Below are 225,724 nucleotides of genomic sequence, written 5' to 3' on the forward strand. Positions count from 1 at the left end.
CGCGCACCTGATGGCCATTTCCGGAATGCATATTGCGCTGGCGGCCACTGGTGGCTGGCTGCTGGCGCGGGCGATACAGTTTGCGTTACCTGCCCGCTATATCAGCTGGCGGTTCCCGCTGATCGTCAGCTGGCTGACCGCTGCTCTCTACTGCTGGATCGCCGGCAGCCATGCGCCCGCGCAGCGGGCTATGCTTGCGCTGACGCTCTGGAGCGCTATACGCGCAGCGGGCTGGCAGCTCAGCGCCTGGCAAATCTGGCTGCTGTGCGTGGGCGCACTGCTGCTGTTTGATCCGCTGGCGGTCCTGTCGGAGAGTTTCTGGCTCTCGGCCCTGGCGGTAGCGATGCTGATTATCTGGTTCAGCTGGTTCGCCCTGCCATATCCTTACCGCACACGGCGTCGCTGGCTGCCGCTGCAGCTACTGCATCTGCAGCTTGGCATGATGATTCTGATGGCGCCACTGCAGATCTTTCTGTTTCAGGGCATCAGCCTGACCGCGCTGCTGGCCAACCTGCTGGCGGTGCCGGTTATCTCCTTTATTACGGTGCCGCTGCTGCTGCTGGCGCTGCTTGTGCCATTGCAAAAGGCGGCACAGCCGCTGTGGTGGTTAGCCGATCGTTCAGTGGACTATCTGGTGCAGGCGCTCCAGTGGCTGCCCGCTGGCTGGCTGAGCCTGCATCAGACGTTGCCCGCTCTCATAGTGATCTGGGGTGGATTGCTGTTGTGGCGCAGCGGGCTGATTGCCCGTACATCGGCCCGCTTCGCCAGCCTGCTGCTGGCACTGCTGCTGGGACGCACTGACGCGCAGCAGAGCGACTGGCAAATCGATTTTCTCGATATTGGTCATGGTCTGGCGGTTGCGATCACGCAGGGAAGGGAGGTGGTACTGTATGACACCGGGCCGGCGTGGCAGCAGGGCGATGCCGGCGAGCGCACTATTTTGCCCTGGCTGAACTACACCGGGCGCACGCTACAGGGTGTCATACTGAGCCACCGGCATCTCGATCACCGTGGCGGGCTGAACGCGCTGCTACGTGCCCGCCCGGCGCTGACGATCCGTAGCGCGCTGGGGGAACCCGGACATCTGCCTTGCGTGCGTGGCCAGCAGTGGCAGTGGGGGCAGCTGCGCTTTACCGCTCTGTGGCCGCCAGCACTGCCGGTCGCGGGGCACAATAATGATTCGTGCGTGGTGCGGGTGGATGATGGCCAGGTCAGTTTACTGCTGACAGGCGATCTGGAACAGGCGGGGGAACGCAAGCTGGCCGCGCTGGAAAAGGGTCAGTTGCAGGCTACACTGCTTCAGGTGCCGCACCACGGCAGCCGGACCTCCTCTACACCCCTGTTTCTCCGGCATATAGCAGGCGAAGCGGCGGTGGCTTCTGTGGCGCGCTATAACGCCTGGCGTATGCCCGCCCGCGCAGTGGTAAAGCGTTACCGCGAGCAGGGCTATCGCTGGGCAGATACCGCACGCTCGGGGCAGGTTCGCATTCGCATCAGCCAGGGCCGCTGGCAGATGCAGGGACTGCGCGAGCAAATAAAGCCGCGCTGGTATCATCAGTGGTTTGGCGTAAAAGATGATTCCAGGTAGAATGAGCGGCTATTTCAAACAGCGTGAATAAATAATGCATCAAGACAAAGATCTCTCAACCTGGCAGACATTCCGCCGGCTCTGGCCAATGATTGCGCCGCACAAGGCTGGCCTTATCGTCTCCGCCGTGGCACTGGTGCTCAATGCGGCAGGCGACACCCTAATGCTCTCCCTGTTGAAACCTTTACTGGATGATGGTTTCGGTAAAGCGGATAAATCTGTTCTGCTGTGGATGCCGCTGGCTGTCATGGGCCTGATGCTGATACGTGGCGTCACCAGCTATATCTCCAGCTACTGCATCTCCTGGGTGTCAGGTAATGTGGTGATGAACATGCGTCGCCGTCTGTTCGGACACATGATGGGAATGCCGGTGGCGTTCTTTGATCAGCAGTCTACCGGCACGCTACTGTCACGTATTACCTATGACTCAGAACAGGTGGCCTCCTCCTCATCCAGTGCCCTGGTAACCGTAGTGCGCGAGGGCGCCTCGATTATCGGCCTGTTTATTATGATGTTCTACTACAGCTGGCAGCTCTCACTGATTTTGATCCTGCTGGCACCGCTGGTCTCGTTTGCAATCCGTACCGTTTCAAAGCGCTTTCGCAACATCAGCCGAAACATGCAGAACACCATGGGACAGGTCACCACCAGCGCAGAACAGATGCTGAAAGGGCACAAAGAAGTGCTGATTTTTGGCGGTCAGGAAGTGGAAGCGGAACGTTTCTCTCAGGTCAGCAATAAAATGCGTCAGCAGGGGATGAAACTGGTTTCTGCCTCATCCATCTCCGATCCGGTGATCCAGCTTATCGCCTCACTGGCGCTGGCGTTTGTACTCTATGCCGCCAGCTTCCCCAGCGTGATGGAAACGCTGACCGCCGGTACCATTACCGTGGTCTTCTCTTCCATGATTGCCCTGATGCGCCCGCTGAAATCGCTGACCAACGTTAACGCCCAGTTCCAGCGCGGTATGGCAGCCTGCCAGACGCTGTTCTCTATCCTCGATAGCGAGCAGGAAGTGGATAACGGCACGCGCACGATTGAGCGGGCTAAAGGCGACGTTGAGTTTCGCAACGTGACCTTTACCTATCCGGGGCGTGAGATCCCGGCGCTGCGCGATATTAACCTGACGCTGCCGGCGGGTAAAACGGTTGCGCTTGTCGGCCGCTCCGGCTCGGGTAAATCGACCATGGCCAGCCTGCTGACGCGCTTTTATGATATCGATTCCGGCGAAATTCGGCTGGATGGACACGATCTGCGTGAATACACCCTGCGCTCATTACGTAATCAGGTAGCGCTGGTATCACAGAATGTGCATCTGTTTAACGACACCATCGCCAATAACATTGCTTATGCGCGTAACGGTGACTATAGCCGGGCACAGATTGAACAGGCCGCTACCATGGCGCACGCTATGGATTTCATTAACAAAATGGATAAAGGCCTGGATACGATCATCGGTGAAAACGGCGTACTGCTCTCCGGTGGCCAGCGCCAGCGTATTGCGATTGCGCGCGCGCTGCTGCGCGACTGCCCGATTCTGATTCTGGATGAGGCGACATCTGCGCTGGATACGGAGTCAGAGCGCGCCATTCAGTCGGCGCTGGATGAGCTGCAGAAAAACCGGACCTCGCTGGTGATCGCACACCGCCTCTCTACCATTGAAAAAGCAGATGAGATCGTGGTGGTCGAGGATGGTCGTATTGTTGAACGCGGTACGCATGAACTGCTGCTGGCGGAGAAAGGGGCTTATGCACAGCTGCATAAGTTACAGTTCGGTCAATGATTGAGCGCATCTGGAGCGGGCGCTCACCGCTGTGGCTGCTGCTATGGCCGCTCAGCCTGCTTTATGGTGCCATTACCTGGCTGATTCGCCTGAGCTATCAGCGTGGCTGGCAGCAGAGCTGGCGGGCACCCTGTCCGGTGGTGGTGGTCGGTAACCTGACGGCAGGCGGTAACGGTAAGACGCCGGTGGTGATCTGGCTGACAGAAGCGCTGCAGGCGCGCGGGCTGCGTCCGGGCGTAGTGTCACGCGGCTACGGGGGGAAAGCGGCACACTATCCGCTGCTGGTGACCGGGGAAACCTCAACGGCCGAGGCAGGGGATGAACCCGTGCTGATTGCACAACGCACCGGCGTACCGGTTGCCGTGGCGCCCCGGCGCCGTCAGGCTATCGAAGCGCTGCTGGCGGCGCATTCGCTGGACATCATCATCACGGATGATGGCCTGCAGCACTATGCGCTGCAGCGCGATCGCGAAATTGTGGTGGTGGATGGCGTGCGCCGCTTTGGCAACGGCTGGTGGTTACCCGCCGGGCCTATGCGGGAGCGTGCGCACCGGCTGCAGCAGGTGGATGCGGTGATCGTTAATGGTGGCAATGCCATCAGTCCGGAAATTGCCATGACGCTGCAGCCGGGTCGGGCGGTTAACCTGCTATCGGGCGAAACCGCTGCGCTCAGTGCGCTGCCAGATATTGTGGCGATGGCCGGCATTGGCCATCCGCCGCGCTTTTTCACCACGCTGCAGCAGCAGGGCATTAAAACGGTAGCAGAAATCGCGTTTGCCGATCATCACGCTTACAGCGAACCGGAGCTTGCCGGCCTGACGCTGAGCGGACAATGTCTGCTGATGACGGAGAAAGATGCGGTGAAGTGCCGCAAGTTTGCGCGCGACAACTGGTGGTATCTGCCGGTAGAGGCGCAGCTTTCCGGTGCGGCAGTGGCACCGCTGCTCGACGATATCACCCGGCTGGCCCGCGGCGCGTAATAGAGTCTGGCAACCGCTATGGTATGCTGACTAACTGACCCCGATCCTGAAAGGAGAAAAGTATGGATCACCGTTTACTTGAGATTGTGGCCTGTCCGGTTTGTAACGGAAAACTCTACTTCAACAAGGCGCAGCAGGAGCTTATCTGCAAGCCTGACGGACTGGCATTCCCGGTCCGGGATGGCATTCCGGTGCTGCTGGAAACCGAGGCGCGAACGCTGACGGCTGAAGAGATCCATCCATGAGTTTTGTTGCTATCATTCCGGCGCGCTACGCTTCGACGCGTCTGCCGGGTAAACCGCTGGTCGATATCCACGGTAAGCCCATGGTCGTGCACGTCATGGAGCGTGCGCGGGAGTCGGGAGCCGATCGCGTAATCGTTGCAACCGATCACCCCGAAGTCGCTGCGGCAGTGACTGCGGCCGGCGGTGAAGTCTGTATGACGCGCGCCGATCATCAGTCCGGCACCGAGCGGCTGGCTGAAGTCATTGAAGCCTGCAACTTTGACGATGACACTATCATTGTCAATGTGCAGGGCGATGAGCCGATGATCCCGGCCGGCATTGTGCGTCAGGTGGCGGAGAATCTCGCCGCGGCAGAAGCTGGCATGGCCACGCTGGCGGTGCCAATCACTGATGCCGATGAGGCGTTTAATCCGAATGCGGTTAAAGTGGTAACCGACCGGCAGGGCTACGCGCTCTATTTCTCACGGGCCACCATTCCCTGGGATCGCGAGCGCTATGCGCAGTCGCGTGAGCAGGCGGGAGATACGCTGCTGAGGCATATCGGTATTTATGCCTACCGCGCCGGCTTTATTCGCCGCTACGTCGCCTGGCAGCCCTGTGCGCTGGAGCAGATTGAGCTACTGGAGCAGCTACGCGTGCTCTGGTATGGCGAAAAAATTCATGTGGCCGTTGCCACAACTATCCCGAGCGTGGGCGTGGATACACCAGAAGATCTGGCGCGCGTACGCGCGGCGATGCAGCGTTAACTCTCTCTGTCAGGCCAGCAGGCGCAACGCCGCTGGCTCTGTCTGACACTTTCGCTTTCTGGCATCAGGGCGCAGCGTCGTCACGGCTGCCCGACTGACCGCGCAAATGCTGCCAGATCTGTCCCAGCGTCTCATAAATAGCCCGTTCACTGTGGCTCAGCCAGAGTGGCGAGGGCAGCGCACGCTCCCAGCCGTTAAGCGGCGAGACGATCGCCATCTGATTGGCGGGCGCGGGGATCGGTGCCAGTCCGGCGTGGTGAAAAAAAGCCATCGCACGCGGCAGATGATTGGCGGAGGTGACCAGCAGAAATGCGCTGCTGCCCGTCATCTGTTTTACCGCCTGCGCCTCTTCAGCGGTATCTTTCGGCGAATCAAGCGTAATGATGGCGCTATGCGGTACGCCAAGGCTCATCGCGACGTCGGCGGCAACCGCGGCGTTGCTGCGCGGATTCTGGCCTGCCGCCGCACCGGTAAAGATCATTTTGGCCTGCGGGTTGCGTCGCCACTGCCTTACGCCCTCCGTCACGCGCGGCAGGCTGTTACCAATCAGGTTAGAGCCGGGCGCCCAGTCCGGGTTCCAGGTATAACCGCCGCCCAGCACCACAATCCAGGCCACCGGCGTCGTACCGTTCCACGTCGGGTAGCGGTTTTCCAGCGGCAGCAGCAGGCGATCGGCCACCGGCTGCAGACTCAGCAACAGCAGCAGCAGCCAGCTGACGGAGAGTAAAACTTTGGCGCTTTTTTGCCAGCGCGTCAGCCAGAGCAGCAAAAGTCCGGCTGCCATCAGCAGTAACAGCAGCGGCAAAGGCAGAAGCAAACCGCCAATGACTTTTTTTAAGGCAAATAACATCCTTTTTTACTCCTTTTGTCTGAAAAAACAGCAGCCAGACAGTTACTGCAGCGTGAAAGGTTCATTCCTGGTGAGCCTGTGACAAAATAGCACAAGTTAACTGCCGCAAACCGGAGCGCACACCATGCAGGATCGTAATTTCGACGATCTGGCGGATAAATTCTCGCAAAACATTTACGGCACCCGCAAAGGGCTGGTGCGTCAGGCCATTCTGTGGGATGAGCTGGAGGCGCTGCTGCCGTCACTGCCTGCCGGACCGCTCGCTGTGCTGGATGCTGGCGGCGGCGTGGGTCAAATCTCCAGCGGACTCGCTGCCCGCGGGCATCAGGTCACGCTCTGCGATCTCTCCGCTGAAATGCTGAAACTGGCGGCGGACCACGCACGGGAAACCGGCGTCAGCCACAATATGCGGTTCCGGCAAGTCAGCGCTCAGCAGGTAGGCGAGCATTTGGATACGCCAGTCGATCTGGTATTGTTTCACGCGGTGCTGGAGTGGGTGGCCGATCCGCTGGCCGTGCTGCAGGCGCTGTGGCAGACGCTGAAACCAGGCGGTGTGCTGTCGCTGATGTTTTACAACGCGCACGGGCTGACGTTTCGCACGCTTACGCTGGGTAATTTCGGCTACCTGCGTGCCAATATGACCAAACGCAAAAAGCGTACCCTGTCGCCCGATTTTCCGCGCGAGCCGCAGGACGTCTATCAATGGCTCACGCAGTGCGGTTTTGTGATTGAGCAGCGCACCGGTGTTCGCGTGTTCAGTGATTACATGAAACCGCAGCCCGGTGCAGGTAAGAGCGTGGAAGAGATTATTGAAATGGAGCGGCGCTACTGTCGTCAGGAGCCCTTTTTGAGCTTAGGGCGTTATATCCATGTGACGGCGCGCAAACCCAGGTAAAAGGATCAACTATGAGCGATTTTTCCCAGACGGTGCCAGAACTGGTGGCCTGGGCACGCAAAAACGATTTCTCGCTTGCGCTGCCGGTAGAACGTCTGGCCTTTTTGCTGGCCATCGCCACCCTTAACGGTGAGCGCATGGACGGTGAAATGAGTGAAGGTGAGCTGACTGACGCCTTTCGTCACGTCAGCAAAGCGTTTGAACAGACGCATGAAACCGTCCAGGTGCGTGCGAACAATGCGATTAACGACCTGGTACGGCAGCGACTGCTTAACCGGTTTACCAGCGAGGTGTCTGAAGGGCACGCTATCTATCGCCTGACGCCGCTGGGAATTGGCATCACCGACTACTATATCCGCCAGCGCGAATTCTCTACGCTGCGTCTCTCAATGCAGCTCTCAATTGTGGGTCAGGAGCTGAAGCGTGCCGCTGACGCCGCTGAAGAAGATGGCGATGAGTTTCACTGGCACCGCAACGTATTTGCTCCGCTGAAATATTCGGTTGCCGAGATTTTTGACAGCATCGATATGACGCAGCGCCTGATGGATGAGCAGCAGCAGACGGTAAAAAATGATATCGCCGCGCTGCTCAATAAAGACTGGCGCGCCGCGATCTCCAGCTGTGAACTGCTGCTCTCTGAGACCTCCGGCACGCTGCGTGAACTGCAGGATACGCTGGAAGCGGCGGGCGATAAGCTGCAGGCTAACCTGCTGCGCATCCAGGATGCCACGCTGAGCAGTCCCGATCTCGGTTTTGTCGACAAACTGGTTTATGACCTGCAGAACAAACTCGATCGCATTATCAGCTGGGGTCAGCAGGCGATTGACCTGTGGATCGGCTATGACCGTCACGTACATAAGTTTATCCGTACCGCGATTGATATGGATAAAAATCGGGTCTTTGCACAGCGACTGCGTCAGTCGGTACAGAACTATTTTGATCAGCCGTGGATGCTGACTTACGCCAGCGCTGACCGCCTGCTCGATATGCGCGATGAAGAGATGACGCTGCGTAACGATGAGGTCATGGGCGAGCTTCCGCCGGAAATGGAGTATGAAGAGTTTAACGAGATCCGCGAGCAGCTGGCCGCCATGATTGAAGAGGCGCTGGCTGTATATCGTCGCGAGCAAAAACCGCTGCATCTTGCCACCGTCATGCGCGAATATCTTGCGCAATATCCGCGCGCGCGCCATTTCGATCTGGCGCGTATCGTGATCGATCAGGCGGTGCGGCTGGGCGTTGCTGAAGCAGATTTAGCCGGTTTGCCAGCAGAATGGCAGACCATTAATGATTACGGAGCCAAGGTGCAGGCGCATGTCATCGACAAATATTGAACAAGTGATGCCGGTTAAACTGGCACTGGCGCTGGCCAATCCCCTTTTTCCGGCGCTCGACAGTCAGCTGCGCGCAGGCCGGCATATCGGTATCGAAGAGCTGGATAATCACGCTTTTCTGATGGACTACCAAACCTATCTTGAAGAGTTTTATGCTCGCTATAACGTGGAGCTGATCCGCGCGCCAGAAGGCTTCTTCTACCTGCGGCCGCGCTCAACCACGCTGATCCCACGCTCGGTGCTCTCTGAGCTGGATATGATGGTAGGCAAAATTCTCTGTTACCTCTATCTGAGCCCGGAGCGTCTGGCAAACGAGGGTATTTTTACCCAGCAGGAGCTCTATGATGAGCTGCTGTCGCTGGCGGATGAACACAAGCTGCTTAAGCTGGTCAATCAGCGCTCAACCGGTTCCGATCTCGATCGTACCCGCCTGCAGGAGAAGATGCGCGCCTCACTGAGCCGTCTGCGCCGCCTGGGAATGGTGTGGTTTATGGGTAACGACAGCAGCAAATTTCGCATTATGGAATCAGTCTTTCGCTTTGGTGCTGACGTACGCAGCGGTGACGATGCGCGTGAGGCGCAGCTGCGCCTGATCCGCGTGGGTGAAGCGATGACACCCGAAGAGGCTGCCGTTTCTGCAACAGCCGATGAGGCGGAGCAGGAGAGTGAACATTCAGAGAGCGGTGATGCGACTGATAACGCGGAGGAGAAGCAGGTATGATTGAACGCGGTAAGTTTCGTTCGCTGACACTGATCAACTGGAATGGCTTTTTTGCCCGCACCTTTGATCTCGATGAACTGGTGACCACGCTTTCAGGCGGTAACGGTGCCGGTAAATCCACCACCATGGCCGCGTTTGTTACGGCGATGATCCCCGATTTAACCCTGCTGCACTTCCGTAACACCACGGAAGCAGGCGCCACGTCAGGCTCCCGCGACAAAGGTCTGCACGGTAAACTGCGCGCTGGCGTCTGCTATTCAGTGCTGGATGTCGTCAACTCACGCCATCAGCGCGTTGTGGTCGGGGTGCGTCTGCAGCAGGTGGCCGGGCGCGATAAAAAAGTGGATATCAAACCCTTCAGTATTCATGGCCTGCCCGTGGATGCGCTGCCCACGGACATGCTGACCGAGATCCTTAACAGCCGTCAGGCGCGTGTGCTGCCGCTGACAGAGGTTAAAGATCGCGTTGAAGCGCAGGAGGGCGTGCAGTTCCGCCAGTACAGCTCCATTACTGATTATCACGCCATGCTGTTTGAACTCGGCGTGGTGCCGCGTCGCCTGCGTTCAGCCAGCGATCGCAGTAAATTCTACCGGCTGATTGAGGCGTCGCTCTACGGCGGTATCTCCAGCGCCATCACCCGTTCGCTGCGCGACTATCTGCTGCCGGAAAACGGCGGCGTGCGTAAAGCGTTTCAGGATATGGAAGCAGCACTGCGTGAGAACCGCATGACGCTGGAAGCGATTCGCGTGACGCAGTCCGATCGCGATCTGTTCAAACATCTGATCTCTGAGGCGACCAGCTACGTCTCAGCTGACTATATGCGTCATGCAAACGAACGGCGCGTACATCTGGATGGGGCGCTGCAGCTGCGCAATGAGCTGTTCAGCAGCCGCAACCAGCTGGTGTCGGAGCAGTATCGTCACGTGGAAATGGCGCGTGAGCTGGCTGAGCACAGCGCCGCTGAAAGCGATCTGGAAATCGATTATCAGGCGGCCAGCGATCATCTTAATCTGGTGCAGACCGCAATGCGCCAGCAGGAGAAAATCGCGCGTTATGACGCCGATCTCGAAGAGCTGAGCTACCGGCTGGAAGAGCAGAATGAGGTCGTAGCTGAAGCGCGTGAGATCCAGGAAGAGAATGAGGCGCGCGCCGAAGCCGCTGAAATTGAAGTGGATGAGCTGAAAAGTCAGCTGGCCGATTTCCAGCAGGCGCTGGATGTGCAGCAGACGCGCTCTATTCAGTATCAGCAGGCGCTGCAGGCGCTGGAGAAAGCCCGTACGCGCTGCCAGCTGCCGGACCTGACGATTGATAACGCCGCTGACTGGCTGGAGACGTTCCAGGCACGCGACGAAGAGGCGACCGGCCAGCTGCTGCGGCTGGAGCAGAAACTGAGTATGGCGGAAGCCGCACACAGCCAGTTTGAGCAGGCGCTGGCGCTGGTGACCAGCATTGCCGGTGAGGTCAGCCGTCAGGACGCCTGGCAGGTGGGCCGCCAGCTGCTGCGCGACGCCGCAAATCAGCGTCACTATGCCGATCAGCTGGCGTCACTGCGGCTGCGTCTTAACGAATCAGAAGGTCGCCTGCGCGAGCAGCATGAGGCTGAACGCCTGCTGGCAGAGTTCTGCAAACGTCAGGGCGAGCATTATGAAGCAGACGCGCTGGAAGGGCTGCAGCGCGAGCTGGAAGCGCAGATTGAGCAGCTCAGCGCCACCGTTGCCGATGCCGGTGAACAGCGCATGCAGATGCGTCAGGAGCTGGAGCAGCTGCGCGAACGTATCGCAACGCTGACGGCACGCGCACCGCACTGGCTGGCCGCTCAGGAGATCCTGACGCAGCTTAGCGAACAGACCGGTGAGCAGCTGAGCAGCAGTCAGCAGGTGACCGCCTTTATGCAGCAGCTGCTGGAGCGCGAGCGTGAAACCACCGTAGAGCGCGATGAAATTGCAGCGCGTAAACGCGACGTTGAGCAGCAGATTGAACGCCTCAGCCAGCCAGGCGGCGCGGAAGATGCACGCCTCACGCAGCTGGCAGAACGCTTTGGCGGCGTGCTGCTCTCCGAAATTTATGACGATGTTACGCTGGACGATGCCCCCTATTTTTCCGCGCTCTACGGGCCTTCCCGCCACGCCATCGTGGTGCCGGATCTGTCGCTGATACGCGAACAGCTCGAAGGGCTGGAAGAGTGCCCGGAAGATCTCTATCTGATCGAGGGCGATCCGCAATCCTTTGATGACAGCGTCTTCAGCGTAGATGAGCTGGATAAAGCTGTCGTGGTCAAAGTCGCCGAGCGTCAGTGGCGCTATTCGCGTTTTCCTAAGGTGCCGCTGTTTGGCCGCGCCGCACGTGAAAACCAGCTTGAGCTGCTGGGCATTGAACGCGACAGGCTGGCAGAACGCTACGCGACGCTCTCATTTGACGTACAGAAAACGCAGCGTCTGCATCAGTCTTTCAGCCGCTTTATCGGCAGCCATCTGGCGGTGGCGTTTGATGAGGATCCGGAAGCGCAAATCCGTCAGCTTAACGGCCGGCGCAGTGAGCTGGAGCGCGGACTGGCGCAGCATGAGAGTAATAACCAGCAGCAGCGTGCGCAGTTTGAACAGGCGCGCGACGGCGTCGCCCAGCTTAACCGCCTGCTGCCGCGCGTCAACCTGCTGCTGGATGACACCCTGCCGGATCGCTGCGAAGAGATCCGTGAGCGGGTGGAAGAGGCGCAGGAGGCGGCGCGCTTCCTGCACCAGCACGGCAGCAAACTCAGCAAGCTGGAGTCGCTGGTGGCGGTGCTGCAGAACGATCCGCAGCAGCACGATCAGCTGCAGCGTGACTACCAGCAGGCGCAGGCGCAGCAGCTCAGCGCGCGCCAGCAGGCGTTTGCGCTGACGGAAGTGGTGCAGCGCCGCGCCCACTTCAGCTATGCCGATTCAGCCGGGATGCTGACCGGCAACAGCGATCTCTCTGATAAGCTGCGGCAGCGCCTGGAACAGGCTGAAGGCGAGCGCAGCCGCGCCCGCGAACGCCTGCGTGAACATCAGGCGCAGCTGACGCAGTACTCGCAGGTGCTGGCCTCGCTGCGCAGTTCGCACGATGCCAAACGCGACATGCTGAAAGAGCTGCAGCAGGAGATGCAGGATATCGGCGTTCACGCCGATGCCAGCGCGGAAGAGCGGGCGCGTATCCGGCGCGATGAACTCTATACCGCGCTCAGCCATAACCGGGCGCGGCGTAACCAGCTGGAGAAACAACTGACGTTCTGTGAAGCAGAAATGGACAGCCTGCAGAAAAAGCTGCGTAAGCTGGAGCGCGATTATCGCGTCCTGCGTGAGCAGGTGGTCAGTGCCAAAGCGGGCTGGTGCTCGGTACTGCGTCTGGTTAAAGACAACGGCGTGGAGCGACGTCTGCACCGGCGCGAGCTGGCCTATATGAGCGGTGACGAGCTGCGCTCAATGTCCGATAAAGCCCTTGGCGCGCTGCGTCTTGCGGTCGCGGATAATGAACATCTGCGTGACGTTCTGCGCATGTCGGAAGATCCCAGACGTCCGGAGCGTAAAATTCAGTTCTTTATCGCCGTTTATCAGCATCTGCGCGAACGTATCCGTCAGGATATTATCCGTACTGACGATCCGGTCGAGGCGATTGAGCAGATGGAGATTGAGCTGAACCGTCTGACCGAAGAGCTGACGGCGCGTGAGCAGACGCTGGCAATCAGCTCACGCAGTGCGGCCAATATTATTCGCAAGACAATTCAGCGCGAACAGAACCGCATCCGGCAGCTGAACCAGGGGCTGCAGACGGTGAGTTTTGGTCAGGTGAAGAGCGTGCGGCTTAACGTCAACGTGCGTGAGACGCACGCTACGCTGCTGGATACGCTCTCCGAAGAGCACGAGCAGCATCAGGATCTCTTTACCAGTAACCGGCTGACATTCTCGGAAGCGCTGGCCAAACTCTATCAGCGTCTCAATCCGCAGATTGATATGGGCCAGCGTACGCCGCAGACCATCGGTGAGGAGCTGCTGGATTACCGCAACTATCTGGAGATGGAAGTTGAAGTAAACCGCGGTTCCGACGGCTGGCTGCGCGCGGAAAGCGGGGCGCTCTCAACCGGCGAGGCGATCGGTACCGGGATGTCAATTCTGGTGATGGTTGTGCAGAGCTGGGAAGAGGAGTCGCGTCGTCTGCGCGGCAAAGATATCTCGCCGTGCCGTCTGCTGTTCCTCGATGAAGCGGCGCGTCTGGATGCCCGCTCAATCGCGACGCTGTTTGAACTCTGTGAGCGTCTGGAGATGCAGCTGGTGATCGCCGCGCCGGAAAATATCAGTCCGGAAAAAGGCACCACCTATAAACTGGTTCGTAAAGTATTTAACAATACGGAGCATGTGCACGTAGTGGGCCTGCGCGGTTTTTCCGCCGATCCGGCACCGGTAAAAACGGCGCAAAGCGAGCTGGGGCTGGAAACGCAAAATAGCTAAGCGCCTGTCTGGTTAAACCGCGCAACCAGCGTTAATCTGTAAACGGCATTGGCCCTGAGAGGCGAATGCCGTTTTTTCTTTATATACTCATCATGAAAGTCAGGTTGTACGCAGCGCACAGGGCAGGCTGCGTCTCAGGTAACAAGGGGGCAGGGATGTTGCTGAGTAAAACGTTCAGATTTAATCGCATGGCGCTGGTGTTTAGCGTTGTGCTGGCAGGCTTGCCGCTGGCCGCAGGGCAGGCTGCACAAACCGCCAGCATGACAGCCGGCGGGCACGGCACCACGTCAGTGGCGGCTAGCCAGCAGCAGATCCTGCAGGCGTTCAGCGCCAGCGATCGCCCTTTTTACCTGCCGGGCCTGGCGGGTCTCTATGCAGCGCGCGGAATGGCGCCACTCTGGCAGGACCGCGATGCGGTACAGGCGTTTCAGCAGCAGCTGGCTGAGGTCGCGCTTTCAGGCGTGCAGCCGCAGTTCAGCCGCTGGGTTGAGCGGCTGACCGATCCGGACATTAAAGGCTTTGCGCGTGACGTGGTGCTGAGCGATGCCATGCTGGGTTATCTGCAGTTTGTGGCGGGCGTACCGGCGCAGGGTGAAACCTGGCTTTACAGTAACGTGCCCTACCGGCTTACCATGCCGTCGCTGTCAGCGATCAATCAGTGGCAGAATGCGGTCAACGCTGGCGGCAGCCGCGCGTTTGTGATCTCTCTGCAGCCGCAGCATCCGCAGTATCAGCCGATGCATGCGGCGCTGAAAACGCTGCTGACAGATAATCGTCCCTGGCCGCAGCTGCGTGACAAAGCGACGCTGCGTCCGGGGCAGGTCAGCGATGATGTGCCGGCGCTGCGGGAAATCCTTCAACGCACCGGTATGCTGACCGCATCTGACCACACTACTACGCCAGCACCGGATGAAGATGCGGTGCCGGCAGGTGCCGTGCCGATCGCTGAAAGCCAGCCGGTAGCAGTGAGCCCCTCCGCCACCAGCGTCACCGATCTCCCGGCTCCGACGCCGCAGCCGGCAGGAAATATCCTGGCAGGGTCACCTTCTGCAGCCAGCAATATCTATGACACTGCGCTGGTTGAGGGCGTGAAGCGCTTTCAGCACTGGCAGGGACTGGCAGATGACGGCGCAATTGGCCCGCGCACCCGCGAGTGGCTCAATGTCTCACCGCAGATGCGCGCCTCGCTGCTGGCGCTGAACATTCAGCGTCTGCGGCTGCTGCCGGATGATATGCATAACGGAATAATGGTGAATATTCCCAACTATTCGCTGACCTACTATAACAACGGCAGCACGGTGCTCTCATCGCGGGTTATTGTCGGACGGCCCGATCGCAAAACGCCGCTGATGCGCAGCGCGCTCAACAACGTGGTGCTCAATCCGCCGTGGAACGTGCCGACCACGCTGGTGCGTCAGGATATTGTGCCAAAGGTGAAGCAGGATCCCGGTTATCTCTACCGGCACGGATATACGCTGCTGTCGGGCTGGAGCGCTGACGCTGAAGTGATCGACCCGACGATGATCAACTGGCAGATGGTTTCTGCTGCCAGCTTCCCCTATCGCATCCGTCAGGCACCGGGCGCTACCAATTCACTGGGACGCTATAAGTTTAATATGCCCAGTTCAGACGCCATCTATCTGCACGATACGCCAAACCACGGCCTGTTTCAGCGCGATATTCGTGCGCTCAGCTCCGGCTGCGTACGCGTAAATAAAGCCTCCGATCTGGCTAACCTGCTGCTGCAGGACGCTGGCTGGAATGATAGCCGTATTTCCAGCACGCTGAAGCAGGGTGACACGCGCTATGTGCCGATTCGGCATCGTATTCCGGTCAACCTGTACTATCTGACCGCCTGGGTCAGCGATGACGGGCAGGCGCAATATCGTACAGATATTTACAATTATGATAATACGGCGCGTTCCGGCAGCCAGGTGCTGGCGCGGGCAGGGCAGCTCCTGCTGTAGCGTGCTGATTTTCGCCAGGTTGTTGACAGACGAAACGCCCCTGAAACCCGGCCAGAAATTTGCTTCTGGTCGGGTTTTGCACATTCTGAGACAGATTCCGGGTTGACTGATATCCATGCTGCCGTTACTGTGCGGCCTTGTGTACTTTTTACACATTCAATGTGTTTTATTCAGGTAACCTCGTTTCATGGCTAATATCGATTCTCAGCGCCGCCGCTTACTGCTGCTTGGCGGCGCAGCAGCAGGCCTCTCCCTGCTCCCCGGCTCAGCGCTGGCCTCTGTGTCGACCTCTCGTCCGCGTATTCTGACGCTCAGCAACATGCATACCGGTGAAACCCTCAAAACCGAGTTTTTCAACGGTAAAAGCTACGACCGCGACGAGCTGGCGCGTCTTAACCACTTTTTCCGCGACTATCGCGCGAATAAAGTGAAAAGTATCGATCCCCACCTGTTCGATCAGCTCTACCGCCTGCAGGCGCTGCTGGATACCCGCAAACCGGTACAGCTCATCTCAGGCTATCGCACGCTGTCGACCAACAATATGCTGCGCGAATCGGGCCCTGGCGTGGCGAAGCATAGCTACCATACCAAAGGCCAGGCGATGGATTTCCATATTGAGGGCATTGCCCTGAGCAATGTGCGTAAAGCGGCGTTATCTATGCGCGCGGGTGGTGTAGGATATTATCCACGCAGCAACTTCGTACACATAGATACCGGGCCTGCAAGGCACTGGTCCTGACGCCGGCAGCGCTGCGTGTGCCGGTCATGGAGCGTTATGAATTATCACATTATTCCGGTTACCGCCTTTTCGCAAAACTGCTCAGCTATCTGGGATGAAGAGACGGGGATTGCCGCCCTGGTCGATCCCGGCGGCGATGCGGAGACCATCAAAGCGGCGCTGGCGGAGCGCGGCCTGAAGCCGTCGCAGATTTTGCTGACGCACGGCCACCTCGACCATGCCGGCGCGGCGGCTGAGCTGGCGGCCCATTTTCAGATACCGGTAACCGGCCCGCATCAGCTGGATAAGGTCTGGCTCGATAATCTGCCCACGCAGAGCCGGATGTTTGGCCTGCCGGAGTGTGCACCGCTGACGCCGGATCGCTGGCTGGAAGAGGGTGATGTGGTGGAGCTGGGCAACGTGGCGCTGGAGGTGCTGCACTGTCCGGGTCATACCCCGGGGCACATTGTCTTTTTTGACCGCGCCGGAAAGCTGCTTATCTCAGGAGACGTGATCTTCAGCGGCGACGTCGGACGCACCGACTTCCCGCAGGGCAGCCACAGCGATCTGATCAGTGCCATCAAAACCAAATTGCTGCCGCTGGGCGACGACATTGCATTTGTACCCGGGCACGGGCCGGTATCCACGCTGGGACGTGAACGGCTGACCAATCCTTTCCTGCAGTAGCCATAAAAAAAGCGGCGGGTGAGAGCTTCACCCGCCGCCTGTTCACGCATTTCGCTTAGAGTACGGCGACTATCGCTTCACACAGCGCCGACATATTATCCGGCGTCATGCCTGCCACGTTAACGCGACCTGAGTTCACCGCATATACGCCAAATTCGTCACGCAGACGCACAACCTGATCTTTGGTCAGGCCGCTGAATGAGAACATGCCGTTCTGTTTAATGATGAAGCTGAAATCCTGACGCGCGCCTTTTTCTGCCAGCGTATTCACAAACAGCTGACGCATGCGCTGAATACGCTGACGCATATCGGTCAGCTCCTGTACCCAGATAGTCCGCAGCGCCTCATTGCTGAGGATAGTGGCGACAACGGCAGCGCCGTGCGACGGCGGATTAGAGTAGTTGGCACGGATGCTGTATTTCACCTGGCTGAATGCGGTTTTAGCCGCGTCGCTGCTGGCCGCTACCAGCGTCAGGGCGCCGACGCGCTCGTTATAGAGGCCAAAGTTCTTGGAGTAGGAGCTGGCAACCAGCAGCTCCTGATGGGCTGCGGCAAAAATGCGCAGGCCTTCAGCATCTTCATCCAGACCGCGTGCAAAACCCTGATAGGCGAAGTCAAACAGCGGCAGCCAGCCCTTTTCCTGCGACAGCGCTGCGAGCTGTTGCCACTGCTCGCGCGTCGGATCGATGCCGGTCGGATTATGGCAGCAGCCGTGGAACAGCACCACGTCGCCCGCCTGCGCCTGCTGCAGCGCCGCCAGCATGCCGTCGAAATCGAGCGTGTGGTTTGCGGCGTCGTAGTACTGATATTCACACACCTCAAGGCCGGCAGCGTTAAACACGTTTTTATGGTTTGGCCAGCTTGGATTGCTCACCCAGACGCGTTTAACGCTGGTCTGCGTGGCGAGAAAATCCGCCGCCACGCGCAGGGCGCCGGTGCCACCTGGCGTCTGCGCCGTGCAGGCGCGGCCTGCGGCAATAAGCGGGCTGTCGTTGCCAAACAGCAGCGCCTGAGTGCAGCGGGCAAAATCGGGCAGGCCGTCAATGCTCAGGTAGTTTTTAGTCGTCTCATTTTCCAGCAGATACTGCTCAGCTTTTTTCACGCTGGTCAGCACCGGCGTTTTTCCGGTTTCATCTTTGTATACGCCAATGCCCAGATTAATTTTATGCGGACGGTCATCAGCGCGAAACAGATCGGCCAGCCCCAGAATAGGGTCGGCAGGTGCGGCAGAGATAGATTCAAACATGAGTCAGTTCCGTTTGGGTGAACTTTAGCGAAATGAGCTATCAGGTTAACGTCAGACGCGGGGCTTGCCAACCGCCCATCTCAAAAAGAATTGTGCCGCTGGCGGATATAAGCGCTGCTAATTGCGAGGTGGATCACTGAAAAGAAAAACGGAGCCATCAGGCTCCGTTTTATGTGGTTAAACCGTGCTGATTCGCAGAATCAGAACTGGTAAACCAGGCCTACGCCAACGGTATCATCGGTAGTGATGCCAGCAGCGCGGGTAAAGTCATTTTCATCCATCAGGTTGATCTGGTAGTCAACATAGGTAGACATGTTTTTGTTGAAGTAGTAGTAAGTACCCACTGAAACGTACTTATACAGGTCCTGATCGCCCCAGGTCTCGATGTCCTTGCCTTTAGACTGGACGTAAGCCAGGGATGGGCGCAGACCGAAGTCGAACTGGTACTGAGCTACAACTTCAAACTTCTGCTCTTTGTTTACTGCACCGTTGAGTTCTGCAGGAGTATCAGCGTTAGTTGTAATCCAGGTTGAGTTACGGCTCTCACCGTACATCGCAGCCAGGTATACGTTGTTCGCATCATATTTCAGCGCGGTTGACCAGGCGTCAGCTTTCTCGCTGCCGTTGCCATAGAAAGCGCCCTGCTGGCCGTTGGTACGGTCAGAAGAGGAGTATGCCGCAGAAACACCTACGCCGATCTCAGAGGTATAGGTTAAAGAAGTACCCCAGCCGTCGCCGTTTGCGCGATCTGCTCCACGACCGTTTGTGGACTCTTCGTTTTTGCCCTGATACTGAGCCGCGAACGCCAGGCCATCAACCAGACCAAAGAAGTTGCTGTTGCGGTAGGTCGCCAGACCGTTAGAACGACCCAGCATAAAGTTGTCAGAACGACCAGAGTCGCCGCCGAATACTGGCAGAACGTCGGTCCACGCCAGTGGATCGTAGCCTACGCCGTAGTTACGACCGTAGTCGAATGAGCCGTAGTCGCCAAATTTCAGACCGGCAAAGCCCAGACGGGTTTTGGAACCTTCAGTACCCTGAGATTCAGCAACGTTTGCCTGGATGTTGTATTCCCACTGGCCGTAACCGGTCAGCTGGTCGGTAATCTGCGTTTCACCCTTGAAACCAAAGCGCACATAAGAGGCGTCGCCGTCGTTGCCAGCGTCGTCAGAGAATGTGTGGCGTGCGTCAACTTTTCCGTAGAGGTCCAGTTTGTTGCCATCTTTGTTATAGATTTCTGCTGCATTTGCTGCACCGGCAGCTAACAGAGCAGGGATAACCACTGCAAGAATGTTGCGCTTCATCATTATTTATTACCCTCATTGGAGTTATCTGGACACCTGCCACTGCCGTCAGGAAAACTTTACAGGAACCCTGAAAGAAGTTTGGTGTCTCATATGTCTGCACGCATCTTTTCACTCCGCAGTTGCTATTTCTAGCCCGAAAATGATTCAAATCTCCTAATTGAGTATCAAAAAGAAAAATTGTGTGACAATTTGTAATAATTACGGAACTTTGTGAGATATCTCAAGATTTACAAAAATAAAAAAAGGCCGGCAGTGCCGACCTCGGTATATATATGAATTTCTTATATTTAATTGCGCAAATCAGAAATTCGCGTTGCGCGGAGTACGCGGGAAGGGGATAACGTCCCTTACATTTTGTACGCCAGTGACATAGGCGATCAAACGTTCAAACCCTAAACCAAAGCCAGCGTGCGGTACGGTGCCGTAACGACGCAGGTCGCGATACCACCAGTAATCCTCTTTGTTCAGCCCCATCTCTGCCAGACGGGCATCCAGCACATCCAGCCGCTCTTCACGCTGCGATCCACCAATAATTTCGCCAATACCCGGCGCCAGCACGTCCATTGCCGCTACGGTTTTACCGTCATCATTCATACGCATGTAGAACGCTTTAATATCTTTCGGGTAGTTCTTCACCACCACCGGCGCCTTGAAGTGTTTCTCAGCCAGATAGCGCTCATGTTCAGAAGAGAGATCCACACCCCATGCAACCGGGTTTTCAAAGCTCTGGCCGCTCTTCAGCAATATGTCAACTGCGTCGGTATAGTCTACCTGCGCAAAATCGGTGGTAACAAAACGCTCAAGACGCGCAACGGCATCTTTATCCACGCGCTCGGCAAAGAACGCCATGTCATCGGCACGTTCATTTAGTACAGCTTTGAAGACATATTTCAGCATCGCTTCAGCCAGCGCTGCGGCGTCATCCAGCGTGGCAAAGGCCACTTCCGGCTCCAGCATCCAGAATTCCGCCAGGTGGCGGCTGGTGTTGGAGTTTTCCGCGCGGAACGTCGGGCCAAAGGTGTAGACTTTTGACAGCGCACAGGCATACGTTTCAGCATTCAGCTGACCCGATACGGTCAGGAACGCCTCTTTACCGAAGAAATCTTTGTCATAATCCACTTTACCCTGCGGATCGCGCGGCAGGTTTTCCATATCCAGCGTCGATACGCGGAACATTTCGCCTGCACCTTCCGTATCAGATGCGGTGATCAGCGGTGTGGAAACCCAGAAATAGCCGTTTTCATGGAAAAAGCGATGCAGCGCCTGCGCCAGGGTATGACGCACGCGCGCGACGGCGCCAACCAGGTTAGTACGCGGGCGCAGGTGAGCCACTTCGCGCAGATACTCGATGCTGTGACGTTTGGCAGCCATCGGGTAAGTGTCAGGATCGTCAACCCAGCCGGTCACTTCAACACGGGTGGCCTGCAGCTCAAATGCCTGACCCTGGCCCGGTGATTCCACCACGGTGCCGGTAACAATGACCGAGCAGCCGGTGGTCAGACGCAGCACTTCATCCTGATAATTATTCAGAGAATTATTGACGACAGCCTGAACGGGATTAAAGCAGGAGCCGTCATAAACGGCGATAAAGGAAAGACCGGCTTTGGAATCTCTTCGGGTACGCACCCAGCCGCGTACGGTGACTTCACTGTCAACCGCGACCCGACCGTGCAGTACATCCGCTACAGGCACTACGCTCATAAAAATCTCTCTATATATAGATGAAATAACAGGTGTCCCGCCGCACCCGGCTATCGTCACAGGTGACGTATGGTGCTGGCAGAAACAGCCAATTCTCCCACGTTCAGGGGTGTTGCTATGTTACTTGTGAGCCATCAGGAAACAAGCAAAATTGCGGGAAGTGAGTGATTTTAATGGCGACGGGCAGGGGAGTGAACCCTGCCCGGGGCAGGTCAGCTGGCGCGTTTGACCAGCGGCAGGTCAAATGCTTTGCGCAGCGCGCGCACGAAGGCTTTATCCTGACAAATGGTTTTACCCGGGCTGTCAGAGAGTTTAGCGACCGGTTTGCCATTGCAGCTGACCAGTTTGATCACGATGTTAAGCGGCGTTACGCCCGGAATGTCGCAGGTCAGGCGCGTGCCGATACCAAACACCACGTTGGCACGCTGACCAAAGTGACGATAGAGCGCCAGCGCTTTATCCAGGTTGAGATTGTCTGAGAACACCAGCGTTTTGCTGCGCGGATCGATACCGAGCCGCTCATAGTGCGCAACGGCTTTCTCGCCCCACTCAACCGGGTCGCCGGAGTCGTGGCGCAGTCCCTGATAGCGATGGGCAAAGCCGGGACCAAAATCGCGCAAAAAGGCGTCCATGGTGATGCAGTCCGTGAGCGCAATGCCCAGCTGATTATCATACTCATCCAGCCACGACTGCAGCGCCGCACGCTGGCTGTTGGCCAGCACCGGGCTGATCTGCTGATGCGCCTGAAACCACTCATGGGCCTGGGTACCGACCGGCGTCAGCTGCAGACGACGCGCCAGATCGTAATTACTGGTGCCCACCAGCCACGGAAACTCTGCTTTCAGCGTACTGACAATCGCTTCCTGCACCTCCTGTGAGTAGCGGCGGCGCGTGCCGAAATCCATCAGCTGAAAGCGCGACATATCAAGATCGGCAACCTGCGTCTGGAAGGCTGAAAGCTTTTGCTGCAGATGCGCGACCGCCTGCTCTGCGGCGATCTGCGGCGTGCGGTGGCGATGTACCACTTCACTGATCAGCGCCAGCAGCGGTACTTCCCACAGAATGACCTCACGCCACGGGCCGCGGATCTGGATGCGCAGCTGGCCCCGCTCGTCCCGTACCTCAACCTGCGCCGGATTGAAGCGAAAGGCGCGTAGCCAGGTCAGATAGTCGTGCTGGAAAAAAGGCAGGTTACTGAGCCAGGCAAACTCATCATCGCTCAGGGTCAGATTTTGCAGAGTATCAATTTGCGCGCGAATCTCGCTGGCATATCGGCCAAGCTGTTCATCGCTGCGACAGCGAAATTCTGCGGTAACCGGGACATCGTAGTAACGATGATATACGGCCTGCTGCATATGAAGCTTGTACGCATCGGTATCAAGCAGCGTGGTCAAAATCGGGGAAGCGTGTCCAGTCATGGTGCGTTTCAGCATCCTCTTCCGCGGAGCAGAGCCCGGTGTTTAACAAAATCCTAAAGACGCAGGAGTATAAAACAGTAATCTCTGCGATCACACCACATTTGCAGGTGGCGGGTCGAGGGTCAATTGTGCCATTGTTACTGAATTGTAGCCTTTTCTGCGCCCGCGCGCATTGCGCATGGCAACTCGCCGTCAGGCCGCTTAGACTTTGAGATATTTGCGCCACCGCAACAGGATGGCCTCAACATAACAACGATGCGAGAAGGATATATGACGCAACAGCCGCACATTAAATATCGCCACGACTACCGGGCGCCTGATTACACCATTACGGATATCGACCTGACGTTTGATCTGGATGCAACAGAAACACGCGTAACGGCCATCAGCCAGGTGAAACGTCTCGGCGCAGCAGACGCCGATCTGCATCTTGATGGTGAAGCGTTAACGCTGGTTGAGCTGACGGTAGATGGCGCGCCCTGGCCGCACTATCGCGAAGAGGCGGGGGCGCTGATCCTCAGCCAGCTGCCTGACAACTTCACGCTGCGCATTGTAAATCTGATCCATCCGGCTAAAAACAGCGCGCTGGAAGGGCTGTATCAGTCGGGAGAGGCGCTCTGCACCCAGTGTGAGGCGGAGGGTTTCCGGCACATTACCTGGTATCTGGATCGTCCCGACGTTCTGGCGCGCTTTACCACCACGCTCCGGGCCGACCCGGTGCGCTATCCGTATCTGCTCTCCAACGGTAACAAGCTAAAGAGCGGCGAGCTGGATGACGGGCGTCACTGGGTGACGTGGCAGGATCCGTTCCCGAAACCCTGCTATCTGTTTGCGCTGGTGGCGGGTGATTTTGATGTGCTGCACGACAGTTTTACTACCCGTTCAGGACGCGACGTCGCGCTGGAGATCTTTGTTGACCGCGGCAATCTCGATCGTGCCGACTGGGCAATGACCTCGCTGAAAGCCAGTATGAAATGGGATGAAGAGCGTTTTGGTCTCGAATATGACCTCGATATCTTTATGATTGTCGCCGTGGATTTCTTCAATATGGGCGCGATGGAGAACAAAGGCCTTAACGTCTTTAACTCCAAATATGTGCTGGCAAAAGCGGAAACCGCGACGGATAAAGATTATCTCGGCATTGAGGCGGTGATCGGCCATGAGTATTTTCATAACTGGACCGGTAACCGCGTCACCTGTCGCGACTGGTTCCAGCTCAGCCTGAAAGAGGGGCTGACGGTGTTCCGCGATCAGGAGTTCAGCTCCGATCTCGGCTCCCGTGCGGTGAACCGTATTGATAACGTGCGGGTGATGCGCGGTGCGCAGTTTGCCGAAGATGCCAGCCCGATGGCGCACCCGATCCGGCCGGATCAGGTTATAGAGATGAATAACTTCTATACCCTGACGGTGTATGAGAAGGGATCGGAAGTGATCCGCATGATGCACACGCTGCTGGGTGAAGAGAAGTTCCAGCTGGGCATGCAGTGCTACTTCGAACGTCACGACGGCAGTGCGGCAACCTGCGACGATTTTGTCCAGGCGATGGAAGACGCCTCTGGCGTTGATTTAACCCAGTTCCGTCGCTGGTACAGCCAGTCAGGTACGCCGGTCGTGAGCGTGCGCGATGACTACAATCCGGATCTGGAGCAGTATACCCTGCACGTGACTCAGCATACGCCGCCAACCGCAGATGGTCAGGAGAAGCTGCCGCTGCACATTCCGCTGGATATCGAACTCTACGATAACGAAGGCAAAGTGATCCCGCTGCAGCATAACGGCCAGCCGGTACATCACGTGCTGAACGTGACACAGGCGTTCCAGACGTTTGTCTTTGATAACGTCTATTTTCAGCCGGTGCCGTCATTGCTGCGTGAATTCTCTGCACCGGTAAAACTCGATTATAAGTGGAGCGACGCACAGCTCACCTTCCTGATGCGTCACGCGAGCAATGCGTTTTCCCGCTGGGATGCGGCGCAGAGTCTGCTCGCAACCTATATTCGCCTTAACGTCGCGCGCTACCAGCAGGGCCAGCCGCTGTCGCTGCCTCTGCACGTCGCTGACGCTTTCCGGGCGGTGCTGCTGGATGAGCAGGGCGATCCGGCGCTGATGGCGCTGATCCTGACTCTGCCATCAGAAAATGAGATAGCAGAGCTGTTCGACATCATCGATCCACAGGCGATTGCCGCCGTACGCCATGCGCTGATGCGCACGCTGGCAAACGAGCTGAACGACGAGTGCTATGCGCTCTATCTGGCCAGCCAGAGCAGTGAATATCGCGTTGATCATGCGGAAATTGGCCGGCGCGCGCTGAAGAATGTCTGCCTGAGCTATCTGGCTCTGGGGGATACGATGCAGGCCGATCGTCTGGTTCAGGCGCAGTATGCGCACGCCACGAATATGACTGATGCGCTGGCGGCGCTCTCGGCAGCGGTGATGGCGCAGCTGCCGTGCCGCGACGCGCTGCTGGCCGCCTGGGATGAGCGCTGGCATCAGGACGGTCTGGTCATGGATAAATGGTTTATGCTGCAGGCGACCAGCCCGGCGCCAGAAGTGTTACGCAACGTGCGCGCGCTGCTGAACCATCGCTCCTTCACCATGGGTAACCCCAACCGCATCCGGGCGCTGATTGGCGCATTCGCGGCGGGGAACCCGGCGGCGTTTCACGCGCAGGATGGCAGCGGTTATCAGTTCCTGGTTGAGATGCTGACCGATCTCAACACGCGTAACCCGCAGGTGGCCGCGCGCATGATTGAACCCCTGATCCGCCTGAAGCGCTATGATGCAGGACGTCAGGCGTTAATGCGTCAGGCACTGCAGCAGCTAAAGGGGCTGGACAATCTTTCCGGCGATCTCTATGAGAAAATCACCAAAGCGCTGAACGCGTAAACCTCCGCAGCCGCAACCGTCACCGGTTGCGGCTGTTCTTTTACAGCCATGCGGGCACTACAGTATGGCGCGACAAACCTTCTCTTAAATCACCGCTTTGGTCATAATTCAGGAGGGTGCGTCACGCTGATTTATATGTTACGTTATAACATCAATAAAACAAGACGTGAGTATTTCAAGATGAAAGTAGCGTACTGGACACTATTTCTGGGGCTGGCCTGCAGTTCAGCAGCGTTTGCACACGGCGGTCATTCGCACGGTGCTCCACTGAGTGAAAAAGAGGTGCGTGCCGCCAGCGGCATCTTTGCCGATGGCGATGTCAAAGATCGGCCGCTTTCCGACTGGGATGGGGTATGGCAGTCCATTTATCCCTATGCCAAAGATGGCTCACTGGATCCGGTGTTTCACAAAAAAGCGGCAGCGGATAAAACGCGCTCGTTCAGCGACATTAAACAGTACTATCTCACCGGCTATGCCAGTGATATCACTGACATCGGCATTGAAAATGACGTGATGGAATTTACCGAAAAAGGCGCGGTCAGCAGCTGTAAATATGCCTATAAAGGTTACAAGGTGCTCAACTACGTTTCCGGTAAAAGAGGGGTGCGCTATCTGTTTGAATGTACCGATAAAGCCAGTAAAGCGCCGCACTTTGTGCAGTTCAGCGATCACATTATCAGCCCGCGTAAGTCATCCCACTTTCACATTTTTACGGGTAATGTCTCGCAGGCTGCGCTGTTTGATGAACTGGAAAACTGGCCCACGTTCTTTCCTTACCAGCTGAGTAAAGCGCAGGTGGTGGATGACCTGCTGCATCACTGATGCACAGCCCGCTGGCGGACAGACCCGCCAGCGGGCAGGGCAGTTAACGCTGCCGGGCAAAGCGCAGCGGCTGCTCAGCGGCGCTGCGCGTCATCACCCGATCCAGTACGCTCGCTTCCAGCTCTGCCAGTCGCGCCGAGCCTTTGCGGCGCGGACGCGGCAAATCGACCAGCAGATCGAGCCCGATTTTACCCTCTTCAATCAGTAACACCCGATCGGCCAGCGCCACCGCCTCGCTGACATCATGCGTCACCAGCAGCACCGTAAAATTGTGCTGCTGCCAGAGTGATTCAATCAGCCCCTGCATCTCAATGCGGGTTAAGGCATCCAGCGCACCCAGCGGCTCATCCAGCAGCAGTAAGCCAGGACGGTGGATCAGCGCCCGCGCCAGCGCCACGCGCTGCTTCTGTCCACCCGAGAGGGCAGCAGGCCACTCATTTGCGCGATCGGCAAGGCCTACGGCCTCCAGTGCCTCCAGCGCGGCGCTGCGCCATTCGCGGCCGCGTAAGCCGAGTCCGACGTTATCGATCACTTTTTTCCACGGCAGCAGACGCGCATCCTGGAACATCAGTCGCGTATCGTCGCGCGCTGCGGCCAGCGGCGCGTTACCCGCCAGCAGCTCACCCTGGCTGGCGACTTCCAGTCCGGCCAGCAGCCGCAGCAGAGTGCTTTTACCGCAGCCGCTGCGCCCGACCACGGCAACAAACTGCCCGGCCGGAATATGCAGGCTGACCTGGTCAAGAATAGTACGATTGCCATAGTGCTTAGAGAGGTTACTGATGGCGACCGGCGTGCCGCTGATCAGGCGCGCCGGATTTTGTACGGCATTGCTCATGCGTTGCTCTCCTTCAGTTGCCAGGCCGGATGCCAGCGCAGCCAGATACGCTCCAGCAGCTGCGCCGCCACGTCTGCCAGTTTGCCCAGCAGGGCATAAAGAATAATGGCCACCACGACCACGTCAGTTTGCAAAAATTCGCGCGCGTTCATCGCCAGATAGCCGATACCGGAGTTGGCCGAGATGGTTTCAGCCACAATCAGCGTCAGCCACATCAGACCCAGTGCAAAGCGCACCCCGACCATGATGCCGGGCAGGGCGCCAGGCAGGATAACCTGCGCAAACAGCGACCAGCCGGAGAGGCCATAGCTGCGCGCCATCTCTATCAGCCCGCGATCGATATTACGGATCCCGTGATAGGTATTGAGGTAGATCGGAAACAGCGTACCGAGTGCGACCAGGAAAATTTTGGCCGATTCATCAATGCCAAACCAGAGGATCACCAGCGGGATCAGCGCCAGATGCGGCACGTTGCGCAGCATTTGTAGCGAGGTATCCAGCAGACGCTCACCGGTGCGCGATGTACCGGTGATGAGTCCGAGCGCCAGCCCGATCGTGCCGCCGATGGCAAAACCGATTAGCGCGCGCCAGCTGCTGATGGCCAGGTGCTGCCACAGTTCACCGCTGGCGGTCAGCTGCCAGAAGGCGGTCACAATTTTCTCCGGCGCCGGTAAAATACGCGTGGAGAGCCAGCCCTGCGACGAAGAGAGCTGCCATATCGCCACTATTCCCACCGGCAGCAGCCAGGGCAGCAGCGCATTGCGCAGCGTTTTTATCTGCTCAGACATGGTGACTCCTTAGCTTTGCGCAACTTTCTGCGGCGTAAAATCATTGGCCACGGCTTCGCCATGCGCCTGCACGACGCGCGGTTTTGGCACTTCCGGCACGGCCAGGTCAAGATGGGGAAACAGCAGCTCGCCGACGCGGTACGCTTCTTCCAGATGCGGATAGCCAGAAAGGATAAAGGTTTCAATGCCCAGCGCCTGATATTCGCGCATGCGTTCTGCCACAGTTGGCCCATCGCCGACCAGCGCAGTGCCGGCTCCGCCGCGTACCAGGCCAACCCCAGCCCAGAGGTTCGGACTGATCTCCAGCTTATCGCGCTGGCCGCCGTGCAGGGCAGCCATCCGCTGCTGTCCGACCGAATCCGTGCGCGCGAACGCCGCCTGTGCTTTGGCAATCGTGGCGTCATCCAGATGTGAAATAAGCCGATCCGCTGCCTGCCACGCCTCTTCGTTCGTCTCGCGCACAATCACGTGCAGACGAATACCGAAGCGCACCGTGCGCCCCTGCGCTGCGGCTTTGGCGCGCACCTGCTCAATCTTCTCTTTGACCAGTGCGGGCGGCTCTCCCCAGGTGAGATAGACGTCAACCTGTTCAGCAGCCAGATCCTGCGCGGCATCAGAAGAGCCGCCGAACCAGAGTGGCGGACGCGGCTGCTGTACCGAACGGAACATCAGGCGCGCACCGCGCACTTTGACGTGTTTGCCCTCATAGTCCACCGTTTCGCCTTCAGAAACACGTCGCCAGATGCGGGTAAATTCCGCCGACTCTGCATAGCGCTCGCGATGGTCGAGAAAGACGCCATCGCCCGCCAGCTCTTCCGGATCGCCACCGGTCACCAGGTTAAACAGCGCACGACCGTTAGAGAGGCGATCCAGCGTTGCCGCCTGACGCGCTGCCTGGGTCGGCGAGATCACGCCGGGACGCAGTGCCACCAGAAAGCGCAGGCGCTGCGTAACCGGGATCAGCGAGGCAGCGACCAGCCAGGCATCTTCGCAGGAGCGTCCGGTCGGGATCAGCACGCCGCCAAAGCCCAGCCGGTCAGCGGCCTGTGCTATCTGCTGCAGATAACCGTGATCCACCGGACGGGCGCCTTCGGCGGTTCCCAGATAGTGACCATCGCCGTGCGTGGGAAGAAACCAGAAAACAGATATGCTCATTGCGTTATTCCTTATTAATGGGCCGCCCGGGGTTGCCATATGCGGTCAGCGATGGTGAGTTTTACCGGCAACAGATGGCTGGCGTAAAACAGATCGGCAGTGTGCTGCTGCGCGGCGGCGGTGCGTGCACTGACGGGGGTAATCGTGGTGGGCGGACGATGATCGAGATAGCTCGCCAGAACCGGTTTTGGCAGGCCCATCGCCTGCGCCAGCAGGTCGATACTCTGTGCCCGCTGGCTCTGCGTCAGCGCATCCGCCTCACTGAAGGTGGCCAGCACCTGGCTGAGGGTGTCGGGACTGGCTTCAGCAAACTGTCGGGTCGCCAGATAGAAAGAGCCGGTCAGGTTCAGCGTGCTGCCGTCAGTGAGGACGCGCACATTGCCCTGCTGCAGAGCGGCTGAGTAATAAGGATCCCAGATCGCCCAGGCGTCAACGTTACCCTGCTGAAACGCCGCGCGGGCATCGGCTGGCGTCAGATAGACCGGCTGAATATCAGTGAAGCTCAGACCCGCCTGCTGCAGCGCGCGCAGCAGCAGGTTGTGCGAGCTGGAGCCTTTCTGAAAAGCAACTTTACGGCCTTTCAGATCGGCCACGCTGTGGATGGGGCTGTTCTGCGGCACCAGGATCACTTCTGCTTTAGGCTTCGCGGGTTCCGATCCGACATAAAGCAGGTCGGCGCCGGCGGCCTGCGCAAAGAGCGGAGGAATATCTCCGGTGCTGCCTAAATCGATACTGCCGATGTTAAGCGCCTCCAGCATCTGCGGGCCGGCAGGAAACTCAATCCACTTAATTGCCATCGCCGGAAAACGCTGCTCCAGCAGCCGGTGCGATTTTGCCAGCACCATGCTGACCGAGCCTTTCTGATAGCCGATACGGATCTGAGAAGGTGCGTCCGCTGCGCTGGCCGTCAGGGTAAACAGGGCAACCAGCGCCGGAAGCAGCAGAGCTGTTATAAGCCGTTTCACGATAGTCTCTCCTCAGACAGCCCGGGCAAATGGCAGATGACGGCGCTGCAGCGCGAGCCAGAAGTTCTCCAGCGCATCATCAATACGGGAAGTGAGATCGCTGGCAAATTCCGGCTGGCGATCGTAATGCGTAATCTGCAGATCCTGCGCAAATACTCCCTGTAACACCTCCTGCGCTTTCAGCGCGCTCAGTACCGGTTTAAGCCCGTAATCGAGCGCCAGCATATGTGCCACGCTGCCGCCACTTGCCAGCGGCAGTACGACTTTCTCTTCCAGCGCCCGTTCCGGCAGCAGATCCAGGACAGTTTTTAGCGCACCTGCAAACGACGCTTTATAGACAGGAGTAGAAATGATGACGCCGGTTACGCTGGCGATGTCAGCTTTAAACGCATTCAGGGCAGGCGATTCGAAACGGGCATGGATCAAATCTTCCGGTGGAAAATTATGGATATTCCACGCAATAACCTCGGCGCCCCGGGCTTCCAGCTGGCGCTGGCAGAGCGTCAGCAGCGCCGTCGAACGTGAAGGAAAACGGGGACTGCCCGCCAGCGTTAGGATCCGCATACCTGCTCCTTATAACAAAAAGTTATCGATAGTGTTTAATTGAGAACTGATTGTCTTAATCCTGCCAGAGCGCCCGAAAAGGGGTAAATGATTTATCCGGCAATCAAAAGCTTTAAAACGGCAAACGGATCCCGCTGTTGATCTGTTGCCTGCGAAACGCTACTGCCTGCGCTGCCAGTCGGGCTCAAAGAGCGGCAGCGGATAAAATGGCCCGATAGCTGTTTTTTATTGATGAAATTAAGAAAAAGCTGCGGCGTGAATGCCAGGTGGTTTTTAAGAATTACTCCTGTGGGCGCTGTCACATTTTTGTGTCACGCTTGAAGACATTGAGAAAAATACCCAGACCCCCTTACTTTTATGTCTATCAAACGTAATGCGATTGCCAACTATGTCGGGCAGATCTACCTGACGCTGTCAGGTATTTTAGTGGTGCCGCTCTATATTCAGAATCTGGGGATGGAGGCGTATGGCCTGGTTGGCTTCTTTTCTATATTACTGACCTGGCTGCAGCTGCTGGATGCGGGCGTCTCCACCACGCTGATGCGTGAAGCGGCGCGCTATCGCGCTAATCAGGCGGAATTTGTCTGGTTTCCGGCGCTGTTTACCACCCTGACGCGCTTTTTCCTGTTTTCAACGCTGGTGCTGGTGGTGCTGGGCTGGCTGGCAACGCCCTGGATAGCGACACACTGGCTGGATGCGCGTCATCTGCCGGCCGGCGATGTGGTTATCGCCGTGGCAATTATGGTGATCACCGCGGCCATTCGCTGGCGTACCAGTCCCTATCGCAGCGTGATTATCGGCTTTGAACATCAGGTCTGGCTGAATGGCGTTAACCTGACTATTACCACGCTGCGCACCTTTGGTGCGGTACTGGTGATCCAGCTCTTCGCCAACGCCGTGCTGACATTCTTTATCTGGCAGCTGCTGGTCTCCATCGCTGAGGCGGGCTGCTGCATCTGGAAGGCGTATCAGCTTATCCCGCGCGCCGCGCGCAAAGAGAAGCGCAGCGACCTGAAAGAGGTGCTGAGGCCTTTTATTCGCTTTGCGCTGAGCGCCGCGTTCTCCAGCGCAATCTGGACGTTTATCTCGCAGATTGACCGTCTGGTGCTGTCTAAAACTCTGCCGCTGAGCGAGTACGGATCCTTTACCGTCGTGGCAACGGCGGCGACCGGTATCCTGCTGCTTAGCAGCCCGATTATGCAGGCGATTGTGCCACGCATGACCGGTATGAAAACCCGGCAACAGGGCGATGCGGAATCTCTGCGTCTCTACCGTTACACCACGCAGGCGGTCGCCATTTTTATGGCACCGCTCAGTATCACCATCGCCTGCTATTCGGGTCCGCTGCTCTGGGCATGGACGCAAAAAACGCAGATCGTCGATGAGATGGCTTTTGTCCTGACGCTTTACGCCTTAGGCAGCGGAATTCAGGCGATCTGTGGCTTGCTCTATCACCTGCAGTACGTGAATGGCAACCTTAAACTCCATATGCAGGGCTTTACCCTGTTTGCCATTCTGCTGGTGCCGCTTAACATCTGGTGTGCGATTCACTACGGCGCGCTGGGAACCGGCTGGCTGTGGCTGGCGCAGAACATTTTCTATCTGGTTGGCTGGGCATGGCTTGTACACCGTCGTTTTGCGCCGGGTATTCACTTCAGCTGGCTGACGCGCGACGTGGCGCTAATCTGGGCAGTATCGGGCCTGATTGCCGGCCTGAGCACGCTGCTGCCTATTGAATGGAATCAGAATCGCTGGATTAATCTGCTCTGGCTGGCATTGATTGGTGCCGTAAATCTCGGTGTCTGCTGTCTGCTGCATAGCCTGGTGCTGAAGCGCCTGCGCCGTACCCCCGTTGTTAATGCTGAAGAAAGAGGATAAGTATGACGTCGCGCCCCGTCCCGACTATCTCGGTCATTATTCCGAACTGGAACTGCGCCCCGTGGCTGCCGGAGACGATGCAGTCGCTGCTGCAGCAGACGTCGCCGGCAGATGAGATCATTATTATTGACGACGGCTCAACGGATGAGAGCGTAAGCTGGCTTACGGCGTTCGCTGCGGCGCATCCGCAGGTCACTTTGCTGAGCGGCAACCGCGGCGGCGTCAGCGCAGCGCGGATGAAAGGGCTGGCGGTCGCCACCGGCGATTTCCTCTATTTTATGGATGCCGATGACTTTATCTCCGCCACTCTCTTTGCCGATTTCCGGCGCGCGCAGGCGCAGCATACCGGACTTGAGCTGTTCTGCTTCGGCGCAAAAATGTTTTTCGACGTCCCGGAACCGCAGCGCCACTATCAGACGATTCATCAGCGTCACGTCAGCGGCCTTTTCTCCGGCGGCAGCGACAGCCTGCGCACGCTGATCCAGCATCAGTCGGCGCACCGGGTGATCTGGAGCAGCATCATTTCCCGGCAGCTGATTGAGCGGCTGGGGCTGAGTTTCCTGCCGATTCAGAATCATGAAGATGCGCCTTTTATGTTCGCACTCTATATGCAGGCGCACAGCTTCTACTGCACCGGCGAGAGCTACTACTACAAGCGCTTTATGCAGAGTTCGCTGTCGCAAAGCACCCGCGACTTCTCCTGGATAAAAAATTACTTTATCGCCCGCGACAGCAGCGAAGCGTTTTTGCGAGAGCAGCAGCTGCCGCAGGATGAGGCATTACTGGACGACTACTATCAGACCATTATGCATGGCTGCCTGGCACAGATCCGTAAACACCGCATTAAAGTACCTGCCGAGTGGCAGCCGCGGGTAAACACTCTGGTGCGGCGCGTATTACGGCATAATACCCGGCTGAAACTGCTCTGGTATTGCCCGCCGCTCTATCACGGTCTGCAGGCGTGCCGTAATCGCCTGAGTCGTTATTCATCCCGCCGTTGATCGCGATTCTGTTCTGAGGTTCGTCACTAATTTACTTTTGCGCCAGAGCACCTTACCATTCTGGCGCACGTTTTCCCGTGCACCCGCTGTTTCTTCCTTTACTGCCATTCAGGAGAGTGCATGTTATATCCCATCGTCCGGCCCGCCCTGTTTAAACTCGATCCCGAGCGCGCGCATGAACTCACTTTCCAGCAGCTGCGTTTTATCAGCGGTACGCCGCTGGAGGGGCTGATTCGGCAGTCGCTGCCGGCGCGTCCGGTAAGCTGTATGGGCCTGACATTTCCCAACGCGCTGGGTCTGGCGGCCGGGCTGGATAAAAACGCGGAGTGCATTGATGCGTTTGGCGCGATGGGGTTTGGTTTTATTGAAGTCGGGACGGTAACGCCGCGCGCGCAGCCGGGAAATGATAAACCGCGTATGTTCCGTCTGGTTGAGGCGGGCGGCATCATTAACCGCATGGGATTTAATAACCACGGAGTTGATCATCTGGTAGAGAACGTCAAAAAAGCGCGATTTAAAGGCGTGCTGGGGATCAATATTGGTAAGAATAAAGATACCCCGGTTGAGCAGGGGAAAGAGGATTACCTGATCTGCATGGAGAAGGTCTACGCCCATGCGGGTTATATTGCGATAAATATCTCTTCACCTAACACGCCTGGCCTGCGTACGCTGCAATATGGCGATGCGCTGGACGATTTGCTGGCGGCGATTAAATTAAAACAGCAGGAACTACAGCAGCGACACCTTAAATATGTCCCGGTGGCCGTAAAGATTGCGCCGGATCTGTCTGAGGAGGAATTAATCCAGGTCGCTGACAGCCTGGTGCGCCACCAGATTGATGGTGTGATTGCAACCAATACCACGCTGGATCGTACGCTGGTTAGCGGACTTAAATATGCAGATGAAGCGGGCGGCCTGAGCGGACGCCCGGTTCAGGCGCGCAGCACAGAGGTGATCCGCCGGCTGGCGCAGGAGCTGCAGGGGCGCTTACCTGTTATTGGCGCTGGTGGAATAGATTCCCTCATCGCCGCACGGGAAAAAATTGCCGCGGGCGCCACGCTGGTGCAGATATACTCCGGATTTATTTATCAGGGACCAGCTTTAATTAAAGATATCGTGACCCACCTCTAAGACATATCTCACTTTCCCCGGCCAGGGGGTTTATTTCTCCCTCTGGCTCGTTTATATTTTCCCCTGTTGTTCTATTTTTCAGCTTTTTGCTTAAAGCGATATTTTATTTTTTAGGCGCCATTTAGCGCAGCAGAATCCCACAAGGCACATCATGAAAATCAAACCCGATGACAACTGGCGCTGGTATTATGACGCCGAGCATGACCGTATGATGCTTGATTTGGCTGATGGCACACTCTTCCGCTCCCGCTTCTCCCGCAAAATGCTGACGCCCGACGCTTTTAACAGCAGCGGATTTTGCGTCGATGACGCCGCACTCTATTTTAGTTTCGACGACCGCTGTCGTGAGAGTGAATTATCCGCTCATCAGCGTGCCGAGCTGATCCTGAATGCGCTGGTGGCAAGCCGCTTCCTCAAGCCGCTGATGCCAAAAAGCTGGCACTTCATCAGCCATAAACATAGCTGGCAGCCGGTCGCAGGCGATATGGTCACGGCTACGCTGGCTGAGAGCGGTGAGCAGGCACAGCTGCTGGTGGTAGAAAGCAGTGAAAACGCGGCGCTCTGTCTGGTGGCGCAGCCGGCGCTGAGCATGGCGGGAAAAAGCATGCAGCTTGGCGACGCGATCAAAATCATGAACGATCGCCTGCAGCCGCTGCAGCTGGCGACCTGGTACGCGCGCGCGGTTTAGCATTATGCTCCGTAAACCCCCGCCCAATCGGGCGGGGATATAAGCGCGGTAACATATAAAAGCGGCCGGGCTGACCGCGTTAGCCCACGGAGCGACTGTAAACCCTAAAGCCGCGTAATGCGGCTTAGGTAGGTTGCGTTGAAGTGGGAATCCTCGCCCTTTAGGGCGGGGAGCAGTCAACCCAGCTCAATGTCACTGGCCGGAATACAGCTGCAGCTCAGAATAGTGCCGTCAGCGCGTACGGCGCTCTGCTTTAACGGCCTGACGGTGCCGCCAACCAGCGTAACTTTACAGCTGCCGCACAGCCCGGCCCGGCAGGAGTAGGGAATACGAAACCCGGCCATCTCCAGCTGCTCCAGTAATACCTGCTGATTATCTCCCTCAAAACGCCGGCCCTGACAGGTAATGGTGACGCTGGCAGGCGCGCCTGTCTCTGCTGTCAGTGGAGTTTCAGTCTTGCCGGCACCATAGACGCGTGGGGTATGGCGTTCCAGAATCGTCACGCTGTCGCCGCTGCGGATCAGCCCGCTGTTCAGGGCTATCAGATTGAGGCCAAAATCGATATCACCGCTGCCATCCTGCGCGTTGCGAAAGCCCTGCAACGTAGTCAGCGGCTCCCCCGCCGGATGTTTCTCTCCGTTTTCCGTTCCGATAGTGGTAAATATGCAGCGGCTGCACGGTTTCGGCACGACAAACTCAACGTCACCGATTTGCAGCCGCTTCCAGCTATCTTCATCCCAGGCGGGGGCACCGCTGACCACCAGGTTAGGGCGAAACTGCTCCACGCGTACGCCAGCCGGGCAGCGCTGCTGCAGATCCTGCATTGACGCCATATTGATCAGCAGAAACGGATAGCCGTCGGCAAAGCCGAGCGGTACGGCGTCAAAACGCTTTACGCGTCGCGTCGGCGTCTCACCTGTCCAGCGCAGCTGTACCGGGCGCGGAAAATAGTCGCTCAGCCAGCGGTTAATCGCTTCCGGCGCGATGCGGGCAGTAAAGGTGTTGCCCCAGACAACGGTTTCGCTCTCTTCTGCCGCAAAGTCGGCGTAGCGGATCAGCGCCTGCTGACCGTCCGGCGCGTTAATCAGCAGGCCATCCGGCAGCACAACCGGCGTAAAACGCACCAGCTGCGGAAACTGCCGGGCGGTGATGAATGTCCCGTCTGGCTCGGTGATCATAAAGATGCGATCAAACGCCAGACCGCTCTGCAGTACCTGTGCATGCGACTGCTGCAGGCCGCGCATCGATTTGACCGGGTGAATATAAAGACGGGATAAGGTAATCATCATCGCTCCTTGCAGACAAAAAGAAGCTAACTTTATGACATAGGACGCTGATTCGCTATAATGCGCAGCAATTTTAGCAAGAGTATAAGTGACGATATGAATTCTCTGTTTGCCAGTACGGCGCGTGGGCTCGAAGAGCTGTTGAAAACTGAGCTGGACGCGCTGGGCGCGCAGGATTTGCAGGTGGTGCAGGGCGGCGTCCACTTCCGTGCCGACGATCGCGTAATGTACCAAAGCCTGCTGTGGAGCCGTCTGGCTTCACGTATTTTGCTGCCGCTGGGAGAATTCGGTGTCTGGAGTGACCTCGATCTCTATGTCGGCGCGCAGAGTATCCCCTGGGCTGAGCTGTTTGACAGCGAAACCACCTTTGCCATCCATTTCAGCGGCACCAACGACGTCATCCGCAACAGCCAGTTTGGCGCGCTGCGTATCAAAGATGCGATCGTTGACTGCTTTACGCGTCAGGATCTGCCGCGCCCCAGCGTGGATCGCGAGCAGCCTGGTATTCGCATTAACGCCTGGCTGAATAAAGATCGCGTCAGCATCGCACTGGATCTCAGCGGCACCGCGCTGCATCAGCGCGGCTATCGTCAGCAGACCGGTCAGGCGCCGCTGAAAGAGAATCTGGCGGCTGCCATTGTTATGCGTTCTGGCTGGCAGCCGGAAACGCCGCTGCTGGATCCGATGTGCGGTTCCGGTACGCTGCTGATTGAGGCGGCCTTAATTGCCTGCGATCGCGCGCCGGGTCTGCTGCGCAGCCACTGGGGCTTTAGCCGCTGGAAGCAGCATAACGCAGCGCTGTGGCAGGAGCTGCGCAGCGAAGCGCTGCAGCGCGCGCGCGCCGGCACCGCGGCCACCCAGGCACGCTTCTTTGGTTATGATAATGATGGCCGCGTGCTGGAGTGGGCGCGCGCTAACGCGCGTCGCGCCGGCGTTTTCGAGCTCTTCACCTTCGCGCAGCAGGATGTGCTGAAGCTGAGCAATCCGCTTGACGATAAAAGCGTGACCGGAACGGTGCTGAGCAACCCGCCTTATGGTGAGCGCCTGGAGAGCGAGCCGGCGCTGATTGCGCTGCACAGCCAGCTGGGCCGCATTATGAAGCAGCAGTTTGGCGGCTGGAATCTGTCGCTGTTCAGCGCCTCACCCGATCTGCTGAGCTGCCTGCAGCTGCGCGCGGAGCGCCAGTTTAAAGCGAAAAATGGCCCGCTGGAGTGCGTGCAGAAAAATTATCAGCTGGCGGCGTCCGGTGCGGCTGGCAGCGCGCAGATTGCAGAAGATTTTGCAAACCGCCTGCGCAAGAATTTGAAGAAACTAGAAAAGTGGGCGCGTCAGTCGGGCATTGAGTGCTATCGCCTCTATGATGCCGATCTGCCGGAGTATAATGTCGCCGTGGATCGCTACGCCGACTGGGTGGTGGTGCAGGAGTACGCGCCACCCAAAACCATCGACGCGGCCAAAGCGCGCCAGCGGCTGTTTGATGTCATCAGCGCCACGCTCAGCGTGCTGGAGATCCCGGCTAACAGGCTGGTGCTGAAAACCCGCGAGCGGCAAAAGGGCAAAAATCAGTATCAAAAACTGGGAGAAAAGGGCGAATTCTTTGAAGTACAGGAGTTCAACGCCCGGCTGCTGGTTAATCTTACTGACTACCTTGATACCGGCCTGTTCCTCGATCACCGTATCGCGCGGCAGATGCTCGGCCAGATGAGTAAAGGTAAAGACTTCCTGAACCTGTTCTCTTACACCGGCAGCGCCAGCGTGCACGCCGGGCTAGGCGGGGCAAAATCCACCACTACTGTTGATATGTCGCGCACCTACCTTGAGTGGGCGGAGCGCAACCTGCGCATTAATGGTCTGACCGGCCGTCAGCATCGCCTGCTGCACGCCGACTGCCTGAGCTGGCTGCGTGAAAGCGACGAGCAGTTTGACCTGATTTTTATCGATCCGCCGACCTTCTCCAACTCTAAACGTATGGAGGCGGATTTTGATGTGCAGCGCGATCATCTGATGCTGCTGCAAAACCTGAAGCGCATGCTGCGTCGCGGCGGCACCATTATGTTCTCCAACAACAAGCGCGGCTTCAAAATGGATCTGGAGGGCCTGCAACGGCTCGGCCTGCAGGCGCAGGAGATCACGCAAAAAACCCTGTCACAGGACTTTGCCCGTAATCGTCAAATTCACAACTGCTGGCTGGTCAGCCACGCCGGTAAGGAATAATTTATATGTCGTTGATCAGTATCCATGGTGCCTACCTCTCATTCAGCGACGCACCGCTGCTGGATAATACCGAACTGCACATCGAAGAGGGCGAACGCGTCTGTCTGGTGGGCCGTAACGGTGCCGGTAAATCCACATTAATGAAAATCATCAACGGTGAACAGCCGCTGGATGATGGGCGTATCATCTATGAGCAGGACCTGATCGTTTCGCGTCTGCAGCAGGATCCGCCGCGTAACATTACCGGTTCGGTGTATGACTTTGTCGCTGAGGGCGTGGCGGAACAGGCGGAGCATCTTAAAGCCTATCACGCCATTTCGCACAAAGTGATGGAGGATCCGAGCGAGAAAAACCTCAATGAAATGGGGCGGCTGCAGACGATTCTCGATCACCAGAATCTCTGGCAGCTCGACAGCCGTATCAACGATGTTCTGCAGCAGATTGGCCTGCAGGCTGATACAGAACTCTCTTCGCTCTCCGGCGGCTGGCTGCGTAAAGCGGCCCTGGGCCGGGCGCTGGTCAGTAACCCACGCGTGCTGATGCTGGATGAGCCTACTAACCACCTCGATATTGAAACCATCGACTGGCTGGAAACGTTCCTGAAAACCTTTACCGGCAGCATCGTGTTTATTTCGCATGACCGCTCGTTTATCCGCAATATGGCAACGCGCATTGTCGATCTCGATCGCGGCAAGCTGGTCTCCTGGCCGGGAGATTACGATCAGTTCCTGGTGGGTAAAGAGGAGGCGCTGCGGGTTGAAGAGATGCAGAATGCTGAATTTGACCGCAAGCTGGCGCAGGAAGAGGTGTGGATCCGTCAGGGGATCAAGGCGCGTCGTACCCGCAATGAAGGCCGCGTGCGGGCACTGAAAGCGCTGCGTCGCGAACGTTCCGAGCGTCGTGACGTAATGGGCAAAGCCAACATGCAGGTCGGCGAAGCGGCCCGCTCCGGAAAAATTGTCTTTGAGCTGGAGCACGTAAACTACGGCGTGGAAAGCAAAACGCTGGTTAAAGACTTTTCAGCCCAGGTCCAGCGCGGCGATAAAATTGCGCTGATTGGTCCTAACGGCTGCGGAAAAACCACGCTGCTGCGCCTGATGCTGGGGCAGCTGAAAGCGGACAGCGGACGGGTGCACTGCGGCACTAAGCTTGAAATTGCCTATTTCGATCAGCATCGCGCTGAACTCGATCCGGATCGGACCGTAATGGATAACCTCGCAGAAGGCAAACAGGAGGTGATGGTCAACGGTAAACCCCGTCACGTACTGGGTTATCTGCAGGACTTTCTGTTCCATCCGAAACGCGCCATGACGCCGGTACGCGCGCTGTCGGGCGGAGAGCGCAATCGCCTGCTGCTGGCGCGGCTGTTCCTGAAGCCGAGCAACCTGCTGATCCTCGATGAACCGACCAACGATCTGGACGTTGAAACGCTGGAGCTGCTGGAAGAGCTGGTCGACGGATATCAGGGCACCGTACTGCTGGTCAGCCACGATCGTCAGTTTGTGGATAACACCGTTACCGAATGCTGGATTTTTGAAGGCAACGGCGAAGTGGGTGCATTTGTGGGTGGCTATCATGATGCGCAGCAGCAGCGCGCGGCGTACAAACAGACACGCGTTGCCCCGCCGGTTTCCGCACCGGTGAAAACGGCTGAAAAAAATGAAACCGTCAAACGCAGCGCAGGCAAGCTAAGCTATAACCTGACGCGTGAACTGGAACAGCTGCCGCAAAAGCTGGAGCAGCTGGAAGCGCGGATTGGTGAGCTGCAGGCGCAGATGAGCCATCCCGATTTCTTCAGTCAGCCGCATGAAAAAACGCAGCCGGTGCTGGATACGCTGGCGCAGACGGAGCAGGAGCTGGAAACCGCCTTTGCCCGCTGGGAAGAGCTGGAAGCGCTGAAAAACGGCGCATAACACAGAGGAAAAGGGCATGTGCGCAACGTCGCCACAGGCGCAGCAGTGGATGCTCTGTCCACAGTGTGATTTAACCGTCAGGCTGCCCGCTGTGCCGGCGGGCAGCCGTGCCCGCTGCCCGCGCTGCCACACGCAGCTGCTGGCGAACTGGCATGAACCGCGCAGACGTCCTACCGGCTATGCGCTGGCGGCGCTGTTTATGCTGGTGCTGGCCAACCTGTTTCCGTTTATCGATATGCACGTTGCCGGCCTCTCCAGCCGCATTACGCTGCCGGAGATCCCGCGCGTCATGGTGCGGGAGGATTACCGCAGCCTGGCTTCCCTGTTTCTGCTATTTGTGCAGGGTATCCCGGCTTTCTGCATGGTGACGATTTTGCTGCTGGTAAACCAGATTGCTCTGCCGCACCCGCTGCGGCGGGGACTGGCGCGTATTCTTTTTCAGCTGCGCAGCTGGGGCATGGCAGAGATCTTTATGGCCGGCGTGCTGGTGAGCTTCGTCAAGCTGATGGCGTATGGCGAGATCGGTTTAGGCAGCAGCTTCTGGCCCTGGTGCCTGTTCTGCCTGCTGCAGCTGCGCGCGTTCCAGTGTGTGGATCGGCGCTGGGTCTGGCAACAAATCGACGCGCTGCCCGCGCTGCCGTTTACGCCGCAGGCGGGAAAAAGTGGTCTGCAGCAGGGACTGCGCAGCTGCCCCTGCTGTACGGCTATTCTGCCGGCGACGCAGCCGCGCTGCGATCGCTGCGGGGTAGCCGCAGCACCGCGCCGCAGGCATAGCCTGCAGTGGACGCTGGCGCTGCTGCTGACCTCCGTTATGCTCTATATCCCGTCCAATATTATGCCGATCATGGTCACTGAGACGCTGGGTTCACAGTATCCCTCAACGATCATGGGCGGCGTTATCCTGCTGATGAGCGATGGTTCCTGGCCCGTTGCACTGGTGATTTTTATCGCCAGTATTATGGTGCCTTCGCTGAAAATGGTCGCTATTGGCTGGCTCTGCTGGCACGCCAGCGGGCGCGGTCAGCGGGATGGCGAAAAAATGCATCTGGTCTACGAAGTAGTGGAGTTTGTTGGCCGCTGGTCGATGATCGATGTGTTTGTTATTGCCGTGCTCTCTGCGCTGGTGCGTATGGGACAGCTGATGAACGTTTATCCCGCACCGGGAGCGCTGCTCTTTGCCCTGGTAGTGATATTAACCATGTTTGCCGCTATTACATTCGATCCGCGTCTGATTTGGGATCGCCAACAGGAAACTGAACGTAAGGAGTCGCGTCTTGACGGACAACAATCACGGGACTGCTAAGGTCGATCAGATCAAACGCTGGTCGCCAGTCTGGATCGTACCCATCGTTACGCTATTAATCGGCGGGTGGATCCTTTTTTATCACTTCAGCCATCAGGGGCCGCTGGTGACGCTGATCACCGAAAACGCCGAAGGCATCGTGGCGGGTAAAACCACCATCAAAAGCCGCAGCGTGGACGTGGGCACCGTAGAGAGTGCGGTGCTGACCGACGATTTGCATCATGTCGAGATCACAGCCCGTCTGAACGCCGGCATGGAGAAGCTGCTTTATAAAGACAGCGTGTTCTGGGTGGTTAAACCGCAGGTCGGACGCGAAGGGATCACCGGTCTTGGCACACTGCTTTCAGGCGCCTATATCGAGCTGCAGCCCGGTGCGAAAGGCGAACAGCCGGAACATTATCAGCTGCTCGACTCACCGCCGCTGGCACCACCGGATGCGAAAGGGATCCGCATAGTGCTCGACAGTAACAAAGCGGGTCAGCTCAATCCGGGCGATCCGGTGCTGTTCCGCGGTTACCGCGTCGGCACGGTGGAAACCAGCACCTTTGATACTGACAAACGTATGATGACCTACCAGCTGTTTATCACTGCGCCTTATGACCGGCTGGTGACCACGAATGTGCGTTTCTGGAAAGACAGCGGCATTGCCGTTGATATGTCTGCTTCGGGGATGCGCGTGGAGATGGGCTCTCTGACTACGCTGTTTAGCGGCGGTGTCAGTTTTGACGTACCGGATGGCTGGGATCTGGGTGAGGTCGCACAGAACAAAGCGGATTATCATCTTTATGACGATCAGCGCAGCATTCAGGATTCACTCTATACCCGACACACTGATTTCCTGATGTTCTTCAGTGATTCGATTCGCGGCCTGCAGGTGGGTGCACCGGTTGAGTTCCGCGGTATTCGCCTTGGAACCGTCGCCCAGGTGCCTTATATGATCCCGGGTATGGACCAGGCGCTGAACACAGATTATCGCGTGCCGGTGCTGATCCGCATCGAACCCGATCGCTTTACCGCACGACTGGGCAGTGATTTTAATCTGGAGCAGCATCTGCAGGATGGGAAGAAACGTGGCCTGCGCGGCACGCTGAAAACCGGTAACCTGCTCTCCGGCGCGCTGTTTGTCGATCTCGATTTCTACGATAAAGCGCCGGCCTATAAAGGACCGAACAGCGTGGCAGGCCTGGAGGTGATCCCGACCGTCAGCGGTGGTCTCAGCCAGATCCAGCAGAAGCTGATGTCGGCGCTGGATAAGATTAACGCGTTGCCGCTTAATCCGATGATTAATGAAGCGACCGGCACGCTAAAAGAGAGTCAGCGCACGCTGCGTCAGCTGCAGAGTACGCTGAACAATCTCAACCAGCTCACCGGCAGTCCGGCAATGAAAACATTGCCTGCTGATATGCAGCAGACACTGCGCGAACTCAACCGCAGCATGAAAGGGCTGCAGCCGGGATCGCCAGCGTACAACAAACTGGTGGGAGATATGCAGCGGCTTGATCAGGTGTTGCGTGAGCTGCAGCCGGTGCTGAAAACGCTGAACGCGAAAAGCAATGCCCTGGTATTTGAAGCGAAGCCAGGCCAGGATCCGCAGCCAAAGAGGGCGAAACAGTGAAAAAAGCCATCATCGCAGGAGCTATGTTGCTGCTGGCAGGGTGCAGCACAACCATCGACACCACCTACTATCAGCTGCCGGCAGGCAGCAGTACGGTACGCGTCGCCAGCAGCGCGGGCAGCAGCCAGCCGATGCTGTGGGTAGAACATGTGAACGTGCCTGACTATCTGGCAGGCAACGGACTGGTTTATCAGACCAGCGATGTCAAATATGTTATTGCCACCAATAATCTCTGGGCCAGCCCGCTCGATCAGCAGCTGCAGCAGACGCTGATTGCTAATCTGAGTCAGGCGCTGCCGGACCGCGTGGTCGCCGCGTCACCGCATGGAGAGGGCTACGATACGCTTAACGTCAGCGTAAGTGGTTTTCAGGGACGTTACGACGGTCGGGTTGTGGTGAGCGGCGAATGGCTGCTGCAGCATCAGGATCGGTTAATCAAGCGCAGCTTTAGTCTGACGTTGCCGCAAAATGAGGATGGTTATGATGCGCTGGTCCGCACCCTGGCCGCAGGCTGGCAGCAGACCGCACAGCAGATCGCGAACAGTGTGGTTTCGCTAAATTAGGAATTGGTTTAGATCATTGCTAAGTCCCTGATTCTTCGTAGCAACACTGCGCCGGAGATCGGGGGCTTTTTTTTTGCCTAATCAGAAACATAGACACTGCTTTGACATTTCTTTATGTCATTTTAACGGCACAACCGTGACGCTGGCGTGAATTTTGCGCATTGCTTTTTCTGCGCATTGGGGTTAGAACTTTACTGTGGCTGAACATTAATTCGCCACTCTTTCTTTCCACCAGATTCCACCAGACCTGAAATGAGGGAAACGCGGTATGAAGAGACAGAAGAGAGACCGTTTAGAACGTGCACATTCACGCGGTTATCAGGCCGGCATTACTGGCCGCTCTAAGGAGCTGTGCCCCTATCAACTGATCGATGCGCGGTCTCACTGGCTGGGAGGCTGGCGTCAGGCCATGGAGGACAGGTCGGCGGTGGCGTAGCCCTGCCGGATGTCAGCAAAGGGAAAACCTCCGCCGCGGCGGAGGTTTTGTTAAGCAGGATCAGAATGCAGAGGTATCTTTAAACAGACCGACTTTCAGATCGGTAGCGGTGTAGATCAGATTACCGTCAACAAAGACTTCACCATCTGCAACACCCATCACCAGCTTGCGGTTGATTACGCGCTTGAAGTGAATTTTATAGGTCACTTTTTTCGCTGTTGGCAGCACCTGACCGGTAAACTTCACTTCGCCCACGCCCAGCGCACGGCCTTTGCCTTCCGCGCCTAACCAGCCGAGATAGAAACCAACCAGCTGCCACATGGCATCCAGGCCCAGACAGCCAGGCATAACCGGATCGCCTTTGAAATGGCAATCGAAGAACCAGAGATCGGGACGAATATCCAGTTCAGCTTCAACAAAACCTTTGTCGAAGTTACCGCCATCTTCGGTCATTTTGACCACACGGTCCATCATCAACATGTTGTCAGAGGGCAGCGGTGGCCCATTTTCGCCGAACAGTTCGCCGCGACCTGAGGCAACCAGGTCTTCTTTGCTATAGGATTCGCGTTTATCTACCATGTTCTCAATATGCCTTCTTTTAGTGAAGCCCGAATATTAGCGAACAGTTGTACGCCGGGCAATGCCCCTATTTGTGGTTAAACCAGTTGAGCCAGCGTAATGGCCATGGACGGGGTGCAGATTCCTGCTGGTTAAACTGCGTAATGCGGGTCTGAATCATAGTCAGCAGCGATTCACCGCTCTCACTCTGCCACGCCACGCCGGTCAGCAGCGGCAGGGCTTCATCAATACGGTCAATCGCCCAGAGATGGAACTCTCCTGCTTTCACCGCGTCAACGATCTCCTGACTAAGACTGAGATGACGCACGTTAGAGGCAGGCAGAATAACGCCCTGTTTACCGGTCAGCTCACGCGCCTGGCAGACATGAAAAAATCCTTCGATTTTTTCATTGAGGCCACCGACCGGCTGCACATTACCAAACTGATCAACAGAGCCGGTCACCGCAATCTGCTGGCTCAGCGGCTGACTGGCCAGCGCGCTGATCAACGCGCACAGCTCTGCCAGCGAGGCGCTGTCACCATCTACCTCAGAGTAAGATTGTTCAAACACCATCGAAGCAGAGAAGGGCAGTGGCTGATCGAGCTCCAGCTCAGCAATCAGGTAGGCCTGCATAATCATCATGCCTTTGGCATGGATGTTACCGCCCAGCTCAGCTTTACGCTCCACGTCGTTGAGTTCGCCATCGCCCGGATGCACCACGCAGGTAATACGCGACGGCTCACCCCAGGCGCGCGGGTGTCCCGGAAACTCAATAACCGACAGGCCATTGATCTGTCCGATAACCTCGCCGTCTGTTTCAATCATGATCTGATTTAGCAGGATCTCATCGCGCATGCGTTCAGTCAGGTAGTTTTCCCGCCACTGGCGCGCTTCAAGCGCCTCCGTCAGCGCTTCACCATTAATGATGTCGCCGTGCAGGGCGGCCTCATGCAGCTGTCGCCTCAGCCAGCGCGGACAGAGCGGCAGCGTATCCTGATCGCCGGAAAAACGTACCGCTTCCGTCAGCAGCGGTGGCCAGAAATCAGCCTCCGGAGCATTAAGATCTGCCCGTGCTGCCTGCGTCAGAACCCACTGACACCAGTTGAGCATATCGCTCTCATCAGCAATCTGCAGGTTCTCTTCAAACTCACTGTAGAGCGCCATTTCGTGCACTTCGGCATCCAGCTCCTGAAAACTGGCCAGCGCATCGCGATCGCCGCACAGAACCAGCCGGACGCTGAGCGGCAGAGCCGGAATTGTCACCGGCAGGGGCTGTCGCTCATCCTGCGAATACCACTCAAACCGCTGCAGTTCAATACACCGGCGCAGACGCAGCCAGAGCAGGGGCTGTGCCAGCAGCGTATTAATAGACAGGATCAGCGTACCGCCGTTGGCGCGATGCAGCAGCCCGGGCTCAGGCATCACGCGATCTTTATACTGACGCACGCAGCCAAACAGCTGCTCTGCTTCGATCCAGTCAGCATAAAATACGCCGCCGCTGCTGGTAAAAGGACGGTTGATGTCTGAAGGCGGCAGCAGCGTAACGGTGTCGCCCATCACATGATAGTCACCGCCATAAAGCTGCCCGGCATCAGGCTGAAAACGCCGTGCGGCTTCGGCAATCCAGGCGAGATAGTCGCTATTTTCCTGGCTGCGTAACAGCAGCAGCGGAAAACCCGCAGACTGATGGTGTAAATGCGCCAGCGCATTCAGCAAACGCGGCTGAACCGCGGCAAGGCTATCGCTATCTTTCAGTGAAACCGTTGAAAAAAGGGTCTGCCAGGGGGTGCTATCTGGCTGCAGGGCTTGCCACGTAAGTTGGTTGCTGGTCAAAATATTCGCATTAGTCTGATTTAGGAAAAGCGTGATTATACAGGATACAACCGGGTTTATCACGGCGAGTTCCGGTAGTGGGTGTGACAGAAACGACATGTTTTTCGTTGCTGCATCGAACAAAAAAGCTGTTATTCTTAAGTTGTTACATGGTCACGGTGGGATTCCGATGAAATACCAGCAGCTTGAAAATCTGGAAAGTGGATGGAAATGGAAATACCTGGTGAAAAAACATCGGGAGGGGGAGCTGATCACCCGCTATCTGGAACTCAGCGCGGCACAGGCTGCGGTTGACGCGCTGCTTGCGCTGGAAAATACGCCGGTTGAGGTGAACCAGTGGATTGCGCAGCATATCCATCCCGGTCTGGAAAATCGCCTGAAGCAAACCATACGTGCCCGCCGCAAGCGTCACTTTAATGCTGAACACCAGCATACGCGTAAAAAATCGATCGATTTAGAGTATCTGGTGTGGCAACGGCTGGCGGGTCTGGCGCAGCGCCGTCACTGCACGCTCTCTGAGACAATTGTACAGCTGATTGAAGACGCCGAACGGAAAGAGAAATATGCCAGCCAGATGTCTACGTTAAAGCAGGATCTGCAGGCCATTTTAGGCAGTGAAGAGAACAAAAAGTAAGCAGATAGCAGAAGCAAAAAACCCCGCCGGAGCGGGGTTTTTTTTACGCGATAACTTAAGCCTGTGGCTGAGTTACAACGTCTTTGATGCCTTTCACGTCGATCTCAACGCGACGGTCTGGACCCAGGCAGTCGATCAGGGCATTACGGCCTTTCACGCTGTCACAGGTGTTGCCAGTAACCGGGTTGGATTCGCCCATGCCACGTGCAGAGATTTTGTTAGCCGGAATACCTTTAGATACCAGGTAGTCGACAACAGACTGAGCACGTTTCTCAGACAGTTTCTGGTTGTACTGGTCTGAACCGATGCGGTCGGTAAAGCCCAGAACCACAACGGAACCATCTTTAGGATCCATTGAGCTCAGCTGGCTGTACAGCTGATCCAGAGCCTGCTGGCCTTCTGGCTTCAGGGTAGATTTGTTGAAGGTGAACAGCACGTCAGATTTCAGAGTGAAACGCTTGGTTTCAACAACCGGAGCTGGTGCCGGAGCTGGTGCAGCGATTGGTGCAGCAGCTTCATCCTGACCGAAGCGGTATGCAACGCCTACGCTCAGCATGCCGTTGTCTGGACGCGCGCCAACGGTACCTGCATCACCAATGTTGTTAACCCACTGGTAATCCAGACGGGTTGCCCAGTTTTTGGTCACTGCGTATTCAACACCCACTGCAGCCAGCGGAGAAACGCCGGTGTCGTGGTCGCTGCGGCGTTCGCCGGTCAGAGTATTGTTCTGGGTAGAATCTGCACGCCATACCATGCCACCCAGACGGGTGTACACGTCAAGGTCATCAGCAATTGGGTAGCTCAGTTTAGCTGCCAGCTGAACGCCCTGCGCTTTGAATGCGCCGTTGATGTTGTCGCCTTTGTTAGGCATACGGCCCAGCCAGTCATAGCCCAGCTCGAAGCCCAGGTATGGGTTCGCCTGATAGCCCAGGAAAGCACCTGCGCCCAGCTGAGATTCGTGAGTTGGACCGTCGTTGTTCGCGTAACCGTTACCGTAGTAACCAGTATCGTGATACTGAGACCAGCCCAGTTTAGCACCGGTGTACCAGGTGTCATCTTTAGGAGCGGCCTGCGCTACGGTAGCGAAGCCAGCCAGTGCCACTGCAATTGCGATAGCTGTCTTTTTCATTTTGCGCCTCGTTATCATCCAAATAGGCAATGAGCAAAAAGGTTGCTCTTGGTTGTAATCCTTCGCCGGGTCTGAACGCTCGCTTATGACTCTACCGAAAAAACGGAGGTTATTGAGCACCCTGGCGAGCTAAAGTCTACAACGAGATTGAAAACTTACAAGTATGATGTGAGGTGAGCAGGTAAAAAAACAGGTGTAAATACACACATTTTAACAATTGACGGGGCAAAATTTTCGTTCTGTAAATAGAGAATTGCAGCTAAGCCCTTGTCCTGACTGGCGGGAACATTATCAGTAGCTTAGCGGCAACAGGCCGGAAAAAAAAGCTGAGATAAATCTCACTTTTTACTTAATGAAACAAATCCGAGGGAATTTTTGTGCTTCCGGGTTGTCTGGCAGAAATGATATCAGCTTCTTCCGGTCGCATAATCAGACCCAAAGCTTCGCCTTCTTCTGCTGCCTGCTGCAGCATCTGACGCTCAGTTTCATGCAGTTCCGGTATCCACGCCAGCACTACGCTGTAATTTCCGGTACGCAGCGCTTTCACCATATTCTCAACCGTATTGAGCCGGTCTGATTCAGTAATATGCATACTTTTCTCAAGCGGCAGACCAGCCTGCTGGATCCAGCGGCGGCTCACTTTGTGCGTCGGCGTCAGCCAGAGCTGCCAGCGTGACTGTTCGCTCAGCTGTTTGAGCACCGGGAGCAGAAGCAATTGCATCATGCCAGGATGCTCACTGTAGCGTAATTCCGTTATACCGCCCATTGACGGCTGAACTGCAGTGGAAGGCGCTAACCAGGAGGAACAATCAACAGGGCCAGAGAAATGCGTGCGCATAATATACTCGCTCAGTAGTGAACTGGATGAATGTACAGTACTGTTTAAATTAACAGAGATCAACTTCATTTTCTGAAAATGTCTCTCAAAACTGGCAGAAGATGACACCAAAGGCATTTTATTCATTGAATCAGTAAATCGTTTTTTTTATCTTCTAACTGAATGAATAGTCACTGTTTTATAGGAAATACCCTGCACAAGGAATGAGGAAAAGGGACATGATGAAGCGAAAAAATGAGGTAGTAGAACAATCGATCGACGCCCTGTCGGTTCTGGGAGATATAGAGTCGCGTACGCAGTTTGGCGGCTATGCTCTGGCCATTGAGCGCGTAGTGTTCGCCTATATCGATAATGACACGCTCTACCTGCGCGCCAGTGAGGCGCTGCGGCTTTATACCGTTCAGCGGCCGCTGGAGCCGCTGGTTTACCGTAAGCGCGGCATCCCTGTCACCCTGAGCTACTTCAAAGTTGATCAGCAACTATGGCAGGACAGGGGGCAGCTGATCCGTTTGTCAGCCAGCTCCCTGCAGGCGGCACAGGCTGATGCCGCAGTAAAACATATTTCGCTGCGGCTCAAAGATCTTCCTAATCTCAGTTTGCGTATGGAGCTGATGCTGCATAAAGCGGGGATCAGTTCGGTGGAATCGCTGCAGGAGATGGGGTCACGACAGAGCTGGCTTAAGCTGCGCAGCGTCAACAAGCATGTCGGGTTGAAAACGCTGCTGGCACTTGAAGGGGCGATCTCTGGCCATCATCAGGCGGCGCTTCCGGCTGACGTAAAAGAGGCGCTGAGCAGCTGGTATCAGGAGCGGCTACGCCGGTAAACCCGAGAGCCGCTGTTACTGTTTCAGGCCTGCGCCAGAGCGCGGCGCAGGCGGGCAATCTCAGGCCGCAGTGTGATCAGTAAATCGAGCTGCTGCAAAATCAACGGTGCCTGGGCTTCAGAGCTGGTTTTCAGTTCGCCGATGCGCTGCTGAAGCGTATGTTGCATCGCGGCTACCCGATCGTTCGTCACGCACTCAATCTGTAAAACATCCTCAACAAAACAGACGGCGTCATCAAGCAGCGTGAGCAATTTCCCCGGCGTTAAGCGGGTGCGATGTGCGCCCAGCGCTGAGATATAGCTCAGAAACGAGTGATTAAGACAGAGCAGTCTGAAGGCGTGCTCCCGCAGCGTCTGCTCTGCCCGGCGCTCACTATTTATATTCGATACCACAGAGGCGAGTTCGGCGTCAGCGTTGTGCGCATCCCGGCGTGCGACCCGGTAAGCCAGCCGGTTATCTTTGCCCTGATGATACTGTTCCATGATGGCATCCAGATAGCGGCAGTTAGCATTCAGCGCGCGATCGGCTATGGTGGTGAGCTTGCGAAAACGCCAGTCAGGCCAGACAAACGCCACCGCCAGCCAGGCGAGTCCGCATCCCAGAAGCGTATCAACAATCCGCGGCAGGGCCACGTCAAAGCCTTCACCCAGCAAGTTGAAGCAGAGCAGTACCAGCAGGGTAATAAACAGCGTGGCCTGCGCATACTGAATCTGACGGAAAGCAAAAAACAGCACGCCGCTGAGGACGATCAGCAGCAGCTGCCCCTCCACCGAGGGCACCAGCCACAGCACCGGCAGCCCGATTGCCACCCCTGCCAGCGTCCCCCCGATACGCAGCGCCAGCCGGCGACGCGTGGCGTTATAGTTGGGCTGACAGACAAACAGGCTGGTAAGCAGTATCCAGTAACCGCGCTGCAGCCCGGTAATCTGAATAAAGGCATAACCTATACAGAGCACCAGCGACATTCGGATGGCGTGACGAAACAGCGGAGAGGCGGGCGTAAGGTGACGGCTCAGACGCAGACGTATATCGGACCAGCCACGCAGCGTGTCACGCGAAAGATGGTGCTCACTTTGCAACGGCGTCTCAAACAGCTGCTGTTCTGAAGCAAGCGAAGCAAGTTGCGCATCAATGGCACGCAGATTACGCAATAACCAGTAGAGCGGGGCGGTATGTCCGGCATCGGGGTCGCTTTGCTGCAGTCGCTCAAGGGCCGTCTCAAGGCGCGCAAAAGCCCGCTCGAAATGGCTGCTGTGATGCCAGCGCTGGCGCAGTACGATCGTTTCAGCCAGCTGGCGACACGCCTGCGCCTGCATATTCAGCAGACGCTGAAAACGGAACAGGATCTCGTTGTAACGCCAGTTATTTCGTAGCTGATGATACTGTATGTGCGAAGAGCTGGCGCGCTCATGAATATCCTGCGCCACAAAATAGTAATGCAGGCTGCGGCGGGTACTGCGCGAACCCCGATCGCCGCGCAGCCGGCTCTGAATGGTATTTTTAGTCTGATTCAGCTGCGCGACTAACTGGCTGTTAGCCATTGCGGTGGCAATCAGAGCGGCATCATCCTGCTCACCACCATCCGGGTCAAACAGGTTGGCTTTCGCCTCAAGATAACGCGCCAGCTGGGAAAAGCTGGCCGCCAGCTGTTCCTGAACGGGCCGCACCGGAAACATCAGGTGCCCAATAAAGGTCAGCAGGTTGTACCAGAGTGCCCCCGCCAGCAGCAGCGCGGGCTGCATCCACCATTCTGGAAAGAGCCCGATACCCAGCATGGTATATACCGCAATCAGCAGGGCACCAAACGCGATAGTCGCATAACGCTGGCCAAGCGCGCCCAGCAGGATAAACCCCCAGCTTGAGAGCGCCAGGCCGGCAGCGAACGCCCAGGGGCTGGGGAAAAGCAGCTCAACGGAGACCGACGCGATACAGAAGCAGCACAGGGTGATGATCAGATTGCGCAGACGGCCTGTCCAGCGATCGTCAAGATCGGCCAGCGCAGCAGCGACCACGCCCAGCGTAAGCGGAATAGTCCACTCTACCTGCTGCAGCCACCAGGGAAACGCGGCGCAGCCCGACAGCGCCAGAAAAATACGCAGCAGATAGCGCAGGCTGCTGTTAAACAGATAGCGGCGCCAGGCGGGCATAGCGTCGGACATAAACCGAATCCTCAGTAGCGACGGCGCGCGTTAGCTTCACGCGCTGCCTGCGCCTCTTCCACGCTGACCACCCGACGGCCAACTGGCCAGAGTGAAATCGCAGCCAGCTTAAAGTGCGCCAGCCCGGTGGGAATACCGATAATGCTCAGACACTGCATAATTCCGGTTGAGATATGCATTACGCAGAGCCACCAGCCAAAGAAAATAAGCCAGAAGATGTTCAGAAATGTACCGCCAGCGTTAAGAAACGCACTTTTGCTGTCAGGACGCAGTACATCAACGTGAACCGCTTCATTGCCGAACGGGACCAGCGAAAGTTTTGTGATTTCCCAGCAGGAGCGCGTCAGCGGCAGCGTAAAAATCAGTACGATGCTGACCAGCGTGGCAAAGAGCCAGCCAAGCGTAGTGAGAAAGCCGCCGAGGATAAAATTCAGAATATTAAGAACGGTGCGCATAACGCGTTTTTCCTTTTGCAATCCGCAATATGTGACGCCAAGTTTAGCCTGTTTTAAGGCTGGAGCGCCAAGTGTCTGACAGGTAAACTGCGCAATAACTGAATTTCACCTGATGATGCGGACATGGAACTGAAAGCAACAGCAATGGGTAAACGTCTGGCGCAGCATCCTTACAACCGGGTGCGTTTGCTGACTGCCGGTGTTGAAGTCAGCGGCGATCGTCATGAATACCTTATTCCGTTTAATCAGCTGCTGGATATCAGCTGCAAACGCGGTCTGGTATGGGGCGAGCTGGAGTTTTTGCTGGCGGAGAATCAGGTGGTGCGGCTGCATGGCACGGAGTGGCAGGAGACGCAGCGTTTTTATCACTATCTGCAGCACGCCTGGCAGCAGTGGAGCGCTGAAATGAGTCATATCAGTGCAGGCGTGCTGGATGAGCTGCTGCAGCATATTTCGCAGCTGACTGCGGAGGATCGCTGGCTGAAGCGAAGTGAACTGGCCGCTATCCTTACCCGGGTTAACGAGACAATTAAGGCACTGCCGCTGCCGCTGGCACGCCTGGAGGCGCTGGATAACTGTCGTGAACGCTGGCATCGCTGCCGGCAGTGGCTGGAGCAGGGCGAAGCCACAATTCGCCAGCGTAATCGCCGCTGGAGCGAACAGGTGATTCAGGCCAATCCGGATTTTTTCGCTACCGTTGAGCACTCACCGCTTAATCGTGCGCAGGCAGAAGCGGTGGTCAATGGTGAAGAGACATTGCTGGTCCTAGCGGGTGCAGGCAGTGGTAAAACCGCCGTGTTGGTGGCCCGTGCCGGCTGGCTGCTGCAGCGGCGACTGGCTCATCCTGACCAGATACTGCTGCTGGCATTCGGCCGGGAGGCTGCAGAAGAGATAAATCAACGCCTGGACACGCAACTCAATGTAAAGGCGTTGCAGGCGCGTACTTTTCATGCGCTGGCGCTGCATATTATTCGTGAGAGTGGGCGCAAGCCGCCGGTTATCAGCCAGCTGGAGAGTGACGGCGCTGCCCGTCGCCAGCTGCTGCTGGAGAGCTGGCGCGAGCAGTGTGCGGCTAAAAAGGCGCAGGCCAGCGGCTGGCGTCAGTGGCTGGAGGAGGAGCTGGCGTGGACGTTGCCGGACGGCGCATTCTGGCAGGACAGCGCTATCGCGCAGCGGCTGGTGCCGCGTCTTGAGCAGTGGCTGGGCCTGCTGCGGATGCAGAGCGGTAATCAGGCGGAAACGATCGCGGCCGTTCCGGAAGCGTGGCGCGATAGCTTCAGTAAGCGGATAAAACTGATGGCGCCGCTGCTGAAAGCCTGGAAAAGTGCGCTTAAAGCGGAGGGTGCCGTTGATTTTGCCGGCCTGATCCAGCAGGCGACAGAGGTGCTGGAAAAAAGACGTTTTATTAGTCCCTGGAAGCATATTCTGGTCGATGAGTTTCAGGATATCTCGCCGCAGCGTGCCGCACTTTTAAAGGCGTTGCGCGCGCAAAATGCTCATACCAGCCTGTTTGCTGCAGGCGATGACTGGCAGGCAATCTACCGCTTCAGCGGCGCTAAGCTCAATCTGACTACCGCTTTTCACCACTATTTTGGCGACGGCGACAGCTGCGTGCTGGATACCACCTATCGTTTTAATGCCCGCATTGCTGACATTGCCAATAGTTTTATCCAGCAAAATCCGCACCAGCTGAAAAAAACGCTTACCAGTCTGAACAAAGGAAGTAAAAAAGCGGTAACGCTGCTGCCGGACGATCAGCTGGAGGGGCTGCTGGATAAACTCAGCGGATTTGCGAAACCGGAAGAGAGGATTTTGCTGCTGGCGCGCTATCATCATCTGCGTCCGGCGCTGCTGGACCGGGCAAAAACGCGCTGGCCCGGATTAAAGCTGGAGTTTATGACAATCCATGCCAGTAAAGGTCAGCAGGCGGAGTACGTTATTCTGACCGGCCTCCATCAGGGAGCCGATGGCTTTCCGGCTCCGGCGCGTGAGTCGGTGCTGGAGGAGGGGCTGCTGCCACCCGTGGAAGATTTTCCCGATGCGGAAGAGCGGCGCCTCGCTTATGTGGCTATGACGCGGGCACGTGAACAGGTGTGGCTGCTGTTTAATAAAGCCTGTCCGTCGCGCTTTGTTGAACAGCTGCGTGAGCTGGGTGTACCGGTAGCGCGTAAAGCCTGAGCCTGACAGCGCCAGGAAAAGCGAGGCGCTAGCTGGTGCGTAACGTTTTCATCCAGCTCAGTAACTTTTGCCGGGTTGCTGCATCAAAGCGTTTAAACCAGCGCTGTATTGAGGGCAAATCGCTGGCATCCTGCCAGGCAAAATCAGGGTTTTCGCTTACGGCTGCCGCCGAAGGAGCAGCAAAGCGCAGTACGGATGCCGTCTGTGCTGCGCGGTTGTAAGCCATCATCGCCTGCATCATGTCACCGCTGCCGCTCTGCGGCAGACGATCGCGCAGGCTGGCAATTTCTGTGCCCCGCTCATCAATCAGCCTGAAGTTCAGGAGTTTATTAAACGTGCTGCGTTCACGCCGGCTGTTCAGCGAGGGCAGGTGGATGGCCACAGAGTGTGCTTCCGCGGTAAACGTGACGATCATCGGTACTGACTGGAAATGGGTTGCGTCGGGACAGGGTTTCTCAACGCGAAACAGAAACTGATGCTGCCCCTGTTCCAGCTCAAGGCTGTCTGCGCCTTTTAATAGTGAGCCGGCAATTTTCCGCCCGTCCAGCACCAGCAAATCAATCTGCGGATCGAGTTTAAGCGTAATGGCGGGGCAGGATGCTGTGACAAGCAGCGCAATAATGCCTGTAACAGCCGGTGACAGCTTCATTTCTACTCCCGAAATATGGCGGGTAATCAGTGATGTGTAGCAAAGTATTTCATTATGGCACTAAATTTACATTTAAACATATTTATTCGTGCCCTGGCGCAAACATTTCATCTTTGCAGCTTGCGCCGCGCGCGGAAAGGGCAGCTACACTCTGGCAATAAAGAGAAGGGGGAAATGAATGAACGATCAAACGATACGTGATGTGCTGATGAATACCCGTCGTATCGCACTGGTGGGAGCCAGCGACAAACCTGCTCGTCCCAGCTATGGCGTGATGCGTTATTTACTGGATCAGGGATATGAGGTGATTCCGGTAAGCCCTAAACTGGCCGGGCAGCAGCTGATGGGGCAGACCGCCTACGCTTCACTGGCAGAGATCCCCGGTAAAGTCGATATGGTAGATGTATTCCGTAATGCTGAGGCGGCATGGGAAGTAGCTCAGGACGCTATTGCGATTGGCGCGAAAACGCTGTGGCTGCAGCTCGGCGTTATCAATGAGCAGGCGGCAGTGCTGGCAAGTGATGCTGGCCTGACGGTGATAATGGATCGCTGTCCGAAGATTGAGATCCCGCGGCTGAATATTACGCCAGCCTGAATCAGATGATAAAACGGCGACCTGCGTCGCCGATATAATTAATGTCGCAGGCTGGGTGCCTGCAACTGCTGCCGGATAGAAGCGGCCAGCTCATCCATAGAGGGCTGCTCTGGATGCTCGAACAGCGTTTCACCTGCCAGCTGCACTTCTGCAACGTAGGTGTGAACCTGTTCGCCCTCTTCATCTTCCATCACCACATGATACCAGGGGGCGGCACGCAGCGTTTCCGTTGCACCAACTTCATCCAGTTCCGGCTCATCCAGCGAATACTCAGGGTCAACATCGACGATGACACCCAGCACGCCAGAAAGACGATGCCGGACCTGCTGTCCAATTCCAAATTTACTGGCAATCATTGCGACCTCCCAAAACTTTACCTGCCACTAAATATGGGGGCAGGGATCGGGTTTTCAAGTCACAGTACGCGGCAGGCAAAACCTTTCAGATAGAGACCTTCCGGATAACTGGCTATTACCGGGTGATCGGCCGCCTGACGGAACTGCTCTATAAATTGTACATCACGTCCGGCATCCAGCGCCGCATCGGCCACAATCTTCTGAAATAAATCTGTAGCCATCAGGCCGGAGCAGGAGAACGTCAGCAGAATACCGCCTGGATTAAGCAGCTGCATCGCCAGCATATTGATATCTTTATAGCCACGGCAGGCGCCCATCAGCTGGTTTTTGTTCTCAACGAATTTAGGCGGATCCATAATAATCAGATCAAACTTTTCGCCTGCATCACGATAGCGGCGCAGCAGTTTAAAAACGTCATCCCGCAGGAACTGTGCCCGCGACACATCGAGCCCGTTTAGCTCAACGTTCTGTTTTGCTACGTCCAGTGCATCCTGTGAGGTATCCACGCTCAGCACTTCGCGACAGCCGCCGAGCAGTGCCGAAACGGCGAATCCGCCGGTATAAGAGAAGCAGTTAAGCACGCGCGCGTCCTGCGCATAGCGACGGGTGGCATAACGACTGTCGCGCTGATCAAGATAGTAGCCGGTCTTGTGGCCGCCCTGAATATCTACCAGCAGTTTCATACCGTGTTCGGTAATAGGCAGCAGGGCAGGCGGCAGTTCGCCGCTCACCGGGCCCTGTGCCAGCGGCAGCCCCTCTTTCTTACGCACGGCGACGTCGGAGCGATCGTAGATAGCGCACTCCGGATAGCACTGCTGCAGCGCCGAGACAATGGCAGGCCGCTGATATTCTGCTCCTGCCGACAGAAGCTGCAGTACCAGAAAATGACCAAAGCGATCGATGGTTACGCCGGGCATACCATCTGATTCGCCGGCGATCAGGCGATAGCTGTCGAGTCCGTCTCGGGTCGCCAGCCAGTCACGCCACTGTTGCGCCTGCTCTAAACGGCGAACAAAGAAGGCGATATCGATTGATTCATCCTGTTGCCAGCTCCATACGCGTGCGCGAATTTGCGACTCCGGTGAATAAGCGGCACGTGCCAGCCATTTGCCAGAGCTGTCGCAGATATCAATAGTTTCGCCAGACTGCGCTTTGCCTTCCATGCGCGCTACGGCGCCGGAAAAGACCCAGGGATGACGGCGGAGCAGGGATTTTTCACGTCCCCTGGTGAGAATCAATCGAACGGTCATAGTTTGCTATGCTTACCTGAAAAAATGAGGCGCTATTTTCCGGCGGATGGCGCCAAATTGCAACGCGGAATAGGGGAAAGGTACTATGGCTGAACGCAGCTGCACAATCCGGGTATATGGCATGGTACAGGGCGTGGGCTTTCGTTATCACACCCAGCAGCAGGCGAAAGCGCTGGGCCTGACCGGTTACGCCCGCAATCAGTCCGATGGCAGCGTCGAAGTGCTGGCCTGCGGTCCGGAACAGCAGGTCGAAACGCTAATCAGCTGGCTTCAGGCAGGCGGGCCGCGCAGTGCGCGGGTGGACAACGTCGTGACCGGGTCCTGTGAGCCGGCCGAACGACCGGCCAGCTTTACCACTGGCTGATCAGAGACACTTCGCCGGTTTAGGCAGGCCGGCAATTTTTGTCGCCTGCTTTGCCGGGCCGTCCGGAAAGAGGCGGAACAGATAGCGGCTGTTGCCTTTTTCCTCGCCATACTTTTTCGCCATCGCCTTTACCAGCATGCGTACTGCAGGCGAGGTGTTAAATTCCCGGTAGAAGTCGCGTACAAAGTGGACGACCTCCCAGTGAGCCTCGCTCATCTCAATGTTTTCCTGCCCGGCGATCGCCAGCGCTACCTCTTCACACCAGTCTGCGTGGTTAGTCAGATAACCTTCTGCATCCGTTACAATCTCACTGCCGTTAACAATCACGCGTTTTCCTCATCTGTTATCTGCGCGTATTGTAAATTCCCGCCGCCTGAAAAAGCAAAAACCCCGCCGGAGCGGGGTTTGCTTTTTGTGCGCTGCAGCGTTAGTCGCGGTTAGCGAAACCCAGCAGGCTCAGCAGGCTGACAAAGATGTTATAGAGCGAGACATAGAGTCCAACGGTTGCGCGGATATAGTTGGTCTCGCCACCATGAATAATGTTACTGGTCTCCCACAGAATGGCCCCTGCAGAGAAGAGAATGAAAAGCGCGCTAATAGCCAGATGCAGGGCCGGCAGCTGCAGGAACAGATTGGCTACGACCGCAACCAGCAGAACGACAAAGCCTGCCATCATCATACCGCCAAGGAATGACATGTCGCGGCGGGTAGTCAGTACATAGGCTGAACAGCAGAAGAAGACCAGTGCCGTGCCGCCCAGCGCCATGGCAATAACATCGCCCATGCCCGCGCTCAGAAACGAGCTGAGGATAGGCCCCAGGCAGTAGCCGAGGAAGCCGGTGAAGGCGAACGCTGCTGCTATTCCGGCCGGACTATTTGCCAGACGGTAGGTCAGAAACATCAAACCATAAAAACCTACCAGCATCAGGATCAAGCCGGGTGAGGGGAGTACATAGACCGTGCTCAGCGTGGCGGTCACTGCAGAAAACGCCAGCGTCAGGCCGAGCAGAAAATAGGTATTACGCAGGACTTTGTGAGTGCCGATCAGAGATTGTTGCTGTGATGAGCTGATAATTTTGTCCATCATTTACTCCTTAAAGAGAGAGGACACCTTACATGCGCTGAGAATACGCAGCGGGATCGGAACAGCAAAGGCGTTTTACCCATCTTTACGCGATAAATTGCTGTTTCAGTGAGCAGAATGCTGTTTTTGACGGCGAAAAAAACAAATCTGGCTGTTTTTCAGCCGAACGATTCATTCACCGCTTTACATCATCCTGGGGGATGTTTATAGTGCGCCTCATTGCGGAGGGGTGGCCGAGTGGCTTAAGGCAGCGGTCTTGAAAACCGCCGATGGGAAACCATCCGAGAGTTCGAATCTCTCCTCCTCCGCCACTTTATCTCTGCAGATAAAGTACAATCTGTATCCGGAGGGATGGCCGAGTGGCTTAAGGCAGCGGTCTTGAAAACCGCCGATGGGAAACCATCCGAGAGTTCGAATCTCTCTTCCTCCGCCAAATTTAAAGAAGCCCGCAGCGATGCGGGCTTTTTGCATTTTACGCTTTCCCGTCCCGAACCTTCCTGCTGCTCCAGCCCTGACGTTTACTGCTATAGTCCATTCACAGTTTTTATAAACAGCGGGCGATTTTCGTCAGCAAGCTGAGTTACACTGTGCAGTAATTCGCTCTTTGGCGGGCTAATCGTTTGAATGCCAGAGTGTTTCACTGATGAATTATGGAATGGGCACAATGATCAAAAAACTGAGTCTTTGCGCGTTGTCAGTTGTTGCGGCGCTTCCGGTAAGCCTGTCAGCGACCGCAGCAGAAGGGGATATGCAGCTTCAGCAGGTGCTGATGCTGAGCCGTCACAATCTGCGTGCGCCGCTGGCGACAAACGGTAGCGCACTGGAGCAATCCACTAAAAAGAGCTGGCCGCAATGGGATGTGCCGGGCGGTGAACTCACCACCAAAGGTGGCGTGCTGGAAGTCTACATGGGTAAATACACCCGTCAGTGGCTGACGCAGCAGGGGCTGCTGGCTGGCGGCAATTGTCCGGACACCAGCGATGTTTTCATTTATGCAAATAGCCTGCAGCGCACCGTTGCGACCGCACAGTTTTTTGCTGCTGGTGCCTTTCCTGGCTGTGACGTTGCGGTAACGCATCAGGATGCCATGGGAACGATGGATCCCATCTTTAATCCGGTGATTACCGATGACAGCGAAGCGTTTAACAAAAAAGCGCTGGCGGCGATGACGGCAGAGAATGAGAAGCTGGCCCTGAAGCCTGCGCTGCAGCGCCTGGAAAAGATTGTTGATTATAAATCGTCGCCTGCCTGCAATGGTAAAAAGCAGTGCACGCTGGACAGCGGTGATAACACTTTCAGCGCAGATAACGGCAAAGAGCCAGGCGTCAGCGGCCCGCTGAAAATCGGTAATTCCCTTGTTGATGCGTTCACGCTGCAATATTACGAAGGTTTCCCGGCCGAGCAGGTTGCCTGGGGGCAGATTAAAACGCCTGAGCAGTGGAAAGAGCTGGCGTCAGTTAAAAACGGTTATCAGGATGCGCTCTTCAGCTCGCCAGAGGTTGCACGTGAAGTTGCTGCACCGCTGGTGGATTACATCCGCAGCCAGCTGGTTGATGAAGATAAGGCCAGCGCACCTAAAGTGACGCTGATGGTAGGGCACGATTCAAATATCGCCTCGCTGCTCAGCGCACTGCAGGTGAAGCCTTACACTCTGCCGGGCAACGACGAGAAAACCCCTATCGGCGGACAGGTTGTATTTGAACGCTGGCACGATGGCAAAAATAACAAAGATCTGCTGAAAATAGAGTATGTCTATCAGACAGCCGATCAGCTGCGTAACGCAGATGTGCTGAGCCTCAAAAACCCACCAAAACGTGTCACGCTGCAGCTTGCCGGCTGTGATACTGATGCCAACGGCTATTGCAGCTGGGATCAGTTCTCTGCGGCGCTGAACAGCGCACTGCAGGGGACGCCTATGCAGCCTGCGGCCGCGCAGGAAGCGAAGCCGCAGCAGGCTGCAGACAATGCGCCGGACGCCGCTGCCGCAGAGAAACCGGCTGACGATAACGCTAAAGCTGAACAGGCGGCTGCGGATAAGGCGAAAGCGGACAAAGCAGCTGCAGATAAAGCCGCTGCGGATAAGGCGAAAGTGGACAAAGCAGCCGCAGATAAAGCCGCTGCGGATAAAGCGAAAGCGGACAAAGCAGCCGCAGATAAAGCAGCTGCTGATAACGCGAAAGCGGACAAAGCAGCAGAAGACAAAGCGAAAGCTGATGCGGCTGCAGCGCAAAACGCACAGCCGGAGGCGGCAGCCGGTAAATCCCCCGCTGAAGCGAAGCCAGCTCAGTAACCTGCTACTGCAGATTAACCGGCAGCAGGCTATAAAAAACCCCGCTCTGGCGGGGTTTTTTTGGGTTGTCAGCCGGCAATAACCACCAGTTTCTGATTGGCAAACTCTTTCAGACCGAGATCGGAAAGTTCACGTCCGTAACCGGAGCGTTTTACCCCGCCAAAGGGCAGCTCAGCTGCAGTATCACTCTGTGAATTGATAAACACCATACCGGTCTCAATCTGTGACGCCAGCCGGCGCGCGCGCGCAATATCCCGCGTCCAGATGGAGCCGCCAAGGCCATAGTGCGAATCGTTCGCCAGCGCCACGGCAGCCTCATCATTCTCTGCGATATAGAGCTGCGCAACCGGGCCAAAAAACTCCTGATAATAAGCGGGATTATCGGGCGTCAGGCCGGTCAGCAGAGTGGGCTGATAATAGCATCCGACGCCTTCAATAATGCGCCCGCCAAAACGCAGTTCTGCGCCATGCTCTACCGCCTCTTCAACCTGTCGCGCCAGCCGATCGCGCGCATCAAGGGAAGAGAGCGGTCCAAGCGTGGTTTTCTCATCCAGCGGATCGCCCGGCACAGCGGACTGCAGCGCGGCGCTGAATTTGCTCGTGAACGCCCCGGCGATCTGCGCATGCACAATAAACCGTTTAGCAGCGGTGCAGACCTGTCCGCAGTTACTCAGACGTGCCTGCACGCCCTGGCGTACCGCTTCATCCAGGTCAGCATCGTCCAGAACAATAAAGACGTCATTGCCGCCCAGTTCAAGGGTGGATTTTTTCAGATGTTTGCCCGCCTGCTGTGCCACCGCGCTGCCGGCGCGTTCAGAGCCGGTCAGCGCCACGCCCTGAACGCGATCGTCAGCGATAAGATCCGCCACCTGCTCATTGGAGATAAACAGGTTACTCCAGGCACCTTCTGGTGCACCCGCTTCACGTACCAGCTGCTCAAAGATATCCGCGCAGTGCGGCACAATATTGGCATGTTTTGCCAGTACCGGATTACCCAGCGCCAGATTAGGTGCCAGAACACGCATCAGCTGATAATACGGGAAGTTCCATGGCTCAACCGCAACGATAACGCCAATCGGATGATACTCCACCCAGGCTTCCCCGATTTCACTGGCATAGGGCTGAGGCTGCAGAAAAGCAGCGGCATGCTCAGCGTAATAACGTGCAATGCTGATGCAGACGCTGACTTCACCCCGGCTCTGACCAATCAGCTTGCCCATTTCGCGACTCGCTATGGTGGCCAGCTCCTCTTTGCGCTGCTCCATGAGATCGGCCAGGCGGCTCAGCACCTGGAGGCGTGGCTGGATGTCACCTTTGCTCCAGGCTGAGTGGTAGAGTGCATCTGCGGTTTCAAGCGCCTGTTGCACCCGGGCGTCATCATGCGCCTCCCAGTTTTTCAGCAGCTGATTATTTGCCGGATTGATGCTCTGGTAAGCCGTCATCGCGTCCCCCTGTTGGTGTTACCATAAAAAAAGGCGGGCTATGCCCGCCGGTTCTCACACGTTTTTGCGCTCGACAGGGACGTTGTCCCAGGTCAGAACATCCTGATCGGTTTTATCAAAAGCGCGCATCAGCACATCATCATTGCCCTGCTGCTCCCAGATCTGCTCTGCCAGTTTTTCATCGTAATTGGCAACTTCAAAGATCGCTTCTGCAATTTCCGGGGACGTCTGACGAATTTTCGCCCATTCGCCGACGCGATGTGCTCTGGACTGGTCTATAGACATAATGATCTCCTGTTGAATTTATCCTTTGAGTTTTACCGCCAGAGTGGCGACATGTTCACCCTGATAGCGGGCAATTTGCAGCTCTTCAGGCGTAGGCTGGCGTGAACCATCGCCGCCTGCCAGCGTCGATGCACCATAAGGCGTTCCGCCGCGCACCTGTGAGATATCAAACATCTCTTTGGTGCCGTAGCCGATCGGAATAATGACCATGCCGTGATGAGCAAGCGTAGTCCATACTGACGTTATCGTCAGTTCCTGACCCCCGCCGGTACCGGTGGAAGTAAACACGCTGGCCAGTTTTCCGTGCAGTGCGCTCGAGGCCCACAGCCCGCCGGTACGGTCCCAGAAGTTGCGCATCTGGCCTGACATGTTGCCAAAGCGGGTCGGAGTGCCGACGATAATGGCATCATACTGCGTCAGATCGTCCGGCGTTGCCTCAGCTGCCTGCTGATCGACCTTGCCGCCAACCTCAGCAAAACGCGCCGCATCCATACTTTCCGGCACGCGCAAAATAGTCACTTCGGCTCCGCTGACGCGCTGCACGCCTTCTGCAACCGCCTGCGCCATGGTTTCCACATGTCCATACATTGAGTAATAGAGCACCAGAACTTTTGCCATTGTGGTTCTAACCTCCCGGTAAGATAAGTAAAAAGAGTATAGAAGAGCATGCGCGGGCTGCCGGGAAATGGCGCTGCTGCCCGCTGAGATTCAGCGCGTTTAAAAAATTAAACTTTTGATTGTTAATATTAAAATGGCCTTTTTTCAGATGAGTCGTAATTCTGAACGCGAATCGCGTTGCTGCATGCTGGGCAGATAATCCCGGCCGGCTGTTGCGCCTGCAGGCCGGGTTACGCCAGAATGGCGCCTGGCTACTTATCAGGTGTTCTATGTCTGCGTTACCTGCACGTCCCTATCTGCGCATTACCCGTCAGGAGCTGGTGCTGATTTTTATCACCATGGTCTGGGGCGGCACGTTTCTGGTGGTGCACCGCGCCATGGCTTACTCCGGTCCGTTTTTCTTTGTCGGACTGCGATTCGCCACGGCGTCACTGCTGCTGGCCTGTTTTTTCTGGCGCTATCTGCGCGCGCTGACCTGGCTTGAGGTCAGGGCGGGCACCATGATTGGCCTGGCTATTGCGGGCGGCTATGGCCTGCAAACCTGGGGGATGCAGACCATCTCCAGCAGCCAGTCTGCCTTTCTGACAGCGCTCTATGTTCCGGTGGTGCCGCTGCTGCAGTGGCTGGTGCTGCGCCGGCCGCCGGGCATTATGGCGTGGCTGGGGATTGCGCTGGCGTTCAGCGGCCTGGTGCTGGTGGCGGGGCCGCAGCAGAGCGGCATCGCTCTCAGCGCCGGGGAGAGCGCGACCCTGCTGAGCACGCTGGCGATTGCTGCCGAAATCATTCTGATTAGCCGCTATGCCGGACAGGTGGATGTGCGGCGGGTAACGCTGGTGCAGCTGCTGGTCGCCTCTGCTTGCGCCTTTCTTTTTATGATCCCGAATGGTGAAGCGCTGCCGTCGTTTTCTCTGCCGCTGGTGCTGAGCGCTGCAGGTCTGGGCGCCGCCAGCGCCCTGATTCAGGTGACGATGAACTGGGCCCAGCGCAGTGTGTCACCGGTGCGCGCTACGGTAATTTATGCCGGAGAGCCGGTCTGGGCGGGGATTGTCGGGCGTCTTGCGGGGGAGCGACTGCCTGCGGCCGCGCTGCTGGGCGGCGCGCTGATTGTCTGTGGCGTGATTGTCAGTGAGCTGCGGCTGCGGCGTAAGAAAGCGGTGCCCGCTGAGGCACCGCAGAAGCCTTAACCGTGTGGCTGTGCAGCTGAACCGGCCGGCGCGCGGCTACGGTGCTGCAGAATGGCATTCAGGATAATGGCACCAAAGGTCGCTGTGCCGATACCGCCGAGCGTGAAGCTGCCGATCTTAAGCGCAAAATCGCCGGCGCCCAGAACCAGCGTGGTGGCGACCATGATCAGGTTACCGTTCTGCCCGAGATCGACCTGATTCTGCAGCCAGATACGGGCACCTGCCACCGCTATCAGGCCAAACACCACGATAGACGCGCCGCCTATGACCGGTGCTGGCACGGTATGGATGAGTGCGCCAAATTTCGGTGAAAAACCCAGCAGTATTGCGATCAGGGCCGCGGCGACGAACGCCAGCGTAGAGTAGACGCGCGTAACCGCCATAACGCCAATGTTTTCGGCATAGGTTGTCACGCCGCTGCCGCCGGCAGAGCCAGAGAGCATAGTGGCCAGCCCATCACCGACAAACGCCCGGCCCATCCACGGATCGAGATTGCGCCCGGTCATGGCTGCCACCGCCTTAATATGCCCCAGGTTTTCAGCAACCAGAATAATTGCGACCGGCGCGATCATCACTATCGCCTGCAGGTCGAACACGGGGGCGGTGGTGTGCGGTACGCCAAACCAGGCGGCGCGCGCCACGCCGCTGAAATCCACCGGTTTGCCGAGGCCGAAGCCATTGGTCAGCAGCGCATAGAACGCCCAGGCCACGATCAGCCCCACCAGGATCAACAGGCGCTGTACCAGCCCGCGCGTCATGACCGCCACCAGTCCGATACAGAGCACCGTCAGCACCGCCATCCAGCTGTCAAACAGGGTGGCGGAAACACTGTGTACCGCAATTGGCGCCAGGTTCAGGCCAATCGCCATGACGACGGCACCGGTGACGACCGGCGGCATCAGGCGCTCAATCCAGCCGGTACCCGCTTTCATCACAATCAGACCAATCAGGGTATAGAGCGCGCCGCAGGCGATAATGCCGCCCAGCGCCACGGAGAGATGAGTATTAATGCCCTGGCCGGTGAAACCGGTGACCGCAATCACCACGCCCACAAAAGCGGCGCTGGAACCGAGATAGCTCGGCACGCGTCCGCCGGTAATAAAAAAGAACAGCAGCGTACCCATCCCGGAGAGCAGCACCGCGAGATTGGCATCCAGCCCCATCAGCAGCGGCATCAGTACCGTTGCGCCAAACATTGCGACCGCATGCTGCAGCCCAAGCACCAGCGTCTGCCCGAGCGGCAGCGTCTCGTCCGGGGCGATCAATCCGTCTTCGGTCATAGCTGACTTAACGCGCCAGCGTGGAAACCAGGTACTCGCCATAGATCATCTCCTGAGAGTGAGTAGAACAGGCCGCGTTATGCGGTATCAGCGGGCATCCTGCCGGGAGAAGGTGTGATAACCGCGATCGAACCAGGCGAGCCCCTGACGCGCCTCGCCCTGGGCCACAGCCAGCACAGTACAGAACAGAATATCGTGTGTGCCGACGCTGACCCGCTGTGTTATCTCGCAGTCAAAGGAGATCAGCGCGGCCTCCAGCAGCGGAGCGCCGCTGGCAAGCGTCTGCCACTGCGCAGCGGCAAAGCGATCCGCCATCGCGGTTTTGCCCCCGAACAGCGTGGAGAGGGCGTGCTGGTCTGCCGAAAGGGTATTGACGCAGAGTGCACGGTTATCGCGAAACGCCGGCCAGGCTGAGGCGGAGCGGTTCAGGCAGACCAGCAGCGTCGGCGGGGAGTCGGTCACGCTGCAGACGGCGGAGGCGGTAAAACCGGCCACGCCAGCCGGGCCATCGGTGGTGATAACATTAACGGCTGCGCCCAGCTGCGCCATAGCGTTGCGAAAAGTGTCGCGATCGACTGCGGGTAAATCCGGAAGGGCATGTAGGCTCATGTTCAGACTCCTGATCTCAGCCCGCTGCCAGACAGGCTGGCTGAGCGGTCTCAGCCAGCCAGCGCAGCAGCAGCGTGTTAAAATTATCGCTATCGGTCACGCTCATGGCGTGGCCACCCCACGGCATGGTCAGCAGCTGGCCCTGCGGCAGCGCTGCCGCCAGCTGCGCTGAACAGCTCCACGGCACCAGCAGATCGTCCTGGCTGCAGATCGCCAGCACCGGCTGGGTAATGCGTGCAGCGCAGGCACGAAAATCTGCTGTTTTCAGCGCGTGCAGACGACGCAGCAGGTTCTCTGCGCCCTGAAAGTGCTGCTGGTGATGCTTCTCTTCTGCCTCAGCACGCGCCTGATGCTGCGCCAGCCATTCGGCGGGATAGAGAAACAGCGGCTGAGCGCGTACAAAGGCTTCAGTGCCCGCCTGCAGCAGCAGATCCTCTCTGACCTTAAAACAGCGCGCGGTATGGGGGCTGAGCGTCAGCCAGCCGTTGATGACCGCCACGCGCTCAACCCGATCGGGGTGATCCAGCGCCATTTGCAAACCAATCAGACCTCCGAGCGCATGGCCCGCCACGCTGTAGCGCGCGATCTGATGCTGTGCCAGCGCCTCCGCCAGCTCGGCTGCCATCATCGCCAGGCTGTAGCCTTCAGGCAGCGGCGCGGCGCTGCGCCCGGTGCCGCGTTGATCGTATGTGATAACGCGGTAGCGGGTGCTGAGCGCCGCCAGCTGTGGCTGCCAGAATCCGGCAACGCCACCGAGGCCGGATGCGAGGACCAGCGTGGGCGCATCGGCAGTGGTCAATCCGTGGAAATCCAGCTTCATTACGCCTCCGCCTGTCCGATGTGCGCCACAGACGCAATCTCAACCAGCGCGTCAGGTTTTACCAGACCGCACTGAATACAGAAGCGCGCGGGCTTATCGCCGGGAAAATAGTCGGCATAGACCTGATTCACGGCAGCGTAGTGCTGCCAGTCGGTAATGAAAATAGAGTTGAACGTGACATCTGCCATGCAGCCGCCAGCGGTTTCAATGACATTTTTGATGGTCTCCAGCACGTGGCGGGTTTGCGCGGCCGCATCGCCGACGTGAACCACGTTATTGTCCGCATCGAACGGCAGGGTGCCGGAAACGTACACCACGCCGTCAGCCAGCGTTCCGGGTACGAACGGGGCGATCGGCGTACTGCTGCCAGCCGGGATAATGACGCGTTTGGGCATAGTCTGATCTCCTGATAGCGAAAAGTTACTGGCCCTGCAGGGCTTCGCAGAACGTTTGTGTATCGCTGACCCAGCCGAAAAACGTTTCGATATTGAACAGTGCAGCCTGCTGCGCAAAATCAGGTCCGGCCTGATGCGTGGCGTCAGCCAGTACCACGCCGAAATATTCCAGAAAGAAGCCGTCACGCAGCGTGGACTCCACGCAGACGTTGGTGGCGATGCCGGTAAAAATCAGATGACGGATCCCGCGGCTGCGCAGCATGCTGTCGAGTGGCGTATTGAAAAAGCCGCTGTAGCGCGGTTTTGGCAGCACGATATCGCCCGGTTCGGGCGTCAGCGCATCCACCAGCGCATAATCCCAGGTGCCTTTCGCCAGCAGGGTGCCCTGCAGCTCAGGCTGGCGGCGCATGGTTTTCAGCGCATTAGATTTGTGAAAATTGGGAGAGCCCGCATCGCCTGCCTCTGTGTAATCGCTGTCCCAGCCGTTCTGGAACCAGATAATCTGTACGCCGGCGGCGCGTGCCGCGGTGACCGCCTGATGAATTCTGGCGATAACCGGCTCGGTAGCAGAGACGTCAAATCCCGCCAGGTCGAGATAGCCGCCTTTAGTGGCGTAAGCATTCTGCATGTCGACGACAATCAGCGCGCTCTGAGCCGGAGGCAGGGTGATCGCCTCCGGACGGGCGGGCAGAGTGATATGCGGTGTGGTGCCGGTGTGTGCGCAGGTGACGGTTTTCATTATGCTACCTCCTGCGCCGCGGCGATCACGTTGCGACGGCACTGCATCAGCGGCTGTATGCGCTGGCCGAACGCTTCAATACCCTCCAGGAAATCATCAAAGGTCAGCAGCACGCCGTGCGTACCATCAACCTGAGCCACTTCATCCAGCATGCGTGCCACGCTGGCGTAAGAGCCAACTAACGTGCCCATATTGATGTTAACGGCGGAGGTCGGGTCAGCCATCTGACGCACGTTGGTATCGCTGCCTGAACGGGTATCCTGCTGGCTCTGGGTGGTGAGCCACGCGAGCGCCTCTTCGTCGGCGCCAGCTTTGTAGTGCTCCCATTTTGCGCGGGCCGCTTCGTCGCTCTCGGCGGCGATGATCATAAACAGAACGTAGGAGCCAACATCGCGGCCCGCCTGCTCAGCAGCAAGCTTCATGCGGGCTGCGGTCGGTGCAAAAGCGGCTGGCGTATTAACGCCCTTACCAAAGCAAAAGTTATAGTCGGCATGCTGAGCTGAAAACGCCATGCCCGCATCACTCTGTCCGGCGCAGATCACTTTCATTGGCTTCTGCGGCCGCGGACTGACACGACAGTCGTTCATCGTGAAAAAATCACCTTTGAAGTCGCTCTGGCCGGTTCCCCATAAATCGCGCAGCACCGTGACATATTCAGTCAGGTATTGATAACGACTGGCAAAATAGTCATCCCCCGGCCAGATCCCCATCTGCTCATACTCTGGTTTCTGCCAGCCGGTGACGAGGTTTACGCCAAAGCGTCCGCCAGAAATTGAGTCGATGGTCGCAGCCATACGCGCCACAATGGCGGGTGGCAGCGTCAGCGTGGCAGCCGTGGCGTAGATCTCAATCCGCGAGGTGACTGCCGCCAGGCCAGCCATCAGCGTAAAGGACTCCATATTGTGATCCCAGAACTCCGTTTTGCCGCCGAAGCCGCGCAGCTTGATCATCGAGAGCGCAAAATCGAAGTGATAGTGCTCAGCGCGCTGCACAATCGCTTTATTGAGTTCAAAGGTAGGCATGTACTGCGGCGCATGCGTGGAGATCAGCCAGCCGTTATTGCCAATCGGAACAAAGACACCAATTTTCATATGTCACCTCTTTGCAGTGATAGGACGGTTTCACGCGCTGCACTGCTTCCTGCACGCATCCTGCGGGCGGCGCTCTCTCTCCTGATTGCAAGTCGCGTGCCACATAAATAATTTTGATATTTATCAGTGAGATATAAACCGCCGATCGACCAGCCGGAACGGCGCCGCGATTTTCAGACCATTTGGTCAAAACAAATGCACAGCGATCAGGCAGCCGTCGGGCAAAAAAGGTGCAGACCGCCATATCTGCCAGCTGTGTTATGATGTGAATTCACGACAGGGAGAGGTAACAGTATGAAAAACGATGAGAAAAAACCGCGCCGTCGTTCGCAGGCGGCAACAGCAAAACGCGCCGCTATTCTGCAGGCGGCGCTGGCGCTGTTTTCCCAGTTCGGTATTCATGGCACCAGTCTTGATCGCGTGGCTGAGGGAGCCGACGTGTCAAAAACAAATCTGCTCTACTATTACCCTTCAAAGGAAGTGTTGTATGTCGCCGTGCTGAAAGAGATTCTGGATGTCTGGCTGGCACCGCTGCGCGCGCTGCGCGCCGACCAGGATCCCCTGACGGCCATTCGCCACTATATTCGCCTGAAGCTTGAGGTCTCCCGCGATCATCCTCAGGCATCCCGGCTGTTCTGTCTGGAGATGCTTCAGGGGGCACCGCTGCTGCGTGGTGAACTGGCGGGCGACTTAAAAGCGCTGGTAGAGAGCAAGGCGGCGATTGTTGAGCAGTGGAGCAGCGCCGGACAGCTGGCTGCCGTGCAGCCGCAGCATCTCTTTTTTATGCTCTGGGCCACCACGCAGCACTATGCTGACTTTGCCTCGCAGGTTGAGGCGGTCACCGGGCAGACGCTGCAGGATCCCGGCTTTTTTGCACAGACGTTGCAGAACGTAGAGCGGATGATTATCGAAGGCATTCGCGTGCGCTAACGATTGATGGAGGAGAAGCATGGATTCGCTGTCGCAACTGGCGCTGGGCGCTGCAGTTACCGTTGCCGTCATGAACCGCCGGGTACCGGTATGGCAGGCGGCTCTGGCGGGGGCCGTCGCCGGCACGCTGCCGGATCTGGATGTGTTCGTCGATCACGGCGACGCAATACGCAATATGACGCTGCATCGCACCGAGAGCCATGCGCTGCTGATCCTGACGCTGCTCGCGCCGCTGGCCGGCTGGCTAGTTGCCGGGGTTACCCGCAGCAAAACGCACTGGCGCAGCTGGTGCCTGGCGCTCTGGCTGGCGCTGATCACCCATCCGCTGCTCGATCTCACTACCGTGTACGGTACCCAGCTTGGGCTGCCGCTCACCGACTATCCGTTTGCCATCGGCAGTATGTTTATTGTCGATCCGCTCTATACGCTGCCGCTGCTTGTGGCACTGGGCGTAGCGCTATGGCGGCGTGATGCCACTGGCGTGCGCTGGACCCGCCTGGGCCTGTTAATCAGCACGCTTTATCTGGGCTGGAGCATGGTGATACAGGGTGTCGCCACGCGGCAGATTGAACAGCAGCTGGCGCAGCAACAGGTTGTATCACAGCGGCTGCTGGTCACGCCGACGGCGTTCAATACGCTGGTCTGGCGCACGGTCATTATTACGCCCGATCGCTATGGTGAAGCGTACTGGTCACTGTTTTCACCCCGGCGGCCGTTACAGATTGCGTGGCACGATCGTCAGATGGCGCTGCTGACCCCTTTCAAAGGGCAGTGGCATGCGGAGCGCGTCGTCTGGTTCAGTCACGGTTTTTACGCGCTGCGTCAGCAGGCGGGCAATACGCTGATCAGCGATTTGCGTATGGGTGAGGCGCCCGATTACACCTTTACTTTTAATCTTGGCAGACCGGCAGCGCCGGCAGCGGCGCCGCAGCGTGAGGCGGCCGCACGCCCGTCACTCCAGCGTGCCTGGCATCAGTTTCGGCAGCGGTTATAAATGAAAAAGGCCCGCAGCAGCGGGCCTTAAACAGAAGGGGATCAGGCTTTACGGCGCCGCAGCAGCCAGCCCATGGTGAGCAGCATAAACCACAGCGGCGTAACCATCAGCGCCTGACGGGTATCCTCCTGCAGCGTCAGCAGCACCAGCACGAAAGCAAAAAATGCCATGCAGACCCAGCACATAATCTTGCCCAGCGGCATCTTGAACGTTGACGACGCGTGACGCTGCGGATGCTGTTTACGGTAGGCCAGGTAACTGCAGAGAATGATGGTCCAGACAAACATAAACAGAATAGCGGATACCGTGGTCACCATGGTAAACACCGTCATCACATCCGGGATCAGGTAGATCAGCGCGACGCCGCCCAGCAGGCAGAGACAGGAGAAGAACAGGCCGGTGGTGGGTACGGCGCGTGCAGAGAGACGACCAAACGCCTTATGCGCCACGCCCTGTTCTGCCAGGCCATACAGCATGCGGCTGGTAGAAAAAATGCCGCTGTTGGCTGACGAGGCCGCTGAGGTCAGTACCACAAAGTTAACGATGCTCGCAGCAGCGGGCAGGCCAATCAGCACAAACATCTCTACAAACGGGCTGCGATCCGGCATTACCTGATTCCATGGCGTAACGGCCATGATCACCAGCAGTGCCAGCACGTAAAACATAATAATGCGCAGCGGTATGGCATTGATGGCGCGGGGCAGAACCTTGTGCGGATCTTTGGTCTCTGCCGCGGCGGTACCTACCAGCTCAATACCGACAAAAGCGAACACGGCGATCTGGAAGCCGGCGAAAAAGCCGCTCAGTCCTTTCGGGAACATCCCGCCATGCTGCCAGATATTGCTGAGCGATGCCGTGCTGCCGCCGGGTGAAGGGTAGTGCGTGCTGACCAGCACAATGCCGGTAATAATCAGGGCAACGATGGCGACAATTTTAATAATCGCAAACCAGAACTCCATTTCCCCAAAGAGTTTGACCGTGGCGATATTAAGCGCCAGAAAGACAAAGACGCACAGCAGCGCGCTCATCCAGATAGAGAATCCGGGGAACCAGAGCTGAAAATAGGCGCTGATGGCGACCACATCCGCAATGCCGGTGACGACCCAGCAGAACCAGTAGGTCCAGCCGGTGAAGTAGCCCGCCCACGGACCGAGCAGATCGGCCGCGAAATCGCTAAATGATTTATATTCCAGATTAGAGAGCAGCAGCTCTCCCATCGCGCGCATAACAAAAAACAGCATGAAGCCGATGATCATATAAACAAAAACGATCGACGGACCCGCCAGGCTGATGGTTTTGCCTGACCCCATAAAGAGCCCAGTTCCGATAGCGCCGCCAATCGCAATAAGCTGAATATGACGGTTATGCAGGTTGCGCCGGAGTTTTTCCGGCTGTTCAGCCTCACTGAGGGCTGCTTTGGATTGATCAACCATAAAGATAGCTTTCCTGTCTTGATGTTGTGTCAGCTCTGATGGCTGTTGAAATACGTGCCTTTGCACAGGGCAAGAGCGCATAAGATAGAGGAAAGGCCACCGGGTCTGGTAATTGTTTTTTAACCTTTGTGACCTTTTGCGTTTTTTGCTCTGTCAGCAAATATTTACATGGTTGCTCTTTTGGTCACTTTGCGTAAATAAGCAGCGTTTTTTCCCGGAAGAACAGGCAGATGAGGCAGGCCAGCTACACTTAGTCACAGGTTTACAATGTGATAAGGCAGAGATCGTGCGCGCACTCATTGCGACAGGAATAATTGCTCTGGCGGGGTGGTGGAGTTTGCCCTGGCTGAAATCGCAGCTTCCGGCGCAGTGGAATCCGTTTATTCCGCTTAACGTCACGGATGCGCCAGGCTGGATAACGCGTTACAAGCTGGAGAAACTGCGTCACGATCCAGCCGCCTGTCTGGCGGTGCTGGAGCGCGCCAGTGCGCAGGGGCGGGTAAGTTTTCGCACGACGCCTCCGGTGCGGGGTGACTGCACCATTGAACAGCCGGTTCGTATCAGCCAGTTTGGACCAGTTACGCTCAGCAGCAGTTTTCTTGCCAGCTGTCCGATGGCCGTGGCAAGTACAATGTATGTCACGCGCAGTAATGCTGCACTACAGCAGGCGGGTATCACCAGTCCGCTGCGACGTATTGAGCATGTTGGCAGCTACGCCTGCCGCAACGTCTATCATCGCCAGCAGGGACGCCGCAGCGAACACGCTACGGCAGAGGCGTGGGATGTCACCGCTTTTCAGCTGGCCGATGGTCGCTGGTTACGGGTCGCCAGAAACTGGCAGCAGCCCGCCAGCAGCGCGGCGGGTTTGCATGCGCTCTGGCGCAACGGCTGTGCCAGCTTTGGAAACGCACTGGGGCCGGATTACAATGCAGCTCACACCACACACTTTCATCTGGGCATGCGCGGCGGCGGATTTTGCCGCTGAGACAGCAGGCCGTTAATTTTAAAGCCAGGCAGACTTAATAGTTAATTTGCGGCAACGCTATTTTAGATCCAGTTCGTTAAAGACGCGACAGGCGTAATGACAAATGAGAACCATTACTCAACTAATTTTTAATATTGAAATAAGTCTGCATTAAATAACGCCCGTCTGTTTTGATAATGACACATGCCTGAAGAATTTATTCACTCATCGGAGATTAACGCGGGTGCCGGTCTCAGACTCTCCAGACCAATCTGCAGCGGATATCATCATATTGTAAGAATTATATTTGTCAGCCGCCTTACTATGTTTCCATTTCAGCGGCTGACAGCAGCTTATGCTAAACCGGCAGGCCGCACTGCCGGGAAGTTGTGTCATCACGCGTGGCGCTGGCATCAGCGTGGCGCTGATGCAGGCAGCTCGGAAGTGCCGATCGCCAGATGTCACTTTAATTATAAGTGGAATTAAAAACCGTCCATGACTAAATCATTTAGCACTTTTAATAGAAGGTTAATCTCTCTGCTTATCATTATTTTACTTAAAATCGATGCTAAACTTTTATCCATCTAATAATTAATTTTAATGGCTGTAAGATTGAAACTTTATCAGAAAAATCCTATGCTGGTTTCACGTATCTTTACCCGCTAGAGACCTGGTAATCAGGCCACGGTTGCGCTTGCTGCCTGGTAACAACCCGATAACTTTCCCGCTGTTAACGCAATCTTCAGCAGGAACCTTTTTATTCATTCCGTTCAGATTACGTCTCACAGATATAATCGGACAAGCATCAGATTAATAAAAGGCGTTAAATACGTCAGGATAATAATGACTACCGATAATTATTTTGTCTGGCGTGCCGAAACAGAAAGCGCGTTTCAGGCGTTGACGGAGGTGGTGCAATTAAAAGCACTGTTGCAAAAGCAAGTCGTCACACTGGGATTCGACTTCTTTGCATTTTTAGTGCAGCAGCCGGTTCCCTTCACCCGACCGCGTTTTTTCCTGTTCAGCACCTACCCTGAATCCTGGATCCGGCATTATGAACGGCATAACTACTATGCCGTCGATCCGGTACTGCGACTTTGCCAGAAGCCCGGGAAAGGGATTGAGTGGTGCGCTGAGATTTTCAGCGAGGCGGCTAATCTTTGGCCAGATGCGCAGGCGGCGGGACTCCTGAGCGGCTTTTCTTGCTCAGCGATGGCATCAAATCGTGCCATTGGTATATTATCAATAGCATCACGCCAGCCCGGACGCTCCAGGCACCGCACCGTTGAGCTTGAAGTACAGATAAACTTTCTGGCGGCCCTGAGCTTACAGGTTCTTGAGCGCTTAAAAGATAGCTCAATGGTGGTGCTGGCCAAGGGGTTTAGCGAGCGGGAGCTGGAAATTTTGAAATGGACAGCTGAAGGAAAAACCTCGGCAGAGATTTCGCTTATTTTGGCAATATCAGAACATACGGTGAATTTTCATCAGAAAAACATGCAAAAACGTTTTAACGTTTCAAATAAAACGCAGATTGCTTGTTATGCCGCAGCGACAGGTCTGATATAGCAAAAGGCAACTACTAATACTGGTAGTTCCCTATCCGTATTGAGTTGTCTACCCTGCGCCGGAAACTTAGCCAGGCTGGCACGATAAAAATCATTGCACACATGGGGATGTCAGAGGCGCATGATGAAAATAATTCAAACACAGCTAAAGGATATGCCTTCCTCACTGCTAGCCGAACTGGGTACCTATCGTTACAGCGTATTTGCGCGTGGCGAAGGCTGGTCAATTCCTCCGCGGCTGAGCACACCGGGGCAGGAGTACGATCGCTACGACCGTTCAGACGTGACCTGGCTTATCGCCTGGAATGCACGTAAAGGCATTTGTGGCTGCGCGCGATTACTGCCGTGGCATGAACCGGAAGTCGCTGAAGGTATCATTCTGCCGTTTGCGCAGGATAAAGTGTGGGAGATGTCGCGCTACTCCGCCCGGCTGGAGGTGGATGCGGAATTACCGCTGAATATCCTGTGGCACTCGGTGCAACTGGCAGAGCTGAGCGGCATGGAGTATCTGATTAGCTCAGCCACACCGATGCTGGAGAAGATGTTTGCGCAGCATAATGTGGTCTATGAACCGCTGACGCCGGGATTGATCCAGTCAGAAGATAATCTGTTCGCTATCCGGATCCCGGTTGAACAGCCTGCACTGGCAGAAAAATATCGCGGCACGCGGCGCTTTAGTCCGGAAGAGGTGCTGCCTTCGCTGGGCGTCTCCGTTAACTGGCAGGCGCATAACTAAAACCCCGTGCGGCGCACGGGGCTGGCCGCTTACTGACGGTAGGCGGTTTTAATCTGACGGATGGTATTGCTGAATACTTCAGCCTGAGGCTTATCAGCCAGCGCATTCTGCACATAGCGTTCCATATTGATAATTACTTTGCCGGCGTCTGCCTGTCCCATGCCTTTGAGAATCAGAGTAACCATCATTTTGAGGCAGGCAACTTCGTCAGCCAGTGCCTGAGTATCACGCGACGTTACGAAATCTTCATCACTCATCTTCAACTCCCTGGTGGTATCGATTTACACAGATTCTGTCTTTCCGTGCATAAAACAGAGAGTATATCATAGGTTTGCTTTCTCTTTCAGAGACCAGAAAAATCATTATTCGATCCAGTCAGAAGCAGGGCAGAGCAGGCCGTTTTGCTCGCCCCTCACTTTTTTGACTTAAAAACAGAAAACAGGCGGATTTATTACAACATGCTGTTATTCAATGAAATGTTAAATAAAAAAACTTTTTAGTTTGCAGGAAATGGATTTTTTTCTGAAAAGATTGAATTATTTGGTTTAGATCATTGCGTTGCAGGTTGTTCCTGTATGTCTGATGTTCAATACGCATAAAAAACGCTAAGATTACGCTCTTTTTTTATTACTTTTCTAACCTGCGGAGTATTCCCGTTGATCAGCCTGCTGCTTGTTGATGACCATGAACTGGTACGTGCCGGTATTCGTCGCATTCTGGAAGATATCAAAGGACTGGTCATTGCCGGCGAAGCGGCGTGCGGAGAGGATGCAGTAAAATGGTGCCGTCAGCATGCGGTAAATGTTGTCCTGATGGACATGAACATGCCGGGCATCGGCGGACTGGAAGCGACGCGCAAAATTGTCCGCTACAATCCTGATATTCGCATCATTATGCTGACTATTCACACCGAAAATCCGCTGCCAGCCCGGGTGATGCAGGCGGGTGCCTCAGGCTATCTGAGCAAAGGCGCTGCGCCTCAGGAGGTGGTCAGCGCCATTCGCGCCGTCCACGCTGGACAGCGCTATATCGCCTCAGATATTGCTCAGCAAATGGCGTTGAGCCAAATCGAGCCGCAGAAAGCGGAATTGCCCTTCAGTTGTTTGTCGGAACGGGAATTGCAGATTATGCTGATGATTACCCGGGGACAAAAAGTTACGGAGATATCCGAACAGTTGAACCTGAGCCCGAAAACCGTTAACAGCTACCGCTATCGTATGTTCAGTAAGCTAAACATCAGCGGTGATGTAGAGTTAACGCATCTGGCCATTCGTCATGGTCTGTTCAACGCGGAGCCATTAATAAGTAGTGAGTGAACTCTTTAATCCCAAAGCCTTTCTCAGCACCGTAACCAGCCAGCCTGGCGTCTACCGAATGTATGACGCGGCCGGTACGGTGATCTATGTCGGTAAAGCCAAAGACCTCAAAAAACGCCTCAGCAGCTACTTTCGTGCGCAGACCGGCAGCCGTAAAACGGATGTGCTGGTCAGTAATATCTGTAACATCGATGTTACGGTTACGCACACTGAAACCGAAGCGCTGCTGCTGGAGCATAACTACATCAAGCTTTACCAGCCACGCTATAACGTGCTGCTGCGCGATGATAAATCGTACCCCTATATTTTTCTCAGCGGCGATACGCACCCCCGGCTGGCGATGCATCGCGGAGCCAAACATGCCAAAGGTGAATATTTTGGCCCCTTTCCTAATGGCTATGCGGTACGCGAGACGCTGGGCCTGCTGCAGAAAGTCTTTCCTATTCGCCAGTGTGAGAACAGCGTCTACCGCAATCGCTCGCGTCCCTGTTTACAGTATCAGATTGGGCGCTGCCTCGGTCCGTGCGTAGCCGGTCTGGTCAGTGAAGAGGAGTATGCCCGGCAGACAGACTATGTGCGGCTGTTTCTGGCCGGTAAAGATGATCAGGTCATCAACCAGCTGGTAGCGCACATGGAGGCGGCAAGCCAGGGATTGCGTTTTGAAGAGGCGGGGCGGCTGCGCGATCAGATTCAGGCCGTACGCCGCATTACTGAAAAACAGTTTGTCTCAAATCAGGGTGACGATCTGGATGTCATGGGCGTAGCCTATGACGCGGGCATGGCCTGCCTGCACGTGCTCTTTATCCGCCAGGGAAAAGTACTGGGAAGCCGCAGCTATTTCCCCAAAGTCCCGGCTGACACTGAGCTGACGGAGGTGGTGCAGACCTTTGTCGGACAGTTTTATCTGCAGGGAAGCGAGGCGCGCACTCTGCCTGGAGAGATCCTGCTGGATTTCAACCTGGCAGAACGCAACCTGCTGGCTGAATCACTCAGCACGCTGGCCGGCCGTAAAGTCAATATACAGACCAAACCGCGCGGCGATCGGGCACGCTATCTCAAGCTGGCGCGCACCAACGCGGCAACGGCGCTGACCACTAAGCTGTCACAGCACTCCACTGTTCAGCAGCGGCTTGCCGCGCTGGCTTCCTGGCTGAAGCTTGAGAGCATTCAGCGCATGGAGTGTTTTGATATCAGTCATACCATGGGTGAGCAGACTATCGCCTCCTGCGTAGTGTTTAATCAGGATGGTCCGCTGCGTTCTGATTACCGGCGTTACAATATCGAGGGGATCACGCCGGGGGATGATTACGCGGCGATGAATCAGGTACTGCGCCGCCGTTATGGCAAAGCGCTGGAGCAGGATAAAATTCCGGATGTCATTTTGATTGATGGCGGTAAAGGTCAGCTGGCGCAGGCGAAAGAGGTATTTGCGGAACTGGATGTCAGCTGGGATAAACAGCACCCGATTCTGCTTGGTGTCGCTAAAGGCAGCGATCGCAAGGCGGGGCTGGAGACGCTGTTTTTTGAAGCGGAAGGTGAGGGCGTTTCTCTGCCGCCGGATTCGCCAGCCCTGCATGTCATTCAGCATATTCGTGATGATGCTCACAATCATGCAATTTCAGGCCACCGTAAAAAACGCGCCAAAGTGAAGAACACCAGCGCGCTGGAAAGTATTGAAGGCATCGGACCTAAACGGCGTCAGCAGCTGCTGAAGTATATGGGAGGCCTGCAGCCGCTGATGAACGCCAGCGTGGATGAAATTGCCCGCGTACCCGGTATCTCCTTTGCCCTGGCTGAAAAAATATACCACTCGCTGAAACACTAACATTGAAACAGGGGGGGCAATGTAGGAACATACGTTAAACCCTACACACACCAGACAGTTACTGGCATATGCAATATAACATCCCAACGTGTCTTACCCTGTTTCGCGTTTTTTTGATTCCTTTTTTTGTACTGGCGTTCTACCTGCCGTTTTACTGGGCGCCTTTTGCGACAGCGCTGATTTTTGTTATTGCCGCCATAACGGACTGGTTTGATGGCTTTCTGGCGCGTCGCTGGAAACAAACCACGCGCTTTGGTGCATTTCTCGATCCGGTGGCTGATAAAGTCATGGTCGCTATGGCGCTGGTGCTGGTTGCGGAATATTTTCACGCGTGGTGGATTACCCTGCCTGCTGCCACCATGATCGCCCGCGAGATTATTATCTCTGCGCTGCGTGAATGGATGGCGGAGATTGGCAAGCGCAGCAGCGTCGCCGTCTCCTGGATTGGTAAAGTCAAAACCACGGCGCAGATGCTCTCACTGGTTGCACTGCTATGGCGTCCTGATGCTACGGTAGTAGGCGTTGGCGTGGTCGCACTCTATATCGCAGCAGTGCTGACATTCTGGTCGATGTTCCAGTATCTGAGCGCAGCACGCGGCGATCTGCTTGATAGCTGATCGATACGATTCAAAAAGCAGCAAACAGACGCAGTGGGTAATAATTTTATTGACTCACTGCGTGAGATAAGTAGAATGCATCGCATCGAACGGCAGCACAGCTGCAAGAAGCTGAATAAAAACAGTAAGTTCGGTAAAGCAGCAGTTATGCGGGAATAGCTCAGTTGGTAGAGCACGACCTTGCCAAGGTCGGGGTCGCGAGTTCGAGTCTCGTTTCCCGCTCCAGTTTCAGCAATGGGTCACAGACCGGTTGCACATCAGAATAAAGGCGCGTTGGCAGAGTGGCCATGCAACGGATTGCAAATCCGTCTACCTCGGTTCGACTCCGGGACGCGCCTCCAGTTTACACCCTGCCCGGGTGGTGAAATCGGTAGACACAAGGGATTTAAAATCCCTCGGCTTATGGTCGTGCGGGTTCAAGTCCCGCCCCGGGCACCATACAAAACACCGAATTAAAAAAGCACTATAAGTCATGTCGTAACCGCCTTCAGGCGGTTTTTTTGTGTCTGCTGTTTTTCATTCCTGACGCCCCACCGTGCGTGCCTGCATAACCCATCCCAAATCATAATACCTGGATGACAGCCGTTTTGATCTTTCACTGCAAAACAGAACCTGTGCAGGTGACATGATTCATATTTTTCCTGCAGTGAATTGATAAAGCACCGGACAGGTGCTGGCAACGCTGCATAGCGTAGTTAATGGTCGATTTATGAAAGTTGTTCTCGAAAAGCCGCATCTATACTTTGTGCCGCATCGCGGATTTCGGGCAAACCAGTCATACACCTTATTGATAAATCCTATTTTTGCGGGTTTTCACGCCAGGAGTCTGCGCTTAAAAATGTGATTGCTGCTGCCGGAAGGGAGCCCGGCGCGAAGCCAGTAAAGATATGGAGATGATTATGTTTACTATCAACAAAGCATCGGCGCAGTCTGTGCCTGTTACTCAGCCTCCGGCAGATGCCACTGCACCAGAGGGCTGTGTATCTCTGGACTCATTCTTTGGCGATCCCTATGTCATAGAGCACATGGCGCTGGCGGCGACGCTGAAAAAAAACCAGGCGGGAACGCTGTTAAGCAATATTTTCAATAAGCGGGATGTCTGTTTTGATTCTGAACAGAAAATAAGAGACGCCGATTACACGATAAAAGATGGATTTCTGTATCGTGCCCATTATGCGGATTCTCACACTGTGACGAGCGCGGGGGTAACCCGCAATACGCAGGAAAATGAGGAGGAAAATTTTGATGATTATCTGGCAAAGCTGTTTGAGCATACCGCCGGTCACAGCAGCCAGGGAGCCGTATTATCTTTCAGTAGCCATGAGAAAACAGCTAAAAGTTTTATGGCAGAAGGGAAACTCCTCCTCAAAGTAGATGCTGATAGTGAGGCGGATAAAAACGAGTTTATTTCCGTACCACAACTGATTCTGCAGCATGGCGGGCGATTGCTCAAAGCAGGAAAGATAGACAAGCTAACGCTGCTTTCTGCTCTCGATCAGCTCAACAACAGAGAGCGTGAGTTTTTTTATATTGGCAAACCTCACGGCTATCGATATGGCGAGTTACCCCCGTATAAACTGGCTTTAGGTGAAGCGGCGCAGCCGGTTACTACGCATCTTCCGACCCGTGCCCCGGAGCCTGTTGCGGCAGCCGTGGTGCTCAGAGAAGATAAAACCGGTGTAGCCCGCGAGCGTATCTGCTATCCGGGAGTCAGCAGCTGCCTTACCATTACTTTCAGACATGAAAATTTTTTAGCAGGAACGCACTTAACAATAGCCACAGACAAGAAGGCTCTTAAAGATGTACTGAAAGAAATAAAAGCGCTTAACCCGAATAAACCCGTTGAGATTATTGTCGCTTCTCCATTTTCTGTTTATAAAATCGGCGTATTTGATAAAGAGTTAAATACCCGCTCAAAGTTAAAAAAAATCATCGCAAAGACTTTTCCGGATACGCCAATCCGGTTGGTTGACACCTCTGATATACGGTCGTCCCATATTCTGGTCAGTAAAAACAGCATTGAGTATGTTAACGAAAGCAACTTCAGGGTTATCGGTAACCATTGTCCCGATGTGTCAGCCTTCACAAAATCCGCTGAAACCGCTGAAACCGCTGAAACCGTCTTGCCGGACAGGCCGACGCCCTTAGCCTCACTGGCGAGCAGCAGCAGTGGTGCGGTAACGCGCTCAGCACTGAGCGCCTGGCTAAAGGAAACTGAATTACCCTCCCGCAGCAGTGAAGAACAGGTATTAAAGGATTTAAAAGAGGCTGGCTTTGCGGTCACCGCTTCTCAGCTGAAAAAAGCCTGGTCCGATGCACTGCCGGGCCATGATGCTGAGCTCACTTCAGCGCCGGATAAACTCTCTTCCGAGATCGCCTCACCTGAAATAAAGAAATTACGCTCAATCAGAACCCTGGCAACGCTGAAACATCAGCCCGGAATGCCGAACCAGGATCGGCAGCATAAACTTAACGCCCTGCTTAACATGGGTCTGCCGCTGGTTGAAGTGGCGCGCCATCCGGGTAAAGAGATGCTTGAGACTATTTTAGATAAAGATGTTTCCTCTGCCAGCTATCCGCAAATGAGCAGTGAGTTCAGCCAGGCTCTGGCGACGGAATACTTTGTCACGCTAGACGATGCCCTTAAAGGCGAAGAAAACCTGACAGGCGAAGCCCCTCTCGCCTCAATGCTCAACCCGCTAAAGGACCATCTGCTGAAAAACCGTGGTCAGCTAAATATGCACTCCTGGAATGATGGATTGATCCGGACCCTGAGCACGGCAGGAAAGGGTGCGCAGGCTAAGCGAGCTGCGCGCGCATTATCTGCGGAGCTGGAGCGGGAGCCTGACATCGGCACCGCATGGAGGCCCGGCTCGTCTGCGGCGCTATCGCCTGAAGCTGAGTACATCAGAGGTCAATTTAATCAGCTGAGTACCTATGAAGGTTTTATGCAGGCAGAACAGAGGCTGACCGGGCATCTTCTCCGGCGCGACAGGAATATTCAGCAGGACAGAGAAAGGCTGGCACGTAAGTCAGCAGCAGATCGGGCAAAACGAAAGGAAGCGGACCGCAAGGCGTGGAACGCTTTCAATCGCCACGTTGATAATATGGTTGCCGGGGGGCAGGATCTCAGGGCCAGACATGCCCGTGAGAGAAGCGAAATCGACGCGCGTTTCAGCCAGAATTATCATGCCCGCATGGCTGCCTGGCAGAGTAAAAGAGAAGAGATGGGGAAGGAACTGCAGGCCATGCTGCAAGCGCTGGCAGCCAAATCCGGAACGGCTGCAGCGCGTAAGATGAGTGTGCCGGCAATAGCTAACCTGGGGCCATTGATCAGTGCGGCAGAGCAGTCAAGAGTGGAAGCTGACGCTGCTATTACGGCTTTTACCCGGGCTCTGCAGAATAATCTTACTGAGGAGGTGCTAAAGCAGCGCCTGACTGTTATGGAGCGGGCCACGAAAAAACTGGATGAAGAAGAGCAGCGCCTGTTCAGGCAGGCAGCGGGCCTGATAGAGAAAAAATTAGGCATATCACAACCCGATAAGAGCGAGGTAGAGACGTTATTAGGACGATTAACGCAGGAGGTAATGGAAGAGCGCTTCGCTGATATTGACCATGCTCCCGAACTTCCGGATCTGCCTTCGGTGGCGGGAAGAAGAACGGAGAGAGAGCCGCAAAAAATAGCCCTGGCGCGGTCTGCTTATGACAAAGTTGGTAAAGAGTAAAGCTAACAGCTAACCCCGATTTCATACGCGGAATGTCAGCAAAGAGAGCCTTTTAACATCCCGTTCGGGCAATAACTACCCGGCGCAGCCGGGTAGCGGGCATTAACCCTGCGGCTGGCCGACCGGGCCTTCGCCTTCGCTGGCGCCTGGCACCGGCTGGTTACTTGGCGCGTGCGGACGACCGTCGGCACCCACGGCATCACTGTGCTGCATGCAGCCTGCCAGTGAAAAAAGCGTAACCGCTACCAGACCTGCTTTCATAATCCACGACATACAATCCCCTTAATAAACTGCTTTTATACGCCTGCCATTCAGCGCGTTGCGCCGTTAAGCAAAGCCGCTGGAGGGCTGATTTGCAAGCGAAGCGGGAGATTTAAGACCTAAGGGCGGACAGAAACGGCGCGGCACATGCCGGCAGGGCGCTCAGGGGCGCCCTGCCGACAGGCTGCTTAGCCGAGATTACCGCTCAGGCGATCGCGAAAATCGCTGCTGCGGTTATCCAGGCCGGTAAAGGTAACGGTGGCACCGTGACGCTGATAACGGTATTCGATAGCGTCCAGCGCGGCGACGCTGGAGGCGTCCCAAATCTGGGCATGCGTCAGATCGATAGTGACCTGGCTCGGATCGTGGCCATAATCAAAGTGCTCGAACAGGTCATTACTGCTGGCGAAAAATAGCGGACCGCGCACGGTGTAGTGAACCCGATCGCCTTCCGGGCTGAGCGTGCGCTCGGCATGGATAACATGGGCGATACGCCGGGCAAACAGCATCATGGCCAGAATCACGCCGAGCAGCACGCCAATCGCCAGGTTGCTGGTCCAGACGGTGATCGCCACAGTTACCACCATCACCAGCGTTTCTGACCACGGCATCCGTTTCAGCGTTGCGGGCTGCAGGCTATGCCAGTTAACGGTTTTCACCGCCACCACCATCATAATGCCTGCCAGAACCACCATCGGGATCTGCGCCATGATATGGCTTAGACCAGTAACCAGCAGCAGCAGTACCAGCGCAGCCGCTACGGTTGAAACCCGGGTGCGTGCGCGGCCCAGTTCGACGTTAACAATTGTCTGCCCAATCATGGCGCAGCCGGCAATGCCGCCGTAAAAACCGGCGAGAATATTGCCAATGCCCAGCGCCCAGGATTCGCGCCGTTTTCCTGACGGCGTGTCGGTAAGATCGTCCACCAGTTTTGCTGTCAGCAGCGACTCCATCAGGCCGACAAATGCGACGGAAAGCGCGGCCGGCCAGACGATCTGTAGCGTCTGCAGGTTCAGCGGCACCAGCAGCTCAGTAAAGCCGGGCAGTCCGGCGCTCATCGGACCTTCATCGCCTACGCTGGGTACGCGATAACCGAGCAGCAGAGCGACGGCGGTAACCACGACAATGGCAACCAGCGGTGAGGGAACACTTTTCAGCACGCGCGGCAGCAGCAGAACAATGGCCAGCGTGGCGGCAAACAGACCCCAGACCAGCGCAGAGTGACCCCAGACGTGCGGCACTTGTGCAAAGAAAATCAGTACGCCCAGCGCGTTGACAAAGCCCAGCATCACCGAACGCGGGATATAACGCATCATGCGCGAAAGGCCGGTGACGCCAAACACAATCTGAATAACGCCAGCCAGAATCACGGCAGGTAGAATATAGGCCACGCCGTGCGCATGAACCATCGGGCCGATAACCAGCGCCACTGAACCGGCAGCAGCGGTCACCATTGCCGGACGGCCGCCCAGCAGTGAGAGCGTAAGACAGAGCACGACCGAAGCGATCAGACTGACTTTGGGATCAACACCCGCAATAACAGAGAAAGAGATAACTTCAGGAATGAGTGCCAGCGCGGTGATCACCCCGGCCAGGCATTCGCGGGTAAGCAGGGCGGGTGAACGCAGAACGCGGGCGACCGTTAAATCGCCCGCGTCAGCACTATTGCGATCGGTTTGTGAATTCATAACGTGTGCGGACTCTTAAGTTATAAAGCGTATGCGGCAGCGATGCAGCAGAAGAACAGGATGTGTAGCGTGCGAATGTTACCGGGCATTGATGGCTCAGGCCAGCGAAAGAGAGAGAGCAGCAGGGTAAAAAAAATAACCTCTGCAGGTGGAAATCCAAAAACACCTGCAGAGGCGACGCAAAAGCATCATTCGTTACTGAATCGTCAGCCGATTCATGGTGCTAAAGTTATACAAATATAGGGTTTGTGTACAACTAATTTCCTAAGCATTTTGTGCCATATTAGTCTGTTAGCGAGGATAACTGCAGAATGTGGTCTGATGTGTACAGGTTTTTAACCCAAATCGATACAACCTTTTCCCTTTTATAGCGGCGTGAATTATAATTACGCCTTCTTTTAGTTAGGTATCTAACCATTAGGTGGCTAATCTTGACGGACTACCCGCAGCCCTTTTCCCGGCTTTTACATCAGACGGCTCACGCATGGCGTCTGGCGGTCGATCGCCGGCTGAAAGAGAGTGACCTGAGTATGAGCAGCTGGATGGCGATTGCCAGCGTCGCCGCCGCCAGTCAGCCGCTGACGCAGAAAGCGCTGGCGCAGCAGCTGGGCCTGGAGGATGCGAGCGTGGTGCCGCTGGTGGATCGGCTTGTAAAGCAGCAGCTGCTGGCTCGTCTGCAAACGCCGGAAGATCGGCGTAAGCGTCTGCTGGTGCTGACGACGCAGGGAGAACAGGCGTTTACCCAGGTCAAAGCTCAGGCAGACGATCTGCGCAGTCAGCTGCTGGCTGATATCGATCCCGCTGCGCTGGCTGTCACGGAGACGGTGCTGCAGCAGCTGCTCGATCGTCTGGGTAGCGCCTGAGCATGGCCAGACGTAATCCCTACGCGCAGCGGGAGTGGCTGCCGCATGAAAAGCCGATGCTGCCAGGCTCCCCCTCGACGCCGCTGCATTCGCCAGGCAAGCGCGTTGCGTTTGGTCTGATTGGCTTGCTGATTACGCTGACCGGCGCGCTCAGCAACGCGCTGGTCACGGCAAACCTGACAAATCTGCAGGGGACGTTTGCCGCTTACAGCAATGAGATCGCCTGGCTGCCGGCGGTTTATGTGATGGGAAACATTTCGATTAACCTGCTGCTGGTAAAGTTTCGCCAGCAATTTGGCCTGCGGCTGTTTACCGAAGCGTTCCTGGTGCTGTATGTCATCGTGGCGTTTTTTCATCTGTTTGCCAACGATCTCAGTTCAGCCATTATTGTGCGCACCGCGCACGGAATGGTGGCCGCCGCGCTCAGCTCGCTGGGGATCTACTATCAGGTACAGGCGTGGCCGGCAAAACACCGCCTGAAAGCGCTGGTGATCGGTATTACGGCTTCCCAGCTGGCGATCCCGCTGGCGCGGCTCTTTTCTACCGAGCTGCTGCAGCTGGAGGAGTGGCGTGGCCTTTATCTGTTTGAGCTCGGGCTGGCGCTGATTGCGCTCGGCTGCGTGCTGGTGGTCAGGCTGCCTCCGGGAGACCGCATTAAAGCGTTTGAAAAACTCGATTTTGTCACGTTTCTGCTGCTGGCACCGGGTATGGCGCTGCTGTGCGGTGTTTTGTCACTGGGACGCATTGAATGGTGGTTTACCACGCCGTGGCTGGGCGTTTGCCTGGCGCTGGCGCTGGTGCTGATTGTTTCCGCCGTTGTGCTGGAGCATAACCGGACCAATCCGCTGATCAACACCCGCTGGCTGAGTAGCGGCATGATTGTCCGGCTGGGTATCGCCATGATCATGATCCGTATTGTGCTGGCTGAGCAGAACACCGGGGCGATCGGCTTTTTGCAGCAGCTGGGGCTGCTTAACGATCAGCTGCATGGCCTGGCGCTGGCCATTATCGCCGGCGTCATCTGCGGCATTATCGCCAGTGCGCTGACCATTAAGCCTGGCCAGCTTAACTGGCCAATAGTGACCTCGCTGGCAATTATGATTGTGGCCTCGCTGATGGACGCGCAGTCAAATCCGCTGACGCGCGCGCATAACCTCTATTTCAGCCAGTTTCTGCTGGGCTTCAGCAGCGCATTTTTCCTGGCGCCAGCGATGCTGCTGGGGATTGGCAGCGTGGTGACGCAGCCGAAAAATCTGGTCAGCTTCGTGGTGCTGTTTGGTATGAGCCAGAATCTGGGCGGGCTGATCGGTTCCGCCATTCTCGGCACATTTCAGACCTGGCGGGAGAAGTATCACTCCAGTCTGCTGGCCGACAAACTCTCGCAGCTCGATCCTAACGTAACCGAACGGCTGGATCAGTACCGCGCGCTGTTTCGCAGCCAGCTGACCGATAGCGTACTGCTGAGCGCCCAGAGCAGCAGCCAGCTACAGACAGTCGCCACGTTGCAGGCGAATGTCCTTGCGTATAATGATACTTATCTGCTCACGGCAGCCCTGGCGATGTGCACGCTGCTATGGGTATTATGGCGGCTGTCGCGTCAGCGTTATCTTGCGTGGCGTCAGGCGAAAAATCATCAGGATGAGCCGCGTCAGACAGCGCCCTCAGCGAATTAAACGGAGAAGAGATGAGTCAACAGGATGATCTGCAGGTGGCTGAGCGCGAACGTGCGCATCGCCGCCGCACGCTTTCCATCGCCGCTGGCGCGGGAATTGTGATTGTGGGTGTGCTGGTAATTCTTTATGCCTGGCAGCTCTGGCCGTTTACCAGCAGCGTGCAGACCACGGAAAACGCCTATGTGCGCGGCCAGGTCACCTTTATCAGTCCGCAGGTCAGTGGCTATCTGACCGGCGTTGAGGTTGTGGATCTGCAGCCGGTGAAGCGCGGCGAGCTGCTGATGACCATTGACGATCGTATCTATCGTCAGCGCGTGCATCAGGCTCAGGCGCAGCTTGAGATGAAAGTGGCGGCGCTGAAAAATAATCAGCAGCAGCGAAAAAGCGCTGAAGCGACCATTCTCAGCAATAAAGCCGCGCTGGAGAACGCCCGGGCACAGAGGCAGAAAAGCGGGCTCGATCTGAAACGGGTGGAAAATCTGGCATCGGATGGGTCGCTTTCAGTGCGCGAGCGTGACGCGTCGCGTGCAGCGGATGCGCAGGCGCAGGCGCAGATGCGGCAGGCCGAAGCGCAGGTTGCCGTGGCGCAACAGAATCTGCAAACGGTGGTAGTGAACCGTGCTTCGCTGGAAGCTGACGTGGCTAACGCACGCGCGGCGCTGGAGCTGGCGAATATTGACCTTGCCAATACCCGGATTGTGGCGCCTGACAGCGGCCAGCTGGGACAGCTCTCCGTGCGTAAAGGCACCTATGTTACTGCCGGTACGCGTCTCACTTCGGTGGTGCCGGATAAAAAGTGGGTGATTGCCAATTTTAAAGAGACGCAGCTGGCGCATATTCGCCCGGGCTTACCGGTTACGTTTAGCGTCGATGCGCTTAATGGCCGGCGCTTCAGCGGCAGGGTAGAGTTTATCTCCCCTGCGGCTGGCTCAGAGTTCAGTGCGATCTCCCCCGACAACGCCACCGGAAACTTTGTGAAGATTGCGCAGCGCATTCCGGTACGGATCGCTCTTGATCCTCAAGATCAGCAGCTGCTGCGTCCGGGTATGTCAGTGGAGGTGAGCATCGATACTTCCGCAGAGCCGGTGAAGGAGACGCCGTGAAGCCGCTGTTATCTTTATCACTTGCGCTGATGCTGCTCAGCGGCTGTGCGACCCACGTTGAAAAAGCGCCTGCTTCGCTGCCAATCCCGGAACAGTGGCGCGATCGGACCGGGCCGCAGGCGCCGCCGGAAGCCGCGTGGTGGCGCACCTTTGGCGACAGCGATCTGAATCGTCTGGTCAGTCAGGCACTGAAATATAACAGCGATATTCTTCTTGCCCGGGCGCGGGTCGATCAGTACCGGGCGCAGGTGCGCGCGGCGCAGGGCGATAACTTTCCGGCGCTCTCTGCCGGTGTGGCTGCCAGCCGCCAGCGTTCGCTCTCGGCGGCAACCGGCCAGCCCTATGAAAGCGCCGTGTTTCAGGGCTTACTGCAGGCTAATTATGAGGTCGACCTCTGGGGCAGCCGCAGTAACAGCATACGCGCGGCGGAGGCGACGCTGGAGGCGCAGCGCGCTGCGGCAGCGGCGGCTGAGCTTACCGTTGCCAGCTCAGTAGCATCGGGCTACGTTACGCTTGCCTCGCTGGATGAACAGCTGCGCGTGACACAGGCGACGCTGGCAACGCGCGAAAACTCCCGCCAGCTTGCCCGGCGCCAGTTTGAAACCGGCTATACGTCGCGACTGGAGTGGATGCAGGCGGAGTCAGAGTACCAGACGGCCAGCGCGCAAATTCCGCAGCTGCAGCATCAGATCGCGCAGCAGGAGAACGCATTAAGCGTCCTGGCAGGCATGAACCCGCGTGATATCGCACGCAGCCATCGCTTTGACAACATCCGGCCGCACACTCTGCCCGCGCTGCTGCCGTCGCAGCTGCTGAACCGGCGTCCCGACATTGTTCAGGCGCAGCGTGAGCTACTGGCGGCAGATGCCTCTCTGGCGTCCGCACGCGCCAGACTGCTGCCTTCACTCAACCTCACCGCCAGCGGCACGCTGCAGAGCAGCGAGCTGCACACGTTACTGGATAATCCGTTTCGTCTCTGGAGTCTGGGGGGCAGTATCCTCGCACCGCTGCTTAACCGCGAAGCGCTGACGGCACAGGTTGACCTGCAGATGGCGACGCGCAATCAGGCGCTCTATAGCTATGAAAAAACGGTGCGTAACGCTTTCTCGGAAACAGAGGATGCGCTGGATGCGATTCGCCGCAATCAGGAGCAGCTGGCGGAGCTGCAAAAGCAGGAGCAGTTTGTAGCGGAAGCGTACCGCATTGCCCGCAATCGCTATCAGAATGGCTATGCTTCGTATCTTGATGAGCTTGATGCACAGCGTACGCTCTTCAGCACGCAGCTTAATATTGTCTCGGTGAAAAATAATCTGTTGCAGGCGCAAATCGATCTTTATCGGGCGCTGGGTGGCGGCTGGCACGCCGCCTGAAGCGGGATCCTGGCGGTAGCAGGGAAGTGATAAAATCACGCGCGGTATCTGTTTCGCACAGAAATAGTCGTGAAATATTTATCACTTTACATTACACTCAGCGCGCAATTTTGCCCTGATTCTGCTTACGCTATTGAGTTTTCATGAGTTTGCCGGCCCCACCTGACGATAACGACGAGTCTCACCGTCAACCGCTTGATGATGCGCACTTCGCTATCGTGGTTCTTGCGGTCACTTCGGTAACGCTTATAATCTTTGTCCTGATGCTCACTCTGTGGATGAGCTAACGCCTGCAACGCAGTATTAACGCCTGCAAGGAGAGCTAAATGGACGCTCGCGACGATAAACTGATCGCTATCATTGGCCTGCTCTGCGCCTGCCTGATTGGCGTGATCTTTCTGGTTGCCATGACCTGGCTTACCGATGTGCGCCGTCCTGCCGACACGCTGCAGGACGTCAAAAGCTGTGCGCCAGATTCCCGCCATACTCAGCACTCCTGACGTTGCCATTTGATCTGCTGACCGCGCAGCTCCAGCGCCAGTCCCTCATGCAGAGTACGATTACCGTTAGGATCGCCCAGCCCGAACAGGGCGCCGGGGGAGCGGCGGTCATCCGCCCAGGCGGGATACTCCACCACCGGATAGAGTGAAATCCCCTCCAGCGCAACGCCCTGAGCCAGCGCCAGCCGCGCCTCCGCACTGACGTACCGCAGCCAGGGCGCGCGCGCATCGCCTTCAGCTCCCGTTTCCGCCAGCAGCAGCGGACGCTGATAACGCTGCCAGCACGCCAGCAGCAGCTGATGCAGGGGCTGACGCTGCGGATGATCGGATGGCAGAGTATCGCCTGACCAGAACCAGTGGTTGTCGGGATAGTAGTTCAGGCCCAGAATATCGAGAAAGTCCGCCTGTCCGCCGAGCCCCGGTTCAGCGCGCCCGGCCAGCCAGTCCCACGCTTCAAACTGCATCTCATGCTGCCGGGCAGCATGCCCGGCACTCTCTGGCTTATCCGGGTCTGCAGCGATCTGCACCAGCGGATCGGTCAGCACAAAGCGTGCTTCAGGATAGACATCGCGGATCGCATGCATCGCTGCCAGCGAGGCGCGTACCAGCTGGCGCTTCAGATCGCGTCCGCGTTCGCTGGCGTAGGGATCGAGCCATGAGACATCCGCCCCGGCCCAGGCCCAGAATGAGATTTGATTAATCGGAGTAAAAAACGGCTGCTCTACGCCCTCATCGAGCATCAGCTGTGCCATAGCGCGTGCATAGCGGGCAAAGTGCTCAACGAACGCCGGTTTCCAGATATCAAGGTGCGCCGGATAACCAAAATGCGCCAGCTCCCAGATAATCTGCATATTGTGGCGTGCGGCCGCATGGATCATCGGCAGAAAGGAGCGCCAGTCGTAGTGGTCAGGCGTCGCTTCAATCAGATGCCAGCGCGCACCGTCGCGCGCCGTGAGCAAACCTTCCCGCACCAGCGCGGCGTAATCTTTGTCCAGCAGCATATCGTGTCCGCTACTGACAACCATATCCAGCCGGCGGCCACCGCTGCGACAGGCGGTAGAGCAGGGAAAGCTGCCCTGAAAAAAACTGCGAAAAAGCCGGGGTTGATAATGAGGCAGTAACGCGGTCATATTTCACTCCTCAGGGTAATCGGCCGATGCAGAACCACGGGCTAAGTCTAGACTAAATTAGCAGCCGGCTCTGCCGGCCAGGCGTGCAGGTTGCCTGCCACCGCGACAATGCCAATAATAAGCGTGATTACGTATTCAGGGATCCAGTATGAGCGAAGCAGCAGCGCTGCCCGGCCAGTTAGCCGCGGGCGATGAATTACGGCAAAGCGTGGCGCAGCAGTGCGCACAGCATCCCGGCCTGAGCGGCATCCACCCGCTTAACGACGGGCTTGACGCGTTTGCTGCACGCTACCTGCTGATGAGCATGGCGCGGCACACTATCGATGTGCAGTACTACATCTGGCATAACGACATGTCCGGACGTCTGCTGTTCAGCGCGCTGCTGGACGCTGCCGGCCGCGGTATCAGGGTGCGCTTACTGCTGGATGACAACAATACGCCGGGGCTGGATAACACGCTGGCGGAACTGGAACGTCATCCGAACATTTCGGTCAGACTGTTTAACCCGTTTTCATTCCGCACGCTGCGCGCGGTGGGCTACCTGACTGACTTCGCGCGCCTCAATCGCCGGATGCATAATAAAAGTCTGACGGTAGATGGCGCCGCAACGCTGGTGGGGGGGCGCAACGTCGGGGATGAATATTTTGGTACCGGCAATGAGCCCCTGTTTACCGATCTCGACGTGCTGGCCATCGGGCCGGTTGTCGATGAGGTTACAGCCGATTTCGAGCGCTACTGGCATAGCCAGGCGGTATCGCCGTTGCGCAGCGTAGTGGACGTGCGCAGCGATGAGGGCGAAGCGGTGCGCCTGCCGCCGGAGTGGCAGCAGAGCGAGGCGGTGCAGCGTTATCTGGCGCGCCTTAACCACTCCGATTTCGTCAGCCAGCTGGGGCAGGGCGCGCTGGCGATGACCTGGGCTGAGGCGCGCCTGCTGAGCGACGATCCGCGCAAAGGGCTGGGCAAAGCCAGACGCAGCAGCCTGCTGCCGCAGCGGATGCTGGAGGTCATTGGCACGCCACAGCAGCAGTTCGATATTATCTCAGCCTATTTTGTCCCGACCCGCGCCGGGGTGGCGCAGCTGTTATCACTGCGCCGGCGCGGCGTGCGTATCGCCGTGCTGACCAACTCACTGGCTGCCAATGATGTCACCGTGGTGCATGCCGGATATGCGCGCTGGCGAAAAAAGTTGCTGCGTCACGGTATTGCGCTATATGAACTGAAACCTCAGGCACACGCCGGCGATCCTCCGCACGATCGCGGGCTGACGGGTAACTCCGGCTCCAGCCTGCATGCAAAAACGTTTACCGTTGATAATCGCAAAGTCTTTGTAGGTTCATTTAATTTTGATCCCCGCTCTGCGGTGCTGAACACCGAAATGGGGCTGGTCATTGAGAGTGAAACTCTGGCGCGCCAGACGCATGAGCGCTTCAGTCGCGGCATGCAGCATCGTGCCTGGACGCTGCGGCTGGATAAGTGGGGCCGGGTAAACTGGATAGAACAGGATGAGCAGGGCGCAGAAGTGGTACATAAACATGAACCGCAGTCAACGCTGCTGCAGCGCCTGCTGGTGCGGCTGGTATGGCGACTGCCGGTAGAGTGGCTGTTGTAGCGGCGCGCTGAAACGCGCCGCCGGTGCAGCCTCACCCTTTCTGCGCAGCCTTCTTGCCGGAAAACAGAAAGCGCAGCAGCGGAATACGCAGGTGGATCTCATAAAGCGCAAATGCTGCGGCAAATACCGTTATCAGCCCGGCAAAGAAACCCAGCGTGTTATTACTGATGTGCGGCGTCACATATATCCCATACAGGATAGTGAGCGGATGATGGACGAGATAGATAAACAGCGAGGCGTTCACCAGATAAACGATACGCGGAGAGTGGCTGTTCAGCAGGCGGTGCCCGACGCTATAGCAGACGTTCAGCATGCACACGCCCATCAGCGTTGAGAGCAGCATATCGGTCTCATAGAGCCAGCCGTCGCCGTTGCCATAGCGCTGATTCAGGTAATAGGCGATAAAGACCGGCACGGTGCCAAAGCAGATCAGCGGATTAAACCGTACAAACAGCGCTTTCAGCGGCGGATGTTTCCAGCTCAGCGCGCCCAGCATAAAGAACGGCAGATACGTCAGCGTCTGCATGACCGCAATGGTAAAGAGTCCATCCATCATGATGCCCGGCGTCAGCAGCAGCAGCGTGCGACGCAGCAGGCACCACAGTAGCGCATAGCCCAGCAGTGCCAGCGTTACGCTGCCCCAGCCGGTCTGCTGATAGTCACGCGTGCTGTGCTGGTTGCGCAGCCAGCGAAATGTCAGCATACCCAGCGCCGTCAGGATCACCAGGACCAGCAGAAACCAGAGGTGCGAGATCAGATCCCACGCCAGAGCATTGTATTTGTCGTATGCTGAAAAGCGATCCCAGCCATCAAGCTTGTGAGTGAGATATTTCAGCAGAAAGAACTGCGGCAGCGTAATCAGCGGAATAGCGGCGAGCAGCGGAATGCCCACGCGCTCCAGCCTGACTTTCAGCCAGCGTGCCGGCTGGTAGCGCAGATAAAGCATGTAAGAAAAATAGCCGGAAATAACAAAAAACACCTGCATGCGAAATGCATGGATGAAGTCGTTAAAAATGGTCAGCCACAGCGAGGGGTCCTGACTGTTTACGGACCAGCGCTGTGTCGAGTAGATCAGCGAGACGTGAAACGGCACCCCCAGCAGCATCAGGTAAGCTCGAATCGAGTCGAGAAAATATTCGCGTTCAGGTTTTACAGCGCTCATAAGCTTCCGGTTCATCCTATACAGGCTGGTTTCACCCTGAAACCAGATCGTGCAGCAGAACATTCTGTTGCCGGTTAACAGCCTATACTATCAGTTGATTCTGTTTCTTAAACCGCCGGGTTTAATATTCCGAAAAGTGCCCTGGAGGCTTGGCGCTGCGCGGAACAATGTTTTACATAAGCTGTCGGAAAACCGAATAATCCATTAAGATGAGTGGGTTTGATCTGAGCACACGAAAGGGGGGGATGTGCTAAATAAAGTGAAAAATAATAGCGGGCTGGTGAAGATGCGCTGGACCAGCGCAGCAGTACTGCTGGCGCTGTACGCAAATAATAGCTGGGCGTTTAACATTGATGATGTGGCAAAACAGGCTAAAGCACTGGCAGGCAAAGGTTTTGAAGCGCCAAAAAGTAATTTACCCTCTCAATTTCGTGAAATGAAATTTGCGGATTATCAGCAGATCCAGTTTAACCACGACAAGGCATACTGGGGCAAGCTGCGCACGCCGTTTAAGCTCGAGTTTTACCATCAGGGGATGTACTTCGACACACCGGTGAAGATCAATGAAGTCACCGCCTCCTCGGTTCGTGAAATTAAATACGATCCGGCCTATTTCAATTTTGGCAACGTCAAACATGACGCTGATGCGGTAAAAAATCTCGGCTTTGCCGGGTTTAAAGTGCTCTATCCGCTGAATAATAAAGGCAAGCAGGATGAGATCAGCAGCTTCCTTGGTGCCAGCTACTTCCGCGTAATCGGGGAAGACCAGGTCTATGGTCTTTCCGCGCGCGGTCTGGCAATTGACACCGCGCTGCCCTCTGGTGAAGAGTTCCCGCGCTTTAAAGAGTTCTGGATCGAACGTCCGAAACCTCAGGCGAAGCAACTGGTTATTTACGCGCTGCTTGATTCACCTCGCGCTGCGGGAGCCTACCGTTTTGTGCTGAAACCAGGCAAAGCCTCGGTAGTGGATGTGCAGTCTAAAGTCTATCTGCGTGATAACGTAGGTAAACTGGGCGTGGCACCGCTGACCAGTATGTTCCTGTTTGGTGCTAATCAGCCTTCGCCGGTCAGCAACTTCCGTCAGGAGCTGCACGACTCCAACGGCCTCTCGATCCACGCCGGTAACGGTGAATGGATCTGGCGTCCGCTGAACAATCCACGCCATCTGGCAGTCAGCACCTTTACGATTGAAAACCCGAAAGGTTTTGGTCTGCTGCAGCGCGGACGCGACTTCAGCCACTATCAGGATCTCGACGATCGCTATGATAAGCGTCCAAGCGCCTGGGTTGAGCCGCAGGGTGACTGGGGTAAAGGGCGCGTTGAGCTGGTTGAGATCCCGACTGCGGATGAGACCAATGACAACATCGTCGCTTTCTGGACGCCGGAAAAACTGCCTGACGCGGGCAAAGAGATGAGTTTCAACTATCGTCTGCACTTCACCCGCGATGAGAATCAGCTGCATCAGGATGATGTTGCCTGGGTCAAAGATACCCTGCGTTCTGCAGGTGATGTGAAACAGTCTAATCTGGTCCGCCAGCCTGACGGTTCTGTCGCCTTTACCCTCGACTTCACCGGTAAAGCGATGAGCATGCTGCCGGAGGATACGCAGGTAGCACCGCAGGTCAGCGTTGGCGATAACGCTGAAGTGGTTGAGCAGAGCGTACGCTACAATCCGGTGACCAAAGGCTGGCGTCTGGTGCTGCGTCTGCGCGTGAAAGACAGCAAGCAATCAACCGAAATGCGCGCCGCGCTGGTAAGCGGTGACAAGACATTGACGGAAACCTGGAGCTATCAGTTACCTGCCAATGAATAAATCGACTTTTTTACCTCAATCTTATGTGGAGGCGCTGCCGCTTGATGCGGCAGGTCGCGCGCGGCTCAGCACATCGCTGCAAAATGCGCCCGCCTTCCACGCTATCCATACGGTGCTGGGGCAGGATAACGCAGCCAGCGATCGGCCTGACGATGCGCCGCTGAAATCGGTCTCATCACGCATAGCGATGACGTGGCCGGATGCGGTAGCGGATGGCCAGCAGTTCAGTAAAGATTATCTCGATCGTACAACGTTGAAAGCGATGCCGCCGGTTAAACGATCGCTGATGTTCCCGGAAGCCTGGCGTACCAATCCGCTGGCGCGCGCGTGGAACTCGCTGCGCGGGCAAAAAGTGCATCCGCGTTATGCAACGGCGGAGGAGCAGCGCGCGGAGGATAAGTGGCGTCATGTCGGTTCAATGCGCCGCTATACGCTGCTGATTCTGACCATCGCGCAGACCGTGGTAGCGACCTGGTATATGAAAACCATTCTGCCGTATCAGGGCTGGACGCTGCTCGATCCTGTCGGGCTGTTTCAGCAGAACTGGATCGAGTCGGTGAAGCTGATCCTGCCTTATATTCTGCAGACCGGCATTCTGTTCCTGTTCGCCATTCTGTTCTGCTGGGTATCGGCAGGCTTCTGGACGGCGCTGATGGGTTTCCTGCAGCTGCTGATTGGACGCGATAAATACAGTATCTCTTACTCAACCACGGGTGATGAGCCGCTGAATCCGGAGCATCGCACCGCGCTGATCATGCCCATCTGTAACGAAGATGTAGAGCGTGTTTTTGCCGGACTACGCGCGACCTGGGAATCGGTAAAGCGTACCGGGAATGGTGAGCATTTTGATGTCTACATTCTCAGCGACAGCTACGATGCGGATATTGCGATTGCCGAGCAAAAAGCGTGGATGGAGCTGGTACGCGACGTGGGCGGAGCGGGCAAGATTTTTTACCGCCGCCGCCGCCGCCGCGTGAAGCGTAAAAGCGGTAACATCGATGACTTCTGTCGCCGCTGGGGCAGCAACTACAGCTACATGGTGGTGCTGGACGCTGACAGCGTGATGAGCGGTGAGTGTCTGACCGGTCTGGTACGCATGATGGAAGCGAACCCGAATGCCGGGATTATCCAGTCTTCGCCAAAAGCCTCCGGTATGGATACGCTCTATGCGCGCTGCCAGCAGTTTGCCACCCGCGTTTACGGGCCGCTGTTTACCGCAGGGCTGCATTTCTGGCAGCTGGGCGAGTCGCACTACTGGGGACACAACGCCATTATTCGCGTACAGCCCTTTATTGAGCACTGTGCGCTGGCGCCGCTGCCGGGTGAAGGCTCATTTGCCGGTTCAATTCTGTCGCACGACTTTGTTGAAGCCGCGCTGATGCGCCGCGCCGGCTGGGGAGTCTGGATCGCTTACGATCTGCCAGGTTCTTATGAAGAGCTGCCGCCTAACCTGCTGGATGAGCTGAAGCGCGACCGTCGCTGGTGCCACGGTAACCTGATGAACTTCCGCCTGTTCCTGGTAAAAGGGATGCATCCGGTGCACCGTGCCGTCTTCCTGACCGGCGTTATGTCCTACCTCTCTGCGCCGCTCTGGTTTATGTTCCTTGCGCTTTCCACGGCGTTGCAGGTGGTCCATACCCTGATGGAGCCGACCTACTTCCTGCAGCCGCGTCAGCTCTTCCCGGTCTGGCCGCAGTGGCGTCCCGATCTGGCTATTGCGCTCTTTTCCACCACGCTGGTGCTGCTGTTCCTGCCGAAGCTGCTGAGCGTGGTGCTGATTTGGTGTAAAGGGGCTAAAGCTTATGGTGGCGCGCTGCGTCTGTTCATCTCGCTGATGCTGGAGATGCTGTTCTCGGTGCTGCTGGCGCCGGTGCGCATGCTGTTCCACACCGTGTTTGTGGTCAGCGCCTTCCTCGGCTGGGAGGTGGTGTGGAATTCACCGCAGCGTGATGATGATGCCACTCCGTGGAGCGAAGCGTTCCGTCGTCACGGTTCGCAGATGCTGCTTGGCATCGTCTGGGCCGTGGGCATGGGCGTACTGGATCTCAACTTCCTGTGGTGGCTGGCACCTATTGTCTTCTCGCTGATCCTGTCGCCGTTTGTATCGGTGATGTCGAGCCGTGCGACCGTGGGTCTGAAAAGCCGACGGGCGAAACTGTTCCTGATCCCGGAAGAGTATGAGCCGCCAAAAGAGCTGGTGGATACGGATCACTATCTGCAGATCAACCGAGAGCGGGCGCTGAAGCATGGCTTTATGCATGCGCTGTTTAACCCGGCGTTTAACGCGCTGGCGACCGCGCTGGCTACGTCGCGTCATAAACAGAGCACGCTGCTGGATCACGCCCGCGACCGGCATGTGGATCAGGCGCTGAGTGATGCACCGGAAAAACTGAACCGTGAACAGCGCCTGCAGCTGATCAGCGATCCTGTGGTTCTGGCGCGCGTGCATACCCGCCTGTGGGAGAATGCGGATAAGTATCATCAGTGGCTGGAGAGTTATCAGAAGCTGACGCTTAATCCGCAGGCACTGCCACCGCGTGCCTGAGCAGCAGTCAAATAGTAAAAGCGGCAGCGATGCCGCTTTTTTATTGCCGGTGCTAAAGCCAAACAGGGCAGGTATAGTAGCAGGTCAATCAGTGAGGATAAGCGATGTGAAAAGCGTTCTGGCCGTCATACTGGCAGGCAGTGTATTAATGCTGAGCGGGTGCGGCAGCATCATCAGCCGTACCGTGCCCGGACAGGGGCACGGCAACCACTATTATCCCGGCGTGCAGTGGGATGTCCGCGACGGCCCGTGGCGCATCGTCACCATCCTCGATCTGCCGCTGTCGCTGATAGTGGACACGCTGCTGCTGCCGGTTGACGCGCAGCATGGACCTTATGAGTAAGATTACGCCAGATTATCTGAATCCGTGTTGTCATCTTCCCACTCTTCAGCGGCCACTTCACCCTCTTCAAGATCGCGCTGTGGTGCCAGCTGAAATTCGCCATCATCCCATTCGTGCAGGGTATTTTCAGACTGCCACTCCTGACGCATCTCAATTTCGTCGAAATCGCCGTCAAATACCGCCTGCGCCGCCTCACCGCTAAGCAGCGGCAGGCATTCACCCTGTTCATCTTCACTGGCAAAGAACTCCGCCTGCCACATAATGTCGCCATCCTGCATGACATATTTTTGCAGACCAAACTGACTGACGCTGGCCTCCTCTTCGGATACGCCCTGCTGGCTGGTCATAAACTCTTCACGTGCGGCTTCGATTGCTTCTTCTAAGGTGCTGAACAGATCCATCGATGACTCCTTGACTGTAAAAAGGGGATTTTACAGAAGGATAGACGAAAATTTGCAGAACGCAGGCAGCACGGGCAGGTAGTGAAAATACTACCCGCCCGTACGCATCAGAGCATTTTTTGCGGAAAGTGCAGAACCGGACGGACGGTTTCGCGCATCACCGGTGCAGAGTAGCGAATACAGCATTTGATACACGGTTTCACTTTTTTGAAGTTAATACGCGCGGTGGCCAGCGCCTGATTCAGGTTGTAGAGAGTGCCAATAAACACCATATCTTCTTTAAGCGGCATCCGTTTGCACTCTTTACGATGCAGCAGATGATAGCCTTCCTGATCGGTACCGATCGTAACGTAATAATAATGACCTTTGTTCATATTATTTTGTCCTGCATGAGATTTGCTGTGTGTAATCTTTTTTATTTTTCTGATAACAGTTAATTGGTTAACTGTTGCAACTGAAATTAACCGGAATCAGCAGAGTGAACCAGCGCAATAAAGTAATTAAAAAAATTTTTTAAATGACAATATGGAATAAGCAGCCTGTTTTATCGACAACGCATTGTAAAATAAGTCAATTTTTCTGCATTGATAAGTAAGCCAAACGATTTTGAAAAAAATAAATAGGATTAGGCCTGGAATTATAGATGATCAGTGCCAGATTGCACTCTTTTAATTGATAAGTCTGGTTCAGCAAGGCGATGTCAGATGGCTGATTGCCTGCTGTAAAGCGCTGCGGCAGGCAAATCCGGCGGCAAATATTGTTACCGGAGCTAATGTTTTTCAGATAAAACCAGAGACAACGCTGGATCTGATGGACATATCAGGTGCGGTTCAAGCTATCGGTCTCTGTACTGATAGCCTGAACGCCGCGCCGCATCAGTAGCGCGACGGCTGACCTTCCGGACGTGTTTTAAAGCGACGATGCAGCCACATATATTGCTCAGGCGCGAGCAGCACCGTCTCTTCAACAACGCGGTTCATCACCGTTGCCGTATCAAGCTCACTCTCCAGTGAGAACTGATGGCGAATATCCGGCATCAGTTTCAGCTCGTAACCGCGTCCGTCCGGCAGACGACGTGCCAGAAAAGGCACCACGCTGGGATTAGCCAGACGGATCAGCATATGGGTTCCGGTCGTAGTGGCTGCTTCCTTAACGGCAAAGAAAGGAGCAAACACGCTGCTGCGCGGGCCGTAGTCGTGATCCGGCGCATACCAGATGATGTCATTACTCTTCAGTGCCCGAATCATGCCTTTGAGATCTTTGCGATCCAGCATACTTTTATTTGAGCGCATCCGGCCCCAGGTCTGTAGCCAGTCGAGCAGTTTGTTATCGTTCGGGCGATAAACACCAATTCCCGGGTTGTACATGCCGAACACGCGAGCGCCCAGCTCAAGCGTCAGAAAATGCATACCGATCAGCAGAATTCCGCGCTTTTCTGCCAGCGCCTGAGTCACATTCTCCAGTCCTTCCGGCTTAACCCACTTACGGATACGCCAGTCGGGCCAGAACCAGGCCATACCGGTTTCAATCAGCCCCATTCCGACTGATTCAAAGTTATGTTTAACCATTGCCTCGCGGTCGCTGACGGGCATATCAGGAAAGCAGAGCTCCAGATTGCGTCGCGCAACCTCTGTGCGGCGTTTCATAAAACGCATAGCAATACGCCCCAGACCGCAGCCAAACGCATACAGAAGCGGGTAGGGAAGTAAGACCAGCACGTATAAAAATCCAATGCCCAGCCAGGTGAGCCAGTAGCGCGGATGAAGCAGTTCACGGGTAAATTGCGGAAGTTGGGTCATGGAAGAATCAGTATCCTGCGTTCTGTACCAGAGAGTCCGGTTTCTGTTATTTAAAGCAATTATGCCATTTTTTGTCGTTAACTGTAATCACACTGCGTTCACAACGCCCGTCAGGCTGGTGTTTGCCGGATTAACAGACGGACAGCGCAGAAAACCGTCATGCGCGTATGACTGCCAATTCGGTCCGGGGGCTAGGCACAGCTGTGAATTCAGGTATCATGTGCGCCCTGAAATTCTCTCATTGCTAACAGGTGTTCACCATGCCAGTGTTACATAACCTCGTTTCCAATAAAGAGCTGAAAGATCGCATGCTGGCGGAAACAGAGCCGCGTACGACAGTCTCTTTTTATAAATATTTCCAGATTGCCGATCCCAAAGCGTTCCGCGATCGCCTCTATATTGCGCTGACACAGCTTAGCGTATTTGGCCGTGTCTATGTGGCCCGGGAAGGGATCAACGCGCAGATCAGCGTGCCGGCCGGGAAATATGAAGCGATGAAAGCGATGCTGTACGCTTTTGATCCGGCGCTGGATAATCTGCGCATGAATATTGCGCTGGATGATGACGGTAAATCATTCTGGGTGCTGCGCCTGAAAGTGCGCGATCGTATTGTTGCCGATGGCATCGACGATGGCAGTTTTGACGCCAGCGATGTGGGCAGTTACCTGAAGGCAGCAGACGTTAATGCGATGCTGGACGATCCTGACGCCGTATTTGTCGATATGCGTAACCACTATGAGTTTGAAGTGGGCCACTTTGATAATGCGCTGGAAGTGCCGGCAGATACCTTCCGCGATCAGCTGCCGATGGCTGTGGATATGCTGCAGGATAAGAAAGATAAAAAAATTGTGATGTACTGCACCGGCGGTATTCGCTGTGAAAAAGCGAGCGCCTGGATGAAGCATAACGGCTTTGATGATGTCTATCACATTGAAGGCGGCATTATTGAATATACGCGCCGCGCACGCGAGCAGGGATTACCGGTGCGTTTCAAAGGCAAAAATTTTGTCTTTGATGAGCGTATGGGCGAGCGTATTTCCGATGATATTCTCTCCAGCTGCCATCAGTGCGGTACGCCGTGCGACAGCCATACTAACTGTGTTAACGACGGTTGCCATCTGCTGTTTATTCAGTGTCCCGCCTGCGCTGAAAAATATCAGAACTGCTGTAGCCCAATCTGCATGGAAGAGGCAAAGCTGTCGCCTGAAGAGCAGCGCGCACGTCGTGCCGGACGCGAAAACGGTAATAAGGTATTTAACAAATCGCGTGGTCTGCTGAATATGACAATGACCATTCCCGCGCCCGATAAGTCATAATGACGAATGCCGCCTGAGGACGTTATCTCAGGCGGCTTGCCGCTTACTGACGTACTCCCTCTACAGAGATAATCAGCTCAGCCTTCTGTGAAGCAGGGCCCAGATCCTTGCTGATATTAAACTCTTTCAGAACGACCTCGCCGCTGGCTTCAAACCCGGCCCGGTAACCGCCCCACGGATCTTTACCTTCACCCATCAGGCGTGCATCCAGCGTAATCGGTTTTGTTACGCCGTTTAGCGTCAGATTGCCGGTGACTTTATAACGCTCTCCCTCTTTTTTAATCTCTGTTGAGGTGAACGTAGCCTGAGGATATTTGCTGGTATTAAGAAAATCTGCGCTGCGCAGATGTTTGTCGCGCTCAGCATGATTGGTATCCAGACTTCCGGTATTGATGGTGACATTCACTTTATCGGCTGCCGGATTAGCGTCGTCAAAGGTGAATCCGCCGTCAAAATCTTTGAATGTGCCATATAACCAGCTATAGCCAAGGTGCTGAATACGAAACTGTACAAATGCGTGCTGTCCCTCTTTATCGATTTTATACTCTGCGGCGCTGGCGTGAAGGCTGGTGGCAAACAGCGCGGCGGCACTAACGGCCAGAAGCGTTTTTCTGATCATGATACATCCTTTTGAGAGAGTGAACGTGAGCGTAAACCGAGCATGCGCCTGAGCGTCGCGTCCCGATCGATAATATGATGTTTAACTGCTCCCAGCGCATGCAGCGCAGAAAGCAGAACCAGGCTCCAGGCCAGCCATAAATGCAGCGTGCCTGCCAGGTCTGCCTGCTGCGGCCCGCCAGCAACGACTACCGGCAGGTTAAACCAGCCAAATACAGAGACCGGTTTATCGTCAGCGGTAGAAATCAGATAGCCGCTAACCAGCAGCAAAAGGAAAAGCAGATAAAGCAGGGCATGCACACCCCGGGCGGTACGGCGCACTGTGGCAGAATAGCTGGCGAGCGGGGCGGGTACAGGGGAGTGCCAGCGCCAGAGCAGCCGCAGCAGCAGCAGAATAAACAGTATTGTTCCGACGCTTTTATGAATATCCGGTGCAGTATGATACCAGCTGTCATAATAGCCCAGGCCTGTCATCCATAATCCGAGGGCAAACATCGCATAGAGGGCAACCGCCATGCTCCAGTGGATAATAATTGAGAGCAGGCCGAATCGATCTGCAGTGTTGCGCCACATAGCCTTTATTCCTGTCCATGAAATAAGTGCTGCAAGCATCCTTAATTCGTTAACTAAAAGCAATGAGCCTTACTTTTCTATAAAAAAGCGGATCGTTTTCAAAATTTTAAAATAGCAATGCGCTACTGCTTCAGTAATATTGACTGAATGCAGGTGTTTTTCAGTTAACAAATATAATTACTACACTGGATGAGTCATTATTGAGTGTCGGGCGTAAACAAATGTAAATGGGAGGGCTGGCAGCCGCGGTGCTGCCAGCCTGAGTGTCAGGAAAAGCGCCGTAAAGAAAAGGACGTAAGATCGAAACTGAAGGGTTTATCCTGAGCAAATTCGCTGGCAAGCTCGCCCAGAACGCTGGCAAATTTAAAGCCGTGGCCGCTGAGTCCGGTAATGATTAAGCGGTTGGGTTCATCCGGCAGAGTATCGATAATAAAATCTTCATCAGGGGTATTGTCATAACTGCACGCCTCGCCGTGTAAACAGACGCCAACGCCGGGCAGGAACTGCCGCAAAAAGCGAAACGCTTCGCTGCCATCTGAGGCCACAGCACCAAAAGGTTTGCGATCCTGCGGTGTCTGCATGACCTGACCCCCATCGTGCCGGCCCACTTTAAGGGCGTTATTATCCGCCGGGAAGCCGTAAAAGTGACTGCCGTCTGGTGTCTCTACGGTAAAGCCGGGAAAGTGATTGTTTTCACTGTAGCGTCCATCGGCCTGATACCAGGCAAATACTTTACGCACTGGCGTAACCGGCAGATCGGCTATCAGTTCACTGACCCAGGTCCCGGCGCTGACCAGTAGCTTACGCGCGCGATAGATCCCATCCAGCGTGGTGACCTGCTGCAGCTCGCCGTCGCGGCTGATATCGCTGACCGGGCAATTAAATAGCTGTGCACAGCCAGCCTGTTCAGCCAGCTTTATCCAGCTGCGCACCGCCTCTTCACATTTCAGATAGCCCGACTTCGGCTCAAAAACGCCGATGTAGCCATCCGGCACGGTAAACTGCGGCCAGCGTTGTCGCACCTCATCCGCCTGCAGTAGCTGGACATCCAGCTGCCAGGTTTTCGCACTGTGAATAACATTCTTAATGAATGGCGAATGAGCGGGTGCCAGGTTGAGAATGCCGCTGCGATGCATGATACGCTCGCCGCTCTGCTGTTCCAGCGCATCCCACAGTGACTGGGCGCGCAGCACCAGCGGCACATAACGCTCTCCTTCACCATAGGCGTGGCGAATCAGGCGGGTCTCGCCGTGATGTGTTCCCTGCTGATGCGGGGGATGCGCGCTGTCGATCATTAGCACCGATAAGCCAGCCTGCGTAGCGTAGAAACCCGCAGCGGCCCCGACTGACCCACTGCCCACGATAATCAGATCGTAAACCATGACACGAACACTCCTGCAAAACGGCGAAATTTTTCAACAGCATACCAAAAGCGGGAGCGATATGAAAAAGGCACCCGATGGGTGCCTTTTTCGCGCAACAGGAACGATCAGTGCTTGCGACTATCGCGCAGGTTTTGCTCAGTAGATTCTATTTTAGCAATGCCAGCTTCCAGTATAGAGATAAACTGTCTGGCAACATCAGTGGTTAACCAGTAGGTCAAACCGACGTCAGCTTCTTCTTCTCTTTGATCCTGCGAGGAGAGCGAGTGCAGGCGTATCATCATGGCGTCATAGCTGTCAACGGTGCTGATGTCCCATCCAATCAGGGGATGAGTCTGAATGACGTCTTTATTACTGTCCATTATAACCTCCTTATTACTCGTTAAACGAAGTGCTTCTTGAGGTTCAATGCGGCTGCTACATGCACTAGCGAGCTAATTATAACATGAAATAGCGGTCAGACAGGCAAACAGTAATGAAATGCGGCTATATAAGTGCGAAATGCGCCAGAAAATGCTGTAAAAGCGCCGGCGGATGACGGGTTGATTTCCCGCTACATGCGTAACCGGCCCGACAACATCATCTGTTTTATCGGCGAAAGCGACAGAAACTTCAGCGTAACATGCCGGACTCAGTCGTGGAATATCAGGGCTGCGCTTCAGCAGAGAGCGGATCTGTGCGCTGCCGGAGCGTCTCCGCCAGACGGAAAAATTGCTGTTGCAGCGATGCATCGTGCTGCTGGTTCTGCGCTTCCTGCGTCAGGTTATGAGCAAGCAGCTGGACTGCGGGCGCATCGAGTGAAAGCGTCAGGCTGGTAAAGGCAGTTTCCAGGACGGTTAAACGGCGCTGCTGCTCGGCAATGAGCGCCAGCAGTTCACCAAAGGTCATCGCCTCTTCGGGTTTATCTGTGATCATCTGTCAAACACCTCCTGTAAGCATGGCGAGGCAAGAATAGGGGATCGATAAACCTGAGTCTAGATGGCGGCTGTTTTTCTGGCGAGGGGAAATGAAACAAAAAAAGCCGGGGCGAAACCCGGCAAAAACGGCACATTGGCGGTTAATCGTGAGTAAACCAGTCGTCGGCACTTTCCCAGGTTTCCTGCAGGAGATCGGTAATACGATCGCGTGAAGTTTTACAGCCGCCGGTCACGCTGAGCTGATTGCCGGTGGCATAGCGCACATTGACGTGGTGCTCGCCTTCAGGAAAATCGTGCGCAATACGACGGGAAAGCTCCGCGCTAAGCGCATCGAGTGCACCTGCGGGCAGCGGGCGATTTTTCGCTACGGTAATATCAATACGCATAGACGCCTCCGGTTTAATATACTGGTTATTTGTACAGTATCTTAATGCCGAAGGCAAGCAGTTATCGTTTATTCTTTGATGCGCCAGTTCAGCGTCTCGCCGGCAAGAAATGGCACCAGCGTATCGTCGCCTGCGGTGACGCTTTCAGCCACCTGCCAGGGTTCACGGACCAGCGTCAGCGTTCCTTCGTTAAGCGGCAGGCCGTAAAAATTCGGGCCGTTTTCTGAGCAGAACGCTTCAAAGTGCTGCAGGGCGTTAAGCTCTTCAAACACGGTAAGGTAGGCAGGCAGAGAGGTCGGGGCGTTGAAGACGCCCGCACAGCCGCAGCCTGCTTCTTTGGCATGCCGCAGGTGGGGCGCAGTATCGGTACCAAGAAAAACGCGTGGATGGCCGCTGGCCACCAGCTGACGCAGCGCCTGCTGATGTGTGTTGCGCTTCAGAACAGGCAGGCAATAAAGATGAGGACGGATCCCGCCCACCAGCATATGGTTACGGTTAAACATCAAATGCTGCGGCGTAATGGTTGCACCCAGCAGTGCGTTGCCGTCAGCCACATAGTCAGCTGCCTCTTTTGTGGTGATGTGCTCCATGACCACTTTCAGGCCGGGAAACTGCTGGCGCAGCGGATGCAGTACGGTCTCAATAAAGCGCGCTTCGCGATCAAAAATATCGATGTGGGCATCAGTGACTTCACCGTGCACCAGCATCGGCATACCAATTTGCTGCATGCGATCCAGCACCGCAGCAATCGACGCCGTGTTCGTTACGCCGTGACTTGAATTAGTGGTAGCGTGCGCCGGATAGAGCTTGGCAGCAGTGAATAGGCCCGTACGAAATCCCGCTTCAATCTCATCGGGTTCAAGTGAATCGGTCAGATAGCAGGTCATCAGCGGTGTAAAGCTGTGCGCAGCGGGCAGGGCGGCAAGAATGCGCGCGCGATACTCGCGGGCCGCTGCCACGCTGGTGACCGGCGGCACCAGATTTGGCATGACAATCGCCCGGCCATTCACGGCGCTGGTATAGGGCAGTACGCTTTCAAGCATCACGCCGTCGCGCAGGTGGATATGCCAGTCATCAGGGCGGCGAATGGTGATGTGCTGAGGTTGAGAAGTCATGGTCAGGCTCCGGCTTAAGTGAAAACAGAATGGCGCATTCAGGCCGGGGCGATATCTTAAGCGGGCAGGCAACCGTTTGCACGGCTTTTTATCACCGGAAAGTGATGACCCGTGCGGCCAGAAAAACGCTGGCCGCACGGGACGGTGTCAGTCGGTGAAAGGGATCACCAGCTGACCCGGTTTGACTTCCAGTCCTTTTGCCAGTTTTTTCGCCAGCGCTTCGCCTTTACTGCGGTCAGCGCTCAGCAGATAGGCTGGCCGTTCATTGAAATAGTGCTGCAGGGACTGATTGAGATAGGGGGTCAGCGTTTTCACAATCGACGCCATTTTTTCTGGCTCCACCTGCGCATCAACAATCGACAGGTTGTGCAGGTAGATGGCGCCTTCCTGCGCGTTATAAACCGGCTGCGCCTTCATTTTCAGCAGCATTTCAGCCTGCTGCGGGCCAAACAGTGAGGTGACATCAATTTGCGCTTTACCGGAGAGGGTGACGCGGTCAGGTTCTTCACGTCCGATTTCGCTGCTGAGATCGCTGAGCACGATATGCGCATTAATAAGGCCGGATACGCCGATCTCTTTTTCAAAATTGTTGCGCTTTTGCAGCGCCTGATTCACTTCCTGTTCCGTGATGGTGTATTGCGTCAGCTGATTGCAGCCGCTGAGCAGCAGCATGCCGAACAGCGCCGCGATCCCATAAAATTTCTTTTTCATTGCATCCTCGTTCCGGTGTGGCAAACAGCGCTAAGCCTGCCTGAATCGGCGCGAGGTGTCATCAGATAAGATGAGAAACCCGCGAACGGGTTCCTCCCGGTTTAACATTCAGGCGGCGATAGAAGAGAGCAGATTAACCTGCGTCTGTTTCGCCATGTTATCGCGGTAATCAGTGACGCGGCTTGGCCAGTCGATACCGGACACCAGCGTCAGCGAGCGCAGCAGCGGGAAGAGGTTGATATCATCCTCTGACAGCTCGCCGTTAACGGCGTTAGGCTTCACAATCAGGCGATCCAGCTGGCGCAGATCGTCACTGATCTTCTTGATCAGGCCAGGCGCGTGTTTACGCAGCTCGTCGAAATCACCGAGGCTCGCCTCTTTTTTATCGTGAAAATAGCGTCGCGCTTCCGGGGTGGCAAATTCAGCAAAAGCAGCATCGGCGATACGCGGAATTAAAAGCTTATTAATATAGCCGTTGACGTGGCGCAGCCAGTCGGCGATAGCGGGATTGGTTCTGCCGGTCAGCAGCGGTTCGCCATCCTGTTTGTCTACCCAATGCACAATATCCATGCTCTCCGGCATGGCGCTGCCATCCGCTTTTTGCAATACCGGCGCCATTTTCTGGCCGATTAATTTTACCGGTGTCGCCTCGTCATCATTGAGCATAACCACCAGTTCTACCGGCAGATTCTTTAAGCCAAAAATCATGCGCGCTTTGACGCAGAAGGGGCAGTGATCGTAGATGTAAAGTTTCATCCCGTTTCTCCTGTGGTTTTCCGGGTGAGGGATTCACCCTTTTTCCGATCCTGCCGGAAGTATGGAAGAGAACCGTGGAAGGGGCAAACCCTGCCCCTGTTCAGCAACGTTGTGTCGCAGCCTGCGGGGCGGTTATAGTGAAGAAAACGCCAGCGGCGTTTCACTCTCTTTCGCTAAGGATTTCAGGAGATTTGATGTTTGGCTATCGCTCTGCAGGCCCGCGCGTGCGGCTTACGACCGATCGTCTGGTGGTGCGTCTGGTGCATGAACGCGACGCCTGGCGGCTGGCAGACTATTACGCGGAAAACCGCGCGTTCCTCAAGCCGTGGGAGCCGGTGCGCGATGACAGCCACTGTTATCCCTCCGGCTGGCAGGCGCGGCTCGGCCTGATTGGCGATCTGCATAAGCAGGGCTCCGCTTTCTACTTTGTGCTGATGGACCCCGACGAGCGTGAGATCCGCGGCGTGGCAAATTTCAGCAATGTTCTGCGTGGCTCCTTTCACGCCTGCTATCTCGGCTATTCGCTGGGCGAAAAGTGGCAGGGGCAGGGCATGATGTTTGAAGCGCTGCAATCGGCAATTCGCTATATGCAGCGACAGCAGCGCATGCACCGCATTATGGCTAACTATATGCCGCACAATCAGCGCAGCGGCGATCTGCTGGCACGGCTCGGCTTCGAGCAGGAAGGCTATGCAAAAAACTATCTGCTCATTGATGGCCGCTGGCAGGATCACGTACTGACGGCGCTGACCTGGCATGCGTGGACGCCGGACAAGCGCACTCAATTTTAAAAGGAAACGGATCCATGAAAATCGCGCTCTCTTCCCAGGCGCTACGCGTGCTGGGTGCGCTGCTGGAAAAGCAGATCGCTACGCCTGAATATTACCCTCTGTCGCTGAACGGCGTGGTAGCCGCCTGTAATCAGAAATCGAACCGTGAACCGGTTATGACGCTCAGCGAAGAGGAGGTGCAGGCGCAGCTGGATGAGCTGGTTAAAAAACACCTGGTCACCGCTACCAGCGGTGCCAGCCAGCGGGTCAGCAAATATGCGCAGCGCTTCTGTAACTCTGCGTTTGGTCAGCTGCAGCTCAGCGCCGCTGAAGTCGCCGTGATGACCCTGCTGCTGCTGCGCGGGGCGCAAACGCCAGGCGAGCTGCGTACCCGCAGCGGCAGGCTGTATGAATTCAGCGATGTCAGTGAGGCCGAGCAGACGCTGGAGGGGCTGATGAGCCGGCAGGAGGGACCGCTGGTGGCAAGAATGGCGCGTGAGCCGGGCCGCCGCGAATGTCGCTACCGGCACCTGCTGGCCGCAGAGGAGACGGCCTGCTCGCCGTCTCCCGCCGCTGGTGAAGCGGAGCTCAGCTATCGGGTTGCCGCGCTGGAGCAGCAGGTGGCTGAACTGCAGATACAGCTGACTCAGCTGCTGGCACAGGAGCATTAAGATGACGCTGCGAATTGGTATTGCCGGTTTAGGCGGAATTGCACAGAAAGCCTGGCTGCCGGTGCTCTCGCAGGCAGAAGGCTGGCAGCTGGTGGGGGCATTTTCACCCAATCAGGTTAAGGCGGAGGCGGTATGCGCTCGTTATCGGATCGCCTGTTTTGACCGGCTTGACGCCCTGGCTGCCGCCTGCGACGCCGTGTTCGTGCACAGCAGCACCGCCTCGCATTTTGACGTGGTTCAGGCCCTGCTGCTGGCGGGAAAAGATGTCTGTGTGGATAAGCCGCTGGCAGAGACGCTGCAGCAGGCTGAAGCGCTGGTCGCGCTGGCGGAAAAGCGCCAGCGCAAACTCATGGTAGCGTTTAACCGGCGCTTTGCCCCGCGCTATCAGCAGCTGAAGCAGGAAATGCCGCGCGCCGCCTCGCTGCGGATCGAAAAGCATCGCATGGATAGCGTGGGGCCGCAGGGGCTGCGCTTTACGCTGCTGGATGATTATCTGCACGTGGTGGATACCGCCCTGTGGCTGGCGGGGGGCAAACTGCAGCCGGGTGATGGCCATATCCGGACCACAGATGAAGGCGCACTGCTCTACGCAGAGCACCATTTCAGCGCCGGCGGGCTGCAGGTCTCTACCAGCATGCACCGGCGCGCCGGCACGCAGCGGGAGGTGGTCACCGCGGTCTGCGACGGAGACTACTACCAGATTGAGGAGATGCGCGACTGGCAGCAGGAGAACAGCCGCGGGCTGCTGCGTGAGATGCCGCCTGCGTGGCAAAGCCATCTGACGCAGCGCGGTTTTACCGGCGCGGCGCATCACTTTATCCGCTGCGTGGAAAATCAGACTATGCCTGAAACCAGCGGCGAGCAGGCGCTGGTGGCGCAGCGTCTGACAGAAAAACTGATCCGCGAGGTGGAGCGGGAATAACGCCTTGTAACACTCGATGCTGGTCATTTGCCGCGACCTCAGTAGACTAACGCCGGGCATCGCGGATGCCCGTGCTGCATGGCGCTTTTTCCGACTTTTTCAGGACGCACCCTTCATTATGAATTTGCTAAAATCGCTGGCTGCGGTCAGTTCGATGACCCTGTTTTCCCGCGTGCTGGGCTTTGCCCGCGATGCCATTGTGGCGCGCGTATTTGGCGCCGGGATGGCGACGGATGCGTTTTTTGTAGCGTTTAAGCTGCCCAACCTGCTGCGCCGGATTTTTGCCGAGGGCGCGTTCTCACAGGCGTTTGTCCCGATTCTGGCGGAGTACAAAGCGAAGCAGGGTGAAGAGGCGACGCAGGTTTTTGTGGCGTATGTGTCAGGCCTGCTGACGCTGGCGCTGGCTGTGGTGACGGTACTGGGCATGCTCGCCGCGCCCTGGGTGATTATGATCACAGCCCCCGGCTTTGCGGATACCGCCGATAAATTTGCACTTACCAGCGCGCTGCTGCGGGTGACGTTCCCCTATATTATGCTGATCTCGCTGGCGTCGCTGGCGGGGGCGATCCTCAATACCTGGAATCGCTTTTCGGTTCCGGCGTTTGCGCCCACGCTGCTGAATATCAGCATGCTCGGCTTTGCGCTGTTTGCCGCACCGCACTTTAATCCGCCGATTATGGCGCTGGCGTGGGCGGTGGTGGTGGGCGGCGTGCTGCAGCTTGGCTACCAGCTGCCGCACCTGAAGAAGATAGGTATGCTGGTACTGCCGCGCATTAATCTGCGCGATGCCGGCGTCTGGCGCGTGATGCGCCAGATGGGACCGGCGATCCTCGGCGTATCAGTCAGCCAGATCTCGCTCATCATCAATACTATTTTCGCCTCCTTTCTGGTGTCAGGTTCCGTCTCCTGGATGTACTACGCTGACCGCCTGATGGAGTTCCCCTCCGGCGTGCTGGGCGTAGCGCTGGGGACCATTCTACTGCCGTCGCTGGCGAAGAGCTTCTCCAGCGGCAACCAGGCCGAGTATTCACGGCTGATGGACTGGGGATTGCGCCTCTGTTTTCTGCTGGCGCTGCCCTGCGCAGTGGCGCTGGGCATTCTGGCCGGACCGCTGACGGTGGCGCTGTTTCAGTACGGTAAATTTACCGCGTTTGATGCGGCAATGACGCAGCGCGCGCTGATTGCCTATTCCGTTGGCCTGATGGGGCTGATTGTGGTCAAGGTGCTGGCGCCAGGATTCTACTCGCGGCAGGATATTAAAACGCCGGTGAAGATAGCGATAGTGACGCTGATTATGACGCAGCTGATGAATCTGGCGTTTATCGGTCCGCTGAAGCACGCGGGGCTGTCGCTGTCGATTGGGCTGGCGGCCTGCCTCAACGCTGCGCTGCTCTACTGGCAGCTGCGCAAACAGGATATTTTTCAGCCACAGCCAGGCTGGATGGGTTTTTTATTACGCCTGTTTATCGCGGTCGCGGTCATGGCCGCCGCGCTGCTGGGCATGCTGCAGGTGATGCCGGCATGGGAACAGGGCGAGATGGGCTGGCGGCTGGTGCGCCTGGCGGCGGTCTGTGCCGTCGGCGGGGGAGCCTATTTTGTGGTGCTCGGCGTGCTCGGGTTCCGGCCGCGCGATTTTGCCCGCCGCACCGTCGCCTGAATGCGCATTGCCAGGGCAGTCCGGCTGCCCTGGTCGCGGCTAAGGCGTCAGCCTTTGCTGCGCAGCGTGGCCTGGCCCAGTCCGCGTCCGTCCGGGCCATAAAATGCCTGGGTCTGATGCGGCTTCAGCACCTGCAGCGCATCGCGGGTAAACGCGACCTGATGCTGCAATAGCAGTCCGTTATGCTGATTGGCGTCGCGCAGCTGCTGCGTGACGCGCGCGATAGTGGCCCAGCGCCGGGCGATATCCTGCTGACCGCGATAGGGCGCCGCTATACCGAGCGTTTTCTCCGTATTATGGCGCATCTCATCCAGATAATTTAAGGTTGTCAGCAGCGCGGCTTTATCTTCAGTAATGCGCTGCAGCAGGTTGCCGTTAACCTGCCCGGCTGCGAGCTGCTGCTGCTCCTCCTCAATGATCTGAGTCAGTGAAGCCAGTACATCCTGCATTTTATCCAGGGTCGTCAGCAGATTATCCATCGGGATCAGTTGCCTTCTAAATATTTCCGGGTATCGGCAATTAATGCATCCGCAATTTTGCCGGTATCCATTTTCAGATCGCCATTGCGGATGGCGGTTTTTAACTGCTCAACGCGAGCGGTATTAATATCGCGACTGCCGGGCTCCTTCAGCTGCGCCTGAAGCGAGCTCAGACTGACTTCAGCACTCTTTTCACTGACAGCAGAGGCGGCCGGCGCGGTGTTCTGACGGACTCTGCCTGCGTTGTCGCTGGCGTCGCGGGGTTGTACCGTGCTGACCGGTTTCAACGGTTGGGTTTTGTCGATGCTCATGGCTTGGCTCCTGTAAGTACAGTGGAATGCGCCCACTGAATCGGCATAGGGTTATATTTTAGCTGTTATCTCTATCGGCTGAACACCTCTGTTCTTTAGCGCTTTAGAGTGATATCAGAATATTCCCATCCTCGCCGACGCGACCGCTTACCACCTGACCATTTCCCATACGTACCCGCACCGTCTGCGCGACGCCGGCATTGCTCAGCGCGCGGCCTTCGCTGCTGGCATTAAAGCCGTCGCCGCTCGCCGTGACCATCACCGACTGGCCGGTTTTAACCCGCCACGGCTGGCGCAGCATCGAAGCCGTAACCGGCTGACCGGGCGCTATATCCCGCAGGGCAATCGCCTCTGCGAGATGCGTGCCGTCAACCAGCGCGCGAGCCGGCAGCGTATCGAGCCGGCCCGTTTCCGTTCTGAAATCAGCCGCGCTGACGGCAGTGCCGCGCGTGAGCTGGTGATTCGCGACCAGATAGTCACCGGTCACCTGGACCTGCACCTGCAGATAGCGGCGATTCTGTCCGCAGCTGGCGGCAATGCTCAGATTACCCCACTGGCGGCTGTTACCGGGCAGCTGCAGCTGCGGCGTCTCACAGGCGGGCCACTGTGCGGATGGGGTACGAACAATGACCACCATGCCAGCGGCGTGCTGCGGATCGCGCGCTTTAAAATAGGATGTCAGCTGCGCGTTCAGATCGGCTGCATAGCCTGGCAGCGCCAGCAGCAGTACCGCCAGAATCAGCCCATGTGTTGCTCTGCGCATAACGCCTCCCACTGAAAGTTGCTGATGAGTCTACCCGCTGCAAAAAAAAATCAAGGGTAAAAATAGCCGTGATTTTTGCTGTTATTCAGACGATCGCCCTTGCAATCCCCCGATTAAGCTGTCAGCTCAAAATTTTCATTCGCGGAGGAAGCATGCTCGACAAACTCGATGCCGCACTGCGATTCGGTACCGAAGCGTTAAACCTGCGTGCACAGCGTCAGGAGATTCTGGCGTCAAATATTGCGAATGCGGATACCCCAGGGTATCAGGCGCGCGATATCGACTTTGCCAGCCAGCTGAACAAAGTGATGCAGAACGGCCGCGCGCAGGGCAGCGGTCTGGCGCTGAATGTGACCTCATCGCGCCATATTGAAGCACAAACGCAGGCGCAGCCCGCGATGGATCTGCTGTATCGCATTCCTGACCAGCCTGCTGCAGATGGCAACACGGTCGATATGGATCGCGAACGTACGCAGTTCGCCGATAACAGCCTGAAGTATCAAACCGATCTCACCCTCATCAGCAGCCAGATCAAAGGCATGATGAGCGTACTGCAGGGGCAATAAGCATGGCATTGCTGAATATTTTTGATATCGCCGGCTCGGCGATGACCGCACAGTCGCAGCGGCTTAACGTCAGCGCCAGTAACCTGGCTAACGCCGACAGCGTAACCGGACCGGATGGACAGCCTTATGTGGCGAAGCAGGTTATTTTCCAGACCAATGCCGCCCAGGGCGCAGCCACCGGCGGCGTCAAAGTGGCTGGCGTGGTCAACGATCCTACGCCCGCAAAACTGGTCTATGACCCGGGCAATCCGATGGCCGATCAGAAAGGCTACGTAAAAATGCCCAATGTGGATGTGGTGGCTGAAACGGTCAACACCATGTCTGCGTCGCGCAGCTATCAGGCCAACGTCGAAGTCCTGAACACAGTGAAGTCGATGATGATGAAAACGCTCACCATCGGGCAGTAACGGAGAGATACGATGAGCTTAACCGTAGGCATTAAAGACAATCTCGACCCGACGATCCTGAGTTCCGGCTCGGCCGGCACCGGCAACAGCGCGCAGGAGCTGCAGAACCAGTTTCTGAACATGCTGGTAACGCAGATGCAGAATCAGGATCCGACCAATCCGATGGATAACAGCCAGCTCACCACGCAGCTGGCGCAGATCAACACCCTGAGCGGGATTGAGAAGCTGAACACCACGCTGGGATCGATCTCCGGCCAGATCAGCACCAGCCAGTCACTGCAGAGCTCAACGCTGATTGGGCATGGCGTGATGGTCAAAGGCGATCAGGTACTGGTCGGCAAAGGCACCACGACGCCGTTTGGCGTGGAGCTGGGTACGGCGTCAACCGGCACCGGCGTGACCATTAAAGATGCCAACGGCAACGTGGTACGTAACATCGATCTGGGCGGCCTGACCGCAGGGGTACACACCTTCTCCTGGGATGGCAAGCTCGATGACGGCAGCGTCGCGCCAGATGGCAAATATTCTGTAGCACTCGCCGCCAGCAATGGCAGCACACAGCTGGTGGCACAGCCGCTGAACTACGCCTATGTCAATGGCGTCAGCACCGTGAACAACACCGCAAAACTGGATCTCGGCACCATGGGCTCCGCGACCCTCGATGAAATTCGTCAGATTCTCTGACTAACCCCTTAGCAGGAGAGATTACATGTCTTTTTCACAAGCGGTGAGCGGCCTGGGTGCTGCTTCCAGCAACCTTGATGTCATTGGTAACAACATCGCCAACTCCGCCACGGCGGGCTTTAAGTCGAGCACCATCGCGTTTGCCGACATGTTCGCAGGCTCTAACGTCGGTATGGGAACCAAAGTGGCGGCGGTGATCCAGAACTTCAACGACGGCACCACCACCTCAACCAGCCGCGGGCTGGATGTGGCGCTGAGCGGTAACGGCTTCTTCCGTATGACCGACGCCAGCGGCGGCGTGTTCTACTCACGCAACGGTCAGTTTACGCTGGATGAGAACCGTAACCTGGTGAACACCCAGGGGATGAAAGTGACCGGCTACCCGGCAAACGGCACCCCGCCGACCATTCAGAACGGTGCGAACCCAATTGCGCTGAGCATTCCCACCACGCAGATGTCAGCGCGCGCCACTACCGCGGCGACCCTGGTGTCAAACCTGAACTCAACCGATGCGATCCCGACCGTCACGCCGTTTGATACCAGCAAAGTGGACAGCTATAACGCGAAAAGCACCGTGACCGTGTATGACTCGCAGGGTAACGATCACGCGCTGGATCTCTACTACGCCAAGAGCGCGGATAATACCTGGGCGGTGCACGCGATCGACTCTACCACCGGTAAAGCCGCCGGTGACTTTACGATGACCTTTGACACCAGCGGCAAGCTGACCTCCGCTAGCACTATCCGTCTGACCATTGATGGCTCTAACGGCGCCGCAGCGAATCAGCGGGTTGATCTGAGCGTACTGGGCAGCCTGCAGCAGAACACCGGCGCGACCAACTTTGGTAACCCGACGCAGGATGGCTATGCGCCAGGCGACCTCACCGGCTACACCATTAACGATGACGGCACCATCAGCGGGACTTACTCCAACCGTAAAACCCAGCTGCTGGGTCAGATCGTACTGGCCAGCTTCTCCAACCCGGAAGGGCTGAAGTCAGAAGGGGATAACGTCTGGTCCGCCTCCAGCTCATCGGGTCAGGCCGCGATCGGTCTGGCCGGTACCGGCACCTACGGCAGCCTCACCTCTGGCGCGCTGGAAGCCTCTAACGTCGATCTGAGTAAAGAGCTGGTGAATATGATCGTGGCACAGCGTAACTACCAGGCGAATAGCCAGACCATTAAGACCCAGGATCAGATCCTTAACACCCTGGTTAACCTTCGTTAATACGCTAACGGGATTGCTTTATGGATCACGCAATATATACCGCGATGGGCGCGGCCAGTCAGACGATGGAGCAGCAGTCTGTTACCGCCAGCAACCTCGCCAATGCTTCGACACCGGGCTTCCGGGCGCAGCTGAATGCGCTGCGCGCGGTGCCGGTCAGCGGCTGGTCTCTGCCAACGCGCACGCTGGTAGCCGCTTCAACGCCGGGTGCCGATATGACGCAGGGTTCGCTCGACTACACCGAGCGTCCGCTGGATGTGGCGGTACAGCAGGATGGCTGGCTGGCCGTACGCACCGCCGATGGCAGTGAAGCCTATACCCGTAACGGGAATATGCAGATCAGCCCCACCGGTCAGCTGACCATTCAGGGCAATCCCGTCATGGGTGACGGCGGACCGATTGCGGTGCCGCAGGGCGCACAGCTCACCATCGCGGCAGATGGCTCTATCACCGCGCTCAATGCGGGCGATGCACCTAACGCCACGGTTCAGCTGGGCCGGCTCAAGCTGGTGCGCGCCACGGGGCAGGAGCTGACGCGCGGTGATGACGGCATGTTTCGTCCCAGCGCGGCGACCCAGGCGCAGCGCGGTGCTGCACTGGCTAACGACGCGACGGTACAGGTGATGCCGGGCGTGCTGGAAGGCAGCAACGTCAAGCCGGTTGAAACCATGGTCGATATGATCGCCAACGCCCGACGGTTTGAGATGCAGATGAAAGTGATCTCAAACGTTGATGAAAACGAACAGCGCGCTAATCAGCTGCTCAATATGAGCAGCTAAGGCGTAAGGAAAACAGAATGATTCGTTCTTTATGGATCGCGAAAACCGGTCTTGACGCACAGCAAACCAATATGGACGTCATTGCCAACAACCTGGCAAACGTCAGCACCAACGGCTTTAAGCGTTCGCGCGCGGTCTTCGAAGATCTGATGTATCAGACGCTGCGTCAGCCTGGGGCGCAATCCTCTGAGCAGACTACGCTGCCGTCTGGTCTGCAGATCGGTACCGGTGTACGCCCGGTCACCACTGAGCGTCTGCATAACCAGGGCAACCTGTCGCAGACCAGCAACTCAAAAGATGTGGCGGTAAACGGACAGGGCTATTTTCAGGTGCAGATGCCGGATGGCACCTCTGCCTATACGCGTGATGGCTCTTTCCAGGTGGATCAGAATGGTCAGCTGGTGACCAACGCCGGGTTCCCGGTACAGCCGGGTATCACGATCCCGGCAAACGCCACCAGCATCACGATTGCCCGCGATGGTGTGGTTACGGTGACGCAGCAGGGGCAGGCGCAGCCCGCACAGGTGGGTCAGCTCACGCTGAGCACCTTTATGAACGATGCCGGTCTCGACAGCGTCGGCGAGAACCTCTATCAGGAGACGCAGGCGTCCGGCGCGCCTACTGAGAGCACGCCTGGTCAGAACGGCGCAGGCCTGCTCTATCAGGGATATGTGGAAACCTCAAACGTCAACGTGGCGGAAGAGCTGGTGACCATGATCCAGACGCAGCGCGCGTATGAAATTAACAGCAAAGCGATCAGTACCTCCGATCAGATGCTGCAGAAACTCACCCAGCTTTAATGCCGGGATCGTTGGGCCACTCCGCTGGCCCGATTAAGAACATACAGAAGGTCAGAACTCCGTGGCGAAGCAAGCGATTCTCAAGCCTGGTCATTGGTTAGTAGCGACGCTGCTACTGACGCTCAACGGTTGTGCGCTGGTGCCGCGCACGCCACTGGTACAAGGGGTAACCACGGCAGAGCCTACGCCGTCTGCGCCACCAGTGGTGAACGGCTCTATTTTTCAGGGCGTTGCGCCGCTGAACTACGGCTACCAGCCGCTGTTTGAGGATCGTCGCCCACGCAATATTGGTGACACGCTGACCATCACGCTGCAGGAGAACGTCAGCGCGAGCAAAAGCTCCTCCGCCAGCGCTAACCGCAATGGCAGCAACAGCTTTGGCGTAACCGGCGTGCCGACCGGGCTGGAAGGCCTGCTGGGCGCAGGCGGTGAGAAAGCCGCACTGAGCGCCGGCGGCAAAAATGATTTTGCAGGTAAAGGGGGCGCCACCGCCAACAACACCTTTACCGGCACCATCACCGTGACCGTGAATCAGGTGCTCTCTAACGGCAACCTGCGCGTCGTGGGTGAGAAACAGATTGAGATCAATCAGGGCACCGAATTTATTCGTTTCTCTGGCGTGGTGAATCCGCGCACCATCAGTGCCAGCAACGCCGTGCTCTCTACTCAGGTGGCCGATGCGCGCATTGAGTACGTAGGTAACGGTTATATCAATGAGGCGCAGACTATGGGCTGGTTCCAGCGCTTCTTCCTGAACATCTCGCCGATGTAAGAGGTTATGATGAAAAAAAGTATTTTGCTGCGCGCGGGTCTCGGTTTACTGCTCGCTGTCAGCAGTCTGATGGCGCAGGCAGATCGCATTCGCGATTTGACCAGCATCCAGGGCGTGCGCGAAAACCAGCTGATTGGCTATGGGCTGGTAGTGGGACTGGACGGCACCGGAGACCAGACCACTCAGACACCATTCACCACCCAGACGGTCAGCAACATGCTCTCCCAGCTGGGGATCACCGTGCCGGCTGGCACCAATATGCAGCTGAAAAACGTGGCGGCAGTAATGGTCACAGCGAAACTCCCTTCGTTTGCCCGTCAGGGACAGACGCTGGACGTTGTGGTCTCTTCGCTGGGTAACGCCAAAAGCCTGCGCGGCGGTACGCTGCTGATGACGCCGATGAAAGGGGTGGATAATCAGGTGTATGCGCTGGCGCAGGGAAATATTCTGGTCGGCGGCGCGGGCGCGTCGGCCGGCGGCAGCAGCGTACAGGTTAACCAGCTTAACGGCGGCCGTATTACCGGCGGCGCGACCGTTGAGCGCGAGCTGCAGAGCAACTTTGGTAGCCAGAACACCATTAACCTGCAGCTGAATAATGAAGATTTCACCATGGCGCAGCGCATTGCGGATGCCATCAACAGTCGCGGCATCGGGTCGGCACTGCCGCTGGATGCGCGCACTGTACAGATCCGCGTCTCACCCAACAACAGCTCTCAGGTGCGGGCGCTGGCGGAGATCCAGAACATTGATGTCTCTGTGCCGCTGGAAGATGCCAAAGTGATCGTCAACTCACGCACCGGCACGGTGGTGATGAACCGCGAGGTTACGCTGAACAGCTGTGCAGTGGCGCAGGGGAATCTGTCGGTCACGGTGAATCAGCAGCAGAACGTCAGCCAGCCCGATACGCCGCTGGCCGGTGGACAGACGGTGGCGACAACGCAGACGCAGATCGATCTGCGGCAGAGCGGTGGCGCACTGCAGCGCGTCAACGCCAGCGCAAATCTGAACAATGTGGTGCGTGCCCTGAATGCGCTGGGTGCAACGCCGATAGAGCTGATGTCGATTCTGCAATCGATGGAGAGCGCAGGCTGTCTGCGCGCGAAGCTGGAAATCATCTGATGACCGATATGCAATCGCTGAACAATGCGGCGTATGACAGCCGCTCGCTGAACGAGCTGAAACGCCAGGCCGCTGCCGATCCCAAAGGAAAAGCGCTGCAGGTGGCGAAACAGGTAGAGGGCATGTTCGTGCAGATGATGCTGAAAAGCATGCGCGACGCGCTGCCGCAGGATGGCGCGCTGAGCAACGATCAGACGCGACTCTACACCTCGCTCTACGATCAGCAGATTGCGCAGGAGATAGGCAAACGCGGACTGGGTCTGGCTGACACGATTGTCAAACAGATGCAGCCCGCGCAGGCGCCGGATGAGCGGGCCGGCACGCTCCCGATGAAGCTGGATAACAGCTTCATCTACAGCAGCAACAACAGCGTGCCGATGCAGCTGGAACAGATTGTGCGTAAAGCGGTACCGCGTCTGCCGGTTGCGCCTGTAAACCTGCCTTCTGACAGCAGTGAGTTTATCGCCCAGCTGGCGCAGCCGGCGAAACTCGCCAGCCAGCAGAGTGGTATTCCGCACCACCTGATCCTGGCGCAGGCGGCGCTGGAGTCGGGCTGGGGCCAGCGTCAGATCCTGACCCGCGACGGCAAGCCGAGCTATAACGTGTTTGGTATCAAGGCGAGCGGCGACTGGAAAGGCGACACCACGGATATCATGACCACCGAGTATGAGGCGGGCGAGGCGAAGAAAGTGCGCGCCAGCTTCCGCGTCTACGGCTCCTACCTTGAGGCGCTGACCGACTACGTGCGCCTGCTGTCGAAAAATCCGCGCTATGCGGCGGTCACCAGCGCGCCGAGTGCGGAACAGGGCGCGCGCGCGCTGCAGGCGGCGGGGTACGCCACCGATCCGAAGTATGCGCAAAAACTGGTAGGAATGATCCAGCAATTCAAAAACATGGGCGAAAAAGTCGTAAAAGCTTATGGCCAGGATATCACCGATCTGTTCTGACGTCTTAGCCTCAAGTTTCCCTTAAGCACGCCGATAACATTTATATGTTGCGGGCGCCTGCCGTCCGCACAACTGCACTGATGACTGCCAGCCCGGTTAACGGGAAAGAAAGGAACCGAGATGTCCAGTATAATTAACTCCGCAATGAGCGGGCTGAGCGCCGCACAGGCCGCATTAAGCACCACCAGCAATAACATCAGTAACTACACCGTGGCGGGCTACTCGCGGCAGACTATTCTGCTGTCGCAGGCTAACAGCACGCTGCAGGGCAACAGCTATTATGGCAACGGCGTGAATGTCAGCGGCGTACAGCGTGAGTATGATGAGTTCATCACGACGCAGCTGCGTGGCTCCAGCGCCAGCTACAGCGCGGTCAATACCCAGCATAATCAGATCTCCAATATTGACGATCTGCTCTCTACGTCTACCACCAGCCTCTCAACATCGATACAGAGCTTTTTTACTAACGTACAGAACGTGGTCAGTAACGCCAACGATCCGTCAGCGCGTCAGTCGATGCTGAGTTATGCGCAGGGGCTGGTTAATCAGTTCCAGACCACGTCGCAATACCTTAATAACATGCAGACCAGCGTGAATACCGATATCGCTGCCAGCGTCGATCAGGTCAATACCTTTACGCGCCAGATTGCCGACCTTAATACGCAGATTGCAAAGCTCACCACCGGCGGTGGCGCTGCCCCTAACGACCTGATGGATCAGCGCGATCAGCTGGTCAACAGCCTGAACAATGTGGTGGGCGTGAAAGTTGCGCAGCAGGATGGCAGCTATATCGTCTCAGCAGGCAATATCACCCTGGTTAACGGCCGGAATGCGACCAGCCTGGTGGCGATGCCTTCCAGCGCCGACTCCACGCGCCTTACCGTTGGCTACAGCGACAAACAGGCCGGCAACGTAGCGATCCCGGAAAAAACGCTGACCACCGGCTCGCTGGGTGGATTGCTGGCGTTTCGTACACAGGATCTGGACGGCGCCCAGAACCAGCTGGGCCAGCTGGCCGCAGCGTTTACCACCGCATTCAACGACGTGCATCAGGGCGGTTTTGACAGTGAAGGCAACGCAGGAAAAGCGTTCTTTACCATCGGCAGTCCGGATGTGGTCAGTAACCTGAAAAACACCTCAACGGCATCGGTCAGCGCCAGCTGGAGTGACGCCAGCGCCCTGAAAGCGTCCAACTATACCGTTAGCTATGAGAGCGGCACCTGGTCCGTTACCCGTGCTGCCGATAACGTGCGTTTTGACGTAGCGCCGGCGGCCGACGGCACGCTGAATTTTGATGGTCTGCAGCTGACGGTCAGCGGCAGCGCGAATAGCGGTGACAGTTTTCTGGTTAAGCCGGTACAGAATGTGATTGGCGGCATGTCGGTGGCCATCACCAGCGAGTCAGAGATCGCAGCAGCAGCAGCGAAAGGCAGCGGCGAAAGCGACAACCGCAACGCACAGAAGCTGCTTGATCTGCAGGACAGCAAGCTGGTTAACGGAAATGCAACGATTGCGCAGGCTTATGCCAGCCTTGTCAGCAGCGTGGGCAACAAAACCAACTCGCTGGAAACCGCCAGCACCACGCAGAAAAACGTAGTCACGCAGCTGAGTAACCGGCAGCAGTCCGTCTCCGGCGTCAACCTTGATGAAGAGTACGCCAACCTGACGAAGTATCAGCAGTTTTATATGGCGAATGCGCAGGTATTGCAGACCGCCAGCGCGGTGTTTAATGCGCTGATGGGCATTCGCAGCTAAGCAGAGGAGAGAAGAAAGTGCGTCTTAGCTCAAGTATGATTTTTGACCAGCAGGTGCGCGGGATCACCGACTCGCAATCCTCCTGGCTGAAGGTAGGCCAGCAGCTGGCAACCGGGCTGCGGGTCAGCAACCCCTCTGACGATCCTATCGCAGCTTCACGCGCGGTTGTGCTGTCACAGTCGCAGGTAAAAAGCAGCCAGTATGCCACGGCACGCAGTTTTGCTAATCAGAGCCTCTCGATGGAAGAGAATGCGCTCTCCAGCGTGATCAGTACCATACAGGATGCGCAGACCACCATCGTAAATGCCTCCACCGGCACCCTGAGTGATGACGATCGTGGCTCCCTGGCCACTCAGCTGGAAGGGCTGCGCGCGCAGCTGCTGAACCAGGCGAACAGTCAGGATGGTAACGGGCGCTACATTTTTGCCGGCTATAAGACCGATGTGCCGCCGTTCAGCGACAGCAGCACCGGCGTGACCTACGTGGGCGGGGATGAGCCGATTACGCAGAAAGTCGACGAAAGCCGCACCATGCAGGTGGGCAGCACCGGTAAGTCCGTGTTTATGGCGATTACCAGCAACGCAAAGCCAGAGCCTGATAACGGTACCAGCGAGACCAGCCTGTTCAGCATGCTCGACAGCGCGATTGCCGCGCTGAAAACGCCGCAGGATAACGCGGACGATGCCACAAAACAGGCGTTTCAGGCCGCAATGGATAAAACCAACCGCGGGCTGAGCAACTCACTTAATAACGTGCTGACGGTACGTTCTGCTGTGGGGATCCAGATGGCTGAGGTGGGTGCGCTGAACCAGCAGGGTGACGATCGCAATACCATCATGACCACACAGATGAGCGATCTGGTACAGGTTGATTACACCCAGGCGATCTCCAGTTACACCATGCAGCAGACGGCCCTGCAGGCGTCATATAAAACCTTTAGTGATATGTCAAAGATGTCGCTGTTCCAGCTTAATTCGTAACTGACCTGACGTTCAGCGTACTTAACCGGGTGCGCTTGTTTTTCCCATCGCCTTCGCGGGCGGTGGGTTTTTTTTGGCTGCGATTCAGGCCGCTTTCGGTAAACAGCAGGCAATAAAAAACCCCGGACCAGCCGGGGTTTTGTTTTTTTATCTGCGCAGGTTATACGCTGTCCGGACGGGTTGCCGGTGCGGTAGCCTGATGCGTCGCGCTGTGACCACCGGCAGAGCCGCGGCCTTCAAAGCTGAACGGCGGACGTACCCAGTCGCTGTGACGTGCCGGCTCCGGCTCCCAGGCGGGTGCTGGCGCGCGGGTCATCGGTGCCGTGGCGTGCAGCTTAAAGCGTGATTCTGGCTGCTCAACTGACACATCGCGTGCCGGAACCGGCGCATGAGGTTCAGTTACTGGCGCGGCAGGGGCTTCCGCTGCGACCGGCGCTGACAGCACCTTTTCAACCTGCGTTTCGACAGCAGGAGTCACATCCCCCGGTGCCTGTTCTGCAGCAGCAGCGGCTTCGGTTACCGCTGGCTGTACTGCGTCCTGCACAGCAGGCTGCGGCGCCTCTTCTGACACGGTCTCAGTCACGGTCGCAGGCTCGGCTTCCGCCGCCGTCTCCTGCGCCACCGCTTCATCAGCTGCAGAGATAACCGCAGGCTCATGATCAACCGGCGCGGCAACAGGGGTCAGGTCATCGGTGTTTACCACCGGCACTTCGGTGTGCGCCTGCGGTTCAGCCTGATGCACAACCTCTGACGTTTCAGGCTGAGGCACGCCCGCTGAGGCGGCTTCGGCAGCCACCGGCAGCGCGTCTGCTGCATCCTGATAACCATATTCGGTCATTTCGTTCAGCGGCGCCTGAGAGGTGAAATGCTCGTGCGTCTGCGTAACCGGATAGGAAACCCAGACTTTACCTGATGCCATCTCTGGCGAGGCGGCTGCAGCTTCAAGCGGCATCGGCGACTGCAGGGGATAGCGCTCATCGCGATAGCGACGGCGGCGCTGACCACTGACGCGCAGGTGACGCGGAGAGCGGCGTGAACGGCGTGGCATGTTCGCGCCTTCACGGTTCTCGTTATCATCCTGCTCATCACTCATTTCCGGCTGCTCAGCGGTGTTAACCGGCGGTGCAATCTCCGCTGCTGTCTCCGGCTGCGCTGCGGCTGGTGATGCTTCCACAACCTCGCCACTGCGGATGCGCTGAGTCAGCTGACGCGGCTTACGGCGTGGCATGACCTGAACGCGTTCTTCTTCCTGTACCGCTGCGTCAACTGCAGGGATCTCTTCGGTTGCAACGGACTCAACGGCTTTCTCTTCCTGCTGCTGAGCACGCTTCTCTTCCTGACGACGACGCTGACGCTCGGCACGCTGCTCGCGGCGCTGCTGCTGCTGTTCATCGCGCTGCTGCTGCTGCTCTTCAGTCAGAACCGGGCGCTCGGCACGCGGCTCGTTCTGACGCTTGTTGCGACGGTTCTCCTGGTTGTCACGCGGTTCACGGTTTTCACGTGGCTCACGGGCTTCACGCGGCTCGCGCGCTTCACGTGGCTCGCGTGCTTCACGCGGCTCACGGTTCTGAGCCTGCTCACCATTGCGCGGCGTGCGGTCGCGACGATTATTGTTGCGGCGGTTACGGCGTTCACCACGCTGCTGCGTGCTGCTTTCATTTTCTGCCGGCTTACTTACCTGCTGAGGTTGTGCTTCCGCTGGAGCTGCTGCCGGCGTATCACCCGCAAACAGCTTTTTCAGACCGTTAAGCAGGCGACCCACCAGACCCGTACTGACGGTGGCAGGCGCAGCAGCAGAACGCGCTGTAGCCTGTGCGTTTGGCTCGCTCTTCGCGGCAGGTTTTTCGGCAGTAACTTCAACCGGTGCAGGCGGGGCGTCCGGCATGACAAAGGCAGCCAGCGCAGGCTGCTCCGGACGACGACGCTCGGCGTGCTCTTCTTCTGATGGCAGCGCCATTTCAGCTTCATGCAGCTTCGGCAGATGATAAGAGAGCGTTTGTGTCTCTTCACCTTTGCGCACGCGCAGTACGGAGTAGTGCGGCGTTTCCATTTGATCGTTAGGCACGATAATGGCGCGTACGCCACCCTGGCGCTTCTCAATCGCACTGACCGCTTCACGTTTTTCGTTCAGCAGATAGGAAGCAACCGGCACCGGCACGATGGCGTGTACTTCTTTGGTGTTATCTTTCAGCGCTTCTTCTTCAATCAGACGCAGAATGGAGAGTGACAGTGATTCGTTATCGCGGATGGTCCCCGTGCCGCTACAGCGCGGGCAGACGTGATGGCTCGACTCACCCAGTGACGGGCTGAGACGCTGACGCGACATCTCCAGCAGACCAAAACGGGAGATATGGCTAATCTGGATGCGTGCACGATCCTGACGTACCGCTTCGCGCAGTCGGTTCTCCACGGCGCGCTGATGACGGACCGGCGTCATATCGATAAAGTCGATAACGATCAGGCCACCGAGGTCGCGCAGGCGCAGCTGGCGGGCAATCTCATCGGCTGCTTCAAGGTTAGTATTGAAAGCAGTCTCTTCGATATCGCCGCCGCGGGTTGCACGCGCGGAGTTAATGTCGATCGCGGTTAACGCTTCGGTGCTGTCGATAACAATTGAGCCGCCAGAAGGCAGACGGACTTCACGCTGGAAGGCGGACTCGATCTGCGACTCAATCTGGTAGTGGCTGAACAGCGGGATTTCGCCGGTGTAGAGTTTGATCTTACTGCTAAAATCAGGGCGGCCCAGCGCAGCAATATGCTGACGCGCCAGCTCCAGGACTTTAGGGTTATCAATAAGAATTTCACCAATGTCCTGACGCAGGTAGTCGCGGAAAGCGCGTACGATAACGTTGCTTTCCTGATGGATCAGGAAGGGTGCGGGACGGCTCTCTGCCGCTTTTTTGATCGCTTCCCAGTGCTTGAGACGGAAGCTCAGATCCCACTGCAGCGACTCAGCTGATTTCCCCACGCCTGCGGTGCGTACAATCAGGCCCATGCCTTCCGGCAATTCCAGCGCGGAAAGCGCCTCTTTCAGTTCCGTGCGGTCATCGCCTTCAATCCGGCGAGAGATGCCTCCGGCGCGCGGGTTGTTTGGCATCAGAACCAGGTAGCTGCCTGCGAGAGAGATAAAGGTAGTAAGTGCAGCGCCTTTATTGCCGCGCTCTTCTTTATCAATCTGGACAATCACTTCCTGGCCTTCACGCAGCACATCTTTGATGTTAGGACGGCCATGCGCGTTGTAGTTAGCTGGGAAGTATTCGCGGGAAATTTCTTTCAGAGGGAGGAAACCGTGACGCTCAGCGCCATAATCGACAAATGCCGCTTCAAGGCTGGGTTCAACGCGGGTGATTTTACCTTTGTAGATATTGGCTTTTTTCTGCTCGTGTCCGGGACTTTCGATATCCAGATCGTACAGACGCTGACCGTCAACAAGGGCAACGCGCAACTCCTCCTGCTGAGTTGCGTTAATTAACATTCTTTTCATCGTGACTTACTCGTTATTCTCACATGAGTGATAAAGCTGCGGGCATCGTTACCCTGGACGAGAATCAACCGATGGCCCCGTGTCTGCATGCACTGACGTCAACCTCACGGTTGTCGGCGGCTAAAGGGGCGCAAATCTTGTCGGTGGCCTGCTTTTCATAAGGAAAACCAGCGCCTGAAGGTGGAAATAATACAAAATTTTTGAAAATCCACACATCCCAGTCTGTTGTCCAGGCCGCAACCCGCAGCCCGCTAAGTGCCTGATAAAGCATCACGTCTTACGCCATTGCAGCGTGCTCGTTTTATCCGGCAAATTACCTTAATTTCGCTCTTTTTCTGCCCGAATCTTTCTGGCGCAGAAACAGCAGCATTATTCCACTGCTCACCCGCATATAGCAAGGCGACTTTTGTTGAGCTGTGAAGTTTGTACGCCCTTAACCTGTTCATTTGCGGGGCTAATCGGCAGTTTGCTGAAAAAGCCACCGTTTTGAGCGGTCAGACGCCTGAAACAAGAGAGAGTTAAGCACAGAAAAAGGGGTGGCGCTATCAGGGGACACTATTTAGAATCGCCGGCATGAAAACAGAGAATCCCGGCGTACATTTTGTCGCCATCACGGCTGAAAATGCCGGACAACGTATAGACAACTTTTTGCGCACCCAGCTTAAAGGGGTGCCAAAGAGCATGATTTACCGCATTCTGCGTAAAGGCGAAGTGCGGGTAAATAAAAAACGCGTCAAGCCTGAATATAAGCTTGAGGATGGCGACGAAGTGCGCGTACCGCCGGTGCGGGTTGCAGAGCGGGAAGAGCAGGCCGTATCGCCAAAGCTTGATAAAGTTGCGGCGTTAGCGGATGCCATTCTGTATGAAGACGATCATCTGCTGGTGCTGAATAAGCCGTCCGGTACGGCGGTGCACGGCGGCAGCGGCCTGAGCTTTGGTGTTATTGAAGGGCTACGCGCGCTGCGTCCGGAGGCGCGTTTCCTGGAGCTGGTACACCGGCTGGATCGCGACACCTCAGGCGTATTACTGGTGGCTAAGAAGCGTTCGGCGCTGCGCTCATTGCATGAGCAGTTGCGTGAGAAGGGGATGCAGAAAGATTATCTGGCGCTGGTACGCGGCGACTGGCCTTCTCATCTGAAAGTGGTGCAGGCTCCGCTGCTGAAAAACATTCTGCAGAGCGGAGAGCGGGTAGTGCGCGTCAGCGCGGAAGGCAAACCTTCAGAAACCCGGTTCAAAGTGGAAGAGCGATTTGAGCTGGCGACGCTGGTTAAAGCCAGCCCGGTGACCGGACGCACGCATCAGATCCGCGTGCATACCCTGCATGGTGGCCATCCAATCGCCTTTGACGATCGCTATGGCGATCGCGAATTTGATCGTCAGCTGGCTGACACAGGGTTATCGCGCCTGTTTCTGCACGCGGCAGCGCTGACGTTTACGCATCCCGCCACCGGCGAGACATTACGCATGGAGGCGCCGCTGGATGCGGCACTCAGACACTGCCTGACCAGACTGCGGCAAAAGAAAAGCTGACGATACCGGCATCAGCCCAGCGGGTTGATGCCGGCCTTGATCAGTAGCTGGTTAAGAGCAATCAGCGGCAGCCCGATCAGCGTATTCGGATCGCGCCCCTCAAGCCTGTCGAACAGACAAATGCCTAATCCTTCGCTTTTAAAGCTGCCGGCGCACGCCAGCGGCTGCTCCAGCTCAACGTAGCGCGCGATCTCCTCCCGACTCAGCGTGCGGAAGTGCACTGTAAAGGGCTCACACAGCACAAACTGCTGCCGGCTGTCGGGCTGCAGCAGCGCCAGCCCGGTATAAAACACAATCGCTTTTCCGCTCGCCTGAGCCAGCTGGCGGCAGGCGTTTTCGCGGGTGTGCGGCTTGCCGGTGATAGCGCCCTCCAGCACGCACACCTGGTCGGAGCCGATAATCCAGCGATCCGGAAATTGCGCAGCCAGCGCCTGCGCTTTGGCCAGCGCCAGGCGCTGCACCAGTTCAGGCGCTGTTTCTTCGGGCTGCGGGGTCTCGTCGCAGTCAGGCGCAGCGGTCACAAACGGCACGCCAAGCTTGCTGAGAAGCGCCTGACGAAACGGGGAAGTTGAGGCTAAAACCAGTGGCATCATCATTTTTTTACAGAATAGATAGCGTAAACAGGACGGGCATTTTAAACTATGCGCCGCACTGGATGCGAATAGCAGGTGAAAGATGCTGTAAAACGGCCTTTTTCTTTGACTCTAAGACGTTACAAAGTTAATATGCGCGCCCTATGCAAAAGGTAAAATTACCCCTGACGCTCGATCCGGTCCGCGCCGCGCAAAAACGCCTGGATTATCATGGTGTTTATGCACCTGAATTGGTGGCGCGCCTGGCCGAAACGGTCGTGAGTGTGGACAGTGATGTGGAATGTGCCATGTCGTTTGCGGTTGACAACCAGCGCCTCGCGGTTCTGCAAGGAACGGCGGATGTGCAGGTGACGTTAATGTGTCAACGCTGCAACCAGCCATTTCCGCAAGCTGTACACGTAAGCTATTGCTTTAGTCCGGTCTCTTCTGACGACCAGGCTGAGGCACTACCGGAAGCCTACGAGCCGGTTGATGTCAACGATTTTGGTGAGATCGACCTGCTGGCAGTGATAGAAGATGAGCTCATCCTCGCACTGCCGGTGGTTCCGGTGCATGATTCTGAACACTGTGAAGTGTCCGACGCGGACATGGTCTTTGGTAAGCTGCCTGAAGAGGCAGAAAAACCAAATCCATTTGCCGTATTAGCCAGTTTAAAGCGTAAGTAATAGGAGTAAGGTCCATGGCCGTACAACAGAATAAACCAACCCGTTCCAAGCGTGGCATGCGTCGTTCGCACGATGCTCTGACCACTGCCACTCTGTCAGTAGATAAAGTTTCTGGCGAAACTCATCTGCGTCACCATATCACTGCGGATGGTTACTACCGCGGTCGCAAGGTTATCACCAAGTAATTCTTTGCGGTTACGCAAGGCGATACCTTGACACGTTTGACCCTGGCAGTTGATGCCATGGGCGGGGATTTCGGTCCCTGCGTGACAGTGCCTGCAGCCTTGCAGGCACTGGCCTCTCATTCGCAGCTGGTTCTTCTTCTGGTCGGCGATCCCGACACAATCTCGTCATTTCTTGCCAAAGCGGATTCCTCACTTTTGAGGCGTGTGCAGGTTATTCCTGCCGAATCGGTTATTGCAAGTGATGCGAAGCCTTCACAGGCCATCCGTCAGAGCCGCGGCAGTTCTATGCGCGTGGCGCTGGAGCTGGTTGTGGCCGGTAAGGCGCAGGCCTGTATCAGTGCCGGTAATACCGGTGCGCTGATGGGGCTGGCTAAACTCCTGTTAAAACCGCTGGACGGCATTGCACGTCCGGCGCTGATGACCGTTCTGCCCCATCAGCAGCAGGGCAAAACGGTCATTCTTGATCTGGGGGCTAACGTCGATTCTGACAGCGATATGCTGGTGCAGTTTGCCATCATGGGCGCTGTCATGGCGGAAGAGGTGCTGGAGATCCGGCAACCGCGCGTTGCGCTGCTCAATATTGGTCAGGAAGAGACTAAAGGGCTTGAGTCGATTCGCGCCGCATCTGCGGTTCTGCGGGCAACCCCTCAGATCAACTATATTGGTTATCTTGAAGGTAACGACCTGCTGACCGGCAAAACAGACGTGCTGGTGTGCGATGGCTTTGCCGGTAATGTAACGCTGAAAACGATGGAAGGTGTAGTGCGGCTGTTTCTGTCGCTGCTGAAATCGTCAGGCGAAGGTAATAAAGGGACGTGGTGGCTGAAACTGCTGGGACGCTGGCTGAAAAAGCGTATGATCAGGCGTTTCGGTCATCTAAACCCCGACCAGTATAACGGCGCTTGTCTGTTAGGATTGCGCGGAACAGTGATCAAAAGCCACGGCGCGGCCAATATTCAGGCATTCGCTGTGGCGATAGAACAGGCAGAGCAGGCGGTGCGTAAGCAAGTTCCCGAAAGAATTGCCGCGCGCCTTGACGCTGTATTAGCCAGGAGTGACAAAGCGTAGATGTATACCAAAATTATCGGAACAGGCAGCTATCTGCCTGAGCAGATCCGCACCAATGCCGATCTGGAAAAAATGGTGGAAACCTCAGACGAGTGGATTGTCACCCGTACCGGCATTCGCGAGCGCCGTATTGCTGCACCGGATGAAACGGTTGCCAGCATGGGCTTTAACGCCGCACAGCGCGCGCTGGAAATGGCCGGCGTTGCCGCCAGCGACATTGGTCTGATTATCGTTGCCACCACCTCATCCAGCCACGCGTTTCCCAGCTCCGCATGCATGATTCAGCAGATGCTGGAGATCAACGACTGCGCCGCCTTCGATCTCGGTGCCGCCTGTGCCGGCTTTACTTATGCGCTGAGCGTTGCCGATCAATATATTAAAAACGGGGCGGTTAAGCATGCGCTGGTGATTGGTGCTGATGTGCTGGCGCGTACGCTTGATCCCAGCGATCGCGGGACAATTATTCTGTTTGGCGACGGTGCGGGCGCCGTGGTGCTGGGCCAGAGCAGCGAGCCGGGTATCCTCTCAACCCATCTGCATGCCGATGGCCGCTATGGCCAGCTGCTGACCCTGCCTTATCAGGATCGCGCGCGTCAGGATGAACCTGCCTATCTGACTATGGCGGGTAACGAAGTCTTTAAAGTGGCGGTAACCGAGCTGGCGCACATCGTTGATGAGACGCTGCAGGCAAATAATCTCGATCGCAGCGCGCTCGACTGGCTGGTGCCGCATCAGGCAAATCTGCGCATTATCAGCGCAACTGCCCGCAAACTCGGCATGGGCATGGACAAAGTTGTGGTTACGCTCGATCGTCATGGAAATACCTCTGCGGCTTCAGTGCCGAGCGCGCTGGATGAAGCGGTGCGTGACGGCCGCATCAAGCCGGGACAACTGATTTTGCTGGAAGCCTTTGGTGGTGGTTTTACCTGGGGTTCTGCGCTGGTACGCTTTTGATTGACAGGAAGGACAGATGACGCAATTAGCTTTTGTTTTCCCGGGACAGGGATCTCAGACCGTTGGCATGCTGGCTGAACTCGCTGCTGACAACCCTCAGGTTGAAGCAACGTTTCGCGAAGCGTCTGATGCGCTGGGCTACGATCTGTGGCAGCTGGTACAGCAGGGACCGGCTGAAGAGCTGAACAAAACCTGGCAGACGCAGCCCGCTTTGCTGGCAGCTTCAGTCGCTATCTATCGCGTCTGGCAGCAGAAACAGGGCGCACAGCCGGCGCTGCTGGCAGGCCACAGCCTGGGTGAGTACTCGGCGCTGGTTTGCGCAGGCGTACTGGCGTTTGCAGATGCCATCAAGCTGGTAGAGCTGCGCGGCAAGCTGATGCAGGAGGCGGTCCCGGAAGGGACGGGAGCTATGCAGGCAATTATCGGTCTTGATGATGAGGCGATCCGTAAAGCCTGTGAAGAGAGTGCGCAGGGTGAAGTGGTCTCGCCGGTGAATTTTAACTCGCCAGGCCAGGTGGTGATTGCCGGTAACAAAGACGCGGTTGAGCGTGCTGGCGCTGCCTGTAAAGCGGCCGGCGCGAAACGTGCGCTGCCACTGCCGGTCAGCGTGCCATCGCACTGTGCGCTGATGAAGCCTGCTGCAGTCAAGCTTGCTGTTGCGCTTGAAGAGATCGCCTTTAATGCGCCAGATGTGCCGGTAGTGAATAACGTTGATGTCAAATGCGAAAACGATGCTGCGGCTATCCGCAACGCGCTGGTACGTCAGCTTTATAGCCCGGTACGCTGGACCGAATCAGTACAATTTATTGCAGAACAGGGTGTGACTCAGCTGCTGGAGATGGGTCCGGGCAAAGTCCTGACCGGTCTGACTAAGCGGATTGCTGATAACCTGACGGCTACTGCCGTGAACGATCCTGCGTCGCTCTCTGCGGCACTCTCTCAGGAATAAGAGGAAAATCATGAATTTTGAAGGTAAAGTTGCGCTGGTAACGGGCGCAAGCCGCGGTATTGGCCGGGCCATTGCAGAGACACTGGCGGCGCGCGGCGCAAAAGTTATCGGCACAGCAACCAGCGAAAGCGGGGCTGAAGCCATCAGCGCCTATCTTGGCGACAACGGCAAAGGCCTGGCGCTGAACGTGACGGATGCAGCCTCTATCGACGACGTGCTGGCAAAAGTGCGCGCTGAATTTGGCGAAGTGGATATTTTAGTCAATAATGCAGGCATCACGCGTGACAATCTGCTGATGCGCATGAAAGATGATGAGTGGGATGATATTCTTAATACCAACCTGACATCAGTTTTCCGCCTCTCTAAGGCGGTCATGCGTGCCATGATGAAAAAACGTGTGGGCCGTATCATCACCATCGGTTCCGTAGTTGGAACCATGGGTAACGCGGGCCAGGCTAACTACGCTGCAGCAAAGGCGGGGTTAATTGGCTTTAGCAAATCACTGGCGCGTGAAGTCGCGTCACGTGGCATTACCGTAAACGTCGTGGCTCCGGGCTTTATTGAGACGGACATGACGCGTGCACTGAATGAAGATCAGCGCTCGGGCATTCTGGCAGAAGTGCCTGCAGGCCGTTTAGGCGACCCGCAGGAAATTGCCAATGCTGTTGCATTCTTAGCCTCTGACGAAGCAGCCTACATCACAGGTGAAACGCTGCACGTCAATGGCGGCATGTACATGGTCTGATAATCACGAAATCATTTGCATTATTTGCGGTAAACACCGCAGAATAGCGCAAAATCGTGGTTCGACCAGCCGGGATTTTGTTGCATCTTTTTCACCATTTTATACACTACGAAAACCATCGCGAAAGCGAGTTTTGATAGGAAATTAAATAGTATGAGCGATATCGAACAACGCGTTAAGAAAATCGTAGCTGAGCAGCTGGGCGTTAAAGAAGACGAAGTGGTTAACACTGCTTCTTTCGTTGAAGACCTGGGTGCAGATTCTCTTGACACCGTTGAGCTGGTAATGGCTCTGGAAGAAGAGTTTGATACTGAAATTCCAGACGAAGAAGCTGAGAAAATCACTACCGTTCAGGCAGCGATCGATTACGTCACTAGCCATCAAGGCTAATGAATATCTTCAGGCGGTCATATGACCGCCTGAGTTTTATGTTTGCCCCACATAGCGTTATTTTTCCCTCCCTGGAGGACGAACGTGTCTAAGCGTCGTGTAGTTGTGACCGGTCTTGGCATGTTGTCTCCTGTCGGCAATACCGTAGAGTCTACCTGGAGTGCTCTCCTTGCCGGTCAGAGCGGCATTACCCTGATCGACCATTTTGATGCCAGTGCTTATGCAACGCGTTTTGCGGGCCTGGTGAAAGATTTTAATTGTGATGAGTACATCTCGCGGAAAGATCAGCGCAAGATGGACGATTTCATCCAGTATGGTATCGCGGCTGGCATTCAGGCTATGGCGGACTCCGGTCTGGTCGTAACTGATGAGAATGCCGGACGTATCGGCGCGGCTATTGGTTCAGGTATTGGCGGACTGGGTCTGATTGAAGAGAACCACAGCTCGCTGGTTAAAGGCGGCCCGCGCAAAATCAGCCCGTTCTTTGTACCTTCCACCATTGTTAATATGGTCGCCGGTCATCTCACTATTATGTATGGTCTGAAAGGCCCGAGTATTTCGATTGCAACGGCCTGCACCTCAGGCGTACATAACATCGGCCACGCTGCACGTATCATCGCGTATGATGATGCTGATGTAATGCTGGCAGGTGGCGCGGAGAAAGCCAGTACGCCTCTGGGCGTCGGCGGCTTTGGCGCGGCGCGTGCGCTCTCAACACGAAACGACAATCCGCAGGCGGCCAGCCGTCCGTGGGATAAAGATCGTGACGGGTTTGTACTGGGTGACGGTGCCGGTATTGTGGTACTGGAAGAGTATGAGCACGCCAAAAAGCGCGGTGCGAAAATCTATGCTGAAATCGTTGGTTTTGGCATGAGCAGCGATGCTTACCACATGACGTCACCGCCGGAAGATGGCTCAGGCGCCGCTGCAGCGATGGTCAACGCGCTGCGTGATGCCCGACTCGACCCGGCTCAGATCGGCTATGTTAACGCGCACGGCACCTCTACGCCAGCCGGTGATAAAGCTGAAGCGCAGGCGGTGAAATCCGTATTTGGTGCGTCAGCGCACAGCGTTATGGTCAGCTCGACCAAATCGATGACGGGTCACCTGCTGGGTGCTGCCGGTGCCGTAGAAGCGATCTATTCGGTTCTGGCACTGCGCGACCAGGTTGTACCGCCAACCATCAATCTGGATAATCCGGATGAGGGTTGCGATCTTGACTTTGTGCCGCATACGGCGCGTCAGGTTAGCGGTCTGGAGTACACACTGTGTAACTCCTTTGGATTTGGCGGCACCAACGGCTCGCTGATCTTCCGCAAGGTATAATCGCTATTCTGCCGAACAGAGGCCCGCAATGCGGGCCTTTTTTCTGATCTGCTCTTCAGCACAACTGGCCGGGCAGGTGAGATCATTTCAGGGCTGAGGGCCTGAGGAGCGCGCGGTGTGGATTAACGGTATCCCGCAAACAATGCTGCCGGCCAGCGATCGCGCTGTCCAGTTTGGCGACGGCTGTTTTACCACGGCCGCCGTGCGTAACGGCCGCGTCGTGATGGCTGAAGCGCATCTGCAGCGCCTGGAGCAGGGGTGCAGGCAGCTTCTGCTGCCGCTGCCCGACCTGACGCTGCTGGCGGATGAAATGCGTTGCATTGCGCAGGGTCACGAGCGGGCAGTGATGAAGATCATCCTGACGCCGGGAGCTGGCGGACGCGGCTACAGCCGGCGCGGCTGTCAGGACCCGGTGCGCATCCTCTCGCTCTCCCCCTGGCCGCACCATTACGCCGCGCTGCAGCAGCAGGGGGTGAGGCTGATTACCAGTCCGGTGCCGCTGGCGCGCAATCCGCTGCTGGCGGGCATCAAACATCTCAACCGGCTGGAGCAGGTGATGATTCGCCACCACCTTGATGAAACGGAGGCTGATGAGGCGCTGGTACTGGACACCGCGGGATGCGTGGTAGAATGCTGCGCTGCCAATCTCTTCTGGCGCCGCGGCAACCAGATTTTTACGCCTCACCTTGACCAGGCGGGCGTAAACGGCATTATGCGCCGTTTTCTGATGGCGCAGCTGGCGGCCAGCGGCCAGGCTTGTCAGGAAATCAGCGCGCCGCGCGAAAGCGTACTCGGCGCAGATGAAGTCGTGATCTGTAATGCACTGATGCCGGTGCTGCCGGTGCGGCAAATCGATAACATTATTTTCAGTGAACGCACGCTGTACCAGCAACTTTTTACCTGTTGCCAGAAAATGGACGTAACATGAGTCGAATCAAAAAAATAATTGCGGGCGCGGCAGTCATCGCTGCCGCCGCTGCCGCGTTTAGCTACTGGCAGACAGAGCGCCTGGCAGACACGCCGCTGACCATTCACCAGGAAACGCTCTATACGCTGCCAGCCGGGAGCGGACGCGTTGTGCTGGAAGCGCAGCTGGAGAGCCAGCATATTATTCCGCGTAGTATCTGGTTTGGGCCGCTGCTCAGGCTGCAGCCGGAGCTGGCAGAGTTTAAAGCGGGCACCTACCGGCTGGAACAGGGCATGACCGTGCGTCAGCTGCTGCAGCTGCTGGCCAGCGGTAAAGAGGCGCAGTTTCCGCTCCGTTTTATCGAGGGTTCACGCCTCAGCGAGTGGCTGAGCGAACTGCGTAAAGCGCCTTATCTGAAGCATACGCTGGCGGACGACAGCTTTGCCAGCGTAGCGGCGGCGCTGAAGCTGGACGCGGCGCAGCTTGAAGGAAGCTTCTATCCCGACACCTATCTCTATACTGCTAATACCACGGACGTCGCGGTGCTGACCCGGGCACATATCCGCATGAACAAGCTGGTTGATGAGGTCTGGCAGACGCGCATGGCGAATCTGCCCTACAAAGCGCCGCGGGATCTGGTGACGATGGCGTCAATCATCGAGAAAGAGACCGGCGTGAGCGAGGAGCGCGCGCGGGTAGCATCGGTATTTATTAATCGACTGCGTACCGGAATGAAGCTCCAGACCGATCCCACCGTTATCTACGGGATGGGTGAGCGCTATAACGGCACGCTGACGCGCAGCGATCTCGACACGCCGACCGCCTATAATACCTACAGCATCAGCGGCCTGCCGCCGGGACCGATTGCGATGCCCGGACGCGCCTCGCTGGAAGCCGCTGCACATCCGGAAAAAAGCAGCTATCTCTATTTTGTTGCGGATGGCAAGGGCGGGCATACCTTTACCACCAACCTTGCCAGCCATAACCGGGCGGTACAGGCTTATCGTCAGGCGCTGAAGGAAAAAAATGAAGAGTAAGTTTATTGTCATTGAGGGGCTGGAAGGCGCCGGCAAAACCACCGCGCGTGAGGCGGTGGTGGAAGTTTTGCAGCAGCACGGTATCCATGACATCGTCTTTACCCGCGAGCCGGGCGGTACGCCGCTGGCGGAACAGCTGCGGGTGCTGGTAAAGCAGGGTATTGAAGGCGAACGGGTTACCGACAAAGCGGAGCTGCTGATGCTCTACGCCGCCCGGGTGCAGCTGGTGGAGAACGTGATCAAACCGGCGCTGGCGCGTGGTGCATGGGTGGTAGGCGATCGTCACGATCTCTCTTCGCAGGCGTACCAGGGCGGCGGCCGTGAAATGGATGCCGCGCTGATGACCACGCTGCGTGATGCGGTGCTGGGCGATTTCCGCCCCGATCTCACGCTTTATCTCGATGTGACGCCGGAAATCGGACTGCAGCGCGCCCGCGCGCGCGGCGCGCTGGACCGCATTGAGCAGGAGTCGCTGCGCTTTTTCGAGCGAACCCGCGCGCGCTATCTGGCGCTGGCGCAGGCGGACGCCAGCATCGTCACTGTTGATGCAACGCAGGCTATCGATGAGGTGACAACGTCACTCAAGGCGGCCCTGCATCGCTGGCTGGCCGGGCAGCGCCCATGAACTGGTATCCGTGGCTGAACCAGCCCTACCGGCAGATTATTGCCCGTCACCAGGAGGGCGCAGCGCATCATGCGCTGCTGCTGCAGGCAGCTGAAGGGATGGGGGATGATGCGCTGGTATGGGGCGTTAGCCGCTGGCTGATGTGTCAGCGGCGGGAAGGCGCTAAAAGCTGCGGCACGTGCCACGGCTGTGAACTGATGCAGGCGCATACGCATCCGGACTGGTATCGGCTGGAAGCAGAAAAAGGAAAGGCGTCGCTGGGCGTGGATGCCGTGCGCGACGTCACAGAAAAACTCTATCATTTTGCGCAGCAGGGCGGTGCGAAAGTGGTCTGGCTGCCGGACGCCGCGCAGCTGACGGAAGCGGCTGCCAATGCGCTGCTGAAAACGCTGGAGGAGCCACCGGCAAACTGCTGGTTTTTTCTCAGCGTGCGTGAGTCCTCCCGGTTGCTGGCTACGCTGCGCAGCCGCTGTCTCAGCTGGCCACTGATCCCGCCGGAGGAGTCGCAGAGCCTCGCCTGGCTGGGCCGTGAAGTAACACAGCCGGAAGCGGCGCGGCGCGCTGCGCTGCGTCTGAGCGGCGGTGCGCCCGGCGCAGCGCTGGCGCTGCTGCAGCCCGCGCGCTGGCAGACGCGTCAGACGCTGTGCGATACGCTGATCGCGGCGCTGAATGATGACATTCTGCAGCTGCTGCCTGCGCTGAACAGTGATGACGTGGCCGATCGCCTCAGCTGGCTTATCTCGCTGCTGGTGGACGCCATGAAAATGCAGCAGGGTGCTGCGGCGTGGCTGAGCAATGGTGACCGGCCTGATGTCGTGACCGCGCTGGCCCGGCAGCTGAACAGCAATGCCCTGAACAGCAGCGCACAGCAGTGGCTCGCCTGTCGTGAGCAGCTGCTGCACGTGGCATCGCTTAACCGCGAACTTATTCTGACCGACCGGCTGCTGGCGTGGAGCCGTTTACTGGCACCGCCTGTCATCAGCCCGTAATTACCTGAGAAAATTATGTTTATCGTTGATTCCCATTGCCACCTTGATGGCCTTGACTACGAAAGTCAGCACCGCGACCTGGATGACGTTATCGCCAAAGCCGCCGCGCGCGACGTTAAATTTATGCTGGCAATTGCCACCACGCTGCCGGATTACTATCGCATCAAAGCGCTGGTTGGCGAGCGGCAGAATATTGCGCTGGCCTGCGGCGTTCACCCGCTGAACCAGGAGGAACCCTGGGATGTGGCGGAGTTTCGCCGCCTGGCAGCGGAAGAGCAGGTGGTAGCGCTGGGTGAAACCGGCCTCGACTACTTCTATCAGCAGGAGACCAAAGCGCAGCAGCAGGCCGCCTTCCGCGAACATATTCGCACCGGTATTGCGCTGAATAAGCCGATTATCGTACATACCCGGGACGCCCGTGACGATACGCTGGCGATCCTGCGTGAAGAGCAGGTCGAAAAGTGCGGCGGCGTGCTGCACTGTTTTACCGAAGATCGCGCAACCGCAGCAAAACTTCTGGATCTCGGCTTTTATATCTCCTTCTCCGGGATTCTGACGTTCCGCAATGCGGAGCAGATCCGCGATGCCGCGCGCTTTGTGCCACTGGATCGGATGCTGGTAGAGACAGATTCTCCCTATCTCGCGCCGGTGCCGCATCGCGGTAAAGAGAACCAGCCTGCATTTACCCGCGACGTGGCCGATTATATGGCGGTGCTGAAAGGGGTGGATATTGAAACCCTGGCCGCGACCACCACGCAGAATTTCTCCCGCCTGTTTCACATCCCCATGGCGCGTCTGGGTGTCTGACCTTTATTTCAAACGCTGTAATTAATCCGTAATGAACTGCCTGCGTCAGGTTATTCCCGACGCAGGCAGTGTTTTATTGCGCTATTATCCGGCAGGTCAGTCAGAAAGTGCTGAAAGCTGACGGCTCTCATTGAGGAAACGTGATAGCCGTCAAAGTAACGCGCCCCCATTTATTTTACTCTTCGTAATAAATCAAAAGACGCTCAGCGTCATCCGGCTGCGGAACCTCCCCCGCTGCCACGCGCATCGCGCAACTATGCACTCATACTCAGGAGCTTCTATGTTCAAGAACGCATTTGCGAACCTGCAAAAAGTAGGTAAATCGCTGATGTTGCCGGTATCGGTTCTGCCGATTGCCGGTATTTTGCTAGGTGTTGGTTCTGCAAATTTCAGCTGGCTGCCGGCCGTGGTCTCCCACGTCATGGCCGAGGCGGGCGGGTCAGTGTTCGCCAATATGCCGCTGATTTTTGCGATCGGTGTGGCGCTGGGCTTTACCAATAACGACGGCGTATCAGCGCTGGCGGCAGTTGTCGCTTACGGCATTATGGTTAAAACGCTGGCGGTCGTGGCGCCGCTGGTGCTGCATCTGCCTGCGGCAGAGATTGAAGCGAAACATCTGGCGGACACCGGCGTACTGGGCGGGATCATTGCCGGTGCGATCGCTGCCTATATGTTTAACCGCTTTTACCGTATCAAGCTGCCGGAGTACCTTGGCTTCTTCGCCGGTAAACGCTTTGTTCCGATCATTTCCGGCCTGACCGCTATCTTTACCGGTATTGTGCTCTCATTTATCTGGCCACCGGTGGGTACGGCAATTCAGGACTTCTCCCAGTGGGCTGCGTATCAGAACCCGGTTGTCGCTTTCGGCATCTACGGCGTGATTGAGCGTGCGCTGGTGCCGTTTGGCCTGCATCATATCTGGAACGTTCCTTTCCAGATGCAGATTGGTGAGTTCACCAATGCGGCCGGCCAGGTATTCCACGGTGATATTCCGCGTTACATGGCGGGAGACCCGACTGCCGGTAAACTCTCAGGCGGCTTCCTGTTTAAAATGTATGGTCTGCCAGCTGCTGCTATTGCTATCTGGCATTCGGCGAAGCCTGAGAACCGTGCCAAAGTTGGCGGCATCATGATCTCTGCCGCCCTGACCTCGTTCCTGACCGGTATTACCGAACCGATTGAGTTCTCTTTCATGTTCGTGGCACCGATCCTCTACGTGATCCACGCGATTCTGGCAGGTCTGGCGTTCCCTATCTGTATCCTGCTGGGTATGCGTGACGGTACCAGCTTCTCGCACGGCCTGATCGATTTTATCGTCCTGAGCGGTAACAGCAGCAAAATCTGGCTGTTCCCGATTGTCGGTATCATCTACGGCCTGGTTTACTACACCGTTTTCCGCGTGCTGATTGCAAAACTGAATCTGAAAACGCCGGGCCGTGAAGATACCGCGATTGAGCAGAGCAGCGCCACCGGCAGCGAAATGGCGGGCAAGCTGGTCAGCGCCTTTGGCGGCAAAGAGAACATCACCAATCTGGATGCCTGTATTACCCGTCTGCGCGTCAGCGTGGCCGATGTGGCAAAAGTTGATCAGGCTGAGCTGAAAAACCTGGGCGCCCGCGGCGTGGTGGTTGCCGGTTCCGGTGTGCAGGCTATCTTTGGCACTAAATCAGATAACCTGAAAACGGAAATGGACGATTACATCCGCAGCATGTAACGCCTTTGCAGCAGGATTGTGCACCGTGACTAAAAACCCCCTCCCGCGAGGGGGTTTTTGTTTGTCAGCGCGCCGCTGTAAAAGCAGCCAGTCAGTGAAGAAAAGCCCGGAGAAGGTTGAAAGAAGCGGATTTTCTCGCGCATACTGCCAGACTGACTCAGGTAAAAAGGAACCGCACCATGGCTGAAGAGACTATTTTCAGTAAAATCATTCGCCGTGAAATTCCGGCCGATATTATTTACCAGGATGAACTGGTCACCGCCTTTCGTGATATTGCACCCAAAGCGCCCACTCACGTGCTGATTATCCCTAATGTCCTGATCCCCACGACCAATGACGTTAAGCCTGCGCATGAACATGCGCTCGGGCGGATGATCACCGTGGCGGCAAAAATTGCCCGCGATGAAGGCATTGCTGAAGATGGCTACCGCCTGATCATGAACTGCAATCGCCACGGCGGTCAGGAGGTCTATCATATACACATGCACCTGGTGGGTGGTGAACCCCTGGGCCCGATGCTTGCTTATTAACCTCAGGCGGACCTGATATGCGTCGATGGCTGAGCGGCCTGCTATTATTGACTCTGGCAGGCTGCAGTAGTGATAAACCGATGATCAATACTTCACAATCGCTGGTGATGGAGTCATCCGTGCTGTCAGCGGGGATCATTACTGACGAGCCCCAGCTTACCAGCCGCGACGGTCAGCTGCAGGCGGCCAGCACGCTGCAGAATCTGCGTGAAGCGCCTGTTACGGTTCATTATCGTTTCTACTGGTATGACGATAAGGGACTGGAAATTGAGCCGCAGGAGCCGGCACAGACGCAAACTGTTCCCGCACACGGCAGCGTGATGGTGGCTTCGCAAATGGGCAATCTCACCGCCAGCAAAGTGCGGCTTTATCTTTATCTCTAAGGAGTAACCCGTGATCCGCAGTGTTCAACGTTCTGGCGCGCTACTGTTTGCGCTGATGCTTACCGGCTGTGTGGTAAAACAGCAGACGCCGGCACCGGTCGAACCGACGCAGCCGACGACTCCGGTTCAGCCGGAACCGCAGCCGGAGCCGCAGCCCGTACCGCCGCCGCAAAATGTGCCGCAGCCGCCCAAGCTGAAAACCATAAACTGGAGCGCCAGCGTCTCGCCGCTGGTGGCCAATATGGTGCAGTCTGCCGGGGTGAATCCGGGCAGCGTGCTGCTGGTCGATCGCCTTAAAAACAGCACCAACGGCGCGCTGCAGACCGAAAAAGCCACCGGTGCCATTCAGAGCGCGCTGGCGAACAACGGCAAATTTACCCTGGTGTCTGATGACCAGCTGAATCAGGCGCGCCAGACGCTGGGCCTCTCACCAGAAGATAGTCTGAATTCGCGCAGCAAAGCGATCGGCCTGGCGCGCATCGTAAACGCGCAATATGTGCTCTATAGCAATGCGAAAGGCGAGGTGAAGTCACCCACGCTGCAGATGCAGCTAATGCTGGTGCAGACCGGCGAAATCATCTGGTCAGGTAATGGTGCAACACAACCCTGATCCCGCACTGGTTGACCTGGTGCAGCAACAGTGGCCGACGGCATCTGCCGCCGGCTATTTTTTCGCGCTGCCGGGTCTGAGCGGCAACAGTTTTCAGATTGCGGGCGAGCAGGAGACGCTGCTGGCCCGGCGCACGCCTCCGCAGCCTATTCCTTTTGTTGACCGGCAGCGCGAATACCGTATTTTGCGCCAGCTGCGCAATGCCGGTCTGGGGCCGGAGCCGCTCAGCTGGCGCTCCCCCTGGCTGCTGCAGCGCTGGCTGCCGGGTGAGGCGCTGACGCCTGCCGCCTTTGACGCACAGCGCAGCGCAATAGTGGCGCTGGTCAGTACGCTGCACCGGCAGCCGCTGACCGGCTATCCGTTGCGGCTGCTGCCGCTGCTGCAGCTCTACTGGCAGCGCTGCCGTCAGCGGCACTGGCGCTGGCTGACGCGGCTGCAGCGGCTGCAGCGACAGGGGGAGCCGCGCCCGCTGCGCCTTGCGCCGCTGCATATGGATGTTCATCCAGGCAATGTGATCGCGACGCCAGCCGGGCTGAGGCTGATTGACTGGGAGTATGCGGCCGATGGCGACGTGGCGCTGGAGCTGGCTGCTATCTGTGCATGGGCGCCGACGCAGGCAGCGGCGTGGACGGAAGAGTATGCCGCACGGACGCACATGGATGCGACCGTGCTGGCGCGTCAGATCGCGCGCTGGCAGCCGTGGCTGCAGCTGCTGATGGCGAGCTGGTATCAGCTGCGCGCCGAGCAGAGCGGCGAGGCGACTTTACAGCAGCTGGCGCAGACCAGCTGGCAGGATATTTAATTCAGGAACCGAGTTATGACAATCAATGCACCCGGCCCGCTGATGCTGGACGTGGCGGGCTACACGCTGGACGCAGAAGAGCGCGAGATATTGCAGCACCCGCTGGTGGGCGGACTTATTCTGTTTACGCGCAACTTTCATGACGTTGCTCAGCTCCGCGAGCTGGTGCGTCAGATCCGCGCCGCTTCCCGTAACCGGCTGGTGGTGGCGGTGGATCAGGAGGGCGGACGCGTGCAGCGTTTCCGTGAAGGCTTTACGCAGCTGCCGGCAATGCAGTCCTTTGCTGCCCTGCACGATTTGGCTGCGGCAGGCGATCTGGCGCAGCAGGCGGGCTGGCAGATGGCGGCGGAGATTGCCGGGCTCGATATCGATATCAGCTTTGCGCCGGTGCTTGATATCGGCCACATCAGCGCCGCAATCGGCGATCGGGCGTTTCATGCCGATCCGGCTATTGCGCTGCAGATCGCGCGGCGCTTTATTAACGGCATGCGCGAAGCCGGTATGAAAACCACCGGTAAACACTTTCCTGGCCACGGTGCGGTCAGTGCGGATTCGCATAAAGAAACACCGCGCGATACGCGCGACGCCGCCACGCTGCGCCAGCACGACATGGCTATTTTTCAGCAGCTCATCAGTGAACAGCTGCTGGATGCGGTGATGCCGGCCCACGTTATCTACAGCCAGGTTGATCCGCTGCCCGCCAGCGGCTCGCCTTACTGGCTGCAGCAGGTGCTGCGTCAGGAGCTCGCCTTTGACGGCGTGATCTTCTCCGACGATCTCTCAATGGAGGGCGCCGCCGTGATGGGCAGCTACGCCGAACGGGCGCAGCAGTCGCTGGATGCCGGTTGCGATATGATTCTGGTCTGCAACCAGCGGGCGGGCGCCATCAGCGTGCTGGATAATCTGCAGGCGGGTCCGGCAGAACGCATTACGCGGCTCTGGCATCGCGGGCAGCATACGCTGGATGAGCTGCAGAGCAGCGCGCGCTGGCGGCAGAATCAGCGTCAGCTCAGCGATCTGCAGGCGCGCTGGCTGGCGCATACTGCACAGCAGTAAGCGTTGTGAAGCGCCGCATTCCCTGTATGAATGCGGCGTTTGTCGTGTGATGCTATTCACAAAACGTGTAACATTCTGATAATCCCCGCGAAAGATTGATCTGCATCAATTTCCTTATGATCTGGTTAGACCGGCGTGATATTCTGCCCTCAGCGTGCGATTAAACATCGCCAACCCTATGTTTATTAAGGTTTTATTTAACCGTTAATTAACTTTTGGTTTACAACTTTGAGGGGGTCTGCATTGACTACAACCGTGGAAAAGATCGTCATTATTGGCGGAGGCGCCGGTGGCCTGGAGCTGGCAACGCAGCTGGGGCATAAGCTGGGGCGCAGCAAAAAAGCGGAGATTATTCTGGTTGACCGCAACCACAGTCATCTCTGGAAACCGCTGCTGCATGAGGTGGCGACCGGCTCTATGGATGAGGGCATTGACGCGCTGAGCTATCTGGCTCACGCCCGCAACCACGGCTTTCAGTTTCAGCTGGGTTCGCTGACGCAGATCCATCGCGATCGCAAAACCATTGAGCTGGCGGAAATCCGCGACGCTCAGGGCGAGATTCTGGTGCCGCAGCGTGAGCTGGCGTGGGACCGTCTGGTGGTGGCGCTGGGCAGTACTTCCAATGATTTCGGCACCCCGGGCGTCAAAGATCACTGCATCTTCCTCGACAATCCGCATCAGGCGCGTCGTTTCCATAATGAGATGCTGAATCAGTTTCTGCGCTTTTCTGCCAGCGAAGGCGAGCTGCAGAAGGTCAATATCGCCATTGTTGGCGGCGGCGCCACTGGCGTGGAGCTCTCTGCTGAGCTTTACAATGCGGTGAAGCAGTTGCACAGCTACGGCTACAAAGGTCTCGACAGCAGCGCGCTCAACGTCACGCTGGTGGAAGCGGGTGAACGCATCCTGCCTGCGCTGCCACCGCGCATCTCTGCGGCGGCCCATCAGGAGCTGACCAAACTGGGCGTGCGCGTTCTGACGCAGACCATGGTGACCAGCGCCGATGCGAAAGGGCTTAACACCAAAGAGGGTGAGTATATTGCTGCCGATCTGATGGTGTGGGCAGCAGGCATCAAAGCGCCTGACTTTATGAAAGAGATTGGCGGTCTGGAGACCAACCGTATTAACCAGCTGGTGGTTAAAGAGACGCTGCAGACCACGCGCGATGAAAATATCTACGCGCTCGGCGACTGTGCCTCCTGTGCGCTGCCCGGTGGTGGCTTTGTACCGCCGCGCGCGCAGTCGGCGCATCAGATGGCGTCACGGGTGCTGGATAACATTCTCGCACAGCGTAAAGGCAAGCCGCTGAAAGCGTACGTCTATAAAGATCACGGCTCACTGGTCTCGCTGTCGCGCTTTACCACCGTAGGCAGCCTGATGGGTAACCTGATGCGCGGCTCAATGATGGTGGAAGGGCGCATTGCGCGCTTTGTCTATATCTCTCTGTATCGTATGCACCAGATTGCGCTCCATGGATACTTCAAGACCGGACTGATGATGCTGGTTGGCAGTCTGAACCGCGTACTGCGTCCGCGACTTAAACTGCACTAATCAATAGCGGGCGACATAATGTCGCCCGCTCCCGTTTTGTCCGTAATAAGCTGCTGATAATCATCAGTTCACCGCAACATTACCTGCCCCAAACCCGCGGCTCAGAACTCTCCTAAAAGCTGGCCCTGCTGCGCTTACGCCGCGTTTCTTCCATTAATCTGATGTTGCAATTCCGGACCATCTGCAAAACTTATCTTCAGGAACACGGCGCGGCGCGCACGCCGGTTATGCCTCCGCTACAAGCCTGTAGCGACGGGAATGCGCGGTAACACTGTCAGGAGGATATTCCTGTGAATAAATCAATGCTTGCGGGTATCGGAATCGGCGTAGCAGCAGCGCTGGGCGTGGCGGCGGTCGCCAGCATGAACGTGTTTGATCGCGGTCCGCAATTTGCTCAGGTGCTGTCAGCCACCCCGATTAAAGAGAGTATCAAACAGCCGCGTCAGGAGTGCCGTAACGTTACGCTGACGCACCGTCGTCCGGTACAGGATGAGAACCGTATTGCCGGTTCGGTGCTGGGTGCCGTCGCGGGCGGCGTGCTGGGTCATCAGTTCGGCGGCGGTCGCGGTCGCGATGTGGCTACCGTAGCGGGTGCACTGGCCGGCGGCTACGGCGGTAATCAGGTGCAGGGCGCTCTGCAGGAGCGGGACACCTACACTACCAGCGAACAGCGCTGCAGAACGGTATACAGTAAACAGGAAAAGATGCTGGGTTATGATGTGACCTATAAAATAGGCGACCAGCAGGGCAAAATCCGCATGGAGAATGACCCTGGCACCCGCATCCCGCTTGACCGCAATGGTCAGCTCATCCTGAATTCGAATCAGGCCTGATTGGGCAAAGCTATTTCACAGCAAACCAGATAAAAAAAGCGCCGTAAGGCGCTTTTTTCTTTTGCATCAGCCCGCCGGCAGCCGGTGCCTGGCCAGTTCAGTGATAAAGTCCTGAACCCACTCCATGCGCAGCTTGCGTTCAGCCAGATCGCGCGTGAAGCGCAGCCGCGTCGGGCCATCCAGCTTCCACTGTGCCGGATCTTTCTGCAGCAGGCTAATCAGCCAGCCGGGATCGATCTGATTCTGTGGGGCAAACTCAAAGAAGCCGCCTTTGTCACTGGCTTCAATTTTGCGCACGCCCAGCTCGCGCGCGGCCAGGCGCAGCGCGGCAATATCCAGCAGATTGCGCGCGGCGTCAGGCAGTTTGCCGAAGCGGTCAATCATCTCTACCCGCAGTTCAGCCAGATCCTGCTCGTCGGCGGCACTGGCAACCCGCTTATAGAGTGAAAGACGGGTGCTGACATCGGGAATAAAATCGTCGGGCAGCAGCGCCGGCATCCGCAGTTCAATCTCAGTCTGATTGCTGGTGAGATCTTCCAGCGACGGCTCGCGTCCCGCTTTCAGGGCATCCACCGCATTTTCCAGCAGCTCCATATAGAGCGTAAAGCCGATGCTCTCCATCTGACCGCTCTGATCCTCGCCCAGCAGCTCACCGGCGCCGCGGATTTCAAGGTCGTGCGTCGCCAGCGCAAAGCCGGCGCCTAAATCTTCCAGCGAGGCGATCGCCTCCAGCCGCTTCTGGGCATCGGTGGTCATCGCTTTCGGGTGCGGTGTCAGCAGCCAGGCGTAGGCCTGGTGGTGCGAGCGGCCAACGCGACCGCGCAGCTGGTGCAGCTGCGCCAGACCAAAGTGATCGGCACGTTCAATGATGATGGTGTTGGCGCTGGGTACATCGATACCGGTTTCAATGATGGTGGTACAGACCAGTACATTAAAACGCTGATGATGGAAATCGTTCATTACCCGCTCCAGATCGCGCTCGCGCATCTGGCCATGACCAATCGCGATACGCGCTTCCGGCACCAGATCCGCCAGCCGCTGCGCCGCTTTCTCAATGTTTTCCACGTCGTTATAGAGGTAGTAAACCTGACCACCGCGCAGCACTTCGCGCAGAATCGCTTCACGCACCACCAGGCTGTCATACTCGCGCACAAAGGTTTTTACCGCCAGGCGACGGGCAGGCGGCGTGGCGATAATCGACAGATCGCGCATGCCGCTCATCGCCATATTCAGCGTACGCGGAATAGGCGTAGCGGTCAGCGTCAGGATATCGACGTCGGCGCGCATCGCCTTGATGCGCTCTTTATGCCGCACGCCAAAGCGGTGCTCTTCATCCACAATCAGCAGCCCGAGGTCGCGCCATTTGAGATCGCTCATCAGCAGTTTGTGCGTGCCGATCAGAACATCGATTTTGCCTTCGCTCGCCTGCTCCAGCACCTGTGCCTGCTCTTTCGCGCTGCGGAAGCGTGACAGCATCTCGATACGCACCGGCCAGTTGGCAAAGCGATCGCGGAAGTTATCATAGTGCTGCTGCGCCAGCAGGGTGGTGGGAACCAGTACCGCCACCTGCCTGGTGTTCTCCACGGCCAGAAACGCCGCGCGCATCGCCACTTCCGTTTTACCAAAGCCCACGTCGCCACACACCAGGCGATCCATGGCCAGCGGCTGGCACATATCACTCAGCACGGCGTTAATTGCCTGCGCCTGGTCCGGCGTGGTTTCAAACGGGAAGCCCTCGCAGAACAGCCGGTACTGCTCGCGATCGTGCTTAAAGGCGTAGCCGCTTTTCGCAGCACGCTGGGCGTAGATATCCAGCAGTTCCGCCGCCACGTCGCGTACCTTTTCCGCCGCTTTCTGCCGTGCGCGTGACCAGGCGTCGCTGCCCAGCTTGTGCAGCGGCGCATTTTCATCGGCGCCGCCAGCGTAGCGGCTGATCAGATGCAGTGAGGAGACCGGCACATAAAGCTTGGCGTCGCCGGCGTAGGAGAGCATCAGATACTCCGCCACAATACCGCCCGCCTCAAGCGTGGTGAGTCCGATATAACGACCGACGCCGTGCTCCAGATGCACTACCGGCTGCCCCGGATGCAGCTCCGCCAGGTTGCGGATCAGCACGTCCGGATTGATGGTGCGGCGATTATCCTGCCGGCGACGGCTGACGCGCTCGCCCAGCAGATCGCTTTCACAGATCAGCGCGCGATCGCGCAGCGTATCGATAAAGCCACGCTCGCTGGCGCCAATCATCAGGCTGTACGGCTGAGCCGCCGCTTCGCTGAAGTGTTCAACCGGCTGAGGGCGTAGCTTAATGCGCGCCAGCAGCTCCTGCAGGCTTTCCCGGCGGCCTTCACTCTCTACCGAGAAAATCACCTGGCCGCTGAACTGCTCCAGAAACTGGCGCAGCAGGTCGAGTGGGGCTTTCGCCTGGGCCTGCACGGTAAGCTCCGGCAGCGGTTCATAAGCCAGGTTGGTATTGGCGGCTTTTTCCGGCAGCGTTTCTGCCGTGAGCTGCATGCGCGGCCAGGCTTTCAGTTCGCTGAGCAGCGCATCGGGCCGCAGCCAGAGCGTGGCCGGCTCCAGCAGCGGGCGCATCGGATCGATGCGCCGGTTTTCAAAGCGCGCGTTCGCATCCTGCCAGAAGCGCTCCGCGCTGCCAGCCAGATCGCCGCAGTTCAGCACCAGCGTGCTGGCGGGCAGGTAGCTGAAAAGCGTGGGCAGCGGCTGCTCAAAAAACAGCGGCTGCCAGTATTCGATGCCGGAGGGCAGCGTGCCTTTACTGACCTGCTGATAGATATGCTCCGGCTCGCGGCGCACGTCGAAAATTTCGCGCCAGCGGGTACGAAACAGCTCGATCGCCGCTTTGTCTGTGGGAAATTCGTGCGCCGGCAGGAGATTGATCGCATCCACTGACTCCAGCGTGCGCTGGCTGTCGACGTCGAACAGGCGCAGGCTGTCGATTTCATCATCAAAAAAGTCGATGCGATAGGGCTGGTCGCTGCCCATCGGGAAGAGATCGAGCAGGGCACCGCGCGTGGCGTATTCGCCATGCTCCATCACCTGATCGACGTGGCGGTAACCCGCCTGCTCCAGCTGATCGCGCAGCGCGTCGCGTGACAGTTTCTGTCCCTGTTGCATCACCAGCGCGTGCCCGTGCAGGAAGCTGTGCGGGCAGACGCGCTGCATCAGCGTATTGACCGGCAGAATCAGCATGCCACGGGCCAGCATCGGCAGCTGGTAAAGCGTAGAGAGGCGCGCAGAAATAATATCCTGATGGGGCGAAAAGCTGTCGTAAGGCAGCGTTTCCCAGTCCGGCAGATTAATCACCGGCAGGTCGGTAAACTGTCGGATCTCCTCCTGCAGCCGCAGCGCGGATTGCATATCCGGGGTGATCATCAACACCGGACCCTGATGGCGTTCGGTGATACTGGCGCATTCAACCGCCTGTGCGGCGCCGACCAGCTGGCCGAGCTGACGATGGTCTCCTGCTTTGGCAGGCAGGGTATAACGGTGCTGTTCCGACATAGGGTCTCGACGTGCTCTCCTTGTATTTCAGGGCGTCATCATTCCATAAACCGCCCTGATGATCATCTCTCCATTGTGCCCGCAGGCAGGCCGGAAGGGAGCGACAGCGACTCCGCGCTATCAGCCTGAGAGATATAATAGTCCCGATATGCCAGTGATGGTATGCGCGCGCCGCCAGCGGCAGCCGTTCGTACAGCTTTTATCCGGCCGCGCGGCGGGCCGGAACCATTGCGGTGACAGAAATCTCTCCTGTGACGCGGCAGGGACGCATTTTGATGCAACTTCGCTCAACACTCAGTGGGTTAGAGGTTTCATAAAGCAGGCGGCTCCATTATCATCCCTCTACCTTATTATCAGGCAATGGCCAGAACGGAACTCATGTATCAACCAGTTGCGCTATTTATCGGTTTACGCTACATGCGTGGACGGGCTTCAGACCGCTTCGGTCGCTTCGTCTCCTGGCTCTCAACTATCGGTATTACCCTGGGCGTGATGGCGCTGGTGACCGTGCTGTCGGTGATGAACGGCTTTGAGCGTGAGCTGGAGGGGAACATCCTGGGGCTGATGCCGCAGGCGCTTATCACCAGCGACAAAGGCAGTATCGATCCGCAGCAGCTGCCGGCTGACAGCCTGAAGCTGCAGGGCGTCACGCGCGTCGCTCCCCTGACCACGGCCGATGTGGTGCTGCAGAGTGCGCACAACGTCTCGGTCGGCGTGATGCTGGGCGTTAATCCGGACGAACCCGATCCGCTCACGCCTTACCTGGTCAACACGCAGCAGCAGGTGCTGCAGGCGGGCAAATATAATGTGATCCTCGGTGAGCAGCTCGCCGCACAGCTCGGCGTGAAGCGGGGCGATGCGCTGCGTCTGATGGTGCCTTCGGTCAGCCAGTTTACGCCGGTCGGGCGCCTGCCCAGCCAGCGCATCTTTACCGTTGCCGGCACTTACGCGGCAAATAGTGAAGTAGATGGGTACCAGATCCTTGTCAATCAGCAGGATGCATCACGCGTTATGCGCTATCCGGCAGGCAGCATCACCGGCTGGCGGCTCTGGCTGGAAAAGCCGCTGAGCGTGGATGCGCTGAGCACCCAGCCGCTGCCGCAGGGCACGGTGTGGAAAGACTGGCGCGAGCGCAAAGGCGATCTTTTCCAGGCGGTACGCATGGAAAAAAATATGATGGGGCTGCTGCTGAGTCTGATTATCGCCGTAGCGGCGTTCAATATTATTACCTCGCTGGGTCTGCTGATTATGGAGAAGCAGGGCGAAGTGGCGATTCTGCAGACGCAGGGCTTAACCCGGCGGCAGATTGTCGCGGTCTTTATGGTGCAGGGCGCCAGTGCCGGTATTATTGGCGCGCTGCTGGGTGCGCTGCTTGGCGTGCTGCTTGCCAGCCAGCTGAATACGCTGATGCCGGTCATCGGCCTGTTTCTCGATGGCGCGGCGCTGCCGGTGGACATCAATCCCTGGCAGGTAGTGATTATCGCCCTGATTTCAATGACGGTTGCGCTGCTCTCAACCCTTTACCCCTCCTGGCGCGCTGCCGCCGTTCAACCCGCTGAGGCTTTACGTTATGAGTAATACCCCTTTGTTGCAGTGCCGCGACCTGTGCAAACGCTATCAGGAAGGCAGCGTGCAGACCGATGTGCTGCGCAACGTGGCTTTCAGCCTGCAACCCGGCGAGCTGGCGGCGATTGTCGGCAGCTCCGGCTCCGGTAAAAGTACGCTCCTGCATCTGCTGGGCGGGCTGGATGCGCCGACCTCGGGCGACGTGGTGTTTGATGGCCGTTCGCTTAATGCCATGAGCGCCGCCGCAAAAGCGGAGCTGCGCAATCGCGAGCTGGGCTTCATCTATCAGTTCCATCACCTGCTGCCTGACTTCAGCGCGCTGGAGAACGTGGCGATGCCGCTGCTGATTGGCAAAACCGCCAAAGCGGAAGCTGAGAGTCGCGCCCGCGAAATGCTGGCGGCGGTCGGGCTGGAGAAGCGCGCCGCGCATCGTCCTTCTGAGCTCTCAGGCGGCGAGCGTCAGCGCGTGGCGATTGCCCGGGCGCTGGTCAACCGTCCGCGTCTGGTGATGGCGGATGAGCCTACCGGCAATCTTGATGCACGCAACGCCGACGCGATATTTGAGCTGCTGGGCGAGCTTAACGTGCGTCAGGGTACGGCGTTTCTGGTGGTGACTCACGATCTGCAGCTGGCAAAACGGCTGACGCGGCAGATGGAGATGCGTGACGGACAGCTGAGCGATCGCCTGACGCTGGGAGCAGAGGCATGACCTCTTCACTCTCGCTGTTGCTGGGGCTGCGCTTCAGCCGGGGCCGGCGGCGCGGCGGCATGGTATCGCTGATTTCAGTGATCTCCACCGTGGGAATTGCGCTGGGCGTGGCGGTACTGATCATCGGCCTCAGCGCTATGAACGGTTTCGAGCGTGAGCTGAATAACCGCATTCTGGCCGTCGTTCCGCATGGTGAAATTGAGCCGGTCGAAGGGCCGCTGCGCGACTGGCAATCTCTGATCGCCCCGATGGAGCAGGTGCCCGGCATCGCGGCGGCGGCCCCCTACGTTAATTTTACCGGATTGATTGAGAGCGGAGCCAGGCTGCAGGCGCTGCAGGTCAAAGGGGTTGATCCGCAGCAGGAGTCGCGTCTCAGTGCACTGCCGCAGTTTGTCGCTGGCGACGCCTGGGCACAGTTTGCCGCCGGCAGGCAGCAGATTATTTTAGGCAGCGGTATTGCCAAATCACTGAACGTAAAGCAGGGCAGCTGGATCACCATCATGATCCCGAACAGCAGCGCGGATAATAAGCTGCAGCAGCCAAAGCGCATCCGGCTGCAGGTCAGCGGCATTCTTCAGCTGAGCGGCATGCTCGATCACAGCCTGGCGCTGGTTCCGCTGGCGGATGCGCAGCGCTATCTGGGCCTGGGCGACAGCGTCAGCGGTATCGCACTGAAGATGAGCGATCCGTTTCAGGCGCAAAAACTGGTGCGCACGGCCGGTGAGGTAACCCACGCCTATGTTTATATCAAAAGCTGGATTGGCACCTACGGCTATATGTATCGCGATATCCAGATGATCCGCGCCATTATGTATCTGGCGATGGTGCTGGTGATCGGCGTTGCCTGTTTTAATATCGTTTCCACGCTGGTAATGGCAGTCAAAGATAAGAGCGCAGACATTGCCGTGCTGCGTACCCTGGGGGCGAAAGATGGGCTTATCCGCGCTATCTTTATCTGGTACGGGCTGCTGGCGGGCCTGCTGGGCAGCGTCAGCGGCGTTATTACCGGTGTGCTGGTGGCGCTGAACCTGACGCCGGTGATGCGCGGCATCGAACATCTGACCGGGCATACGCTGCTGGCAGGCGATATCTATTTTATCGACTTTCTGCCGTCGGAACTGCACTGGCTGGATGTTGTCATTGTACTGGCAACCGCTATCGTGCTGAGCCTGATCGCCAGTTGGTACCCGGCGCGACGCGCCAGCCGCCTCGATCCGGCCCGCGTGCTGAGCGGTCAGTAACCGCCCTGACGCAGCCGCTCCGGCGGCTGCGTCCGGTTTCAGCGACTGCGTACGGCGGTGTGGCCACGCAGTCGCTATTACCGGGACAGCATTGCCCACTACAACACCCGAAACACGGCGTACTGCGCCGCAGATCAAGGAGTTTTTATGCGCATACAGCGCCGCCGCCTGCGGCTCGCCCGCGACCGGAAAAACCGCCGTAAAGTGCATCAGCGCTTTCGCCAGCGCATTTTTGAGCGCGATCGCAGCGCTGAACTCGCCGCGCATCCGCTGCCGCGCGTGGTGGTACTGACCGGTGCCGGCATCTCTGCTGAATCGGGCATTCGTACTTTTCGCGCCTCCGACGGCCTGTGGGAAGAGCACCGTATTGAAGATGTTGCTACGCCGGAGGGCTTTCGCCGCGATCCGGCGCTGGTGCAGCGCTTTTATAATATCCGCCGCCAGCAGCTGCAGCAGCCGGAGATCCAGCCTAACGCCGCGCATCTGGCGCTGGCAGAGCTGGAACAGGCGCTGGGCGATAACTTTCTGCTGGTCACACAGAACATCGATAATCTGCACGAGCGTGCCGGCAGCCAGCGCGTGCTGCATATGCATGGCGAACTGCTGAAAGTACGCTGTGAGGAGAGTGGCCAGGTGGTGACGTGGTACCGCGACGTGACCGCCGACGACCGCTGCACCTGCTGCCAGTTTCCGGCGCGGCTGCGGCCGCACGTGGTGTGGTTTGGCGAAATGCCGCTCGGCATGGAAGAGATCTATGAGGCGATGCAGCAGGTCGATCTGTTTATCGCCATCGGCACCTCAGGCCATGTCTATCCTGCCGCCGGATTTGTACATGAAGCCACGCTGCAGGGCGCGCATACGGTCGAGCTGAACCTGGAGCCAAGTCAGGTGGGCAATGAGTTTGCCGAAGGAAAATATGGCCTGGCGAGCGAAGAGGTACCGGCATTTGTGCAGCGCCTGCTGCAGAGCCTGGAGCACTAAACCGGGCGCCTGCGCGGCGCCCGTTACGCCTTTCAGCGGCCCGCTTTCAGCTTCTGAAACAGCGTTTCATACTGTACGCTGGCGGCCCCGACATCATTCTGCCATTCGCCTTTTCTGATGACGTCAGCAGGCGGATAGAGTGACGGATCCTGCGCAACGGCGGCAGGCAGCAGCTTTTTTGCCGCCAGATTTGGCGTCGGGTAACCGATGGTTTCCGCCACCTGAGCTGCCACATCAGGGCGCAGCAGGAAGTTGATCAGCTTCAGCGCCCCCTCCCGGTTTTTCGCATTGGCCGGGATCGCCAGATTGTCCATCCAGAAAATGCCGCCTTCTTCCGGCCAGACAATGCTCAGCGGCGTGCCCGCCTGACGCGCCACGTAAGCGGAGCCGTTCCAGATCATGCCGACGTTGACTTCACCCTCCATAAACGGGTTACCCGGATTATCGGAGTTAAACGCCAGCACGTTCGGCATCAGCTTTTTCAGCTCTTCCGACGCGGCAGCGATCTGCGCCGGGTCCTGCGTATTACCGGAATAACCGAGCTTGCGCAGCGCCACCTGGAACACTTCGCGCGCATCGTCCGTCAGCAGCAGACTCTGCTTATATTCCGGCTTCCAGAGGTCGGCCCAGCGGGTGATCGTTTTAGGATCGATCTCATCGCTGTTGACACCGATAGCGGTCGCGCCCCAGATATAGGGAATGGAGTAGTCGTTATTGGGATCGAACGGCTTGTTGAGCAGGTCAGGATCGAGATTTTTAAAGTTGCTCAGCTGCGATTTGTCGATCTTCTGCAGCATCCCCTCATTACGCATTTTGGCGACAAAATAGGTCGAAGGCACCACCAGATCGTAGGCGCCATCTTTCCAGGTTTTCAGCTTGGCGTACATGCTCTCATTGGATTCATAGGTGGAGTAGATCACTTTGATCCCGGTCTCTTTGGTAAACTGCTCCAGCAGACCCGGCGGCACATACTCCGTCCAGTTGTAGAAGTAGAGCGTTTTATTGTCAGCCTGCGCGCTCTGCATACACAGCGCCATCGCTCCCGCTATCAGCCAGCAAGCGTGTTTTTTCATGGGGTATCCTCTATTGGGTTTTATCACGGAGCAGTAGCTGACTGATCGCCACCAGCAGCAGCGACAGCAGCAGCAGGATCGTCGCCAGCGCGTTCACCTCGGGTGAAACACCGACTTTCACCATGGAGTAGATCTTCAGCGGCAGGATTTCGAAACCCGGCCCGGTAACGAATGATGAGACCACCACATCATCCATAGAGAGAGTAAAGCTCAGCAGCCAGCCCGCTGCCACGGCCGGCATCGCCAGCGGCAGCAGGATTTTACGCAGAATCGTCACCTCGCTGGCACCGAGATCTTTTGCCGCCTCCAGCATGCGCACATCAAACCCTTTCAGCCGCGAGTAGACGGTGATCACCACAAAAGGCAGGCAGAAGGTGATATGCGAAAACAGCAGCGACCAGAAGCCGAGCGAGATCCCCAGCAGCATAAACAGCACCAGCAGGGAGATCGCCATAACGATATCCGGCGACATCATCACCACAAACAGCATCCCGCTGACAAAGGGCTTACCGCGAAAACGGTAGCGGTAGAGCGCGACGGCCGTAAGCGCGCCGATAAGCGTGGCGCAGGTTGCGGAGATCACACCCATGATAAGTGAGTGCTGCGCTGCCTGAATCAGACTGTCGTTGTTCAGCAGCAGCTGATACCAGCGCGAGCTGAATCCCTGCCAGTTAATGCCAAAGCGCGAGGCGTTGAAGGAGTTTACGATCAGGATAATCATCGGAATATAGAACCAGGCATAGATTGCGGCCATAAAGACGCCGCGTAGCAGACGCGCCATCATGAGAGATCCATCCGGTTATTCAGCAGCCGCGCCGCCCGCCAGTAAAACAGCAGCATAATGCCCATCAGCAGCGTCATCACCACGCTGGTTGCTGCGCCTGACGGCCAGTCGCGAATGTTCAGGAACTGGCTTTTGATAATATTTCCGATCAGCAGATTTCTGGCGCCGCCCATAAGGTCGGCAACGTAAAACATGCCCATCGCCGGGATAAATACCAGCAGGCAGCCCGCGACAATGCCGGGCAGGGTCAGCGGCAGAATAATGCGTACAAACGTCTGGAGCTTACCGGCACCGAGATCGCGCGCCGCTTCAAGGTACGACCGATCGAGCTTCTCCAGGCTGGAGTAAAGCGGCAGTACCATAAACGGCAGCAGGATATAGATGAGTCCCAGAATCACCGCTTCAGAGGTGAACATGATGCGAAAAGGTTTATCTGTCACGCCGAGCCAGAGCAGAAAGTCGTTCAGCCAGCCGCGGGTGCTGAGAAAGATCTTCAGCCCATAGATGCGGATCAGCGAGTTGGTCCAGAAGGGCACTATCAGCAAAAAGAGCATCAGCGGACGCAGCCGGGGAGAGAGCCGGGTGAGGCACCAGGCAAACGGATAGCCCAGCAGCAGACAGCACAGGGTGGCGATCAACGCCATATTCAGTGAATGCAGCAGCACGCTGGCATAGAGCGGGTCGAGCAGGCGGCGGTAGTTATCAAAGGTCAGTACCATGCTGACAAAGTGCGCATCATCGCGCGTCAGAAAGCTGGTGACGATAATCATCAGATTGGGCAGCAGCACAAACAGCGTCAGCCAGCTGACAATCAGGGCAACAATCGCTTTCTGCAGACGATTACGCATCAGTTTCATAGGGCAGTACCACCTCCCAGTCCGGCACCCAGCGGATAGCCATTTTTTGATTCAGCGAGTGGTCAAAATCGGGGTCATCTTCGTTGAAGAATTCACTGACCGTCAGCAGCTTGCCGTTCTCCAGCTCCACCGAGGACTCCAGCGTCATGCCTTTATAGCTGCGGTCGCGAACAAAACCGGTCAGATACTCGCTGCGGCTGTCATGGGCGATCTCCTCAACGCGCAGATCTTCCGGGCGCAGCAGTACGTGCAGTTTATCACCGGGCGCTACCGGAAACGGGCAGTGCAGATCGCAGGCGATGCCTTCAACGCGCGCGCGGATAGTGGGCGCGCGGTCGCACGCGATCACCTCGGCGTCAAAGACGTTAATTTCACCGATAAAACGCGCCACAAACAGGTTGCCCGGCTCTTCATAAATTTCACGCGGCGTGCCATCCTGCTCAATGCGGCCGTCGCGCATCACCACGATACGATCTGACATAGAGAGCGCCTCTTCCTGATCGTGGGTGACAAAAACAAAGGTGATGCCCAGTTTGCGCTGCAGCGCTTTCAGCTCGTTCTGCATCTGACGACGCAGCTTATAATCCAGCGCCGAGAGAGATTCATCCAGCAGCAGGACTTTTGGCCGGTTAACCACGGCGCGGGCGATAGCGACCCGCTGCTGCTGTCCCCCTGAAAGCTGACGCGGGCGCCGGTCGGCGAAACTCTCCAGCTGCACCATGGCAAGCGCTTCATCAACGCGCTGAACAATCTCATCGGCGGGGCGCTTCTGCATGCGCAGACCGAATGCGACGTTTTCGAACACGGACATGTGCGGAAACAGCGCGTAGCTCTGAAACACGGTATTGATATGACGCTGCTCGGCGGGCGTATCGGTAATATCGCTGCCATCCAGCGTGATACGGCCGCTGTCGGTGGTTTCCAGCCCGGCAAGCAGACGCAGAATGGTGGTTTTTCCACAGCCTGAAGGACCCAGCAGAGTAATAAACTCCCCGTGTCCGATATGCAGGTCGAAGTCAGAAATGATGGTTTTCCCATCGAAAGCTTTACTGATGCCAGAAAGCGTAACCAGCGCCTGTTGCGCGCATGTTTGCGTCATTTTTGTCACTCAGTCTGAAGGGATCAGGATAGCGGCTCGCTGCCGGCGACAGCGAGCCGTAGTGAAGGCGGGATAATACCTGAAAATTTATCTAATGCCATAATTTACCGCTGAATTACCTGGAAAAGAGGGCAAACTACCGAACTGTGCGTAACAGGTCAGCCGGCAATAATTTACCTGGTACACGCTATAGCAGGCAGGCTAACCTAAAGAAGAGTGATATCGCGCAACACGGCGGCCAGCTGCCGCCACAATAATAACACTGGCTTAAACAGGGGGATAACAGATGGAACAGTTACTGGAACGCTTTCTGCGCTACGTAGCAATAGAGACGCAGGCTAAACCGCAGGCGCGGCAGGTGCCGAGCAGTGAGGGGCAGTGGATCCTGGCGCGTCAGCTGCAGGAAGAGCTGATTGCACTGGGCTTTGTCGATGTATCGCTGAGCGACCACTGCTGCGTAATGGGTACGCTACCGGCCAACGTCGACTGGCCAGTGCCGGTTATCGGCTTTATTTCTCATATGGATACCTCGCCCGACTACACGGCGAAAAACGTCAATCCGCAGATTGTGGAGAACTATCGCGGCGGCGACATTGCGCTGGGTAACGGGGATGACGTGCTGTCGCCGGTGATGTTCCCGGTGCTGCATAAGCTCACCGGACATACGTTGATCACGACCGACGGCAAAACGCTGCTGGGCGCGGATGATAAAGCGGGCATTGCCGAGATTATGACGGCGATGGCGGAGCTGGCAAAGGGTGAGGTGCCGCACGGCGCTATCCGGGTTGCCTTTACGCCGGATGAAGAGATTGGCCGCGGCACGTCGCACTTCGACGTGGAAGGGTTTGCGGCTGACTGGGCCTACACCATGGATGGCAGCGGTCTCGGCGAGTTTGAGTTTGAGAACTTCAACGCCGCAACCGCGATGGTCTATATCACCGGGAATAACGTTCATCCCGGCAGCGCAAAGAATGTCATGGTGAATGCGCTGGATCTGGCGATGCGCTTTCACGCTGAGCTGCCTGCTCAGGAGAAGCCGCAGTTTACCGACGGCTACGAAGGCTTTTTCCATCTGCACTCCATCAAAGGCACGGTGGAGCACGCTGAGCTGATGTACCTGATCCGCGATTTTGATGCAGACAGCTATGAACAGCGCAAACAGCTGCTGGAGAACATCGGACAGCGGGTGGGCAAAGGGCTGCAGAGTGAATGTTCGGTCAAAGTCGAGATCAGCGACAGCTACCGCAATATGCGCGAAAAAGTGGAGCCGCATCCGCATATTATTGAGCTGGCGCTGCAGGCGATGCGCGACTGCGGCATTGAGCCTGACGTGAAGCCGATCCGCGGCGGCACTGACGGTTCCGCGCTGTCGTGGAAAGGGCTGCCCTGTCCGAATATCTTTACCGGTGGCTATAACTACCACGGCAAGCATGAGTTTGCCTCACTGAATGTGATGCAAAAGGCGACAGAAGTGATTGTGCGGCTCGCTGCGCTGGCGGCAGAGAAGCGGACATAACGCAGGAGAGCGCCTCTCCCGGAAGCGGGAGAGGCGCATGATTTTAATCAGCGAAGAACCAGTAGCCGCTGTTTACCAGACCGGCCAGCTGCGCCAGCAGTGACGGGTCATCCAGCGCGTCACCAAAATCTGCCAGAGCAAGCTCATGCTGGTGCGCCAGCGCGGCCAGTACCTGCGGATGCTGGCTGGTGATCTGCTCGCCATTAACATAGACGGCATCACCCAGCGTCAGTACGCGCAGGCCGCCAAGCCGCGTCAGCGTGTCACCCTGCTGTAGCGCATCGTAAATCTCATCCGGCTGATACGGCGGTTCCGGTGGCGCCACGTCCAGCTCATGGCGCGACTGCGAAATAAATTCGCCAAACCACTGGCTGAACTGCTCCGGCTGGTTGATCACGTCCAGCATAACCTGACGAATGCCTTCAACTTCTGAAGGCAGGATCTGCGACGGGCAGCTGCGCGAAGGCACTTCCGGATCGCTGTAGCGATAGCTGCCCAGCTCATGGGCCAGCATATAATCAGCAAAGCCGCTGATCAGCTCGCGGCCATTTGGCGCCCGGAACCCGACCGAATAGTTGAGCGCATTTTCCAGTGAGTAGCCCTCGTGCGGGAAGCCCGGCGGAATGTAGAGAATATCGCCCGGCTCCAGCTCTTCATCGATGATGGCGTCAAACGGCGCAACCTGCAGCAAATCGGGATGCGGGCAGTGCTGCTTCATCGGAACCTTCTCACCCACGCGCCAGCGCCGGCGGCCGGTACCCTGAATGATAAAGACATCATACTGGTCGAAATGCGGACCCACACCGCCGCCCGGTACTGAAAACGAGATCATCAGATCGTCAATGCGCCAGTCGGGCAGAAAGCGGAACGGGCGCATCAGAGCAGCAGAGCCCTCATGCCAGTGGTTAACCGCCTGAACCAGCAGCGACCAGTTGCTTTCACCCAGATGGTCATAGCTTTCAAACGGGCCGTGGCTGACCTGCCATTTGTCGTTATGGTGGCTGACGAGGCGGCTGTCCACCTCATTCTCCATCGCCAGTCCCGCCAGCTCATCCGGCGAGAGGGGATCCACAAAATTTTTGAAGCCGCGCTTAAGCACGACCGGGCGTTTCTGCCAGTAGCGCTGAATAAAGTCGGTCTGGTTGATATCGAGCTGATAATCCATACGAAGCGTTCCGGTTGGAGCAATAATTGCTGGCAAGTATAACAGTCCGCAGCCGGTTCTACTCGCGGTGATGTGTAACTTCCTGCCGCCGGAACACCACTTCCATGCGCGTGCCGCCCAGTGGGCTGGCAGAGGCGCTGACGGTTCCGGCATACTGTTCAAGAATATCCCGCACCACCGCCAGTCCCAGCCCCTGTCCCGGCCGCAGCGTATCGGCCCGCTGGCCGCGGACGAAAATCACATCGCGCTTGCTTTCAGGAATACCCGGCCCGTCATCGTCGATAAACAGATGCAGCGCCTGATCAGTCTGACGCGTGCTAACTTCAATAAACTCCAGGCAATATTTACAGGCGTTATCGAGCACGTTGCCGAGCACTTCCATAAAATCGTTCTGATCGCCGACAAATACCAGCTCGGGAGGGATGTCGAGCGTGATCTCTACGCCCTTGCGCTGGTAAACCTTGTTGAGCGCAGAGCAGAGGCTGTCGAGCAGGGCGGAGACCGAGTGAAAATCGCGCTGCAGCGGATTGTGATCGGCCTGCATGCTGGCGCGATGCAGATAGTAACCCGTCTGCTGTGAAATACGGCTGATCTGCTCCAGCATCACCGGCTCAGCCTGTTCGATGGTGAGCGATTTGCCGTTGCGCAGCGATCGCAGCGTACTCTGCAGCACCGCCAGCGGTGTTTTCAGGCTGTGGGTTAAATCTGAGAGCGTGGTGCGGTAGCGGGTATAGCGCTGACGCTCGTTGGTCAGCAGCAGGTTGAGGTTGCGCACCAGGCTTTTCAGCTCCTGCGGCGGGTTATCGCCCAGGTTTTCCCGCTGACCGGTCTCCAGCTCGCGCACCTGCGCGGTGAGATCGCCAATCGGGCGCAGGCTCCAGTGAGCGGCCAGCCAGAGCAGCGGGATCACCAGCAGCAGGTTAGCCGCCAGCACATAGCTGAACCATGACCAGACCACGTCTGAGTGCTGCAGCTCCTGCGGGATAGAATCCACCACCACAATGGTCATCGCCGGCAGATTGACCGTCGCATCGTAGCGATTCACCGCAACCGAATGGGTAAAGGTGTCGTTACTGTTGCTGTCCAGCGCGTGCAGCTGCTGCTGCGCCTGGATGTTATCGCCTAATGCCGTCAGGCTGGTGCGGTTGCTGGTGTCAATTTCATAAAAGTCAGGCTTCAGCAGCCACTCGGGCTGGATCTTGTCCCGAATCTCCGGCACGTCGCGCTGCTGCCACAGCAGCTTGCCGCGTTCATCGTAGATAAAGACCAGCGTCGGGAAATTCAGCGTCATGCGCTCCGGCTGCGCGATGGTGAGTTTGTTATCCTGCCACTGCGCCAGGGTGAAAAAGAGGTTACTTTCACCACGCAGCACGCGGTAGGTATTTTTATCGAAACTCACGACATAGCCGATAACCGCGACCATGCCATAGGAGAGAGAGATAAACAGGACCACGGCGGCGGTCGCCAGCAGAAAGCGGGTACGGAGCGAGAGCGGGCGCAGCTGGCGAAACCAGTTCATAGGTCAGAGATCGAAACGGTAGCCCTGACCGCGTACCGTGTTGATCACTTCGGTCGGATGCAGTGCAAGGATTTTCTTGCGCAGGCGGCCCATCAGCACATCGATGGTATGGCTCTCGCGCAGTTCAGCATCAGGATAGAGCTGCAGCATCAGCGAATCTTTGCTGACCACTTTACCCGCGTTGCGGATCAGCGTTTCTGCAATCGTATATTCAAATGCTGTCAGCTTCACCGGCACGTCGTTCACCGCCAGCTCGCGACGTGACAGGTCGACCTGAAACGGCGGCAGGGAGATGATCTGCGATGCGTGGCCGCTATTGCGCCGCATCAGCGCCTGCAGGCGGGCAGCAACCTCCTCAATATGAAAAGGCTTGGTAACGTAGTCGTCCGCGCCAGCTTCCAGGGCTTCAACTTTTGCCTGCCAGCCTTCGCGCGCGGTCAGTACCAGGATCGGCTGGCGCACCGCGTCGCTGCGCCAGCGGCGAATCAGCGACATGCCATCTTCGTCGGGCAGGCCAAGATCAACCAGCGCAATGTCAGGCAGATGCTCCTGAAGAAAGTAGTCAGCTTCTTTCGCATCTTCAGCGGCATCAACCTGATGCCCCATATCACGCAGCTGAACGGCGAGATGGTGGCGCAGCAGAGCATTATCTTCCACAACCAGAACACGCATACTTTTTCCTTACCTGCAAACTCAGTGATAATAAAGTGAGTATACGTGAAGGGAGCTAAACCAGAGAACAACGCAACAGGCGCGCGGTGCGCGCCTGTGCAGGCGGAATTACTTCAGCTCATCGACCATTTGCACCGCGCGGCCCAGATAGTTCGCCGGGGTCATCTGCTTCAGGCGCACTTTCTCCTCTTCCGGCAGCGCCAGGCTGTCGATAAAGGTCTGCATGCCCGCCGCGTCGACGCGCTTGCCGCGCGTCAGCTCTTTAAGCTTTTCGTAAGGTTTTTCAATACCGTAACGGCGCATTACGGTCTGAATCGGCTCGGCAAGCACTTCCCAGTTGTGATCCAGCTCATCCAGCAGGCGATCGCGATTCACTTCCAGTTTTGAGATGCCCTTCAGCGTGGACTGATAGGCAATCAGCGCATAGCCGACGCCGACGCCGAGGTTACGCAGAACGGTTGAGTCGGTGAGATCGCGCTGCCAGCGTGACACCGGGAGCTTGCTGGCGAGGTGCTGCATCACCGCGTTTGCCAGGCCTAAATTGCCCTCAGAGTTTTCAAAGTCGATAGGGTTGACCTTGTGTGGCATCGTTGAGGAGCCAATTTCGCCCGCGATGGTTTTCTGTTTGAAGTGGTTCAGCGCAACGTAGCCCCAGATATCGCGATCAAAATCGATCAGGATAGTGTTGAAACGCGCGATGCAGTCAAACAGCTCTGCGATGTAGTCGTGCGGCTCAATCTGCGTGGTGTAGGGGTTCCAGGTAATGCCAAGCGAGGTGACAAAATCTTCGCTGATCTGATGCCAGTCCGCTTCCGGATAAGCGGCGATGTGCGCGTTGTAGTTGCCGACGGCGCCGTTGATTTTGCCCAGCACCTCAATGTTGCCCAGCTGACGCAGCTGCCGCTCCATGCGGTAGGCGACGTTGGCCATCTCTTTGCCCATGGTTGAAGGGGTAGCGGGCTGACCGTGCGTACGGGAGAGCAGCGGAATATCGCGATACTCCTGCGCCAGCCCTTTCACCGCAGCGATGATTTTCTGCCAGTAGGGCGTGATAACGTCGCGGCGTGCCGTTTCCAGCATCAGCGCATGGGAGAGGTTGTTGATATCTTCAGAGGTGCAGGCGAAGTGGATAAACTCAGAGACCGCCTGCAGCGCAGGCACATCAGCCACTTTCTCTTTCAGAAAGTATTCAACCGCTTTGACATCGTGATTGGTGGTGCGCTCTATGGTTTTGATGCGTGCAGCGTCAGTTTCATTGAAATTGCTGACAATTGCGTCAAGGAAAGCGTTTGCGTCAGCATCAAATGCAGGAACTTCCCTGATCTCTGCGGTCGCAGCCAGTTTCTGTAACCAGCGAACTTCCACTTCCACGCGGAATTTCAGTAAACCAAACTCACTGAAAATGGCGCGCAGCGGGCTGACTTTATCGCCGTAACGGCCATCAACGGGTGAGACGGCGGTCAGAGAGGATAATTCCATCAGTGCAACTCCTGAAACGTTAACAGATGAGGGCAGGGCGGCGTTTAATACGCCGGACCCAGCCGGGATAAAATAGCTTTGGCTTCATTCAGCAGGCGCTGACGCGAAAACATCAGCTGCAGGCGGCCACCGCCACACTGCTGCCAGAGCACCGCTGAACGGATCCCCGCCAGCAGCGCCGCGCGGACTTTGTTCTGTACCCGAGTATTTTGCAGCACCTGCGGTGAGCCGGTAACCTGAATGCGCGGGCCCAGCGGGCTGATGATATCGACATAGATGCCCGCCATGGCGCTGGTAAGGGTATCGGATTCGGGGCCGTAGTGCGCCAGCTGACGGTCGAGCTGGCCGATACGCTGTGCCAGCGCCGCCAGCGCGGTTTTGTTGCCGCTGAGCTTGCGCTCCAGCACCATCAGACCCAGCGTGTAGCGCGTCACTTCCGCACTGGCACCCTGACGGCTGCCGCTGTTCAGCACCGCCATTAAGGTCTCCAGACCGGGGCGCAGATTGGCTTCGTCATTACCATACACCGCCAGCGTGGAGGCGGGATTGAGATCAAGCAGGCTGCGTATGGATACCTGCAGCGCCGCGCTGTCGCACTGGCCCTGATGCGCCAGCTGCTGCGTCAGCTGTGTGGCCTGGCAAATGCCCGCCAGCGCCAGCGTAATATCATAAAAATTTTTAGCCACGCTCTACTCCTGCAGAAAAATCAGCGGCGCTGTTTTACGCCTCAGGCAGCGGCAGGCGCTGCTCAATAATACCGCCACCGAGACAGACGTCACCCAGATAGAACACCGCAGACTGGCCCGGCGTCACCGCAGCAACCGCTTCATCGAAACGCACCTCAATGCGATCGTCACCAAGCGGCAGGATTTCACACGGGATGTCACTCTGGCGGTAACGGGTTTTAACCGTGCAGCGCAGCGGAGAGGTCACAGGCTGACGATCGACCCAGTGCAGCTGCTGGGCGATCAGGCCCACAGACATCAGACGCGGGTGGTCGCCGCCCTGGGCGACAATCAGCCGGTTACGTGCGACATCTTTGTCCACCACATACCAGGGATCGTCATTGCTCTCTTTACGGCCGCCAATGCCCAGACCTTTGCGCTGACCGAGCGTATGGTACATCAGCCCCTGGTGCTCACCGACAATGTCACCCTCAACCGTCTCAATCTCGCCCGGTTGCGCAGGCAGGTAACGGCCGAGGAAATCGCGAAACTTACGCTCACCGATAAAGCAGATGCCGGTAGAATCTTTTTTCTTTGCGGTAATCAGATCCAGCTCTTCGGCAATGCGGCGCACTTCCGGCTTCTCCAGTTCACCGACCGGAAACAGGCTCTGGGCGATCTGCTGGTGGCTCAGGGTGTAGAGGAAATAGCTCTGATCTTTATTACCGTCGAGTCCGCGCAGCAGCTGGCTTCTGCCCGCCACATCGGCCCGACGCACATAGTGGCCGGTCGCGATATAATCTGCGCCGAGGTCGTCAGCAGCGAACTCAAGAAACGCTTTAAATTTGATCTCTTTATTGCAGAGAATATCGGGATTAGGCGTGCGCCCCGCCTTATATTCGTCGAGAAAATGCTCGAACACATTGTCCCAGTACTCAGCGGCAAAATTAATTTTGTGCAGTTTTATGCCGAGCTTGTCACACACGGCTTGTGCGTCAGCCAGATCGTCTGCGGCGGTGCAATACTCCTCGCCGTCATCCTCCTCCCAGTTCTTCATGAACAGGCCTTCAACCTGGTAGCCCTGCTGCTGCAGTAGCCACGCGGAAACGGAAGAATCGACGCCGCCGGACATTCCGACGATTACTTTTTTCTGGCTGTTGTCAGACATGACGCACTCTTGATTACAGTAAAACAGGCGGCGCATTCTATCATGGAGTCACGGTATGCGCACCCTTGTGAAACGGCCAGTTAAACGGCGCCACCAGCTGTAGCGGGTAGCGCACGCCCTGTTGCCACAGCCGCACGCTCTCCGCGACCAGCGGCGAACGTAGCTGATCGGACGCAAGAATTTGCTCAGGTGCCAGCCACCAGCAGCAATCGATATCGCTGTCGAGCGGCGTGGTCACGCACGGCGCTGGCAGATCAACGCCAAAGAGAAACCGCACAAAAGGTGTATTATCCGGCGCAATCCACTGCTGCACGCCAAGAAAATAGTGCAGCTCTGCATGGATGCCGGTCTCTTCATACAATTCGCGCAGCGCCGCTTCCTGCAGCGTCTCATCCGCCTCGAGATGGCCCGCTGGCTGATTCCAGGTCACGCGTCCGGCGACACGCTCCTCAACCACCAGCAGTTTACCCTGCGCCTGTACCAGACAGGCGACGGTTACATGAGGTTTAAACATCGTTCGCTCACTCTGATTAACCTGCGGTTATTGAAACTCAGCGCTGATATCGCGCCACTCGCCGGGAGCAAGCTCATTAAGCTGATGCTCTCCCAGCGCAAAGCGAATCAGACGCAGGGTCGGAAAACCGATATGCGCCGTCATGCGTCGTACCTGCCGGTTGCGCCCTTCATACAGGGTGATTTTCAGCCAGCTGGTGGGGATGGTTTTGCGTTCACGCACCGGTGGCGTGCGCGGCCAGAGCCACTCCGGCTCGCTGACCGCTTCGATACCCGCCGGCAGCGTTATGCCGTCGTTAAGCTCAACGCCGCTGCGCAGCCGGGATAAATCTGATTCCTGCGGCACGCCCTCGACCTGAACAAAGTAAATTTTCCCCGTGCGCCTGCCGGGCTGAGTAAGCTGCGCCTGCAGCGCACCATCGTTAGTCAGCAGCATCAGCCCCTCACTGTCGCGATCCAGACGGCCTGCCGCGTAGACGTCGCTGACCGGAATAAAGTCTTTCAGCGTGCGGCGTCCGGCGTCGTCGCTGAATTGCGGCAGGACATCAAAGGGTTTGTTAAATAAAATCACGCGGCGCGGGCCGGTCGGGCGTGCCGGGCGGCGCGCAGCGTGGCGTGACGCCGCGGTGCGTTTAGGTGGGTGAATTTTCTGAGATGTTTTTCGCATGAGCTTTGCAGTAAGTAACAATCAGCGCATTATAACGCGAAATTACGGTGATTGGCGTAGGGGAAATATTCAAGTAGTATTGACCCGCATCTTACAAATCATTAACAAAAAATCGCTCGAAGGAGAGGTTAATGGAAAGCAAAGTAGTTGTTCCGGCAGAAGGTCAGAAAATCACCCTTGATCAGGGCAAACTGAATGTCCCGCATAACCCAATCATTCCTTACATCGAGGGTGATGGTATCGGCGTGGACGTTTCCCCGGTCATGCTGAAAGTGGTTGATGCTGCCGTGAAGAAAGCCTACAACGGCGAGCGTAAAATTTCCTGGATGGAAATCTTTACTGGTGAGAAATCAACAGAACTTTACGGCCAGGATGTCTGGCTGCCGCAGGAAACCCTGGATTTAATCAAAGAGTATCGCGTTGCCATTAAAGGCCCGCTGACCACCCCGGTTGGCGGCGGTATTCGCTCGCTGAACGTGGCACTGCGTCAGGAGCTGGACCTCTACGTCTGCCTGCGTCCGGTACGCTACTACAAGGGCACGCCAAGCCCGGTTAAACGTCCGGAAGAGACCGATATGGTGATCTTCCGTGAGAACTCCGAAGATATCTATGCCGGTATCGAATGGAAAGCGGGTACGCCGGAAGCGGATAAAGTGATCAAATTCCTGCGTGAAGAGATGGGCGTGAAGAAAATTCGCTTCCCGCAGCAGTGCGGTATCGGCGTGAAGCCGTGCTCGGAAGAGGGAACGAAACGCCTGGTCCGTGCGGCGCTTGAATATACCATCACTAACGATCGTGATTCGCTGACGCTGGTTCACAAAGGCAACATCATGAAGTTCACCGAAGGTTCTTTCAAAGACTGGGGCTACCAGCTGGTGAAAGAGGAGTTTGGTGGTGAGCTGATCGACGGTGGCCCGTGGATGAAATTTAACAATCCAAATACCGGCAAAGAGATCATCGTTAAGGATGTGATTGCAGATGCTTTCCTGCAGCAGATCCTGCTGCGTCCGGCAGAGTATGACGTGATTGCCTGTATGAACCTGAACGGCGACTACATCTCTGACGCCCTGGCGGCACAGGTTGGCGGTATCGGTATCGCACCTGGCGCAAACATCGGTGACGAGTGCGCGCTGTTTGAAGCCACGCACGGGACTGCACCAAAATATGCGGGTCAGGATAAAGTGAACCCGGGTTCAGTGATCCTGTCTGCAGAGATGATGCTGCGCCACATGGAGTGGTTTGAAGCGGCTGACCTGATTGTTAAAGGCATGGAAGGCGCAATCGCGGCTAAAACCGTGACCTATGACTTCGAACGTCTGATGGATGGCGCTAAGCTGCTGAAATGTTCAGAGTTTGGTGACGCGATCATCAGCAACATGTAATCTGCTTCAGGCAGAGCGCAAAACGGGAGCCAGTGGCTCCCGTTTTTTTATTCGCCTGCTGTATCGTTCTGACGCAGCGTCTCATCGCGCGCCTGCGACAGGCGCCAGAAATCGTGGCCGCCCGGATGCTGATAAATCCGCAGGGCAAACTGTCCGACGATGGCATAGATATACTCAAATATCGCTGACTGTGAATCTTCGTAATCAGCCCACATGACGGAAGAGGTAAAGCAGTAGACCTCCACCGGTAACCCTTCCGGTGAGGGTTTAAGTGCCCGTACCACGATATACATATCTTTCTTAATATCATCGCGCTGCGTCAGCCAGGCGGTCAGATATTTACGAAATAGGGTCAGATTGGTCAGGCCATTTTCGGCAAACCAGCGGTCGCCTGGCGCGCTGGGTTCACGTCCATCCATCAGCACGGAAAGCTGCTCACTGACCCCGCGTATCTGCATCATCTGCTGCACCAGCTCATAGTCCAGAAAGCGAATGGAGGTCTGGTCAAGATAGAAGCTGCGCATGATACGCCGCGCGCCGGAGGAGAACATCGCCTGCCAGTTGGTATAGGTTTCAGTCAGAAAATTTTTCGTGGGGATACGCGACAGCGTGTTATCCCAGTTGCGAATAGTAATGGTGTGCAGCGCAATATCGATGACCTCACCACTGATGCCGTTATCCGGCATCTCAATCCAGTCGCCGAGCTGCAGCACATCATTTGATGAAACCTGAATGTTGGCCACCAGCGACAGCAGCGTGTGCTGAAATACCAGCATCAGAACGGCTGCCACCGCACCCAGACTGGAAATAATAATTACCGGCGACTTATTCGACATAATCGCCAGGATCATGATCGCGGAGAGAATGTGCACCAGAATCTTACCGATCTGGATATAGCCTTTGATCGAGTGATTTTTACGCCGCGACTTTTTGGTATAGGAGATGTTGATGATCTCCAGCACTTCCGTAAAGAACAGCGAAAGATAGATAAAGAACAGAATGCCGCAGATGGTCTTGACCGCAATCTGCAGATGCTGCGGCAGACCCGGCATAAACTGCAGCAGATAGTAGACGATAATGACCGGGATGAAATTAGAGAGTTTTTCCGACAGGCGGACATCTTTATCCAGCGGTACCTGGTTTTTGTGCGCGCTGAAAAAGACTTTACGCACCACTTTTACCACAAAAAATTTACAGATAAAGTGCGCAATCATCGCCGCCGCGACCAGCAGCAGCAAGCTGACGGTTGCCGCAAGCGCCGTGTCACCGGCAAGAAAATTCTGGAATGTATAGAAGTAGCTCATGTTAATCAGTAGCCGGTCCGGGATGGCGGGAATTCAAGCATAAAGCCGTACGGGGCGATAAGCGACGCGTGCGCAATTGCGGTCTCAGTCAGAAAATAGTTCAGCACCGCTGACTGCGGCTGCAGTTATACCACTAAGCCCCCCTGACTGACGAGCGGCATCAGACAATTACCCGTGCCATCCGCGCGCTGGCCAGTCGCATAGTTTGAAGCAGTTAACATCCTGAACCGGATAGCCGTGCCTTTTGCAGCAGAAGCCGCTATCGTCAGCGCTCAGTATCGGGGGAGAGACTATGCAGGGTATCGTGAAGTTTGTGAAAGGCTGGCTGCTTTTTTCACTGCTGTGGGGCGTGTTTATGTGGTTTGTCTCCTGGCAGGCGCAGGGAAAAGAGCCGGGCATGGCCGTGGTAATGAGTCTGTATGCGGGATTGATCTATCAGGCGCTGCGTACCATGGTAGCGCGATATAAAGCACGACGCGCGGCGGCGTAAGTGCAGGAACAGCGGGGCCGGCTGGCCCCGCTGACCAGATTATTTGCGGCCCAGCAGGAAACCGACGATCACGCCGATGCTGGCAGCCACGGCCAGACCCGTAGTCGGATTGTCACGGACCGACCTCACCACGCAATCAGCTGCATCCTGTACGGCATAGCTCGCCTGCGCCGGATAGCGCCGTGCTGCACCTTTTGCCTGATGACGGGAAGAACCCGTCAGTTCGCCAAATTTCTCCTGAACTGCACCTGCTGCTTCATTCAATTTTGCTTCCGCTTTGTCAGTCATGTTGACTCCCTGATAGTGGTGAATGTCACTTTCAGCGTAGTCAGAGAATGATGGACCGGCAACCCGACAGCGGTAAAGGTTATGTAACAATCTCTGTTTAACAATGTTTGTTCAGGAACGGTTTACCCCTGACGGCAGCGCCATGAGGGGTACCAGCTCACCAGAAAATGGCGTAAATGGTCACAACACCACTCAGCATCCTCAGGCTGCTGGCAGTAGAACCGGACGGTCACTTTTTCATAGCGCTGCTGGCGCAGGTGCAGCGGCGACCAGCCCCAGTCCAGCACGGCGCGCGCATAGTTGACCAGCGAGCCGGCAGGCATCTCATGCTGACTCTCCTGACAGCCGAGATAGTGCTCAAAACGCGCTTCCAGCTGTTCTGCTTCATCATGCGTATGCGGTACATCCGGACGAAAAGCGATGTCAATAAAACCGCAGACGCTGTCTTCACGCTGCTGACGATCGCAGGCGAGCGTCATAAAGAGTCCCTCCTGCAGATTCACCTCTTCCAGCAGCCGGCGCATATTTTCAGAATCGTTACCCGCTTTTATTTCGTCGATCCGCTCAGGCTGCTGCGTCAGATCAAACCCGCAGGGATTGACTGAGCCATCTTCATTGGTGGTGGCCGGGAAGGGGAAATCGATGTAGCCGTTATTATCGAGACTCTTTTCCATTATCGGTATCTGCCGCAAGCGTAAACCCTGACAATAAACTATCCTGCGGCGGGGTGCACGGGCTAAGGACACTGCCAGGTGATCATGGTGTTTTCGTAAGGATTGATAAGCCGGAACTGTTTATCGCTCAGGCGCTGGGCATAAAAACCTTCAGTCGTAACGGCAGAGGGGATATAGCGGAAGCGGTCAGTGGAGTGGAGCGGGCCGCTGCTTACTGTGACGTTGTCACTTCTTACAGAGAAAGCGGTCGCCAGATCAAAAATCCAGGCGTGAGTACTGCCCAGCGATTGACCATAAATCGTGGTCACCTCACCAGGACAATCCACTCCTTTTGGCGTCGAACTACAGCCTGTCAGCGCAATAATAATGATGAAATAAGTCAGTTTTAACATGGTCCTGATCCTGGTTCTTTCCCTGTCTGACAGTGGCACGATAACGCGTATCGCTTATATGAGCATAGCAGGTCTGGCTGCACTTCCCATTTGCATTTTGTTTAACTGTTAAGCGGTAAGCAGGTCAGGGGGGTGACTTTGGTAGCAGATAAACGGTATTCTTGCCAGCGCAGTGCACCAGACAGGAAAAAGACAGGGTAAATGAATGAGAGAAGAAGAAGCCAGCTTAATGATTCTTCAGCAGGCGATAGATCAGCTGGACGCCGATAAGAAAAAACAGGTCATAAACTGTGTTGCGGCGATCCACGATGTGATGCATAAATTCGATCCAGAAGATGCCGGACTGGCACTCATGCTGGTGGCGGCTCAGGTGGCCGCAGAGTAAGCTTCAGGCCGATGCAATATCGGCGTTATTTCTGCTTTATCACTATGTAGCCGTCCGGCGTGCCTGCTCTGATGCGCGGCACGCCATGCATTAATCTGCTTCCCGCTATGTTACCCTGCAAGTTACGACATTAAACTCAGGTGAAAAACAGCATGAAAATTCTGGTTATAGCCGCGGGACTGCTGGCGTGTCAGGTTGCGCCGGCATGGAGCGAAAGTGAATTTCAGATCACCTGTCCGGGGCGGGCCACGATGACGGTATCCCGCGCCAGTTACGGACTCAGCACGCTGATGTGGCCGAAACGGCATTTTCAGGTGGCCGCGGGACAACAGCGCCTTCACCTCGAAGGGGGCGACAGCGTCGCCATCACGCGCTTCCGCAACGGCGACCGACTGGTCATTAATAAAGAGAGCGGTGAAACCTTTTTCGTTTATGCGCAGAGCGACAAACTGGTTCCCTGTCAGCGTTCAGTAAAGCGCGATGCCGCTATCGTCTCTCTCGATCGTTATGACGATCGTCAGCACGCCTCTTCATAACACCGCACAGGAACAACACCATGTCACTCAGCGTCACCGACAGCGTCACTGCGCAGGATCTCGACGACATCAGACAGGGTCTTAACGCGTTCAACAGCCGCTTTATTGATGTCAGCGAGATCAAAGCGCTGGGCGTGTTTATTCATGATGCAGATGGTGGGAAAATAGCAGGTCTGACAGGATCAACCTGTGGTAACTGGCTGCGTATCGACATGCTGTGGGTCAGTGACGCGCTGCGCGGGCAGGGCGCCGGCACCCGGCTGATAATGGCAGCAGAGAACGAAGCGCGGGCGCGGGGTTGCGTCTATGCGCAGGTGGATACGGCAAGCTTTCAGGCGCGTCCGTTCTATGAAAAACAGGGTTATCAGCTCCGGTTCAGCCTGGATAACTATCCGCGTCATCATCAGCGCCACTATCTCACCAAAGCTCTCTGATTACAGCAGCGGCTGCTGTCGCAGATCCAGCGGCGACTGCTCCGCTTCGTCAATCGCTGCCAGCCAGCCGGACAGATCAGTCTTTACCCATGAAAGGTGACCCCGCGTGGTGCTCATCAGCACCACATCGGGCCGCAGCGTGCGGTAAAGTTCCAGCGACTGCTGCAGCTCGGCAGGATTACTGTCAGGCTTGAGCACGCTGATCCAGCGGTTGTAGTCGCAGGTGAGGGTGTCGCCGACAAACAGATAGGTCTGCCCGAGCGGGGAGTGGTAAAGATAGCTGCTGCTGCCCGGCGTATGGCCCGGCGTTGGCAGCAGATGGAAGTCGCCAAAATGCACCTCCCTGCGGGTAAAGGTTTCATCCGGCTCAACCACCAGGCTAACCGGACCCAGCGAGCGGCTGTGGCAGTAAAGCGCACTGCTGAAGCGCTGCTGAATAAGGCGTGCTCCCGGCGCCGCCTCATGCCAGTGCGTAAGATAGTGACGAATAACGCCACCCGCCTCTGCCAGAAACTCATGATCGAGCGGATTCTCAACCCGGCCAATCAGCAGGTTGCCGCGTGGATGCCGCAGCATAAAGCCATGCATCATCAGGTCATTAGCGGTCTCTTCAGCGGGAAATTCCGGCGTGGAGATCCATAAGTCTTCATAAAGCGGCTTCAGAGGGCGATCTCCTGCATGTAGTCTTATCGCAGCACCGGATGTCCGGTGATGCTGAGCCGCGCGTTACCGGCATTTACATCAAGCGTAGCATGCGCACCCAGCGGCAGCGTGACGGTATCAGGCGCGTGTCCAAACGCCAGATCGCTTATCACCGGCAGCTGATACTCATCGCGCAGGCGCTGCCAGACCGTGTCGAAACCGAAGCCGTTATCATAGGCGCTGAGAGAGGTACTGGTAAAACTACCGGTAATAATCGCCTGCTGACGTGCCAGAATGCCGCACTGCTGCAGCTGCAGCAGCATGCGTTCGATGCGAAACGGATGTTCATTAACATCTTCAATCACCAGAATGCCGCCTTCAATCTGCGGCAGCCACGGGGTGCCAATCAGCGTGCAGATCATCGCCAGGTTACCGCCCCACAGGCGGCCCTGCCAGCTGCCGCAGTCCGGGCTTTCGCTCTGCCAGTCCACTTTCAGTTCCGGAGAGGAAACGGCCTGCCAGAAATGGTGTTCGGTAAACGCTGAAACGGGATCCGCGCCGAAATTACCGGCCAGCATCGGGCCGCTGAAGCTTATCAGGCCGGTCTGCGCCAGCAGCGCCAGCTGAATAGCGGTGAAGTCACTGTGGCCGCACAGCGCAACCGGCTTACTGTTCAGACGCTGCGCGATACCGCGATAATCCAGCTTGTCCAGCAGGCGGGTCGCACCGTAGCCGCCGCGCACCGCCAGAATAATATCCGGCAGCGTGTCTGACGCCACCAGCGCATTGATATCCGCCAGGCGTTCTGCGTCCGTACCGGCAAAGCGCTGAAAGCGGCGGGCAACCACTGCGCTATTCTCCACCCGGTGGCCTGCATGCTGAAGCCGCTCAATGCCGCGCCGGGCAGCGTCCTGGTTGTGGCAATAGCCAGAAGGGGCGATTAAACGAAAGGAACGGGCTGGGTGCATTACGCTTTTCCTGCTCTCTGCTTATGTGTCCATAGTGACAAACTGCGTGAACGGCGTCACGACAGCAAAATGAATTTTGTCATTTTCAGAATAACGGTAATTTTACTGCCGGCCGTCATGGCTATGATAACCTGCGCCTCTCTTATAGCGGAACCTGAAAAACAGTGAAATTTCGACTACTTATGCTCTCTGCTTTACTGCTGGCAGGCTGTGCCAGTGAACCGGAAAAACCCAGAGTGCCTGAGCGCAATACGCCTCTCACTCAGGCTCCGCCCTCAAAAATTAATGATGCCTGGGCGCTGTTTACAGAAGATGCTGCCACTCATTATGGCGTTGATGAGAAGTTAATCAGCGCCATTATCAGTGTCGAATCGGGCGGTAATCCTGCTGCAGTGAGCCGCTCTAACGCGGTGGGCCTGATGCAGATCAAGGCCTCGACGGCGGGGCGCGAAGTTTATCGCGTGCAGGGCCGTCGCGGGCAGCCCTCAACGGCCGAGCTGCGCGATCCGGCTAAAAACATCGATATTGGCGTCGCCTATCTGCGTATTCTGCAGGAGTCGGCACTGGCCGGTATCCGCGATCCGCTGACGCTGCGCTACGCCACCATTGTCTCCTATGCCAACGGAGCTGGCGCGCTACTGCGCACCTTCTCACGCGATCGCGACCGCGCCATTGCGATGATTAACGCGATGTCGCCGGATGAGTTTTACCAGCATGTGCAAAACAAACATCCGGCCGCGCAGGCACCGCGCTATCTGTGGAAAGTGACTACCGCCTACCGCACTATTGGCTAGCGCGGTGCGCGCAGCTTAACGCTGCGCGCTCTGTGCCGGTGCTTCATTGGATGCATCGCTGAGATTAATACGCGGCAGCACTCCACCGGTAAACTCGACGCGGCGCATCGGGAAGGCGAAGCGGATCTGCTTCTGCTCCAGCTGCGCCATCAGCTGCAGGTTAATCTCCTGCTGAATATCCATGTAAACATTGTAATCCGCGCTCAGCACAAAATAGACCACTTCAAACGTCAGCTGCGACTCATCAAACGAGAGAAAGTGCGCCCGATCAAAACGGGTATCGGGCACGCCTTCGATAATCGTTTTCACCATGCCGCCAATCTGCCGCACTTTCTCCGCCGGTGTACCGTAGTTAATGCCGAACTTAAACACGATGCGCCGCTGCTGCATACGTTTGTAGTTGTGGATCGTCTGCTGTAACAGAATGGTGTTTGAGCAGACGATCTGTTCGCCGCCGAGGCTGCGCAGACGCGTGGTTTTCAGGCCAATATGCTCAATGGAACCTGCGATATCGCCGAACACAATAAAATCACCGTGCTCAAACGGTTTATCAAAGCCGATCGCCAGCGACGCAAACACATCGCTCAGCACGGTCTGAATCGCCAGTGCAATGGCGATACCGCCGACGCCTAAACTGGCCACCAGTGCGGTAATGTCGATCCCCATGTTGGAGAGGATCGCCAGCAGCATCATTACCCATACCACCACCCGCAGCAGAATGCCGAGGATCACGGTGGTGACCGGATTACGCACGTGCAGCGGATCGCGCAGCATGCTTTTCAGCCATAAACGGATGCCGCAGTCAATCCACAGCGTGAACTGCAAAATCAGCGCGAGGAACCAGCTGTGGGCAATCGCCACGCTCCAGTTGGCCGGCAGGTCCGCAAACTTCAGCGAAATCAGCAGGGAGAAGATCAGCAGCAGCGACTGGCTGGTGCTGCGCAGGATCTCAACAAGGATGGCGGTGAAGCGCACATGGCGCTGTTCGCTGTAGCGGGCGATACGATTTGAGACAAAGCGGATAGCGGTGCGCAGCAGCCACCAGACGATAAGAGTACCAAAGAGGATGATGGCGCTATTGATCCAGAGGGTTTGATTAAGAAAAATGCGTTGCCAGCCAGAGGCTGAAAGCCAGTTTTCCATGGGGGAGTTTCTCCTTGCCGGGCGCTGGTTAAAATAAAGGGCAAGGAGAAGCATAGCCTGTCTGAGATATCCTGCAGGCGTAACGGCAGTTACTGAAAGCGGCTCGCCTTATCGCGTGCCAGCCGTTCAAGCGCGAAGATCACCTGCTGCAGCTGGCGCTCCTGCACGGGTTCAATGGCGGTGAAACGAAAGCTTAGCCGCGGTATCACGCAGGCTTCGCCTTTACGGACTACGCTGCGCTCGCCAATATGAAGCAGCTCTGCGGTGACCTCAAACTGGCCAAATTCGCCCAGCTCAACCCGCAGCTGGCTGAACTTATCTCCCCGGGCAAGGCCCTCCGGCAGCGGCCCTTCCGGCAATACCCCGACCCCGCCCAGCGAAAGATCCTGCAGGCGAAAGCGCGCCTGACTGCCGTCCGGCCACTGGGTGTAACACCAGAAAACCGGCTCCAGCGGGGCGTTGATGCGGAAAAATTCGCGGCGCTGGATTTGCCAGGCGCACGCCGGCAGCGGCGCGCTGAATGCGGGTAAGCCTTCATACTCAACCAGCGTCAGGGCAGCGAGGGTGAACTCAATTTTGGCGCCGTAGGTTTCGGCGCAGACGCTGAAGTCGGGACTCTCCAGCACCCACTCATTGCTCAGCGCATTGCTGCCCAGATCGAAAATAATGCACTCCTCATCGGCAACCAGCAGGCGGCTGATAAACTGCCCGCGATTAAACGTTACCATCAGCGGAGTTTGGTAGCGCGACAGATCCCTCATCACATTCAAAACCGCTAACGTACCCCGCTTGAGATACTGTTCGTTATCGGCATCTTTCACATCCTGCTCCCCGCTGCTGCGCATATCATCGTTATGCGACGATTATCGGCGTAACGCTCGGAATCTTTAGCGGCTGGCTGATGATTAAAGCGGCAGTTGCGCTGCAGGGAAAAAAATCCCGTCTATACTTATCGCAGTGAACACCTTGATTCATAACGTAAGGAGCAACAAATGGGTATTCTTTCATGGATTATTTTTGGTCTGATCGCCGGTATTCTCGCTAAGTGGATTATGCCAGGTAAAGATGGCGGCGGCTTCATCCTGACCGTGGTACTGGGTATTATCGGTGCGGTTGTCGGCGGCTGGATCAGTACCCTGTTTGGTTTTGGCAGAGTTGACGGGTTCAACTTCGGCAGCTTTGTTGTCGCGGTGATCGGTGCCATTGTCGTGCTGTTTATCTACCGCAAAGTGCGCAGTTAATTCTGCCCGCATAAAAAAAACCGCGGCCCCGGGGCTGCGGTTTTTTTTCGGCTGTAGCCGGCGCGAAATTAATTCGTGTGCTGCAGCGCCGGCATATCAGGGATATCACTGGCGCTGTTACAGGTTTTTTCTTTCGGGCAATATTTATCCAGCAGCATCAGCGTCACGCCGTTGGTCCAGCCAAAACCATCCTGCAGCGGATATTCACCGCCGCCGCCGCCGCCCAGCTGCGCGCCCTCAACCACATATTTTTCCACCAGCTTATGCTCTTTGTCATAGGTCTGCTGGACGTTTTGCAGGAAGCGCTGGCCAATCTGTCGTGCCAGCTGCGGCTGGTTGTAATGCTCCAGCCCCTCTACCGCGACCCACTGCAGCGGAGCCCAGCCATTAGGCGCATCCCACTGCTGGCCATTATTGACTGTGGTTGTCACCAGACCACCAGGTTTAAGCAGCTGTTTTTCTACTGCAGAAGCGGTACGTTCAGCCTGCTTGTCTCCGGCCAGCTGCATATAGAGCGGGAAAAGAGCGGCCGCCGTCAGCTGGTTGTGAACCTGTTTTTTACTGAAATCGTAATCGGCATACCAGCCCTGTTTCTCATCCCATAGATAACGATTGATCGCGGCCTGGCGTTTTTCTGCCGCCGCGGCAAAGGCTTTCGCCTGGTCATCCTGTTTTGCCAGCCGGGCTGATTTTGACAGCGTCTGCTCCAGATGAAACAGCAGGCTGTTGAGATCGACCGGCACCAGCGCTGTGGTGCGGATGGAGGCGAGATTATGCGCATCGGTAAACCAGCGCGAACTGAAATCCCAGCCCGACGCCGCGCCGGCGCGCAGATCGCGCCAGAGCTGCGGTTTGTCACGTTCCGGGGTTTTTTCTGCTGTCTTCACATCGTCCAGCCAGGATTCTGTACGCGGCACGTCGCGCGCGTCCCAGTAGCGGTTAAGCAGGGTGCCATCGGAGAGTTTTACCACCCGCTTGCTGGCGTGGCCGGCCGCTACGCTGTCGCTGTCAGCCATCCAGTAGTCATACTCTTTCTGCAGCTGCGGCTGATAGTGCCGGTAAACCTCATCGCCTTTATGCGTGGCCAGCAGGTCTACCATCAGGCTAAAGAACGGCGGCTGCGACCGGCTGAGGTAATAGCTGCGGTTGCCGTTAGGGATATGCCCGTAGCGATCGAGTTCGGTGGCAAAGTTATCGACCATATCCTGCACGCGGTCCCAGTTACCGCTTTCCGCCAGGCCCAGCATGGTGAAATAGCTGTCCCAGTAATAGACCTCGCGGAAGCGCCCGCCCGGCACAACGTAAGGTTTCGGCAGCGGCAGCAGTGAATCATACTGGCTGGCATCAGGCGTGCTGCGCGTCAGCACCGGCCACAGGCCGTTGATATGCTCACGCAGGCTCTGCCCGGCGGGCGGTACATATTTGTCCTGCTCTTTGGGCAGGGTAAAGTTCATGTCAACGAAGCGTTTAAGATCAAAATTGCGCTGCTTCTTTTGCATCTGCCAGTCAGCGAGAATCGAGGCGGGATCGTATTTCGGGATCGCGTCAGCAAAGGTTTTCTGATCGGGATAGAACTGCGCTTTCTGCACGGCGCTAAAGAGCGGACCCAGACGTACATCGGGCGGCTGCGGCTGCTGGCTCAGCATCCGGCTTCCGGTTTCGGCATGGGCCAGCGTGCTGGTTGCCAGCAGGGCAGTGGTAAGCAGCAGAGAGAGGCGCGCGGGCATCAATATGACATTTTTTCTCATCGGTTTTTCTCCTTGTCCGAAAACGTGGTGCGCTAACGTATTGACCACTCAAACAACTTTAGTCGCTATCGCGCCGGCTGGCGCTGCAGGGCGATGGAAATGTGAAGCGCTGCCGGGTAATTACGTGGGAAATTGTTGCCGCTGACGGTTTTTACTTGCTCCGCCGCGCGGTTTACCGGAGGCTGAAAGAAAATAAGGAGGCGTATGAAGATTATCTGGTATCACCCGTCAATGGAGGCGCAGCGCTGGCTGACGGGACTCGCCCGGCGGCTGCCGGACGCGGAAATCCGGCTGTGGCAGCCGGGCGATAATGGCCGTGCGGATTATGCCGTTGTACGTTCGCCGCCAGTGGAGATGCTGGCGGAGCGTAGCCTGAAAGGGCTGTTCGCGATGGGGGCGGGCGTTGATGAACTTCTGCAGCAGCAGCGTCAGCACCCTGACAGGCTCAGCGCGCAGGTGCCGCTGTATCGCCTTGAGGATACCGGCATGGCACAGCAGATGCAGGAGTATGCGAACTGGTGCGTGCTGGGCTGGTATCGCCGCTTTGCTGACTATCAGCGCCAGCAGCAGGCGCACTGCTGGCAGCCGCTGCCGCTGCCATCGCGTGACGCCTTCACCATTGGCGTGCTTGGCGCGGGCGTACTGGGCCGCAGCGTGCTGGAGAGCCTGCAGCAGTGGGGATTCCCGCTGCGCTGCTGGAGTCGCACGCCGAAGAGCCTGCCTGGCGTGCGCGCCTTCCACGGTGCCGCCGCGCTGCACGACTTTCTTGCCGGCTGCCAGGTCGTGATTGATCTGCTGCCCGCCACGCCGGAAACCACCAATCTTGTTAACGCTGATTTCCTGCGCGCGCTGCCGCACAGCGCATATTTTCTTAACCTGGCGCGCGGTGCGCATGTGGTTGAAGCGGATCTGCTGGCAGCGCTCAACAGCGGGCAACTTGCCGCCGCCGCGCTGGATGTCTTTCAGCAGGAGCCGCTGCCGGCGGAAAATGCGCTCTGGCAGCATCCGCACGTTACCCTCACGCCACACAGTGCTGCCATTACGCTGCCGGAGCAGGCGATGGACGCCATCGCCAGCGCGATTCAGCAGCTGGAAAAAGGGCAGCAGCCCCCGGGGCGCGTGGATCGCCAGCGCGGCTATTAACTTATCTCAGAGGAGCAAACTATGTATCCCGTTGATCTGCACATGCACACCGTTGCCAGCACGCACGCCTACAGCACGCTGCACGACTATGTCGCCCAGGCGAAACAGAACGGCCTGAAGCTATTTGCCATTACCGACCACGGCCCCGATATGGCGGATGCGCCGCATCACTGGCATTTCATTAATATGCGCATCTGGCCGCGGGTTGTTGACGGCGTCGGGATCCTGCGCGGAATTGAAGCGAACATTAAGAACCAGCAGGGCGAGATCGACTGCAGCGGGCCGATGCTGGATGCCCTGGATCTGATCGTGGCGGGCTTTCACGAGCCGGTCTATACGCCGCGCGATAAAGCGCACCATACTGAGGCGATGATCGCAGCGATGGCAGGCGGGCTGGTGCATATCATCAGCCATCCGGGCAACCCCAGGTTTCCGGTGGATATCCGCGCCATTGCTGAAGCCGCGGCCCACTACAACGTGGCGCTGGAGATCAATAACTCCTCGTTTACCCATTCGCGTCCGGGCAGTGAACCTAACTGCCGCGCGATTGTGGAGGCGGTGCGCGAAGCGGGCGGGTGGCTGGCATTTGGCTCCGATTCCCACACCGCCTTTACGCTGGGACATTTTGAGCACTGCCTGCGCATTACGCGCGAAGTGGATTTCCCTGAAGATCGGGTGTTAAATGTCACGCCGCGCCGCCTGCTCGACTTTCTGGAGCAGCGCAGCGGTAAACGGATCGCGGAATTACTGGATTTTTAATGTTGTAGTGAGGAATGCTGCCAGATGAATGAGTTTTCTATGCTTTGCCGGGTGATCGGCTCCCTGTTTAACCGTCAGCCCCAGGATCCGCTGCTGATGCCGCTGTTTACGCTGCTGCGCGAAGGCAAAATGCAGGCACAGTGGCCGCTGGAGCAGGATGCGCTGCTGACGCGTCTGCAGCAGAGCAGCGATCCGCAGGCGCTGGCAGCGGATTACAACGCGCTGTTTGTCGGTCAGGAGTGCAGCGTGCCGCCTTACGCGTCACAGTGGCCGGAAGGCGCGCCGGAAGCGGAGATCCGGGCGTTTCTCAGCGCGCGCGGCATGCCGCTCAGTGACGCGCCCGCCGATCACTTTGGCGTACTGCTGCTGGCGGCGTCGTGGCTGGAAGATCAGTCTGCAGAAGATGAATCTGACGCGCAGCGCGCGCTGTTTGAATCTTATCTGCTGCCGTGGTGCGGTGCGTTCCTCGGCAAAGTTGAAGCGCACGCCTCTACGGCGTTTTATCGCACGCTGGCTGAGCTGAGCCGCGAGGCGATCCAGACAATGTATGATGAGCTGAGCGAAGACGATACGCCGCAGGCGTAATCGTTCCGCGCAGGGGGGCGCTGCCGGAGGCGTTCGCTGCAGCTGCACAAAAGCAGTGACGTGCGGCTAAAGCCTGCAGACTCCGGCCGATCCAGACTAAGCGAAGAGAGACTAACGCCGGCGCAGACGCGGAAAACGTGCGTGCATGCGCAGATTGCGCAGGTTAAGCACGGCAATGGCGGTGCCCAGCACCACCAGCGATGCGCCAAATACTTTGAAACTGTTCATGCTGTCGTCCAGCACCGTCACGCCCATGATGACAGCCAGCACCGGCGTCAGCAGCGAATAGGGCATGATCAGATTAACATTATATTTTTTCAGCAGGGCGTACCACAGCGTATAGGCAACAATCGAAGAGGCGATAGCGCTGTAAAGAATGCCGAACCAGCCGTGCCAGCCCGCCGCCTGCAGGGCGCTGAACTGATTCGACTCTGTCAGCCATGAGGCAGCGCCAACCAGCGGCACGGCGAGGAATGAGATCCAGCCGGTCAGCGTCAGCGGACTAATGGGCGGCGACTTTTTAACAATCATGTTGCTGACCGCCCAGCCAAACGCGCTGCAGAGCAGGATACAGAGTACCCACCAGGCGGGGATAGTCGGGCTGCCGGAGAGCACGGCCACGCCGCTCAGAGAGATAGCAATGCCGCACAGCTGCACCAGCCGCAGTTTCTCTTTCAGGATCGCCATCGCCAGCAGCATCGCAATGGGTGTGCCCAGCTGTACAACGATAGCCGCCGTACCGGCATCGGTATAGCGCATGCCGACAAACAGCAGCGAGAAATGCATAAAGCCAAAGGTAAACGCGAGGGTGATGAGCCACGGCAGCTGCGCGCGCGTAATACGACAAAAGGGCACCAGGATCAGAGCGACCACGACAAAACGCATCCACGTCAGAAACAGCGGCGGCAGCTCCAGAAGGCCCCATTTAACCGCCACGTTGTTAAACGCCCAGATCGAAATCACAAACAGAATCAGAAAAAAATGCCGTACGGCCACGCTGTTATCCTTCACAGAAAAATGAACTTACGCTTAATAATGGCATGAAGCCTGCCACACAGGACATACCAACCCGGCGGTTTAGCACTCAACAGCAAAAGCGCCGCTATATAATTACAACATACTATTATCCGGGCGCTATTCTGACATCAGCTTCTGCATAAGCATGTTGCGGAATAACATAAGACACGGCTGGCAATTGCTGTCACAGTAGCGCTTAACAGCGGACGCAGCAGAGGAGCCTGCCGGCAATGACGGAGCGTTATACCTTACCCCTGGCATTAATACAGCTTGAAGTTCCGCCCCCCCAGGTGGTGGCGAAAATTGGCGAACAGCCTGCGTGGTTTATTGACGCGCTGCAGCTGCAGGCGGATGACTATATTATCGTGCGTCCGCACCGGGGTGACGCGCTTCCCGGCTGGCAGGAGATTAGCGGGGCGATCCTAAGCGGATCCTGGGCGATGGTAACCGATCACGCCGGATGGAGTGAGCGCACTGCGGCCTGGATACGCGGCGCAATGGAGGCGCAGCTGCCGCTGCTTGGCGTCTGCTACGGCCATCAGCTGATGGCGTATGCGCTGGGGGGGGAGGTGGGTGATAATCCCCGCGGCTGGGAGCGCGGGCTGCAGACCGTCACGCGGACCGCTTCGGATGCCTGGCTGAACGGGCTGCCGGCGCACTTTTCCGCCTGGCTGTCGCACCGGCAGTCGGTACTGGCTCCGCCGCCGCAGGCCACGGTTCTGGCGCGCTCAGCGCTGGATGCGTGTCAGGTGTTACGCTACTCGCCGCAGGCATTTTCCGTTCAGTTTCATCCGGAGTTTAGTCGCGAGATCATGACGGCCTGTACACCGGCTGACGTACAGCCGGATAGCGCGGTAATGGGTGATACTGACTGGGCGCGTACGCTGCTGCAGCGCTTCTGGCAGCAGGTACGGCCCCGGGATCAGGAAGCGTCGCAACGCTGACAGCGATAGACCCAGGCGGGCGGCATGTTTTTCAGCACCCGCTGCCGCTGCCAGACAAAATAGCGCGACAGATCGTGCCGGGTGAGCGAGGTGTACTGAAACTGGACAAATACGCCCTGGGGCGCCAGCGCCTTATGTACCGCGCTCAGAATGGTATGACGCGTGGCCGCAGGCAGCGACAGCAGCGGCAGGCCGGAAAATATAGCGTCATACTCACCCTGCAGCAGCTCCGCTGAGTGTGCCTGAACCCGCATGCGCGGATCGTGCCACTGACGAAGTTCTGCTGCCAGCTGCGGATTAATTTCAAACACGTCAAGCTGCGCGGCCGGTACCATCCGTGACAGCAGCTGGCGGGTCAGCACGCCATCACCGGCGCCCAGTTCAGCCACCCGCAGGCTGCTATCCCACTCTACCGCATTGCACATACAGCGGCATAACGCCGCTGATGAAGGGGTGACGCTGCCGATTGTGCGCGGATCGCGAATAAACTGCTGTACAAAGTTCGCTTTGGCCCGCATTAGCATCATGGCTGAAGCCAGCATCTTTCTCTCCTGAATCTGTGGTCTGCAGGGTATTGACCACAGATAACGCTCAGGTTTCGCTTTAGCGCGGCAAAAAAGCCAAACTCAGAACATTCCGGCACAAGCAATTCTGTCCCGCTTTAACACCGATTTCCCGCGCCGGCTCACAGTTTCCCGTCTGCAGACCTGACAGGCTAAAAACGATCGCGCAATGTTAATCAACAGTTTAAAAGTTGTTAACTTCCATTCGCTCTGTAAGGGGAAATACCATGCGTTACGCTGCTCCGGGAGAACAGGGTTCTCTGATCACTCTGCAATCGCAGTATGGCAACTTTATCAACGGCGAGTTTACTGCGCCGGTTAACGGTCACTATTTTACCAACACCTCACCGGTTAACGGCAGCGCAATCGGCGAATTCCCGCGTTCCGATCGGGCAGATGTTGATAATGCGGTCGCGGCGGCTCAGGCGGCGGCAGAGCAGTGGGGCAAGACTTCACCGCAGGCGCGCTCGCTGGTGTTACTGAAGATTGCTGACCGCCTGGAGCAGAATCTGGAATATATCGCCGTTAATGAAACCTGGGATAACGGCAAGCCGGTACGCGAAACGCTGGCCGCTGACCTGCCGCTGGCGGTGGATCATTTCCGCTATTTTGCCGGCTGTGTCCGGGCGCAGGAAGGCAGCGCCGCTGAAATCGATGAGTTCACGGCCGCCTATCACTTCCATGAACCGCTGGGCGTGGTGGGGCAGATCATTCCGTGGAACTTCCCGCTGTTAATGGCCGCCTGGAAGCTGGCTCCGGCGCTGGGCGCAGGCAACTGCGTGGTGCTAAAACCAGCCGAGCAGACGCCGCTTTCCATCACGCTGTTTGTTGAGTTGATCAAAGATCTGGTCCCGCCCGGCGTCATTAACGTGGTGCACGGCTACGGCAAAGAGGCGGGCGAAGCGCTGGCATCGCATCCGGGCATTGCCAAAATCGCGTTTACCGGCTCAACAGCGACCGGCGGCCATATTCTGGAGCTGGCGGCAAAAAGCCTGATCCCGTCCACGGTGGAGCTGGGCGGAAAATCACCAAATATCTTTTTCGAAGATATCATGCAGGCGGAAGAGAGCTTTATTGAGAAAGCGGCAGAGGGTGTTGTGCTCGGCTTCCTGAACCAGGGTGAGGTCTGTACCTGTCCGTCACGCGCGCTGGTGCAGGAATCGATTTTTGAGCCCTTTATGGCGGCCGTAATGAAGCGCATCAAAACCATTAAACGTGGCGATCCGCTGGATACGGAAACCATGATTGGCGCTCAGGCGTCGCAGCAGCAGTTTGATAAGATCCTCTCTTATCTTGAGATTGCGCAGCAGGAGGGGGCGGAAGTGCTGCACGGTGGTAACGTCGAGCAGATTGGTGAGGCCTTCAGCGGCGGCTACTACATTCAGCCCACGCTGCTGAAAGGCAACAACAGCATGCGCGTATTTCAGGAAGAGATTTTCGGACCGGTGGTCGGCATACTGACGTTTAAAGATGAAGCGGAGGCGCTGGCCATCGCCAATGATTCGATATACGGGCTTGGTGCTGGCGTCTGGACGCGGGATATTAACCGCGCATACCGTATGGGGAGAGCAATTAAAGCCGGACGCGTCTGGACTAACTGCTACCATCTCTATCCGGCTCACGCTGCGTTTGGCGGCTATAAGAAATCGGGCATCGGGCGGGAGACGCATAAAATGATGCTGGATCACTATCAGCAAACTAAAAATCTGCTGGTGAGCTACAGCACACAGCCGCTCGGGTTCTTCTGATTTTCGTACCGGCGGTCGCTGCAGAGGCTATATTTTCATACACCTGTCATCTTTGCAGGACAGGATATGAGAAACGCCTCTGCGCAAAGGAGAGATCATGAACGCAGGATATGACTATATGGAGCAGCACGATGAGGTGCTGGATGCGGTCGAACAGGATATTATCAGCGTCAATCTGCCCGCTTATGATGCGTTGCAGCACGCGCGCCAGCAGAGTGCCGAACGCGACGCCACACGGGAAATGTCGCTGCGCGCATAAGAAAGTGCTCTCAGAGTAATAAAAAAATCCGCAGCCTGGTGCCGCGGATTTTTTACAGGGTCTGCTTCAGCGCTCTACTTTACGCAGGCAGAGCACTGATTGTGGATCTGCTGGAAGAAATCGTTACCTTTGTCATCGACCAGAATAAACGCCGGGAAATTTTCCACTTCAATCTTCCAGATCGCTTCCATGCCCAGTTCGGCATACTCAACGCACTCAAGGCTTTTAATACTCTGCTGCGCCAGTACCGCTGCCGGGCCACCAATACTGCCCAGGTAGAATCCGCCATGTTTATGGCAGGCGTCAGTCACCTGTTTGCTGCGGTTACCTTTGGCCAGCATCACCATGCTGCCGCCGTGTGACTGCAGCAGATCAACATAGGAATCCATCCGGCCCGCGGTGGTAGGGCCAAGTGACCCGGACGCGTGTCCTTCCGGCGTTTTGGCCGGACCGGCATAGTAGACCGGATGATCTTTGATGTATTGCGGCAGCCCTTCGCCATTATCGATACGCTCTTTAAGCTTGGCGTGGGCGATGTCGCGCGCCACAATAATGGTGCCGTTCAGCGACAGGCGGGTAGCCACCGGATAAGCGGAGAGCTGGGCCAGAATATCCTGCATCGGGCGATTAAGATCTACCTGTACCACTTCGCCTTCGCCCTGCTGGCGCAGCGCTTCCGGAATATAGCGTCCCGGATTATCTTCCAGCTTCTCAATCCAGATACCATCACGGTTGATTTTAGCTTTGATGTTACGGTCAGCAGAACAGGAGACGCCCATGCCTACCGGGCAGGAGGCACCGTGACGCGGCAGTCTGACGACGCGAATGTCGTGAGCAAAATATTTGCCGCCAAACTGCGCGCCCAGTCCGAGCTGCTGCGACGCTTCCAGCAGCTCCTGCTCCAGTGCGGTATCGCGAAACGCCTGACCGTGCTCGTTGCCTTCCGTTGGCAGAGAGTCATAGTAGTGCGTTGAGGCGAGCTTAACCGTTTTTAGCGTGCTCTCCGCAGAGGTGCCACCGATCACAAATGCAATATGGTAGGGCGGACAGGCAGCGGTGCCGAGCGACATCATTTTATCAATCAGGTAGTTTTTTAATTTTGCTGGCGTGATTAACGCTTTGGTTTCCTGATAGAGGTAGGTCTTGTTCGCTGAACCACCGCCTTTAGCGATGCAGAGGAACTTATACTCATCGCCATCCACGCTGTAGAGATCGATCTGGGCCGGCAGGTTGGTGCCGGTATTGACCTCTTTATACATATCCAGCGGGGCGTTCTGCGAATAGCGCAGATTATCTTCGATATAGGTGTTATAAACGCCCTGCGACAGCGCCGCTTCATCGCCGCCGCCGGTCCAGACGCGCTGGCCTTTTTTACCCATGATAATTGCGGTGCCGGTATCCTGGCAGGTTGGCAGTACGCCTTTGGCAGCGATTTCTGAGTTACGCAGAAACTGCAGCGCAACATACTTGTCATTCTGACTCGCTTCATCATCCGCCAGAATAGCGGCAACCTGCTGCTGGTGTGAGGCGCGCAGCATAAAAGAGGCGTCATGAAACGTCTGCTGAGCCAGCAGCGTCAGCGCTTCAGGTGCGACTTTCAGCACCTCCTCGCCCTCAAAGCTGGCGACCGAAACGTGCTCGCGGCTCAGCAGGTAATATTCAGTATCATCTTTGGCGAGAGGAAAGGGGTTCTGGTAATAGAAGGGTTTGTTCGACATGTTGGCTCACTTAGCTTCGTGTTGCCCGCCTGCGCGGCGGGCGCAAATTAGGCGATCTGTGGTGCTATTTTCTCTCGCCAGCCCGTATCAGGAGCTGACTGGCGAGCATAGTAACACTGAAACAGGCTGACGCGGCTGCGTTTTTTAACATCAAAGCAACATCATCAGAACATCATGACCATCCAGGGATAAGCGATAACCATCAGCGCCACCAGGAAGAGAGCGCCAAAGATGGTGCCAAGCCGCCAGTAATCTTTGGTCGGCAGATAGCCGCTGCCGTAATAGATAGGGCTTGGGCCGGTACCGTAAGGGGTGATAATGCCCATCACACCCAGCGAGGTACACATCATCAGGCAGAACACCGGCATATTAATGCCTGGAATTGAGGCGGCGATAGTCAGCATGGCGGGCAGCAGGGCGGTGGTATGCGCCGTGGTGCTGGCAAACAGATAGTGCAGCAGATAAAAGGCAATCAGCAGCACCACTGCGGAGACCTGAGGATCGTAACCCTGTAGCAGTACCGCCCCCTCTTTGCCCAGCCAGGCAATAAAACCGACGCGCGCCAGACCATCGGCCAGCGCAACCAGCGTGGCAAACCAGGCAAAGGTGTTCCAGGCAGCTTTATTGCTGGTGATATCATTCCAGTTAAGTACGCCGGTCCAGAGCATCAGCACAATCACCAGCAGCGCGGCCATAGCGGGCTCGATCCATGCCGTTGCGAAAATCCACATCATCAGCGCCGCGACGACAAACAGCAGCAGCAGGATCTCATTGCGCGACAGGCGGCCCAGCTTTTCCAGCTCGGCGGTCGCCCAGCGCGGTACCTCATCATTGACTTTGACTTCCGGCGGATAGAGCCAGTAAGCCAGCAGCGGCATGGTGAGAATCAGCAGGATCCCCAGCGGCAGGAAAGCGAGGAACCACATACCCCAGCTGATATCGAAACCAATAACGCTCTTAACCAGGGCCAGCGCAAGCAGGTTAGGGGCCAGCGCAGAGAGAAACATCGAGCTGGTGATACAGGCTGCGGTAATCGCCACCCACATCAGATAAGAGCCGATTTTGCGGGCGCTGGGGTCATTAGGCTTAGAGCCATAGAGCGGCGGCAGGTTAGCAATAATCGGGTAGATAGTCCCGCCGCTGCGGGCAGTGTTAGACGGCGTAAACGGCGCCAGCAGCAGGTCAGCGAAAGTAATCGCGTAGCCCAGCGTCAGACTGCGGCGACCAAGATATTTCACCAGAATCAGCGCCAGCCGGCGGCCAAACTGCGTTTTATCGTAGCCGGCTGCAAACATAAAGGCGCCAAAAATCAGCCAGACCGTAGAGTTGCCGAAGCCGCTGACTGCCCATTTGAACGACTGCGCTGCCGTTTTGAATGCCGGGTCGGCCAGCTCTGCCGGGCTAAACAGCACCCACTGGCTAAACAGCGCGATGACCACCACACCGGTAAGCCCAATCACGGCGCCCGGCAGCGGCTCAAAAATCAGGCCGACGATCACACCGACAAAGATGGCGAAGAAGTGCCAGGCGTAGGGCTCCAGTCCGGCAGGCGTCGGCACCAGCAGCAACAGGAGTGCAACCAGTACCGGCAGGCAGAGCATCAGCAGGCGATTTTTTTTACCCGGTGCCGCAGGCGGCACTTTGGTGGGTTCATGCGATTGCGTTGATAGGTTCATAGTTTTTGTCTGCACGTTGAGAAGAATGCGATATCAGTACCGACGCCTTTATACCTGGATGAGCCATTTTGCGGCATCAGTACAGGAAGTTCGTGACGCTTGCGTTAAAGCAGAAAGCAATTTTGTTTCGCGAATTATCTAATTTATGCCGCTATGTTGCGATTAATTAAAATACCTATTTTGATCCAGATCAATAAAATAAAGCGCTTATTTTTATCTGCGTTATTTTCAGGGTGTTATGACGATTATTCAGAGCAGCACTAACGATATCATGCAGGGTGAGACGCGTTTTTTTTCCGATCCCTGACAGCTATTTCAATTTTAACCTTATGAAATATAAAGTTTATTTTTGTGAATTGAATTAACTTTGATTTTAATCAACTTTTGAACGAAACTTAGCGGAACGCGTTACGCTCCTTCCCTGCTGAAAACAGGCTTTCCTTATCGGTAATTTATATAACTAATGATATAAGTTATGTAACTAAATTAAATGTTATATTTACAGCATGAAGTCGGACCACTTTAATTATTTAACCGGTCACACTGCCAGGAATTGAATTTCATTTTTGATTTTCGGAGTCGCTTATCATGAACACGCTTACCCCGCTGCTGAAACCCCTTACCCTGCCTAAAGGTGCCGTGCTGAAAAACCGTCTGGTGATGGCACCCATGACAACCTGTACCGGCTATTACGACGGTGGCGTCACCAGCGATTTGGTTGACTACTATCGGGTGCGTGCCGGCACAATCGGCACCGTCATCGTAGAGTGTGCGTTTATCGATAATCGTGGTCCGGCATTTCCTGGCGCTATCGCCATCGACAGCGACAACAAGATCCCGGGACTGGCCAGAATAGCCCACGCGATCAAATCTCAGGGTTCTAAAGCTATCCTGCAGATTTACCACGGTGGCCGCATGGTTGAGCCGGCGCTGATTGGCGGGAAAACGCCTGTCGCGCCCAGCGCCATTGCCGCACCGCGCGAAGGGGCCACCACACCGCAGGCGCTGACCGCAGATGAAGTCGATGTCATGATCAAAAAGTTTGGTGATGCGGTGAACCGTGCCATCAAAGCGGGTTTTGATGGCGTGGAAATTCACGGTGCCAATACCTATCTGATTCAGCAGTTCTATTCGCCCAACTCCAACCAGCGCAGTGACAAATGGGGCGGCAGTCGCGATAACCGGGCGCGCTTTCCGCTGGAGGTTCTGGAAATCACGCATCAGATGGCCGATCGCTTCGCTGCCGCAGACTTTATTATCGGCTATCGCTTTTCACCGGAAGAGATTGAGGTGCCCGGTATTCGCTGGGATGACACCCTCTATCTGCTGGAGAAGCTCGCCGCGCGCGGCCTTGATTATGTGCACTTCTCCGTCGGTCAGCTGCTGCGTCCTTCCATTGTTGACACCAGCGACCCCACGCCTCTGATTACCAAATACATTGCGCAGCGTTCAGCGCAGCTGGCCCGCATTCCGGTGATTGGCGTCGGCGGCGTGGTGAATAAAGCGGATGCCGAGCTGGCGCTGGAGTCCGGCTTCGATCTGGTTGCCGTCGGGAAAGCCTGTATCGCCTGGCCCAACTGGGCGGACCGCATTATTAACAATGAGCACCTTGAACTCTACATCGACAGTAGCAAACGCGAGGAGCTGACAATTCCGGAGCCGCTCTGGCGCTTCTCGCTGGTGGACGCCATGATCCGCGACGTCAGCGACGGCCATCGCAAATATAAAGCCGGGGTGTATCAGGCGAAGGTAGAGGCGGAAGCGCTGAAGCTGAAAATCAACGTCACGCTGGATACCGATCGCATCACTGACATTGAACTGGTGCCGGATCCGGCGCTGGATGTTGACTTCACCAGTACGTTTGAAAGCCTGCGCGAGCGCATTCTGGTTGCAAACAGTCCGCACGTTGATGCGGTGACCGGGGCCACTACGCAAAGCGAGGCGCTGAAAAAAGCGGTGTCGCGTGCGCTGGCGACCTCCAGCAAAGAGTATGTGATTGAGGAAGGGGGCAACCCGAACGCGCCGGTCAATTACGACGTTGTGGTCATCGGCACCGGTGGCGCAGGTCTCGCGGCGGCTATTCAGGCGCACGACGACGGCGCCCGCGTGGTACTGATTGAAAAAATGCCCACCATTGGCGGGAATACCATTAAGGCGTCAGTGGGGATGAACGCCGCCGAGACGCGCTATCAGAAGCTGAAAGGCATTGAAGACAGCAAAGCGCTGTTTTATGAAGAGACGCTGAAAGGCGGTAAAGGTAAAAATAATCCGCAGCTGCTGCATGAGTTTGTCGAACGCGCGCCGGAAGCCATCGAGTGGCTGGCAGCGAAGCAGATTGAGCTTAGCGATATCACCATCACGGGTGGGATGAGCATTGACCGTACGCACCGGCCTGAAGATCGCTCAGCGGTAGGCGGCTTCCTGATCAGCGGGCTGGTGAAAAATGTTAATCAGCGCAATATTGAGGTGCTGCTTGAGACCTCAGTTGCTGAAATCCTCTGTGAAAACGGCGTGGTTACCGGGGTTAAGGTGGTAGATGAATATAACGACAGCCGCATTCTCAACGCAAAAAGTGTGATTGTCGCCACCGGTGGCTTCAGCGCCAACCGGGAGATGGTAGTGAAGTATCGTCCGGAACTGGATGGCTTTGTCACGACCAACCACGCCGGAGCCACCGGCAGCGGCATCGCGATGCTGCAGCATATTGGCGCCGGTACGGTTGATATGGGCGAGATTCAGATCCATCCCACGGTTGAACAGACCACCTCTTATCTGATTTCAGAAGCGATGCGCGGCGGCGGGGCAATTCTGGTAAGCCAGGCGGGCAAGCGCTTCTATAACGAAATGGAGACGCGCGATAAAGTCTCGGCGGAGATTATTGCGCTGCCGGAGAAAAGTGCCTGGATCATCTTCGATGAGCAGGTGCGCCGTAATAACAAAGCCGCTGACGAATATATCGCCAAAGGATTTGTCATCAGCGCACCTACGCCGCACGAGCTGGCGGTTAAGCTCAATATGGACCAGGAATCACTGCAGAGTACGCTGGGTCGCTACAATGAGTGTGTGATTAACCAGCATGACGAAGATTTTGGCCGTAAAACGGCGCTGCGCCATCCGCTTAATCAGGGGCCTTATTACGCTATTCGCGTAGCGCCTGGCGTTCACCACACTATGGGTGGCGTCACCATCAACACGGAAACCGCAGTGCTGGATGCGCAGAATCAGCCGATCACCGGTGCCTGGGCTGCCGGGGAAGTGGTCGGCGGTATTCACGGCGCCAACCGCATCGGCGGGAATGCCGTAGCGGATATCATCATCTTTGGTATCAAAGCGGGGCATAACGCCGCTAAACTCGCCTTAGGTAATTAACCTGCACCGGTGTCCGTCTGCGCGGGCGCCGGTAGTAATGAGGCAATTATGGCTAACGAGGCAGGTGTCTACAGCTATTCAGCCGTTCAGATGGGATCGCCTGTGCTGCTGAAACTCTTTGAAAATAATGCCGCGCTGGCACAGCAGGTGTTTCGCCTGATTGCACAGCAGGAGAATCTGTTTACCGTCAACCGGGTGCAGTCAGAGGTTATGGCGATTAACCATGCTGCCGGCGAGCGGCCGGTGGCGGTCAGTCCCGCAGTGTTTAATCTGATTCAGGTGGCCCATACGGTCAGCACGCTGCCGGAAAGCGCGTTCAACTTCGCCATTGGTCCGATAGTTAAGCGCTGGAAAATTGGTTTTCAGGGCAACAGCGTGCCCGCAGCCGCTGACATCACCGCGCTGTTGCCTCTTACCAACCCGCATCAGGTCGTGCTGGACGCCGCGGCGCAGTCGGTTTATCTGCCGCAGCGCGGTATGGAGATCGATCTCGGTGCCATAGCCAAAGGCTATATTGCCGATCGGGTCCAGCAGTGGCTGCGTCAGCAGGGAGTGACGCAGGCGCTGATCAATCTTGGCGGCAATGTGCAGACGCTGGGCGCGCCCCCGCATGAACCGCAGGGGTGGCAAATTGGCCTGAAAAAGCCCTTTGCTGATGATAACGCTTTGCTTGGCGTAATCGAGGTGCGGGAGAAATCAGTCGTCACGTCCGGGATCTATGAGCGTTATTTTGAACAGCAGGGGCGCTGCTGGCACCATATTTTTGACCCGCGTACCGGCTATCCGCTGGATAATGAACTGTTAAGCGTAACGGTGATAAGTGACCGATCGCTGGATGGCGACATCTATACCACGCTGCTGTATGGCATGGGCACAGAACAGGGACTGAACTGGATCGCCAGCCAGTCCGACATCGATGCCATTTTTGTCACCCGCGATCGGCAGATCGTCTGCTCGTCACCGCGTCACTACCGATTCCGGCCAGCTGATACCACGTGGAAACTGCACTACTGACAATATTGCTGCAGCAGCGAGCGATATTCCGGCTGCAGACGATAGCGATAGACCGGACGTCCGGTGGCGCCATAATGAATGCTGGTAAACAGAATATTGATCTGCGCCAGCCAGATGAGGTATTTGCGGCAGGAAACGCGTGAAATATTCACCTCGGCAGCCAGCTCATCGGTGGAGAATTCCTGCGCGGGGTGCGCATCTATCCACTGACAGAGCGTGCGCAGCGTTTGTGGCGTCAGGCCTTTGGGCAGACGCTTATTATCGTGATGCGTCGCCGGATTGCCGTGGATCAGCAGATCGACGTCAGCCTGCTGATAGTGCTGATGATTATCCATCAGCGATTTTTTCTGCTGCCAGCTGGTCAGCGCCTCTTCAAAACGCGGAAACTGAAACGGCTTAATAAGGTAATCGACTACTCCGTAGTGCAGCGATGTTTTGATATTTTCTGCATCGGCCGCGGAGGAGATAATAATCACCTCTGTCGGGCTTTGCGCTTTCCGCAGCTCAGGCAGCAGCTCCAGGCCATTCTCCTGCTGCATATAGATATCCAGCAGCAGCAGATCGATCGGCGTATCGCTGTTGAATAAAAAATCGCGCGCCTGCTGCAGCGTTGCCGCCGTACCACAGCAGTGAAAACCGGGTACCTGACCGATAAAACTGCGGTTGAGTTCGGCAACCATGGCATCATCGTCAACCACTAAAACATTAATCATGCGGTTTAATTTCCTTTATCCCAGGGTAGCTGGACCAAAAATTGCGTGAATACGCCGGGCTCAGACTCTGCGCTGACGCTGCCGCCAAGGCTTTCCACCTGCTGCTTAAGCAGAAACAGTCCGACTCCGCGGTTCTCACCTTTGGTAGAGAAACCTTTATCAAAAATGGTCGCCAGATGCGCTGCATCAATGCCCGGCCCGTCGTCGCTCACTTCGCAGGTCAGCCAGCCGTTTTGATAATGGAGCATCAGATGGATCTCTCCTTCAGTCTGCTCCCGCAGCGCATCAAGCGCGTTCTCTACCAGATTGCCGGTTACGGTAATCAGCGCCGCCATCTGCACTTCGCTGCCGCTGTCTGGCAGGTAGCTGGCATCGCTGATAGTGAGCCGGTGACCGCAGTCTGAGGCGCGATTGATTTTACTTAACAGGATCCCCGCAATCACCGGGGATTTGATCTTATCCAGCAAAAAGCCAATCTCTGTCTGATAGTTATTGGCGGTTTTCAGGATATACGCTTCAACCTGCGCATAGTTTTTCATATGCAGCAGGCCGAGGATCACATGCAGCTTGTTCATAAACTCGTGCGAGCGTTCACGCAGGGCATCGACATAGTTTACCATGCCGCTTAAGCGCTGCATCAGCTGGCTGATTTCCGTTTTATCCCTGAACGTACAGACCGCGCCAATAATCCGCTCCGCCGTGCGTACCGGAACGGTATTGGTCAGCAGCAGTCGGCCATTCACGTTGATCTCCTCATCGCGCCGCGCTCGTCCGCTCTGCAATACGCTGCGCAGCTGCGGTTCGACCGCGGCGGTGTCAGCGCGCCAGCTTTCGTCAGGCGCACGCTGCGCCTGCGCTGCGTCACTCAGCAGATGGCAGGCAGCCTGATTAATCAGCGTCACTTCATGCCGATCGTCCATCGCCACCACGCCCTCTTTGACTGAATTGAGGATGGCCTGACGCTGCTCAAACAGGGTAGAAATTTCATAGGGTTCCAGCCCGAACAGAATACGTTTCAGCACGCGCACCAGAATCAGCGTACCCAGCGCCCCCGCCAGCGCGCCGATCAGGATAGTCCACAGAATGATCCAGCGGCTCTGGTTAATCTGATCGGTAACGGCATCCAGTGAAATACCGATAGCCACCACCCCAATCTGCTGATGCTGTGCATTGAACACCGGGGTAAAAACACGCAGTGCCCGAACCAGTGACCCCTGGTTGACAGAAACATTTTCCTGACCGCGCAGCGCAGGCTGAATATCGTTGCCGATGAAATGCTGACCAACCAGTTCCGGATTGCGATGGGAGTAGCGTATGCCCGCCATATTAGTGATGGTGATAAACAGCAGGTTATTACTGGTCTCAACCGCTTTTGCGACCGGCTGCAGATGAGCTTCAGCGGGGGAGAGCAGCAGCGCCCGCTGAACATCTGGCGAGGTGGCCAGCGTACGGGCGACGGCCATCGCTTTATCTTCCAGCTGTGACCGGGTAGAGGCACCGATCTGAAAGAAATAGAACATATGCACGGTACACAGCACCAGAACAATCACGGCGCTCAGCATCAGCGTGACCAGCGTATTAAGTTTCATCGTCCGCCGGCGCATCGGCGTAGCAGGGACTGAAGGCGTCATGGTGGCGTTCACTTAGCGGAAAAGGAACCTATTATGACGGATAATGGCGGCGCGGTTGCGGAAAATATAACAGGCCACGCTGAATAATGGCCTGCAGATAAGAGGGTATGCAGAACTTAAGCGGTCTTCACACGACTGGCGAAGCTTTTACGCAGCTTCTGCAGTTTAGGCGGGATAACTGCCATGCAGTAGCCGTTGCGCTGTCCCGCACCTTCCCAGTAGTCCTGATGGTAGGCTTCCGCCGGATACCAGGTTTTGAGCGGTTCTACGGTTGTCACTACCGGCACGTCATGATCTTCCTGCGCGCGCGCAATGGCTGCAATCGCTTCTGCTTCCTGTTCAGCATTAGCAGGGAAAATGGCTGAGCGGTACTGCGTTCCGATATCATTTCCCTGACGGTTAAGCTGGGTAGGATCGTGCGTGGCAAAACTGATATCCAGCAGATCGCCGTAGCTTATCTGCGCCGGATCAAACCCGATGCGGATAGCTTCAGCATGACCGGTTGCCCCGCTGCATACCTGCTCATAAGTCGGATCGGGGCGCTGGCCGCCGGTATAGCCGCTTTCAACCGATTCAACACCAATTACATCTTTAAAAACGGCTTCAGTACACCAGAAACAGCCGCCCGCAACGATCGCATATTCGGTTGCCATTACATTTACTCCTGTCAGGTCGAAAGCTTAAGAGTGCGGGTGAACGGGGCGGAATTCAACCCGATAATCGCAGACCGCACAGGCTGTTCAGGTAAAACGCACTCAGCTGTCCGGGGCGGACTGGCTGAACAGAGCGCAGAGTCGTGCCGTCAGCTGCTCGAGACTATATTTTGTTGCCTGCCGGACTACTTCTTCGCTTTCGCCGGAAAAACGCTGACAACAGGTCTGAAGAGTGCCATCAGGCAAGCCCCAGGCAAACCAGACGGTACCGGCTGGTGTACCATCCTCACCGCCGTCTGGTCCGGCATAACCGCTCACTGCAATGCTGCTATCGTCGCCGGAAAGCGCTTTCGCGCCTGCGGCCATTTCACGTACTGCGGCTTCGCTGACGGCGCTGTCACGTGCCAGCGTCTCTTCACTGACGTTCAGTATTCGGTGTTTCGCCCGATTGGTGTAAGTGATAAAGCCGCTGCTGTAAAACTGACTGCTCTGGCTGACGGCCGCGAGGGTAGAGCCGACCCAGCCTGAAGTACAGGATTCTGCGGTGGTGACAGTCAGTTTTCGTTCAAGCAGAAGATCGCCCAGAATAGTTGCCGTTTCGATTAATTCCCGATCCATATATGCATCCCGATTTATTATTTAGTGGTCGATTATCCACGCTTCGCTTAAATAAGCGTTACCTGATGATGATTATTATAGATGGTGGCTCTTTTTTATCTGGTTAATATTGATGTGGTAGCAGGCGATATTAAGCGTGGCGGGTTAAATCGAAATCCATGCTTATTAAGCTGGCGGGTTTCTGTGGTTTAGATAATTACGCTTTTTCATGGGGGAATAAGCGTAGCGGGGTAAGGGCAGGGCGATAAATAACAGACCTGACAAAAAGTTAAATATCGTGTGGCGTAATGCCGTCAGGCGTGTAGTCATAACGGACGACATTTGCCAGTAGTGGTCTATACTAAAACCTGAGAACCTGGCGCAAGCTCACATTCTCAGGAGGTAAAGTATGAAAAATGAGTATCCGGTTATTGGGGAAGCCGCCTGGGCATTAATGATGCGACGTGCAGATGTGACTCTGGCATCCCTGACGGCTGAACTGCACCAGATGGCTTGTCGCGAAACAGATGCGGCGCGTGACAGACAGATCCATAAGGCGCAGCAGTGGCTGCTGGATCATCGCTCTACAGAGCAGGCTGACCGTCGTTCTGATTCGCCGTTAAAAGCGCTGTCAGAGCGAGCGGACAGCGTTACCGTTGCCGGCTCCGGCAACAGTGCACGCCGCCATTAAGCCCCCTGCTCATCGTCAGCCTGTAGCGGCGATGAGCCCACTCCTCACTGATTTCCTTTCCTGAAGATACGCGTAAAGTTATCTCAACCCTCTTTCAATAGCACTTTTTGCAAAAAAATCTTACCCTGCCATTTATTATTCTTTGTACAAGTTTTTTGGAAATCCTGTACAGCAGGTTAGGTTTCCACTTTTTTATTGTTAATTTTAACATTTACGGGAGTCACTTATGCGCCAGAACGGATATGCTCCGAACTCAGTTGAGGCGATTGCCAACTATTTCAGTAAAGCATCGCTGCCTTCTCAGCAGGAAACACTGGGACAAATTGTCGTGGAGATTCTGCGCGAAGGCCGCAATCTGAATCGCAAATCTATCTGCACTAAGCTGCTGCGCCGCCTTGAACTGGCAACAGAAGCAGCAGAAGAGCAGCACTATCATCAGCTTATCGGCTTACTGTTTGAGCGGGAAAGCTAATACCAGATTGACCACCGGGTTATATTCAGACTAAGTAAACAGGGAAGAGTGCACTACCTCATGTATAACCTGTGACGAGCTGTATCGCGCCACGCACTGCGTGGCGCTGTTTTACTGTCGTGCTTCCCTTTGAAGTGGCGGCAAACAGAGATTCACTATGAAGATGAGCAAACACCAGAAGAGTATAGACGAAATCATCGGTGAAGCCGCCCTGACGCTGCTTCAGCGCTCCGGGCCCGTTAACACCCACGCACTGATGGCAGAGCTGCAGAATATGCAGATGCAGGCCACTGATGAAGAGTATCGCACAGCAATCAGTATGGCCCTGAAAGAGGTCCGGACCAGCATTTCTCTTGGTCAGCAACAACGAAACGAACCGGAAAAAGATAACGTTCATCCCCTGTTTAGCAACGACCAGTCATCCGGCAATAGCCGTAAACATTAATTCAGCCCGATAAGGTATATTGCGGCCTTATCTTCAATAGTTTGAGACGGAAAAATGGCAGACCTTCAAAACTTATACAATATGCTGCCTGATAATGAGCTGGCTGCGCATTTTCGCGATGCCGGCCATGCGTTAAGCGATGAGTCACAGGTGCTGGATGGCGTAATACGCAGCATCCTTGCCACCGAGGGACGAGTGACTAACAAGTCGATTATTCTTTACCTGATTATGGCGCTGGAGTCGACCAGCGGCAGCGCTGAAGCTGACGTTCTGCGTCGCACGCTGGAAATTGTCGTTGGCTATACGCCAGACGACGCCTGACCACGCTTTCTGCTCTTCAATCCATGAAGAGCTTTTTACATTTCACTTCGATCCGGCTCAGGCGTTGCTCTCTTTCCTGTACACTTTTGGCTTGTGTGTACAGTTAATTGAAAGTAGCGCGCTTTGTTTAAGCCATTCAGTTTAAAGTTGTACGCGAATTGTCAGCGCTGCGAAATAGGTTCTGTTGTTTAACGACTGATACCTGTGCCAGGGACATTTACCGTTACCTGACGAACCGGGCGCGCATTCAGCCGCTTGCTTCTGCCGGACTTAATTTTCTGTAGCCAGCTTTGCAGCTGTTTTATCTCTTCCTGCGCGGCAGACTCATTACTGGCATTGCAGATAAAGAGCTGGCTGAGCGTCTGATGCTCTGCTGCAGTAGCGTAAATTTCAAATCTGCCATCGCGCTGCTGTAATTCTACGCTGGTGAAGTGCAAATGCTCCCATTGCTGTAAACGGGTTTTAAAACGAGCGAAATCCATAAAAGTTCCTTAACTTCTTATAGTGATTATTGGTACTAATCTGACTAAAGGAACATAGACCAGAATCAGAAAAACGCCAGAATAAAAAATAAAAATTTTAACGTGCTGAGTTTGCTGTATTAATTAGCGTGCTTTTACCGTCTCGCTTATTAAGGTGGCTCCTCAGGCTGGCTCAGGCCGTTAAAAAAATTGCTCTTATGATGAAAAAACCGCCCGAAGGCGGTCAGAAGGAGTCATGTTTATTCAGGCTGCTTATCACCCGATTCTGGCGCACTGCCCGCATCATCATCAGGCAGTTCAGGCTCATCGTTATCAGGCTGATAACCTGCATGGGCACGCTGTACAGGTTTATGATGCATTGTTCTCTCCTTACGGGTTACGTCTGTGGCTTTTCACTGCCCAGTTCAGCACCGGTTTCCGGATTAACATCAGGATTGGAGGCTGTTCTGGTGGCCATAGCCTTCAGCGCTGCCGCTTCATCCGCAGAGAGCACCACTGAGGCATGACCATCACCGCCATCCACGGCAGGCTGCGGATCGGCGACGTAGTTGAAATTCTCATCTGAATTCCAGCTGCCGCGTACATCATCCCCGTCAGACATACTGAAATAGGTATGCGCATACTCTTCGATTGGCGGCAGTTTACCCGGCGGAAAGTTATTACGGATAGAGTAGAGCGCCTTTTCAAAAGAGAGCTGGTGGGCGGCTTCACGCGTCATCAGAAAGCCCAGCGCGTCTTTTACGCCAACGTCATCAGTTACATTAATCAGGCGTTCATAAATAATCTTAGCGCGGGACTCAGCGGCGATGTTGGAGCGCAAATCCGCCGTCACTTCGCCGATAGTATCGATATACGCCGCGGTCCATGGCACGCCCCCTGAGTTTGTCAGCGGCGGGCCGCCACCATAGAGAATAGAGGTAAGATGACTGTCATTACCTGCACCGGTAATAGAGCGATAAAGTTCGCCCTCCGCTTCCGTGCCTTCAGCTAGCTTGCCTTTGGCCCCTTTATTGAGCATGCCTACCAGCGAACCGATAATTTCAAGATGGCTCAGCTCTTCGGTCGCAATGTCCATCAGCATGTCACGGCGTCCGAGATCGTCATCTCCTAAGCCCTGGGTAAAATAGCGCATGGCGGCTGCCAGTTCGCCCTGCGGGCCGCCAAACTGCTCCAGAAGCAGATTAGCCAGTCCGGGATTAGGCTCACTTACCCTGACGGTATACTGCAATTTTTTAACGTGTCGAAACATGGCTCACCTCAGTGTTAACAGTCAGGCCAATGGGCTGGCCCTTGTAATAGTGCGTTACTGCTGTTCCGCAATAGTTGTGAGTTTTTCATCGGTAGATTTTTCTTCAGCCAGCGTTTCTGCGAGCAGACTGGCGGCCTGATCGAGGCCCAGCTTTTTGGCCATGGCCACCAGCGTGCCGTAAGTGGCAATTTCGTAGTGTTCAACTTTCTGCGCCGCGCCTATCAGGCCAGCATCACGCACCGGGCCCGCTTCAGTTGCGTCGATAAGCTCCTGCGCTTCCTCTACCAGACCTTCCAGCGCATGGCACTTCATGCGTTTAATACGTAATTCTTCGTGTGCTTCCACTGCCTGATCAAGGCGCTCAATTTGCCCCTGAGTCTCTTCCAGATGTTGTTTAAATGCTGCTTTAAGCGTTTCATCAGAAGCTGCACGCGCCATTTTGGGCAGCGCGCGGGTTATCTGTTTTTCTGCACTATAAACATCTGAGAGATCGTGAATAAAAAGGTCGAGCAAAGATTCAACTTTCATGAGTATTCTCCGTGCAGTAATAAACAGCCAGGCAGGCGTCAAATAACGCATGCAGTTTATTCATTAATATGAGATTTCAGACAGCCGGGATTAGCGTCCTCTGAAGCGCAATAATCATTAAACGCGCGATCCCTGCGCAGCAGGGTTCATCCCTGACATCAGCTGTCAGGAGCCGCGATTGCCGCTCTGACCCCCTTTTTTGCCAGCGTCAGACGCCTTTTCACGGTCATTGCTAAAACTGCCGCCGCTATTCTGTCCGCCTTTTTTACCCGCTTCAGATGCCCGCTGTTTGTCATCTGCGAAATTACCTGAACCGCCTCGATGTTGAGTCATAGTATATTTCCTCTTCATGAGTTGATAATGACATGATCTAAATAACCAATCATGTGCGAGCTGCGTATTTAATAGTAATCGCGTTTCTTTAATCTGCAAGCGGGGCGGTTTGATTATTTGCTTGTAAGAATTATCTGCATAGTTTGATTTTATAGTATTTATTATATTTAAGCGCAGCGATAATTACCGCATCGCTTAAATATAATCATGCGCTTCGGTTAGCAATTAATTTATTGAAGCATCAGCTGAATATCTTCGGCGGACTGATTCGCAGCATGTTGTTTTCTCGATTAAGGTTAGTTATTACCCTGTAACGAGGAGAAGAGGTGATGACCGACTCTGTGACCACGGCTGAACTGGAGCTGCTTGATCGCTACTGGCGAGCAGCTAATTACCTGTCTGTGGGCCAAATCTACCTGATGGCGAATCCGCTGCTGCGTGAAACGCTGCTGCCTGAGCATATTAAACCAAGATTGCTGGGACACTGGGGGACCACGCCCGGACTCAATTTCATCTATGCCCACCTCAACCGCGTTATTCGCCAGCGCAACGCTGACCTGCTTTACGTCTGCGGCCCCGGACATGGCGGCCCCGGCATGGTAGCCAATAGCTGGCTGGAGGGGACCTATAGTGAAATCTATCCCCAGGTCAGTGACGATGAGCAGGGTATGCAGCGTCTGTTCAAACAATTCTCTTTTCCCGGCGGCATTCCGAGCCATGCGGCGCCTGAAACGCCTGGCTCAATCAATGAAGGGGGAGAGCTGGGCTATTCGCTCTCACACGCTTTTGGCGCCGCATTCGATCATCCGAACTTAATTGTGCCCTGCGTTATTGGTGACGGTGAAGCAGAGACCGGTCCGCTGGCCGCCAGCTGGCACGGGATCCATTTTCTTAATCCGCAGCGTGACGGGGCTGTATTGCCTGTTCTTCACCTCAATGGCTACAAGATCGCTAATCCGACGCTGCTGGGGCGCACCAGCGACAAAGATTTGCAGCAGCTCTTCAGCGGGTATGGCTATGAGCCGCTCTTTGTCTGTGGCGATGATCCGCAGCGCATGCATCAGGAGATGGCCGCTACGCTGGATCGCGCTTTTGATACTATCGCATCCATCCAGCAGCGGGCGCGCAGTGGCGCCCATAGTGAAGAGATACCGCGCTGGCCGATGATTGTGCTGCGCACGCCGAAAGGCTGGACAGGACCCAAAGAGGTTGATGGCAAGAGAGTCGAAGGGTTCTGGCGTGCGCACCAGGTGCCGGTCACCGGATGTCGTGAGGATGAAGCGCATCGGCAGATCCTCGAAGCGTGGCTGCGCAGTTATCAGCCTGAAACGCTGTTTGACGCCAGCGGACGTCTAAACGCTGAGCTGCGGGCGCTGGCTCCGGCGGGTGATAAACGGATGAGTGCGACCCCTTACGCCAACGGCGGGCGGCTGCGGCGGCCGCTTGTCACGCCGGATATCCGGCAGTTTGCGCTCGGGCTCAGCGCACCGGGCGCAGAGCAGGGCGAAGCGACGCATCAGTTTGGCCTCTATCTGCGCGAAATTTTTCGCCTCAATAGCGATAATTTCCGTCTGTTTGGTCCGGATGAAACCGCTTCAAACCGGTTGTCGCCGGTATTTGACGCCACCAGCCGCAGCTGGATGGCGCCGCTGGAGCCGTGGGATGAACAGCTGGGACGCGACGGGCGCGTGATGGAGATTCTGAGCGAGCATCAGTGTCAGGGCTGGCTGGAGGGCTATCTGCTTACCGGGCGTCACGGCCTGTTTAACTGCTATGAAGCGTTTATTCATATTGTCGACTCCATGTTTAACCAGCACGCTAAATGGCTGAAAGTGTCGCGGAAACTGCCGTGGCGGCAGCCAGTCTCTTCCCTGAATTATCTGCTTTCGTCTCACGTCTGGCGTCAGGATCACAACGGCTACAGCCATCAGGACCCTGGTTTTCTCGATCACGTTGTGAACAAAAAGGCAGACATAGTGCGCGTCTGGCTGCCGCCTGATGCCAACTGTTTGCTCTGGACGGGCGATCACTGTCTGCGCACCTGGGATCGCATCAATGTCATCGTAGCGGGCAAGCAGCCCTCACCGCAGTGGCTTGATATCGATAGCGCGATTGCGCACTGTGAAGCGGGCATGGGCATCTGGCAGTGGGCCAGCTGTACGGATGAACCTGACGTGGTGATGGCGTGTGCAGGCGATGTACCGACTATGGAAACGCTGGCAGCGGTCGATCTGCTGCGGGAGTTACTGCCGTCGCTGCGCGTGCGCGTGGTAAACGTTGTTGATCTGATGGCGCTGCAAAGTGACGAGCAGCATCCGCATGGTAAAAGCGAGGCGGAGTTTGAGCGTCTGTTTACCTCTGACAAACCGGTTATCTTTGCGTTCCACGGCTATCCGGGGCTGATCCATCGGCTGACTTATCAGCGTAATAATCATCGTAATTTTCACGTGCATGGATTCAACGAAGAGGGCACCACCACCACGCCTTTTGATATGACCGTGCTGAACGGGCTCGATCGCTATCATCTGGCGCAGGCTGCGCTGCTGCATGCGCCTGGCGTGGCTGAAGAGCATCCGGATCTGCTGGAGGATCTGCAGGCGCGTCTTGCTGCGCATCACGCCTGGGTGCGGGAGTATGGTGAAGATGTGCCTGAGGTACGCAACTGGCGCTGGCGGGCCGCTGCGTCCTCAGCGTCATCTCTCAGGGACGATTAGACGGCGTACGGCGGCGCTGATAACGTTTTTTGCCCAGAGCCAGCGCGGAGGCGCTGGCCGGGTCGAACAGGGAGAGGCTCTCAATCTGATCAACCATCAGCACTTTACGAAAATCGAGGGCGCTTTTCGGTGAGGAGAGGAAACTGATCTCATGTTCGTGATACCAGCGGCTATAGTTGTGCTCAATCGCCAGATTCAGCGTGCGCGCATCGCGATAGCCGCTGAGCATCGGGATCATCACGATATTTGCCGTGCCGGGGAATTCAAAGGTGGCGGCGTGAATCATGCCAATGTAAATCCGGCGTGACTTCAGCGTAACCCATGCGAGTTCACCCTCTTCCATGCAGTGCAGCAGCATCTGTTCAATACCGTTAGAACGGGAGAGGCGCTGATATAGCTCTTTACGGCTGCCAGGGGTCAGGCGGGCGCTGCCGGCCCAGTTAGAGCGGTAAACGCAAAAAATCACCGCAAAGGTCAGCATAATGACCACCGGTGCCTGGATGCCCAGAAAGCTCCAGGTCATAAAATCGACGTGCCAGTTAGCATGATGTGCAGCACTCAGGCCGAGCGTGTTATTCGCAAATGAAGCGCCCAGCAGCAGGAGCCAGATAATGGCCGTTGCCAGCACTCCCTGTACAACAAAGATGCAGCCGTAAAGGGCAATCAGAAAATAGACATCCCAGCCGAATGAGCGCTTTATTTTTAGCCGGCTGGACATATCGCGGCTGGTATACCAGTAACCGCATACCATCAGTACCATGAAAATCGCCGTGCCCATTTAAATTTCCTTCAGAGTTGAAACGTGTTCAGCAAAATCTTTATGTACTTCAGGACTGAGCGGATTGACCGAGGCGTTGCCATCTTCATCGATGATAATTCTGTCTCCATCCTCCATCGATTCAGTGACATCCTGTTGTGTCATGACCTGCAGTAAAGATTCAGGGCTGCTGAACAGCGAGCATAAAAAACGTTTCATGACGGGCGTAAATCCTTTCAGTATTAAAAGTTAAGTCTGGAGCAAAACCGGGAAAGTAAAACGACTTTAAGAGTTGTCTGCGGCGGGAGAAACAGCAAGCGTAACGGCAGATTAAAGCGGAGAGATTGAGAAGAGGGCGAAGAGTCGAACTGCAGCACATCCCTGTGCTGCCTGGCTAATCAGGAACCTTTACGGCTGCTTTGGCCACCTTTTTTGCCTGCTTCAGATGCCTTTTTAGGGTCATCTTTAAAGCTGCCGCCGCTTCCGCTGCCGCTTTTCTGTCCACCTTTTTTGCCCGCGTCAGATGCTTTCTGCTTATCGTCTGCGAAGTTACCTGAACCGCCTCTGTGCTGAGTCATGATATAGCCTCTTGAAGAGTGTTTAATAACATGATGAATCATTGCAGTTATGTGCGTGGTACGTTTTAAAGAATAATGGTGAATGCAGTCTGCGCAAGCGAAGCGGCAAATAATATTAACTCTTTGTTTTTTGTCGTTATTTAACGGGCAGGGAAATTATAAACGCTGCAGCCAGCATTAAAAAGCGTCATTAAATTAGCAGCATAGCGAATTAAACAGGCCAGTGACGCCGGAGCAATTAAATCCGGTTATCCGGAATAATTGGCAAAATTAATCAGATATGTGAGCCGGAGAGGCTTTTCGCCCTGAGTCAGGTACACAGGGCAGGTGGCTTAAATCAGCATCCCCAGAATCTGCAACACGCTCTGCTGTGAAGCAGTAACAAAAGGAATATCTTTAATATGCTGCATGCCAAACGCCTCATAGAATTTTCTGGCTCTGACATTGGCATCCATAACTTCCAGCCACAGGTAACCCTCCTGCCGGCTGCGCGCGCTGGCAATAATGCTCTCAAACATTCGTCTTCCGACGTTTTTGCCCGTTTCCTGCGGATCGAGATAGAGTTTGCAAAGCTGAGCACCCCGCATCCCGGAATCGGGTACCGGCACGCTCCACTTTACTTTGGCAAAACCGATAGGCTGCGCTGACTCGGCAATCAGCCAGCACTCACTGGCATCAGACAGGCTACTGGTAAGCGCATCCATACCGTACTCTTTACTGATAAACGCATCCATCTCGTCTGCAGAGACCCACAGGTGTTTAAAGTGCGCGCTGTAGGTCATACGCCCCAGCTGCTGCAGTAAGCCGGCGTCTTCCGGCCGGGCGTGACGAATAGTCATTGCCATTATGCGGATTCTCCATGAAGTCTGCGTCACGTGCGACGCAGAGTGGTACACACTCCTGACGGGCGATAATACGCGAATGACGTGCGGGATGTGATAGCGATCTGCTGAAACCGCGTAATAAGGGCTTAAGCGGTATCACATTTTGCATGGTGGCAGGCTGGAAGTGATAGCTGGCAGGGAGAGCGGGTCAGCGCAGCGGCAGCGCAAAAAAAGCAGCGACGAAAATATTAAAAACCTCTTTTATTCGCCTGCATTTTTGTCACTGGTGAATAAGCTCCTGCAGGCAATCAGCCGTTAAATTGCCTCTCTCTTAACATAAGCCGGAGGCGGGCTCAGAAGCCGTAACGTAAACTCTCCGCGCGTTTAGCCGTTTCATAAACGTACTGCAGCATCGGCTCCAGATCGGCATCGGGTCCGGCGCTGATGATCTTGCCGCGCAGCCACTCAATCTCGCTGGTAATATCCGGATGGAAAATCGTATTGTTCTGCGCATTACGCAGCCACTTTAGCAGGAAATTATTTTTCCCCCGCAGATGAGCGCTTTTTTTGGACTGAGCATGGATTTTAAGCGCAACCAGAATGCAGTAGTAAAAATGGACGCGCTGACTGTAGTTTTGCACCATCTTATCGCTCTTTATCATCGATATCGTTGACCCGCGTCAGTGTGCATAAATGCACCATTCAGGTCAATTCCGCTGCAACTGAAGCGGTAAAAAAAACGGGGCACGCAGCGCTTTTTAAGAATTTCTTTATACAGGATGAAATGGCGCTCATTCCAGACTTAATCCTTTTTTTAATATTTACAGGGCGCCGTTGCTGGCTACAGGAATAATCTGAATTAGTGCAGGAGAAAAAATCATACATATTTCCTGCTGCTGTACATATTTATTCTTTTTTTATTATCTTTTCGCTGATTATTAAAACGCAAAGCGTGGCGGTACATCGGGAGTTATTTTTCCGGTCAGCAACTTTTATGGCAAAAGGCAGAATAAGGTCTACACTTATTGCTGCCGATGTTCATTGTGCGTCAGGTTATGCAGTTATACATGGCGTTAAACTGGAAAGGTTGCGCATTTATTAGTGGTTTACCCTAAGAATTTTATCTGCAGCACGCCTCTGAACATCCTGATGTTTTACTCATAAAAGGAGGAGACGTGACATCTGTGGTAAGCGAGACCAATACCCTGCCGTCGTTAAGCGGCGGCCTTTACGCCTTCTTTTTTGACGTTGACGGCACGCTGGCAGCGATTGAAGCACAGCCCGATCAGGTCACCATTCCCGCCCGCGTTCGTCAGCATCTGCAGCAGATCTCTAATCTCAGCCACGGTGCACTGGCGCTGGTATCCGGACGGCCAATATCCCAGCTGGATACACTGGCAGCGCCGCTTGAAGCGCCGGCGGCGGGCGTGCACGGCGCAGAGCGCCGCGATGCAACCGGCCAGATCCATCGTCATGCGCTGCCAGATACGGTTGCCTCAGCGCTGCATGATGAGCTGGAACAGGCATTCAGCCAGTGGCCAGGGGCAGTGCTGGAGGCAAAAGGTATGGCGTTTGCGCTGCATTTCCGCAACGCCCCTGAGCATGAACAGGCGATTATGCAGCTGGCGGAACAGATCGTTTGCCGCTTCTCTGAGCTGACGCTGCAGCCGGGCAAATGCGTGGTTGAAATCAAACCTGAGGGAATCGATAAGGGCGCAGCTATTAACGCCTTTATGCAGGAAGCACCTTTTGCAGGACGTATTCCGGTGTTTGTGGGTGACGATCTCACTGATGAAAAAGGCTTTCTTGCGGTCAATGCGCTACAGGGTATCTCCGTCAAAGTTGGCGAAGGTTCCAGTGAAGCGCGTTACCGGCTGCCGGATACCGGCGCTGTCTGGCAGTGGCTGGAGCAACTATTATTACAATTAGAGCATGACAATATTGGTAAGGAGTTCAGGTTATGAGTCGTTTAGTCGTGGTATCTAACCGTATTGCTATCCCCGACGGAAGTAAAAGCAGCGCAGGCGGTCTGGCCGTAGGTATTCTTGACGCGCTAAAAAACACCGGGGGTTTATGGTTTGGCTGGAACGGAGAGATCAGCGAATATTCGGGTGAAGAGGAAGAGCCGCTGGCAAAACTGGAGCACGATGGGATCACCTACGCTTCATTCCCGCTCAATCAGAACGATTACGATCAATATTACTGTCAGTTTTCTAACACGGTGATCTGGCCCGCCTTCCACTATCGGCTCGATCTGGTGCAATATCAGCGTGAAGCCTGGGAAGGGTACTGCCGGGTGAATACGGCGCTGGCTCATCGTCTCAAACCGCTTATTCAGTCTGATGATGTGCTATGGATCCATGATTACCATCTGCTGCCGTTTGCCGCCGAGCTGCGCAAGCTGGGCGTGACCAACCGAATCGGTTTCTTTTTACATATTCCTTTCCCGACGCCGGAAATCTTCAATGCGCTGCCGCCGCATCAGGAGCTGCTGGAGATGCTGAGCGATTACGATCTGCTGGGCTTCCAGACCGAATCGGACCGGGTTGCGTTTCTCGACAGCCTCAGCCAGCAGACGCAGCTGCAAAATAAAGGCGAGAAAAAGCATCGGGCTTTCGGCAACACCTTTATGACCGAAGTCTATCCGATCGGTATTGAACCTGACGCGATCAAAGAGATGGCCGAAGGGCCGCTGCCGCCTAAGATGGCTGCGATGAAGCGCGAACTGGGCGATGCCAAAAATATCATCGCCTGTGAGCGCCTCGACTACTCCAAAGGCCTGCCCGAGCGTTTTCTGGCTTATGAAGCGCTGCTGGAAAACTTCCCGCAGCACCGCGGGAAAATACGTTACTCGCAGATTGCGCCGACTTCACGCGGCGACGTGCAGGCCTATCAGGATATCCGCCACCAGCTGGAGACTGAAGCGGGCCGCATCAACGGTAAATATGGCACGCTGGGGTGGACGCCTCTCTACTACCTCAACCAGCATTTTGATCGCCGTCTGCTGATGAAAATTTTTCGCCTCACCGATGTCGGCCTGGTAACACCCCTGCGCGACGGTATGAACCTGGTGGCGAAAGAGTATGTAGCGGCACAGGATCCGGATGACCCGGGCGTGCTGGTCCTGTCACGCTTTGCCGGTGCAGCGAACGAGCTGACGTCAGCGCTTATTGTGAATCCTTACGATCGTGATGAAGTGGCTGCTGCGCTGGATAAAGCACTCACTATGTCGCGTACGGAACGCATTACCCGCTATAACGATATGATGGCGGTACTGCGTAAACAGGATATTTCACACTGGCGCGAAACGTTCCTGCACGATCTTAATGCGCTGCCCGCGCGCGGCGACGATCACGGGACGGCAAATAAAGTTGCCACGTTTCAGAAACTGGCATAACCGTTAACCGAAAGCGGTCTCGGGGGAGTGCGTTAACGCACTCCCTTTTTTATTGCCGTGCGTTTGCCAAAAAGCGTTATTAAAAAGAGAAACCTGGCTAAGCATATTTGTCAGTCTGCCAACTGCTGCCGAACGGCCTATCCGGATGTGCTCCGGCAAAAAGTGATGAAACCGAAGCGGCAATACAGAAGAAATCGATTTCATACCTTGTGACGCTAACCGGTTGATGAGCGAGCAATGTGCGGCATTCGGCGCAAAAATAGGCATGATTTTGTAAGTTTTGTTATCAGCGCTAAAGTTTTTGCTGGCCAGGCCGATGTTAGTTATACATCAGTGCGTTTTCTGTACCACCCATTCATTTTGCTAATGTAACAACCAGTTACATCCACACCCGTTTTCTCACCTTTGCTGACGTTATCTTGACACTTCGTTTGTCACGCGCCATCACGTTTTACATGCCCCTTACGGTGCAAGAGTGGTGCCTTCAGGCAATATTCCCTGTAAGTGATTAATTTAAAACTTATTAAAACAGGGGTTTTCTGGTGTTTTGTGCTGCAACAGAGAGCCAGTGTAGCGAGATGTGATGAGATAACCGCAACATGACAACGAAAGGATCGGCATAACGTGACCTGTGTCGACTAAATGGAAATATGAGAAATTCCTTAGGAAATATTAGCGAAAAATTTGAAATTTGAGCAAAAAATAGACAATACGCAAGCATCCCTGAAGCTTCGGTTAAAAAATTTGCCTTAAAAGTGTGATCCATATCACACTTTATCTAAAATTCCGGTCCGGTCACGTTGTATGTCGGATAGAGACCATATAGATTTGCGTTGTTTTCAGATTAGTCTTAAAAAACGATAAAAAGACATCAGGGAAGAAAGTTGAGACTCAGGAAAAAAATGGCCTGGAATTTTGACTGCTACTACTGAATGTCCCGGTAGGAAATGAAACAATTAAATATATGTTGGCTTATGCCTGATTTTATTTTTTGCCATCTTTAGATTTACCAACCAGCAACCCGAACCATAGAGATTAAATTCTGTGGCCGTATATATGTCGCGTCTATCAGGATGGAAAAAATGGGTACATCAGAATTACTAAAACATATATATGACATCAATCTGTCATATTTACTGCTCGCGCAGCGCTTAATTAACCAGGAAAAACCGTCAGCGATGTTTCGTCTGGGTATTGATGAAGCAATGGCAGATGCACTCGCTCAGCTCACTTTACCTGAAATGGTAAAGCTGGCTGAAACGAATCAGCTGGTATGTCAGTTCCGCTTTACCGATCACAATTTGATTAATCGTCTTACTCAGGAGTCACGGGTTGACGATCTGCAGCAAATTCACACCGGGATCCTGTTATCCAGCCGTCTGCTGCGCAGCGTTTCAAAAACTGAAACCAGCACCAAAAAGAGGGCTGTATAATGAGCGATAAAAGTATCGTTCAGGAAGCGCGTGATATTCAGCTGGCTATGGAGCTGATCACGCTGGGTGCCCGTCTGCAGATGCTGGAGAGTGAAACGCAATTAAGTCGCGGTCGCTTAATTAAATTATATAAAGAGCTGCGCGGTGCGCCGCCGCCAAAAGGCATGCTGCCATTCTCTACCGACTGGTTCATGACGTGGGAACAGAATATTCACGCCTCAATGTTCTGTAACGCCTGGCAGTTTTTACTCAAAACCGGCTTAAGCAGCGGCGTGGAGGCTGTCATTCAGGCCTACCGTCTCTACCTTGAGCAGTGTCCGCAATCGGACGAGGGCCCGCTGTTGGCGCTGACGCGCGCCTGGACCCTGGTGCGATTCGTTGAAAGTGGGATGCTGGAACTCTCTGACTGCAAAAGCTGTCACGGCAGCTTTATTAATCATGCACATCAGCCCGCAGGCAGCTTTGTCTGCAGCCTGTGCCAGCCGCCTTCACGTGCCGTAAAAAGACGTAAACTTTCTGCAGATACTGCCGATACCTTTCCACAACTGCTGGATGAACAGGTTAAACGCGCCGTTTAAGTATGTTCGCATTGTGGAAGCCATCCAGCAGCGGGTTACCCCCGCTGCTTTTTTTTGCCTCCGATTTGTGAATATCGCCTGCGGCCCTCTGGCTTAACTTCCACCAACACGTTACGGACGTAAGGATGTTTTTGTGCTGATTATTCTGGGTTATATCGTGGTCCTTGGTTCCGTGCTGGGCGGTTATCTGATGGTCGGCGGCCATTTAGGAGCGCTTTATCAGCCATCTGAACTGCTGATCATTGGCGGGGCAGGTGTCGGCGCATTTCTGGTCGGTAATAACGGTAAGTCTATTAAGAAGACGCTTAAGGCGCTGCCGCTGCTGATGCGCGGCTCCAAATATAATAAAGCGGTCTATATGGATTTAATGGCGCTGCTTTATCGGCTGATGGCGAAATCCCGTCAGCAGGGCATGCTGTCGCTGGAACGCGATATTGAAGATCCCTCGCAGAGCGAAATTTTTGCTAATTATCCGCGTATTTTAACCGATAAACAGTTAGTGGATTTTATTACCGACTACCTGCGTCTGATGGTCAGCGGAAACATGAATGCATTTGAAATTGAAGCGCTGATGGATGAAGAGATCGAGACCTATGAGCATGAGTGCGAAGTACCCGCGCAAAGTTTATCTGCCATCGGCGATGGCTTACCGGCATTCGGCATTGTTGCAGCGGTAATGGGGGTCGTGCATGCGCTGGCGTCAGCCGATCGTCCGGCGGCAGAGCTGGGCGCGCTAATTGCGCACGCCATGGTGGGCACCTTCCTCGGCATCCTGCTGGCCTACGGCTTTATTTCACCGCTCGCGTCGGTATTGCGTCAGAAGTGCGCCGAGACCACCAAGATGATGCAGTGCGTCAAGGTTACGCTGCTGTCCAGCCTGAACGGGTATGCCCCGCAGATCGCCGTCGAGTTTGGACGTAAAACGCTCTATTCCACCGAGCGTCCTTCGTTCACTGAACTGGAAGAGCACGTGCGCAACGCTAAAAACCCGGCTAAACAGACTTCGGACCAGAATTCATGAAGCATGATAATCGCCCGATTGTGCTGGTTAAACGGCGCAAACATAAAAAGCATGAAGGCAGCCACGGCTCATGGAAAATTGCCTATGCCGACTTTATGACGGCGATGATGGCATTCTTTATGGTGATGTGGCTGATCTCAATTGCCAATCCGCAGGAGCTGGTTCAGATCGCCGAGTATTTCAAAACTCCGCTTAAAGTTGCGGTCACTGGCGGACCACGCAGCAGCGACAGCGAGAGCCCGATCCCGGGGGGCGGCGACGATCCGACCCAGCAGAAAGGCGAAGTAAGGAAGCAGGTGGATATGGATGCACAAAAGCGCCAGCTGGATGAGATCCGTCTTAACCGGCTGCGCGAAAAGCTCGATCAGCTGATTGAAGCCGATCCGCGCCTGAAAGCGCTGCGACCGCATCTGATTATTAACATGGTGGAGGAGGGGCTGCGTATTCAGATTATCGACAGCCAGAACCGCCCGATGTTTAAAACCGGCAGCGCTGAAGTTGAACCCTATATGCGCGATATTCTGCGCGCGGTTGCGCCGCTGCTGAACGATATTCCGAACAAAATCAGCCTCTCTGGTCACACCGATGACTTTCAGTATGCCAGCGGTGAACGCGGCTACAGTAACTGGGAGCTCTCCGCCGATCGGGCAAATGCGTCCCGCCGCGAGCTGGTTATCGGGGGCCTGGACAGCAACAAAATGCTGCGCGTCGTGGGGATGGCCGCCACGATGAAGCTTAAAAACCGTGGCGCTGATGATGCGGTCAACCGCCGTATCAGCCTGCTGGTATTAAATCATGATACTGAAGCCGCCATTGAAAAAGAGAATGCCGAAAGCGATGCCGTTCAGGTCAGCGATCCGGCACAAATGATTCCCACTATCACTGCACCAGCCGGACCGGCTGCGTCGGCAGCGACCGCACCGACCGCTCCGGCGGCTCCGGCAGCGCCCGCCGTCACCGCAGCGCCCGCTGCGGGTGTGGTAACACCAGACCAACCCTCACAGCCGAGGTGATCCCGTGAGCATGGACATCAGCGATTTTTACCAGACGTTTTTTGACGAGGCCGATGAGCTGTTAGCGGACATGGAGCAACACCTGTTGGGACTGGATCCCCAGGAGCCCGATGCCGAACAGTTAAATGCCATTTTTCGTGCCGCACACTCTATCAAGGGCGGGGCGGGCACGTTTGGCTTTACGGTTTTACAGGAGACAACTCATATCCTGGAGAACATTCTGGATGGTGCGCGCCGCGGCGAAATGCAGCTCAGCACCGACATCATCAACCTGTTTTTGGAAACCAAAGATATTATGCAGGAACAGCTCGATGCGTATAAAACTGCGCAGGAGCCTAATGCGGAGAGCTTTAACTACATCTGCGAGGCGCTGCGTCAACTGGCACTGGAAGCGAAAGGTATTCTGCCTGAAGCGCCTGCTGCTGCGGTAGTCGATATCCCTGCGGCGGCGACGGCTGCCAGCCGCGGCCTGCGCCTGCAGCTGGTCGATCTCAAAGAGAAAGAGCCAGAGCTGATGCTGGAGGAGCTGAGCAATCTCGGCAGCGTAACCGACGTCGTCAAAGGCACGCATTCACTGGAAGCCACAATTGAAGGTGTGGATAAAGATGACATCGTTGCGGTGCTCTGCTTTGTCATCGATGAAGCGCAGATCCGCTTCCCGCAGGCAGAGGCCGCCGCCCCGCTTGCTGTAGCAGCAGATGAAACGGTAACCGCGCCGCCGCAGAGCGCGACGGTAACGGATATCACACCGGCAGTAAAACGTGAAAGCAAACGCGCCGCGGCGCCAGCCAAAGCGAGCGAGTCCAGCAGTATTCGCGTGGCGGTGGAGAAGGTGGATCAGCTGATTAACCTGGTCGGCGAGCTGGTCATTACCCAGTCGATGCTGGCGCAGCGTTCCGGTGCGCTGGATCCGGTCGCCCATGGCGATCTGCTCAACAGCATGGGCCAGCTGGAGCGCAACGCGCGCGACCTGCAGGAGTCGGTAATGTCGATTCGTATGATGCCGATGGAGTATGTGTTCAGCCGCTTCCCGCGTCTGGTACGCGACCTCGCGAGCAAGCTCGGTAAAGAGGTTGAGCTGACGCTGCTGGGCAGCTCAACCGAGCTGGATAAAAGTCTGATTGAGCGCATTATCGATCCGTTAACTCACCTGGTGCGCAACAGTCTGGATCACGGTATCGAAACGCCGGAAAAACGCCTGGCAACCAATAAAACCGCCACGGGTAACCTGACGCTCTCTGCTGAGCACCAGGGCGGTAATATCTGTATTGAGGTGATCGACGACGGAGCCGGCCTGAATCGCGAGCGCATTCTGGCTAAAGCGCTCTCTTCAGGGCTGCCGGTCAGCGACAGCATGAGTGATGAAGAAGTCGGCATGCTGATCTTTGCTCCTGGCTTCTCTACCGCTGAGCAGGTCACCGATGTCTCCGGACGCGGCGTGGGTATGGACGTGGTGAAACGTAACATCCAGGAGATGGGTGGCCATGTCGAAATTGCGTCGAAACAGGGCAAAGGCACAACCATTCGTATTCTGCTGCCGCTGACGCTGGCAATCCTGGATGGCATGTCGGTACGCGTAGCGGATGAAGTCTTTATCCTGCCGCTGAACGCCGTTATGGAATCGCTGCAGCCAACGGCAGAAGAGCTGAAGCCGCTGGCTGGCGGAGAGCGCGTGCTGGAAGTGCGCGGCGAATATCTGCCGCTGGTTGAGCTGTGGAACGTCTTTGATGTGCAGAATGCCAAAACCGATGCGACGCAGGGGATTGTGGTTATTCTGCAGAGTGCGGGCCGCCGCTATGCGCTGCTGGTCGATCAGTTAATCGGTCAGCATCAGGTGGTGGTGAAAAACCTGGAGAGTAACTACCGCAAAGTGCCGGGTATCTCTGCTGCCACCATTCTGGGAGATGGCAGCGTAGCGCTGATTGTGGACGTCTCCGCACTGCAGTCGCTGAACCGTGAAAAGCGTGTGGCCGGTGCCGCAGCATAACTGATAAATAAAGGGCAAAAAAATGACTGACATGGCAACCGTGACCAAAATCGCTGGCGAAACCGTCGGCCAGGAGTTTCTGGTTTTCACCCTGGGTGATGAAGAGTACGGCATCGATATTCTTAAAGTGCAGGAGATCCGCGGCTACGATCAGGTGACGCGCATCGCCAATACGCCGGAATTTATCAAAGGGGTGACCAACCTGCGCGGCGTTATCGTGCCAATTATCGACCTGCGCGTGAAGTTCTCGCAGCCGGACGTCGAGTACAACGATAACACCGTGGTGATTGTGCTCAATCTGGCGCATCGCGTGGTCGGCATTGTGGTGGATGGCGTTTCCGATGTGCTGTCGCTGACGCATGAACAGATTCGGCCGGCACCGGAGTTCGCCGTGACGATGTCTACCGAGTATCTGACCGGACTCGGCGCGCTGGGCGAGCGCATGCTGATTCTGGTCGACATTGAAAAGCTGCTCAGCAGCGAAGAGATGGCGCTGATGGATACGCTGCGCAGCGTATAAATATGACCGCCGGGCCGCCTCAGAGCGGCCCGTTTTCTTTACCACTATCCTGTTTCGATGGACCCCATTATGTTTACCCGACTTCGTGTTGTCACCAGCCTGCTGGTGGTACTGGTACTTTTTGCTGCCCTGCAGCTGACGTCCGGATCGCTGTTTATCCGGGCACTGCATCATGACAAAACCAGTTTTTCTGCCTCTCAGCTCTCGGCGCAGAATCTTGCGGCGATCACCGATGCTTATATGAGCCTTAACCAGAGCCGGGTGGTGTTGACGCGTATACTGCTGCGCATCACTACCGGCAAACTGGAGGGGAAAGAGGCGGATGTCAGCGAACTTTACTTACAAAGCCGGGATTTCCAGCAGCGTGCTGCGGACAACTTTACTCTGTTCCGCACTCTGCCCGATACGCCGGGGCTGGATAAACAGCTTAATCAGCAGCTGGAGCAGAGCTATAGCGCTTACAGTCAGGCGCTGGCTGCGATGCAGGCCGCACTGCAAAATAAAGATATGGTGCAGGCGTATAAAGCGCCGGTAGCGCCCAGCCAGAGCGCCTTTTACGCTGATTACACGCGCTGGCGGGCCGACCAGAACCGTCTTACGCAGGCTGGCGCAGAAGAAAACAGCGCGGCCTATGCCCGTATGCTCTGGCTGATTGGTGCCGTGATGACCGTTGTGATTGCCGTCGGGGTGCTGTGCTGGTTCGGGCTGCGCCGGATACTTATCCAGCCGCTTAATCAGAGCATTCAGCATATCCGGCATATTGCGCAGGGCGATCTTACCCAGCCGATTACCATCACCGGGCGCAATGAGATGAGCCAGCTGGCCACCAGCCTGCATGAGATGCAGCAGGCGCTGACGCGCACGGTCAGCGACGTGCGCGACGGCGCGGATGCGATCTTTACCGGTGCCAGTGAAATCTCAGCCGGTAATAACGATCTGTCGGCGCGCACCGAGCAGCAGGCTGCATCACTGGAGCAGACGGCGGCCAGCATGGAGCAGCTGACGGCCACGGTGAAGCAGAATGCTGAAAATGCCCGTCAGGCGTCGCAGCTGGCGCTGACCGCTTCAGGCACGGCGCAAAAAGGCGGCACGGTTGTTGAGGGGGTGGTCTCGACAATGAAAGATATTGCCGGCAGTTCAAAGAAAATTGCTGATATTATCAGCGTCATTGATGGCATTGCCTTTCAGACCAATATTCTGGCGCTTAACGCTGCGGTGGAAGCTGCCCGCGCTGGCGAACAGGGGCGCGGCTTTGCCGTTGTGGCCGGTGAAGTACGCAGTCTGGCGCAGCGCAGCGCTCAGGCGGCCAAAGAGATCAAAGGGCTGATTGAAGATTCAGTCCGGCGCGTTAACAGTGGTTCGGTGCTGGTAGAGAGCGCCGGTGAGACCATGGGTGAGATAGTCAGTGCGGTGACGCGCGTCACCGATATCATGGGCGAAATTGCCTCAGCCTCTGACGAGCAGAGCCGCGGTATCGATCAGGTCGGGCATGCAGTCACTGAAATGGACCGGGTCACCCAGCAAAACGCGGCGCTGGTTGAAGAGTCGGCCTCAGCTGCTGCTTCGCTGGAGGCGCAGGCCAGCCGCCTCAGCCAGTCGGTGGCGCTGTTCCGCATTACGCGAGGCGCTGCGCAGGCGACTGGCGTGCGCCATCCGCAGATTGCCCCGCCTGCGGTTGCGGTCGCCGCCGCACCGCGCCGAGCGGGCACAACCGCAGGCGCAGAGAGCCACTGGGAAACCTTCTGACTGCCGTTATGCCCTCCGTCGCGCGTGACGGAGGGCAGTTTTTTTAGTTATTAATCAGGATCAAAAGCTTCAATAGGGCCGGACAGGTGCAAAGAAGCGTAAACCGTCTCAATTAATCGCGGCTGGCGTCGATAACAGGGTGTCAAAATTCTTCCTGGAGACACCATGTTAAAACGTATCAACGTCGTTACCAGTCTGATCGCCGTGCTGCTGATTTTTGGCGCGCTGCAGCTGCTCTCGGGCGGCCTGTTCTGGTCAGCGCTGAACAAAGATAAAGAGGCGTTTGCCGTCGCACAGACCTCTACCAATAATGTTGCCGCTATGTCAGATGCGTGGATTGAGCTTAATCAGACCCGCACCGTGCTCAACCGCGCCATGCTGCGTATGCAGGGCAGCATGGCAGCGCAAACCAACGGCGGACAGCTCAATGCGCTGATTGCCCAGACGGAAAAGCAGCTGAGCGTGGCTGCAGATCACTACCAGCGTTACTACAACCTTCCTTCCACACCAGGTCTGCCGGAAGCCTTAACCGAACGGCTGGAGTCTGACTACAACGCGTTTAACGACGGTCTGAAAGCGATGCTCGATCGCCTGAAAGCCAACGATCTGCAGGGCATGTTTGCGCAGAATATTGAGGCGCGCCAGGTCAAAATGAAAGCGACCTATGAAGAGTGGCGTACTGCCCAGGCGGAACTTGCGGCGAAAGGCGTCGTCCAGAACCAGCGCGCCTTTACCACCATGATGTGGCTGCTGGCCGCGGTGATGGTTGTGGTAATCGCGGTGATCGTGGGCTGCTGGTTTGGCCTGCGGGTGGTGCTGATCCGTCCGCTGCACGCGCTGCTGGGACATATCCGTCATATCGCATCCGGCGACCTGACGCAGCCGATTCAGGTGGAAGGGCGCAATGAGATGAGCCAGCTGGCGGCCAGCCTGCATGAGATGCAGCAGTCGCTGGTGCGTACCGTCAGCGATGTGCGCGACGGCTCTGACGCTATTTTCACCGGTGCCAGCGAAATCTCAGCGGGCAACAATGACCTTTCCGCCCGTACCGAAGAGCAGGCGGCCTCGCTGGAACAGACGGCTGCCAGTATGGAACAGCTGACTGCAACGGTAAAACAGAACGCTGAAAATGCCCGTCAGGCGTCGCAGCTGGCGCTGAGCGCTTCTGATACCGCCCGTAAAGGCGGTGATGTGGTGGAAGGCGTGGTGCGTACCATGAGTGATATTGCCGGCAGTTCAAAGAAGATTGCCGACATTATCAGCGTTATCGACGGGATTGCGTTCCAGACGAATATTCTGGCGCTCAACGCTGCCGTTGAAGCGGCACGCGCCGGCGAGCAGGGTCGCGGCTTTGCTGTCGTAGCGGGTGAGGTGCGCAGTCTGGCACAGCGCAGCGCTCAGGCGGCGAAAGAGATTAAAGGGTTAATCGAAGAGTCGGTCACGCGGGTTAACGCCGGTTCGCAGCTGGTCGGGACCGCCGGTGACACCATGAGCGATATTGTCGGTGCCGTCACGCGCGTCACCGATATCATGGGCGAGATCGCCTCGGCGTCAGATGAACAGAGTCGCGGTATCGATCAGGTGGGGCACGCGGTCACTGAGATGGATCGCGTGACGCAGCAGAACGCGGCTCTGGTCGAGGAGTCCGCTGCCGCCGCCGCGTCACTGGAAGCGCAGGCGAGTCGTCTGAGTCAGTCGGTTGCCGTGTTTCATATTCCGCGAACTGCAGCGCCAGCCGCTCAGCGTCTGACAGAGAGCAGAAAACCGCAGCCGCTGCGCAGCCCGGTGCGCAAAACCGCCACCGCCGCCCCGGCCAGCGATGCGAACTGGGAAACGTTTTAAGGGATTTTACCAGGTCGGCATGAATGCCGACCCTACGCCCCCATACACTGCGCATCCAATCCCGGTAACCCCGCAGGGTGCACATTACTGCGCGCCTGGCCCGGTCTGCCTTACTGTCACCTCTGCACCCAACGCATAAAACTGCGCGCCGCGTGCATAAAGATCCCCTCATCCACGCCGATAACTACAGCGATCCGCCAACCAATGAGGTGTTTATGTTTAGTCGTATTCGTGTTGTTTCCGGCCTGCTCTGCGTGCTGGCGCTGTTTGCGCTGCTGCAGCTCTTTTCCGGTGGGATGTTCTTCTCAACGGTAAAAGCCGATAAAGATAATTTTGCCTATAACCAGCGCCTCAGTACCCTGCAGCGCGCCATGGGCACCTCCTGGGTATCGCTGGTGCAGGCGCGTAATACGCTGAACCGCGCCGGTATTCGCTATCTACAGGATAGCCAGATGGCGGGATCGGGGGCCACGGTGAAAGAGCTGGTTGCGCTCGCCAATGAGGAGCTGCAAACCGCCGATGCGGGCTTTGCCGATTTTAATGCCAGCCTTTCGGAGCAGGGCAAGAGTGCAGCAAACGTGCTGGCGCTGCAGGCCAACTATAAAGCCTACCGCGATGCGCTGGCTGAGCTGGTGGTTTTTCTCGGCTCAGGCAACTTCAAAGGGTTTGTCGATCAGCCTACGCAGAGTCTGCAGGACAAATTTGAAAAGGATTACAACGCCTGGCTCACTACTAACCTTGGCCTGGCGCAGCAGGGCGTTGACGCCAATGAGAGCGCATATCGTCACGCCATTATGCTGGTACTGTGCACCCTGCTGGTGACGCTGCTGGTGATTATGCTGGTCTGGAGCGGAATGCGCTCGGCGCTAATCCGGCCGCTCAAGCAGAGCATTGAACATATCCGCCACATTGCCCGGGGCGATCTGACCCAGAGCATTGACGTCAGCGTACGTAACGAA

Annotated in this window: 217 protein-coding genes and 5 tRNA genes (2 of these 222 cut by a window edge); 128 read left to right on the forward strand and 94 right to left on the reverse strand. The window is 56.4% G+C overall.

Features of this window, described 5'->3' with window-relative positions; all coding sequences use genetic code 11:
- The 5 genes from AC2CF9_RS00260 to kdsB all read left to right on the forward strand — a co-directional run.
- On the forward strand, positions 1-1,588 hold the 3' portion of the coding sequence (locus AC2CF9_RS00260) for a DNA internalization-related competence protein ComEC/Rec2 (protein ID WP_484555994.1). 671 nt of this gene lie to the left of the window's left edge; 1,588 of the gene's 2,259 nt are visible here — the last part of the coding sequence; its start codon lies off the left edge, out of view; it ends in the stop codon at positions 1,586-1,588.
- Between the two features lie 34 nt (positions 1,589-1,622).
- On the forward strand, positions 1,623-3,371 hold the full coding sequence (msbA, locus tag AC2CF9_RS00265) for a lipid A ABC transporter ATP-binding protein/permease MsbA (protein ID WP_150017251.1): 1,749 nt from the start codon (positions 1,623-1,625) through the stop codon (positions 3,369-3,371).
- Complete coding sequence (gene lpxK, locus AC2CF9_RS00270; protein WP_484555995.1) at positions 3,368-4,351, forward strand: tetraacyldisaccharide 4'-kinase; 984 nt, start codon at positions 3,368-3,370, stop codon at positions 4,349-4,351. Before msbA ends, lpxK begins: the two co-directional genes overlap by 4 nt.
- A 62-nt stretch (positions 4,352-4,413) precedes the next feature.
- Positions 4,414-4,596, forward strand: a complete 183-nt coding sequence (locus AC2CF9_RS00275; protein ID WP_039383570.1) for a Trm112 family protein — start codon at positions 4,414-4,416, stop codon at positions 4,594-4,596.
- Positions 4,593-5,342 (forward strand): 3-deoxy-manno-octulosonate cytidylyltransferase, encoded by a 750-nt coding sequence (gene kdsB, locus AC2CF9_RS00280; RefSeq protein ID WP_484555996.1) that lies wholly within the window; start codon positions 4,593-4,595, stop codon positions 5,340-5,342. Before AC2CF9_RS00275 ends, kdsB begins: the two co-directional genes overlap by 4 nt.
- 64 nt (positions 5,343-5,406) lie before the next feature.
- On the opposite strand, the gene elyC is transcribed toward kdsB, so the two are convergent.
- Entirely contained in the window at positions 5,407-6,192 is a 786-nt protein-coding gene (gene elyC, locus AC2CF9_RS00285; protein WP_484555997.1) for an envelope biogenesis factor ElyC, read from the reverse strand.
- Positions 6,193-6,316: 124 nt separating this feature from the next.
- Here elyC and cmoM point away from each other — a divergent pair, with 124 nt between their 5' ends.
- From cmoM to AC2CF9_RS00320, 7 genes are all read left to right on the forward strand, one after another.
- On the forward strand, positions 6,317-7,087 hold the full coding sequence (gene cmoM, locus AC2CF9_RS00290) for a tRNA uridine 5-oxyacetic acid(34) methyltransferase CmoM (RefSeq protein WP_150017254.1): 771 nt from the start codon (positions 6,317-6,319) through the stop codon (positions 7,085-7,087).
- 11 nt (positions 7,088-7,098) lie between these two features.
- Positions 7,099-8,421, forward strand: a complete 1,323-nt coding sequence (mukF, locus tag AC2CF9_RS00295; RefSeq protein WP_039383581.1) for a chromosome partition protein MukF — start codon at positions 7,099-7,101, stop codon at positions 8,419-8,421.
- The gene (mukE, locus tag AC2CF9_RS00300; protein WP_150017255.1) at positions 8,402-9,142 is read left to right on the forward strand and encodes a chromosome partition protein MukE; all 741 of its coding nucleotides are present in this window, start codon (positions 8,402-8,404) and stop codon (positions 9,140-9,142) included. Before mukF ends, mukE begins: the two co-directional genes overlap by 20 nt.
- Complete coding sequence (mukB, locus tag AC2CF9_RS00305; protein WP_484555998.1) at positions 9,139-13,605, forward strand: chromosome partition protein MukB; 4,467 nt, start codon at positions 9,139-9,141, stop codon at positions 13,603-13,605. Before mukE ends, mukB begins: the two co-directional genes overlap by 4 nt.
- A 155-nt stretch (positions 13,606-13,760) precedes the next feature.
- On the forward strand, positions 13,761-15,572 hold the full coding sequence (ldtD, locus tag AC2CF9_RS00310) for a L,D-transpeptidase (protein ID WP_150017257.1): 1,812 nt from the start codon (positions 13,761-13,763) through the stop codon (positions 15,570-15,572).
- 187 nt (positions 15,573-15,759) lie between these two features.
- A complete protein-coding gene (mepK, locus tag AC2CF9_RS00315) occupies positions 15,760-16,311 on the forward strand; it encodes a peptidoglycan L,D-endopeptidase MepK (RefSeq protein WP_039383591.1) in 552 nt (183 codons plus the stop codon).
- 36 nt (positions 16,312-16,347) lie between these two features.
- Complete coding sequence (locus AC2CF9_RS00320; RefSeq protein ID WP_484555999.1) at positions 16,348-16,977, forward strand: MBL fold metallo-hydrolase; 630 nt, start codon at positions 16,348-16,350, stop codon at positions 16,975-16,977.
- A gap of 55 nt (positions 16,978-17,032) precedes the next feature.
- Here AC2CF9_RS00320 and AC2CF9_RS00325 read toward each other — a convergent pair whose 3' ends face one another.
- The 4 genes from AC2CF9_RS00325 to pncB all read right to left on the reverse strand — a co-directional run bounded on the left by AC2CF9_RS00325 (position 17,033) and on the right by pncB (position 22,649).
- On the reverse strand, positions 17,033-18,223 hold the full coding sequence (locus AC2CF9_RS00325) for an amino acid aminotransferase (protein ID WP_484556000.1): 1,191 nt from the start codon (positions 18,221-18,223) through the stop codon (positions 17,033-17,035).
- Between the two features lie 200 nt (positions 18,224-18,423).
- Entirely contained in the window at positions 18,424-19,530 is a 1,107-nt protein-coding gene (gene ompC, locus AC2CF9_RS00330) for a porin OmpC (RefSeq protein WP_304621817.1), read from the reverse strand.
- Positions 19,531-19,830: 300 nt separating this feature from the next.
- The gene (gene asnS, locus AC2CF9_RS00335; RefSeq protein WP_104084732.1) at positions 19,831-21,231 is read right to left on the reverse strand and encodes an asparagine--tRNA ligase; all 1,401 of its coding nucleotides are present in this window, start codon (positions 21,229-21,231) and stop codon (positions 19,831-19,833) included.
- A gap of 212 nt (positions 21,232-21,443) precedes the next feature.
- Complete coding sequence (gene pncB / locus AC2CF9_RS00340) at positions 21,444-22,649, reverse strand: nicotinate phosphoribosyltransferase (protein ID WP_484556001.1); 1,206 nt, start codon at positions 22,647-22,649, stop codon at positions 21,444-21,446.
- A 270-nt stretch (positions 22,650-22,919) separates the two neighbouring features.
- Between pncB and pepN the strand changes: the two genes are divergently transcribed.
- Positions 22,920-25,535: an aminopeptidase N gene (pepN, locus tag AC2CF9_RS00345; protein WP_484556002.1), complete on the forward strand. Its 2,616-nt coding sequence runs from the start codon at positions 22,920-22,922 to the stop codon at positions 25,533-25,535.
- A gap of 180 nt (positions 25,536-25,715) precedes the next feature.
- Positions 25,716-26,357, forward strand: a complete 642-nt coding sequence (gene zinT, locus AC2CF9_RS00350; protein ID WP_150017262.1) for a metal-binding protein ZinT — start codon at positions 25,716-25,718, stop codon at positions 26,355-26,357.
- A gap of 43 nt (positions 26,358-26,400) precedes the next feature.
- Here the strand turns inward: zinT and ssuB are convergent, their stop codons facing one another.
- Genes ssuB through ssuE form a run of 5 tightly spaced genes read right to left on the reverse strand, consistent with a single transcriptional unit; the run spans position 26,401 to position 30,664 of the window.
- The gene (gene ssuB / locus AC2CF9_RS00355) at positions 26,401-27,192 is read right to left on the reverse strand and encodes an aliphatic sulfonates ABC transporter ATP-binding protein (RefSeq protein WP_484556003.1); all 792 of its coding nucleotides are present in this window, start codon (positions 27,190-27,192) and stop codon (positions 26,401-26,403) included.
- Complete coding sequence (gene ssuC / locus AC2CF9_RS00360) at positions 27,189-27,980, reverse strand: aliphatic sulfonate ABC transporter permease SsuC (protein ID WP_150017264.1); 792 nt, start codon at positions 27,978-27,980, stop codon at positions 27,189-27,191. Before ssuC ends, ssuB begins: the two co-directional genes overlap by 4 nt.
- A 9-nt stretch (positions 27,981-27,989) precedes the next feature.
- Positions 27,990-29,135, reverse strand: a complete 1,146-nt coding sequence (gene ssuD / locus AC2CF9_RS00365) for an FMNH2-dependent alkanesulfonate monooxygenase (RefSeq protein ID WP_071668708.1) — start codon at positions 29,133-29,135, stop codon at positions 27,990-27,992.
- Between the two features lie 14 nt (positions 29,136-29,149).
- Complete coding sequence (locus AC2CF9_RS00370; RefSeq protein ID WP_484556004.1) at positions 29,150-30,100, reverse strand: aliphatic sulfonate ABC transporter substrate-binding protein; 951 nt, start codon at positions 30,098-30,100, stop codon at positions 29,150-29,152.
- A 12-nt stretch (positions 30,101-30,112) separates the two neighbouring features.
- Positions 30,113-30,664, reverse strand: a complete 552-nt coding sequence (gene ssuE / locus AC2CF9_RS00375) for an NADPH-dependent FMN reductase (protein ID WP_484556005.1) — start codon at positions 30,662-30,664, stop codon at positions 30,113-30,115.
- 357 nt (positions 30,665-31,021) lie between these two features.
- Between ssuE and AC2CF9_RS00380 the strand changes: the two genes are divergently transcribed.
- From AC2CF9_RS00380 to AC2CF9_RS00395, 4 genes are all read left to right on the forward strand, one after another.
- Positions 31,022-32,542, forward strand: coding sequence for a lipopolysaccharide biosynthesis protein (locus tag AC2CF9_RS00380; protein WP_150017267.1), 1,521 nt, complete (start codon positions 31,022-31,024; stop codon positions 32,540-32,542).
- Between the two features lie 2 nt (positions 32,543-32,544).
- Positions 32,545-33,543: a glycosyltransferase family 2 protein gene (locus AC2CF9_RS00385; protein WP_484556006.1), complete on the forward strand. Its 999-nt coding sequence runs from the start codon at positions 32,545-32,547 to the stop codon at positions 33,541-33,543.
- A 120-nt stretch (positions 33,544-33,663) separates the two neighbouring features.
- A complete protein-coding gene (gene pyrD, locus AC2CF9_RS00390; RefSeq protein ID WP_150017269.1) occupies positions 33,664-34,674 on the forward strand; it encodes a quinone-dependent dihydroorotate dehydrogenase in 1,011 nt (336 codons plus the stop codon).
- 151 nt (positions 34,675-34,825) lie between these two features.
- The gene (locus AC2CF9_RS00395; protein ID WP_039383627.1) at positions 34,826-35,362 is read left to right on the forward strand and encodes a cell division protein ZapC; all 537 of its coding nucleotides are present in this window, start codon (positions 34,826-34,828) and stop codon (positions 35,360-35,362) included.
- A 176-nt stretch (positions 35,363-35,538) separates the two neighbouring features.
- Here AC2CF9_RS00395 and AC2CF9_RS00400 read toward each other — a convergent pair whose 3' ends face one another.
- Positions 35,539-36,648: a YcbX family protein gene (locus AC2CF9_RS00400; RefSeq protein ID WP_150017467.1), complete on the reverse strand. Its 1,110-nt coding sequence runs from the start codon at positions 36,646-36,648 to the stop codon at positions 35,539-35,541.
- A gap of 96 nt (positions 36,649-36,744) precedes the next feature.
- Between AC2CF9_RS00400 and rlmKL the strand changes: the two genes are divergently transcribed.
- The 6 genes from rlmKL to rmf all read left to right on the forward strand — a co-directional run bounded on the left by rlmKL (position 36,745) and on the right by rmf (position 44,692).
- Positions 36,745-38,862: a bifunctional 23S rRNA (guanine(2069)-N(7))-methyltransferase RlmK/23S rRNA (guanine(2445)-N(2))-methyltransferase RlmL gene (rlmKL, locus tag AC2CF9_RS00405; RefSeq protein ID WP_150017270.1), complete on the forward strand. Its 2,118-nt coding sequence runs from the start codon at positions 36,745-36,747 to the stop codon at positions 38,860-38,862.
- A 5-nt stretch (positions 38,863-38,867) separates the two neighbouring features.
- Entirely contained in the window at positions 38,868-40,775 is a 1,908-nt protein-coding gene (locus AC2CF9_RS00410; RefSeq protein ID WP_484556007.1) for an ABC transporter ATP-binding protein, read from the forward strand.
- Between the two features lie 16 nt (positions 40,776-40,791).
- Positions 40,792-42,078: a membrane integrity-associated transporter subunit PqiA gene (pqiA, locus tag AC2CF9_RS00415; protein WP_484556008.1), complete on the forward strand. Its 1,287-nt coding sequence runs from the start codon at positions 40,792-40,794 to the stop codon at positions 42,076-42,078.
- On the forward strand, positions 42,050-43,693 hold the full coding sequence (pqiB, locus tag AC2CF9_RS00420; RefSeq protein ID WP_484556009.1) for an intermembrane transport protein PqiB: 1,644 nt from the start codon (positions 42,050-42,052) through the stop codon (positions 43,691-43,693). The genes pqiA and pqiB overlap by 29 nt, the downstream gene beginning before the upstream one ends.
- Complete coding sequence (gene pqiC / locus AC2CF9_RS00425) at positions 43,690-44,256, forward strand: membrane integrity-associated transporter subunit PqiC (protein WP_484556010.1); 567 nt, start codon at positions 43,690-43,692, stop codon at positions 44,254-44,256. The genes pqiB and pqiC overlap by 4 nt, the downstream gene beginning before the upstream one ends.
- Before the next feature lie 268 nt (positions 44,257-44,524).
- Positions 44,525-44,692, forward strand: coding sequence for a ribosome modulation factor (gene rmf / locus AC2CF9_RS00430; protein WP_071668711.1), 168 nt, complete (start codon positions 44,525-44,527; stop codon positions 44,690-44,692).
- A gap of 60 nt (positions 44,693-44,752) precedes the next feature.
- On the opposite strand, the gene fabA is transcribed toward rmf, so the two are convergent.
- Entirely contained in the window at positions 44,753-45,271 is a 519-nt protein-coding gene (gene fabA / locus AC2CF9_RS00435; RefSeq protein ID WP_039383641.1) for a bifunctional 3-hydroxydecanoyl-ACP dehydratase/trans-2-decenoyl-ACP isomerase, read from the reverse strand.
- Between the two features lie 67 nt (positions 45,272-45,338).
- On the reverse strand, positions 45,339-47,183 hold the full coding sequence (locus AC2CF9_RS00440; RefSeq protein ID WP_484556011.1) for an AAA family ATPase: 1,845 nt from the start codon (positions 47,181-47,183) through the stop codon (positions 45,339-45,341).
- 70 nt (positions 47,184-47,253) lie between these two features.
- Between AC2CF9_RS00440 and matP the strand changes: the two genes are divergently transcribed.
- Entirely contained in the window at positions 47,254-47,718 is a 465-nt protein-coding gene (gene matP, locus AC2CF9_RS00445) for a macrodomain Ter protein MatP (RefSeq protein ID WP_139074201.1), read from the forward strand.
- A gap of 55 nt (positions 47,719-47,773) precedes the next feature.
- Here the strand turns inward: matP and ompA are convergent, their stop codons facing one another.
- On the reverse strand, positions 47,774-48,847 hold the full coding sequence (gene ompA, locus AC2CF9_RS00450; protein ID WP_039383647.1) for a porin OmpA: 1,074 nt from the start codon (positions 48,845-48,847) through the stop codon (positions 47,774-47,776).
- A 349-nt stretch (positions 48,848-49,196) separates the two neighbouring features.
- Positions 49,197-49,685: an SOS-induced cell division inhibitor SulA gene (gene sulA / locus AC2CF9_RS00455; protein ID WP_484556428.1), complete on the reverse strand. Its 489-nt coding sequence runs from the start codon at positions 49,683-49,685 to the stop codon at positions 49,197-49,199.
- Between the two features lie 221 nt (positions 49,686-49,906).
- Between sulA and AC2CF9_RS00460 the strand changes: the two genes are divergently transcribed.
- On the forward strand, positions 49,907-50,509 hold the full coding sequence (locus tag AC2CF9_RS00460) for a TfoX/Sxy family DNA transformation protein (protein ID WP_150017471.1): 603 nt from the start codon (positions 49,907-49,909) through the stop codon (positions 50,507-50,509).
- A 23-nt stretch (positions 50,510-50,532) separates the two neighbouring features.
- Here AC2CF9_RS00460 and yccS read toward each other — a convergent pair whose 3' ends face one another.
- Together yccS and AC2CF9_RS00470 are read right to left on the reverse strand one after the other, a co-directional pair.
- A complete protein-coding gene (gene yccS / locus AC2CF9_RS00465; RefSeq protein ID WP_484556012.1) occupies positions 50,533-52,668 on the reverse strand; it encodes a YccS family putative transporter in 2,136 nt (711 codons plus the stop codon).
- 11 nt (positions 52,669-52,679) lie between these two features.
- Positions 52,680-53,123, reverse strand: a complete 444-nt coding sequence (locus tag AC2CF9_RS00470; protein ID WP_150017277.1) for a YccF domain-containing protein — start codon at positions 53,121-53,123, stop codon at positions 52,680-52,682.
- Between the two features lie 123 nt (positions 53,124-53,246).
- On the opposite strand from AC2CF9_RS00470, the gene helD reads away from it, so the two are divergent.
- A complete protein-coding gene (gene helD, locus AC2CF9_RS00475) occupies positions 53,247-55,301 on the forward strand; it encodes a DNA helicase IV (protein ID WP_484556013.1) in 2,055 nt (684 codons plus the stop codon).
- Between the two features lie 28 nt (positions 55,302-55,329).
- On the opposite strand, the gene AC2CF9_RS00480 is transcribed toward helD, so the two are convergent.
- The gene (locus tag AC2CF9_RS00480) at positions 55,330-55,950 is read right to left on the reverse strand and encodes a YccT family protein (RefSeq protein WP_150017280.1); all 621 of its coding nucleotides are present in this window, start codon (positions 55,948-55,950) and stop codon (positions 55,330-55,332) included.
- A 178-nt stretch (positions 55,951-56,128) separates the two neighbouring features.
- On the opposite strand from AC2CF9_RS00480, the gene AC2CF9_RS00485 reads away from it, so the two are divergent.
- Positions 56,129-56,545 (forward strand): CoA-binding protein, encoded by a 417-nt coding sequence (locus AC2CF9_RS00485; RefSeq protein WP_039383662.1) that lies wholly within the window; start codon positions 56,129-56,131, stop codon positions 56,543-56,545.
- Between the two features lie 38 nt (positions 56,546-56,583).
- Here AC2CF9_RS00485 and hspQ read toward each other — a convergent pair whose 3' ends face one another.
- Together hspQ and rlmI are read right to left on the reverse strand one after the other, a co-directional pair.
- The gene (hspQ, locus tag AC2CF9_RS00490; RefSeq protein ID WP_039383664.1) at positions 56,584-56,901 is read right to left on the reverse strand and encodes a heat shock protein HspQ; all 318 of its coding nucleotides are present in this window, start codon (positions 56,899-56,901) and stop codon (positions 56,584-56,586) included.
- Between the two features lie 59 nt (positions 56,902-56,960).
- Positions 56,961-58,151, reverse strand: coding sequence for a 23S rRNA (cytosine(1962)-C(5))-methyltransferase RlmI (gene rlmI / locus AC2CF9_RS00495; RefSeq protein WP_484556014.1), 1,191 nt, complete (start codon positions 58,149-58,151; stop codon positions 56,961-56,963).
- Between the two features lie 85 nt (positions 58,152-58,236).
- On the opposite strand from rlmI, the gene yccX reads away from it, so the two are divergent.
- Positions 58,237-58,515 carry an acylphosphatase gene (gene yccX / locus AC2CF9_RS00500; RefSeq protein WP_150017283.1) on the forward strand — a complete coding sequence of 93 codons (279 nt, stop codon included), beginning with the start codon at positions 58,237-58,239 and terminating at the stop codon, positions 58,513-58,515.
- Here yccX and AC2CF9_RS00505 read toward each other — a convergent pair whose 3' ends face one another.
- On the reverse strand, positions 58,516-58,842 hold the full coding sequence (locus tag AC2CF9_RS00505; protein WP_150017284.1) for a TusE/DsrC/DsvC family sulfur relay protein: 327 nt from the start codon (positions 58,840-58,842) through the stop codon (positions 58,516-58,518).
- Positions 58,843-58,942: 100 nt separating this feature from the next.
- Positions 58,943-59,599, reverse strand: a complete 657-nt coding sequence (gene yccA, locus AC2CF9_RS00510) for an FtsH protease modulator YccA (RefSeq protein WP_484556429.1) — start codon at positions 59,597-59,599, stop codon at positions 58,943-58,945.
- Between the two features lie 223 nt (positions 59,600-59,822).
- Here yccA and AC2CF9_RS00515 point away from each other — a divergent pair.
- From AC2CF9_RS00515 to agp, 3 genes are all read left to right on the forward strand, one after another.
- Positions 59,823-59,910 (forward strand) — tRNA-Ser (locus AC2CF9_RS00515).
- A gap of 34 nt (positions 59,911-59,944) precedes the next feature.
- Positions 59,945-60,032 (forward strand) — tRNA-Ser (locus AC2CF9_RS00520).
- Between the two features lie 231 nt (positions 60,033-60,263).
- Positions 60,264-61,889 (forward strand): bifunctional glucose-1-phosphatase/inositol phosphatase, encoded by a 1,626-nt coding sequence (agp, locus tag AC2CF9_RS00525; protein WP_484556015.1) that lies wholly within the window; start codon positions 60,264-60,266, stop codon positions 61,887-61,889.
- A 68-nt stretch (positions 61,890-61,957) separates the two neighbouring features.
- On the opposite strand, the gene AC2CF9_RS00530 is transcribed toward agp, so the two are convergent.
- Genes AC2CF9_RS00530 through wrbA form a run of 3 tightly spaced genes read right to left on the reverse strand, consistent with a single transcriptional unit; the run spans position 61,958 to position 64,234 of the window.
- Complete coding sequence (locus AC2CF9_RS00530; protein ID WP_484556016.1) at positions 61,958-63,331, reverse strand: NAD-dependent succinate-semialdehyde dehydrogenase; 1,374 nt, start codon at positions 63,329-63,331, stop codon at positions 61,958-61,960.
- 54 nt (positions 63,332-63,385) lie between these two features.
- Entirely contained in the window at positions 63,386-63,616 is a 231-nt protein-coding gene (locus tag AC2CF9_RS00535) for a YccJ family protein (protein WP_484556017.1), read from the reverse strand.
- An 18-nt stretch (positions 63,617-63,634) separates the two neighbouring features.
- Positions 63,635-64,234, reverse strand: a complete 600-nt coding sequence (wrbA, locus tag AC2CF9_RS00540; protein WP_484556018.1) for an NAD(P)H:quinone oxidoreductase — start codon at positions 64,232-64,234, stop codon at positions 63,635-63,637.
- Between the two features lie 269 nt (positions 64,235-64,503).
- On the opposite strand from wrbA, the gene AC2CF9_RS00545 reads away from it, so the two are divergent.
- Positions 64,504-65,418, forward strand: a complete 915-nt coding sequence (locus tag AC2CF9_RS00545) for a DMT family transporter (RefSeq protein WP_150017287.1) — start codon at positions 64,504-64,506, stop codon at positions 65,416-65,418.
- Here AC2CF9_RS00545 and rutG read toward each other — a convergent pair.
- The 6 genes from rutG to rutA are packed head-to-tail and all read right to left on the reverse strand — an operon-like array spanning position 65,415 to position 70,352.
- On the reverse strand, positions 65,415-66,740 hold the full coding sequence (rutG, locus tag AC2CF9_RS00550; protein ID WP_484556019.1) for a pyrimidine utilization transport protein G: 1,326 nt from the start codon (positions 66,738-66,740) through the stop codon (positions 65,415-65,417). The genes AC2CF9_RS00545 and rutG overlap by 4 nt on opposite strands.
- Positions 66,741-66,785: 45 nt before the next feature.
- The gene (gene rutF / locus AC2CF9_RS00555) at positions 66,786-67,307 is read right to left on the reverse strand and encodes an NADH-dependent FMN reductase RutF (protein WP_039383691.1); all 522 of its coding nucleotides are present in this window, start codon (positions 67,305-67,307) and stop codon (positions 66,786-66,788) included.
- A 16-nt stretch (positions 67,308-67,323) separates the two neighbouring features.
- A complete protein-coding gene (gene rutD / locus AC2CF9_RS00560) occupies positions 67,324-68,127 on the reverse strand; it encodes a pyrimidine utilization protein D (RefSeq protein ID WP_484556020.1) in 804 nt (267 codons plus the stop codon).
- Positions 68,127-68,522 carry a pyrimidine utilization protein C gene (rutC, locus tag AC2CF9_RS00565; RefSeq protein WP_039383696.1) on the reverse strand — a complete coding sequence of 132 codons (396 nt, stop codon included), beginning with the start codon at positions 68,520-68,522 and terminating at the stop codon, positions 68,127-68,129. The genes rutD and rutC overlap by 1 nt, the downstream gene beginning before the upstream one ends.
- A gap of 25 nt (positions 68,523-68,547) precedes the next feature.
- Positions 68,548-69,261, reverse strand: coding sequence for a pyrimidine utilization protein B (rutB, locus tag AC2CF9_RS00570; protein WP_484556021.1), 714 nt, complete (start codon positions 69,259-69,261; stop codon positions 68,548-68,550).
- A complete protein-coding gene (rutA, locus tag AC2CF9_RS00575) occupies positions 69,261-70,352 on the reverse strand; it encodes a pyrimidine utilization protein A (protein WP_150017290.1) in 1,092 nt (363 codons plus the stop codon). Before rutA ends, rutB begins: the two co-directional genes overlap by 1 nt.
- 294 nt (positions 70,353-70,646) lie before the next feature.
- Here rutA and rutR point away from each other — a divergent pair, with 294 nt between their 5' ends.
- Positions 70,647-71,282, forward strand: coding sequence for an HTH-type transcriptional regulator RutR (rutR, locus tag AC2CF9_RS00580; RefSeq protein WP_484556022.1), 636 nt, complete (start codon positions 70,647-70,649; stop codon positions 71,280-71,282).
- Positions 71,283-71,301: 19 nt separating this feature from the next.
- Positions 71,302-72,276, forward strand: a complete 975-nt coding sequence (locus AC2CF9_RS00585; protein ID WP_484556023.1) for a metal-dependent hydrolase — start codon at positions 71,302-71,304, stop codon at positions 72,274-72,276.
- Positions 72,277-72,317: 41 nt separating this feature from the next.
- Here AC2CF9_RS00585 and cycA read toward each other — a convergent pair whose 3' ends face one another.
- Positions 72,318-73,709, reverse strand: coding sequence for a D-serine/D-alanine/glycine transporter (cycA, locus tag AC2CF9_RS00590; RefSeq protein ID WP_039383706.1), 1,392 nt, complete (start codon positions 73,707-73,709; stop codon positions 72,318-72,320).
- A 286-nt stretch (positions 73,710-73,995) separates the two neighbouring features.
- Here cycA and AC2CF9_RS00595 point away from each other — a divergent pair, with 286 nt between their 5' ends.
- The 3 genes from AC2CF9_RS00595 (at position 73,996) to AC2CF9_RS00605 (ending at position 76,974) form a co-directional block, all read left to right on the forward strand.
- A complete protein-coding gene (locus AC2CF9_RS00595) occupies positions 73,996-74,694 on the forward strand; it encodes an extensin-like domain-containing protein (protein WP_150017293.1) in 699 nt (232 codons plus the stop codon).
- 822 nt (positions 74,695-75,516) lie between these two features.
- Complete coding sequence (locus tag AC2CF9_RS00600; protein ID WP_484556024.1) at positions 75,517-76,239, forward strand: autoinducer binding domain-containing protein; 723 nt, start codon at positions 75,517-75,519, stop codon at positions 76,237-76,239.
- A gap of 123 nt (positions 76,240-76,362) precedes the next feature.
- Positions 76,363-76,974 carry an acyl-homoserine-lactone synthase gene (locus tag AC2CF9_RS00605; protein ID WP_071668718.1) on the forward strand — a complete coding sequence of 204 codons (612 nt, stop codon included), beginning with the start codon at positions 76,363-76,365 and terminating at the stop codon, positions 76,972-76,974.
- Positions 76,975-77,003: 29 nt separating this feature from the next.
- On the opposite strand, the gene AC2CF9_RS00610 is transcribed toward AC2CF9_RS00605, so the two are convergent.
- Positions 77,004-77,231, reverse strand: a complete 228-nt coding sequence (locus AC2CF9_RS00610; protein ID WP_145888126.1) for a DUF2594 family protein — start codon at positions 77,229-77,231, stop codon at positions 77,004-77,006.
- Between the two features lie 399 nt (positions 77,232-77,630).
- Here AC2CF9_RS00610 and uvrY point away from each other — a divergent pair, with 399 nt between their 5' ends.
- The 7 genes from uvrY (at position 77,631) to AC2CF9_RS00645 (ending at position 84,457) form a co-directional block, all read left to right on the forward strand.
- Positions 77,631-78,290 carry a UvrY/SirA/GacA family response regulator transcription factor gene (gene uvrY / locus AC2CF9_RS00615; protein WP_484556025.1) on the forward strand — a complete coding sequence of 220 codons (660 nt, stop codon included), beginning with the start codon at positions 77,631-77,633 and terminating at the stop codon, positions 78,288-78,290.
- A complete protein-coding gene (gene uvrC, locus AC2CF9_RS00620; RefSeq protein ID WP_484556026.1) occupies positions 78,283-80,115 on the forward strand; it encodes an excinuclease ABC subunit UvrC in 1,833 nt (610 codons plus the stop codon). Before uvrY ends, uvrC begins: the two co-directional genes overlap by 8 nt.
- Positions 80,116-80,183: 68 nt before the next feature.
- On the forward strand, positions 80,184-80,732 hold the full coding sequence (gene pgsA, locus AC2CF9_RS00625) for a CDP-diacylglycerol--glycerol-3-phosphate 3-phosphatidyltransferase (RefSeq protein ID WP_039383718.1): 549 nt from the start codon (positions 80,184-80,186) through the stop codon (positions 80,730-80,732).
- A gap of 149 nt (positions 80,733-80,881) precedes the next feature.
- A tRNA-Gly gene (locus tag AC2CF9_RS00630) sits at positions 80,882-80,957 on the forward strand.
- A 42-nt stretch (positions 80,958-80,999) separates the two neighbouring features.
- Positions 81,000-81,073: transfer RNA gene (locus AC2CF9_RS00635), tRNA-Cys, on the forward strand.
- 11 nt (positions 81,074-81,084) lie between these two features.
- Positions 81,085-81,170: transfer RNA gene (locus tag AC2CF9_RS00640), tRNA-Leu, on the forward strand.
- A 461-nt stretch (positions 81,171-81,631) separates the two neighbouring features.
- Entirely contained in the window at positions 81,632-84,457 is a 2,826-nt protein-coding gene (locus AC2CF9_RS00645) for a hypothetical protein (protein WP_484556027.1), read from the forward strand.
- A 102-nt stretch (positions 84,458-84,559) separates the two neighbouring features.
- Here AC2CF9_RS00645 and AC2CF9_RS00650 read toward each other — a convergent pair whose 3' ends face one another.
- The gene (locus tag AC2CF9_RS00650; RefSeq protein WP_039383726.1) at positions 84,560-84,730 is read right to left on the reverse strand and encodes a hypothetical protein; all 171 of its coding nucleotides are present in this window, start codon (positions 84,728-84,730) and stop codon (positions 84,560-84,562) included.
- Positions 84,731-84,906: 176 nt separating this feature from the next.
- Entirely contained in the window at positions 84,907-86,406 is a 1,500-nt protein-coding gene (locus tag AC2CF9_RS00655; protein ID WP_150017300.1) for a SulP family inorganic anion transporter, read from the reverse strand.
- 431 nt (positions 86,407-86,837) lie between these two features.
- Between AC2CF9_RS00655 and AC2CF9_RS00660 the strand changes: the two genes are divergently transcribed.
- The 5 genes from AC2CF9_RS00660 (at position 86,838) to AC2CF9_RS00680 (ending at position 91,915) form a co-directional block, all read left to right on the forward strand.
- Positions 86,838-87,269: a MarR family winged helix-turn-helix transcriptional regulator gene (locus AC2CF9_RS00660; protein ID WP_484556028.1), complete on the forward strand. Its 432-nt coding sequence runs from the start codon at positions 86,838-86,840 to the stop codon at positions 87,267-87,269.
- Positions 87,270-87,271: 2 nt separating this feature from the next.
- The gene (locus AC2CF9_RS00665) at positions 87,272-88,942 is read left to right on the forward strand and encodes an MFS transporter (protein ID WP_150017302.1); all 1,671 of its coding nucleotides are present in this window, start codon (positions 87,272-87,274) and stop codon (positions 88,940-88,942) included.
- A gap of 11 nt (positions 88,943-88,953) precedes the next feature.
- On the forward strand, positions 88,954-90,045 hold the full coding sequence (locus AC2CF9_RS00670; RefSeq protein WP_484556029.1) for an HlyD family secretion protein: 1,092 nt from the start codon (positions 88,954-88,956) through the stop codon (positions 90,043-90,045).
- A gap of 29 nt (positions 90,046-90,074) precedes the next feature.
- The gene (locus AC2CF9_RS00675) at positions 90,075-91,415 is read left to right on the forward strand and encodes an efflux transporter outer membrane subunit (protein WP_484556430.1); all 1,341 of its coding nucleotides are present in this window, start codon (positions 90,075-90,077) and stop codon (positions 91,413-91,415) included.
- 326 nt (positions 91,416-91,741) lie between these two features.
- On the forward strand, positions 91,742-91,915 hold the full coding sequence (locus AC2CF9_RS00680; RefSeq protein WP_484556030.1) for a hypothetical protein: 174 nt from the start codon (positions 91,742-91,744) through the stop codon (positions 91,913-91,915).
- Here the strand turns inward: AC2CF9_RS00680 and AC2CF9_RS00685 are convergent.
- Positions 91,903-93,045 (reverse strand): beta-glucosidase, encoded by a 1,143-nt coding sequence (locus AC2CF9_RS00685; RefSeq protein ID WP_484556031.1) that lies wholly within the window; start codon positions 93,043-93,045, stop codon positions 91,903-91,905. The two genes, AC2CF9_RS00680 and AC2CF9_RS00685, sit on opposite strands and share 13 nt — an antisense overlap.
- Positions 93,046-93,193: 148 nt before the next feature.
- Here AC2CF9_RS00685 and AC2CF9_RS00690 point away from each other — a divergent pair, with 148 nt between their 5' ends.
- Positions 93,194-94,654, forward strand: coding sequence for a phospholipase D-like domain-containing protein (locus AC2CF9_RS00690; protein ID WP_484556032.1), 1,461 nt, complete (start codon positions 93,194-93,196; stop codon positions 94,652-94,654).
- A 31-nt stretch (positions 94,655-94,685) separates the two neighbouring features.
- Here the strand turns inward: AC2CF9_RS00690 and mdoC are convergent, their stop codons facing one another.
- The gene (gene mdoC / locus AC2CF9_RS00695; protein WP_150017307.1) at positions 94,686-95,816 is read right to left on the reverse strand and encodes a glucans biosynthesis protein MdoC; all 1,131 of its coding nucleotides are present in this window, start codon (positions 95,814-95,816) and stop codon (positions 94,686-94,688) included.
- Positions 95,817-96,093: 277 nt separating this feature from the next.
- Here mdoC and AC2CF9_RS00700 point away from each other — a divergent pair, with 277 nt between their 5' ends.
- The 3 genes from AC2CF9_RS00700 to AC2CF9_RS00710 all read left to right on the forward strand — a co-directional run bounded on the left by AC2CF9_RS00700 (position 96,094) and on the right by AC2CF9_RS00710 (position 100,517).
- A complete protein-coding gene (locus tag AC2CF9_RS00700; RefSeq protein WP_484556431.1) occupies positions 96,094-97,629 on the forward strand; it encodes a glucan biosynthesis protein G in 1,536 nt (511 codons plus the stop codon).
- Positions 97,622-100,174 (forward strand): glucans biosynthesis glucosyltransferase MdoH, encoded by a 2,553-nt coding sequence (gene mdoH / locus AC2CF9_RS00705; protein WP_150017309.1) that lies wholly within the window; start codon positions 97,622-97,624, stop codon positions 100,172-100,174. Before AC2CF9_RS00700 ends, mdoH begins: the two co-directional genes overlap by 8 nt.
- A gap of 106 nt (positions 100,175-100,280) precedes the next feature.
- Positions 100,281-100,517: a YceK/YidQ family lipoprotein gene (locus AC2CF9_RS00710; protein WP_039383751.1), complete on the forward strand. Its 237-nt coding sequence runs from the start codon at positions 100,281-100,283 to the stop codon at positions 100,515-100,517.
- 2 nt (positions 100,518-100,519) lie between these two features.
- Here the strand turns inward: AC2CF9_RS00710 and AC2CF9_RS00715 are convergent, their stop codons facing one another.
- The 3 genes from AC2CF9_RS00715 to AC2CF9_RS00725 all read right to left on the reverse strand — a co-directional run bounded on the left by AC2CF9_RS00715 (position 100,520) and on the right by AC2CF9_RS00725 (position 102,717).
- A complete protein-coding gene (locus AC2CF9_RS00715; protein ID WP_150017310.1) occupies positions 100,520-100,918 on the reverse strand; it encodes a MysB family protein in 399 nt (132 codons plus the stop codon).
- Between the two features lie 107 nt (positions 100,919-101,025).
- Entirely contained in the window at positions 101,026-101,292 is a 267-nt protein-coding gene (locus AC2CF9_RS00720; RefSeq protein WP_065649626.1) for a hypothetical protein, read from the reverse strand.
- Positions 101,293-101,793: 501 nt separating this feature from the next.
- Complete coding sequence (locus AC2CF9_RS00725) at positions 101,794-102,717, reverse strand: Kdo(2)-lipid IV(A) acyltransferase (protein WP_150017311.1); 924 nt, start codon at positions 102,715-102,717, stop codon at positions 101,794-101,796.
- 260 nt (positions 102,718-102,977) lie between these two features.
- Here AC2CF9_RS00725 and trhO point away from each other — a divergent pair, with 260 nt between their 5' ends.
- Entirely contained in the window at positions 102,978-104,033 is a 1,056-nt protein-coding gene (trhO, locus tag AC2CF9_RS00730) for an oxygen-dependent tRNA uridine(34) hydroxylase TrhO (protein ID WP_150017312.1), read from the forward strand.
- A 43-nt stretch (positions 104,034-104,076) separates the two neighbouring features.
- Here trhO and AC2CF9_RS00735 read toward each other — a convergent pair whose 3' ends face one another.
- The 9 genes from AC2CF9_RS00735 to grxB all read right to left on the reverse strand — a co-directional run bounded on the left by AC2CF9_RS00735 (position 104,077) and on the right by grxB (position 110,491).
- Positions 104,077-104,652 (reverse strand): YceI family protein, encoded by a 576-nt coding sequence (locus tag AC2CF9_RS00735; protein WP_150017313.1) that lies wholly within the window; start codon positions 104,650-104,652, stop codon positions 104,077-104,079.
- Positions 104,649-105,224, reverse strand: coding sequence for a cytochrome b (locus AC2CF9_RS00740; protein ID WP_150017314.1), 576 nt, complete (start codon positions 105,222-105,224; stop codon positions 104,649-104,651). Before AC2CF9_RS00740 ends, AC2CF9_RS00735 begins: the two co-directional genes overlap by 4 nt.
- Positions 105,225-105,490: 266 nt before the next feature.
- Entirely contained in the window at positions 105,491-106,606 is a 1,116-nt protein-coding gene (gene solA / locus AC2CF9_RS00745; protein WP_484556033.1) for an N-methyl-L-tryptophan oxidase, read from the reverse strand.
- A gap of 107 nt (positions 106,607-106,713) precedes the next feature.
- A complete protein-coding gene (gene bssS, locus AC2CF9_RS00750) occupies positions 106,714-106,968 on the reverse strand; it encodes a biofilm formation regulator BssS (RefSeq protein WP_150017316.1) in 255 nt (84 codons plus the stop codon).
- 283 nt (positions 106,969-107,251) lie between these two features.
- Positions 107,252-107,521 (reverse strand): hypothetical protein, encoded by a 270-nt coding sequence (locus tag AC2CF9_RS00755; RefSeq protein WP_039383765.1) that lies wholly within the window; start codon positions 107,519-107,521, stop codon positions 107,252-107,254.
- Positions 107,522-107,663: 142 nt separating this feature from the next.
- The gene (gene dinI, locus AC2CF9_RS00760) at positions 107,664-107,909 is read right to left on the reverse strand and encodes a DNA damage-inducible protein I (protein WP_039383767.1); all 246 of its coding nucleotides are present in this window, start codon (positions 107,907-107,909) and stop codon (positions 107,664-107,666) included.
- A 68-nt stretch (positions 107,910-107,977) separates the two neighbouring features.
- A complete protein-coding gene (gene pyrC, locus AC2CF9_RS00765; protein ID WP_150017317.1) occupies positions 107,978-109,024 on the reverse strand; it encodes a dihydroorotase in 1,047 nt (348 codons plus the stop codon).
- A gap of 147 nt (positions 109,025-109,171) precedes the next feature.
- Complete coding sequence (locus AC2CF9_RS00770; RefSeq protein ID WP_484556034.1) at positions 109,172-109,735, reverse strand: lipoprotein; 564 nt, start codon at positions 109,733-109,735, stop codon at positions 109,172-109,174.
- 108 nt (positions 109,736-109,843) lie between these two features.
- A complete protein-coding gene (gene grxB / locus AC2CF9_RS00775) occupies positions 109,844-110,491 on the reverse strand; it encodes a glutaredoxin 2 (protein WP_108569236.1) in 648 nt (215 codons plus the stop codon).
- Between the two features lie 194 nt (positions 110,492-110,685).
- On the opposite strand from grxB, the gene rimJ reads away from it, so the two are divergent.
- The 4 genes from rimJ to murJ all read left to right on the forward strand — a co-directional run bounded on the left by rimJ (position 110,686) and on the right by murJ (position 114,511).
- The gene (gene rimJ / locus AC2CF9_RS00780) at positions 110,686-111,282 is read left to right on the forward strand and encodes a ribosomal protein S5-alanine N-acetyltransferase (RefSeq protein WP_150017319.1); all 597 of its coding nucleotides are present in this window, start codon (positions 110,686-110,688) and stop codon (positions 111,280-111,282) included.
- Positions 111,283-111,296: 14 nt separating this feature from the next.
- Positions 111,297-111,932, forward strand: a complete 636-nt coding sequence (locus AC2CF9_RS00785) for a YceH family protein (RefSeq protein WP_150017320.1) — start codon at positions 111,297-111,299, stop codon at positions 111,930-111,932.
- 1 nt (position 111,933) lies between these two features.
- Complete coding sequence (locus AC2CF9_RS00790; RefSeq protein WP_150017321.1) at positions 111,934-112,854, forward strand: Gfo/Idh/MocA family protein; 921 nt, start codon at positions 111,934-111,936, stop codon at positions 112,852-112,854.
- A 118-nt stretch (positions 112,855-112,972) separates the two neighbouring features.
- The gene (murJ, locus tag AC2CF9_RS00795; RefSeq protein WP_484556035.1) at positions 112,973-114,511 is read left to right on the forward strand and encodes a murein biosynthesis integral membrane protein MurJ; all 1,539 of its coding nucleotides are present in this window, start codon (positions 112,973-112,975) and stop codon (positions 114,509-114,511) included.
- A 47-nt stretch (positions 114,512-114,558) separates the two neighbouring features.
- On the opposite strand, the gene flgN is transcribed toward murJ, so the two are convergent.
- The 3 genes from flgN to flgA all read right to left on the reverse strand — a co-directional run bounded on the left by flgN (position 114,559) and on the right by flgA (position 116,064).
- Positions 114,559-114,990, reverse strand: a complete 432-nt coding sequence (flgN, locus tag AC2CF9_RS00800; RefSeq protein ID WP_108569241.1) for a flagellar export chaperone FlgN — start codon at positions 114,988-114,990, stop codon at positions 114,559-114,561.
- Positions 114,991-114,995: 5 nt separating this feature from the next.
- The gene (gene flgM, locus AC2CF9_RS00805; RefSeq protein ID WP_150017323.1) at positions 114,996-115,301 is read right to left on the reverse strand and encodes a flagellar biosynthesis anti-sigma factor FlgM; all 306 of its coding nucleotides are present in this window, start codon (positions 115,299-115,301) and stop codon (positions 114,996-114,998) included.
- A 103-nt stretch (positions 115,302-115,404) separates the two neighbouring features.
- Entirely contained in the window at positions 115,405-116,064 is a 660-nt protein-coding gene (gene flgA, locus AC2CF9_RS00810) for a flagellar basal body P-ring formation chaperone FlgA (RefSeq protein ID WP_150017324.1), read from the reverse strand.
- Between the two features lie 152 nt (positions 116,065-116,216).
- Between flgA and flgB the strand changes: the two genes are divergently transcribed.
- The 11 genes from flgB to flgL all read left to right on the forward strand — a co-directional run bounded on the left by flgB (position 116,217) and on the right by flgL (position 126,101).
- Positions 116,217-116,630 (forward strand): flagellar basal body rod protein FlgB, encoded by a 414-nt coding sequence (gene flgB / locus AC2CF9_RS00815; protein WP_039383791.1) that lies wholly within the window; start codon positions 116,217-116,219, stop codon positions 116,628-116,630.
- Between the two features lie 2 nt (positions 116,631-116,632).
- Positions 116,633-117,037 (forward strand): flagellar basal body rod protein FlgC, encoded by a 405-nt coding sequence (gene flgC / locus AC2CF9_RS00820; RefSeq protein ID WP_039383794.1) that lies wholly within the window; start codon positions 116,633-116,635, stop codon positions 117,035-117,037.
- A 12-nt stretch (positions 117,038-117,049) separates the two neighbouring features.
- Positions 117,050-117,721, forward strand: coding sequence for a flagellar hook assembly protein FlgD (gene flgD, locus AC2CF9_RS00825; RefSeq protein ID WP_071668728.1), 672 nt, complete (start codon positions 117,050-117,052; stop codon positions 117,719-117,721).
- Between the two features lie 25 nt (positions 117,722-117,746).
- A complete protein-coding gene (gene flgE / locus AC2CF9_RS00830; protein WP_150017325.1) occupies positions 117,747-118,949 on the forward strand; it encodes a flagellar hook protein FlgE in 1,203 nt (400 codons plus the stop codon).
- Positions 118,950-118,969: 20 nt separating this feature from the next.
- Complete coding sequence (locus AC2CF9_RS00835; RefSeq protein ID WP_039383802.1) at positions 118,970-119,728, forward strand: flagellar basal body rod protein FlgF; 759 nt, start codon at positions 118,970-118,972, stop codon at positions 119,726-119,728.
- 17 nt (positions 119,729-119,745) lie between these two features.
- Entirely contained in the window at positions 119,746-120,528 is a 783-nt protein-coding gene (gene flgG, locus AC2CF9_RS00840; protein ID WP_039383803.1) for a flagellar basal-body rod protein FlgG, read from the forward strand.
- A 61-nt stretch (positions 120,529-120,589) separates the two neighbouring features.
- Positions 120,590-121,300, forward strand: a complete 711-nt coding sequence (locus tag AC2CF9_RS00845; RefSeq protein ID WP_039383804.1) for a flagellar basal body L-ring protein FlgH — start codon at positions 120,590-120,592, stop codon at positions 121,298-121,300.
- Positions 121,301-121,369: 69 nt separating this feature from the next.
- A complete protein-coding gene (locus AC2CF9_RS00850) occupies positions 121,370-122,419 on the forward strand; it encodes a flagellar basal body P-ring protein FlgI (protein WP_255474550.1) in 1,050 nt (349 codons plus the stop codon).
- On the forward strand, positions 122,419-123,366 hold the full coding sequence (gene flgJ, locus AC2CF9_RS00855; RefSeq protein WP_150017326.1) for a flagellar assembly peptidoglycan hydrolase FlgJ: 948 nt from the start codon (positions 122,419-122,421) through the stop codon (positions 123,364-123,366). The genes AC2CF9_RS00850 and flgJ overlap by 1 nt, the downstream gene beginning before the upstream one ends.
- Positions 123,367-123,486: 120 nt before the next feature.
- Complete coding sequence (gene flgK, locus AC2CF9_RS00860; protein ID WP_484556036.1) at positions 123,487-125,121, forward strand: flagellar hook-associated protein FlgK; 1,635 nt, start codon at positions 123,487-123,489, stop codon at positions 125,119-125,121.
- Between the two features lie 17 nt (positions 125,122-125,138).
- Complete coding sequence (gene flgL, locus AC2CF9_RS00865) at positions 125,139-126,101, forward strand: flagellar hook-associated protein FlgL (protein WP_484556037.1); 963 nt, start codon at positions 125,139-125,141, stop codon at positions 126,099-126,101.
- Between the two features lie 160 nt (positions 126,102-126,261).
- Here the strand turns inward: flgL and rne are convergent, their stop codons facing one another.
- Both rne and AC2CF9_RS00875 read right to left on the reverse strand, forming a co-directional pair.
- Positions 126,262-129,585: a ribonuclease E gene (gene rne / locus AC2CF9_RS00870; RefSeq protein ID WP_484556038.1), complete on the reverse strand. Its 3,324-nt coding sequence runs from the start codon at positions 129,583-129,585 to the stop codon at positions 126,262-126,264.
- A 64-nt stretch (positions 129,586-129,649) separates the two neighbouring features.
- A complete protein-coding gene (locus tag AC2CF9_RS00875; RefSeq protein ID WP_139074200.1) occupies positions 129,650-129,859 on the reverse strand; it encodes a hypothetical protein in 210 nt (69 codons plus the stop codon).
- Positions 129,860-130,158: 299 nt separating this feature from the next.
- Between AC2CF9_RS00875 and rluC the strand changes: the two genes are divergently transcribed.
- The gene (gene rluC / locus AC2CF9_RS00880) at positions 130,159-131,115 is read left to right on the forward strand and encodes a 23S rRNA pseudouridine(955/2504/2580) synthase RluC (RefSeq protein ID WP_150017330.1); all 957 of its coding nucleotides are present in this window, start codon (positions 130,159-130,161) and stop codon (positions 131,113-131,115) included.
- An 11-nt stretch (positions 131,116-131,126) separates the two neighbouring features.
- Here the strand turns inward: rluC and AC2CF9_RS00885 are convergent, their stop codons facing one another.
- A complete protein-coding gene (locus AC2CF9_RS00885) occupies positions 131,127-131,711 on the reverse strand; it encodes a Maf family protein (RefSeq protein WP_150017331.1) in 585 nt (194 codons plus the stop codon).
- Positions 131,712-131,851: 140 nt separating this feature from the next.
- On the opposite strand from AC2CF9_RS00885, the gene yceD reads away from it, so the two are divergent.
- The 21 genes from yceD to AC2CF9_RS00990 all read left to right on the forward strand — a co-directional run bounded on the left by yceD (position 131,852) and on the right by AC2CF9_RS00990 (position 149,831).
- Entirely contained in the window at positions 131,852-132,373 is a 522-nt protein-coding gene (yceD, locus tag AC2CF9_RS00890) for a 23S rRNA accumulation protein YceD (protein WP_065649597.1), read from the forward strand.
- A 14-nt stretch (positions 132,374-132,387) separates the two neighbouring features.
- Positions 132,388-132,558 (forward strand): 50S ribosomal protein L32, encoded by a 171-nt coding sequence (gene rpmF, locus AC2CF9_RS00895; RefSeq protein ID WP_017348070.1) that lies wholly within the window; start codon positions 132,388-132,390, stop codon positions 132,556-132,558.
- A gap of 27 nt (positions 132,559-132,585) precedes the next feature.
- Positions 132,586-133,626 carry a phosphate acyltransferase PlsX gene (gene plsX, locus AC2CF9_RS00900; RefSeq protein ID WP_150017332.1) on the forward strand — a complete coding sequence of 347 codons (1,041 nt, stop codon included), beginning with the start codon at positions 132,586-132,588 and terminating at the stop codon, positions 133,624-133,626.
- On the forward strand, positions 133,627-134,580 hold the full coding sequence (locus AC2CF9_RS00905) for a beta-ketoacyl-ACP synthase III (RefSeq protein ID WP_292972055.1): 954 nt from the start codon (positions 133,627-133,629) through the stop codon (positions 134,578-134,580).
- Positions 134,581-134,596: 16 nt separating this feature from the next.
- Positions 134,597-135,529 carry an ACP S-malonyltransferase gene (fabD, locus tag AC2CF9_RS00910; RefSeq protein WP_484556039.1) on the forward strand — a complete coding sequence of 311 codons (933 nt, stop codon included), beginning with the start codon at positions 134,597-134,599 and terminating at the stop codon, positions 135,527-135,529.
- Between the two features lie 10 nt (positions 135,530-135,539).
- On the forward strand, positions 135,540-136,274 hold the full coding sequence (gene fabG, locus AC2CF9_RS00915; protein ID WP_039383840.1) for a 3-oxoacyl-ACP reductase FabG: 735 nt from the start codon (positions 135,540-135,542) through the stop codon (positions 136,272-136,274).
- Between the two features lie 153 nt (positions 136,275-136,427).
- Positions 136,428-136,664 carry an acyl carrier protein gene (gene acpP, locus AC2CF9_RS00920; protein ID WP_039383843.1) on the forward strand — a complete coding sequence of 79 codons (237 nt, stop codon included), beginning with the start codon at positions 136,428-136,430 and terminating at the stop codon, positions 136,662-136,664.
- Positions 136,665-136,748: 84 nt separating this feature from the next.
- Complete coding sequence (gene fabF / locus AC2CF9_RS00925) at positions 136,749-137,990, forward strand: beta-ketoacyl-ACP synthase II (protein WP_039383844.1); 1,242 nt, start codon at positions 136,749-136,751, stop codon at positions 137,988-137,990.
- A gap of 115 nt (positions 137,991-138,105) precedes the next feature.
- The gene (pabC, locus tag AC2CF9_RS00930; protein WP_150017335.1) at positions 138,106-138,918 is read left to right on the forward strand and encodes an aminodeoxychorismate lyase; all 813 of its coding nucleotides are present in this window, start codon (positions 138,106-138,108) and stop codon (positions 138,916-138,918) included.
- Positions 138,915-139,934, forward strand: a complete 1,020-nt coding sequence (gene mltG, locus AC2CF9_RS00935; RefSeq protein WP_150017336.1) for an endolytic transglycosylase MltG — start codon at positions 138,915-138,917, stop codon at positions 139,932-139,934. Before pabC ends, mltG begins: the two co-directional genes overlap by 4 nt.
- Positions 139,924-140,559, forward strand: coding sequence for a dTMP kinase (tmk, locus tag AC2CF9_RS00940; RefSeq protein WP_484556040.1), 636 nt, complete (start codon positions 139,924-139,926; stop codon positions 140,557-140,559). Before mltG ends, tmk begins: the two co-directional genes overlap by 11 nt.
- Positions 140,556-141,548, forward strand: a complete 993-nt coding sequence (holB, locus tag AC2CF9_RS00945; RefSeq protein ID WP_484556041.1) for a DNA polymerase III subunit delta' — start codon at positions 140,556-140,558, stop codon at positions 141,546-141,548. Before tmk ends, holB begins: the two co-directional genes overlap by 4 nt.
- 15 nt (positions 141,549-141,563) lie before the next feature.
- A complete protein-coding gene (locus AC2CF9_RS00950) occupies positions 141,564-142,355 on the forward strand; it encodes a metal-dependent hydrolase (RefSeq protein WP_150017339.1) in 792 nt (263 codons plus the stop codon).
- 280 nt (positions 142,356-142,635) lie between these two features.
- Positions 142,636-144,069, forward strand: coding sequence for a PTS glucose transporter subunit IIBC (gene ptsG, locus AC2CF9_RS00955; RefSeq protein ID WP_150017340.1), 1,434 nt, complete (start codon positions 142,636-142,638; stop codon positions 144,067-144,069).
- Positions 144,070-144,248: 179 nt separating this feature from the next.
- The gene (gene hinT, locus AC2CF9_RS00960; protein WP_039383861.1) at positions 144,249-144,599 is read left to right on the forward strand and encodes a purine nucleoside phosphoramidase; all 351 of its coding nucleotides are present in this window, start codon (positions 144,249-144,251) and stop codon (positions 144,597-144,599) included.
- 17 nt (positions 144,600-144,616) lie between these two features.
- Positions 144,617-144,982: a YcfL family putative periplasmic lipoprotein gene (locus AC2CF9_RS00965; protein WP_039383863.1), complete on the forward strand. Its 366-nt coding sequence runs from the start codon at positions 144,617-144,619 to the stop codon at positions 144,980-144,982.
- A gap of 10 nt (positions 144,983-144,992) precedes the next feature.
- Complete coding sequence (lpoB, locus tag AC2CF9_RS00970) at positions 144,993-145,592, forward strand: penicillin-binding protein activator LpoB (protein ID WP_150017341.1); 600 nt, start codon at positions 144,993-144,995, stop codon at positions 145,590-145,592.
- A complete protein-coding gene (gene thiK / locus AC2CF9_RS00975; protein WP_484556042.1) occupies positions 145,573-146,394 on the forward strand; it encodes a thiamine kinase in 822 nt (273 codons plus the stop codon). Before lpoB ends, thiK begins: the two co-directional genes overlap by 20 nt.
- A gap of 15 nt (positions 146,395-146,409) precedes the next feature.
- Positions 146,410-147,450 (forward strand): beta-N-acetylhexosaminidase, encoded by a 1,041-nt coding sequence (gene nagZ / locus AC2CF9_RS00980; RefSeq protein ID WP_484556043.1) that lies wholly within the window; start codon positions 146,410-146,412, stop codon positions 147,448-147,450.
- A gap of 243 nt (positions 147,451-147,693) precedes the next feature.
- The gene (locus AC2CF9_RS00985) at positions 147,694-148,998 is read left to right on the forward strand and encodes an NAD(P)/FAD-dependent oxidoreductase (RefSeq protein ID WP_150017344.1); all 1,305 of its coding nucleotides are present in this window, start codon (positions 147,694-147,696) and stop codon (positions 148,996-148,998) included.
- Between the two features lie 290 nt (positions 148,999-149,288).
- Positions 149,289-149,831, forward strand: a complete 543-nt coding sequence (locus AC2CF9_RS00990) for a glycine zipper 2TM domain-containing protein (protein ID WP_039383872.1) — start codon at positions 149,289-149,291, stop codon at positions 149,829-149,831.
- Positions 149,832-149,897: 66 nt separating this feature from the next.
- On the opposite strand, the gene mfd is transcribed toward AC2CF9_RS00990, so the two are convergent.
- Entirely contained in the window at positions 149,898-153,350 is a 3,453-nt protein-coding gene (gene mfd, locus AC2CF9_RS00995; protein WP_484556044.1) for a transcription-repair coupling factor, read from the reverse strand.
- A gap of 378 nt (positions 153,351-153,728) precedes the next feature.
- Here mfd and lolC point away from each other — a divergent pair, with 378 nt between their 5' ends.
- The 4 genes from lolC to cobB all read left to right on the forward strand — a co-directional run bounded on the left by lolC (position 153,729) and on the right by cobB (position 157,847).
- A complete protein-coding gene (lolC, locus tag AC2CF9_RS01000; RefSeq protein WP_484556045.1) occupies positions 153,729-154,928 on the forward strand; it encodes a lipoprotein-releasing ABC transporter permease subunit LolC in 1,200 nt (399 codons plus the stop codon).
- A complete protein-coding gene (gene lolD, locus AC2CF9_RS01005) occupies positions 154,921-155,625 on the forward strand; it encodes a lipoprotein-releasing ABC transporter ATP-binding protein LolD (RefSeq protein WP_150017347.1) in 705 nt (234 codons plus the stop codon). The genes lolC and lolD overlap by 8 nt, the downstream gene beginning before the upstream one ends.
- Complete coding sequence (gene lolE / locus AC2CF9_RS01010; RefSeq protein WP_484556046.1) at positions 155,622-156,866, forward strand: lipoprotein-releasing ABC transporter permease subunit LolE; 1,245 nt, start codon at positions 155,622-155,624, stop codon at positions 156,864-156,866. Before lolD ends, lolE begins: the two co-directional genes overlap by 4 nt.
- A 147-nt stretch (positions 156,867-157,013) precedes the next feature.
- The gene (gene cobB / locus AC2CF9_RS01015; protein ID WP_150017349.1) at positions 157,014-157,847 is read left to right on the forward strand and encodes a Sir2 family NAD+-dependent deacetylase; all 834 of its coding nucleotides are present in this window, start codon (positions 157,014-157,016) and stop codon (positions 157,845-157,847) included.
- Between the two features lie 32 nt (positions 157,848-157,879).
- Here the strand turns inward: cobB and potD are convergent, their stop codons facing one another.
- The 4 genes from potD to potA are packed head-to-tail and all read right to left on the reverse strand — an operon-like array spanning position 157,880 to position 161,660.
- Positions 157,880-158,920 (reverse strand): spermidine/putrescine ABC transporter substrate-binding protein PotD, encoded by a 1,041-nt coding sequence (gene potD, locus AC2CF9_RS01020; RefSeq protein WP_484556047.1) that lies wholly within the window; start codon positions 158,918-158,920, stop codon positions 157,880-157,882.
- 10 nt (positions 158,921-158,930) lie between these two features.
- The gene (gene potC, locus AC2CF9_RS01025; RefSeq protein ID WP_484556048.1) at positions 158,931-159,704 is read right to left on the reverse strand and encodes a spermidine/putrescine ABC transporter permease PotC; all 774 of its coding nucleotides are present in this window, start codon (positions 159,702-159,704) and stop codon (positions 158,931-158,933) included.
- Entirely contained in the window at positions 159,701-160,561 is an 861-nt protein-coding gene (gene potB / locus AC2CF9_RS01030) for a spermidine/putrescine ABC transporter permease PotB (protein WP_484556049.1), read from the reverse strand. Before potB ends, potC begins: the two co-directional genes overlap by 4 nt.
- Positions 160,545-161,660 carry a spermidine/putrescine ABC transporter ATP-binding protein PotA gene (gene potA / locus AC2CF9_RS01035; RefSeq protein ID WP_150017352.1) on the reverse strand — a complete coding sequence of 372 codons (1,116 nt, stop codon included), beginning with the start codon at positions 161,658-161,660 and terminating at the stop codon, positions 160,545-160,547. Before potA ends, potB begins: the two co-directional genes overlap by 17 nt.
- 286 nt (positions 161,661-161,946) lie before the next feature.
- Between potA and pepT the strand changes: the two genes are divergently transcribed.
- Positions 161,947-163,176, forward strand: coding sequence for a peptidase T (gene pepT, locus AC2CF9_RS01040; protein WP_484556050.1), 1,230 nt, complete (start codon positions 161,947-161,949; stop codon positions 163,174-163,176).
- A gap of 43 nt (positions 163,177-163,219) precedes the next feature.
- Here pepT and AC2CF9_RS01045 read toward each other — a convergent pair whose 3' ends face one another.
- From AC2CF9_RS01045 to rluE, 8 genes are all read right to left on the reverse strand, one after another.
- Positions 163,220-164,341 carry a ribosomal protein uL16 3-hydroxylase gene (locus tag AC2CF9_RS01045; protein ID WP_094112135.1) on the reverse strand — a complete coding sequence of 374 codons (1,122 nt, stop codon included), beginning with the start codon at positions 164,339-164,341 and terminating at the stop codon, positions 163,220-163,222.
- Positions 164,342-164,399: 58 nt separating this feature from the next.
- The gene (gene phoQ / locus AC2CF9_RS01050; protein ID WP_484556051.1) at positions 164,400-165,860 is read right to left on the reverse strand and encodes a two-component system sensor histidine kinase PhoQ; all 1,461 of its coding nucleotides are present in this window, start codon (positions 165,858-165,860) and stop codon (positions 164,400-164,402) included.
- Between the two features lie 3 nt (positions 165,861-165,863).
- Complete coding sequence (phoP, locus tag AC2CF9_RS01055) at positions 165,864-166,532, reverse strand: two-component system response regulator PhoP (RefSeq protein ID WP_039383893.1); 669 nt, start codon at positions 166,530-166,532, stop codon at positions 165,864-165,866.
- 108 nt (positions 166,533-166,640) lie between these two features.
- Positions 166,641-168,011, reverse strand: coding sequence for an adenylosuccinate lyase (gene purB, locus AC2CF9_RS01060; RefSeq protein WP_150017355.1), 1,371 nt, complete (start codon positions 168,009-168,011; stop codon positions 166,641-166,643).
- Positions 168,012-168,055: 44 nt separating this feature from the next.
- Positions 168,056-168,697, reverse strand: coding sequence for a high frequency lysogenization protein HflD (gene hflD / locus AC2CF9_RS01065; protein WP_484556052.1), 642 nt, complete (start codon positions 168,695-168,697; stop codon positions 168,056-168,058).
- Positions 168,698-168,731: 34 nt separating this feature from the next.
- Positions 168,732-169,844, reverse strand: coding sequence for a tRNA 2-thiouridine(34) synthase MnmA (mnmA, locus tag AC2CF9_RS01070; RefSeq protein WP_484556053.1), 1,113 nt, complete (start codon positions 169,842-169,844; stop codon positions 168,732-168,734).
- Between the two features lie 40 nt (positions 169,845-169,884).
- Entirely contained in the window at positions 169,885-170,358 is a 474-nt protein-coding gene (locus AC2CF9_RS01075) for an NUDIX domain-containing protein (protein WP_150017357.1), read from the reverse strand.
- A gap of 27 nt (positions 170,359-170,385) precedes the next feature.
- A complete protein-coding gene (rluE, locus tag AC2CF9_RS01080; RefSeq protein WP_370513339.1) occupies positions 170,386-171,024 on the reverse strand; it encodes a 23S rRNA pseudouridine(2457) synthase RluE in 639 nt (212 codons plus the stop codon).
- A gap of 131 nt (positions 171,025-171,155) precedes the next feature.
- Between rluE and icd the strand changes: the two genes are divergently transcribed.
- Positions 171,156-172,406 (forward strand): NADP-dependent isocitrate dehydrogenase, encoded by a 1,251-nt coding sequence (icd, locus tag AC2CF9_RS01085; protein ID WP_039383903.1) that lies wholly within the window; start codon positions 171,156-171,158, stop codon positions 172,404-172,406.
- 47 nt (positions 172,407-172,453) lie between these two features.
- Here icd and AC2CF9_RS01090 read toward each other — a convergent pair whose 3' ends face one another.
- Complete coding sequence (locus AC2CF9_RS01090; RefSeq protein WP_484556054.1) at positions 172,454-173,710, reverse strand: mechanosensitive ion channel family protein; 1,257 nt, start codon at positions 173,708-173,710, stop codon at positions 172,454-172,456.
- A gap of 292 nt (positions 173,711-174,002) precedes the next feature.
- On the opposite strand from AC2CF9_RS01090, the gene AC2CF9_RS01095 reads away from it, so the two are divergent.
- The gene (locus AC2CF9_RS01095) at positions 174,003-174,200 is read left to right on the forward strand and encodes a DUF6404 family protein (protein WP_039383907.1); all 198 of its coding nucleotides are present in this window, start codon (positions 174,003-174,005) and stop codon (positions 174,198-174,200) included.
- Positions 174,201-174,239: 39 nt separating this feature from the next.
- Here AC2CF9_RS01095 and AC2CF9_RS01100 read toward each other — a convergent pair whose 3' ends face one another.
- From AC2CF9_RS01100 to AC2CF9_RS01110, 3 genes are all read right to left on the reverse strand, one after another.
- Entirely contained in the window at positions 174,240-174,488 is a 249-nt protein-coding gene (locus AC2CF9_RS01100) for an ElaB/YgaM/YqjD family protein (protein ID WP_065649559.1), read from the reverse strand.
- A gap of 122 nt (positions 174,489-174,610) precedes the next feature.
- A complete protein-coding gene (locus AC2CF9_RS01105) occupies positions 174,611-175,162 on the reverse strand; it encodes a hypothetical protein (protein WP_484556055.1) in 552 nt (183 codons plus the stop codon).
- 62 nt (positions 175,163-175,224) lie between these two features.
- Positions 175,225-175,554 carry a hypothetical protein gene (locus tag AC2CF9_RS01110; protein ID WP_150017361.1) on the reverse strand — a complete coding sequence of 110 codons (330 nt, stop codon included), beginning with the start codon at positions 175,552-175,554 and terminating at the stop codon, positions 175,225-175,227.
- A 205-nt stretch (positions 175,555-175,759) separates the two neighbouring features.
- On the opposite strand from AC2CF9_RS01110, the gene AC2CF9_RS01115 reads away from it, so the two are divergent.
- The 3 genes from AC2CF9_RS01115 (at position 175,760) to AC2CF9_RS01125 (ending at position 176,909) form a co-directional block, all read left to right on the forward strand.
- Positions 175,760-175,939, forward strand: a complete 180-nt coding sequence (locus AC2CF9_RS01115; RefSeq protein WP_150017362.1) for a hypothetical protein — start codon at positions 175,760-175,762, stop codon at positions 175,937-175,939.
- 152 nt (positions 175,940-176,091) lie between these two features.
- Positions 176,092-176,475 carry a hypothetical protein gene (locus tag AC2CF9_RS01120; protein ID WP_150017363.1) on the forward strand — a complete coding sequence of 128 codons (384 nt, stop codon included), beginning with the start codon at positions 176,092-176,094 and terminating at the stop codon, positions 176,473-176,475.
- Positions 176,476-176,495: 20 nt separating this feature from the next.
- Entirely contained in the window at positions 176,496-176,909 is a 414-nt protein-coding gene (locus AC2CF9_RS01125) for a GNAT family N-acetyltransferase (protein WP_484556056.1), read from the forward strand.
- On the opposite strand, the gene AC2CF9_RS01130 is transcribed toward AC2CF9_RS01125, so the two are convergent.
- Complete coding sequence (locus tag AC2CF9_RS01130) at positions 176,910-177,572, reverse strand: MBL fold metallo-hydrolase (protein ID WP_094111809.1); 663 nt, start codon at positions 177,570-177,572, stop codon at positions 176,910-176,912.
- A gap of 23 nt (positions 177,573-177,595) precedes the next feature.
- On the reverse strand, positions 177,596-178,519 hold the full coding sequence (ldcA, locus tag AC2CF9_RS01135) for a muramoyltetrapeptide carboxypeptidase (protein WP_484556057.1): 924 nt from the start codon (positions 178,517-178,519) through the stop codon (positions 177,596-177,598).
- Positions 178,520-178,683: 164 nt separating this feature from the next.
- On the opposite strand from ldcA, the gene emtA reads away from it, so the two are divergent.
- Positions 178,684-179,313: a membrane-bound lytic murein transglycosylase EmtA gene (emtA, locus tag AC2CF9_RS01140; protein WP_150017366.1), complete on the forward strand. Its 630-nt coding sequence runs from the start codon at positions 178,684-178,686 to the stop codon at positions 179,311-179,313.
- Positions 179,314-179,328: 15 nt separating this feature from the next.
- Here emtA and AC2CF9_RS01145 read toward each other — a convergent pair whose 3' ends face one another.
- Both AC2CF9_RS01145 and AC2CF9_RS01150 read right to left on the reverse strand, forming a co-directional pair.
- Positions 179,329-180,456: a mechanosensitive ion channel family protein gene (locus AC2CF9_RS01145; protein WP_484556058.1), complete on the reverse strand. Its 1,128-nt coding sequence runs from the start codon at positions 180,454-180,456 to the stop codon at positions 179,329-179,331.
- A gap of 89 nt (positions 180,457-180,545) precedes the next feature.
- The gene (locus tag AC2CF9_RS01150) at positions 180,546-181,277 is read right to left on the reverse strand and encodes a flagellar brake protein (RefSeq protein ID WP_150017368.1); all 732 of its coding nucleotides are present in this window, start codon (positions 181,275-181,277) and stop codon (positions 180,546-180,548) included.
- 171 nt (positions 181,278-181,448) lie between these two features.
- On the opposite strand from AC2CF9_RS01150, the gene AC2CF9_RS01155 reads away from it, so the two are divergent.
- Positions 181,449-181,697, forward strand: coding sequence for a GlsB/YeaQ/YmgE family stress response membrane protein (locus AC2CF9_RS01155; RefSeq protein WP_039383925.1), 249 nt, complete (start codon positions 181,449-181,451; stop codon positions 181,695-181,697).
- 68 nt (positions 181,698-181,765) lie between these two features.
- Here the strand turns inward: AC2CF9_RS01155 and treA are convergent, their stop codons facing one another.
- Positions 181,766-183,445 (reverse strand): alpha,alpha-trehalase TreA, encoded by a 1,680-nt coding sequence (treA, locus tag AC2CF9_RS01160; protein WP_484556059.1) that lies wholly within the window; start codon positions 183,443-183,445, stop codon positions 181,766-181,768.
- Positions 183,446-183,649: 204 nt separating this feature from the next.
- On the opposite strand from treA, the gene ghrA reads away from it, so the two are divergent.
- From ghrA to AC2CF9_RS01175, 3 genes are read left to right on the forward strand one after another with little or no spacing between them, the layout of a single operon-like run.
- Entirely contained in the window at positions 183,650-184,588 is a 939-nt protein-coding gene (gene ghrA / locus AC2CF9_RS01165) for a glyoxylate/hydroxypyruvate reductase GhrA (protein ID WP_484556060.1), read from the forward strand.
- 21 nt (positions 184,589-184,609) lie between these two features.
- Positions 184,610-185,347, forward strand: coding sequence for a PHP domain-containing protein (locus tag AC2CF9_RS01170; protein ID WP_484556061.1), 738 nt, complete (start codon positions 184,610-184,612; stop codon positions 185,345-185,347).
- Positions 185,348-185,371: 24 nt separating this feature from the next.
- The gene (locus tag AC2CF9_RS01175) at positions 185,372-185,932 is read left to right on the forward strand and encodes a TorD/DmsD family molecular chaperone (protein WP_484556062.1); all 561 of its coding nucleotides are present in this window, start codon (positions 185,372-185,374) and stop codon (positions 185,930-185,932) included.
- Between the two features lie 111 nt (positions 185,933-186,043).
- Here AC2CF9_RS01175 and AC2CF9_RS01180 read toward each other — a convergent pair whose 3' ends face one another.
- On the reverse strand, positions 186,044-186,928 hold the full coding sequence (locus AC2CF9_RS01180) for a DMT family transporter (RefSeq protein ID WP_484556063.1): 885 nt from the start codon (positions 186,926-186,928) through the stop codon (positions 186,044-186,046).
- 251 nt (positions 186,929-187,179) lie between these two features.
- On the opposite strand from AC2CF9_RS01180, the gene AC2CF9_RS01185 reads away from it, so the two are divergent.
- Positions 187,180-187,893, forward strand: coding sequence for a glutamine amidotransferase (locus AC2CF9_RS01185; protein WP_484556064.1), 714 nt, complete (start codon positions 187,180-187,182; stop codon positions 187,891-187,893).
- Here AC2CF9_RS01185 and AC2CF9_RS01190 read toward each other — a convergent pair.
- Entirely contained in the window at positions 187,872-188,435 is a 564-nt protein-coding gene (locus AC2CF9_RS01190; RefSeq protein WP_484556065.1) for a class I SAM-dependent methyltransferase, read from the reverse strand. The two genes, AC2CF9_RS01185 and AC2CF9_RS01190, sit on opposite strands and share 22 nt — an antisense overlap.
- A 248-nt stretch (positions 188,436-188,683) precedes the next feature.
- Here AC2CF9_RS01190 and exaC point away from each other — a divergent pair, with 248 nt between their 5' ends.
- Positions 188,684-190,204, forward strand: coding sequence for an acetaldehyde dehydrogenase ExaC (gene exaC, locus AC2CF9_RS01195; RefSeq protein WP_150017375.1), 1,521 nt, complete (start codon positions 188,684-188,686; stop codon positions 190,202-190,204).
- Between the two features lie 97 nt (positions 190,205-190,301).
- Positions 190,302-190,463, forward strand: a complete 162-nt coding sequence (locus tag AC2CF9_RS01200) for a hypothetical protein (RefSeq protein WP_190314980.1) — start codon at positions 190,302-190,304, stop codon at positions 190,461-190,463.
- A gap of 74 nt (positions 190,464-190,537) precedes the next feature.
- Here AC2CF9_RS01200 and fumA read toward each other — a convergent pair whose 3' ends face one another.
- A complete protein-coding gene (gene fumA / locus AC2CF9_RS01205) occupies positions 190,538-192,181 on the reverse strand; it encodes a class I fumarate hydratase FumA (protein ID WP_484556066.1) in 1,644 nt (547 codons plus the stop codon).
- Positions 192,182-192,345: 164 nt separating this feature from the next.
- Positions 192,346-193,857, reverse strand: coding sequence for an anion permease (locus AC2CF9_RS01210; RefSeq protein WP_484556067.1), 1,512 nt, complete (start codon positions 193,855-193,857; stop codon positions 192,346-192,348).
- A gap of 588 nt (positions 193,858-194,445) precedes the next feature.
- On the opposite strand from AC2CF9_RS01210, the gene AC2CF9_RS01215 reads away from it, so the two are divergent.
- The gene (locus AC2CF9_RS01215; RefSeq protein ID WP_484556068.1) at positions 194,446-197,226 is read left to right on the forward strand and encodes a flavocytochrome c; all 2,781 of its coding nucleotides are present in this window, start codon (positions 194,446-194,448) and stop codon (positions 197,224-197,226) included.
- 48 nt (positions 197,227-197,274) lie between these two features.
- Entirely contained in the window at positions 197,275-198,240 is a 966-nt protein-coding gene (locus tag AC2CF9_RS01220) for an FAD:protein FMN transferase (protein WP_484556069.1), read from the forward strand.
- Here AC2CF9_RS01220 and dcuR read toward each other — a convergent pair.
- The 4 genes from dcuR to AC2CF9_RS01240 all read right to left on the reverse strand — a co-directional run bounded on the left by dcuR (position 198,234) and on the right by AC2CF9_RS01240 (position 201,855).
- A complete protein-coding gene (dcuR, locus tag AC2CF9_RS01225; RefSeq protein WP_150017380.1) occupies positions 198,234-198,953 on the reverse strand; it encodes a two-component system response regulator DcuR in 720 nt (239 codons plus the stop codon). The genes AC2CF9_RS01220 and dcuR overlap by 7 nt on opposite strands.
- A 5-nt stretch (positions 198,954-198,958) precedes the next feature.
- A complete protein-coding gene (locus AC2CF9_RS01230; RefSeq protein ID WP_484556070.1) occupies positions 198,959-200,584 on the reverse strand; it encodes a sensor histidine kinase in 1,626 nt (541 codons plus the stop codon).
- Between the two features lie 116 nt (positions 200,585-200,700).
- Positions 200,701-201,237, reverse strand: a complete 537-nt coding sequence (msrA, locus tag AC2CF9_RS01235) for a peptide-methionine (S)-S-oxide reductase MsrA (RefSeq protein WP_150017382.1) — start codon at positions 201,235-201,237, stop codon at positions 200,701-200,703.
- A gap of 102 nt (positions 201,238-201,339) precedes the next feature.
- Positions 201,340-201,855 carry a CinA family protein gene (locus AC2CF9_RS01240; protein ID WP_484556071.1) on the reverse strand — a complete coding sequence of 172 codons (516 nt, stop codon included), beginning with the start codon at positions 201,853-201,855 and terminating at the stop codon, positions 201,340-201,342.
- Between the two features lie 388 nt (positions 201,856-202,243).
- Between AC2CF9_RS01240 and AC2CF9_RS01245 the strand changes: the two genes are divergently transcribed.
- From AC2CF9_RS01245 to AC2CF9_RS01260, 4 genes are all read left to right on the forward strand, one after another.
- A complete protein-coding gene (locus AC2CF9_RS01245; protein ID WP_484556072.1) occupies positions 202,244-202,525 on the forward strand; it encodes a hypothetical protein in 282 nt (93 codons plus the stop codon).
- Positions 202,526-202,751: 226 nt separating this feature from the next.
- Positions 202,752-202,997, forward strand: coding sequence for a regulatory protein YcgZ (gene ycgZ / locus AC2CF9_RS01250; RefSeq protein ID WP_150017385.1), 246 nt, complete (start codon positions 202,752-202,754; stop codon positions 202,995-202,997).
- A 157-nt stretch (positions 202,998-203,154) separates the two neighbouring features.
- A complete protein-coding gene (locus tag AC2CF9_RS01255; RefSeq protein ID WP_150017386.1) occupies positions 203,155-203,442 on the forward strand; it encodes a hypothetical protein in 288 nt (95 codons plus the stop codon).
- Between the two features lie 54 nt (positions 203,443-203,496).
- On the forward strand, positions 203,497-203,763 hold the full coding sequence (locus tag AC2CF9_RS01260; protein WP_484556073.1) for a biofilm development regulator YmgB/AriR family protein: 267 nt from the start codon (positions 203,497-203,499) through the stop codon (positions 203,761-203,763).
- A 188-nt stretch (positions 203,764-203,951) separates the two neighbouring features.
- Here AC2CF9_RS01260 and AC2CF9_RS01265 read toward each other — a convergent pair whose 3' ends face one another.
- The 4 genes from AC2CF9_RS01265 to AC2CF9_RS01280 form a co-directional block, all read right to left on the reverse strand.
- Positions 203,952-204,245: a hypothetical protein gene (locus AC2CF9_RS01265; RefSeq protein WP_190314963.1), complete on the reverse strand. Its 294-nt coding sequence runs from the start codon at positions 204,243-204,245 to the stop codon at positions 203,952-203,954.
- Between the two features lie 376 nt (positions 204,246-204,621).
- The gene (locus tag AC2CF9_RS01270) at positions 204,622-205,494 is read right to left on the reverse strand and encodes a manganese catalase family protein (RefSeq protein ID WP_039383967.1); all 873 of its coding nucleotides are present in this window, start codon (positions 205,492-205,494) and stop codon (positions 204,622-204,624) included.
- Between the two features lie 54 nt (positions 205,495-205,548).
- Positions 205,549-206,022, reverse strand: coding sequence for a YciE/YciF ferroxidase family protein (locus tag AC2CF9_RS01275; protein WP_150017388.1), 474 nt, complete (start codon positions 206,020-206,022; stop codon positions 205,549-205,551).
- A gap of 165 nt (positions 206,023-206,187) precedes the next feature.
- A complete protein-coding gene (locus tag AC2CF9_RS01280; protein ID WP_150017389.1) occupies positions 206,188-206,355 on the reverse strand; it encodes a con-10 family general stress protein in 168 nt (55 codons plus the stop codon).
- 329 nt (positions 206,356-206,684) lie between these two features.
- On the opposite strand from AC2CF9_RS01280, the gene AC2CF9_RS01285 reads away from it, so the two are divergent.
- Positions 206,685-209,069, forward strand: coding sequence for a phosphoketolase family protein (locus AC2CF9_RS01285; protein ID WP_484556074.1), 2,385 nt, complete (start codon positions 206,685-206,687; stop codon positions 209,067-209,069).
- On the opposite strand, the gene AC2CF9_RS01290 is transcribed toward AC2CF9_RS01285, so the two are convergent.
- The 5 genes from AC2CF9_RS01290 to AC2CF9_RS01310 form a co-directional block, all read right to left on the reverse strand.
- A complete protein-coding gene (locus AC2CF9_RS01290; protein WP_484556075.1) occupies positions 209,056-209,847 on the reverse strand; it encodes a hypothetical protein in 792 nt (263 codons plus the stop codon). The genes AC2CF9_RS01285 and AC2CF9_RS01290 overlap by 14 nt on opposite strands.
- Positions 209,848-210,045 carry a hypothetical protein gene (locus AC2CF9_RS01295; protein WP_039383975.1) on the reverse strand — a complete coding sequence of 66 codons (198 nt, stop codon included), beginning with the start codon at positions 210,043-210,045 and terminating at the stop codon, positions 209,848-209,850.
- A 179-nt stretch (positions 210,046-210,224) separates the two neighbouring features.
- Positions 210,225-210,404 (reverse strand): KGG domain-containing protein, encoded by a 180-nt coding sequence (locus tag AC2CF9_RS01300; protein ID WP_039383978.1) that lies wholly within the window; start codon positions 210,402-210,404, stop codon positions 210,225-210,227.
- Between the two features lie 332 nt (positions 210,405-210,736).
- Positions 210,737-211,249: a GNAT family N-acetyltransferase gene (locus tag AC2CF9_RS01305; RefSeq protein ID WP_150017392.1), complete on the reverse strand. Its 513-nt coding sequence runs from the start codon at positions 211,247-211,249 to the stop codon at positions 210,737-210,739.
- Positions 211,250-211,581: 332 nt separating this feature from the next.
- Positions 211,582-211,872: a hypothetical protein gene (locus AC2CF9_RS01310; protein WP_484556076.1), complete on the reverse strand. Its 291-nt coding sequence runs from the start codon at positions 211,870-211,872 to the stop codon at positions 211,582-211,584.
- 531 nt (positions 211,873-212,403) lie between these two features.
- On the opposite strand from AC2CF9_RS01310, the gene otsB reads away from it, so the two are divergent.
- From otsB to AC2CF9_RS01365, 11 genes are all read left to right on the forward strand, one after another.
- A complete protein-coding gene (gene otsB, locus AC2CF9_RS01315) occupies positions 212,404-213,192 on the forward strand; it encodes a trehalose-phosphatase (RefSeq protein ID WP_484556077.1) in 789 nt (262 codons plus the stop codon).
- Entirely contained in the window at positions 213,189-214,625 is a 1,437-nt protein-coding gene (otsA, locus tag AC2CF9_RS01320) for an alpha,alpha-trehalose-phosphate synthase (protein ID WP_108569269.1), read from the forward strand. The genes otsB and otsA overlap by 4 nt, the downstream gene beginning before the upstream one ends.
- Positions 214,626-215,707: 1,082 nt before the next feature.
- On the forward strand, positions 215,708-216,058 hold the full coding sequence (gene flhD / locus AC2CF9_RS01325; RefSeq protein WP_065649518.1) for a flagellar transcriptional regulator FlhD: 351 nt from the start codon (positions 215,708-215,710) through the stop codon (positions 216,056-216,058).
- The gene (flhC, locus tag AC2CF9_RS01330) at positions 216,058-216,636 is read left to right on the forward strand and encodes a flagellar transcriptional regulator FlhC (RefSeq protein ID WP_071668763.1); all 579 of its coding nucleotides are present in this window, start codon (positions 216,058-216,060) and stop codon (positions 216,634-216,636) included. Before flhD ends, flhC begins: the two co-directional genes overlap by 1 nt.
- A 133-nt stretch (positions 216,637-216,769) precedes the next feature.
- Positions 216,770-217,657, forward strand: coding sequence for a flagellar motor stator protein MotA (motA, locus tag AC2CF9_RS01335; protein WP_150017395.1), 888 nt, complete (start codon positions 216,770-216,772; stop codon positions 217,655-217,657).
- On the forward strand, positions 217,654-218,670 hold the full coding sequence (gene motB / locus AC2CF9_RS01340) for a flagellar motor protein MotB (RefSeq protein WP_150017396.1): 1,017 nt from the start codon (positions 217,654-217,656) through the stop codon (positions 218,668-218,670). The genes motA and motB overlap by 4 nt, the downstream gene beginning before the upstream one ends.
- 10 nt (positions 218,671-218,680) lie before the next feature.
- Positions 218,681-220,657, forward strand: coding sequence for a chemotaxis protein CheA (gene cheA / locus AC2CF9_RS01345; RefSeq protein ID WP_190314976.1), 1,977 nt, complete (start codon positions 218,681-218,683; stop codon positions 220,655-220,657).
- A 22-nt stretch (positions 220,658-220,679) separates the two neighbouring features.
- A complete protein-coding gene (cheW, locus tag AC2CF9_RS01350) occupies positions 220,680-221,177 on the forward strand; it encodes a chemotaxis protein CheW (RefSeq protein WP_150017398.1) in 498 nt (165 codons plus the stop codon).
- A gap of 69 nt (positions 221,178-221,246) precedes the next feature.
- Positions 221,247-222,923: a methyl-accepting chemotaxis protein gene (locus AC2CF9_RS01355; protein WP_484556078.1), complete on the forward strand. Its 1,677-nt coding sequence runs from the start codon at positions 221,247-221,249 to the stop codon at positions 222,921-222,923.
- 165 nt (positions 222,924-223,088) lie between these two features.
- Complete coding sequence (locus AC2CF9_RS01360; RefSeq protein ID WP_484556079.1) at positions 223,089-224,765, forward strand: methyl-accepting chemotaxis protein; 1,677 nt, start codon at positions 223,089-223,091, stop codon at positions 224,763-224,765.
- A gap of 215 nt (positions 224,766-224,980) precedes the next feature.
- On the forward strand, positions 224,981-225,724 hold the 5' end (the start) of the coding sequence (locus tag AC2CF9_RS01365) for a methyl-accepting chemotaxis protein (protein ID WP_484556432.1). The gene runs 936 nt beyond the window's last position; 744 of the gene's 1,680 nt are visible here — the first part of the coding sequence; it begins with the start codon at positions 224,981-224,983; its stop codon lies beyond the right edge, outside the window.

Source organism: Pantoea sp. SYBGC1 (assembly GCF_057197005.1).

Excerpts from the sequence above, each read along its gene's own strand:
- ptsG (WP_150017340.1), top strand. The coding sequence starts at position 142,636 with ATGTTCAAGAACGCATTTGCGAACCTGCAAAAAGTAGGTAAATCGCTG.
- flgC (WP_039383794.1), top strand. The coding sequence starts at position 116,633 with ATGGCATTGCTGAATATTTTTGATATCGCCGGCTCGGCGATGACCGCA.
- yceD (WP_065649597.1), top strand. The coding sequence starts at position 131,852 with ATGCAAAAGGTAAAATTACCCCTGACGCTCGATCCGGTCCGCGCCGCG.
- mepK (WP_039383591.1), top strand. The coding sequence starts at position 15,760 with ATGGCTAATATCGATTCTCAGCGCCGCCGCTTACTGCTGCTTGGCGGC.
- ycgZ (WP_150017385.1), top strand. The coding sequence starts at position 202,752 with ATGCGCCAGAACGGATATGCTCCGAACTCAGTTGAGGCGATTGCCAAC.
- rluE (WP_370513339.1), bottom strand. The coding sequence starts at position 171,024 with ATGCGAAAAACATCTCAGAAAATTCACCCACCTAAACGCACCGCGGCG.
- otsA (WP_108569269.1), top strand. The coding sequence starts at position 213,189 with ATGAGTCGTTTAGTCGTGGTATCTAACCGTATTGCTATCCCCGACGGA.
- ssuB (WP_484556003.1), bottom strand. The coding sequence starts at position 27,192 with ATGAGCAATGCCGTACAAAATCCGGCGCGCCTGATCAGCGGCACGCCG.
- AC2CF9_RS01210 (WP_484556067.1), bottom strand. The coding sequence starts at position 193,857 with ATGAACCTATCAACGCAATCGCATGAACCCACCAAAGTGCCGCCTGCG.
- rutG (WP_484556019.1), bottom strand. The coding sequence starts at position 66,740 with ATGGCGAGTACCTGGTTTCCACGCTGGCGCGTTAAGTCAGCTATGACC.
- ssuE (WP_484556005.1), bottom strand. The coding sequence starts at position 30,664 with ATGCGGATCCTAACGCTGGCGGGCAGTCCCCGTTTTCCTTCACGTTCG.
- AC2CF9_RS01125 (WP_484556056.1), top strand. The coding sequence starts at position 176,496 with ATGTCACTCAGCGTCACCGACAGCGTCACTGCGCAGGATCTCGACGAC.
- elyC (WP_484555997.1), bottom strand. The coding sequence starts at position 6,192 with ATGTTATTTGCCTTAAAAAAAGTCATTGGCGGTTTGCTTCTGCCTTTG.
- icd (WP_039383903.1), top strand. The coding sequence starts at position 171,156 with ATGGAAAGCAAAGTAGTTGTTCCGGCAGAAGGTCAGAAAATCACCCTT.
- nagZ (WP_484556043.1), top strand. The coding sequence starts at position 146,410 with ATGACAATCAATGCACCCGGCCCGCTGATGCTGGACGTGGCGGGCTAC.
- AC2CF9_RS01290 (WP_484556075.1), bottom strand. The coding sequence starts at position 209,847 with ATGGGCACGGCGATTTTCATGGTACTGATGGTATGCGGTTACTGGTAT.
- AC2CF9_RS01280 (WP_150017389.1), bottom strand. The coding sequence starts at position 206,355 with ATGACTCAACATCGAGGCGGTTCAGGTAATTTCGCAGATGACAAACAG.
- wrbA (WP_484556018.1), bottom strand. The coding sequence starts at position 64,234 with ATGGCAAAAGTTCTGGTGCTCTATTACTCAATGTATGGACATGTGGAA.
- AC2CF9_RS00665 (WP_150017302.1), top strand. The coding sequence starts at position 87,272 with ATGGCCAGACGTAATCCCTACGCGCAGCGGGAGTGGCTGCCGCATGAA.
- AC2CF9_RS01110 (WP_150017361.1), bottom strand. The coding sequence starts at position 175,554 with ATGTTAAAACTGACTTATTTCATCATTATTATTGCGCTGACAGGCTGT.
- mnmA (WP_484556053.1), bottom strand. The coding sequence starts at position 169,844 with ATGTCTGACAACAGCCAGAAAAAAGTAATCGTCGGAATGTCCGGCGGC.
- AC2CF9_RS01170 (WP_484556061.1), top strand. The coding sequence starts at position 184,610 with ATGTATCCCGTTGATCTGCACATGCACACCGTTGCCAGCACGCACGCC.
- AC2CF9_RS00885 (WP_150017331.1), bottom strand. The coding sequence starts at position 131,711 with ATGATGATGCCACTGGTTTTAGCCTCAACTTCCCCGTTTCGTCAGGCG.
- matP (WP_139074201.1), top strand. The coding sequence starts at position 47,254 with ATGAAATACCAGCAGCTTGAAAATCTGGAAAGTGGATGGAAATGGAAA.
- ompA (WP_039383647.1), bottom strand. The coding sequence starts at position 48,847 with ATGAAAAAGACAGCTATCGCAATTGCAGTGGCACTGGCTGGCTTCGCT.
- AC2CF9_RS01190 (WP_484556065.1), bottom strand. The coding sequence starts at position 188,435 with ATGCTGGCTTCAGCCATGATGCTAATGCGGGCCAAAGCGAACTTTGTA.
- AC2CF9_RS01230 (WP_484556070.1), bottom strand. The coding sequence starts at position 200,584 with ATGACGCCTTCAGTCCCTGCTACGCCGATGCGCCGGCGGACGATGAAA.
- rluC (WP_150017330.1), top strand. The coding sequence starts at position 130,159 with ATGAAAACAGAGAATCCCGGCGTACATTTTGTCGCCATCACGGCTGAA.
- AC2CF9_RS00785 (WP_150017320.1), top strand. The coding sequence starts at position 111,297 with ATGAAAATCGCGCTCTCTTCCCAGGCGCTACGCGTGCTGGGTGCGCTG.
- mfd (WP_484556044.1), bottom strand. The coding sequence starts at position 153,350 with ATGTCGGAACAGCACCGTTATACCCTGCCTGCCAAAGCAGGAGACCAT.
- fabG (WP_039383840.1), top strand. The coding sequence starts at position 135,540 with ATGAATTTTGAAGGTAAAGTTGCGCTGGTAACGGGCGCAAGCCGCGGT.
- cheA (WP_190314976.1), top strand. The coding sequence starts at position 218,681 with ATGGACATCAGCGATTTTTACCAGACGTTTTTTGACGAGGCCGATGAG.
- murJ (WP_484556035.1), top strand. The coding sequence starts at position 112,973 with ATGAATTTGCTAAAATCGCTGGCTGCGGTCAGTTCGATGACCCTGTTT.
- AC2CF9_RS01185 (WP_484556064.1), top strand. The coding sequence starts at position 187,180 with ATGACGGAGCGTTATACCTTACCCCTGGCATTAATACAGCTTGAAGTT.
- AC2CF9_RS01240 (WP_484556071.1), bottom strand. The coding sequence starts at position 201,855 with ATGGATCGGGAATTAATCGAAACGGCAACTATTCTGGGCGATCTTCTG.
- AC2CF9_RS01245 (WP_484556072.1), top strand. The coding sequence starts at position 202,244 with ATGAAAAATGAGTATCCGGTTATTGGGGAAGCCGCCTGGGCATTAATG.
- flgA (WP_150017324.1), bottom strand. The coding sequence starts at position 116,064 with ATGCGCAGAGCAACACATGGGCTGATTCTGGCGGTACTGCTGCTGGCG.
- AC2CF9_RS01100 (WP_065649559.1), bottom strand. The coding sequence starts at position 174,488 with ATGACTGACAAAGCGGAAGCAAAATTGAATGAAGCAGCAGGTGCAGTT.
- yccS (WP_484556012.1), bottom strand. The coding sequence starts at position 52,668 with ATGTCCGACGCTATGCCCGCCTGGCGCCGCTATCTGTTTAACAGCAGC.
- mdoH (WP_150017309.1), top strand. The coding sequence starts at position 97,622 with ATGAATAAATCGACTTTTTTACCTCAATCTTATGTGGAGGCGCTGCCG.
- AC2CF9_RS01075 (WP_150017357.1), bottom strand. The coding sequence starts at position 170,358 with ATGTTTAAACCTCATGTAACCGTCGCCTGTCTGGTACAGGCGCAGGGT.
- AC2CF9_RS00675 (WP_484556430.1), top strand. The coding sequence starts at position 90,075 with ATGCTGCTCAGCGGCTGTGCGACCCACGTTGAAAAAGCGCCTGCTTCG.
- AC2CF9_RS00275 (WP_039383570.1), top strand. The coding sequence starts at position 4,414 with ATGGATCACCGTTTACTTGAGATTGTGGCCTGTCCGGTTTGTAACGGA.
- AC2CF9_RS00480 (WP_150017280.1), bottom strand. The coding sequence starts at position 55,950 with ATGAAGCTGTCACCGGCTGTTACAGGCATTATTGCGCTGCTTGTCACA.
- AC2CF9_RS00680 (WP_484556030.1), top strand. The coding sequence starts at position 91,742 with ATGGACGCTCGCGACGATAAACTGATCGCTATCATTGGCCTGCTCTGC.
- rutF (WP_039383691.1), bottom strand. The coding sequence starts at position 67,307 with ATGAGCCTACATGCCCTTCCGGATTTACCCGCAGTCGATCGCGACACT.
- AC2CF9_RS01045 (WP_094112135.1), bottom strand. The coding sequence starts at position 164,341 with ATGGATTATCAGCTCGATATCAACCAGACCGACTTTATTCAGCGCTAC.
- AC2CF9_RS01120 (WP_150017363.1), top strand. The coding sequence starts at position 176,092 with ATGAAAATTCTGGTTATAGCCGCGGGACTGCTGGCGTGTCAGGTTGCG.
- AC2CF9_RS00645 (WP_484556027.1), top strand. The coding sequence starts at position 81,632 with ATGTTTACTATCAACAAAGCATCGGCGCAGTCTGTGCCTGTTACTCAG.
- acpP (WP_039383843.1), top strand. The coding sequence starts at position 136,428 with ATGAGCGATATCGAACAACGCGTTAAGAAAATCGTAGCTGAGCAGCTG.
- pepT (WP_484556050.1), top strand. The coding sequence starts at position 161,947 with ATGGAACAGTTACTGGAACGCTTTCTGCGCTACGTAGCAATAGAGACG.
- AC2CF9_RS01270 (WP_039383967.1), bottom strand. The coding sequence starts at position 205,494 with ATGTTTCGACACGTTAAAAAATTGCAGTATACCGTCAGGGTAAGTGAG.
- cycA (WP_039383706.1), bottom strand. The coding sequence starts at position 73,709 with ATGGTTGATCAATCCAAAGCAGCCCTCAGTGAGGCTGAACAGCCGGAA.
- bssS (WP_150017316.1), bottom strand. The coding sequence starts at position 106,968 with ATGGACAGTAATAAAGACGTCATTCAGACTCATCCCCTGATTGGATGG.
- AC2CF9_RS00790 (WP_150017321.1), top strand. The coding sequence starts at position 111,934 with ATGACGCTGCGAATTGGTATTGCCGGTTTAGGCGGAATTGCACAGAAA.
- AC2CF9_RS00850 (WP_255474550.1), top strand. The coding sequence starts at position 121,370 with ATGGCGCAGGCAGATCGCATTCGCGATTTGACCAGCATCCAGGGCGTG.
- AC2CF9_RS00535 (WP_484556017.1), bottom strand. The coding sequence starts at position 63,616 with ATGTCTATAGACCAGTCCAGAGCACATCGCGTCGGCGAATGGGCGAAA.
- hinT (WP_039383861.1), top strand. The coding sequence starts at position 144,249 with ATGGCTGAAGAGACTATTTTCAGTAAAATCATTCGCCGTGAAATTCCG.
- lolE (WP_484556046.1), top strand. The coding sequence starts at position 155,622 with ATGACCTCTTCACTCTCGCTGTTGCTGGGGCTGCGCTTCAGCCGGGGC.
- rimJ (WP_150017319.1), top strand. The coding sequence starts at position 110,686 with ATGTTTGGCTATCGCTCTGCAGGCCCGCGCGTGCGGCTTACGACCGAT.
- AC2CF9_RS00485 (WP_039383662.1), top strand. The coding sequence starts at position 56,129 with ATGAACGATCAAACGATACGTGATGTGCTGATGAATACCCGTCGTATC.
- AC2CF9_RS01115 (WP_150017362.1), top strand. The coding sequence starts at position 175,760 with ATGAGAGAAGAAGAAGCCAGCTTAATGATTCTTCAGCAGGCGATAGAT.
- AC2CF9_RS01360 (WP_484556079.1), top strand. The coding sequence starts at position 223,089 with ATGTTAAAACGTATCAACGTCGTTACCAGTCTGATCGCCGTGCTGCTG.
- AC2CF9_RS00965 (WP_039383863.1), top strand. The coding sequence starts at position 144,617 with ATGCGTCGATGGCTGAGCGGCCTGCTATTATTGACTCTGGCAGGCTGC.
- ssuD (WP_071668708.1), bottom strand. The coding sequence starts at position 29,135 with ATGAGCATATCTGTTTTCTGGTTTCTTCCCACGCACGGCGATGGTCAC.
- AC2CF9_RS00325 (WP_484556000.1), bottom strand. The coding sequence starts at position 18,223 with ATGTTTGAATCTATCTCTGCCGCACCTGCCGACCCTATTCTGGGGCTG.
- rne (WP_484556038.1), bottom strand. The coding sequence starts at position 129,585 with ATGAAAAGAATGTTAATTAACGCAACTCAGCAGGAGGAGTTGCGCGTT.
- hspQ (WP_039383664.1), bottom strand. The coding sequence starts at position 56,901 with ATGATTGCCAGTAAATTTGGAATTGGACAGCAGGTCCGGCATCGTCTT.
- ldtD (WP_150017257.1), top strand. The coding sequence starts at position 13,761 with ATGTTGCTGAGTAAAACGTTCAGATTTAATCGCATGGCGCTGGTGTTT.
- rmf (WP_071668711.1), top strand. The coding sequence starts at position 44,525 with ATGAAGAGACAGAAGAGAGACCGTTTAGAACGTGCACATTCACGCGGT.
- AC2CF9_RS00610 (WP_145888126.1), bottom strand. The coding sequence starts at position 77,231 with ATGAGTGATGAAGATTTCGTAACGTCGCGTGATACTCAGGCACTGGCT.
- flgB (WP_039383791.1), top strand. The coding sequence starts at position 116,217 with ATGCTCGACAAACTCGATGCCGCACTGCGATTCGGTACCGAAGCGTTA.
- phoP (WP_039383893.1), bottom strand. The coding sequence starts at position 166,532 with ATGCGTGTTCTGGTTGTGGAAGATAATGCTCTGCTGCGCCACCATCTC.
- fabA (WP_039383641.1), bottom strand. The coding sequence starts at position 45,271 with ATGGTAGATAAACGCGAATCCTATAGCAAAGAAGACCTGGTTGCCTCA.
- AC2CF9_RS00395 (WP_039383627.1), top strand. The coding sequence starts at position 34,826 with ATGAAAATCAAACCCGATGACAACTGGCGCTGGTATTATGACGCCGAG.
- AC2CF9_RS00655 (WP_150017300.1), bottom strand. The coding sequence starts at position 86,406 with ATGAATTCACAAACCGATCGCAATAGTGCTGACGCGGGCGATTTAACG.
- potC (WP_484556048.1), bottom strand. The coding sequence starts at position 159,704 with ATGATGGCGCGTCTGCTACGCGGCGTCTTTATGGCCGCAATCTATGCC.
- purB (WP_150017355.1), bottom strand. The coding sequence starts at position 168,011 with ATGGAATTATCCTCTCTGACCGCCGTCTCACCCGTTGATGGCCGTTAC.
- potD (WP_484556047.1), bottom strand. The coding sequence starts at position 158,920 with ATGAAAAAACACGCTTGCTGGCTGATAGCGGGAGCGATGGCGCTGTGT.
- AC2CF9_RS01285 (WP_484556074.1), top strand. The coding sequence starts at position 206,685 with ATGACCGACTCTGTGACCACGGCTGAACTGGAGCTGCTTGATCGCTAC.
- grxB (WP_108569236.1), bottom strand. The coding sequence starts at position 110,491 with ATGAAACTTTACATCTACGATCACTGCCCCTTCTGCGTCAAAGCGCGC.
- AC2CF9_RS01155 (WP_039383925.1), top strand. The coding sequence starts at position 181,449 with ATGGGTATTCTTTCATGGATTATTTTTGGTCTGATCGCCGGTATTCTC.
- pyrC (WP_150017317.1), bottom strand. The coding sequence starts at position 109,024 with ATGACTTCTCAACCTCAGCACATCACCATTCGCCGCCCTGATGACTGG.
- msbA (WP_150017251.1), top strand. The coding sequence starts at position 1,623 with ATGCATCAAGACAAAGATCTCTCAACCTGGCAGACATTCCGCCGGCTC.
- AC2CF9_RS01305 (WP_150017392.1), bottom strand. The coding sequence starts at position 211,249 with ATGGCAATGACTATTCGTCACGCCCGGCCGGAAGACGCCGGCTTACTG.
- AC2CF9_RS00410 (WP_484556007.1), top strand. The coding sequence starts at position 38,868 with ATGTCGTTGATCAGTATCCATGGTGCCTACCTCTCATTCAGCGACGCA.
- ompC (WP_304621817.1), bottom strand. The coding sequence starts at position 19,530 with ATGATGAAGCGCAACATTCTTGCAGTGGTTATCCCTGCTCTGTTAGCT.
- rutB (WP_484556021.1), bottom strand. The coding sequence starts at position 69,261 with ATGAAAACCGTCACCTGCGCACACACCGGCACCACACCGCATATCACT.
- cmoM (WP_150017254.1), top strand. The coding sequence starts at position 6,317 with ATGCAGGATCGTAATTTCGACGATCTGGCGGATAAATTCTCGCAAAAC.
- AC2CF9_RS01175 (WP_484556062.1), top strand. The coding sequence starts at position 185,372 with ATGAATGAGTTTTCTATGCTTTGCCGGGTGATCGGCTCCCTGTTTAAC.
- rutR (WP_484556022.1), top strand. The coding sequence starts at position 70,647 with ATGAAAAACGATGAGAAAAAACCGCGCCGTCGTTCGCAGGCGGCAACA.
- AC2CF9_RS00905 (WP_292972055.1), top strand. The coding sequence starts at position 133,627 with ATGTATACCAAAATTATCGGAACAGGCAGCTATCTGCCTGAGCAGATC.
- flgK (WP_484556036.1), top strand. The coding sequence starts at position 123,487 with ATGTCCAGTATAATTAACTCCGCAATGAGCGGGCTGAGCGCCGCACAG.
- AC2CF9_RS01255 (WP_150017386.1), top strand. The coding sequence starts at position 203,155 with ATGAAGATGAGCAAACACCAGAAGAGTATAGACGAAATCATCGGTGAA.
- AC2CF9_RS00385 (WP_484556006.1), top strand. The coding sequence starts at position 32,545 with ATGACGTCGCGCCCCGTCCCGACTATCTCGGTCATTATTCCGAACTGG.
- potB (WP_484556049.1), bottom strand. The coding sequence starts at position 160,561 with ATGAAACTGATGCGTAATCGTCTGCAGAAAGCGATTGTTGCCCTGATT.
- pgsA (WP_039383718.1), top strand. The coding sequence starts at position 80,184 with ATGCAATATAACATCCCAACGTGTCTTACCCTGTTTCGCGTTTTTTTG.
- AC2CF9_RS00715 (WP_150017310.1), bottom strand. The coding sequence starts at position 100,918 with ATGGATCTGTTCAGCACCTTAGAAGAAGCAATCGAAGCCGCACGTGAA.
- AC2CF9_RS01145 (WP_484556058.1), bottom strand. The coding sequence starts at position 180,456 with ATGGAAAACTGGCTTTCAGCCTCTGGCTGGCAACGCATTTTTCTTAAT.
- helD (WP_484556013.1), top strand. The coding sequence starts at position 53,247 with ATGGAACTGAAAGCAACAGCAATGGGTAAACGTCTGGCGCAGCATCCT.
- AC2CF9_RS01105 (WP_484556055.1), bottom strand. The coding sequence starts at position 175,162 with ATGGAAAAGAGTCTCGATAATAACGGCTACATCGATTTCCCCTTCCCG.
- mukF (WP_039383581.1), top strand. The coding sequence starts at position 7,099 with ATGAGCGATTTTTCCCAGACGGTGCCAGAACTGGTGGCCTGGGCACGC.
- AC2CF9_RS00605 (WP_071668718.1), top strand. The coding sequence starts at position 76,363 with ATGAAAATAATTCAAACACAGCTAAAGGATATGCCTTCCTCACTGCTA.
- rutA (WP_150017290.1), bottom strand. The coding sequence starts at position 70,352 with ATGAAAATTGGTGTCTTTGTTCCGATTGGCAATAACGGCTGGCTGATC.
- AC2CF9_RS00725 (WP_150017311.1), bottom strand. The coding sequence starts at position 102,717 with ATGACCCAACTTCCGCAATTTACCCGTGAACTGCTTCATCCGCGCTAC.
- solA (WP_484556033.1), bottom strand. The coding sequence starts at position 106,606 with ATGGTTTACGATCTGATTATCGTGGGCAGTGGGTCAGTCGGGGCCGCT.
- rutD (WP_484556020.1), bottom strand. The coding sequence starts at position 68,127 with ATGAAGCTGGATTTCCACGGATTGACCACTGCCGATGCGCCCACGCTG.
- AC2CF9_RS01310 (WP_484556076.1), bottom strand. The coding sequence starts at position 211,872 with ATGGTGCAAAACTACAGTCAGCGCGTCCATTTTTACTACTGCATTCTG.
- AC2CF9_RS01220 (WP_484556069.1), top strand. The coding sequence starts at position 197,275 with ATGGCTAACGAGGCAGGTGTCTACAGCTATTCAGCCGTTCAGATGGGA.
- pepN (WP_484556002.1), top strand. The coding sequence starts at position 22,920 with ATGACGCAACAGCCGCACATTAAATATCGCCACGACTACCGGGCGCCT.
- flgE (WP_150017325.1), top strand. The coding sequence starts at position 117,747 with ATGTCTTTTTCACAAGCGGTGAGCGGCCTGGGTGCTGCTTCCAGCAAC.
- AC2CF9_RS00690 (WP_484556032.1), top strand. The coding sequence starts at position 93,194 with ATGAGCGAAGCAGCAGCGCTGCCCGGCCAGTTAGCCGCGGGCGATGAA.
- AC2CF9_RS00320 (WP_484555999.1), top strand. The coding sequence starts at position 16,348 with ATGAATTATCACATTATTCCGGTTACCGCCTTTTCGCAAAACTGCTCA.
- rlmI (WP_484556014.1), bottom strand. The coding sequence starts at position 58,151 with ATGACCGTTCGATTGATTCTCACCAGGGGACGTGAAAAATCCCTGCTC.
- rutC (WP_039383696.1), bottom strand. The coding sequence starts at position 68,522 with ATGCCCAAACGCGTCATTATCCCGGCTGGCAGCAGTACGCCGATCGCC.
- flhC (WP_071668763.1), top strand. The coding sequence starts at position 216,058 with ATGAGCGATAAAAGTATCGTTCAGGAAGCGCGTGATATTCAGCTGGCT.
- flgG (WP_039383803.1), top strand. The coding sequence starts at position 119,746 with ATGATTCGTTCTTTATGGATCGCGAAAACCGGTCTTGACGCACAGCAA.
- holB (WP_484556041.1), top strand. The coding sequence starts at position 140,556 with ATGAACTGGTATCCGTGGCTGAACCAGCCCTACCGGCAGATTATTGCC.
- AC2CF9_RS00670 (WP_484556029.1), top strand. The coding sequence starts at position 88,954 with ATGAGTCAACAGGATGATCTGCAGGTGGCTGAGCGCGAACGTGCGCAT.
- AC2CF9_RS01355 (WP_484556078.1), top strand. The coding sequence starts at position 221,247 with ATGTTTACCCGACTTCGTGTTGTCACCAGCCTGCTGGTGGTACTGGTA.
- motB (WP_150017396.1), top strand. The coding sequence starts at position 217,654 with ATGAAGCATGATAATCGCCCGATTGTGCTGGTTAAACGGCGCAAACAT.
- fumA (WP_484556066.1), bottom strand. The coding sequence starts at position 192,181 with ATGTCGAACAAACCCTTCTATTACCAGAACCCCTTTCCTCTCGCCAAA.
- AC2CF9_RS01090 (WP_484556054.1), bottom strand. The coding sequence starts at position 173,710 with ATGAGCTACTTCTATACATTCCAGAATTTTCTTGCCGGTGACACGGCG.
- AC2CF9_RS01295 (WP_039383975.1), bottom strand. The coding sequence starts at position 210,045 with ATGAAACGTTTTTTATGCTCGCTGTTCAGCAGCCCTGAATCTTTACTG.
- AC2CF9_RS00650 (WP_039383726.1), bottom strand. The coding sequence starts at position 84,730 with ATGTCGTGGATTATGAAAGCAGGTCTGGTAGCGGTTACGCTTTTTTCA.
- AC2CF9_RS00835 (WP_039383802.1), top strand. The coding sequence starts at position 118,970 with ATGGATCACGCAATATATACCGCGATGGGCGCGGCCAGTCAGACGATG.
- potA (WP_150017352.1), bottom strand. The coding sequence starts at position 161,660 with ATGACGCAAACATGCGCGCAACAGGCGCTGGTTACGCTTTCTGGCATC.
- lpxK (WP_484555995.1), top strand. The coding sequence starts at position 3,368 with ATGATTGAGCGCATCTGGAGCGGGCGCTCACCGCTGTGGCTGCTGCTA.
- sulA (WP_484556428.1), bottom strand. The coding sequence starts at position 49,685 with ATGCGCACGCATTTCTCTGGCCCTGTTGATTGTTCCTCCTGGTTAGCG.
- AC2CF9_RS00585 (WP_484556023.1), top strand. The coding sequence starts at position 71,302 with ATGGATTCGCTGTCGCAACTGGCGCTGGGCGCTGCAGTTACCGTTGCC.
- lolD (WP_150017347.1), top strand. The coding sequence starts at position 154,921 with ATGAGTAATACCCCTTTGTTGCAGTGCCGCGACCTGTGCAAACGCTAT.
- AC2CF9_RS01095 (WP_039383907.1), top strand. The coding sequence starts at position 174,003 with ATGCAGGGTATCGTGAAGTTTGTGAAAGGCTGGCTGCTTTTTTCACTG.
- AC2CF9_RS00380 (WP_150017267.1), top strand. The coding sequence starts at position 31,022 with ATGTCTATCAAACGTAATGCGATTGCCAACTATGTCGGGCAGATCTAC.
- AC2CF9_RS00470 (WP_150017277.1), bottom strand. The coding sequence starts at position 53,123 with ATGCGCACCGTTCTTAATATTCTGAATTTTATCCTCGGCGGCTTTCTC.
- treA (WP_484556059.1), bottom strand. The coding sequence starts at position 183,445 with ATGAGAAAAAATGTCATATTGATGCCCGCGCGCCTCTCTCTGCTGCTT.
- flgM (WP_150017323.1), bottom strand. The coding sequence starts at position 115,301 with ATGAGCATCGACAAAACCCAACCGTTGAAACCGGTCAGCACGGTACAA.
- AC2CF9_RS01200 (WP_190314980.1), top strand. The coding sequence starts at position 190,302 with ATGAACGCAGGATATGACTATATGGAGCAGCACGATGAGGTGCTGGAT.
- asnS (WP_104084732.1), bottom strand. The coding sequence starts at position 21,231 with ATGAGCGTAGTGCCTGTAGCGGATGTACTGCACGGTCGGGTCGCGGTT.
- zinT (WP_150017262.1), top strand. The coding sequence starts at position 25,716 with ATGAAAGTAGCGTACTGGACACTATTTCTGGGGCTGGCCTGCAGTTCA.
- yccX (WP_150017283.1), top strand. The coding sequence starts at position 58,237 with ATGGCTGAACGCAGCTGCACAATCCGGGTATATGGCATGGTACAGGGC.
- AC2CF9_RS00740 (WP_150017314.1), bottom strand. The coding sequence starts at position 105,224 with ATGTGGCGCAACACTGCAGATCGATTCGGCCTGCTCTCAATTATTATC.
- ldcA (WP_484556057.1), bottom strand. The coding sequence starts at position 178,519 with ATGCACCCAGCCCGTTCCTTTCGTTTAATCGCCCCTTCTGGCTATTGC.
- kdsB (WP_484555996.1), top strand. The coding sequence starts at position 4,593 with ATGAGTTTTGTTGCTATCATTCCGGCGCGCTACGCTTCGACGCGTCTG.
- rlmKL (WP_150017270.1), top strand. The coding sequence starts at position 36,745 with ATGAATTCTCTGTTTGCCAGTACGGCGCGTGGGCTCGAAGAGCTGTTG.
- AC2CF9_RS00755 (WP_039383765.1), bottom strand. The coding sequence starts at position 107,521 with ATGATCACAGATAAACCCGAAGAGGCGATGACCTTTGGTGAACTGCTG.
- pncB (WP_484556001.1), bottom strand. The coding sequence starts at position 22,649 with ATGACTGGACACGCTTCCCCGATTTTGACCACGCTGCTTGATACCGAT.
- dcuR (WP_150017380.1), bottom strand. The coding sequence starts at position 198,953 with ATGATTAATGTTTTAGTGGTTGACGATGATGCCATGGTTGCCGAACTC.
- exaC (WP_150017375.1), top strand. The coding sequence starts at position 188,684 with ATGCGTTACGCTGCTCCGGGAGAACAGGGTTCTCTGATCACTCTGCAA.
- flgN (WP_108569241.1), bottom strand. The coding sequence starts at position 114,990 with ATGGATAATCTGCTGACGACCCTGGATAAAATGCAGGATGTACTGGCT.
- mltG (WP_150017336.1), top strand. The coding sequence starts at position 138,915 with ATGAGTCGAATCAAAAAAATAATTGCGGGCGCGGCAGTCATCGCTGCC.
- yccA (WP_484556429.1), bottom strand. The coding sequence starts at position 59,599 with ATGGACAAAATTATCAGCTCATCACAGCAACAATCTCTGATCGGCACT.
- trhO (WP_150017312.1), top strand. The coding sequence starts at position 102,978 with ATGCCAGTGTTACATAACCTCGTTTCCAATAAAGAGCTGAAAGATCGC.
- flhD (WP_065649518.1), top strand. The coding sequence starts at position 215,708 with ATGGGTACATCAGAATTACTAAAACATATATATGACATCAATCTGTCA.
- tmk (WP_484556040.1), top strand. The coding sequence starts at position 139,924 with ATGAAGAGTAAGTTTATTGTCATTGAGGGGCTGGAAGGCGCCGGCAAA.
- AC2CF9_RS00685 (WP_484556031.1), bottom strand. The coding sequence starts at position 93,045 with ATGACCGCGTTACTGCCTCATTATCAACCCCGGCTTTTTCGCAGTTTT.
- AC2CF9_RS00770 (WP_484556034.1), bottom strand. The coding sequence starts at position 109,735 with ATGAAAAAGAAATTTTATGGGATCGCGGCGCTGTTCGGCATGCTGCTG.
- ssuC (WP_150017264.1), bottom strand. The coding sequence starts at position 27,980 with ATGTCTGAGCAGATAAAAACGCTGCGCAATGCGCTGCTGCCCTGGCTG.
- AC2CF9_RS00530 (WP_484556016.1), bottom strand. The coding sequence starts at position 63,331 with ATGACGGCTTACCAGAGCATCAATCCGGCAAATAATCAGCTGCTGAAA.
- lolC (WP_484556045.1), top strand. The coding sequence starts at position 153,729 with ATGTATCAACCAGTTGCGCTATTTATCGGTTTACGCTACATGCGTGGA.
- AC2CF9_RS01260 (WP_484556073.1), top strand. The coding sequence starts at position 203,497 with ATGGCAGACCTTCAAAACTTATACAATATGCTGCCTGATAATGAGCTG.
- AC2CF9_RS00720 (WP_065649626.1), bottom strand. The coding sequence starts at position 101,292 with ATGAACAAAGGTCATTATTATTACGTTACGATCGGTACCGATCAGGAA.
- msrA (WP_150017382.1), bottom strand. The coding sequence starts at position 201,237 with ATGGCAACCGAATATGCGATCGTTGCGGGCGGCTGTTTCTGGTGTACT.
- AC2CF9_RS01265 (WP_190314963.1), bottom strand. The coding sequence starts at position 204,245 with ATGGATTTCGCTCGTTTTAAAACCCGTTTACAGCAATGGGAGCATTTG.
- AC2CF9_RS00400 (WP_150017467.1), bottom strand. The coding sequence starts at position 36,648 with ATGATTACCTTATCCCGTCTTTATATTCACCCGGTCAAATCGATGCGC.
- AC2CF9_RS00460 (WP_150017471.1), top strand. The coding sequence starts at position 49,907 with ATGAAGCGAAAAAATGAGGTAGTAGAACAATCGATCGACGCCCTGTCG.
- AC2CF9_RS00545 (WP_150017287.1), top strand. The coding sequence starts at position 64,504 with ATGTCTGCGTTACCTGCACGTCCCTATCTGCGCATTACCCGTCAGGAG.
- agp (WP_484556015.1), top strand. The coding sequence starts at position 60,264 with ATGATCAAAAAACTGAGTCTTTGCGCGTTGTCAGTTGTTGCGGCGCTT.
- rpmF (WP_017348070.1), top strand. The coding sequence starts at position 132,388 with ATGGCCGTACAACAGAATAAACCAACCCGTTCCAAGCGTGGCATGCGT.
- flgD (WP_071668728.1), top strand. The coding sequence starts at position 117,050 with ATGAGCTTAACCGTAGGCATTAAAGACAATCTCGACCCGACGATCCTG.
- cheW (WP_150017398.1), top strand. The coding sequence starts at position 220,680 with ATGACTGACATGGCAACCGTGACCAAAATCGCTGGCGAAACCGTCGGC.
- mukB (WP_484555998.1), top strand. The coding sequence starts at position 9,139 with ATGATTGAACGCGGTAAGTTTCGTTCGCTGACACTGATCAACTGGAAT.
- pyrD (WP_150017269.1), top strand. The coding sequence starts at position 33,664 with ATGTTATATCCCATCGTCCGGCCCGCCCTGTTTAAACTCGATCCCGAG.
- dinI (WP_039383767.1), bottom strand. The coding sequence starts at position 107,909 with ATGCGTATTGATATTACCGTAGCGAAAAATCGCCCGCTGCCCGCAGGT.
- AC2CF9_RS01275 (WP_150017388.1), bottom strand. The coding sequence starts at position 206,022 with ATGAAAGTTGAATCTTTGCTCGACCTTTTTATTCACGATCTCTCAGAT.
- AC2CF9_RS01300 (WP_039383978.1), bottom strand. The coding sequence starts at position 210,404 with ATGACTCAGCACAGAGGCGGTTCAGGTAACTTCGCAGACGATAAGCAG.
- pqiA (WP_484556008.1), top strand. The coding sequence starts at position 40,792 with ATGTGCGCAACGTCGCCACAGGCGCAGCAGTGGATGCTCTGTCCACAG.
- cobB (WP_150017349.1), top strand. The coding sequence starts at position 157,014 with ATGCGCATACAGCGCCGCCGCCTGCGGCTCGCCCGCGACCGGAAAAAC.
- AC2CF9_RS00600 (WP_484556024.1), top strand. The coding sequence starts at position 75,517 with ATGACTACCGATAATTATTTTGTCTGGCGTGCCGAAACAGAAAGCGCG.
- AC2CF9_RS00950 (WP_150017339.1), top strand. The coding sequence starts at position 141,564 with ATGTTTATCGTTGATTCCCATTGCCACCTTGATGGCCTTGACTACGAA.
- thiK (WP_484556042.1), top strand. The coding sequence starts at position 145,573 with ATGGTGCAACACAACCCTGATCCCGCACTGGTTGACCTGGTGCAGCAA.
- AC2CF9_RS01215 (WP_484556068.1), top strand. The coding sequence starts at position 194,446 with ATGAACACGCTTACCCCGCTGCTGAAACCCCTTACCCTGCCTAAAGGT.
- mdoC (WP_150017307.1), bottom strand. The coding sequence starts at position 95,816 with ATGAGCGCTGTAAAACCTGAACGCGAATATTTTCTCGACTCGATTCGA.
- flgJ (WP_150017326.1), top strand. The coding sequence starts at position 122,419 with ATGACCGATATGCAATCGCTGAACAATGCGGCGTATGACAGCCGCTCG.
- AC2CF9_RS00735 (WP_150017313.1), bottom strand. The coding sequence starts at position 104,652 with ATGATCAGAAAAACGCTTCTGGCCGTTAGTGCCGCCGCGCTGTTTGCC.
- ghrA (WP_484556060.1), top strand. The coding sequence starts at position 183,650 with ATGAAGATTATCTGGTATCACCCGTCAATGGAGGCGCAGCGCTGGCTG.
- AC2CF9_RS00440 (WP_484556011.1), bottom strand. The coding sequence starts at position 47,183 with ATGTCGTTTCTGTCACACCCACTACCGGAACTCGCCGTGATAAACCCG.
- phoQ (WP_484556051.1), bottom strand. The coding sequence starts at position 165,860 with ATGAACTGGTTTCGCCAGCTGCGCCCGCTCTCGCTCCGTACCCGCTTT.
- fabD (WP_484556039.1), top strand. The coding sequence starts at position 134,597 with ATGACGCAATTAGCTTTTGTTTTCCCGGGACAGGGATCTCAGACCGTT.
- mukE (WP_150017255.1), top strand. The coding sequence starts at position 8,402 with ATGTCATCGACAAATATTGAACAAGTGATGCCGGTTAAACTGGCACTG.